Source organism: Pseudomonas sp. DTU12.1 (assembly GCF_009873475.1).
Classification (GTDB): Bacteria; Pseudomonadota; Gammaproteobacteria; order Pseudomonadales; family Pseudomonadaceae; genus Aquipseudomonas; species Aquipseudomonas proteolytica.
On record NZ_CP045254.1, the window covers coordinates 282,436 to 513,121 of the forward strand.

Consider the following 230,686-nt stretch of genomic DNA (forward strand, 5'->3'; position numbering starts at 1 on the left):
GTTTGTTCGGCCGAATGCTCAATGCGCTCCGGGCCCAGCAGTTCCACCAGCAACGAGGCTCCGGCGGTGTCCAATGCGCCCAGGCCGTTGAGGTCGACGCGGGTGCTGGCGTCGTACTGGCCGTCGAGGCTTGCCGAGAGCTTTTTCAGGGCGCTGTAGTGGGCCAGCGTCCAGTCCCCGGTGACCCGCAATTGAGGCGGCTGGGTGGACGCGTCCAGGTGGGCATTGCCTGCCGTTGTGCTACTGGTCATAAGCTCCGAGCTTGTTTGGCTATTCCACAATTGCTATGTAATAGCACGATCCGTCCTACTTTGGCGTGTCCGTTTGTACGGTGTCAGTGACTTTAAAGCGCAACACGCCGATCACCTGGCCGTCTTCGGTCAGCACCCGTACTTGCCAGCGGCCCACGGCATTCGCCGGGAAGTTCTGCTTGTGGGTCCAGGCCCGGTAGCCTTCCTTGCGTCCGCCATGGATATCCAGGGCGATGCGGTCGACCTCTTTGCCGTTGAACTGCCACACATGGTAGATGCGCTCGTCCAGCCCGCGCGGTGCGTTGATTGCGGTGTAGGCGTACAGGCCGCTGCTGCGCAGTTGGCTGGCGCTGACTTCTTTGAGGTCATCGCCGGGGGTGCGGTCCTGCAATTGGGTGCTGATTGCCACTTCGGTCATCCACAGGGTGGCCGGCGGCACCCAGCTGCGCAGGAACCAACCCGCGCAGCCAATCGCCGCCGTCACGCCCAGCAGCATCAGCCAACCCTTGACGCTGCGCAGCGGCAGGCTCACGGCCAGGCTGGGGATCGACAAGGCCATCGCCACCCCCAGCGCCAGTTTGTAACTCTCGGCGGTGGTCAGGTGCAGGATGATCGGCAGTGCGGTGAGCAAGGCGGCAAACAGGGTCAGGGTGTGCAGTGCCAGAAACAGCGAGCGCTTGGGCGCCAGCCATTTGTAGTACAGCGGGTCGGTGATCGAGACCAGTGCGGCGGCGCCCAGCAAACCGGTGAAAATGGCCTGGCTGCTGTTCCAGGTGGTGGTGACGAAAAAGAACGGCAGGACAAAGAACAGGCTTTCCTGGTGGATCATCTGTGTGGCGTAGCGCAGCAGCGGTTCGGGGATTTCCCGCTTGAAGACCTTGCTGAACAACTGGGTGAAGCTGTTTTCCAGCATCAGCCACAGCCAGCTCACCAGCATGATGATCGCGATCCAACTGGCCATGCCTTGTTGGCGGTCCACCAGGATAAAGCTGCCCACCCCCGAGATAAAACCGCCGAGTGCGATCACCCCTGGGTAGCGCTTCATCAGTTCGAGGACGCGCTGGATGAGAAGGGTCAGGTTTGGCATTCGGCAGTTCGCAGTCTTTGTAGGAAAAAATCCCAGACAGAATAACGTCTTAGCCTGTGGATAGGCGTGTCATTGCACAATTGCTTTGCGATAACGGCGCAGCCCAATCAGCACAATAGCAATCAGCCCCAGCACGCCTGCGGCGATCCAGCCCAGGGCGTCGTAACTGAGCAGCGGTTTTTCGATACGCCAGTAGCCCTGCTGGTTGAACAGCTGGCGCATGGCCTGATTGGTTTGCGCCAGGCTCACGGCCTTGAGGCGCTTGGCCGGGTCGCGAAGACGCCCGTCGGCGTAGTCGGCCAAGGCGCCCCAGTAGTAGTCGGCCAGCGCGCTATTGCCCTGCACGGCCCAGGCCTGGCGGTCGATGGCGGCTTGTTGCAGGCGGCTGAAGGTCGCCGGGTCGAGGCCGTCCTCAAGCAGCCTGGCCTTGAGGCTTTCAAGAACGTGTTCGGCCTCGGGCAGGTTATCGCGGTCAAGGTCCGCGTTGAGGCTCATGAACCCCACGCCGCCGAGCACTTCGCGCTCGCTCCATGGGCCGTAGGACAGGCCATGCTGCAGGCGCAACTGGCGATACAACGCCCAATCCAGGTAGTCCTTGAGCAGGTCGTAGGTGGCATCGTGCTGCTCGTCCAGCGTGGGTTCGGGGAACAACCAGTGCAGCTTGGCGCCATCGCCGACCCAGCCACGGATCAGGTCACGATGGGTCGCTGCGGCGCCCAGGGTTTGCGGCAACGCCCGGTGTTCGCTGGGGTCGACCGGCTCGAGTTGGCCGTAGGTGCGCTCCAGATAGGCCGGCAGCAGTTTGTCGAGGTCGCCGACGATGATCAGGGTCATGTTGTTGGGGGCGTACCAGGCCTGGCGCACGCTCTGCAGTTGCGCGCGGGTCAGGTGTTCGACTTCGGCCCGCTCGGCGCATTTGAGGCCCAGTTCCACCGCCAGTTGATTGCTGGCGTTATGGCCCAGGTCCTGGCGATCCAGCAGGCGTTGCAGGTGTGAATAGTGACCCCCATCTTCGCGCTCCACCACCTGCTTGGCGGCGTTGATTGCGGCATCGCTCAGCTCGGTCCGGGTCAGGATCGCCTTCAGCAGGTCCAGCACCTTGCGCTGGTTGCGCGCCGGGGCCTCGATGACGAAGGTGGTGTCGGCATTGCTGGTGTAGGCGTTCCACTCCCCGCCCAGGGCCTGCATCTGTTCTTCCAGCTCGCCTTCGCCGCCGCCATCGATGCCGCTGAACAGCAGGTGTTCCAGCAGGTGCGGCAGTTCTTTGTCTTCGCAACTGAAGTCATCCAGGCCTACGCCTACCACCAGGCGGATCGCCACGTGCCCGCGCTCGGTGCCCGGCTTGAGCAGCAATTGCAGGCCGTTGGGCAACATGTAGCCTTCAACCTGCAAGCGATCAAAGGCAGAGGCGTGGGCCGAGCCTATGAGCAGGCAGGCGAGTAGCAGGCGACGCATAACGGGGTTCCTAGCGAGCAATGACGGTTGAAACTGGCTTTTTGTGGGAGCGGGCTCCTACATTGGGTAGGTGGTGTTTTTAACTGACTCCCGGGGTGTGCGGTTCGTTCAGGGCGAATGGGTGATGTCGGCAATATTGTCCACCGCCAACGCACCGGTCTCGGAGGTTTCCAGCACGACATAGGCACTGCTGCAAAACAACGAGTTCAGGCGCTTCATGTCGGCAATCAGCTCCAGGTGCAGGGAACTGGTCTCGATGCTTTGCACGATTTTGCGTTGCAGGCGGCTGACGTGGGCGTGGGCCAGGCGCCGTTCCTGGGCGCGGAAGCGGCGCTTCTCGCGCAGCAACTGGCGGGCGCTTTCCGGGTCGGCGCTGAGGAACACCGACAGGCCCAGGCGCAGGTTGGAGATCAACTGGCTATGCAGGCCGGCCAGTTCTTCGAGCCCGACTTCGGAAAACGAGCGGCGCTGGGAGGTTTTCTGCTGCTGGACCTTGCGCAGCATACGTTCGATCAAGTCGCCGGCCAGCTTCAGGTTGATCGACAGCTCGATGATTTCGGCCCAGCGTCGGCTGTCGTGTTCGCTGAGATCTTCGCGGGGCATTTGCGCCAGGTACAGCTTGATCGCGCTGTAGAGTGCCTCGACGTCATCACTGAGGCTGCGCATTTCCTGGGTGATGGCGGTTTGTTTGCCGCGCAGCACTTCCAGCATGGCGGTCAGCATGTTGTCGATCAGGTCCCCCAGGCGCAGGGTTTCCCGTGCGGCGTTGGCCAGCGCCAGGCTCGGGGTGGTCAGCGCCGTCGGGTCCAGATGACGGGGCTTGGCCAGGCCATTGGCCTCCGGGCGCTCCGGCAGCAGCCAGGCACACAGGCGCGCCATCGGGCCGATGGTGGGCAGCAGGATCAGGCAGCGGGTGACGTTGTAGAGCAGGTGAAAGGTAATGACCATGCCTTGGGCGCTGTAGTCCAGGGTGTCCATCCACAGCACCAGCGGGTCCAGGACGGGAATGATCAGCAGCAGGCCGATCAGCTTGTACAGCAGGCTGCCCAGGGCCACTTGGCGGCCGGCGGCGTTTTGCATGCTGGTGCTGAGGAACGCCAGGACGCCGCTGCCGATATTGGCCCCGATCACCAGGCCGATGGCCACATGCAGGCCAATCACCCCGGCACCGGCCAGGGTTGCGGTCAGCAGCACGGCGGCCAGGCTGGAGTAGGAAATCATCGCAAACAGCGCGCCCACCAGGGCGTCGAGCAGGATGTCACCGGTCAGCGAGGCGAACAGCACCTTGACGCCCTGGGCCTGGGTAATCGGCCCGGCGGCTTCGACAATCAGTTGCAGGGCGAGAATGATCAGGCCCAGGCCGATACCGACCCGGCCCATCTGCCCGGCGCGCGTCTGTTTGCGCGACAGGAAGAAGATCACCCCGAGAAAGATCAGCAGCGGCGACAGCCAGGACAGATCCAGGGTCAGCACCCGTGCCATCAGCGCGGTACCGACATCGGCGCCGAGCATGGTCGCCAGGGCGGGCGTCAGGCCCATCAGGCCCTGGCCGACGAACGAGGTCACCAGCATCGCCGTGGCGTTGCTGCTCTGCACCATGGCGGTGACCAGGATCCCGGCAATGAACGCCAGCCAGCGCCTGGCCATGTTCTGCCCGATGACCTGGCGCAGGTTGGAGCCGTAGACCCGCAGGATCCCGGTACGGACGATGTGCGTGCCCCAGATCAGCAAGGTCACGGCGGAAAGAAGATTGAGCAGGGTCAGCATGCTCGGCCCCCTGTATTGAGTCGTGCTCCAAGTGGAGCAAAAAGTGCCGCGTGCCGTTTTGTGTTGTGTACTTAAGCTGTAGTTGGCGAACGGCCTGTGCGCCAGCATCGCATAGCTAAAGTCGGCTTTGAAACAAAACTGTCATGAAATCAGCTTTTTGCAGGCGCCTGAAACGACTGTAGGAGCGAGCATGCTCGCGAAGAACTCAAGGGCAGCGCGTGCAATCAGGCAGCACGCGTTACCGTTGGCGTTTTTCGCGAGCACGCTCGCTCCTACAGGTGTTGCCCGCGGGTTATTGGCCCGGGATGTCCTTGCGCAGTTTCACAGGATCCTGCTGCTTTTTCTTTTTCGCGATGGCGGTCCGCATCTTGATGTTGACCGCTTCTACCGCCAGGGAGAACGCCATGGCGAAGTACACGTAGCCTTTTGGCACATGCACGTCGAAGGATTCGGCGATCAGCACGGTACCCACGATCAGCAGGAACGACAGCGCGAGCATTTTCAGCGACGGGTGCTTGTCGATGAACTCGCTGATGGTGCCTGCGGCCAGCATCATCACCAGGACCGCAACGATGATCGCAGCGACCATGACCGGTACGTGGGAAACCATACCCACGGCGGTAATCACCGAGTCCAGGGAGAACACGATATCGATGATGGCGATCTGGATGATGGTGTAGATGAACTTGCCACCCTTGCCTTTCGGCTCGTCATGGGTTTCGTCTTCACCTTCCAGGGCGTGGTACATCTCCTGGGAGCTTTTCCACAGCAGGAACAGGCCGCCGAAGAACAGGATCATGTCGCGGCCGGAAATACCCTGGCCGAACACCACGAACAGGTCGGCGGTCAGTTGCATGACCCAGGTGATCGACAGCAGCAGCAGGATCCGGGTGACCATGGCCAGGGCCAGGCCGAAGATCCGGGTGCGCGCTTGCATATGCTTGGGCATACGGCTGACCAGGATCGAAATCATGATGATGTTATCGATGCCCAGAACGATCTCAAGAGCCGTCAGGGTGAAGAAGGCAATCCAGATCTCCGGATTGGTCAGCCATTCCATATGTGTTCCTTTGCGCGAGGTGTTAGACCGCGCCGGCAGGAGGGCCGGCGCAGTGGGTTGTTACGATTATAGAGTGCTGAACAGCGGGAATGTGCCCAACAGCAATGCGGCGACCATTATGCACAGGCACACCAGCACTGCCCACTTCAGGGTGAAGCGCTGGTGATCGCCAAATTCGATACCGGCCAGGGCCACCAGCAGGTAAGTCGACGGCACCAGCGGGCTGAGCAAGTGGACCGGCTGGCCAACAATCGAGGCACGGCCCATTTCTGCGGCGGTGATGCCGTAGTGGCTGGCGGCTTCGGCCAGTACTGGCAATACGCCGTAGTAGAACGCATCGTTGGACATGAAGAAGGTGAACGGCATGCTCACCAGCGCAGTGATCACCGCCAGGTACGGGCCAAGGGCTTCAGGGATGACGGCCAGCAGGCTCTTGGACATGGCGTCGACCATGCCGGTGCCCGACAGAATGCCGGTGAAAATACCTGCGGCGAAGATCAGGCCGACCACCGCCAGCACGCTGCCCGAGTGGGCAGCAACGCGGTCTTTCTGCTGTTGCAGGCACGGGTAGTTGACGATCATCGCGATACTGAAGGCCACCATGAACAGCACCGGCAGCGGCAACAGGCCGGCGATCAGGGTGCACATCAGGGCCAGGGTCAGGGCGCCGTTGAACCAGATCAGTTTCGGGCGACGGGCATCCGGGAACTGCGAGACGCTGATTTCGCTGTGATCGATTTCATCGCCTTGCAGGTGCAGTACGCCGAGTCGGGCACGTTCGCGCAGGCCGTACATATAGGCAATCACCAGGATGGCCACTACGCCGGCGGCCATGGCGGGGATCATCGGTACGAAGATGTCCGATGGGTCCACGTGCAGTGCACTGGCGGCGCGAGCGGTCGGGCCGCCCCAGGGGGTCATGTTCATCACGCCACCGGCGAGGATGATCAGGCCGGCCATGATTCGCGGGCTCATGCCGATGCGCTTGTACAGCGGCAGCATGGCGGCCACGCAGATCATGTAGGTGGTGGCGCCGTCACCGTCCAGGGACACCACCAGCGCCAGCACGGCAGTACCGACCGAGACTTTCAGCGGGTCGCCCTTGACCAGCTTGAGGATCTTGCGCACGGCCGGGTCAAACAGGCCGGAGTCGATCATCAAGGCAAAGTAGAGGATGGCAAACATCAGCATCACGCCGGTAGGCGCCAGCTTGGTGATGCCTTCGAGCATCATCGGGCCGATCTTCGGCGCAAAGCCACCGAACAGCGCGAACAGGATAGGCACGATGATCAGGGCGATCAGCGCCGAGAGGCGCTTGGTCATGATCAGGAACATGAACGTGATGACCATGGCAAAGCCAAGGAAAGTCAGCATAGGAATACTCCAGGCGTAGCGCGGCTAGGGAATGGCGAACCGGGTTGGGGTCAGCGCAGAACGAAAAGCGCGAGGCGTACGGGGGGAGTCGGGAAAAACAGGCGGGTACGAGCGGACATCAGCATCACCATTGTTGTTGTTAATTGGGCCCCTGGGCATGAAAACGCTCAGGTTGGCCAACCGGTCTATTGCCGGTAGTGAGGGCGATCCTAATCGCGAAAGCTTTCAGCCAGCTTTCGCTGGAAAAACAGGTTTCAGGTGGATGAGGTTCACTGTAGGAGCGAGCTTGCTCACGAAGGTCGTGAACGTTAAGGCGCGTTTGCGGGGTAAACGCGGTATGTTCGGGTTTTTCGCGAGCACGCTCGCTCCTACGGTTTTAAGGCAGTTGCAGCCCGCCAGCGGCCTTGTGCAGCGCGCGCAGATGTTCGCCAACCTGCTTGAGATTGGCCTCGCAGGCGGCAATTTCCGCCGCGCGCGAAGGTTCCAGCAGCGCCCTCACCTCTTTATCCAGGTCGCCGGTCAACGATTGCAGCTGTTTCTGGCGCAAGGCGCTTTCTGATTCCAGGCGCTGCCACTCCTTGGGTTGGGGCAGTCCATAACCGCTGCTGCCGAGCAGTTCCGCCGGGCGGCTGAGGAAGCCGCTGTTGGCGAGGATCTGCTGCAGCGTGGCATCGGCCTTGGCCATGCCGCCGTTCTTCAGTTCGCGGGCGCCGAGGTAACGTTGCTTGACCTCGTCCTGGGCGAGCATCAGTTGCTTGCGAAAGCTGGCCTGTTCCAGCAGCAGCAATGCGGCGCTGGTGCGCAGGTCGGCCTTGTCGAACCACACCCTGCGTTGCTCGGCGCTCAAGGTCAGCCAGTCTTCGACCTGGGTCTGCGGGATCGGCAGGTGCTTCTTCAGCACCTCGAACATCGCCTGGTAGCGCTCACGGAAGGAGTCGAAGTGATAGCCCAGGCGCAAGGCCTCACGGCGGTCGTCCAGCACGCTGGTGTCGGCCAGCCCACGGGCCTTGAGGACTTCCAGCAAACCATTGGGGGTGATGTTGTCCAGGGCTGTCAGTTGCGGGTTGGCGCTGCCGCTGCGCAGCAGTTTCAGGCCTTCGACGGCGCAGTTGTTGGAGAGGAAGTAGTAATTGCCGTCGTAGCTCCAGTGCATTTCGGCGGCGTGTTCGACGGTGTCGTTGATCTCCTGGCGCGTGAGAATCAGGGGCACGGAAGCCAGGCCACGCAGTTCGGTCTTGGTGTATTCGTCGATCACCTGGGCCAGGGGCAATACGAACAGGCGCGATGGGTACTTGCCTACCAGGCCGTCCCAACTCGACAGTTGTACGTCACCGACGAATGCGCGGTAGGACAACACCAGGTGCTGGTCCAGGTCCAGGCGGCAATCCGGGCCACGTGGGCGGCCCGGCGCACAGATCACCAGGCGCAGCATGCTGTGGCCCCAGCGGCTCACCAGGTTCTGGTTGGCTTCGGCCAGCAGGTAGTCGATGGCGTAAACGCGCTCCGGGTCGACCTGGCCCAGGGGCGTCTTGGCAAAATCGTTACCGGCATTGAGGAAGGCGAAGGTGTTGGCGCAAGCGTCCTTGGCTGGCGGGGCCCAGCCGAAGTGTTGCTGGTAGTAACGGTACAGCGCGGGACGGCGGCACGCGTAGCTCGGGTCAAGGAGGAAGTACTCCATGTTGACCGCGACGAATTCCTTGGGGTTGGTGATTTCGTAAAGGTCCGGGCTGCGGGCCACTTGCCGATTGTGCTGCTCGCGCTCGCCACGGCGGCCGACGTATTGCGGCCAGCCGGCCAGGTCAAGCAAGCGTGGATCGTCGCTGAGCGTGAAGCGCCGGTCATTCTGGCCACGGCATTGATCGGGCAGGCCAACCAGGCCGGTGATGTTGTTCTGGCGGCTGCAGCGTCGGATCAACGAGCGCTGGTCCGTGGGCCACAGGCGCGCGCGATCATAGATATGGGTCAGTTCATGCAGAACGGTCGCGAGCAGTTCTCTGCGCACGGTGCCGTGGGGGCGCTGGGTCTGTTGGGTGGCGGCGGTGCCGTCAGTAAGGCTGGCCAGCAGTTTGCGATTGAGGTCCAGTTCAGCGACCAGCGACGCCTGGCCATAGGCATTGGCGGGCATGTCGTCGGTCCAGCCGACGTCGATGCGCCGGTCCAGTTGCTCGATGAAGCGCGGCGGCAGCGCCTGCATCGCTTCATCCAGCAATGCCTGGCTGGCCTGCTGTTGGGCTGGGCTCAAGCCGTCGGTCTTGAGCCGCAGTTGCAGGCTGGCCTGGGCGGCGCTGGCAGCCAGCAGTACCGTCGCAGCCAATAGCCAGGCGGTGAAGCGCCTCACAATGCGAGGATGGCTTCGGCGAGGACCTGGTCGCTGGCGTCGCGGGCTTCTGGCACGCGGGTTCGCAGGGTGTCGAAGGCGGCCTCCAGTTGCGCGCCGCGGATATCGCCATTGCTGGCGACAAAGCTGGCCGCGTCATCGTGGGCTGCGCGCACGACTTTGGAGTCACGGATGGAGGTGGTGGTGTCCGAGGTGAAATCAATGGTGCGGCCGAAAGCACGAACAATGATGTTACTGGTGGCCACGAGGGTTTGTGCCTGGGCGATATCTGCCAGCAGGAACAGGCCGAGAGCAGCTGCGATCAACGGGCGACGCATGGAATGACTCCAAAAGGTAAAGATGATTATTGGACGAGAATTGCCTGGGCCAGTTCAAGGTCACTGGACTTAAGTTTTGGCTCGGTGCGACGCAGGTAATCCAGCGCGCTCTCCAGCCGGGCGCCCCGCCATTGGCCGTCAGTGGCAATAAACACAGCAGCGTCATCCTGGGCTGCCAGTATCAATTTACGATCGAACGGCGCCGAGGTCACTTTGCTGGTGGCATAAGCACTGGCAACGACGCCTTGGGTGGACAGATCAAAGGCCTGGGCCGGAGGGGCGCCGCAGATGGCAAATACTGTGGGAGCAATCAACAAACGGTATGAAAAAGCCATGGGACTCGACAACTGAAAACGAGCGCCAAGGCTAGCGCAATGCCCGGGCGAGAGCCAGCGAGCAGGCCGACTACTGTAGAAGCGAGCTTGCTCGCGAAGAACCTGAGAGCGCAGTGTTTGAGCAGTGAGCCCCGCGTTATCGTTCGCGATCTTCGCGAGCAAGCTCGCTCCTACAGTGAGTCAAGGTCAGATGGCCAGGATCGCCTGGGCCAGTTGCGCGTCGGTGGCGGTGTTGAGTTGGGGGGCTTGCTGGCGGATCTGCGCCAGGGCGCTTTCCAGCTTCACGCCACGGATCGCGCCTTGGCTGGCAACGAAGCTGGCGGCATCGTCGCGTGCTGCACGCACGACTTTATTGTCGCGAAGGGACGAGGTGGCATCGGAGGTGGCGTCGGAAGTGGCTTTGAGCGCGCCCACGATCGAGTCGGTGGTCACGATCAGGCTGGTGGCGCTGGCATTGGCAGCAACGGCAAGCAGGGCTGCAGCGCTTAGCAAACGAAGACGGGACATGGGTGGCTCCTGTGGATGAGACGAACTGATGACGCGATAGTAGCTGGCGCCTATCTGTTCGGGTAGTACGCAGTGGGAAGTCGCTGCCTGAAAAGGGTGATTGACCGCTACAAATTAAACCGATCCAAAATTGTACTGGTCTGTGTTTGTGTTTTTTAAACTGTACTTGTTGGCGTGCTGGAAAAGGCCGTCAAGCAGCCTTTTCCGACCGCCCAAAATAACAAAACCCGCCTCCGGTTACCCGGGGCGGGTTCTGCTACAACAATTCGGGGTGCTGGCGGTGGACCCGGTAGGTCAGGGCCAGCGGGCGCTAAATCAGCGCCAGAACGGCTTGCTCAGCTCTTCGTAGCGTTGAGCTTCGCTGATCCCGGCATCGGCCAGCAGACGCGAGTCCAGACGAGCCAACTGGTGGCGGCTGGAGATGCGGCGCTGCCACAACATCAGGTTGGCGATAACGCGCAGAGGCAGGGAAGCCTGGGTGTTGACAGCTTTATCTTCGAAGAACAGTTCGGAACTGAGTGTACGTTCCATGATGACATCCTTCCGCTTGTGGCGGGATTAGGTAGTGGTTTAACTGATGCCAATGATCCTCCTCCGGCGCAAGACTCTCTAGATACAGTTCACCTGTATTGTGAGGGGCCAGTTAACTGTTTATAGGGGCTGTACTGTACAGAAATGGGGCAACTGTACCTGTCGGCACTGATTTGGTGCGTTTTGGGTGTTATTGGAAGGATTTGTAGGGTTTTACGGTAGGAAATGACCGGTACAGCAGTACAGTTTTTTCCATATGAGTCGCAAGCAGATCCGGGCGAATACAACTGTGTTTGCATCCGCCCGGGTCTGTGCTGATCAACCTTTGAGCATATGCCCGGTTTCTTCCAGGTTGATGTGCCAGCTCAGGGCTTCGCGCAGAATATGCGGGGTGTGCCCGCCGATGGCGCAGGCGGCGGTGTAGTAGTTGTTGAGGGCGTCGCGGTAGTCAGGGTGTACGCAATTATCGATGATTACCCGTGCCCGCTCCCGTGGCGCCAGGCCGCGCAGGTCGGCCAGGCCGATCTCGGTCACAAGGATGTCGACGTCATGCTCGGTATGGTCGACATGGCTGACCATCGGCACCACGCTGGAAATCGCCCCGCCCTTGGCAATGGACTTGGTGACAAAGATCGCCAGGTGCGCGTTACGGGCGAAATCCCCCGAGCCGCCGATGCCGTTCATCATCCGCGTGCCGCAGACGTGGGTGGAGTTGACGTTGCCGTAGATGTCGAATTCCAGCGCAGTGTTGATACCAATGATGCCCAGGCGGCGCACCACTTCCGGGTGATTGGAAATTTCCTGTGGGCGAAGCACCAGCTTGTCCTTGTAACGCTCCAGGTTGCCGAACACGTCGGCATTGCGCCGCTGCGACAAGGTGATCGAACTGCCGGAGGCAAAGCTCAGCTTGCCGGCGTCGATCAGGTCGAAGGTCGAATCCTGCAGCACTTCGGAGTACATGGTCAGGTCTTCGAACGGTGACTCGATCAGGCCGCACATCACCGCGTTGGCAATGTTGCCAATCCCAGCCTGCAGCGGGCCGAGCTTGTTGGTCATGCGCCCGGCATCCACTTCCTGCTTGAGGAAGTTGATCAGGTGATTGGCGATCCACTGGGTGTCACTGTCAGGCGGCGTCACCGTGGAGGCGGAATCAGCCTGGTTGGTGATGACGATGGCGACGATCTTCTCTGGCGGGATCGGGATCGCAGTGCTGCCGATACGATCATCTACCTTGACCAGCGGGATCGGGGTGCGGGTCGGGCGGTAGGTCGGGATATAGATGTCGTGCAGGCCTTCCAGATTCGGGTTGTGCGCCAGATTGATCTCGATGATCACCTGCTTGGCAAAAATCGCGAAGCTGGCCGAGTTGCCCACGGAGGTCGTAGGCACGATATGGCCTTGCTCGGTGATGGCCACGGCTTCGATGACCGCGATGTCCGGCAGCTTGAGCTGGTTGTTGCGCAGTTGTTCGACGGTTTCCGACAGATGCTGGTCGATAAACATCACTTCGCCGGCGTTGATGGCCTTGCGCAGGGTGCTATCGACCTGGAATGGCATGCGACGCGACAGCACGCCTGCTTCGGTCAGTTGCTTATCCAGGTCGTTGCCCAGGCTGGCGCCGGTCATCAGGGTGATTTTCAGGGGCGAGGTCTTGGCACGCTCAGCCAGGGCGTGGGGCACAGCCTTGGCTTCACCGGCGCGGGTAAAGCCGCTCATGCCGACGGTCATGCCGTCCTCGATCAGGGCGGCAGCATCGGCGGCGCTCATGACCTTGTTCAACAGCGAAGGCAAGCGGATACGATCACGGTACATGGATTGTTATCTCGGGCAACGGAGGCAAGGTGGGCAGTCTAGTGATTTCAAAGGCTTTCGTCCCGCTACCATGGTCGAATGCCAGGTGGCGATTTAGAGCCTTTGGTCGGGTTTTTCCCGTTAATAAAAAACCCCAGCCTACGGGAGGCCGGGGTTTTGGGTATTGCGCTGGAGCAGTGTTTATTCGACGGCCTTGACCATGTCTTCGATGACCTTCTTGGCATCGCCGAAGACCATCATGGTTTTGTCCAGGTAGAACAATTCGTTATCCAGGCCTGCATAACCGCTGGCCATCGAGCGCTTGTTGACGATGATCGTCTTGGCCTTGAAGGCCTCGAGAATCGGCATGCCGGCGATCGGCGATTTCGGATCGTTCTTGGCGGCCGGGTTGACCACGTCGTTGGCGCCGAGCACCAGCACCACGTCGGCCTGGCCGAACTCGGAGTTGATGTCTTCCATCTCGAACACCTGGTCATAAGGCACTTCGGCCTCGGCCAGCAGCACGTTCATGTGGCCAGGCATGCGGCCGGCGACTGGATGGATCGCGTACTTCACGGTGACACCGCGATGGGTCAGCTTCTCGGTCAGCTCTTTAAGGGCGTGTTGCGCCCGCGCTACTGCCAGGCCATAGCCCGGCACGATGATCACGGTGTCGGCGTTGGTCAGCAGGAAGGTGGCGTCGTCGGCCGAACCGGACTTCACCGGGCGCGCTTCTTTCGAGCCCGCTGGCCCTGCCGCATCCGGCGCGTTGCCGAAGCCGCCGAGCAGTACGTTAAAGAAGGAGCGGTTCATCGCCTTGCACATGATGTACGAGAGGATCGCGCCGCTTGAGCCCACCAGGGAGCCGGCGATGATCAGCATCGAGTTGTTCAGCGAGAAGCCGATCCCCGCTGCAGCCCAGCCGGAATAGCTGTTGAGCATCGAGACGACCACCGGCATGTCGGCGCCGCCAATCGGGATGATGATCAGCACGCCCAGCACAAAGGCCAGGGCCAGCATCACGGCGAAGGCAGTGAGGTTGCCGGTGAACATGAACACCAGGCCCAGGCCTAGAGTGGCCAGGCCCAGCACCAGGTTGAGCTTGTGCTGGCCGCCGAACTGTACCGGTGCGCCCTGGAACAGGCGGAACTTGTACTTGCCCGACAGCTTGCCGAAGGCAATCACCGAGCCGGAGAAGGTAATGGCACCAATGGCTGCGCCGAGGAACAGTTCCAGGCGGTTGCCCGTAGGAATCGCATCGCCCAGTTGCTTGACGATGCCCAGCGATTGCGGCTCGACCACTGCGGCAATGGCAATGAACACCGCGGCCAGACCGATCATGCTGTGCATGAAGGCGACCAGCTCCGGCATCTTGGTCATTTCTACGCGCTTGGCCATGATCGAGCCGGCGGTGCCGCCGATCAGCAGGCCGACAATCACGTAGCCGATGCCCGCAGTGGCGAGCTCTGCACCGAGCTTATAGATGAGGCCAACGGTGGTGAGTACCGCCAGGGCCATGCCGAGCATGCCGAACAGGTTGCCGCGTCGGGATGTGGTTGGGTGCGACAGGCCTTTGAGGGCCTGGATGAAACAGATCGACGCGATCAGGTAGAGCGTCGTCACGAGGTTCATGCTCATTACTTCTGCACCTCTTCTTTAGCCTTGGGCGCTTTCTTCTTGAACATCTCAAGCATCCTACGGGTAACCAGGAAACCGCCGAACACGTTAACGGCAGCCAGGGCCACGGCCAGGGTGCCCATGGTCTTGCCCAGCGGCGTGACGGTGAGTGCAGCCGCAAGCATGGCGCCAACGATCACAATCGCCGAGATTGCGTTGGTCACCGCCATCAATGGCGTGTGCAGTGCGGGGGTGACGTTCCAGACCACGTGATAACCGACATAAATCGCCAGCACGAAGATGATCAGGTTGTAGATACCGGGGGAGATAAGCTCTTCCATCGTCTGAATCCCTGCTTAGGCGTTTTTGCGGATGACTTGGCCGTCGCGGCACATCAGGCACGCGGCGACGATGTCGTCTTCGAGGTTGATTTCAAACTGCCCTTCCTTGGTGAAGACCAGCTTCAGGAAGTCCAGCAGGTTGCGCGCATACAGGGCCGAGGCATCGGCAGCGACGGCACCGGCAAGGTTGGTCGGACCGCAAATGGTCACGCCGTGTTGCACGACCACCTGGTCGGCGACGGTCAGCGGGCAGTTGCCTCCCTGGGCCGCGGCCAGGTCGATCACCACGGAGCCTGGCTTCATCTGGGCGACGGTTTCGGCGCTCAGCAAAGTGGGGGCCTTACGACCCGGGATCAGGGCGGTGGTGATGACGATATCGGCTTGCTTGGCGCGCTCATGCACGGCCAGGGCCTGGCGCTGCATCCAGCTGGTGGGCATGGGGCGTGCGTAACCGCCGACGCCAACGGCGCATTCGCGCTCTTCGTCGGTCTCGTAAGGCACGTCGACGAACTTGGCGCCGAGGGACTCAATCTGTTCCTTCACGGCCGGGCGTACGTCGGACGCTTCGATGACTGCACCCAGACGCTTCGCCGTAGCGATGGCTTGCAGGCCGGCGACGCCGGCGCCGAGGATCAGCACGCGGGCGGCTTTCACCGTGCCGGCGGCGGTCATCAGCATGGGCATGAAGCGCGGGTAGTGATGGGCCGCCAACAGCACCGCCTTGTAGCCGGCAATGTTGGCCTGGGAGGACAGCACATCCAGGCTCTGCGCACGGGAGGTACGCGGGGCGGCCTCCAGGGCGAAGGCAGTGATGCCATGTTCGGCCAGCCGGGTGATGGTTTCGTTGCTGAACGGATTGAGCATGCCCACCAGCACGGTGCCGCTTTTAATCAGCGTCAGCTCGCTGTCGCTGGGGGCGACCACCTTGAGAATCAGCTCGGCGCCAAACGCCTCGCTGGCACTGCCAATGGTTGCGCCTGCCGTTTCATAGGCACTGTCGACGACACTGGCTTTGACACCTGCACCGCTTTGTACAGTGACCTTATGGCCCTGGCCGATCAGCTTCTTGATGGTTTCCGGGGTTGCAGCAACCCGCGTTTCACCGGTCTGGGTTTCGAGAGGAACACCAATGTGCACGTCAAATCTCCTGCATGATCTTTTTGCTTTTGATTTTTGTAAAAAGGCCAGTGCGCCGCGAGTGGCGCAACTGGGGCGGCCGATCAGCACGACCCCGCTGAAATGACAGCAGGGCGCGGCATTTTGCAGGCGAACTTTACGGCCTTCAAGGGATTATGACGGGTGACGAAAAATTAACTACAAGTCACCCTGTGACTGATTGTCGCAATCCGCTGGAATAACCTCTTGAAATACAGGTATTTAAAGGCTTATGGAGGGAAAAGGCGATTTTTGCAATTGTCGACATGAATGGTCGGTCATGGGCGGTGAATAAGCGCTGTAGAGCTTATAGCTATTGGCTTTCAGGCCATTTTTCTGTGGATCGGTACAGTCTGTGTAAAAGCGACATATAGTTATATCTGTAGGGCTTTTGTTTTGTTGACTACAGAGTCAGTAATCTGCGAGCGCCTAGAATTGCCGGCTGTAACGCTGTGCCTGATCAACCAGCCAGTCTCGAAAGGCGTGCAGTGACGCGGATTCGACCTTTCTCTCTGGAATCATCAGGTAATAGGCCTTGCTGCTGGTCAGGGCCTGTTGGTTGGCGATCACCAACTGTTTCTCGCCCAATTCCCGCTGAATAAGAAACGGTGGGATCAAGGCAATGCCCATGTCATGCATGGCCGCCTGGGACAGCATGGAGAATAGCTCGTAACGTGGGCCTGTCATGTCCCGAGGGATGTTCAATTGTTGTGCGTTGAACCACTGGCGCCAGGCGTAGGGCCGTGTGGTTTGCTGCAGTAGCGGCAGTTCCGCGATTTCTTCGGCGCTGAAATGCGAGCGCTGCCCAAGCAGTCGTGGACTACAGACGGGCAGTGGGTTTTCACCCATTAACCTGTGGGACTCGGTGCCGGACCAGTCGGCATCGCCAAAATATATTGCGGCGTCGAACTCAGTGTCAGCGAACAGGAACGGGCGGGTCCGGTTGGTCAGGTTTACCGTGACTTCGGGGTGCTGCTGCTGGAAGTCCTTGAGTCGTGGGATCAGCCACTGGGTACCGAACGTGGGCACCACCGCCAGTTCGATCACATTGGCACCTTGCTGGCCCATCACTGACAGGGTGTCGCGTTCCACCGCGTCGAGTTGCGTTGCCACTCGCCGGCTGTAGGAAAGCCCGGCTTCCGTGAGCTTTACTCCGCGTCGCGAGCGCCGAAACAGTTCGACACTCAAAAACTCCTCAAGGCCGGCGATCTGTCGGCAGATCGCGCCCTGGGTAATGGAAAGTTCCTGTGCGGCCTTGGTAAAGCTCTCGTGGCGGGCCGCCGCTTCAAAACTAACCAAGGCCGTGGTGCTGGGGATCTTCCTGCGCATGTACCGTACCCTCACTAATAAAAGGCAGTTTTGCCGTTCTTGATCGCTACGGAGTGAGAAATTAGCACAAGGCTATGCAAAAACCTCGTTTGCCCTCCTCGCCTGCCCGGCCTAGGCTCCATGCACGACTTTTGATTTACTTCGCGAGGAATCACTCATGGGCGGTAAGGCAAGCTTCAACTGGATCGATCCACTGTTGCTGGATCAGCAGCTCACCGAAGAAGAGCGCATGGTGCGCGACAGTGCCGAGCAATTCGCCCAGGACAAGTTGGCGCCGCGTGTGCTTGAAGCCTTCCGTCATGAAAAGACCGATCCTGCAATTTTCCGTGAAATGGGTGAGACCGGCCTGCTGGGCGCGATGATTCCCGAGCAGTACGGCGGCAGCGGCTTGAATTATGTCAGCTACGGCTTGATTGCCCGTGAAGTGGAGCGCGTCGATTCTGGCTATCGCTCGATGATGAGCGTGCAGTCGTCCCTGGTGATGGTGCCTATCAATGAGTTCGGCACTGAAGCACAAAAACAGAAGTACTTGCCCAAGCTGGCCTCGGGTGAATGGATTGGTTGCTTCGGCCTGACCGAGCCAAACCACGGTTCGGATCCGGGTGCGATGATTACCCGGGCGCGCAAGGTGGATGGCGGCTACAGCCTGACCGGCAGCAAAATGTGGATCACCAATAGCCCGATTGCCGATGTGTTTGTGGTCTGGGGCAAGGACGACGCCGGCGACATCCGTGGTTTTGTCCTGGAGAAGGGCTGGAAAGGTCTGAGTGCGCCGGCGATTCATGGCAAGGTCGGTTTGCGCGCTTCGATCACCGGTGAAATCGTCATGGACAACGTGTTTGTTCCTGAAGAAAACATCTTCCCCGATGTGCGCGGCTTGAAAGGTCCTTTTACCTGCCTGAACTCGGCACGCTACGGCATCTCCTGGGGCGCCTTGGGGGCTGCGGAGTTCTGCTGGCACACGGCGCGCCAGTACACCCTTGATCGCCAGCAGTTCGGGCGCCCACTGGCCGCCACGCAGTTGATCCAGAAAAAGCTCGCTGATATGCAGACCGAGATCACCCTCGCCTTGCAAGGTTGCCTGCGTCTGGGGCGGATGAAAGATGAAGGAACCGCGGCGGTGGAGATCACTTCGATCATGAAGCGCAACTCCTGCGGCAAATCCCTGGATATTGCCCGTATGGCTCGCGACATGCTCGGTGGCAATGGCATCTCCGATGAGTTCGGGATTGCCCGGCACCTGGTCAACCTGGAAGTGGTGAATACCTACGAAGGCACGCATGACGTCCATGCGCTCATCCTTGGGCGCGCCCAGACCGGTATCCAGGCGTTCTATTAATAGGAGGTTAACCATGGGCGCGCTATCGCATCTGCGGGTACTGGATTTGTCACGGGTGCTGGCGGGGCCTTGGGCCGGGCAGATTCTTGCTGATCTCGGCGCTGAGGTGATCAAGGTCGAGCGGCCTGGTAGTGGTGACGATACGCGCGCCTGGGGGCCGCCCTTCCTAAAGGATGCTTACGGTGAGAACACCAGTGAAGCGTCCTACTACTTATCGGCCAATCGTAATAAGGAGTCGGTGACTATCGACTTCACCCGGCCAGAGGGGCAAAAGCTGGTCCGGGACCTGGCGGCAAAGTCGGATATCTTGATCGAGAATTTCAAGGTGGGCGGGTTGGCGGCGTATGGCCTGGACTACGAGTCGCTCAAGGAGCTCAATCCGGAGCTGATTTACTGCTCTATCACCGGGTTTGGTCAGACGGGGCCGTATGCGGCGCGAGCTGGCTATGACTTCATGATCCAGGGGTTGGGTGGGTTGATGAGCCTGACGGGGCGCCCTGAGGGTGATGAGGGGGAAGGTCCGGTCAAGGTCGGCGTGGCGCTGACCGACATTTTGACTGGGCTGTACTCTACCGTGGCGATTCTGGCGGCTATGGCGCACCGCGATCATGATGGTGGTGGCCAGCATATCGATATGGCGCTGCTGGATGTCCAGGTTGCCTGTCTGGCCAATCAGGCCATGAATTATCTGACGACAGGTGTGTCGCCCAAGCGGCTGGGTAACGCGCATCCGAATATCGTTCCGTATCAGGATTTTCCCACCGCCGATGGCGATTTCATCCTGACCGTGGGCAATGACGGCCAATTTCGCAAGTTTGCCCAGGTCGCGGGGCAACCGCAGTGGGCCGATGATCCGCGGTTTGCTACTAATAAGCTGCGGGTGGCCAATCGGGCGGCGCTCATTCCATTGATTCGCCAAGCAACGGTGTTCAAGACCACGGCCGAGTGGGTGACCCAGTTGGAGCAGGTGGGTGTGCCGTGTGGGCCGATCAATGATCTGGCGCAGGTGTTTGCCGATCCTCAGGTGCGGGCGCGCGGGCTGGCTATAGAGTTGCCGCATCCGCTTGCGGGCAAGGTGCCGCAGGTGGGGAGTCCTATGCGGCTGTCCAAGACGCCTGTGGAGTATCGCAGTGCGCCGCCTCTGCTGGGTGAGCATACGGCTAAGGTACTCAGTGAGGTGCTGGGGCTGGGGGCAGCTCATGTGGCTGCCTTGAAGGAGGCGGGGGTTATCTGAGGGGGTTCTTCTATATAGAAGGGATTTCTATATGAGCGCAGCTGGTTGTTTTTTAATCGATCGTAACTAATTGATAGAAAAGCAAAATCAAGGGTTGACGGCAAATCCTGGGAGTCTATAATTCGCCCCACTTCCGGCGCAGTCGAAACGGAAAACTCCTTGGTAAACAATGAGTTATGCGAGATTCGACAGCAGGTTGCTTCAGTTCATCGAAGCCAAAAGGAAGTTGAAAAAGAGGTGTTGACAGCAGCGTGTAACGCTGTAGAATTCGCCTCCCGCTGACGAGAGATCGGAAGCGCAAGTGGTTGAAGTTGTTGAGGAAAACCTCGAAAGCTTCTGAAAATAACCACTTGACAGCAAATGAGGCTGCTGTAGAATGCGCGCCTCGGTTGAGACGAAAGATCTTAACCAATCGCTCTTTAACAACTGAATCAAGCAATTCGTGTGGGTGCTTGTGGAGTCAGACTGATAGTCAACAAGATTATCAGCATCACAAGTTACTCCGCGAGAAATCAAAGATGTAACCAACGATTGCTGAGCCAAGTTTAGGGTTTCTTAAAAACCCAAAGATGTTTGAACTGAAGAGTTTGATCATGGCTCAGATTGAACGCTGGCGGCAGGCCTAACACATGCAAGTCGAGCGGTAGAGAGAAGCTTGCTTCTCTTGAGAGCGGCGGACGGGTGAGTAATGCCTAGGAATCTGCCTGGTAGTGGGGGATAACGTTCGGAAACGGACGCTAATACCGCATACGTCCTACGGGAGAAAGCAGGGGACCTTCGGGCCTTGCGCTATCAGATGAGCCTAGGTCGGATTAGCTAGTTGGTGGGGTAATGGCTCACCAAGGCGACGATCCGTAACTGGTCTGAGAGGATGATCAGTCACACTGGAACTGAGACACGGTCCAGACTCCTACGGGAGGCAGCAGTGGGGAATATTGGACAATGGGCGAAAGCCTGATCCAGCCATGCCGCGTGTGTGAAGAAGGTCTTCGGATTGTAAAGCACTTTAAGTTGGGAGGAAGGGCAGTAAATTAATACTTTGCTGTTTTGACGTTACCGACAGAATAAGCACCGGCTAACTCTGTGCCAGCAGCCGCGGTAATACAGAGGGTGCAAGCGTTAATCGGAATTACTGGGCGTAAAGCGCGCGTAGGTGGTTAGTTAAGTTGGATGTGAAATCCCCGGGCTCAACCTGGGAACTGCATTCAAAACTGACTGACTAGAGTATGGTAGAGGGTGGTGGAATTTCCTGTGTAGCGGTGAAATGCGTAGATATAGGAAGGAACACCAGTGGCGAAGGCGACCACCTGGACTGATACTGACACTGAGGTGCGAAAGCGTGGGGAGCAAACAGGATTAGATACCCTGGTAGTCCACGCCGTAAACGATGTCAACTAGCCGTTGGGAGCCTTGAGCTCTTAGTGGCGCAGCTAACGCATTAAGTTGACCGCCTGGGGAGTACGGCCGCAAGGTTAAAACTCAAATGAATTGACGGGGGCCCGCACAAGCGGTGGAGCATGTGGTTTAATTCGAAGCAACGCGAAGAACCTTACCAGGCCTTGACATCCAATGAACTTTCTAGAGATAGATTGGTGCCTTCGGGAACATTGAGACAGGTGCTGCATGGCTGTCGTCAGCTCGTGTCGTGAGATGTTGGGTTAAGTCCCGTAACGAGCGCAACCCTTGTCCTTAGTTACCAGCACGTTATGGTGGGCACTCTAAGGAGACTGCCGGTGACAAACCGGAGGAAGGTGGGGATGACGTCAAGTCATCATGGCCCTTACGGCCTGGGCTACACACGTGCTACAATGGTCGGTACAGAGGGTTGCCAAGCCGCGAGGTGGAGCTAATCCCACAAAACCGATCGTAGTCCGGATCGCAGTCTGCAACTCGACTGCGTGAAGTCGGAATCGCTAGTAATCGCGAATCAGAATGTCGCGGTGAATACGTTCCCGGGCCTTGTACACACCGCCCGTCACACCATGGGAGTGGGTTGCACCAGAAGTAGCTAGTCTAACCTTCGGGAGGACGGTTACCACGGTGTGATTCATGACTGGGGTGAAGTCGTAACAAGGTAGCCGTAGGGGAACCTGCGGCTGGATCACCTCCTTAATCGACGACATCAGCTGCTCCATAAGTTCCCACACGAATTGCTTGATTCATTGAAGAAGACGATAGAAGCAGCTTTAAGCTCCAAGCTGATAGCTCTTAGCTAATCAGTTGCGCTCGAAATTGGGTCTGTAGCTCAGTTGGTTAGAGCGCACCCCTGATAAGGGTGAGGTCGGCAGTTCGAATCTGCCCAGACCCACCAATTTTGTTATGGGGCCATAGCTCAGCTGGGAGAGCGCCTGCCTTGCACGCAGGAGGTCAGCGGTTCGATCCCGCTTGGCTCCACCATTAACTGCTTCTGCTGTTAGAGTTTAGAAATGAATATTCCGGTGTGAATATTGATTTCTAGTCTTTGATTAGATCGTTCTTTAAAAATTTGGGTATGTGATAGAAAGATAGACTGAACGTTACTTTCACTGGTAACGGATCAGGCTAAGGTAAAATTTGTGAGTTCTCTTAGTTGAGAAATTCGAATTTTCGGCGAATGTCGTCTTCACAGTATAACCAGATTGCTTGGGGTTATATGGTCAAGTGAAGAAGCGCATACGGTGGATGCCTTGGCAGTCAGAGGCGATGAAAGACGTGGTAGCCTGCGAAAAGCTTCGGGGAGTCGGCAAACAGACTTTGATCCGGAGATGTCTGAATGGGGGAACCCAGCCATCATAAGATGGTTATCTTACGCTGAATACATAGGCGTAAGAGGCGAACCAGGGGAACTGAAACATCTAAGTACCCTGAGGAAAAGAAATCAACCGAGATTCCCTTAGTAGTGGCGAGCGAACGGGGACTAGCCCTTAAGTGGCTTTGAGATTAGCGGAACGCTCTGGAAAGTGCGGCCATAGTGGGTGATAGCCCTGTACGCGAAAATCTCTTAGTCATGAAATCGAGTAGGACGGAGCACGAGAAACTTTGTCTGAATATGGGGGGACCATCCTCCAAGGCTAAATACTACTGACTGACCGATAGTGAACTAGTACCGTGAGGGAAAGGCGAAAAGAACCCCGGAGAGGGGAGTGAAATAGATCCTGAAACCGTATGCGTACAAGCAGTGGGAGCCCACTTTGTTGGGTGACTGCGTACCTTTTGTATAATGGGTCAGCGACTTATTTTCAGTGGCGAGCTTAACCGAATAGGGGAGGCGTAGCGAAAGCGAGTCTTAATAGGGCGTCTAGTCGCTGGGAATAGACCCGAAACCGGGCGATCTATCCATGGGCAGGTTGAAGGTTGGGTAACACTAACTGGAGGACCGAACCGACTACCGTTGAAAAGTTAGCGGATGACCTGTGGATCGGAGTGAAAGGCTAATCAAGCTCGGAGATAGCTGGTTCTCCTCGAAAGCTATTTAGGTAGCGCCTCATGTATCACTGTAGGGGGTAGAGCACTGTTTCGGCTAGGGGGTCATCCCGACTTACCAAACCGATGCAAACTCCGAATACCTACAAGTGCCGAGCATGGGAGACACACGGCGGGTGCTAACGTCCGTCGTGAAAAGGGAAACAACCCAGACCGTCAGCTAAGGTCCCAAAGTTATGGTTAAGTGGGAAACGATGTGGGAAGGCTTAGACAGCTAGGAGGTTGGCTTAGAAGCAGCCACCCTTTAAAGAAAGCGTAATAGCTCACTAGTCGAGTCGGCCTGCGCGGAAGATGTAACGGGGCTCAAACCATACACCGAAGCTACGGGTATCACCCTCGGGTGATGCGGTAGAGGAGCGTTCTGTAAGCCTGTGAAGGTGAGTTGAGAAGCTTGCTGGAGGTATCAGAAGTGCGAATGCTGACATGAGTAACGACAATGGGTGTGAAAAACACCCACGCCGAAAGACCAAGGTTTCCTGCGCAACGTTAATCGACGCAGGGTTAGTCGGTCCCTAAGGCGAGGCTGAAAAGCGTAGTCGATGGAAAACAGGTTAATATTCCTGTACTTCTGGTTATTGCGATGGAGGGACGGAGAAGGCTAGGCCAGCTTGGCGTTGGTTGTCCAAGTTTAAGGTGGTAGGCTGGAATCTTAGGTAAATCCGGGATTCTAAGGCCGAGAGCTGATGACGAGTTACCCTTTGGGTGACGAAGTGGTTGATGCCATGCTTCCAAGAAAAGCTTCTAAGCTTCAGGTAACCAGGAACCGTACCCCAAACCGACACAGGTGGTTGGGTAGAGAATACCAAGGCGCTTGAGAGAACTCGGGTGAAGGAACTAGGCAAAATGGCACCGTAACTTCGGGAGAAGGTGCGCCGGTGAGGGTGAAGGACTTGCTCCGTAAGCTCATGCCGGTCGAAGATACCAGGCCGCTGCGACTGTTTATTAAAAACACAGCACTCTGCAAACACGAAAGTGGACGTATAGGGTGTGACGCCTGCCCGGTGCCGGAAGGTTAATTGATGGGGTTAGCTAACGCGAAGCTCTTGATCGAAGCCCCGGTAAACGGCGGCCGTAACTATAACGGTCCTAAGGTAGCGAAATTCCTTGTCGGGTAAGTTCCGACCTGCACGAATGGCGTAACGATGGCGGCGCTGTCTCCACCCGAGACTCAGTGAAATTGAAATCGCTGTGAAGATGCAGTGTATCCGCGGCTAGACGGAAAGACCCCGTGAACCTTTACTATAGCTTTGCACTGGACTTTGAATTTGCTTGTGTAGGATAGGTGGGAGGCTTTGAAGCGTGGACGCCAGTCTGCGTGGAGCCAACCTTGAAATACCACCCTGGCAACTTTGAGGTTCTAACTCAGGTCCGTTATCCGGATCGAGGACAGTGTATGGTGGGTAGTTTGACTGGGGCGGTCTCCTCCTAAAGAGTAACGGAGGAGTACGAAGGTGCGCTCAGACCGGTCGGAAATCGGTCGTAGAGTATAAAGGCAAAAGCGCGCTTGACTGCGAGACAGACACGTCGAGCAGGTACGAAAGTAGGTCTTAGTGATCCGGTGGTTCTGTATGGAAGGGCCATCGCTCAACGGATAAAAGGTACTCCGGGGATAACAGGCTGATACCGCCCAAGAGTTCATATCGACGGCGGTGTTTGGCACCTCGATGTCGGCTCATCACATCCTGGGGCTGAAGCCGGTCCCAAGGGTATGGCTGTTCGCCATTTAAAGTGGTACGCGAGCTGGGTTTAGAACGTCGTGAGACAGTTCGGTCCCTATCTGCCGTGGACGTTTGAGATTTGAGAGGGGCTGCTCCTAGTACGAGAGGACCGGAGTGGACGAACCTCTGGTGTTCCGGTTGTCACGCCAGTGGCATTGCCGGGTAGCTATGTTCGGAATAGATAACCGCTGAAAGCATCTAAGCGGGAAACTAGCCTCAAGATGAGATCTCACTGGAACCTTGAGTTCCCTGAAGGGCCGTCGAAGACTACGACGTTGATAGGTTGGGTGTGTAAGCGCTGTGAGGCGTTGAGCTAACCAATACTAATTGCCCGTGAGGCTTGACCATATAACACCCAAGCAATTTGCGTCGAAAGGCCAGATTGCGGTGTGTGAAGACGAAACGAACCGAAAGTTCGATTCTTGCAAACACCGACTTCTATTACATACCCAATTTGCTGAAGCGAGGCCAGCTGGCCACGACTCAGTACCCGAATTTCTTGACGACCATAGAGCATTGGAACCACCTGATCCCATCCCGAACTCAGTAGTGAAACGATGCATCGCCGATGGTAGTGTGGGGTTTCCCCATGTGAGAGTAGGTCATCGTCAAGATTAAATTCCGAAACCCCAATTGCGAAAGCAGTTGGGGTTTTGTTTTATGTAGAAGCTCATGAATTTCATCGGCACGATGTGAAAGCAACGGTCCGGTACACAGAATTTCTTGACGACCATAGAGCATTGGAACCACCTGATCCCATCCCGAACTCAGCAGTGAAACGATGCATCGCCGATGGTAGTGTGGGGTTTCCCCATGTGAGAGTAGGTCATCGTCAAGATCAAATTCCGAAGCCCCCGTCTGCTAACGCAGGCGGGGGTTTTGTCGTTTTAGGGCTGAGCGCCCTATCCAGACCGCCTGTCGGTTTCCTACTTAAAAAGAAGATCTATCCCACAAATTCCTAAGATTTATCCAGTCTTGGCCGAAAGCCTGATGAGCCATGCGTGCACCGAAATAGAGCGGTCGTAGAGTTCGCCTATACCATACATGGAATGTTGCATTCGGCACGCTCACCCCCTTTTGGCAAAAAGAAGTCGATGAAATGAATCTCAAGTTCAGTCATAAAATTCTGTTGGCAGCGTCAGGCGTCGTGGTTCTGGCCTTCGCGCTGTTCACGTTGTACAACGACTACCTGCAGCGCAATACCATCAGGCAAAACCTGGAATCATCCATCCAGCAGTCGGGTGACCTGACCGCCAGCAGCGTGCAGAACTGGCTCGGTGGTCGGGTGCTGGTCCTGGAAAATCTTGCGCAGAACGTTGCTCACCAAGGTAGCAATGCCGACCTTCCTGGCTTGGTTGATCAACCGGCACTCACCTCGAACTTCCAGTTCACGTATGTCGGTTCAACCAACGGCGTCTTCACCCAGCGCCCTGACGCGAAAATGCCAGATGGCTACGATCCACGTCAGCGCCCCTGGTACAAGCAAGCGGTCATGGCTGACAAACCCATGCTGACGCCGCCTTATATGGCCGCTGTCGGTGGCTTGATCGTCACCATCGCGATGCCGGTCAAGAAGAATGGTGAACTGCTTGGTGTCGTAGGGGGGGATTTGAGCCTGCAAACCCTGGTGAAGATCATCAACTCGGTCGACTTCGGCGGTATTGGTCATGCATTCCTGGTCAGTGGCGACGGGCAGGTGATCGTCAGCCCTGACCAGGAACAGGTGATGAAAAACCTCAAGGACATCTACCCAGGCAGCAGCGTCCGTATTGAGAAGGTTAACCAGGATGTGATCCTCAATGGTCAGGACCGTATCCTGTCCTTCACCCCGATCAGCGGCTTGCCGGGCGCAGATTGGTACATAGGCCTGTCGATCGACAAAGACAAAGCCTACGCCCCGTTGAGCAAATTCCGCACCTCCGCCTTGATCGCGATGTTCATTGCCGTCACCGCGATTGCGGTATTGCTGAGCCTGTTGATTCAGGTACTGATGCGCCCACTGACAACCATGGGCCGTGCGATGCAAGACATTGCCCAGGGCGAGGGCGACCTGACTCGTCGCCTGGTCGTAGAAAGCAAGGACGAGTTCGGCGAGCTGGGTGGGGCCTTCAACCAGTTTGTCGAGCGTATCCACGCCTCGATCAGCGAAGTGTCTTCCGCGACAAGACATGTGCACGATCTGTCCCAGCGCGTGATGGCATCGTCCAACGCCTCGATTATCGGCTCCGACGAGCAGAGCGCCCGCACCAACAGCGTCGCCGCTGCGATTAACGAACTGGGTGCCGCCACTCAGGAAATCGCCCGTAACGCCGCTGACGCCTCGCAACATGCCAGCGGCGCCAGCGAGCAAGCCGATGACGGTCGCCAGGTCGTAGAGAAAACCATCCTGGCGATGTCCGAGTTGTCGCAGAAGATCAGCCTGTCCTGTACGCAGATTGAAACCCTGAATGCCAGCACCGACAACATCGGGCATATTCTCGATGTGATCAAAGGCATCTCGCAGCAAACCAACCTGCTGGCACTCAATGCTGCCATTGAAGCTGCCCGTGCCGGTGAAGCCGGCCGTGGGTTTGCCGTGGTGGCCGACGAAGTACGCAACCTGGCTCACCGTACCCAGGAGTCGGCGGAGGAGATCCACAAGATGATCACCTCATTGCAAATCGGCTCTCGCGAAGCGGTCACCACGATGAACGCCAGCCAGGTCTCCAGTGAAGAAAGCGTCGAGGTCGCCAACCAGGCGGGTGAACGCTTGATCAGTGTGACTCAGCGGATCGTCGAGATCGATGGCATGAACCAGTCGGTGGCGGCAGCCACTGAGGAACAGACCGCCGTGGTGGAGACGCTCAATGTCGATATCAACCAGATCAACCTGCTTAACCAGCAAGGCGTGGCCAACCTCAACGAGACCTTGAAGGACTGCGACGCGCTGTCACAACAAGCCAATCGCTTGAAGCAGTTGGTCGACAGTTTCAAGATCTGATCACCTCACGATAAACATGGCGTAGTGCAGCAGTGCACTGCGCCATTTTTTTAACCAAGCAAATGGCAAACGTTATCCAGTGCGCGGTCGGCGAAATCCTGGATGAACTGTTCGAAGCCCTCGTTATCACCGGCAGTGACAGGCTCGGCGATAATGGTCCAGGTCGCCCGCGCCAGGTTCTCCCCAAGCGACTCAACACTCATTGCCGCCCACAGTCGGGCCACGCCCAAGGTGTTATAGATTGTCGTCCAGGTCATATGCATCGCCAGCTCATCGCGGCAATTGAGCTGTTCCACGGCGATATTGCCATCGTGGAAGTGTTTCTTGCGTAGCGATCCCACGCCGCTGCCCGTCATCGTGATGCGTGCCAGGGCAGGAATGAACGCGTCAAACCCCTCAAAGCGCCCCACGACCTTCCACAGCTTGGAAGCATTGCAGGCAATCACCACAGATGACACCAGAGGCTTGCCCTGGGGGTTTTTAATCAACGTATCGGGTTGCAGCTGTCTCATAAGTTTTTCCTGATGGCGAGGCTCACAGAAAGCCAATGGCATTGAGGTACTGGCACCCTCTGCGTAACAGCGCAGGTTCTTTTTCGGGGTACTGCGCGCCCATCTGTTCAACACCATGGCGTGCGTTCTCATGGCGGATCATGGAGATGTCGCCCGTGTCTTCTCCCAGCCCATTGAGGTAGAACCCCAGTACACCGAAAAGGGCATTCTCGCGATCCACTTCGCGCAGATGGTGTTGCCAATCCGCTACGCTCACCAACTCGAACGCATGCCCTGCCTGGCGAAACGACTCGACATAGGTTTCCCACTTCAAGGGTTGCGGGTTGTGCAGGTTGAAGACGCTGCGCTGGGCAACATAATTGCCGCTGTGGAAGGCGATGAAACGTGCCAGGAAATCCACCGGCATCAGGTCGAAGTTCAATCCCAGGCGCGGCACCCGGCCCAACTGCAGCGATCCCTTGAGCATCAGCAACAGGCGGTTCTTGTGGGGTTGGCAGACGCCATTGCGGCTATTGAAACTGATGTTCCCGGGGCGGTAGATATTGACCCAGGCACCTTGTACGGCGGCACGCCCCAACAGACGTTCAGCGACCCATTTGGACAGGTTGTAGCCGTTCTTGATGTAGAGCGGTGGCGTACTTGCCGCAGGCGCTTCAAGCACCTGCCCATCGGCCCCGACGCTGCTTGACGCAGATAACGTGGACACGAAGTTGAGCACTTTCTTACAGTGGGTTTCGCACAGGCGCAGGCATTCAAGCACCGGTTCCACGTTGTCCTTGGCCAGTGACGCGTAGTCCATGACGTGATTGACGTGGGCAGCGCTGTGTACCAGCACCCCGTAATGGCGGGCGAGGTACTCATAGACCTGCGCCTCTAGCCCCATGCGCGGTTGGCGCAGGTCGGTGGTGTATACACGCACCCGGCTCAGGTCCAGGTGTTCCAGGCGGTACTCACGCAAGGCTTCGGCAAAGCGTGCAGTTGCCGATTGCCCTGGGTGTTCCCGCACCAGGCAGGCGACTTCGGTCGCTCCGGCCATCAGCAAGGCCTCGACGATATGTATACCCAGGAAACTATTGGCGCCGGTCACGATAGCCTTCTGACGATCACCGGCACGCTCTGCTGGTAACAGCGCCAGATCCAGCGTGCGCAGCGCATCGCTGATCGCCCGTTCGGTGGGAGCGGCACCTGGTGCACTGTCACCCATCAGCGCCGCGAGCGTCTGCACCGTGGGCGCCTCGATAAACCGATTGAGAGGCAGGCTGCGCCCGTACAACTCACGAATGCGCAGGAGCATGGTTGATAGCAGGATGGAGTGGCCGCCGAGATGAAAAAAACTGTCGTCAGTCGATATCTCGTCGGCCGGTAATCCCAGCAGCTCACTCCACAGGTCCAGCAATTGACCTTCCACCGGTGTTTGGGGGCGGCGCTGAGGAGGCTGCGAGACAGTTTGAACCGCCAGCGCCAGCAAGGCCTGGCGATCGACCTTGCCATTGCTGCCATAAGGCAGGCTCGGCAACTCTGTACACACGGTTGGCTGCATATAGTCCGGCAGCCGTTGCCCGGCATGTTGTTTTAACGCGCCCAGGGCCGTACCTGAGTCACTGGGATCTGCGTGCGCCACGAACGCGAGAATTCGTCGATCACGGTCAATCACCACCGCAACCTGGCGAAAAAGCTGGCTGGCACGCAAGCACTGCTCAATCTCCTGGGGCTCGACCCGAAAACCACGGATCTTCACCTGCAGGTCCCGGCGCCCGACCAGTTCGATGCCCTCTGCCGTCCATTTCGCCATGTCGCCGGTGCGGTAGGCGCGCAAGGCCTGGCCGCCAGGCAGCACAAGGCGCACGAAGCACTCGGCAGTCTGTTGTGGCTGGTTCACGTAACCAAGGCTCACCCCGGGGCCGACAATGTACAGTTCGCCCACCACCTGGTCTTCGACTGGCCGACGCTGCTCGTCGAGGATCAGCACCTGGCTGTTGGCGATGGGCGTGCCGAGGTTCAGATTGCTGTCATCAGCCTGCATTCGACGGCGACTGACCAGCACCGTCGCCTCTGTAGGGCCATACAGGTTATGCAGGACGCATTGCCCGGCCATCTGCGCGATGACATGGGGCTCGCAGATGTCACCGCCGGTCAGCAGGTGCTCCAGGCCCAGCGGGCGATCCAGTGGCAGCACGCTCAACAGGGCTGGCGGCAGGAAGGCGTGTGACACGCGTTGTTGCTGGATCAACTCAACCAATTGGTGAGGGTCGCGACGCTGTTCTTCACTGGGCACGATCAGGGTCGCGCCTTGGCACAGGGCCGCAAACAGGTCCACCAGTGACGAGTCAAAGCTCAGGGACGAAAACTGCAGGACGCGGCTGTGCTCAGTGAGCTCAACATACTGGCTGTACCACGCAGAGAAATGGGCCAGGTTCTGCTGGCTGAGCAAGACCCCCTTGGGTTGGCCGCTGGTGCCCGAGGTGTAAAGCACCATGCTGGCGCTATCCGCCGTGGGGGAGGTAAGTGCCAAGGGCGCTCTGTCGTCCATGTGCTGGCTGTCGATGCGGCTGACATCCACAGCCATGAAATGCCTGCGCAAGGGATGCTGGCCATCATCGAGTAGCACGACGGCCCCGGCATTCTCCAGCATGGCTTGTTGACGCGGCAGCGGGTGGCCCGGTTCCAGCGGCAGATACACAGCGCCGCAACCGAGGGTTGCCAGAATGCTGGCGTACAACCCAACCGACTTGTCCAGGCAAATGCCGACCACGGGCGCCTGCCCAGGCCCGAGCAGCGGCTGCAAAACCTGCTGAATGGCCAGGCTGTGTCGCAACAAATGGCGATAACTCAGGGTGAGGCCGGCGATCTCCAGGGCCGGCCTTTCGGCAAAGGTCCGTAAGCCATGCTCCAGTTGCTTGATCAGTGGTGTCCGGGCTTTTTGCATCAGCCCCGGATCATCGGTTCGGTTGAAACGATGCAGGTAGGCCAGCCCGTCCAGACCCTCGAGGCTTTGCTCTGGAACCGGGGAAGCGCTTGCGCGCTGCGCAAAGTGCCCAGGGTTGCGCGAGAAGCCGCTGACCTGCAGCGCGACCCACTCGATCAGGCGTGCGATTGCCTGGCGTCGTAACTGTTGGCCGTTGCCGCAGGAGGGCGGAGCAATGTCCAGCACGGCCAGTAATTGCTGGAGGCGGTCATAGCAACGTATTTGCAGGACCGGCAGCCCCCACTCACTCATGGCGCCGATGGACAGCCGCAGGCTCATCACGGCCACGCTGGCTAAGTCCTGCACGACTGGCTGGCTGCCGTCTTCAATCAGCAGGTCAATAGCCGGCGCCTGTGCGGCGAGTTCATGGCCATAGGGTGCCAGCGCCTGCCTCAGCTCATCCAAGGCCGCACTGGTGCCGAGCAACCGAATCCCGAGGCGTCTCATGATGGGCTCCCGGGTACGGGCAGATAGGCGCTTAGCGCTTGGGCGACACAAGGTGTTTGCAGCAGCCCGCTGCGGCGCAGCAAACCCATGATGTTGCTGATCAGCGGGTGCTGACGCGTGATGGGAAAGGTCAGGGCACTTACCTGCGCCTGCAGGACTTGACGGGCATCGGCGCTGATATCCAGATGCTCGATCAAGAGCAGATCGAAGTCCCTTTGCAGGTCATTGGTCAAATAGTGTTGCAGGAACACCGGCAGGACCAGGGCGATACTATGGCGGTCTTCATCGCTCGCCGTTTGCCAGTAGTGCCTGACCAGGCTGGCCCAGAAGATGGCATGGCGACCCTCGTCTGCCAGGTGGTCGGCCATCAACCCCCTGACCGAATGTTTGACGCTGTCATCCTTGGCAAACGCCGCCACGTCATGGGTCACCGTATTCTCGGCAATCGCCACGCAAATCAGTTCTACGGCATCGTGTAGATGTGTCGGCGCCTGTGTCTGTGCGATGGGTATGGCGCGGCTCAATTCGATGGCTGCGGGCAGCTCCAGTGGCGCGATACCGGTTTGCTCCAGGGTTTGCTGCATGAAGTCCAGGGCGACGAGCGCGTGGTAGTCCTCATCGACCACCACCGTCATGGCGTCGTAGCGGCAGGCCGCAGGGAAGGGGATTGAAAAGCGGTTCTTGGCGATGTTGCGTGCGGTTTTATCGACAATCTCTGTTTCAAAGATCACCACGTCATTGATGAATTTGTAGAACGTCTGCACCAGGACAAAGTCGCGCCACTGTGGGCAGTGCTCAACAAACCCCGCACTGAGCACCAACGGTTGGCGACACAGCGGATAGATCAACTTGTCGTCTTCTTCCAGCACGCGTCGCGGGCGAGTACGGACGGTCGCCTGATACTCCCAGTCGCTGGCAAACGAGCGGTAGTGTGCGTTCACAGGCTCACCTCCTGGCTTGCTGCGTGTTGGCGCAGGCCGTCCCACAAGGCAATGCGATGCTCCACGGCGCTCAGAGCGGCATGCCAGGCCTGTTGTTCGTGCAGCGGGTCTGCCTGGACCAGGCGCCGCAGCAGTTGCTCTGCAGCCGGCTGATGATCCTCGGCGTCCAACTCGATATGCCGCTGGAGGTAGTAGCACAAGCTGGGGGCTTGCCGATGGGCGACATTGCAGCCTTCCAGGAGGCGTTTGAACATCGTCGGGATGACACTTTCGCGGCCATGCAGGAAGGTAGCTGCTACACAATGGGCCGGGGCGTTCAAGGCAACGTCCAGGGTATGCCGGACGAAACGCTCTACCGCAGGATCAATCGTGATCTGTGCCAATGCGCTATCGACGCTTGCACCCGCGCGCTGCAACGCGATGAAGCGTTCGATGGTGGCGGTACTGGCGCCTACCTCGCGCATGGCCTCCAGATACAGTTCGAAGTGACTGGCGTACCCGTCGCCCAGCTGGCGGTCGGATTCCTCATCCAGCACAATTTCGTTGATCAGTCGCGCGGCCTGCGGGTCTGTTGGGGGCAGCCAGGGTAGACGCATGCAGGTCAGTTCCTGTTGCAGGCGTTTGGTCAGCGTCATGAAATCCCAGACGGCGAAAACATGGTTTTGCATGAAATGTTGCAGCTGTGCGAAAGAATTGATTTCCAGGAAAATGGGATGTTCTTGTAGTTGCAGCTTTTTATGATTGAGTAGTTCTTGAAGTTGAAACATGGTTAATGCCTATAAGTCGTTATGCCGACTCAGATTAAAAGGGTTGTTTAGAACCAAGTGTGTTGGGGTTGGTTTTAGTCGCGCCGTCACGGAGATGTCCCGGCTGGCTTGGATGCCCGGCAAGCAACAAATAGTGACAAAGCAACTTAGTCTTATTGGCTTGAGCGCCGTCCACAGCCATGCCCAAACCCATGGCTGTGCATTCGACTGCAGCGCCAAGTCCAATTAAAGAGTAATCACTTGGTTAAGTGTTCAAATACTTACTAAGTTATATAAGGTTTTTTTGCAGGAAGGGGTGTTTCGTAGTCGAACTTTATATTCGATGTGGGAACTTTCCTTGTTGTTTGCAAGTTTAAATTATTGAGCTGAATGACTGGCACTTACTCCGCTAGTGCATTTGCAATGCCGGAAGTGTCATGGCGGTCAATATCGAGTTTGTTACCGCAACGGTCCAAAGAGCGACAGCAGCAGAGGCCGGCTTTGGACGTGTGCGGCGCCTGGCAATCCAGGTCGCGCACTGGGCGGCCAAAGTCGTGAGCAATCAGTGCTGCTCTTTATCGCCCTGTTCAAGGCTGTTCAGGTAATGAGTGATCACTTCCATCCCGCGCATCAGGTGATTACGCAGGGTAAGCACGCTCTGCTCGACCTTTTTCTGGGCAACCAGGTTCAGCAGTTCACGGTGGTCTTCCTGGGAGGTTTCGCCCAGGCCCATGGCCTCAAGGTTGAACCGCAGGAAGCGTTCCTCCTCGTTCAGCCCATGCTCCACCAGGTTCAACAGCCGCTGGTTGGGGGCCTTGCCGTACAGCGCCATATGGAACAGGCGGTTAAGCCGGCCGATTTCGCTGTAGTCGGTTTCGCGCTCAAGGGCGTCGATCAAGGCGTCGGCCTGCTCGATATCGCTTTGCCTGAGCAACGGGATCGATAAGCGCAGCGCCTCCGATTCCAGGAGAATACGCAGGGCGTAAGTCTCCGCCGAGTTATCTTCAATCAGCGGGGCGACCACGGCACCTTTATGGGTCACAACATGCAACAGCGACTGTGCCTCCAGTTGGCGCAGGGCTTCGCGCACCGGCATCCGGCTGACCCCGAACAGGCTGGCCAGCTCTTGCTGGCGCATGGCGGTGCCGCAGGGCAGACGGCCATCCAGTATGGCGTTGCGCAGTGTTTCTTCAATAACGGAGCGAGCGAGGTGAGCAGGAATGGGCCCACTGATCTTGATGCTGCTCAAAGGGTTCGGCTTGTGCGTCACGACTACGCTATCCTCCTTTCTTGTTGGAATGGGTTTTGGCTAATTGGATCCAAAGAACACTAGAGATTGCATGCAAGCTTGTCAAACAGGCAAGGTTTCCCTTTGTAAGCGACTCAACAGCGCGGTTTTTCATCGCACATTATGGCTTGCCGGCGTCTTACAAGGCGCGGTTGCTTTAGCGTAATGGGGACTGAGTGATTGCACAGTGCCATTGTTTTTTGCCGACCGACCCTTCACCATCGATTGATTCTGCGTCTCTTTCTACGGACTGAAACCATTGGCGGCACGTTTTACTCCCTCGCGGTTTCTGTGCTGGCTGTTTTCAGCGCTGCTGCTGGCTGGCTTATTGCCTGGCGGGCTGCATGCCGATTGGGATTTCTCCCAGATCAGCCGGCGCGCCACCGCGCTCTACGGGCCGTTGGGTGCGGGTCAGCAGCGCATTGATGACTGGCAGCAACTGCTGGCCACGCAAAAACAAGGCAGCGAGGCAGAGCAGCTCAAGGTGGTCAACCTGTTCTTCAACAAGCGCGTGCGCTATGTCGAAGATATCGACTTGTGGAACCAGGTCGATTATTGGGAAACGCCCATCGAAGCCCTGTGGAAAGGCGCCGGTGATTGTGAAGACTATGCCATCGCCAAGTATTTCAGCCTGCGTCACCTGGGCGTCTCCAGCGACAAATTGCGCATTACCTACGTCAAGGCATTGCGGCAGAATCGCGCCCATATGGTCTTGACCTATTATTCGACGCCAGAGGCCATGCCCCTGGTACTCGACAGCCTGATCGATGAAATCCAGCCTGCCAGCCAACGGACCGACTTGCTGCCGGTCTACTCCTTCAACGCCGAGGGCTTGTACCTGCCGGGCGCCAAGGGCAACAAAAAGGTCGGCGACACCAAACGCCTGTCGCGCTGGCAGGATGTGTTGAAAAAAATGCGTGCGGAAGGCTTCCCAGCCGAGCCGGCCAACTAGGAGTAACTGTTCAGATGTCACTGTTCAAACAGCTGTTGATCGCTATCTGTCTGTTCCTGGTGGTCGCCTTCAGCGGCAGCTTCATGGTCAGCCTGGAAAGCTCGCGTACCCAGTACGTGAACCAACTGCGCTCCCACGCGCAGGACGCGGCGACCGCCCTGGCGCTGTCCCTGACACCCAATATCGACGACCCGGCGATGGTCGAGCTGCTGGTCAGCTCGATTTTCGATAGTGGTTATTACGCCAGCATCCGGGTGATCGATGTGACCAACGACCAGGTCATCGTCGAACGCAGTGGCATCCCCGACAACAACGGCGTGCCCAACTGGTTCGTCAAGCTGATCGGCCTGGAACCGGCCGGTGGTGACGCCCTGGTCAGCCGTGGCTGGGAGCAGGCGGCGCGGGTCGAGGTGGTCAGCCATCCGATGTTCGCCCTGGCCAAGCTGTGGCAGAGCGCCCTGGGCAGCCTCGGCTGGTTATTGCTGTGTGGCGCGGTGAGTGCGGTGCTGGGCGCGCTGTTGCTGCGCCGGCAACTCAAACCTTTGGACTACATGGTCAAACAGTCCCACGCCATTGCCCGCCGCGAATTCCTGAGCCTGCCGGATCTGCCGCGCACCCCGGAACTGCGCCGCGTGGTGCAGGCGATGAACCAGATGGTGGAAAAGCTCAAGGCCCTGTTCCAGGAACAGGCCGAGCGTAGCGAAAAACTGCGGGTGGAGTCCTATCAAGACAACCTTACCGGCCTGGCCAACCGCCGTTACTTCGAGATGCAACTCAATGCGCGGGTCAGCAACCCCGAAGAAACCAGCTCAGGTTACCTGCTGGTGTTGCGGGTCAAGGACCTGGCCGGCCTCAACCAGCGCCTCGGCGGCCAACGCACCGACCAACTGCTGCAGGCGGTCGGTGAACAGTTGCTGCGCCAGTGCGAGCCGTATCCGGAAACCCACAACCTGGTCACCCGTATCCGCGGTGGCGAGTTCGCCGTGCTGGCGCCGGGGCTGATGCGTGAAGAGGCGTTGCAGCTGGCGCAAAACCTGGAAAGCACCCTGCAAAGCCTGCAAGCCACCGGCGCCAGTGACGTTTCGCCGGTTGCCTGTATCGGCCTGGCGCCGTTCAATCATGGTGATTCGCCACAAGCCCTGTTGACCCTGGCCGACCAGGCGCTGGCCCAGGCCGAAACCCAGGGCGATGTCAGTTGGGTGTGCCTGGACCACAGCGCAGCGGCCAGCGTCGGCGACGACCATCATGCCTGGCACACACTGTTGGACCAGGCGCTGACCCAACACCGCTTCGAGTTGTACTTCCAACCGGTGGTGGCCAGCCAGGATCCGCAACTGGTCCTGCATTACAAAGTGCTCTCGCGCTTGGTCGACGGTCATGGCCACACGATCCCGGCCGGCCGTTTCCTGCCTTGGCTTGAGCGGTTTGGCTGGTCGGCGCGCCTGGACCGGGTGATGTTGGAGCTGGTACTCAAACAAATGGCCAGCCATGAGCACTCGCTGGCCCTGAACCTGTCTGCGGCGACCCTGGCAGACCCGCAAGCCCTGAACCGAATCTTCGACCTGCTACGCCAACATGCCAACCTGGGCCCGCGCCTGACCCTGGAAATCGGTGAAGAGCAACTGCCCGAACAGGCGGTGCTGGAGCAGTTGACCCACCGCCTGCGGGAGCTGAACTTTTCCCTCAGCCTGCAACGCTTTGGCGGGCGCTTCAGCATGATCGGCAACCTGGCGCGCCTGGGCCTGGCCTACTTGAAGATCGATGGCAGCTACATCCGCGACATCGACCAGGAAAGCGACAAGCGCCTGTTCATCGAAGCCATCCAGCGCGCAGCCCACAGCATCGACTTGCCGCTGATTGCCGAGCGGGTCGAAACCGAGGGTGAGTTGCAGGTAATTCGCGAGATGGGGATTTTTGGCGTGCAGGGCCAGCTGTTTGGTGAGCCGGCGCCCTGGCGCTGAGGCCGTGGCCGGCCTCAGATCAGGCCGGTCTCATCATCATTGATCAGGTGGCTCAGGCCACCCAGTGATTCCCGGGCGTTGCTGCGGTCCTTGAGCTTGGCTTGCGCGGCGACCGGCAGGTCCGTCAGGTTGATTACGCCTTTCTGGATCAGCACCTGAATCAAGTCTTCCAGCACCCGGATCATCTCCGAGTCACTGTGCTTGAGCTGCTTGAGGCTCAGTTCCGCTTCTTCATTGGCAAACCAGGCCTGGATCTCATGGTGATCCGCGGGCAGGGTGCCCGTCGATTCGGCGAAGGCAACCGCTTCGGCGCGAATCAGCTCACCCTGTGCATCACGTTGCACGTAGAACATTGAACATCCCTCATGAGAAGAACTGACGACAGCCTGTCAGAGCATAGGCCAACGGCGCGCGATTGGGCGTGAGTATGCCGTGCAATCGCGACCCCATGCCAGTGAACGGTGGCCGCAAATGAATCGGCCGCCTCAAGAGGCGGCCGGTTCAGTGGTTCAGCTTAGGTGTGATCGACCTTGATGGTCGGATCAGCACCACTGATCAACGAATTGATCGTCTGGCCGGACCAGTTGTTACCTTCCAGCTTGATCGTCACATCCGCATTAGCCAGGCCGCCAGCGGCGTTGAGCTTGCCTTCGGAGCTGATCTGCAGCGTTGTCACGTTATCCACCGTGGTCAACTTCAGGAAGTTGTCGATGGTGCCGTCGGTTTCACCCTTGAGCAGGTCACGCAGGTCAATGCGGTCGCCTTCCAATGCCTTGAAGTCCTTGATCACATCGTTGCCGACGTCACCGGATCTCCAGACGAAGGTATCGGCACCGGTGCCGCCGATCAGGATGTCATTGCCCTGGCCGCCGATCAGCGTGTCGTTGCCGGTACCGCCCAACAGGATGTCGTTGCCCTTGCCACCGTCCAGGTAGTCGTTGCCGCCCTGGCCGAACAGGATGTCATCGCCCGAGCCACCCAGCAGGGTGTCATTGCCGTCCTTGGCACCCGAGGTGTTGAACTCGTTGTAGTGCTCGGTGATGTACTTATGCACATCCTGGCCGGTGACTGCAGACACCGCCACGCCGTTTTTCCCTGCCACGTAGGTCTGGATGGCGTTGTAGCCTTCGCCGGTAACACCTGTGAAGCTCACCAGGTCGCCGAACAGGATGTCGTTGCCGTCACCGCCATCGACACGGTCGGCACCCGGCAGGGTAGCCTCGCTGTGACCGAGGATGGCGTTGGCCAGGTCCTTCGGATCGATGTTGCTTTGTGGCTTGTTGTCGCTGTCGTACGGTGCCAACTGCTCCAGGCCGACCCCGCTTTTAAGACCGATGGCTTCTACGCCACCTGTGGACAGGCCTTTGAGCAGTGCGAACGCGTTCTGGGAGTTGGTAGCGGTGGCTGTATCGGTGTAGTTACCATAACCGTCAAGAACCGATATCTCATAGGTGCCATCCCCTTGGGCGTGGATGATGCCCTTGTTGTAGGCCCAGCCGTAGGAAAAGAGGGTCACCTTACCGGCAGAGTTGATATCGAGGTAGTTATTCGAATCGATATTGATCCGAGTGGCGGTACCTATGGTGTAGTTGTTCATGTTAACGACGTCATCGAGCTTGACGTTGCCGTACAAGGTCGGGTTGGTCTGCTCGGAACGCTGGTAGAACGTCGGCTCACCATCGGTGATGAAGTACGTGGTGTTGATTGCATCCTTGTTGCCAGTCGCCTGGGCACTTTGGAAGAAGTTGGATGCAGCCTTGAACACGTCTTCGTAGTTGGTGCCGCCGGTCGACACCATCTTATCCAGGACTTTCTGCAACGCCTCCAGTGCACCTGGGTCTTTCAGGTTGACTGTAACCGTACGATTGACCTGGTCACTGAAATCCGCGAGGAAGATGTTCACGACCCCGGAGGTGCTGGAGCCGATACTGTTTTTCAGTGAGTTGAACACGGTGGTCAGCGAGGCTTTCGCCGCCGCTACCGAGTCCGAACCCATACTGCCCGACGTATCGATCATGAACGCAATGTTGTAGTTCTTGCCCTGAACTACGTTCAGGCCCGAAACGTCCGCCACGATGATGTCGTTGCCACTGGTACCGGTGACGTTGTCATCGCCCGAAGTCGCCGTGCTCCCGCTATAGACTGCCGGGTATACCTTGACCGGCAGATTGGCCACGGTTGTGGCCGAGCCGCCGAGGCTTTCGGTGGAGGTCGACGTCACGGTCAGGTTGTACTGGCCGCTGGTGTAAGGCAGTGGCTTGAGGCTCAGGTTGTTGAGGTTCCAACCGGTGACGTCCACCTCGGTATGGCCCTGGGTCGCCGTGAAGGTATGCCCGGCACCGTCGCTGAGCACTGCGCCCACCGGGATGCTGCCAATCTTCACGCTCAGGGTTTCCGAACCGTCGGTATCGGTCAGGCCGGTGGTGACTTTGGTCAGTTTGACCGTGCCGTTTTCCAGCCCTTCGTTGAGCTTGTACGCGTCGTAGTAACCCTGGCCGTTTGTGCCGTGCAGATCCGACACTTGCGCGCCGGCGCTGATCAGGTCGTTGATGCCGGTGTAGATCGGCATCGTGGTGTTGCTCAGGTTGGTCGCGGTGCCACCGTTGACCGACAGCTTGAGATCAAAGCTGCCCGGACCTGATTGGTTGGCATGGTAGATATCAATGCTGTAGTAGCCGTTGCTGGTTGGGGTGAACGTACCGTTGAACTGGCCGGAGTTCGAGCCCCAGGTACCGCTGGCCACATCTTTGCCGCCGATATTGACCAGGATGCTGTCATCGCCGTAGCCGCTGAAGGTGTACGACTTGCCGGCTTCCAGGTAGATCAGGCCGGAGGTCTTCGAGCCTGCACCGCCAGGCACATCTGCAGTAGGTAGGACGGTGGTCGAAACCGTCGTGCTGGTTGGCGTGCCGGCGTTGTCGATGGCATTTTTCAACACGGTCGCGGAGGCGCCATTGCCGTTGGTGCCCAGGTTCGCAATGCTGTTCCAGCTCTGCTTGGTCAGGCCGACCGAGGCGATGTTGTTATCGGCAACGCTCAAGGTCGGCGCGTCTGCAACCGGAGTGATGTCGACTTTTACAGTGGCGCTGGTGCCCAGGTCCTTGCCATCGGTTGGCTGGAACTTGAACTGTGCATAATCAGCCTGCTTGTTGCCCACACCGGTGCCGCCGTAGCCGTCGGCTCCGGATTCGTTGGCATTTGGGGTGAAGCGCAACTGGCCGCCGTCGATCTGCGCCTTGGTGAAGGTCTGGCCGGCTGTCACGTTGGTCCAGGTAGTGCCGTCCGCTGCCAGGTACTGCAGCTTGCCGGCTACTGGCAGCTCGGTGATTTTCACCCCGAGGCTGGCCTGCGGCGAATCCACATCGCTGACCCCGAAGTTGGCCCAGGTCAGCTTCAGCGACGTGTCTTCAGTGCCGGTGACGGCACCGCCGGTGGCAACCGGTGCGTCGTTGACCGCCACTACGTTGACCGTGGTGGTTGCCACGTTCGAGTAGTTGCCGCCGTCGGTCACCGTCACGGTGATGGTCCGTGGCGTGGTGCTCGGGTCGTGGCTGCTGTTGCCGAACGTGATGTTCTTGATCTGCTGCATGTAGTCAGCCAGCGACGCCGTACCGGTCAGGGTCAGGGTGATCTTGCCGGTGACAGGGTCCGTGACCGAGGTCACGTTCATACCGGTGACCTTGCTGTAGTCCAGCGTGTCGCTCGGCTGAGTATTGGTCAGGACTACCGTGGCGCCAGTCAGCTGGGTGCTGTCCGGGTCGGTGATCTTGATGTCGGTATCAGCAATCGACACGCCACTGCCGCCTTCGGTGAACGTAGTCCTGTAGTCGTTGCCGGTGGCGCCACTGGAATTGTTGGCATCCAGGTCGATAACCGGTGGCGCATCGTTATCGATGATCGACGTTTCGATTTTGCCGTTGGTGGTGCTGATAGCCAGGTTCTCGAAGTTACCGCCGGAAGTGCCCGAGATACTGATCTCGAACTTCTCCGTAGGCTCGGTCAGCTTGTCGTCGATGGTCTTGATATCGAACGTCGCGCTGCTTTGGCCGGCCGGAATCTTCACGGTGTACACGCCGTTGAAGTCTGAACCGTCCTGGGCCACGCCTTTGTACGACAGGGTCACCGTGACTTCGGTTTGCGCCGGCTGGGTCAGGTTCAACGTGTAGTGAGCGGTCTGGCCTTCGGTCACCGAGGTATCGCCCGCAATACTGATCACGGTGTTGCTCGTCACGTCCGTCACTTTGGTGATTACTGGCGTGCCGACCGGGATCAGGTTTTCATACTTGTCGCCACCGCTGACCACATTGGTGATCTTGGCGGAAATGTCCTTGGCGCCCAGGTAGTAGTCATTCGGCGCGGTGAAGTTGGCAGTACCGCTGGTCTTGCCATTGCCGATGGTGATGTTCAAGTCGTTGTCCAACTTGATCACCAGGTCCGAACCCACGTTGGTCACGGCAACGCCGTTCTTATCCACGAGGCTGGCGGTGTAGACGATCTGGCCGCCTTCGGCGACGTTGGTGGTGGCGGTCAGCACAACCTTCACATCGTCGATGGTGTCGTTGATCTGCGTCGTTGCGCCGTCGCCAGCAACCACCAGCTTCTCGAAGTTACCGCCTTCAGTACCGGTGATCTTGACGGTCTGGGTGCTCTTGTCGATGAACACGTCATCGCCTGGGGCGTTCACTGTCACGGTGCCGACGGTGTCGCCGGCCTTGATGGTGATGGTTTGTTTGTTGTCGAGCGTCAGGGTGACGTCAGTGTCAGCCTTGTTGCTCAAGGTGGCGGTGTAAGTGATCTTGCCGCCTTCGTTCACTTCAGACGGAGCCGTCAAAGTCACGGTAGTGGTGTTATCGGTGCCCGGTGTGTCGGTCACGATGGTGGTGACTTTATCGGTACCTGGAACCAGGTTTTCAAAGTGCTCGCCACCGGTGACCTTAGTGATGCCGGTAGTAACAGTCTGGTCGCCTTTGTACACATCGTCCGGAGCCACAACCGAGACAGTACCGCTCGATTTGTCCACACCGATGGTGATGACTTGCTTGTTATCCAAGGTGATAGTCAGCGGACCGGTAGTGTTAGTCACCGGTGCACCGTTTTTGTCCACAAGGGTCGCGGTGTAGACGATCTGGCCGCCTTCACCCACGGTTTTGGTCGCGGTCAGGACCACATCGACCTTGTCGATGGTGTCGTTGATCTGCGTCGTTGCGCCGTTACCTGCAACCACCAGCTTCTCGAAGTTGCCGCCAGTGGTGTCGGTGATCTTGACGGTCTGGGTGCTCTTGTCGATGAACACGTCATCGCTCGGAGCATCAACCGTCACAGTACCAACGGTGTCGCCAGCCTTGATGGTGATGGTTTGCTTGTTGTCCAGCGTCAGGGTGACGTCGGTGTCAGCCTTGTTGCTCAAGGTAGCGGTGTAAGTGATCTTGCCGCCTTCGTTCACTTCAGACGGAGCCGTCAAAGTCACGGTAGTGGTGTTATCGGTGCCCGGTGTGTCGGTCACGATGGTGGTGACTTTATCGGTACCTGGAACCAGGTTTTCAAAGTGCTCGCCACCGGTGACCTTAGTGATGCCGGTAGTAACAGTCTGGTCGCCTTTGTACACATCGTCCGGAGCCACAACCGAGACAGTACCGCTCGATTTGTCCACACCGATGGTGATGACTTGCTTGTTATCCAAGGTGATAGTCAGCGGACCGGTAGTGTTAGTCACCGGTGCACCGTTTTTGTCCACAAGGGTCGCGGTGTAGACGATCTGGCCGCCTTCACCCACGGTTTTGGTCGCGGTCAGGACCACATCGACCTTGTCGATGGTGTCGTTGATCTGCGTCGTTGCGCCGTTACCTGCAACCACCAGCTTCTCGAAGTTGCCGCCAGCGGTGTCGGTGATCTTGACGGTTTGGGTGCTCTTATCGATGAACACGTCATCGCCTGGGGCATCCACAGTCACGGTGCCAACGGTGTCGCCCGCCTTGATGGTGATGGTTTGCTTGTTATCGAGCGTCAGGGTGACGTCGGTATCCGCTTTATTAGAAAGCGTCGCGGTGTAGGTGATCGTGCCGCCTTCGTTGACGGCGTCTGGCGCGGTCAAGGTGACGGTGGTGGTGTTATCGGTGCCCGGTGTGTCGGTCACGATGGTGGTGACTTTATCGGTGCCTGGAACCAGGTTCTCGAAGTGCTCGCCACCGGTGACCTTAGTGATGCCGGTCGTAACAGTCTGATCACCTTTGTACACATCATCCGGCGCTACAGCCGAAACAGTACCGCTCGACTCGTTCACACCAATGGTGATGACCTGTTTGTTATCGAGGGTGATGGTCAACGGGCCAGTGGTGTTGGTAACTGGCTTGCCGTCTTTATCAACCAAAGTTGCGGTGTAAACGATCTCGCCGCCTTCGCCGACAGTTTTGGTCGCGGTCAGGACCACATCGACCTTGTCGATGGTGTCGTTGATCTGCGTCGTGGCGCCATCGCCAGCCACCACTAGCTTCTCGAAGTTGCCGCCAGTGGTGTCGGTGATCTTGACCGTCTGGGTGCTCTTATCGATGAACACGTCATCGCCAGGGGCATCAACAGTCACGGTACCAACGGTGTCGCCCGCCTTGATGGTGATGGTTTGTTTGTTGTCGAGCGTCAGGGTGACGTCGGTATCCGCTTTATTAGAAAGCGTCGCGGTGTAAGTGATCGTGCCGCCTTCGTTGACGGCGTCTGGCGCGGTCAATGTGACGGTAGTGGTGTTATCGGTACCCGGTGTGTCCGTCACGATGGTGGTGACTTTATCGGTACCCGGAACCAGGTTTTCAAAGTGCTCGCCACCGGTGACCTTAGTGATGCCGGTAGTAACAGTCTGATCGCCTTTGTACACATCGTCTGGCGCTACAGCCGAGACAGTCCCGCTCGACTCGTTCACACCAATGGTGATGACCTGTTTGTTATCGAGGGTGATAGTCAACGGGCCGGTGGTGTTAGTCACCGGAGCGCCGTTTTTGTCCACAAGGGTGGCGGTGTAAACGATCTGGCCGCCTTCGCCGACAGTTTTGGTCGCGGTCAGGACCACATCGACTTTGTCGATGGTGTCGTTGATCTGAGTCGTTGCGCCGTCGCCTGCAACCACGAGCTTCTCGAAGTTGCCGCCAGCGGTGTCGGTGATCTTGACGGTTTGGGTGCTCTTATCGATGAACACGTCATCGCTCGGAGCATCCACCGTCACGGTACCGACGGTGTCGCCAGCCTTGATGGTGATGGTTTGTTTGTTGTCGAGCGTCAGGGTGACGTCGGTGTCAGCCTTGTTGCTCAAGGTGGCGGTGTAAGTGATCGTGCCGCCTTCGTTGACGGCGTCTGGCGCGGTCAAGGTGACGGTGGTGGTGTTATCGGTGCCCGGTGTGTCGGTCACGATGGTGGTGACTTTATCGGTGCCTGGAACCAGGTTTTCAAAGTGCTCGCCACCGGTGACTTTTTCGATGCCGGTCGTAACAGTTTGGTCGCCTTTGTACACGTCGTCCGGCGCTACAGCCGAAACGGTACCGCTCGACTCGTTCACACCAATGGTGATGACCTGTTTGTTATCGAGGGTGATGGTCAGCGGGCCGGTGGTGTTAGTCACCGGAGCGCCGTTTTTGTCCACAAGGGTGGCGGTGTAAACGATCTGGCCGCCTTCACCCACGGTTTTGGTGGCAGTCAGGACCACATCGACTTTATCGATGGTGTCGTTGATCTGCGTCGTGGCGCCGTCGCCTGCAACCACAAGCTTCTCGAAGTTGCCGCCAGCGGTGTCGGTGATCTTGACGGTCTGGGTGCTCTTGTCGATGAACACGTCATCGCCTGGGGCATCAACAGTCACGGTACCAACGGTGTCGCCCGCCTTGATGGTGATGGTTTGCTTGTTATCGAGCGTCAGGGTGACGTCAGTGTCAGCCTTGTTGCTCAAGGTGGCGGTGTAAGTGATCGTGCCGCCTTCGTTGACGGCGTCTGGCGCGGTCAAGGTGACGGTGGTGGTGTTATCGGTGCCCGGTGTGTCGGTCACGATGGTGGTGACTTTATCGGTACCTGGAACCAGGTTTTCAAAGTGCTCGCCACCGGTGACCTTAGTGATGCCGGTCGTAACAGTCTGATCACCTTTGTACACATCATCCGGCGCTACAGCCGAAACAGTACCGCTCGACTCGTTCACACCAATTGTGATGACCTGTTTGTTATCGAGGGTGATAGTCAACGGGCCGGTGGTGTTAGTGACTGGCTTGCCGTCTTTATCAACCAAAGTCGCGGTGTAAACGATCTCGCCGCCTTCGCCGACAGTTTTGGTCGCGGTCAGGACCACATCGACTTTATCGATGGTGTCGTTGATCTGCGTCGTGGCGCCATCGCCAGCAACCACGAGCTTCTCGAAGTTGCCGCCAGCGGTGTCGGTGATCTTGACGGTTTGGGTGCTCTTATCGATGAACACGTCATCGCTCGGAGCATCAACAGTCACGGTGCCGACGGTGTCGCCAGCCTTGATGGTGATGGTTTGTTTGTTGTCGAGCGTCAGGGTGACGTCGGTATCCGCTTTATTAGAAAGCGTAGCGGTGTAAGTGATCGTGCCGCCTTCACTCACTTCCGACGGAGCCGTCAACGTCACGGTAGTGGTGTTATCAGTACCTGGGGTGTCAGTGACAGTCGTAGTGACCTTGTCAGTATTTGGAACCAGGTTCTCGAAGTGCTCGCCACCTGTGACTTTTTCGATGCCGGTCGTAACAGTTTGGTCGCCTTTGTACACATCGTCCGGCGCTACAGCCGAAACAGTACCGCTCGACTCGTTCACACCGATGGTGATGACCTGTTTGTTATCGAGGGTGATGGTCAGCGGGCCGGTGGTGTTTGTGACTGGCTTGCCGTCTTTATCAACCAAAGTCGCGGTGTAAACGATCTCGCCGCCTTCACCCACGGTTTTGGTCGCGGTCAGGACTACATCAACCTTGTCGATGGTGTCGTTGATCTGCGTCGTTGCGCCGTCGCCAGCAACCACAAGCTTCTCGAAGTTGCCACCCGCGGTGCCGGTGATCTGGACGGTCTGGGTGCTCTTATCGATGAACACGTCATCGCCTGGAGCATCAACAATCACAGTACCAACGGTTTCGCCGGCCTTGATGGTGATGGTTTGTTTGTTATCGAGCGTCAGGGTGACGTCAGTGTCGGCCTTGTTGCTCAAGGTGGCGGTGTAGGTGATTTTTCCACCTTCACTCACTTCAGTCGGAGCCGTCAGGGTCACAGTGGTGGTGTTATCAGTACCTGGGGTATCCGTCACCACGGTCGTGACTTTATCGGTACCTGGGACCAGATTTTCAAAGTGCTCGCCACCGGTGACTTTTTCGATGCCGGTCGTAACAGTTTGGTCGCCTTTGTACACATCGTCCGGCGCTACAGCCGAAACAGTACCGCTCGACTCGTTCACACCGATGGTGATGACCTGTTTGTTATCGAGGGTGATGGTCAGCGGGCCGGTGGTGTTGGTAACTGGCTTGCCGTCCTTGTCGACCAGGGTAGCGGTGTAAACGATCTCGCCGCCTTCGCCGACAGTTTTAGTCGCGGTCAGGACCACATCAACCTTGTCGATGGTGTCGTTGATCTGCGTCGTTGCGCCGTCGCCAGCGACTACGAGCTTCTCGAAGTTGCCACCCGCGGTGCCGGTGATCTGGACGGTCTGGGTGCTCTTATCGATGAACACGTCATCGCCTGGAGCATCAACAATCACAGTACCAACGGTTTCGCCGGCCTTGATGGTGATGGTTTGTTTGTTATCGAGCGTCAGGGTGACGTCAGTGTCGGCCTTGTTGCTCAAGGTGGCGGTGTAGGTGATTTTTCCACCTTCACTCACTTCAGTCGGAGCCGTCAGGGTCACAGTGGTGGTGTTATCAGTACCTGGGGTATCCGTCACCACGGTCGTGACTTTATCGGTACCTGGGACCAGATTTTCAAAGTGCTCGCCACCGGTGACTTTTTCGATGCCGGTCGTAACAGTTTGGTCGCCTTTGTACACATCGTCCGGCGCTACAGCCGAAACAGTACCGCTCGACTCGTTCACACCGATGGTGATGACCTGTTTGTTATCGAGGGTGATGGTCAGCGGGCCGGTGGTGTTGGTAACTGGCTTGCCGTCCTTGTCGACCAGGGTAGCGGTGTAAACGATCTCGCCGCCTTCGCCGACAGTTTTAGTCGCGGTCAGGACCACATCAACCTTGTCGATGGTGTCGTTGATCTGCGTCGTTGCGCCGTCGCCAGCGACTACGAGCTTCTCGAAGTTGCCACCCGCGGTGCCGGTGATCTGGACGGTCTGGGTGCTCTTATCGATGAACACGTCATCGCCTGGAGCATCAACAATCACAGTACCAACGGTTTCGCCGGCCTTGATGGTGATGGTTTGTTTGTTGTCGAGCGTCAGGGTGACGTCGGTATCCGCTTTATTAGAAAGCGTAGCGGTGTAAGTGATCGTGCCGCCTTCACTCACTTCCGACGGAGCCGTCAACGTCACGGTAGTGGTGTTATCAGTACCTGGGGTGTCAGTGACAGTCGTAGTGACCTTGTCAGTATTTGGAACCAGGTTCTCGAAGTGCTCGCCACCTGTGACTTTTTCGATGCCGGTCGTAACAGTTTGGTCGCCTTTGTACACATCGTCCGGCGCTACAGCCGAAACAGTACCGCTCGACTCGTTCACACCGATGGTGATGACCTGTTTGTTATCGAGGGTGATGGTCAGCGGGCCGGTGGTGTTTGTGACTGGCTTGCCGTCTTTATCAACCAAAGTCGCGGTGTAAACGATCTCGCCGCCTTCACCCACGGTTTTGGTCGCGGTCAGGACTACATCAACCTTGTCGATGGTGTCGTTGATCTGCGTCGTTGCGCCGTCGCCAGCAACCACAAGCTTCTCGAAGTTGCCACCCGCGGTGCCGGTGATCTGGACGGTCTGGGTGCTCTTATCGATGAACACGTCATCGCCTGGAGCATCAACAATCACAGTACCAACGGTTTCGCCGGCCTTGATGGTGATGGTTTGTTTGTTATCGAGCGTCAGGGTGACGTCAGTGTCGGCCTTGTTGCTCAAGGTGGCGGTGTAGGTGATTTTTCCACCTTCACTCACTTCAGTCGGAGCCGTCAGGGTCACAGTGGTGGTGTTATCAGTACCTGGGGTATCCGTCACCACGGTCGTGACTTTATCGGTACCTGGGACCAGATTTTCAAAGTGCTCGCCACCGGTGACTTTTTCGATGCCGGTCGTAACAGTTTGGTCGCCTTTGTACACATCGTCCGGCGCTACAGCCGAAACAGTACCGCTCGACTCGTTCACACCGATGGTGATGACCTGTTTGTTATCGAGGGTGATGGTCAGCGGGCCGGTGGTGTTTGTGACTGGCTTGCCGTCTTTATCAACCAAAGTCGCGGTGTAAACGATCTCGCCGCCTTCACCCACGGTTTTGGTCGCGGTCAGGACTACATCAACCTTGTCGATGGTGTCGTTGATCTGCGTCGTTGCGCCGTCGCCAGCAACCACAAGCTTCTCGAAGTTGCCACCCGCGGTGCCGGTGATCTGGACGGTCTGGGTGCTCTTATCGATGAACACGTCATCGCCTGGAGCATCAACAATCACAGTACCAACGGTTTCGCCGGCCTTGATGGTGATGGTTTGTTTGTTATCGAGCGTCAGGGTGACGTCAGTGTCGGCCTTGTTGCTCAAGGTGGCGGTGTAGGTGATTTTTCCACCTTCACTCACTTCAGTCGGAGCCGTCAGGGTCACAGTGGTGGTGTTATCAGTACCTGGGGTATCCGTCACCACGGTCGTGACTTTATCGGTACCTGGGACCAGATTTTCAAAGTGCTCGCCACCGGTGACTTTTTCGATGCCGGTCGTAACAGTTTGGTCGCCTTTGTACACATCGTCCGGCGCTACAGCCGAAACAGTACCGCTCGACTCGTTCACACCGATGGTGATGACCTGTTTGTTATCGAGGGTGATGGTCAGCGGGCCGGTGGTGTTTGTGACTGGCTTGCCGTCTTTATCAACCAAAGTCGCGGTGTAAACGATCTCGCCGCCTTCACCCACGGTTTTGGTCGCGGTCAGGACTACATCAACCTTGTCGATGGTGTCGTTGATCTGCGTCGTTGCGCCGTCGCCAGCAACCACAAGCTTCTCGAAGTTGCCACCCGCGGTGCCGGTGATCTGGACGGTCTGGGTGCTCTTATCGATGAACACGTCATCGCCTGGAGCATCAACAATCACAGTACCAACGGTTTCGCCGGCCTTGATGGTGATGGTTTGCTTGTTATCGAGGGTCAGGGTGACGTCGGTGTCAGCCTTGTTGCTCAAGGTGGCGGTGTAAGTAATCTTGCCGCCTTCACTCACTTCAGTCGGAGCCGAAAGGGTCACAGTAGTGGTGTTATCAGTACCTGGGGTATCCGTCACCACGGTGGTGACTTTGTCAGTACCTGGAACCAGGTTTTCAAAGTGCTCGCCACCGGTGACTTTTTCGATGCCGGTCGTAACAGTTTGGTCGCCTTTGTACACATCATCCGGTGCTACAGCCGAAACAGTACCGCTCGACTCGTTCACACCGATGGTGATGACCTGTTTGTTATCGAGGGTGATGGTCAGCGGGCCGGTGGTGTTGGTAACTGGCTTGCCGTCCTTGTCGACCAGGGTAGCGGTGTAAACGATCTCGCCGCCTTCGCCGACAGTTTTAGTCGCGGTCAGGACCACATCAACCTTGTCGATGGTGTCGTTGATCTGCGTCGTTGCGCCGTCGCCAGCGACTACGAGCTTCTCGAAGTTGCCACCCGCGGTGCCGGTGATCTGGACGGTCTGGGTGCTCTTATCGATGAACACGTCATCGCCTGGAGCATCAACAATCACAGTACCAACGGTTTCGCCGGCCTTGATGGTGATGGTTTGCTTGTTATCGAGGGTCAGGGTGACGTCGGTGTCAGCCTTGTTGCTCAAGGTGGCGGTGTAAGTAATCTTGCCGCCTTCACTCACTTCAGTCGGAGCCGAAAGGGTCACAGTAGTGGTGTTATCAGTACCTGGGGTATCCGTCACCACGGTGGTGACTTTGTCAGTACCTGGAACCAGGTTTTCAAAGTGCTCGCCACCTGTGACTTTTTCGATGCCGGTCGTAACAGTTTGGTCGCCTTTGTACACATCATCCGGTGCTACAGCCGAAACAGTACCGCTCGACTCGTTCACACCAATGGTGATGACCTGTTTGTTATCGAGGGTGATGGTCAGCGGACCAGTGGTGTTGGTAACTGGCTTGCCGTCTTTATCAACCAAGGTTGCGGTGTAAACGATTTCACCGCCTTCACCCACGGTTTTGGTCGCGGTCAGGACTACATCAACCTTGTCGATGGTGTCGTTGATCTGCGTCGTTGCGCCGTCGCCTGCAACCACCAGCTTCTCGAAGTTACCGCCTTCAGTACCGGTGATCTGGACGGTTTGGGTGCTCTTGTCGATGAACACGTCATCGCCTGGAGCATCAACAATCACAGTACCAACGGTTTCGCCGGCCTTGATGGTGATGGTTTGTTTGTTATCGAGGGTCAGGGTGACGTCGGTATCCGCTTTATTAGAAAGCGTAGCGGTGTAAGTGATCTTTCCACCTTCGTTGACGGCGTCTGGCGCGGTCAACGTCACGGTAGTGGTGTTGTCGGTGCCCGGTGTGTCGGTGACAGTCGTGGTGACCTTGTCAGTGCCCGGAACCAGGTTTTCAAAGTGCTCACCACCCGTTACTTCCTTGATGCCGGTAGTAACGGTCTGATCACCTTTGTACACATCATCCGGAGCCACAACCGAAACAGTCCCGCTCGACTGGTTCACGCCAATGGTGATGACTTGGTTGTTATCCAGAGTCACAGTCACTGGGCTGGTGATATTAGTCACCGGTGCGCCGTTCTTATCCACCAAGGTAGCGGTGTAAACGATCTCACCACCTTCACCCACGGTTTTGGTCGCAGTCAGCACCACATCAACCTTGTCGATGGTGTCGTTGATCTGCGTCGTCGCCCCACCCGGAGCGATATCAAGTTTCTCGAAACCACCACCCACAAAGTCCGGATTGATCGTGACGTTGATCGGACCCGCATCTTTGAATACGTCGTCGGTCGGTGCCTTGGAGGTCACCTGGCCTGTGGTCTCGCCCTTGGCGATAGTGATGACGTCACCATTGCTCAAGGTAAGGGTCAGGTCGCTGCCGGCCTTGTTGCTCAGGGTCGCGGTGTAGGTGATGTTGCCACCTTCGTCGGCCTCGCCCGGTGCGGTCAGGGTGACGGTGGTGGTGTCGGTGGTGCCGGGTGTGTCGGTCACGGTGGTGTTGACTGGCGTGGTGCCAGGTACCAGGTTCTCGAAGTGCGCGCCGCCGGTCACATTGGTGATCGCGGTGGTGACGGTCTGGTTGCCCTCATACACGTCATTAGGCGCAACAGTGCTGGCAGTGCCCGCGGATTGGCCGACGCCAATGGTAATGGTCTGGCCATTGTCCAGGGTCACGGTCAACGGATTGGTGGTGTTGGTGACCGGGTTACCCGCCTTGTCCACCAGCGATGCGGTGTAAACGATCTGGCCGCCTTCGCCCACGGTGGTGGTCGCCGTCAGCACCACATCAACCTTGTCGATGGTGTCGTTCACGGTGGTGGTAGCGCCGTCACCGGCCACTTCCAGTTTTTCGAAGTTACCGCCATCAGTCTCGACGATCTTCACGGTTTGCGTGCTTTTGTCGACAAACACATCATCGCCCGGAGCATCGACGGTGACGGAGCCAACGGTTTCACCCGCCTTGATGATGATGGTCGAACCGTTATCCAGCTTCAGCGTAACGTCGGTGTCTGCTTTATTGGAAAGCGTGGCGGTGTAGGTGATCTGGCCGCCTTCGTTGACATCGCCTGGCGCTGTCAGTGTCACGGTGGTGGTGTCGACCGAATCGGTGATGGTCGTGACGGCTGGCGTCGTGTTGGGCACCAGGTTTTCAAAGTTGCCACCGGTGGTCCCGGTGATAGTCGTAGTGACGGTGCTGCCGTTGACATAGACGTCGTTCGCCGGGGTATCGACCACCACGGTGCCGACGGATTCGCCGGCCTTGATGGTGATCACCGAACCGTTGGACAACGTCACGGTAACCGGGGTTTGCGCCGGGTTGGTCAGCGTCGCGGTGTAAGTGATCTGGCCGCCTTCGGTCACGGTATTGGTGGCGGTGAGGGTCAGGCCAGTGTCATCGACCGAGTCGGTGATCGTGGTGACAGCTGGGGTGGTGTCGGGCTCCAGCTTTTCGAAGTTGCCACCGGTTGCCCCAGTAATGGTGGTGCTGACCGTGCTGCCATTGTTGTAGACGTCGTTGGCCGGTGTATCGACCACCACCGTACCGGTGGACTTGCCTGCCTCAATGGTGATCACCGAGCCGTTGCTCAAGGTGATGGTGACAGGGGTCTGTGCCGGGTTGGTCAGGGTCGCGGTGTAAGTGATCTGGCCGCCTTCGGTCACTGTTTCGCCTGCTGTCAGGGTCACAGTGGTGGTGTCGATGGTGTCGGTGATCTGGGTGACTGCCGGTGTCGGGTCGACGGTCAAGATCAGGTTGTTACCGCCGGTGGTGCCGGTGACGGTGACGCTGATCTGGCCTGGATCGATGTACGGGCTGTCGTTGGGCGCCAAAGGCACATTGACGGAGCCGGTCACTTGGCCGGCCGGGATGGTGATCACCGCGCCGTTGGACAGGGTGATCGTCAGGTTGCTGGTGGACGGCTGGGTCACTGTGGCGGTGTAGGTCAGCACGCCGCCGGCTTCGGTGATGGTCGGTGTGGCGCCCAGTGTCAGGGTCGACGGCAACGGTGCGGCCGTGAGGGGGTCAGTCGGCTGCCCGCCGAGTTCGTTGGTCAACGCATTGGTTGCGAAACCCAGGCCAGCAGTCGGAAAACCAATGGTCGGATCGACCGAGCCTGCGGTCTCATCAAGCATCACAAAGCTGTGGCCGCCACCGGCAGCGCCCGTGCCGGAAGCTGTCGCGCCTGCGGCGGTGGCTTCCAGGTCGGTGGTCGGGTCAGCGCCGGCGGCAATGGCCTGCTGCAGTTCGGCAACCGATGGAGCGGCCTGTGCAGTGGCTTGGGCCAGGTCAGTGCTGGAGTCGGGCGCGTTGGCGCTCCACTGGGTATCACGCCCCAGGTCCAGCGTACGGCCATCGGCCAGCTCCAGGCTCACGGAGCCCGACATGCCGGTGTCTATCTGATCGCCGGCAAACAGGCGATCACCTTCAACCAGCACCCGACGGGCGCCTTCCGGAGAAATGACGAAAACTTGGCCAACAATGCTTTTGACGATTGCAACAACACTGCTCATTGAAGATTTCTCCGGCGATCCATTCTGTGGGTGTTCCTAAGGCTGAGATCCGATGGGATTCATCAGCCTGGGAGGTGCGTAGTTTATAAATCGGATGACGTCAAATATTTGGCTATATTTTTTGGCGATTTACTTTATGCCAAACTATTGACCTTCTTGGCGCCATCCTAAACAATCGCCTCGCTAATGTCACATTGATATTCATGCGGCGAACCGTCCTACATGTGTGAACCAGTTCCGCTTTTGAACTTTCCGACGTACGGTCATTACGGTAGCCATTTTCTAACGCAGCACAACCAAGTTGCTGTGACTTGAGACAAGAAGTCCTGGGGATTCTTAAAATGCGTTTGCACCTGCTTAAGGCAATACCGTTCGTTCTCGCCGCCAGTTTCGTACAAGCCCAAACCCTGCCCCAGGCCATGCAGCAAGCGCTGGATGTGCACCCTGAGATTCAGGCAGGTGTCAACGCGCGTATCGCGGCTGACTATCAGTTGCGTGCGGCCAAGGGTGGTTACCTGCCCCGTGTCGACTTGAACGCGGGTTATGGCCGTGAAGGCACCGACAGTTCATCCACCCGCGCCCGTGGCGGCCATTGGGACACCCTCAATCGCGGCGAATCGAGCCTGCGCCTGCAGCAAATGGTTTTTGACGGTTTTGCCACCTCCAGTGAAGTAGGGCGTCAACAAGCCACCGTTAACTCCCGCGCTTTTTCGTTGCTTGGCACTTCCGAGCGCACTGCATTGACGGTAGCCCAGGTTTACCTGGACGTCCTGACCCGTCGTGAGTTCGTGCGTCTGGCCGAAGACAACCTGCGTAACCACGAGCGCATCTACGACCAGATCAAACTGCGCACCCAGCGCGGTGTCGGCAGCGGGGCTGACCTGGACCAGGCTGAAGCCCGTTTGGCCCAAGCCCGTAACAACGTGATCACCGAGCAGACCAACCTGGCCGACGCCCAGACCAACTACCTCAGTGCCGTCGGCCAAGAAGCCGATCAGTTGGAGCGTCCGCCCAGCTTCATGGCGCTGCTGCCTGCAGACCTGAATGAAGCGCGTCGCCAGATGCTCGATAACAGCCCGATCCTGCGTTCGGCCGAATCCGACATCGCCGCTGCCGAAAAACAATACGAAGCCGCCAAGTCTTCCTTCTACCCACGTTTCGACGCCGAGTTGGGCCGTAACGCCGACAACAACATCGACGGCGACGCCAGCCACAACAACGGTTGGGAAGCCATGCTGCGCATGCGCTTCAACCTGTACGCCGGTGGCAGCAACAAGGCTGAGCTGGAGTCCAAGTCCTACCAGTCCAACCAGGCCCTGGATATCCGCAACAACGCCTTGCGCCAGTTGAACGAAGAACTGGGCCTGGCCTGGAACGCCATGAACAACGCCAATGCCCAGGTGCCGATTGCCCAGCAATACGTCGACCACAGCAGCAAGGTGCGCGGCGCCTACCAGAAACAATTCAGCCTGGGCGAACGAACTCTGCTTGACTTGCTCGACAGTGAAAACGAGCTGTTCACGGCTTCGCGTCGTTTGGAAGAGATAAAAAACGTTCAGTTATTTACTCAGTACCGAATCAAGGCGACCATGGGCGAGTTGCTCAAGAGCCAGGGAGTGGTCGCACCGATGGCCTCCGTCGTACAGAACGACGTGAAGCCGAAAGTCCAACTGCCTGGGATGAATTGAGCTATTCCTTATAGTCCCATCTGTTAGTTGAGAGAGCCCGCGTGGAATCAGAAGTCAGTCGAGTCCATCTCAGTCATGATCCACGCACATTGCACGACGACCCGTTACTCGACGGGTTGTTGGCTCTCTGCGCCCTGCACCAGAAGCCCGCCAGTGCGGCGATGCTGACCACCGGTCTGCCATTGCCGGCACAGCAACTGACCGCCGACTTGCTGGCCCGGGCTGCGGCCCGCGCCGGTTTGCAAGGGCGGCTGCTGCAACGCAAGCTCGATTCGATCCCCCCGATTGCCATGCCGGCGCTGCTGTTGCTCAAGGATGGCCGTAGTGCCGTGCTGCTCGGCTGGCAGGGTGAGGACGAGGCGCAGGTGTTGCTCAGTGAAAGCGATGGCGGTGAAACCATCGTCAAGCGCCAGGCGTTGGCCGATGACTACACCGGTAAAGTGTTCTTTGCCCAGCCCCAACACAAATTCGATGTCAGCCACGGCACCCTGATCCCCCGGGCCCGCTCCTGGTTTCGTGACACCCTCAAGCGTTCGCGCTGGCTCTACGCCGATGCCATCGCCGCCAGTTTCCTGATCAACCTGATTGCCATGGCAGCGCCGCTGTTCGTGATGAACGTCTACGACCGCGTCGTGCCCAACCAGGCCACCGCCACCCTGTGGGTGCTGGCGACCGGTATTTTCATCGCCTACGTCTTCGACCTGGTCCTCAAGAGCCTGCGCAGCCTGTGCCTGGACCTGGCCGGCAAGAAAACCGACCTGATCATCTCGGCCACGTTGTTCGAGCGGATCGTCGGTATGTCGATGAAGTACCGCCCGGCACGGGTCGGTAGCTTCGCCCAGAACATCCACGAGTTTCAGAGCCTGCGTGATTTCCTCGCCTCCCTGACGCTCACCAGCCTGATCGACTTGCCGTTTACCCTGCTGATATTCATGGTGATCGCGATCCTCGGCGGGCATCTGGTGTGGATCCCCATGCTGGCCTTCCCGATTGCCCTGGGCATCGGCTACCTGCTGCAAAAGCCGCTGGTCGCCACCATGGAACGCACCATGGCCCTGGCCTCCGAGCGTCAGTCGAGCCTGATCGAAACCCTGGCCGGGCTGGATGCGGTCAAGGTCAATAACGCCGAGAGCGAGCGCCAGTACCAGTGGGAACAGACCATTGGCACCCTCAGCCGCCTTGAATTGCGGGTGAAAATGCTCTCTGGGCTGTCGATGAACATCACCCTGCTGATCCAGCAATTGGCGGGTGTGATCATGATTGTCTTCGGGGTCTACCAGATCATCGACGGCCACCTCAGCATGGGCGGCCTGATTGCCTGCTACATGCTCAGTGGCCGCGCCCTCAGCCCGCTGGCGTCGCTGTCGGGCCTGATGACCCGCTACCAGCAAGCCAAGGTCACCATGGTCTCCACCGACCAGATGATGGAGTTGCCCCAAGAGCGCAACTTCGAAGAACGCCCTTTGAGCCGCCGTACCCTGCAGGGCGCCATCGAGTGCCGGGGCCTGAATTTCACGTACCCCAACCAGCAGAACATGGCGCTCAAGAACATCAACCTGGTGATCAAGCCCGGCGAGAAGATCGGCATCATCGGGCGCAGCGGCTCGGGTAAAAGCTCCCTGGCCAAACTGATCGTGGGCCTCTACCAGCCCGACTCCGGCGCCTTGCTGGTGGACGGCGTGGACATTCGCCAGATCGACGTCAGCGAACTGCGCCACAACGTCGGCTATGTGCCCCAGGACATCCAACTGCTGGCCGGTACCCTGCGCGACAACCTGGTCTCCGGCGCCCGTTACGTTGAAGACGAAGTGGTACTGCAAGCCGCTGAGCTGGCGGGCGTCCACGAATTTGCCCGCTTGCATCCACAAGGCTACGAGCTGCAAGTGGGCGAGCGCGGCCAGAACCTCTCTGGCGGCCAGCGACAAAACGTCGCCCTGGCCCGCGCCCTGTTGCTCAACCCGCCTATCCTGCTGCTGGACGAACCGACCAGCGCCATGGACAACACCGGTGAAGAACGCTTGAAACAGCGCCTGCAAGCCGTTGTGGAAAACAAGACCGTGGTGCTGGTGACGCACCGTGCGTCGCTGTTGTCCCTGGTGGACCGTTTGTTGGTCATCGACCGTGGGCAAATCCTTGCCGATGGCCCGAAAGCCGTAGTGATGGAAGCGTTGAAGAAGGGGCAGATCAGTGTTGCGTAAATTCAAGGACGCGGTCCGTCGCTATTTCATTGGTTCCGATTCGCTGGATGGCCAGCCACTGCCAGAGGTCAAGAAGGCCCTGATCGAAGATGCCCCGCGTGTGGTGCGGTTGACCATCTGGGGGATCATCGGGTTTTTCCTGTGCATGCTGCTGTGGGCCGGTTTTGCCAAGGTCGACGAAGTGACGCGCGGTGATGGCAAGGCTATTCCATCCTCCAAGTTGCAGAAAATCCAGAACCTTGAGGGCGGCATCGTCGCCGAGCTGTACGTCAAGGAAGGGCAGATCGTCGAGGCTGGCGCGCCGCTGATCCGCCTGGACGACACACGCTTTGTCTCCAACGCCGGTGAAACCGAGGCCCAGCGCCTGTCGCTGTTACTGCGCATCGAGCGCTTGAACGCCCAGGTCGAAGACCGCCCATTAAACATCCCTGAAGACGTGCGTGCCGCTGCGCCCACCCAGGCCATCAACGAGCAGTCGCTGTATGAAAGCCGGCGCCAGCAGTTCAAGGATGAAATCGGCGGTTTGCAGGAACAACTGACCCAGCGCCAGCAGGAGATGCGCGAATACACCTCCAAGCAAGGCCAGTACCGTAACCAACTGTCGTTGCAGCGCCAGGAAATCAACATGTCCGAACCCCTGGTCGCCCAGGGTGCGGTGTCGCCGGTGGAAGTGCTGCGCCTCAAGCGCGCAGAGATGGAAACCCGTGGGCAACTGGACGCCACCACCCTGGCCATCCCCCGCGCCGACTCGGCGATCAAGGAAGTACAGCGCAAAATCGACGAAACTCGTGGTAAATACCGCAGTGAAGCGCTGACCGAACTCAACGAGGCACGTACTGACCTGAACAAGGCCCAGGCCACCGGCAAAGCTCTCGAAGACCGCGTGAGCCGGACCCTGGTCACCTCGCCGGTGCGCGGGATCGTCAAGCAACTGTTGGTCAATACCATTGGCGGCGTGATCCAGCCGGGCAGCGACATGGTTGAAATCGTGCCGTTGGATGACACCTTGCTGGTAGAAGCCAAGATCCGCCCGCAAGACATCGCCTTCCTGCACCCGGGGCAAGAAGCCGTGGTCAAGTTCACCGCCTACGACTACACCATTTACGGCGGCCTCAAGGCCAAGCTGGAGCGCATCGGTGCCGACACCATCACCGATGAAGACAAGAAAACCACCTACTACATGATCACCTTGCGCACCGACCGCAGCCACCTGGGCACCGATGAGAAGCCACTGATCATCATCCCCGGCATGGTCGCCTCGGTCGACATCATCACCGGCAAGAAGACCATCCTCAGCTACCTGCTCAAGCCCATCATCAAGGCCCGGGCCGAGTCGCTGCAGGAGCGTTGATTTTCAGAGTCTTGGCGGGCCTCTTCGCGAGCAAGCCCGCTCCCACATTCGACCGATTTCCAACATAGGAATGCGGTCGAATGTGGGAGCGGGCTTGCTCGCGAAGGGGCCCTCAACCCCACCCTATCCCCCGCCCCCTGCCGCAAAAAGGCCATATCGTTATTCTCTAACGGTATTTAAATTCCAATTCTTATATCTATAAAGTCACTCTCCTGACTGCCAGGGAGTGATCACATGTCCACCGCCACAGCCGCCTTACCCACCGCCCAAACCTTCGACATCCGCCCATTCCCCGGCAGCGTAGGCGCCGAGATCATTGGCCTGGATCTGTCGCGCCCGGTCGACGACCAGGACTTCGCCCGCATCCACCGTGCGCACCTGGACCACCATGTGGTGGTGTTCCGCGACCAGCGCATTACCCCCGAGCAACAGATCGCCTTCAGTCGCCGCTTCGGCGTGTTGCAGATCCATGTGCTCAAACAGTTCCTGCTGGCCAACCACCCGGAAATCCTCATCGTTTCCAACATCATCGAAAACGGCCAGTCCATCGGCCTGGGCGACGCGGGCAAATTCTGGCACTCGGACCTGTCATACAAGGAACTGCCGAGCCTGGGCTCGATGCTCCACGCCCAGGAACTGCCGTCCGAAGGCGGCGACACGCTGTTTGCCGACATGCACAAAGCCTGGGACCAGTTGCCCGAGCATCTGCGCAAGGCCGTGGAAGGTCGCAGCGCAGCGCATTCGTACACCGCGCGCTACAGCGAAACCAAATTCGAAGGCAACTGGCGCCCGACCCTGACCCCCGAACAACTGGCCCAGGTCGCCGAAGTGGTGCACCCGGTGGTGCGTACCCACCCGGAAAACGGGCGCCAGGCGCTGTTCGTCAGCGAAGGCTTCACCACCCGTATCGTCGGCCTGCCCGAAGACGAAAGCCGCGACCTGCTGGCCCAACTCTTCGCCCACAGCATCCACCCGCACAACATCTACCGCCACAGCTGGCAGCCCCACGACCTGGTGTTCTGGGACAACCGCTCGCTGATCCACCTGGCCGCCGGTTGCCCCAGCCACCTGCGTCGCAAACTGTTTCGCACCACCATCCAGGGCGACGCCCCCTTCTGATTCGGAGCATGACCATGTCCAGGAAAATCCCCTTTGCACGATTGGCCGCCACCGTTGGCCTTGGCGTCAGCCTGTTGGCCGGGAGTCTGGTTGCTCCCGCCGTCGCCCATGCCGAAGGCGAGATTCGCATTGCCGAGCAGTTCGGCATCGTTTACTTGCTGCTCAATGTGGTGCGCGACCAGAACCTGATCGAAAAATACGGCAAGCAGGAAGGTATCGACATCAAGGTCGACTGGACCCAATTGTCCGGAGGCGCGGCGGTCAATGACGCGCTGCTGTCTGGCTCCATCGACATTGCCGGCGCCGGTGTCGGCCCGCTGCTGACCATCTGGGACCGCACCCACGGCAAGCAGAACGTCAAGGCCGTGGCTTCCCTGGGCAACTTCCCTTACTACCTGGTCAGCAACAACCCCAAGGTCAAGACCATCGCCGACTTCACCGAAAAAGACCGCATCGCGGTACCGGCCGTGGGGGTTTCCGTGCAGTCGCGGTTCCTGCAATACGCGGCGGCCAAGCAATGGGGCGACAAGGAATTCAATCGCCTGGATAAATACACCATCGCCGTCCCGCACCCGGACGCCACGGCTGCGCTGATCGCCGGCGGTACCGAGCTGACCGGGCACTTCTCCAACCCGCCGTTCCAGGACCAGGCCCTGGCCAACCCGAACGTGCATGTGGTGCTCAACACCTATGACCTGTTGGGGCCGAACTCACCGACCGTGCTGTTCGCCACCGAGAAGTTTCGCAACGACAACCCGAAAACCTACAAGGCCTTTATCGACGCACTGACCGAGGCCGCGCAGTTTGCGCAGAACGACAAGGGCGCCGCTGCCGACACCTACATTCGCGTGACCAAGGCCAAGATCGACCGTGCCGCGCTGCTGAAAATCATCGACAACCCGCAATTCGAATTCAGCGTCACCCCGAAAAACACCTACCCGCTGGCCGAGTTCCTCTACCGCGTGGGCGCGATCAAGAACAAACCCGAGTCGTGGAAGGATTACTTCTTCCAGGATGCCAAGCCGCTGCAAGGGAGCTGAGATGAACGCACCCTTGCAGGGCCACACGGCCAGCAACCTGAACACCACTGAGGCGCTGCTCTCGGTGGATCACGTCAGCCTTGAATACCGCACGCCCGAACGGGTAGTGCGGGCCACCCACCAGGTCAGTTTCGAGATCGATCCGGCCGACCGTTTTGTACTGCTGGGGCCTTCGGGCTGCGGCAAGTCCACGCTGCTCAAGGCGGTAGCCGGTTTTATCAAACCCTGCGAAGGCGAAATTCGCCTGGTAGGGCAGAAGGTCGAGCAGCCGGGCCCGGATCGCATCGTGGTGTTCCAGGAGTTCGACCAGTTGCCGCCGTGGAAAACCGTCAAGCAGAACGTGATGTTCCCGCTGCTGGCGTCCAAGACCCTCAAGCGTCGCGAGGCCGAAGAACGGGCGTTGTACTACCTCGACAAGGTCGGCTTGAGCGCCTTTGCCGACGCCTATCCCCACACCCTGTCCGGTGGCATGAAGGCTCGCGTTGCGATTGCCCGGGCATTGGCCATGCAGCCGAAAATCCTGCTGATGGACGAACCGTTCGCCGCCCTCGACGCCCTGACCCGGCGCAAGATGCAAGAGGAGTTGCTGCTGCTGTGGGAAGAGGTGCGTTTTACCTTGCTGTTCGTCACCCACTCCATCGAAGAAGCCTTGGTGGTGGGTAACCGCATCCTGTTGCTGTCGCCCCATCCAGGGCGTGTGCGCGCCGAAATCCACAGCCATCAATATGACCTGCACAGCCTTGGCGGTGTGGAGTTCCAGGCGTCGGCGCGGCGTATTCATCGCCTGTTGTTCGATGAAACGCCCGAGGCAGAAACCGAGTTGGATTTCGCCGATATCCGCATCGCTTATTGAAGGACTGTGCCCATGCGCCAGGAATATGAAATCACCCTGCAACCGCTGCCCGGCGTGCCCGTGGAGCGTGCCTTACCCCTGCGCCAGCGCCTGTGGCAACAAGGCTGGTTGCGCAAAGGCTTGATCCTGATCGTGCTGGCGCTCCTCTGGGAAGCAGCGGCGCGCTATCAGAACAACGACCTGCTGCTGCCCAGTTTCCTGCAGACCTTCCACGCCTTCTACGACGGCATTGCCAGTGGCGAGCTGTTGGGTAAGGTCAGTATCTCGCTGGTGGTGCTGCTCAAGGGCTACCTGATCGGGATTGTCCTGGCATTCGCCCTGACCACGTTGGCGGTTTCGACCCAGATGGGCCGTGACCTGCTGAGCACCCTGACTTCGATGTTCAACCCGCTGCCGGCGATTGCCCTGCTGCCATTGGCGTTGCTGTGGTTTGGCCTGGGGCAGAACAGCCTGATTTTTGTGTTGGTGCACTCGGTGCTGTGGGCCCTGGCACTCAACACTTACTCGGGGTTTATGGGCGTGTCGGAAACCCTGCGCATGGCCGGTCGCAACTACGGCCTCAAGGGCATGCGCTTTGTGCTGTTTATCCTGATTCCGGCGGCGTTGCCGTCGATCCTCGCCGGGCTGAAGATTGGCTGGGCCTTTGCCTGGCGCACGCTGATCGCCGCCGAACTGGTGTTCGGCGCGACCAGCGGCAAGGGTGGCTTGGGCTGGTACATCTTCCAGAACCGCAACGAGCTGTACACCGACAAGGTCTTCGCGGGGCTGGCGGTGGTGATCCTTATCGGCCTGCTCGTAGAGAACCTGGTGTTCGACACCCTGGAACGCGTCACCGTGAAGCGCTGGGGCATGCAGCGATAAACCCTTGCGGGGGCCAGGAGCCCCTCGCCACCGGGCAGTGCCGGTAAAGCCTGCTACGATTGCGTGCGCTGTACTCCAAACCCATCATGAGTGCTTGGCATGCAATTACCGGATATGAACCTGTTGGTGGCCCTCGACGCTTTGCTCGACGAGGGCAGCGTGGTGGGCGCCGCGCGGCGGATGAATCTCAGCCCGGCCGCCATGAGCCGAACCCTGACGCGCATCCGCGAAGCGGTGGGCGATCCGATCCTGGTGCGCGCCGGGCGCGGCCTGGTGCCTACGCCCAAGGCCCTGGAGTTGCAAGGCCAGGTACGCAATGTGGTGGAGCAGGCGGCGTTGTTGTTTCGTTCGGCGGATGAAGTCGACCTGAGCACCTTGCGCCGGCGCTTCAGCGTGCGCGCCAATGACTTTTTTGTCGGCGTGTATGGCGGGCGGTTGTTCGACACCATGGAGCGGATGGCACCCCATTGCGAGCTGCGGTTCGTCCCCGAAGGCGACAGCGACGACGAAGCCCTGCGCGAAGGGCGCCTGGACTTGCGCGTCGGCAACACCATGCCGATCACCCCGGAAGTGAAGGTGCAGAACCTGTTCTCCACCACCTTCGTCGGCCTGGCCCGCGAAGGCCACCCGCTGTTCGACGAAGAAATCACCGCCGCGCGCTTTGCCAGCTACTCCCATATCAGCATTTCCCGGCGCGGTATTGCCCGTGGGCCGATCGACACCGCCCTCAATGCCCAGGGCCTGGAACGCCGGGTGGCGATGATCGCGCCGGGGTTTCACGGCGCGATGTTCATGCTGCCCGACTCCGACCTGATCCTGCCGGTGCCCAAGGAAGCGCTGTACAGCGCCAATCGCCTGAAACTGCCGCTGCGCGCATTCACCTTGCCGATCTCCCTGCCGACCCTGGTGCTGACCCAGGCCTGGCACCCGCGTTTCGACAAAGACCCGGCGCACAAATGGCTGCGTGAAACCATGCGCGAAAGCTGCGCGGCCACCTGGCGCGAAGCCCAGCCCACCTGACAACTTCGATCCAAATGTGTGGAGCTAGCCTAGCTTGTGTGGGAGCTGGCTTGCCTGCGATAGGGGTGTGTCAGCTAAGGCATCTGTCACTGATACACCGCTATCGCAGGCAAGCCAGCTCCCACATTCGATCATTGCGTGTGGCGCAGTTATAACCTTCCCATAAGTCAGTTTTCGTCATGTCTAAGCCTTATTAAACTGCTCGGGTATTCTATTTCCGAGTTGTACCTTCATGACTTCCCTCGCTGCCCCCGCTCCCTTGGCTGCAGCCAAACCCGCCGCCGTCAGCCCGCCTGTGTTTGGCCCGCGGATCATCATCGGCCTGGTCGGCGTGCTGCTGGCGGTTCTGGTTTCGGGCCTGAACGAAATGGTGACCAAGGTTGCCCTCGCCGATATCCGCGGTGCGCTGTACATCGGGTTTGACGAAGGCACCTGGCTGGTTGCCGCCTACACGGCTACCTCCGTCTCGGCCATGGCCTTTGCGCCGTGGTGTTCGGTGACGTTTTCGCTGCGCCGTTTCACCCTGTGGGCCATCGGCCTGTTTACCCTGCTGGGGGTGCTGTGCCCCCTGGCACCGAACTACGAAAGCCTGCTGCTGCTGCGTACCGTGCAAGGCCTGGCCGGTGGCGCTCTACCGCCGATGCTGATGACCGTGGCCCTGCGTTTTTTGCCGGCCAACGTCAAACTCTACGGCCTGGCCGGCTACGCCCTGACCGCCACCTTCGGCCCCAGCCTCGGCACACCGCTGGCGGCGCTGTGGACCGAATATGTCGGTTGGCAGTGGGCGTTCTGGCAGATCGTCGCGCCGTGCCTGCTGGCGATGGCCGCCGTGGCCTACGGCCTGCCCCAGGATCCGTTGCGCCTGGAGCGCCTCAAGCAATTCAACTGGCGCGGCCTGCTGCTGGGGTTCCCGGCGATCTGCATGCTGGTGATCGGCATCTTGCAGGGCAATCGTCTGGACTGGTTCGAGTCGCCGCTGATCACCACGCTGCTGGTGGGCGGGGTGCTGTTGCTGGTGCTGTTCATGATCAATGAATGGTCACACCCGATGCCGTTCTTCAAGTTGCAGATGCTCGGCCTGCGCAACCTGTCGTTTGCCTTGATCGTGCTGGCCGGGGTGCTGGTGGTGCTGCAGGCGGTGATCATCCTGCCGTCCAGTTACCTGGCGCAGGTGCAGGGCTATCGGCCGCTGCAGACCGCGCCGGTAATGCTGGTCATGGCCCTGCCACAGTTGATCGCCCTGCCGCTGGTAGCGGCCCTGTGCAACCTGCGCTGGGTGGATTGCCGCTGGGTACTGGGGATTGGCCTGGGCATGCTGACCCTCTCGTGTATCGGTGGCGCGCAACTGACCTCGGCGTGGATCCGGGACGAGTTCTACGTGCTGCAACTGCTGCAGATTTTCGGGCAGCCGATGGCGGTGTTGCCGCTGTTGATGCTGTCCACCGGCAGCATCGTGCCCACCGACGGGCCGTTCGCCTCGGCCTGGTTCAACACGGTCAAGGGCCTGGCCGCCGTGGTCGCCACCGGCGTGATCGAGGTACTGACCACCCACCGCCTGCATTTCCACTCGACCATGTTGGTGGACGCCCTGGGCAACTCGCCCCTGGCCGACGGCGATGCCACGGGCCTGGCCCATCGGCTGCACCAGCAGGCCGTGGTGCTGACGTCTTCGGATCTCTATTACGTCATGGCCGGTGTCGCGGTGGCGTTGATCCTGCTGATTTTCTGGATGCCGACGCGGATTTTCCCGCCGCGCGCACCCGCCTGATTGTTGACTGAAACAAAGGATTCCCATGAAACGTAAAGACCAGATTGCCGTGACTGTTATCGCCGTGTGCGCCGTGGGCGTGCTGGTGTACCTGCTGGCGCCGGGCGTGTTTGGCAGCAAGCGCCAGACCACCAACGACGCCTTCGTCGCTGCCGACTACACCCTGGTGGCGCCACGGGTGGCCGGGTTTATCAAAGAGGTGCTGGTAGAGGACAACCAACAGGTCAAGGCCGGGCAGTTGCTGGCGCTGATCGATGACCGCGACTTGCGCGCCGCCGCCCAGGCCGCCGATGCCGAAACCCTGATGGCCCAGGCCCAACTGAAAAACGCAGTAGCCACCCTTGAGCGGCAAAGCTCGGTGATCGCCCAGGCCCAGGCCACAGTGGCCGCCGATCGCGCCGAAGTGGCCTTTGCCGAACACGAATTGAGCCGCTACAACCACCTTGCCGGTGTCGGCGCCGGCACTGTGCAGAACGCCCAGCAAGCCAAGACCCGCATCGACCAGGCCAATGCGCGGCTGGCCAACGCCACGGCGGTGCTGGCCGCCGAACGCAAGCAGGTGGAAATCCTCAGCGCCCAGCGCGATGCGGCTGAAGGCGGCTTGAAGCGGGCCCAGGCCGCGCTGGAAATGGCCAGTTATCAGCTGTCGTACACACGCATCGTCGCGCCGGTGGACGGTATGGTCGGCGAGCGTGCGGTGCGGGTCGGGGCCTTTGTCACCCCGGGCAGCAAGATCCTCGCCGTGGTGCCGCTGGCCGACGCGTATGTGGTGGCCAATTTCCAGGAAAACCAACTGTCCCACATGCATGCCGGCCAAACGGTTGAAGTGCGGGTCGACAGCCTCGACGGTGAAGTGCTCCAGGGCCACCTGGAAAGCCTGGCGCCGGCCACGGGCGTGACCTTCGCCGCGGTCAAGCCAGACAACGCCACCGGCAACTTCACCAAGGTGGTGCAGCGCATCCCGGTGAAAATCATCCTGGAGCCGGGTCAGGCGCAGGTCCATCGCCTGCGGGTCGGGATGTCGGTGGAGGCCAGCGTCAACACCCATCCCAGCGCGCAGCAACGTGAGGTGGCGCAGCAATGAGAAAACTCGCGCTGCTTACTCTGAGCATGATCAGCCTGGGCGCTTGCACCGTCGGCCCGGACTTTAAGCGGCCCGACACCCAGTCGGCGACGCAATGGGCCGAGCCCCAGGGCCGCCAGGCCGCCAGCCGCGCGGTCAGCGACCCGTTGGAAGAACAGTGGTGGGACGTGTTTCACGACCGGCAACTGTCGGCCCTGGTGCGCCGGGCACTGAGCGACAACCTCGACTTGAAACTGGCCAGCAGCCGCCTGCAACAGAGCCGTGCGGTGCGCCAGGTGACGACCGCCGGGCGCTATCCAGAGGTCAGCGCCGATGGCAACTACGGCCGCAAACGCAACAGCGCCAATGGCCTGAGCGACCCGTCCGGCAACAACGGCCGTTCGGCCTTCAACCTGTGGGACGCCGGTTTTGCCGCTTCCTGGGAGCTGGATTTCTGGGGCCGGGTAAGGCGCGAAACCGAAGCTGCCGACGCCACCCTGCAAGTGGCCGAAAACGACCGCCGCAGCGTACTCCTGTCGGTGCTGGCCGAGACCGCCCAGGACTACATCCAACTGCGCGGCGTGCAAAGCACCCGTGCGGTCACCGAGCAAAACCTCGACGTGGCGCGCCGTAGCCTGAAACTCTCGCAACTGCGTTTGGCCGATGGCGTGGCGACCCACCTGGATGTCGCTGAAGCCGCTGCGCAAGTGGCCGCCATCGAAGCGCGACTGCCGGATTTGCAGCAGCGCCAGGACCAGTTGATCAACGCCCTGAGCCTGTTGATGGGCCAGGCGCCGCAAGCCTTGCATGCGCAACTGTCGCAGGACGGCGCAGTGCCCCAGACCCAGCGCCAGGTTGCGATTGGCCTGCCGTCGCAACTGGCACAGCGCCGCCCGGACATCCGCCAGGCCGAAGCACGCCTGCATGCGGCGACCGCCAGCATTGGCGTGGCCAAGGGTGACTTCTACCCGCGTATCACCCTGTCGGGCAGCCTCGGTTCCCAGGCCATGCAATTGTCGGATCTGGGCTCCTGGGGTTCACGCACCTTTGCCTTCGGCCCGTCGCTGAGCCTGCCGCTGTTCAACGGTGGCCGCCTGCAAGGCATGCTCGACCTGCGCGAGGCCCAGCAGCAGGAAGCGGCTCTGGCTTACCAGCAGACCGTGCTGCGCGCCTGGCATGAGATCGACGACCAGTTGACCCGCTACAACGCCAGCCAACTGCGTCGCGACAGCCTCGCCGAAGCGGTGCGCCAGAACCAGATCGCCCTGGACACCGCCCAGCACCAGTACGTCGAAGGGGTGGTGGATTTCGTCAACGTGCTCACGGTGCAGAGCGCCTTGCTGGCGACCCAGGAACAATGGGTGGAAAGCTCCACCGGCGTGTCCCTGGCCATGGTCGGCCTGTACAAGGCACTGGGCGGAGGCTGGGAGTCGGTGTACCCGTTGTCCAGCTAGATCATGTTGGTTTGGTAATGGGCTTGTTGTGTTGAACTGGCTTGTGGTGGTGAGCGGGCTTGGTGTGGCGAGCGGGCTTGCCCCGCGCTGGGCTGCGCAGCAGCCCCAACAACACACCGCTGTTTTCCAGACACACCGCGCAGATAGGTTTTAGGGCTGCTGCGCAGCCCAGCGCGGGGCAAGCCCGCTCGCCACACCAAACCGGCTCACCACAATAAGCCTGCGGGGCACAATCCAGGGGCTCTGAAAACAAAGATTTTGCCAGTCGCGACACAAGCTGTAATGATAATTGCTCTCAATAATGTATCCGAGCGATTCATGGACACCGCGACTGACGGCCAGCAACAGCTTCATCTCCTGTACCGCGACCATCATGGCTGGCTGCAAGGCTGGCTGCGCAAGCGCCTGGGCGACCGTGAGCACGCCGCCGATGTGGCCCAGGACACGTTCCTGCGCCTGTTGGTGTCCGGGCGTTTTCCCGGGGCCAAGGAAAGCCGCAGCTACCTGACGCAGATCGCGCGCAACCTGGTGATCGACCAATGGCGGCGCCTGCGCATTGAGCGCGCCTATCTGGAAAGTATCGCGCACTTGCCCGAGCCGCAGTCGCCGTCACTGGAGACCCGCGCCCTGATCCTCGAAACCCTGATGCAGATCGACGCCATGCTCGACCGCATGCCCGAGAACGTGCGCCGCGCGTTCCTGTTGTCGCAGTTCGAAGGCCTGACCTACGCGCAGATCGCCGAACGCCTGGGGGTGACGATCAGTTCGGTGCAGAAGTACATGACCCGCGCGATCATCGCCTGCTACCAGGTGGCCTACGAAGAATGAGAGCCCGCCATGACGCGCCGATTGCCCCGGCTGTGGTCGAGCAGGCCAGCGAGTGGTTAATGCTGCAATGGGGCGGCGAATTCGACGGGGCCCAGCGCCAGGCCTTTGCCCATTGGCAGGCTGCCGACCCGGAGCATCGCCGCGCCTGGCAGCGTTTGCAGCAGTTACAGCAGACCTTGGGCGGCGTGCCCGCCGACAGCGCCCGTGCGGTGTTGCGCGACGCGCCAGACCCCCAGCGTCGGGCCGCGTTGAAACTGCTCGGGTTGCTGCTGGTGGCCGGTGGCAGCGGTTATTGGGTCCAGGGCAGCCAGCCCTGGCAGGCGGCCTTTGCCGAGCATCGCACCGCTACCGGCGAGATTCGTCACCTGACCTTGAGCGACGGCACCCACCTGGACCTCAACAGCGACAGCGCCATCGACCTGCGCTTCAGTGCCACTGAGCGGCGCATCCGCCTGATTCGTGGCGAGATCCTACTGACCAGCGGCCACGACCCATCCCGCCCGTTGATCGTCGAGACCGCCGCCGGCGATATCCAGGCCCTGGGCACCCGGTTTGCCGTGCGCGAACTGGACGACGGTAGCCGCGTTGATCTGTATGAAGGGCGCTTGCAGGTGCGCCCGGTGCAGGGTGTGCCAGTGCTGATGAACGCGGGGGACAGCCTGTGGTTCAGCGCAACCCAGACCTCGGCGGTGACCGCGCTCGATGCCAACGCCAGCAGTTGGACCCAGAATCGCCTGATCGCCGAGCGCCAGCCGCTAGGGCGCTTTGTCGCTGAACTGAGCCGCTATCGGCCAGGGGTTTTGCGTTGCGATGAATCGGTGTCGGGCCTGTTGCTGACGGGCGTATTTCCCCTGAATGACACCGACGCGATCCTCGCAGCGCTGGAGCGCTCGCTACCGGTGCAGGCACAGGCGGTGACCCGTTACTGGGTCACCATCAAACCCAGGGCCTGACACACCGCCATCGCCGGCAAGCCGGCTCCTACAGGGTCTTTGAAAAAAATCTGATTTTCTTTTGTCGGTTTTCCAATCCCGTGCGGGATACCTCTTGAAAGCCAATCAAGAAGCGTTCTCACGGGGGAGTCCTGCAATGCCGCACCACCCAATCCAACCTCTGGCCCGCGCCCTGCGCCGTGGCCTGTTTATCAGTGTGCTGGCGACTGTACCGGTCGTCCCGACCATGGTTCAGGCCCAGGAGAGCGCCGGCGAAGCCTTGCGCCAATACAACATCCCCGCCGGCAGCCTGGACCAGGCGTTGAACCGTTTCGCCAGCGCCTCGGGGATTTTGCTCTCGGTGGATGCGGCACTGACTTCTGGCAAACGCAGCCCTGGCTTGCAAGGTCGCTATGCCACCGGGCCTGGATTGGAGCAGTTGTTGGCGGGCAGCGGCCTGGTGGCGATGCAATCCGCGGGTGGCTGGTCGGTGCAGGCGATTTCGGGGGACGGCTCGGTGCAATTGGGCGCGACGCGGATCAGCGCCCAGCAGGCCCAGGAGAACGCCTGGGGCCCGGTCGACGGCATCGTCGCCACGCGTAGCGCCACGGGCAGCAAGACCGATGCGGCACTGGTGGAAATCCCCCAGACCATCAACGTCATCACCGCCGCCGAAATCAAGGCGCGCGGTGCGCAAAGCGTGACCCAGGCGTTGCTCTACACCCCAGGCATGAGCGCCGGTGGTTTTTCCGACCGGGTGAAGCTGTTCGATGAGCCGACCTCCCGTGGTTTCTCGCCAACGCCCCTGTACCTCGACGGCCTGCACTTGCCGTACGGCGGTGGCAGTACCGGCGGTGCGTTGCAGATCGAGCCCTATTCCCTGGAGCGCATCGAAGTGCTCAAGGGCCCGGCATCGGTGCTGTACGGGCACAACCAGCCGGGCGGCATCGTCAATATGGTCAGCAAGCGCCCCAGCGAGACGCCGGTGCGCCAGGTGGTGCTCGAAGCCGGCACCTACGAGCACAAGAGCGCGGCCCTCGACCTCAGTGGCCCGTTGGATGACCAAGGCCAATTCTTCTATCGCCTTACTGGACGACTCAAGGACGAACAGGGCGAGATCGATTACTTCGAAAACAAGCGCCAATTCATCGCGCCCAGCCTGACGTGGCGACCCAATGACGACACCAGCCTGACCCTCTTCGCCCAATATCAGAAAGACAAGGGCGTGCCCGAAGCCCAGGGGCTGCCGGCCTCCGGGACGATCTGGAAAAACCCGAACGGCAAGATCGACCGTGATCTGTTTATCGGTGAGCCAGGCGTCAACAAATACAACCGCGAACAGGTCGCCTTCGGCTACGAGTTGTCCCATCGTTTGAACGACACCTGGACCCTCAAGCAAAACGCGCGCTATGCCGAAGTGGACGACCGCTACGTGGCGCCGTTGCACGGCTATCGGTTTGTCGCCAACCCGGCCACCGGCGCCATGGATCAACGCTACCTGCAGCGCTTCGGTGTGGATTGGCGGCAGAACAACAAAGTCATCGGCGTGGATAACATCGCCCAGGCCGAGTTCAACACTGGCGAGTTTTCCCACACCCTGATCGTGGGCCTGGACTACTACCATTTCAATTCCAAGTTCCTCGGCCTCTACGACCGCAATCCGCCGATCATCGACCTGTTCACGCCGGTCTACGGCCAGCCGCTGAATTTTGGCCAGCCGTACCGCTGGGACAACACCATCACCCAGACCGGCCTGTATGTGCAGGACCAGATCAAGTGGGACAAGTGGGCGCTGGTGCTGGGCGGGCGTTATGACTGGGCCAACGTGGTCAACAAGGTGCCGCTGAGCGGCGACCGCACCAGCAGCAAGGACCAGGCATTCACGGGGCGCGCGGGCCTGGTATACCTGTTCGATAACGGCCTGGCGCCGTTTATCAGCTACTCGGAATCCTTCCTGCCGCTGTCCGGCACCGATGCCAACCAGAAGCCCTTCGACCCGTCCACCGGCAACCAGTATGAAGTCGGCGTGAAGTACCAGCCGCCGGGCCAGGAAAGTTTTGTGCAGGTCTCGGTCTACCAACTGGACCAGGAAAATATCCTGACGGCCATTCCGCTCACCAACTTCAGCAGCCAGAGCGGCGCCATGCGTTCGCGCGGCGTCGAGTTCGAAGCCAAGGCGGTGTTGAGTGACGCTTGGGATGTGGTCGCTTCGGCGGCGCGCAACGACATCAAGTACACCAAGGACGACGAAGGTCGCGAAGGCCGCCACCCGGCGGGCATCTCACCCCTGACGGCGGCGTTGTGGGTCAACTACACGGTGATCGGCGACAGCCCCCTGGCCGGCCTCGGCGCAGGCCTGGGTGCCCGCTACTCGCGCAGCAGCATGGGTGACTATTTTGCCGGCGCCTTCACGGTGCCGTCCTACACCGTCTACGATGCCAGCCTGAGCTACGACCTGGGCGCCTCGCCCCTCAAGCTCAAAGGCGTGAAGCTGGCGATGAATGTGCAGAACCTTGCCAATAAAACCTATGTGTCGCAGTGCACCAGTGACCTGGACTGCTACTACGGCGAAGGGCGCACGGTGGTCTCGAGCCTGACCTACGACTGGTAAGGCACAACCCTATAGGAGTCGGCAAGCCGGCTCCTACAGGTTGATCAGTGGGGATTCTGCAAAAACACCACATACCCGCGAAACCACTCACTTTCCTGCAAATACTCCGGCTCCTGCCAATCCCCGCCCTGGATCAAGCCGATCTTGAACGGCAGCCCCAGCCGGTTCATCCGTGGCAGGTACGCCGCGTAGTCCGGGATGCTGCGGCGCCCTTGGTAGGTCTGCACCACCACTTCATCCACTACGCCGTTGAGCTGGGCGATGGCGGCCGGGTCGGCGTTGCTGCTCCAGTCCATCAGGCCGGTGATGCTCAGGCGCAAATCCTTCGGCAGGCGCTGGCGCAGGTCCTTGAGGAAGTCGGCGTATTCATGCAGGTATTGGGTGCGGGCATCGAAGTCGATCTGGATACCCACCACCGGATTGCCTGCGGCTTTCCAGCGCTGCACTTGTGCCAGCAATTTTGTGTAGACCGGCTCTGGCCAACGCAGGGTGTGGGCGCGGTAGACCACCCACACCTCACCCTGGCGGATGCGCGGCACGCTCATGCCCTGGGCGATGAACTGCACGCCAAGGCTGGGTTGGCGGCGGGTCGAGTTGATCTGGCCCTGGAGGATGTACAGGGTCTTGGCCTGCTTGAGCACCGGCTGTGGGGCGACGCCGCTCCACAACCAGAAAGCGTCATAGTCGTGGGCGTCGACGGTGGCGAAGGCCGGGCTCGCCAACAGCAGCAAGCCTAGCCACAGGTGTTTCACCAGTAGTACTGCAGCGACTTGCCCCACTGCGTGTCGGCAAACCCGGTTTTCAACTGGCGGAACCAGCCTTTGCGCACCGCCTTGTCGACGTCTTCGCCACCGCAGCTGTTATAGCCCGAAGGTGCATAGCAGTTGATCGCCCGGAACAGCGCATAAGCCTTGTCGTCCCGAGGCGCCTTGGGGTTGGCGATCACCTGCTTATAGCCATCGAGCCGCGAGAAGGTTTCACCGCTGAAACCCGATGCGGTACTGCCCAGGCTGCCGGCCGAGCGCGCCTCTTCCAGGGGCATGCCGTCCAGGCCGTTGCGCAGGATGAACTCACCCAGGCAGTTGAGGGCGTGTGGGTTTTTCGCGTCGTTTTGCAAGGTGCTGGCGGTTTGCGCGATGGTCGGGCAGGTGTAGCCGGACGGCGCCTTGTCGCCGCTCCAGCGGAACAAGGTCAGCGCCTGGCCACCGTCGTACACATAGCCCAGGCTAGTGCCGATTTTATCTGCGGCAGGCGAGGCCGGCAGTTGCTGCAAATCCTCGGCAAACGTCGCGAACTGGCCGCGCAACAGGTCTTTGTAAAGCAATACAAATTGCGCGGTACTGCGCTCCAGCGGGTCGCTGGCCTGGCTGATCTGCTGGCGCAGCAACTCGGGGCCGGCGACGCTGCGTAGCAGGATATAGCGCACTTGCGCAGTCTGGATCGGCGAGTCGGCGGCGAACACCTTGGCCAATTGGCCGCTGCGTTCGTAGTTCATCGCCAGGGCCAATTCCAGTTGCTCGCGCTGCAACGGTTGCTTGGCCAGTGGCAGCAGTTGCAGCCACAGCGTTTCTGCGCCTTTCCAGTCGTTCTTGGCTTCCAGGGCCAGGCCGCGCAGGGTTTGCTGGCTGAATGCCAAGTAATCCAGGCTCGCTGGCAGCGCTGGCGGCAGATGTTTCAGCGCCGTGTCCGGCTGGTGCTCGACATACAGGGCAAACGCCGCCTGCAGGTAGCCGTACAGCGCCGGCTCGTTGGCAAATGCAGCCTTCTGGGCGTCGAGGGTGGCGCGGGTCAGCTTGGGCGGGTTGTTGGCGCGCATCCACATCAGGTCGTTGATCGCCAGCAACAGCGGGTTGCGGATGGTCTCGGCGTAGCTGGTCAGCAGCTTGTTGTCGGTTTCTTCCACCAGTTCATCGATAGACCCATTGCGCTCGGCATCGCTGGCCTCGGTCAGTTGCCAGGCGTAGTCGTCGGCCAGCTTGGCCGCATCGCCGGCCAGCCAATGGACCCGACGCAGCAGGCCGCGAGCGGAGGCCGCGTAGTCGCCCTGTGGATAAGTCTTCAGGTAGCTGAGAAAACTGTGCTCGGCTTCATCCAGGGCCGACTTATCCACAGCCTGGCGCTGGGGCAGGCCGTATTCATCGAAGGCGTTTTCCTGGGCATGGTTGAGCGACGCGCGGGCGATCATGTACACCGCTGTTTCCTTCAGCCACGGCAACGTGGTCACGGTGACGGCGGCAAACCCACGCTCGGCATACACAAAGCGCCCGCTGTAAAAGTCGGCAGCGGCGAGCAGGTAGGTGGTCAGTTCACGGCCCTGGGTGGATGCAATCAACTGGGGTTCGAGCAGCACTTCGCCCTGCCAGTCGCAGGTGCCAAGCAATTTAAGGCGTGCATTGGCCAGCAGCACCCGCTCATTCGCCGGCACATCGGCCTTGATCACTTGGCGTACAAATTCGGTGGCGCTCTGCACATTGTTGCTGCGACAGCGACTGCCTTCGCCCCACAAAAACTGATCGCCTGCCGCTGCCGTGGCCTCGCGCTGGATGCCCAGCGAGGCCAGCAGTTGCGCAAGCTCCGCGCCTTGTTCCTCAGGCGCCTGCCCCTCGGGAGGGCGGGGCACCAGGCGATACACCGGGAACGGGACCGGGCCAAAGCCCTGGGCCAGGTCATCTTCGCCCAGTGCATTGGGGGTCAGGGGCGCGTTCTTTTTCGCCGCGAGCAATAGGCGCAGGTTGGTCCGGCTGTCATTGCCGGGGCTCAGAAAAGGCATGTTGCTACAGGCGGTCAGCGAATCCTGGGAGACGCGCCAGTCGGGGTAGCACGAGTCGTCGCCACTGGCCTGGGCCTGTAGGGATACACCGGCACACAGTGCCAGGGTCAGGGATGACAGAAGACCGATGCGCATGAATTGTCCTTATTCCGAGTGTCCGCGAATGCCGCTGGGCAAAGGTGAAGATGATAGCGTGAACATTGCAAGATGTTGCACCGGTAGCCGCCATTCGCTGAGTTTTATCGGTCTAGACTGTGGGCAATTACCTGGTTTGGGAGTTGTCATGGAATCGCCTGTTCACAGCCTGCCGTCATTGTTCAAACAGCTTGGGTTGCCCGATGACGCCCTCAGCATTGAGCGTTTTGTCGCCGTGCATTCACCGCTCAAGGCGGAGTTAAAATTGGAAGATGCGTTTTTCTGGACGGATAGCCAGAAGGCTTTTTTGCGCGAGGAAATCCTCGAGGATGCGGATTGGGCGCATGTGGTGGATGAACTGAATGTGCGGTTGCGCCGCAGTCGCCTGTAGGAGCGAGCTTGCTCGCGAAGGTCGGTAACGATGGCGTGGGTAACCTGGATCAACGCGGTGTATTGGCGTTTTTCGCGAGCAAGCTCGCTCCTACAGGCCACAGCCCGCCGCCTATCAGGGAATTTGTATCAAAAGTTGACGAGATTCCATTCCTCGATCATATTGATAGTTAGCAAACTAACTGTATGCGAACTATCCCGTGTCCCACTCCCTCGAACACCTTCACATGAGCCTCAGCAGCAGCATGGTGGCTGGCGCCCGTCACTGGCGCAAAATCTGCCAGAGCACCCTGGTGAGCTACGGTATTTCCGAAGCCTGCGCAGTGCCTTTACTGATGATCGGCCGTCTCGGCGACGGCGTGCATCAAGTCAAGGTGGCCCAGGCCTCGGGGATGGAAAGCCCGTCCCTGGTGCGCCTGCTCGACCAACTGTGCAGCAGTGGTTATGTGTGCCGCACCGAAGATATCCACGATCGCCGCGCCAAGGCCTTGAGCCTCACCGAGCGCGGTCGGGAGCTGGTGCAAGCCGTGGAGGCGCAACTGGTGCGCCTGCGTCGTGAAGTGCTGGCCGACATTGCGCCCACCGATATGCAGGCCGCGCTGCGTGTGTTGCGCGCCTTTGAGGCGGCGACGCTTTGAACGGATTTTTCAGCGGCTTTCCGCCCGCTCGCGACTGGTTCTACGGCGTGCGTACCTTCGCCGCCTCGATGATCGCGTTGTACATCGCCATGCTCATGCAAATGCCGCGTCCGTATTGGGCGATGGCCACGGTGTATATCGTCTCCAGCCCGTTTGTCGGCCCCACCAGTTCCAAGGCGTTGTACCGCGCCATCGGCACCTTGATGGGCGCGGCGGCGGCGGTGTTTTTTGTGCCGATGTTTGTACAGTCGCCCTACATTCTGGTGGTGGTGATTGCGTTGTGGACGGGCACTTTGCTGTTCCTTTCCATGCACCTGCGCACAGCCAATAACTACGCCTTGATGCTGGCCGGCTACACCCTGCCGCTGATCGCCCTGCCAGTGGTGGATAACCCCCTGGCGGTGTGGGATGTGGCCGAGGCGCGGACTGAAGAAATCTTCCTCGGCATCGCAGTGGCCGCCGTGGTGGGCGCGATGTTCTGGCCGCGCCGCCTGATGCCGGTGTTCGATGGCTCGGTGGCCAAGTGGTTTGCCGATGCCCAGGTCTACAGCCAGCGCTTTCTGACGCGCAATGTGCAGCCTGAAGAAGTCAGCAACCTGCGCGGCGGTATGGTCGCCACCTTCAACACCCTCGAATTGATGATCGGCCAGTTGCCCCACGAAGGCGCACGGCCGCAGACCGTGCGTAACACCAAGGAACTGCGCGGGCGCATGATCCACCTGCTGCCGGTGGTGGATGCCCTGGATGATGCGTTGTACGCCATCGAACACCGCGCTCCGGCGTTTCTCGATCGCCTCACGCCGATACTCCAAGCCACCCAGCAATGGCTGCAAGACACCCAACAAGGCGCACCGCTGGAAAGCTGGCGCGCCTTGCGTGACCAGCTAGACGCCCTGCAACCCCAAGGCGAAGCGCTGGACGATCGCCACACCCTGCTGTTTTCCAACGCGTTGTACCGCCTTGGTGAGTGGATCGATTTGTGGCAAGACTGCCGCAGCCTGCAAGCCGCCATCGAGTGCGAAAGCCAGGACACCTGGCGCGCCGTCTACCGTCACTGGCGGCTGGGCCGGCTCACGCCATTTCTTGACCGTGGCCTGATGTTTTACTCGGCGTTCTCCACCGTCACCGCGATCATCGTCGCCTCGGTGCTGTGGATTCTGCTGGGCTGGACCGACGGCGGCAGTGCGGTGATTCTGGCGGCGGTGGCGTGCAGCTTCTTCGCCTCGATGGACGACCCGGCGCCACAGATTTATCGGTTCTTTTTCTGGACGGCAATGTCGGTGCTGTTCGCCAGCCTCTACCTGTTTCTGGTGCTGCCCAACCTGCACGATTTCCCGATGCTGGTGCTGGCGTTCGCCGTGCCGTTTATCTGCATCGGCACCCTTACCGTGCAGCCGCGCTTTTACCTGGGCATGTTGCTGACGCTGGTGAACACTTCGTCATTCATCAGTATCCAGGGGGCCTATGATGCGGACTTCCTCAACTTCGCCAACGTCAACCTGGCCGGTCCCGTGGGCCTGCTGTTTGCTTTTGTGTGGACGCTGATCGCCCGGCCCTTTGGCGCCGAACTGGCGGCCAAGCGCCTGACCCGCTTCAGCTGGCGCGACATTGTCGGCCTCACCGAACCTGCGACCCTGGCCGAGCACCGGCACATGGCCGTGCAAATGCTCGACCGCCTGATGCAGCACCTGCCGCGCCTGGCCCTCACTGGCCAGGACACCGGCATTGCCCTGCGTGATTTGCGGGTGGCACTGAACCTGCTCGACCTGCTGGCCTACTCGCCGCGCATCCTCGGCGTGCCACGGGTGTTGCTCAACCAGGTGGTCGAAGGTGTCGGCGCTTACTTCAAGGCCTGCCTTAAAGCCGGTGAGCGCTTGCCCGCGCCCAGCGGCCTGTTGATGACCCTCGATCGCACGCGCCGCGCGCTCAACGGCCAGGGCCTGCAAGGCGAGGGCGATACCCGCCTGCACCTGTTGCACGCCCTGGCCGGCCTGCGCCTGGCGCTGTTGCCTGGGGTTGAATTCATTGGCGGCGCCGAGATGCAAGCGCCGCTGCCCGATGGAGCGCCTCTATGATCGGTGACCTGGATATCAGCGGGGTGTTCCTGCCCACGCTGCTGGTGCTGATGGGCATTACGTATGGCTTTTACCTGGTGGTGCACGGGCTGTTGAACCGCGTCCACTTCTATCGCCTGGTCTGGCACCGGGCATTATTCAATGTGGCTCTCTACGCGCTGTTGCTGGGCGCTGTGGACTCACTCAGTCGATACCTGATGACATGAAAAAACCTTTTTTGACGATTGGCCGCGTGGTCCTGACGTTGCTCGTAGTGACCTTCGCCTGCGTCGTGGTCTGGCGCATGGTCATGTATTACATGTTCGCCCCCTGGACCCGCGACGGGCATATCCGTGCCGACATCGTGCAGATCGCCCCGGACGTGTCCGGGCTGATCCAGCGAGTGGACGTGCGCGACAACCAGTTGGTGAGCCGTGGCCAGGTGCTGTTTTCGGTGGACCAGGACCGCTTCAAGCTGGCCCTGCGCCAAGCCCAGGCGGCCGTGGCCGACCGCCAGGAAACCCTGGCCCAGGCCCAGCGTGAAGCCAAGCGCAACCGGGGCCTGGGCAACCTGGTGGCCAGCGAGCAACTGGAAGAAAGCCAGTCCCGCGTGGCCCGCGCCCAGTCGGCCCTGGCCCAAGCGCAGGTGACAGTGGACAGCGCTCAGCTCAACCTCGACCGCTCGGTGATCCGCAGCCCGGTGGATGGCTACGTCAACGACCGTGCGCCCCGGGCTCAGGAGTTCGTGACCGCCGGGCGCCCGGTGTTGTCGGTGGTGGACAGCAATTCCTTCCACATCGACGGCTATTTTGAAGAGACCAAGCTGGACGGCATTCATGTCGGCCAGAGCGTGGATATCCGCGTGGTCGGCGATAGCGCGCGCTTGCGCGGCCATGTGCAGAGCATCGTCGCCGGGATCGAAGACCGTGACCGCACCAGCGGCTCCAACCTGCTGCCCAACGTCAACCCTGCCTTCAGTTGGGTCCGCCTGGCCCAGCGGATCCCGGTGCGCATTGCGTTTGACGATGTGCCGGCGGATTTCCGCATGATTGCCGGGCGCACGGCCACCGTGTCGATCATCGATGACCAGGCAAAATCCGGAGACCAGCCATGAAGCAACTGCTGGCGACTGCCGGGCTGGGGCTGCTGCTGTCGGCCTGCCAGGTGGTGGGCCCGGATTACCAGTTGCCCGACGCAGCCGCCGTCAACCGTGGCGACCTGCAGGGCCAACTGGCCGGGCAGGGCAACAATGTGGTCTCGGCCCCGGTACCCGCCGACTGGTGGAAGCTGTACCAGGACCCGCGCCTGGATGAACTGGTGCGCCAGGCCATGGCCTCCAATACCGACTTGCGCGTGGCCGCGGCCAACCTGCAACGGGCGCGTTTCCAGGTGCAGGAAGCGCAATCGGCGGGCGGTTGGAGCGGCGGGGTCAAGCTCGGCGCCCAGCGTTTGCAGGAGTCCGGCGAAGCCTTTTTGCTGGCGGACAAAGTACCGGTGGCCAATGTCGGCGATATCGGCATCACCACCTCTTATCAGTTCGACCTGTTCGGCACCCTGCAGCGCGGTATCGAAGGCGCCCAGGCCAATGCCGACGCGACCCAGGCCGCGGTGGATACCGCGCGCATCACCTTGGTGGCGGACGTGGTGCGCTCCTACACCCAGGTGTGCGCGGCCAACGAAGAGCTGCACATCGCCCGCCAGTCCCTGGATTTGCAAGCCCAAAGCACACGCCTGACCCAACGCCTGCGCGACGCCGGGCGCGGCGATGAAACCCAGGTCACCCGTTCGCAAACCCAATTCAAGTCGCTGCGTGCCGAACTGCCGCGCTTTGAGGCGGCGCGCCAGGCCGGTTTGTTCCGCCTGTCGATGCTCCTGGCCAAGCCCCTGGACCAACTGCCGGCCGGCACCCGCGATTGCGCCGAGTTGCCGCATATCGCCCAGTTGCTGCCGGTGGGCGACGGTGCAACCCTGCTCAAACGCCGCCCCGACGTGCGCCAGGCCGAACGCCGGCTGGCGGCGGCGACGGCGGGAATTGGCGTGGCCACCGGCGAGTTGTACCCGGATATCAGCATCGGCGCCTCCATCGGCACCGTGGGTATTATCGACAACCTTGGCAAACCGGCCACCAACCGCTGGGGCTTCGGCCCGCTGTTGAGCTGGACGGTACCGTCCAACGGCTCGCGTGCGCGCATCCATGAAGCCGAAGCCGCGACCCAGGGCGCCTTGGCGCACTTTGACGGGGTGGTACTCAATGCCATCCGCGAGACCCAGACCGGGCTGGCGCAATACACCGCGCAACTGCAGCGCCGCGATGCGCTGGCCGAGGCCGAGCAGTCGGCGCAACAGGCCGCCGACCAGACGCACCGCTTCTTCCAGGCCGGCCGCGAGTCGTTCCTCGCCGACCTGCAAGCCACCCGCACCTACACCGACATGCGTGCGCAACTGGCGCAGGCCAACACGCAGGTGGCAATGAGCCAGATCGACCTGTTCCTGGCCTTGGGCGGCGGCTGGGAAAGCGGACGAACGCACGGTGCAGAACCCGGCAAACCCTGAGGCGATTGCTATGCTTTGATCAGACGGGCTTGCGTGATGGCCCGCTGATCACTGCCTGCGTTGCTCATGGGGATTCCAATAATGAAAAACCCTTATGCTCCCGCTTTCTGGTGCGTGCTCTTCGCACTGGTGTTGTTATCGGCGACTTACTTCTACGGTGTCATGCTGGCCCATCAACTGGATAAGGCCATGGTGTTCCTCGACAGCGCCTGCGCGCTGATCGCCGCATTGTCCGTTGGCGTGGTGGCCTGGGCGTCGTACCAGGGCCAGCGCACCCAGAAAAAAATCCTTGAACAAGGCAAGACGCGGGTCGCGATCTGGGACACCAAGGTCGCCCTGCGCCGGGTCGAAACCGTGTTCGACCGCTACTTCTGGGGCAGCTACTGGCAGCCTGGGCGGACGTTCCAGGAAGTCATGGGCGAACTGACCGGCACCCCCCTCGAAAAAAGCCTCGAGGCCCTGAAAAAACAATGCGTGCTACTCGACCGGCAAGTGGCCGAAGGGCGACATTGGCTGAACAACGCCCGGGAGCTGTCCGACGTCGCCACTGCCATGGCCCGCGAGCGTTACCAGTTGGACTTCTACGACCCCAAGGCCGACACCCCGGGCAATGCGGTGATCCACCGCGAGTTTGAAGTGCTGGTGTACACCTGGACCGCCCGGCTGAAGAGCTTCGACCACCAACTCGACGAAATCGAGATGGAATACTCCTGACCAAGCGCAACATTTCCCCGTGGCGAGCGGGCTTGCCCCGCGCTGGGCTGCAAAGCAGCCCCAAAACCTGCCCCCTTGGTGTATCAGGAAGACCGAGGGGGGGCTGCTTCGCAGCCCAGCGGGGGACAAGCCCCCTCGCCACAGTGTTCCCTGTCCACCCCCTGGACCCCGCCGTTAGCCACAAGAGATTGCAACGAGCCCCCCCGCCAGTGCTAACCTTGCCCCGTTTTCGGCGGGCTTGAGCCGACGCCCACTTCGGGAGTCAGGGAAGACAGCCCACTTCGCACAGGATTGGATCAGGACACTTCATGAATAAATCAGCCGTTGTACTCTTGGGTTTTGTTGCCGCCGTCGGCGTGGTCAGTGCCGGCGGTGCCTGGTACACCGGCAGCCAGTTGGAAGGGGTGTTGAAAACCACGATCGAAGACGCCAACAAGGAGATGGAACGCTCCCTGGCCGGTGTCGATGGCCGCATGACCCTGGAGATGGTCTCCCTGGATCGCGGTTGGTTCAGCAGCACCGGCCACTTCCGCCTCAAGGCCGAAGGCGCGGCGTTCGGTGAACAGTTCAAAGACAGCGAGCTGCTGTTTGTCGACCGTATCGAACACGGCCCGCTGCCTGTCTCGCGCCTGATTACCCTGAAGTGGTGGCCAGTGCTGGCTACCAGCCATCTGGCCCTTGAGAAGAACCCGACCACCGAAAAATGGTTCGCCGCCACCAAGGATGTTTCGCCAATCAACGGCGTGGCCAACATCAGCTTCAACCGTTCGGTGAACGGCAACATGGAACTGCTGCCCCTGGAGTACAAGGACGCCACCACCAGCGTCAACTTCTCTGGCCTGAAGATGGACTACTTCAACACCGCCAAGGGTGAAGAGATTAAGGTCAATGGCTACATGGACGCCCTCAAGGTGGACCTGGTCGGCCCTGATGGCGCACCGTTCCAGGCGCAACTCAACGGCCTGACCGTGGCCAGCAACCTGTCCAAGAGCAGTTTCGGCTTTTATGTCGGCCAGAACACCGTCGAGCTGAGCAACACCCAGTTCACCTTTGGTCCACAACAAGCGGTGCTGACCGTCAAAGGCTTCGAGCAGAAAGACAGCAGCGAGACCAAGGACAACAACCTCAGCGGCCGTGTTGATTACAAAGTCGCCGAGATCGGTTACCAGGGCAAACCAGTCGGTTCGGCGGCCATGGCCGTGAGCATGAAGAACATCGACGTGCCGGCGGCCATGGTGCTGACCAAGCTGTATCAGGACAAGATGCAACCGGTGCAGGCTGCCCAAGCTGCCGGGCAACCGATTCCAGAACTGCAACTGAGCGAAGCCGAACAAGTGCTGGCCCAGGCCAATGTCGACCTGCTGCTGGCCGCCAAACCGCAAGTGGCCCTGGAAAACCTGGCCCTCAAGACCGCCAATGGCGAAAGCCGCTTCAACCTAGTGGTAGACCTGACCAAACCGTCCACCATGGAGCTGCCACCGGTTGAACTGGCCAAGCAGATGATCACGCTGCTGGATGCCAACCTGACCCTGTCCAAGCCGATGATCTCTGACATTGCTGCACTGCAAGCGCAGATCGGTGGCGTGACCGACCCCAAAGCCATCGAGCAGCAATCCCAGATGGCCAGCGAGATGGTCAGCGGGATGGCCGTGGGCACGCAACTGGCAACCCTGGAAGGCAACGACATCCTGGCCAAGCTGCACTACGCCAACAATGAAGTGACCTTCAATGGCCAGAAAATGACCGTCGAGCAGTTTATCGGCGGCGTACTGGGCAAGCTGGGTGCGGTCAGCGGCGCGCAATAAGCCCCTGTAGGCCAACACCGAAGCAAAAATGTGGGAGCGGGCTTGCTCGCGAATGCGGTGTATCAGTCAACATATCCATGACTGACCCACCGCATTCGCGAGCAAGCCCGCTCCCACATCTGATCTCCACTGTTTTGTAGGACGATTCTGAACAATTGTCCTGATTTGCCCAATTCCATACCCTTCTCAAGGATATTGCGCCCCAGGAAAGCTTGGCCGGGTCCCCAGACACCGGCGGCCTGATGCGTGTTGTACAGGCGAACCTATCGCTACAGCTTTCCCGAGTAAGGAAGCTGACGACATGCTGCGTAATTTCTCTCCCACCGGCCCTGGCCGTCTGCGTCTACTGATCGGTGCTGCCTTGCTGCTGCCAACCCTGGCCGTGGCCGATCCTGCCTACGACTCCCTGATTCGCCAGGCCCGCACCGGCAACTACACGCCGGCGCTCAACCTGTTGCGCCAATTGCCTGCCGAACGCCAGACCGCTGGCCAGGTCAGCGACCACCTGCTGATTGCCAGCTGGGCGCGCCAGGATGATGAAGTACTCAAGGTCTATGAGCGCCAGGGGCGCCAGCGCCAACTGACCACTCAAGCGCTGACCACCGTGGCTCGCACCTACCGCAATCAACAGCGCTGGGCTCCCGCCGAGGCCGTGTATCGCCAGGCGTTGCTGCGCGAACCGAACAACCCGCAGCTGCAACTGGGCCTGGCCCTGACCCTGGCCGATGGCGGCAAAGCCGCCGAAGCCGTACAGCGTGCCCGCACCCTGGTGGTGGCCAAGCCCGAGGATGTCGAGCGGCGCATGGCCCTGGGCTACGCGTTGTCCCGTGCCGGGCAGCCGTTTGATTCACTGTTCGAGTTCGACCAGGCGTTTATCCGCGCCGGCAACCAGCCCGAGGTGGTGCGCGAATACCTGATCGCCCTGCAACGTGCACGTATGCCGGAACCGGCCTTGCGCCTGAGCGCGCTGCACCCCGGCCTGCTGGACCCGGTGACCCAGCGCCGCCTGGAAGGTGACTTGGCTGCCGAACGTGTGCGCCTGGCTGAATTCCCGACGCGCAGTGAAAGCGAACGCTTTGTGATCGCCGACCGCGCCCTCAAGGATTACGACCAACTGCTCGCCACCTGGACCCCGGATGCCAGCGCCCATGACGATGTGGTGCGCTGGCGTATCGACCGGATGGGCGCGCTCAAGGCCCGTGCACGTACCGCCGAGGTGATCCACGACTACGAAGCCTTGCAAGCTCAAGGCGTGCAACTGCCTGGCTACGCCCTGCGCTGGGTGGCCGCCGCCTACCTCGATCAACGCCTGCCGGAAAAGGCTGCGCCGCTGTTTCGCCAAGCGGTGGCCGCGCCGGACGCCGACCCCAGCAACCAAGTGGTAGACAGCACCGCGCTGTACTACTCCCTGCTGGAAAACGACCAGACCGGCGAGGCCCGCGCCGTCGCAAACGACCTGGCGAGCACGCAAAAGCCTCGGGTTGAACTCAAGGGGCTGCCCCTCGGCAACCCCAACGACGCGTGGCTGGCCGCCCAGCAACTGGCGGCCCAGGCCGCGACCTACGGCGCCGATCTGCCAACCAGTGAAAAAAGCCTGGAGAACCTGGTGCGCACCTCGCCCGGTAACGTCGGCATGCGCGTGGCCCAGGCGGACATGTTCCGCGCCCGCGCCTGGCCGCGGCGTGCGGAGATTGCCCTAAAGGACGCAGAAAACCAGAACCCCCGCCATATCGACCTGGAAGTCTCCCAAGGCTACAACGCGCTGGAGCTGCAGGAGTGGCGCCAGCTTGATGTGCTCGCCGATGACGTGGTCGACCGCGCCCCGGAAAACCGTCAGGTCCAACGCCTCCAGCGCCTGCGCAAGGTGCATGAGATGGCCGAGCTGCGCATCGAAGCCGAGACCGGTAAAAGTCATGGCGGCGGGGCGGTGTCGGGTAGCCGCGACTGGGGCATCGAAACCCTGCTCTACAGCCCGCCCATCGATGAAGACTGGCGGATATTCGGCGGTATCGGCTACGCCACCGCCGACTTTGAAGAAGGCACTGGCCACCACCGCTGGCAGCGCCTGGGCGTGGAACGGCGCACCCGCGATATGACCCTGGAGGCCGAAGTCTCCAATCATTCCTACGGCAAAGGCACCAAGCAAGGCGCACGCCTGGCGATTGCGCGAGACATCAACGACCACTGGCAGTACGGGGGCAGTCTTGACTACCTGGCCGCCAGCACACCGTTGCGTGCGCTCAATGCCAACGTCACGGCCAATGGCGGCAGCGGGTTTATCCGCTGGCGCGCCAACGAGAGCCGTGAGTGGAGACTGGCGCTGAGCCCGTCCCACTTCAGTGACGGCAACGACCGTGTCGAGGCGCTGCTCAGCGGCCGTGAGGGCGTCTACCGCTCGCCGGGCGTGCAAGTGGACCTTGGCCTGGAAGTCGCCGCCAGCCGCAACAGCAAGGAAGAAGCCGCGTATTTCAACCCGCGTTCAGACTTCAGCGTGCTCCCCACGGTGAGCGTCAACCATGTGCTCTATCACCGCTACGAAACCCAGTGGAGTCAGCAGTTCCAGGCCGGTGCGGGCACCTACAGCCAGCGCGATTACGCCACCGGCGCCATTGGTTTGCTCAGTTACGGCCAGCGTTATCGCTGGAACGACGTACTGGAAACCGGCGCCAACCTGAGCTGGATCAACCGACCTTATGACGGTCAGCGCGAAAGCGATGTGCGCCTGCTCGTCGACCTCACTTACCGTTTCTAGAAGAGTCCGATCATGACCCTTGTTTCCCGTTGCCTGCTGGCCCTGGGTTTTTTGCTGAGCAGTGCCTGTGCCCAGTCCCCCGCGCCTTTTACGCCACCTGCCGAACGACTCAAACCGGTCAACGAAGCGCCGTGGCCAAAAAACCATTTCCTGGGCATTGCCTACCACGATGTCAACGACCGTGACCCCGACCAGAGAGTGGTGGCGGTGCGTACCGAACGCCTGATCGAACAGTTGTCCTGGCTGCGCGAGAACGGCTACCAGGCGGTCAGCGTCGACCAGGTCCTCGCCGCCCGCGCCGGTGGGCCACAGCTGCCGCCCAAAGCCGTCATGCTCAGCTTCGACGACGGCTATTCGAGCTTCTACACCCGCGTGATGCCGATCCTGCGTGCCTACCAGTGGCCGGCCGTGCTGGCGCCGGTGGGCAGTTGGGTCGACACGCCGTTGAACCAACCGGTGGATTTTGCCGGCGTGCCCCGTGACCGCGGGGAGTTTTTGACCTGGCAACAAGTGCGCGAGGTGGCGCAATCGGGCCTGGTGGAAATCGCCGCGCATACCGACGCCCTTCACAAAGGTGTGCTGGCCAACCCCCAGGGCAACATGGAGCCGGCTGCGGCTACCCGGCGCTATGACCCGGTCACCCGCAGTTATGAGCCCGAAGCGCAGTTCCAGGCGCGGATGCGCGCCGACGTCGCGGCGATTTCCAATAAGATCCGCGCCGTTACCGGCAAGGCCCCGCGTGTGTGGGTCTGGCCATACGGGGCGGCGGACGGCACCTCCCTGGCGGTAGTGGGTGAGCAGGGGTACCAGATGGCGCTGACCCTGGAGGACGGCCTCGACAACCTCGGCAACTTGATGAGCAGCCCGCGCTTTCTGGTGGACAACGACCCGTACGGCGAAGACTTCGCCAACAGCATGGTCTCGGCGCAGGTCAAAGCGCCGATGCGCGTACTGCATGTGGACCTGGACCAGGTCTACGACCCGGACAAGGCGCAAGAAGTGCGCAACCTCGACGCATTGGTCCAGCGCGTGCTGGACATGGGCGTCGACACCGTGTTCCTGCAGGCGTTCGCGGATCCCAAGGGCGATGGCCTGGCGCGTTCGCTGTACTTCCCCAACCGCCATCTGCCGATGCGCGCCGACCTGTTCAACCGCGTCAGCTGGCAGTTGCACACCCGTGGCGGCCTGGTAAAGGTCTACGCCTGGATGCCGGTGCTCAGCTTTGCCCTGGACCCCAAGCTGCCCCGCGTCAGCCGTTGGGACCCGGCCACCGGCAAGGTGGACGTCGACCCCAAGCAGTACCAGCGGCTGTCGCCGTTCGATCCCAAGGTGCGCAAAATCATCGGTGAGATCTACGAAGACCTCGCCCGTACCAGCGCTATCCATGGCGTGTTGTTCCACGACGACGCCGTGCTTTCGGACTTTGAAGACGCCAGCCCCCAGGCCCTGAAAACCTACGCAGCCAACGGCCTGCCGGGCAGCATCCAGGCACTGCGCGCCGACCCGGAGGTGATGCAGCGCTGGACCCGTTTCAAGAGCCGCTACCTGATCGACTTCACCCATGAACTGACCGCCAAGGTCCGCACCCTGCGCGGCCCGGAAGTGCTCACCGCGCGCAACATCTTCGCCGAACCGATGCTCAACCCGGCCAGCGAAGCCTGGTTTGCGCAGAACCTCGACGACTTCCTCCAGCACTACGACTGGACCGCGCCGATGGCGATGCCGTTGATGGAAGGCCAGTCGTTGAAAAATTCCAACGCGTGGCTGGAAAAACTCGTGGCCACGGTCAAGGCCCGGCCCGGGGCGATGCAGCGCACGGTCTTTGAATTGCAGGCCAAGGATTGGCGCACCCCGGCCGCACCAGATCTTTCCGGTGTGCAAATGGCCGAGTGGATGGGCGTGCTCAAGCGCCAGGGCGCCAGCAGTTTTGGCTACTACCCCGACAACTTCCTGGAGAATTCGCCGGATCTGAACACCGTGCGTCCGGCCCTTTCCAACAAATGGAATCCTTGACTCATGTTCGACAGAATCCTAGCTCTTCTCGTTTTGGCATTGGTGTTGGGTGTGCCCCTGGGCCTTATCTTTCTGGTCACTGGGCAGTTCCTGATGGAGTTCGTGTTTTTCTACCCGTTGTTCATGTCCGGGCTGTGGATCGCCGGTGGCCTGTACTTCTGGCTGCACTGGGAACGCCACTGGCCATGGGCCGATGACACCCCGGCGCCGCTGCTCAAGGGCGAGCCGCTGATCTCGATCCTGATCCCTTGCTACAACGAAGGCGACAACGCCGCCGAGACCATTGGCGCGGCGTTGGCCCAGCGTTATCGCAACCTGGAAGTGATTGCGATCAACGACGGCTCCAGCGACAACACCGCCCAGGTGCTCGATGCCCTGGCGCTGCATGAGCCGCGCTTGCGCGTGCTGCATCTGGCGCAGAACCAGGGCAAGGCCGTGGCCCTGCGCATGGGCGCCGTGGCGGCCCACAGTGAATACCTGGTGTGCATCGATGGCGACGCCTTGCTCGACCGCAATGCCGCCGCCTACCTGGTGGCGCCGATGCTCGACAACCCGCGTCTGGGAGCGGTCACCGGCAACCCACGGATCCGCACGCGCTCGACCTTGATCGGCCGGGTGCAGGTGGGCGAGTTCTCTTCGATCATCGGCTTGATCAAGCGTACCCAGCGGGTGTTCGGGCGGATCTTCACCGTATCCGGCGTGGTGGTGGCGTTTCGGCGGGCGGCCCTGGACCGGGTCGACTACTGGAGCACCGACATGATCACCGAAGACATCGACGTGAGCTGGAAGCTGCAACTGGACCACTGGAGCATCTTCTACGAACCGCGCGCGCTGTGCTGGATTCTCATGCCGGAAACCCTCGGTGGCCTATGGAAACAGCGCCTGCGCTGGGCCCAGGGCGGCGCCGAAGTGCTGTTCAAGAACATCCGTGGGATCTGGCAATGGCGCCACCGCTACCTGTGGCCGCTGCTGTTCGAATACTGCCTGTCCACCGGCTGGGCCTTCACCTTCCTGCTGTCGGTGATCTTCTGGGGCGTGGGCAAAGTCGTGCCGTTGCCCGAGGCGATTGCCGTCGGCTCGCTGATGCCGCCAGCCTTCACCGGCTTGCTGCTGGCGGTGGTGTGCCTGGTGCAGTTTGCCGTGAGCATCATGATCGACCGGCGCTACGAGCGCGGCCTGTGGAAAACCCTGTTCTGGACCGTCTGGTACCCGCTGGTGTTCTGGCTGGTGAGCCTGTTCACCACCCTGGTCAGCTTCCCCAAAGTCCTGTTCCGCCAACATCAAAAACGCGCGCGCTGGGTCAGCCCGGATCGCGGCATCAAGGCACCTGCCAAGGAAGTGAACCCATGAACCTGATCCGCACCCCACAGCGGCCTGTGATGCAGGCCATCGATATCTTCCTGACCCTGATGGCCTGGGCCGGCCTGGTGCTTCTGCTGGTGCGCGGCCTGGTGCCGATGCTCGATAGCAACGGCGGCCCACGCATCGATGCACCGATTTTTGCCGCGTTGAACACCTTGCAGATCTACCTGTGGATCGCTCTGTTCAATGCGGTGCTGCTGATCACTTGGGCGCGCTACCAACAACGGCGCGGCAAGCAATTTGCCCAGCGCCGTACGGCAACCAAGGCGCTGAGTGACCACGGCTTGAGCGAGAGCTTCCGCCTGGCGGCGGGGGAGCTTGAGCAACTGCGCAGGCCGGGGGTGTTGGTGATTCATAACGATCAGGAGGGTGGGGTGCAGGCGGTGACAACACAACAGCGAAAGCTGAAGCTGGTGGCGGAACGCGCCGTGTAGGAGCCGGCTTGCCGGCGATGGTCGTCAACGATGACGCTAGGCATCTGACACTCTGCGGCGGTCTCCTCGCCGCCATCGCTGGCAAGCCAGCTCCCACAGGGTGGGGGGGTTGCGGTACCTATCGTCAGAAATGGGATCCAATTCACAAAATAACCGCGAACTTTTCCGCCTCTTTGGCTACTAAACCATCTCGGCACAACATTGATGGCTAACTAATGGCAACTTTCAAGTTGCGCCGAAAGCTGTATCAAAACTGATACCGCTTGTCGGAATAAAAATTCCGAATACAAGCATTTAATTGTTGCTGATAGTTTTTATCGTTATTTATCAGCAGCTTACAGGTGATTTAATTTTTAGCTTCAACTAGCCGAACATTTTGGCTGGGTGGAAGTTCGATGTTAGTTTGCCGCCCCTTGTTATTCGATGGATCGAACATGCCTTCGTTATTGCCACGGATTCGGTATTCACTGTGTATTGCCCTGTTCGCCCTCTGCGCGTCTAACAGCGCGGTGGCTGCGACTTCGCCAGGTGATCAGGACCTGATCCGCGAGCGGCAGAACCGCCTGCTTGAAGAGCAGCGCCGGCGCCTCGAAGACCTCAAGGAATTGCCCGGCAAAGAAGTCAAACCCGCAACGCCCACCGCTCCGGTGGACAGCCGTTGCTTCCCGATCAAGACCATCGAGCTCAAGGGCGCCGACAACCTGTCCGCCACCGAGCGTGAGCGTTTGATCAAACCCTATATAGACAAGTGCCTGGGCGTGGCCCAGCTCAATCAACTGCTCAAGGCCGTCACCGATCACTACATTGACAAGGGCATGGTCACCAGCCGTGCCTACTTGCCGCAGCAGGACTTGTCCAAAGGGCATCTGCAAGTGTTGGTGGTGGAAGGCAAGCTCGAAGGTTTGAAGGGCGCCGACGACAGCAAGTTGTCGGCACGCGAGTTGGCCATGGCTTTTCCGGGTAAAAACGGCGACTTGCTCAACCTGCGGGAAATCGAGCAGGCCATCGATCAGCTCAACCGTTTGCCCTCCAACCAGGCACAAATGGAACTGGCCCCCGGCGATGCCATCGGCGGTAGTTCGGTGCTGGTGAAAAACAACCCGCAAAAGCCCTGGCGCGCCAGCCTGTCGCGCAATAACGACGGGCAGAAAAGTACCGGCGAGCAGCAGTGGGGCGCCGGCCTTGAGTGGGACAGCCCCCTGGGCCTGGCCGACCAGTTGGTGTTGCGCGGTGGGCATGACGCGATCAGCGATCACCAGAAGACTTCAAAGAACGGCATGCTCTATTACAACGTGCCGTGGGGCTGGTGGAACTTCAGCTACACCTACAGCGAGAGCGACTACCGCGCGCTGGGCCAGGCCGACACGTTCAGCTTCAAGCAATCGGGCGACAGCCAGAACCACCAACTGCGCGCCGAACGCGTGGTGCATCGCGATGACGTGAGCAAGACCTCGGTCAACGTCGGCCTGTCCCACCTGCGTACCAACAACTACGTGCTCAGCACTCGCCTGGACAGCAGCACGCGCTTGAGCGAGATGCAGGTCGGCATCAACCACGGTCGGCGAGTCGGCAGTGCCTTCGTCAACATGGATCTGGGCATGCAGAACGGCATTGGCCTGCTCGATGCCCAGTCCCAGGACGAACGTGGCGAATTCGGCAGTCGCCAACCCAATTCGCGCTACCGCAAATACACCGCCACCGTCAGCTACCTGCAGCCGTTCACGCTGTGGGGTGAGTCGTTCAGCTTTACCAGCCTTGCCACCGGCCAACGCAGTGAAGACATGCTGTTCAGCCCGCAGCGCATGAGCCTCGGTGGCTCGTCTTCGGTGCGCGGCTTCAAGGACCAGCAACTCAATGGCGACAGCGGCGGCTACTGGCGCAACGACCTGCGCTGGTCGCGGCCGGTGCTGGTGGAGTGGTTGCGCCCGGCCTTCGGCGAATACGGTGTGAGCCTGGGTTACGACCAGGGCGTGATCCGCAACGACCGCTACAACGACATCGTCCACGGCCGGGTTTCCAGCAACTCCGTGGAGCTGTTCGCCCGTGGCAAAAACGTCAGCACCAGCGTGACCTTTGCCCACTCTTTGGAACGTCCGGCAGTGATGAGCGAGCGCGAAGCGCCGATCTACTTCCGGATGGATTTCTACCTGTAATTCAACGCCTAGCCGCATCGAGAATTTGACATGGACGTCCGCCAGTTTGCCTTCCTCGCCCGCCTGCCTTCTGCTGCCTTGAAGCGTCGTGACGCGTTCTGCGGCCTGCCCAAGCGCGGCCTGGTGCTGATCCTGGCCAACGCGCTGTTCTGGCAACCGCTGCTGGCCCAGGCCGACGGCATCGTGGTCAGCGGCCCTGGCACCACAGTGGGCGCGGCGGGCAATGGCGTGCCGGTGGTCAACATCGCCACGCCCAATGGCAGCGGCCTGTCCCACAACCACTTCAAGGACTACAACGTCGGCCCCAATGGCGTGATCCTCAACAACGCCGGCGGCCCGTTGCAGTCCACCCAGCTGGGCGGGATTATCGTCGGCAACCCCAACCTCAAGGGCGGCTCGGCGAATGTCATTCTCAACGAAGTCAACGGCGGCAGCGCCAGCCAGTTGCGCGGCTACACCGAAGTGGCGGGGCAGTCGGCCAAGGTCATCGTCGCCAACCCCTATGGCGTGACCTGCAATGGTTGCGGCTTTATCAACACCCCCAACGTGACCCTGACCACCGGCAAACCGATCCTCGATAACGGTCGTCTGGACCGTTATCAGGTCGATGGCGGCGCCGTGACCATCGACGGCCAGGGCTTGAACGCGAGCAACGTCGACCGCTTCGAAATCATCACCCGCACCGCCAAGATCAACGCGCAGATCAATGCGCGCAACCTGACCGTGATTGCCGGGCGCAATGATGTCGAGGCCCAGACGCTAAAAACCACCGCGCGTGCCGATGATGGCAGCGACAAGCCTGCGTTGGCGATCGATTCGTCGGCGCTGGGCGGCATGTACGCCGGCGCGATCAAGCTGGTGGGCACCGAGGCCGGTGTCGGGGTGAAACTGGACGGTACTTTGGCGGCCAGCGCGGGCGATATCCAGCTCGATGCCAACGGGCACCTGAGCATGGCGCAAGCCGCGGCCAGTGGCGCGATCGACGTCAAGGCGGCGAGCCTCGACGCCAAGGGCCCGGCCTACGCCGGCACCGCCCTGACGGTGAAAACCAGCGGCGACCTGAACACCCAGAAAAGCCTCGCAGCCCGCGACACGGTGCGCCTGAGCAGCGGCGGCAAGTTGACCAACAACGGCGTGATCGAAGCCGGCGTAAATGCCGATAACACCCGCACCACCACCGGCGACGTCAGCCTCGACGCCCGCGATATCCGCAACAACGGTAGTGTGGTTGCCAGCCGTACCGCCACCGCCAAGGCCAGCCAGACCCTGGATAACCAGGGCGGCGTCATCAGCGCCAGAAAGGCCCTGGACGTCACCGCCAGCACTGTGGATAACCGCAACAAAGGCCGCCTGTTGACCAGCGGCAGCACCCAGTTGACCGCCGCTGCGCTGCACAACAGCCAGGGCGAAATCATCAGCGATGGCGCGTTGCAGGCCAACGTTGCACAGGTCAATAACCAGGGCGGCGTGGTGGTCAGCCACGACACCCTCAGCGTGACCGGCGACAGCCTGGATAACAGCAACAAAGGCGTGATTTCCAGCGCCGCAGCGCAAACCCTGACCCTCAGCGGTGCACTCAACAACAGCCAGGGCGGCGCCATCGACAGCGCCGGCGCCTTCACCTTGCGCGGCAACAGCCTGGACAACAGCGCCGGCAGCCTGACCGGCAACGGCGCACTGACCCTCGACCTGCTGGCCGACCTGATCAACCGCAACGGCAAGCTGGCCAGCGCCGGCCCGCTGTCGATCGAACGTGTTGCAGCCCTCGACAACCAGGGCGGCAAACTCACCAGCCAAACCTTGCTGACGGTGTTGGCGGCCAGCCTGGACAACCGCAACAGCGGCACCCTGGCGGCAAACGCTGGGCTGACCCTGAACACCAGCGGCCTGGTGCAAAACGACAACGATGGCCTGATCCACAGCGAAAACGCCGGCCTCAACCTCACGGTCGGCAGCCTCAACAACGCCGGGGGTAAGCTCTCGGCCAAGGCGGGTGATGCGCTGATCAACGCCGGTGTTTTCAACAACGGTAACGGCGGTGTATTCGCCGGCCAGCGCGTGCGCCTCAGTGGCGGCAGCGTCGATAACGCCGGGCAGATAGCCGGTCAGCAGGTCGATCTCAGCCTGCTGGGTGCCCTCAACAACCGTGGCCTGATCGAAAGCGCCAGCACCCTGGCTATCGCCGCCGCCAGCCTGAGCAACCAGGGCGGGCAATTGCGCGCCCTAGGCACCAGCGGCCAAAGCCGCCTGGCGATTGGCGGTGTCTTGGATAACAGCGGCGGCAAGCTGGAAGCGGCCAATGCCGACTTGAGCCTGGCCGCCGGCACCTTCCAGAACCAGGGCGGCAGCGTGCTGCATGTGGGCACCGGGGTGTTCGATATCTCCGGGATCAACCTCGATAACGTCGGCGGCAGCCTGGTGACCCAAGGCGACTTGAGCCTGGATAAAACCAACTGGACCAACAGCAGCCTGATCCAGGCCGGTAACCTCACGGTCAATGTCGACACCCTTGAGCAAACCACCACCGGGCAATTGCTCGCGGCCAACCGTATCAAAGGCACGGGCCAGAACTGGTCCACCCAGGGCGTGATCGCCAGCAACGGCAGCCTCGACCTGAGCCTGGGCGGCGCCCTCAACAACACCGGCCGCCTGACCGCCGCCACCGACTTCACCCTGGCCAGCGCTGCGGTGAACAACCTCGGCACCCTGGGCAGCGGTCGCGCCATGACCCTGACCACCGCCAGCCTGCTCAACCAGAACGGTTTGCTGTTCAGCGGCGGCGATATGAGCCTGCGGGTCGAGCGCCTGAAAAACCTCGGTGCCGATATCTATGCCATGGGCAACCTGAGCATCGACCGCGACGGCAAAGGGGCCTTGGCCACCAGCATCATCAACAGCTCGTCGAGCATCCAGAGTGACGGCAGCCTGAGCCTGGCCGCTGGCACTATCCAGAATATCCGTACCGTGTTGACCAGCGAGTCGGGGATCTATAGCGCGTCGATCAGCCCGGTGCAGTGCATTGAAAACGTCAACGGTGGCGACTGCGACGGCGGCAAGGAAAACCGTCCGTTCTTGATCGCCCAGCGTGATCGCCTGAGGGTCACCGACGCCAGTGCGGCTTCCAGCATTACCTCTGGCGCCAACCTGCTGTTGGTCGGCGGTGATGTGCTCAACAGCAGCAGTAGCATCGCTGCGGCCGGCAGCCTGACGGCGCGGGTCAACCAGTTGACCAACATCGGTCTCGAAACCCACGACACCCTCACCGAGCGTGTGTTCTCTTCTGAACGTACCCGTCACCCGGAAGGCTACAACCGGGCCGCTGCGCAATTTACCCAGCGTTATTCGATGGGCGGCGCAGCCTACGACCCCAATAATCTGGGTGGCCTGGAAGCGGCGATGGCCGGCTTTATCGGTGGCATGGAGCGCCAGTGGGGCGATACCAAAACCACCCAGCTGGCGGCTCCCGACCAGCGCTACGCAGCAGTGATCCAGGCGGGCGGCGCGGTGAATATCCAGGCCCAGGCCGGTATCGATAACAGCGTGGTGCGCGGCGGCTACACCTACGTCGGCAGCGGCGCGAAGACCGACACCAAAGCCCCCGGCTTCTCCACCCAGGTGCACCTCAACGGGCAGTTGCCACCGGACGTCGCCCAGCAACAAGTCAACCCATTGGGCCTGCCGGGCTTCAGCTTGCCCACCGGTCAGAATGGCCTGTTCCACTTCAGCGACGGCAGCGGCGTGCAGGGCCTGCCCAACAGCCAGTTTGCCGCCAACCCGCACAAGTACCTGATCGAAACCAACCCGCAGCTGACCAACATGGCTGAGTTCTTGAGTTCCGATTACATGCTGGCCAAGTTGGGCTACGACCCGGATGCCAGCCAGAAGCGCCTGGGCGATGGCTTCTATGAACAGCGCCTGATCCAGCAAGCCGTGGTCGCCCGCACTGGCCAGCGTTTCATCGACGGCCAGACCAGCGACGCCGGTGTGTTCAAGTACCTGATGGACAATGCCATCGGCGCGCGCCAGCAACTGAACCTGGCCGTGGGCGTGAGCCTCACCGCCGAACAAGTGGCGGCCCTGACCCACGATATCGTGTGGCTGGAAAACGCCAGCGTCGCCGGCCAGCAAGTGCTGGTGCCGGTGTTGTACCTGGCCCAGGCCAGCAATCGCCTGGCCCCCAACGGTGCACTGATTTCCGGCAGTGACCTGAGCCTGATGACCGGCGCCAACCTCAACAACGTCGGCACGCTGCGCGCCACCAGCAACCTGGGCGCCAATGTGGGCGGCAACCTGAGCAATAGCGGGCTGATGGAAGCCGGCAACCGTCTCGACCTGCTGACCGGCAATAACCTCAACAACCGTGCCGGCGGGATCATCGCCGGGCAGCAGGTCAACCTGGTGGTGGGCGCCGACCTGCTCAATGAGCGCAGCGTCACCACGCACCAGAGCGCCAGCGACTACCGCATCGAGCGCACCGATTTTATCGACAACGCGGCGCGCATCGAGTCGGCCAGCACCCTGGCGATCCAGGCCGGGCGCGATATCAACAGCGTCGGCGGTGCCCTCAAGAGTGGCGGCGACACCACCGCCCAGGCGGTGCGTGACGTGAATATCGTCTCGGCACAAACCCTGGACAGCGGCGCCATTGGCAGCCGTTCGCGCCACGAGATCATCACCCAGCAAGGCTCGGTGGTTGAAGCCGGGCGCGACTTCCATGTGGTCGCCGGGCGTGATGTGAGCGCGGTGGGCAGCCAGATCGAAGCCAAGCGCGATATCAGCGTCGGCGGCGTGCGCAACGTCAACCTGGCCGCGGCGGCCAACGAGCAGCATTCGGCGTACAACTCGAAAAAGGTCAAGAGCATCGAGGACCATGTCAGCCAGGTGTCCACCGTGCTCAAGGCCGGCGGCAACCTGACCTTGAATGCGGGCGAGGATTTGCTGTTGCTCGCCAGTAACGTCAGCGCTGGCAATGAAGCGTACCTGGTGGCCGGCAAGAACCTGGCCCTCAAGGCCGCCGAAGATCAGGACTACAGCTTCTACAGCAAGACCAAGAAAAGCTCGTCCGGGAAAAAATTCCGCCTCGATGAAACCGACACCGTCAACAACGTGGGCAGCAGCGTCAGCTCCGGCGGTAACAGCACCCTGGTAGCCGGTGAGAACCTGCTGCTGGCGGGCAGCAGCGTTGCCGCCGACAAAGGCGCGGCAAAACTGGTGGCGGGCAAGGATGTGCAAATCGTCGCCGTGACCGATGCCGAAAGTGCGCGGCATGAGCGCAAAGAAAGCAAAAGCAGTTGGGGCGGGCTGAAGTCGAGCAAGGTCCAGGACAAGGTTGACGAGAAACGCACCATGGCCGTGGGCAGCATGGTTTCTGGCGAGACGGTCAGCGTGGTGGCGGGGCAGGATGCGAAAGTGACCGGCTCGGCGCTGGTCAGCACCGGCGACCTGGCCGTGCAGGCCGGGCGTGACCTGACCATTGATGCGGCGCAGAACACCTTTTCGCGCACCGACATGCACAAGGAAAAAAATCGCGACCTGACCGGCGTGTTGACCGGCAATAAGCTGGGCCTGGACGACATCACCGGCAATCAGCACCTGTCGATCAGCAGCAGCAAACACAACGGCACCGCCCAGGAAACCACCCTGACCGGCAGCACCATCGGCTCCAGCGAAGGCAATGTTTCGTTGATTGCCGGGCGTGAGTTGAATGTGGTCGCCAGTGACCTGGTCAGCACCAAGAACATGGACCTCAGCGGCTCCAACGTGACCATCACCGCCGGTGCTGAAACGGCGCGGCAAACCACGCAAGACAGCTCCAAGAGCCTGGCCGTGGGCCGGGTGATTGGCGGTGCGGTGATTGATACTGCGCGCAGCATCCACGATGCCACCGAGGCGGCGAAGAACGCCGATGACCCGCGCCTCAAGGCGGTGAAAATCGCCCAGGCTGCGCTGGCCGCCTACAACCTGGGTGGCCAGGCGTCGGACGCCAACGGCCAGAGCGCTGGCTTCAAGAACAAAGAGGGCGGTTCGCCCAGCAACGGGTCGTTGATCAAGATCGGCACCGAACTGGCCAACACCCGCAGCAAGGCCAGCAGCGAGTACAACAGCCTGACGGCGCGCCAGAGCACGCTCAATGCGGGGCAGGATCTGTCGATTGTCGCCACCGGCGAAGCGCCTGGCACCCAGGGCAATATCGAGATCACCGGCAGCAGCCTGAAAGCCGCCAACACCTTGTTGCTGGCCAAGAACAACGTGTTGCTGCAAAGCGCCCAGGACACCGTCGACCGCAAGAACGATGGCTCGACCAACAAGACTGCCATTGGTGCCAGCTTCAACATCGGCGAGCAGAACGGCTTCACCCTCGACCTGGGTGCACAGGGCGCGAAAAACAACGGCAATGGCAACTCGGTAACCCAGGTCAACACCACCCTGGACACCGGCTCGCTGCTGCTCAAAAGCGGCGGCGACACCACCCTCGCCGGTGCCCAGGTGCGCGCCGATCGCATCCAGGCCGACATTGGTGGCGACCTCAATATCCTGTCGCGTCAGGACACCGAGTCTTCGCGCAGCAAGCAGAGCAGCGCAGGCTTTGGCGCGAGTATCTGCATCCCGCCGTTCTGCTACGGCTCCACCGTCACCGGCTCGGCCAGCATCGCTGCGGCCAAGATGAACAGCGACTACAAGGCCGTGACCGACCAGACCGGCCTGTTTGCGGGGGCCGGCGGTTACGACATCAATGTCGGCAAGACCACCACCTTGCAGGGCGGGGTGATTGCCAGCGAAGCGGCGGCGGTGAAGAACCGCTTGAGCACCGATCGCCTGATCGTCAGTGATATCAAGAACACCAGTGAGATCCAGAGCCAGTCGGCGGGTCTGTCTGCATCATTCAGCAGCAGCGGCGGCACCTCACCGGGTGGCAGCATTCCGGTGGCGCTCAAGGAAGACGAGCGCAGCCACACCCGCAGTGCGGTCAGCGATGGCACGATTGTGGTCCGCAACCCCGAGGGCGCCAATGACCTGGTAGGGCTCAACCGCGACACCGCCAATGCCAACCAGAAGCTCGACCGCCCAGACGAAAAGGCCATGCAGGAACGCATCGACCTGATCCAAAGCTCGGCGCAATTGGCCAGTGGGGTGATCGGTGCGGTAGCCAAAGCCAAGGCAGATGAAGCCAAGAAGCTTGGGCAAGAGGCAAAAGACCAGGCCACCGCGGGCTCGCCAACGGCGGGTGCTGCGGCCCAGGCGTACGAGACGGCGAATGCCGAGGCGCTGCGCTGGCAAGTGGGTGGCGACAAAAAACTGATGGCCGATATTGCGTCCGGGCTGATTGCCGCCGGGCTGGGCGGCGCTACCGGCGGTACGGCGGTGGGGATCGTGGCCAATACATCGGCCAGCGATATCTTCAATAAAATCGGCAGTTTTGCCGACGAGCAGAAAAACCGCAAAGACATCGACAGCGCAACCAAGGCCGCCTGGGCCGAAGGCGGCGCAGCGCGCGTTATGTTGCACGCATTGGCGGGCGCTGCGTTGGGGCTTTCCAGCGGCAATGTGCAGAGCGGCGCGTTGGGTGCGGGCGCCTCGGCGGCGCTGATGCCCTCGATTCTGCAAGCGCTGGAAGACAGTGGCATGAAAGAGGCCGACCGTAAGGCCGTGGCTACGCTGATTGCCTCCGGCGTGGGGACGGCGGTCGGTTCCGGGCATGGCACCGGCGGCGCCATTGTTGCCGGTGGCACTGCGGCCAGCGTGGATCGGTACAACCGTCAGTTGCACCCGGACGAGATCAAGTTCGCCTCCGACAAGGAGCGCGTCGATCGCTATGCACAAGCGCAGGGCATCACCGAAGAGCAAGCACGCATAGAGCTGCTGCGAACGGCGGCGGCGATGGTTGATCGCGGCTGGAACACCGTGTTGGGTGTCGAGGATGGCAACACCACGACGGCGGCCAGCTTCTTGCGCAGCGAGCTTTCGCAGTCCAAAAGCGCGGACCTGTTCCAGGTCAGCCTGGCCGATTACAACAATGAACGGCTGGGTCTGTCGCGCCTGATGAAAGACCGGCCGTCGGTTGAAAACCTGGTCAAGTACATTGAGCTGGTCGACCCTTACAAGTACCTGCATGACCCGAAAAACATGGCCGAAATCCTCAATGCCAAAGGCCAGGGCAGTGCCGAGGGTATTGCCAATGCCGTAGAGGATCTGGCCAGTTTCGGTTCCAAGACGGCGCTTTGGGCGATGAGTACCGTCAATTGCCCAAGCTGTGGCGGTCGGCAATTTATCGCGGCGGTAGAGGCGGTGCAGAGCTTGCCCGAAGAGCTGAGGCTCAAGGGCTATCTGGACACCCTGCATATCATGCAGGGCTATGGCGCCGACGTGCTGCGCCAGAACGAGATGATCGCCACCTCTACCGGCGTGGGCCTCGGCCTGGGCGGCGCGGGTGTCGGTGGTGCTGGCGCGACGACCACCCGCCTGACCGGCGAGCTGGCCGGGGCGGTGGGCAAACGCTTCACCGGTATCATCAACGAAGCGGCCGAGCAGGCACTGCTCAAGAGTGGCGGTAGATTCGGGCCTGATGGCAAACCGCTGATGGATCTGTCGGTGCTGACCCGTGATCAGAAAAGTGTCCTGGGCGATTTACTTGGAGGTCGCTCGGTGCAGCAAATTGTTCCTGACGGGCAGAAGCTGGCGCGAGTGCCGGGTACCGGTGAAACGGGCATCGACGATCTGTACAAGGTCGATCGTCCGGATGTCGACTTCCTCGTCATCGAATACAAGTTTTTGAGTAATAACAGTAAATTCGGCTCCTCGGGGTTGGGCAAGCCTACAGATGGCAAGCAAGGTTCTGCCTCGTGGATACTCGGAGGCGATCGCCTGGAGCGTTCGGTTGGCGCAGATCAGAGCCGGGATGTGCGGCTCGCGGTGGACGCGAACCGTACTGAAACGTGGGTGGTGAGAACCCGGCCAGATGGCGCCACGGAAATTGAAGTGCTTGATGCGCGTGGCAAAGTCAAAGATGTTGATACTTCTAAAATTCTCCCGCCCAAAAACTTCAATGAGGGTTATCCATGATTCGTGCACCCTTGGGGGATAAGCCGTATTGGGACGATCGTGAAGCCAAGGATCGGCAATGGGTTGCGCGCGTCAGTGAAATTCTGTCGCAACCTTCGGCCAACCCCTTGTACCGAGCGCAATTTACGTTCGACTTCGCCAAAGATAATTTGCGTGCGGCCATTCGGGTCTACTCGAGCGGTGGCAATGTTGCAGAGATGGCCACCTACCTCCCCGCCGCAATGGACGCATGGGAGCTTTCCAATCGAGAGTCCGACAGCTTGTGTGCTGAGAATAATCTCCAGACTTGCCGTGACTGGACCTTCGAGTTGGCGGACCTGAACCACTACATCTGGTGTTTCTGGTTGGTGAGCCTGGCGCTGGCGCTGGAGGTTCCCGACGACCAGTGGCGTCGGCTGGTCGCCTTGATCGGCGAAGGCGGGCAGGACGTTCTGCTGGATCGAATCATCGCCTCCCGTCAGCCTGGGCGCGTGATTGGTGAACAGCTATTGCACGCCAAACCTTATGCGAGGCTGCTCAAGGCCATCGACGCGCCCCAGCAACAGCAGGCCTCGCTGTTGCGGGCGTTCGTGGAGCATTGGTACCTGGAGCTGAACCGACGCGGTAAACAGCAACCCTGGTGGTATGTCTATGGCGACCCGGTAAAACACCCCCTTGAGATGGGTAGCTACTTCGGCCGCTGGTGCTTTGAGGCGGTTGCCGCGGTCAAGGCGTTCGGGCTCGATGACAGCGCCTGCCTGGGGCATGAGCATTACCCCGGCGACTTGCTCCACCCCAGTGAAGACGTTATCCCGGCACCAGCCCCTGCCCGCGTAGAAAAAGCCGGCTGGCTGGCGCGGTTGTTTGGGCGCTCAGATGAATGAGCCATCACTTGTACAAGTACCGGCATGGCATTGGCGTGGCTTTATTGCTGGCAGCGTTATTGAACGGCTTCTTGCGATTTGATGGTAGTTGGAATCGTTTTTTGACCATGGTGTTGGTGCAGCTGTGGTTTGGCCAGGCGGTCTACAACTATGCGCGAGGCGCCAGGGTGGCCATCGCGCCTGGCGGCATGAGCAAGGACGCCGACCCGGAGTGGCGTGCGGCGTTGGCTGGCTTTTCCCTGTTTTTATATGGGGTGGTGTTTTTTTTGAGTTTTTGATTCCAGCAGGGCCACCCCAGCCCCGCTGTCGCCAAGGAAAAACCTTTTATGAAGAACCTTGCTTTTATCCTCGCAGCCCTGGCCCTCGCAGGCTGCCACTCCAATGCCCGCGACTCGTCGCCCAGCCTCTTGAAAGATGGCGTGCAGTTGCAGCAGAACACAGTCGTGGCCGATGCCGAGCACGCCAAGGTGATCATGCGCGCCACCGGGTTTACCTACCCCGTGCAGTTCTCCGTGCGCCGTGGCGGCGATGCCGACCAGCGCCCGGAGATCCTCGGCACGGTGGTGGATTCGGGCCGGGGCAAGGTGTTCGGCTGGATCGCCAAGATGAGCGAGGTGGCCAACAGCGCGGCGGTCAAGCGCTTCCCGCAGCTGGAAGTGCTGGCCGACCCGCAGCACACGATTGAAGTGTTGGGCGAGTCGCGGGTGTACGACTCGAACTACTACCGCTATGCCGAAAAAATTGTCTACGCCTGCGGCCCGATGACCTCGGCGTTCAAGCCGCAAAAACAGAAGGTTTACCTGGTGGAATTCGTGATCGTCGGCGCCGGCTGTGAGCAGCATGTGTATGACATCACCGACCCCGCACAGCGTATTCCCGTCCCCGCGTCCTGAATCATGCCCCCTACAACCGCCGGGCACATTGGCGGTGTTGTCGTAGTAAATGGAGTTTCAAATGAAGTGCAAGCAGTTCCAGAAAACCCTGTTGGCCATGATGGTCAGCGCAGTTGCCGCACAAGTCAGCGCGGTGGAGTTTGACGTCAGCACCGGTCAGAACGTGTGGGCCTCCCAGACGTTCAACGAGCCTGTGACCCTGGTGGGCGCGCGCAATGTCGTCTCGACCCAGCCCAGTGCCGATGGCGTGAATATTTCCCTGACCGATATCCAGGGCACGCTGCGCAACGACGCCAACCTGACCCTGGATGCCGGCGGCAAAGCCGTACGTGGCCTGATCGTCGATGGGGCGCTGGATCAAATGCTCACCACCACCGGTAGCAACATCACCGGCGATATCATTCAGGCCGGCAATATCCACCTGAGCAACACGATCTGGGCTGAAGGCTTTGAAGTGGGCGCCAGCAACGTGGGCGGCAGCATCATCAACTCGGGCAATATCACCCTGGTTGAAGTCCCAGGTTCCGGCGATGAATCCGACGCCGAGGGTATCTACCTCAACGGCACCACCGTGGCGGGCGACGTGGTCAACAGCGGTGTGGTGGATGTCACGTCCTACTACGGCTACGGCCTGATCCTCGATACCCACAACAACATGCCGGTCACCATCGGTGGCAAGCTGCTCAACTCCGGGACCATTCGCGTTACCGGTGAAGAGGCCCTGGGGATCGAGATCGAAACCGATACCAACCCCCTGCGTATCGAAAACAGCGGCCTGGTTTCCGTCAACGGCGGGCAGTCGATCGCCGTGCAACTGGATGCGGGCACCTACGACTACCTGCTCAACACCGGCACCATCGAAGCCCACGGCAGCAACGCCATGGCTTTCAACGTGCAAGGCGCGACCTTTAACACCACCTCGCCGAGCGGTGAGCGCGGCCTGGTCAACCGTGGCCTGATCAGCGCCGATGCGACGGCGATCAAGGTCAACCCGCAGTACCAGTTGACGCCCCTGGAGATCAACCAGCAAGCCGGCGAAATCCGCAGCAACTCCGGCACCGCCATCGACGGCGGCAACCTGGCGAGCCTGAACTGGAGCGGCGGCAAAATCGTGGGTGACGTACTCGGTGTCACGGGTGTGAACATCAACGGCCAGGCCGATTTTACCGGCGCGCGCATTGGCAGCCCGGTATCGATCAACGCGGGTTCGTTGAACCTGTCTGGCGCCGGTACCGCGATCACTGGCGACCTGAATGTGGCCAGTGGTGCGGGGGTTGATATGCGCCTGTCCAACAGCGTCGTGCCGACCACGCCTTACCTGACGGTCAGCGGCGCCGCGAATTTCGCCCAGGGCTCCAACGTGACCTTGAGCGCCAAGCCCGGCGATTTCACCGCAGCACCCAGCGGCACCGAATACACCCTGCTGCAAGCCGGCAGCGTGCAGAACAACGGCCTGACGGTTGCCAGCAGCTCGTCGTTGCTCGATGTACTCAGCTACTCGGCCAATACGCAGACGGTCAAGGCCGTAGTGGGTCTGAAGCCAGACGAGCAGGTACAAACCGACCTTGGCGGCGTTGGCGCTACGACCTCGGCGGTGACGGCCGTGAACCTGTTGAAAAACGAAGTGCTGGGGCAACTGAGCCAGGACGACGCGGTGTTCCAGGCCGTGGCCAACGCCGGCACTGCCCAGCAATTGGCGCGGATTGGCGAACAGCTCAAGCCGGACGTGAACCGTGGCGCCCTGGACGTGGCCCTGTCCGGGCAGACCGTGATCAACGGCGCGATCCTCAATCGCCTGGCCGGCCAACGCGATGGCGGCGAACGCGGCGGTGTTTGGGTGCAAGCCCTGAGCAGCAACATGGACCAGGACGGTCGCGGTGGCGACAACGGCTACTCGGCCAACAGCAGCGGCGTGGCCGTGGGCGTGGACGGGCGCTTGAACGACAACACCCGCGTGGGTGTGGCGTACAGCTACCTCAACTCCAACATCCATTCGGACCAGGGCAACAAGACCGAAGTGCAGGGCAACGCCTTGTCGCTGTACGGTAACTGGTCGCTGCAAAACTGGTTTGTCGATGGCAGCCTGAGCTATGGCGTCAACGACAACGACAGCAAGCGCCACATCGCCAGCACCACCGCCAAGGGCAGCTACGACAGCCAGGCGTTGTCGGCCAGCGTGATCGGCGGCTACAGCTTCAAGGCGTCGGACAGCGTGCTGATCGAACCACGTGTGGCAGCGCGCTACTCCAGCGTGCACATGGACAGCCTGCACGAGAAGGGTTCTTCGGCAGCCCTGAACACCGGTTCCCAGCGTTACGAAGTCGGTGAACTTGGCGCTGGCCTGCGTGTGGCGGGCAACCTGCCGCTGGGCGCCGGTACCCTGCAACCGGAAGCGACCTTGATGGCCTATCACGACCTGATGGGTGATCGCGTGGCGCAGACGTCCAGCTTTGTGAACGGTGGCTCGACGTTCAGCGTAACCGGCGCATCGGTCGCGCGTGACAGCTATGAAGCCAGCGTGGGCGTGAACTACCAGGTCTCGGCGTTCAGCGTCGGTGCCAGCTACACCCGCCAGGCCCGCAGCGGGTTTGATGCCGATGGCGTCATGCTCAAGGCGCGCTACGCGTTCTAAACAGTCCTTGTAGGAGCGAGCTTGCTCGCGAAAAACGTCCAGGCGACGCGTTCATTCAGCAAATGAGCGTTATCGTTTACGTGCTTCGCGAGCAAGCTCGCGCCTAAAGGAATGGACGAAACAACTTGAGAACCGCTCTCAACCCCGTAAAATGCCGCAGCACTTAATCAGGGATGAATTCGAAGATGCGTGTTTTTGCCTTACTGCTGGCGCTGTCCTTCCTGGCCGGCTGTGCGTCCAAGCCTGCGTACTACATCTCTCCAGCGCCCGTGACCATTGCCAAGAACGCCACCTTCTGGGTCGATACCTTCGACGTCAAAGTGGTGGGGCAGGGCAGGATATTCATGTCGGACGCCAAAGTCCGCGAGCAGTTGGGCGTCGATCTGGTCGACCGCCTGCTCAAGGCCAAGCGCTATGCCAGCAGCAAGCAAACCGCCGACTACCTGTTGGACGTGGATATCGTCTATGTGCGCCATATCCTCGACTCCAAGGGCGGCATCACCAGCCTGGTGGTCGACGACAACACCATCCTGCAAAGCATCGATTTCGGCTACAAGGTCAAGGTCAGGAAAGCCGACGCCGAGGTGCTGCATTTTGCCCAGGACCGCGCTGGCCTGGTGCCCAACAACTGGGGTGGCCAGGTACAGCAATGGAAGACCATTGGCGGGATCCTGACCAATGAAGGCAACGCCAATATCGAGCGCCATTTCACCGGAGGCTTGAGCAATTACATCGTGCGTGACCTGCGGGCCATACCTGCACGCTAACCCCCGGATTCATTCACTTAGGAGCACCCTGTGAAATCACTTTCAAAAATCCTGCTGTCGGGCTTTGCCGGCGCCGCGCTGCTGGCGCTGGCCGGTTGCGCAGCGACCGAAAGCTCCCGCGCACTGCCGATCGAAAAAGTCGCCAGCGCCAACGTCGCCTATTCCGGCGTACGTGTGCCGATTGCCGTGGGCAAGTTCGATAACCGCTCCAGCTACATGCGCGGGATCTTCTCCGATGGCGTGGACCGCCTCGGTGGCCAGGCCAAGACCATCCTGATCACCCACTTGCAGCAGACCAACCGCTTCAGCGTGCTGGACCGCGACAACATGGGCGAAATCTCCCAGGAAGCGAAAATCAAAGGCACCGCGCAAAACCTCAAGGGCGCTGACTACGTGGTGACCGGCGATGTGACCGAGTTCGGCCGCAAAGAGACCGGCGACCGCCAACTGTTCGGCATCCTCGGCCGTGGCAAGACCCAGGTGGCCTACGCCAAGATCAACCTGAATATCGTCAACATCAGCACTTCCGAAGTGGTGTATTCCACCCAGGGCGCCGGTGAATACGCGCTGTCGAACCGCGAAGTCGTGGGCTTTGGCGGCACCGCCAGCTACGACTCCACCCTCAATGGCAAGGTCCTGGACCTGGCTATGCGCGAAGCGATCAAACGCCTGGTGGACGGCATCAACGCCGGCGCCTGGAACCCGCGTAACTGATTAGTTGTTTTCAAGGAGCAGTACACGGATGAGCAAGGCAGTGAAGTTGGCGCTGATGCTGACAGCAACCGCGCTGGTTGCAGGGTGCCAGACGGCACCCAAACCCCTGTATCAATGGGAAAGCTACCAGCCACAGGTTTACGAGTACTTCAAGGGCGAGCCCAAGGAAGCCCAGGTCGAAGCGCTGGAACGCGACCTGCAAAAGATCAACGCCAGTGGCCGCCAGGCCCCGCCGGGCTACCACGCCCACTTGGGCATGCTGTACCTGAGCATGGGCAAGGATGACCAGATGGTGCAGCAGTTTCGCACCGAGAAGGCGCTGTTCCCTGAGTCGGCCGCCTACATGGACTTTTTGCTGAAGAACGCCAAGGCCGGAGACGTCAAATGAGCCTGCTGAAAATCACCGGCGCCTTGCTGGCCCTGGCTTTGCTGGGCGGTTGCGCGGCGCCCAAGACCGTCGATTACTCGGCGTACAAGCAGGCGCGGCCGAAGTCGATCCTGGTGTTGCCACCGATCAACGAATCCCCTGAAGTGCAGGCGTCCTACAGCCTGGTATCGCAGGTGACTTACCCGTTGGCCGAAGCCGGCTACTACGTGATGCCGATTGCCCTGGTGGATGAAACCTTCCGCCAGAACGGCCTGACCACCGCCAACGATATCCAGGCCGTGGCACCGGGCAAGCTGCATGAGATCTTCGGCGCAGATGCGGCGCTGTACATCACCGTCAGCGAATACGGCACCAAGTACATGCTGGTCACCAGCGACACCTCGGTGACGGCCTCGGCCAAACTGGTCGACCTGCGTACTGGCACCACCTTGTGGACCGGTTCGGCGCGGGCATCCAGCGAGGAAGGCAACAACAACGGTGGCGGCCTGGTGGGCATGCTGATCACGGCGGCGGTCAAGCAAGTGATCAACAGCTCCACCGACGCAGCGCACCCGATTGCCGGCATCACCAGCGCACGCCTGCTGTCGGCCGGGCAACGCACCGGCCTGCTGTACGGCCCGCGCTCGCCCAAGTACGGCTCGGACTGATAAGAGCCTCCTTGTCCAGGGGGCTGCTGTGGCGAGGGGGCTTGTCCCCCGCTGGGCTGCGCAGCAGCCCCAACCCTGGCCCCTCGGTGTATCTGATAAAGCTCGATGGGTCTTAGAGGGGCTGCTGCGCAGCCCAGCGGGGGACAAGCCCCCTCGCCACTGTGCTGAGCGGGAGTTAACCCGAACCGCCCATTTCTAACGTCTGACCTTGTGAACGCATCATTCACTCACGAGGTTCAACCCATGTCCCGTCCTCTTCTTTTCCTGCGCCCCGCTGCCCAGGGCTTTGCCGTGACCTTGCTGGTGGCACTTGCCGGGTGTGGGCTGTCATCCCGTGACGAAGCCAAGGCACCCGAAGCGGTTGCTGTCCCCGAGCTGCAAAGCGAGCCCGTCCAGGCTCAGGGCGCCATGCTCAAGCGAATGGCAATGCCGGCACCGATGGCCATGCATGACGCGGTGGCCATGGAATACCGCGCCGAGCCGCGTGAGCAGTATCAGCACCTGCCGGACAACCCGGTGCACAGCGTTGCCCAAACCCCGGTTTCTACCTTCAGCGTCGATGTCGACACGGGCAGCTACGCCAATGTCAGACGCTTCCTCAACCAAGGTCAACTGCCGCCTGAAGGCGCTGTACGACTTGAGGAAATGGTCAACTACTTCCCCTACGACTACGCACTGCCGACCGACGGCTCGCCGTTCGGCGTGACCACTGAAGTCGCGCCCGCCCCCTGGAATCCCAACACGCGCCTGCTGCGTATCGGCATCAAGGCATCCGAGCGTGCCGTGGCCGAACTGGCGCCGGCCAACCTGGTGTTCCTGGTGGATGTGTCCGGTTCCATGGACCGTCGCGAAGGCCTGCCGCTGGTTAAAAGCACCCTCAAGCTGCTGGTGGACCAACTGCGTGCTCAGGACCGCGTGTCTCTGGTGGTGTATGCCGGCGAATCGCGGGTAGTGCTCAAGCCTACGTCCGGGGGTGACAAGGCAAAAATCCGCAACGCCATCGACCAATTGACCGCCGGCGGCTCGACGGCGGGTGCATCGGGTATCGAACTGGCCTATCAGATGGCTCGCGAAGGGTTTATCGATAGGGGCATCAACCGGATCCTGCTGGCCACTGACGGTGACTTCAACGTCGGCATCAGCGACTTCGACAGCCTCAAGCAAATGGCCGTGGACCAGCGCAAAACCGGGGTGTCCCTGACCACCCTGGGGTTTGGCGTGGGCAACTACAACGAACACCTGATGGAACAACTGGCCGACGCGGGCGATGGCAACTACGCCTATATCGACAACCTGCGCGAAGCGCGCAAGGTGCTGGTGGAACAACTCAGCTCGACCCTGGCCGTGGTGGCGCGGGATGTAAAACTGCAGGTGGAATTCAACCCGGCCCAAGTCAGCGAATATCGCCTGCTGGGCTATGAAAACCGCGCCTTGAAGCGTGAGGATTTCAGCAACGACAAGGTGGACGCCGGCGAGATCGGTGCCGGGCATACCGTGACGGCGCTGTATGAAATCGTACCGAAGGGCGCCAAAGGCTGGTTGGAAGCGCTGCGCTATGCCCCGGCGCCGGCTGCCGAGGGTAACGCTGCAGAACTGGCGATGTTGCGGGTCCGCTACAAGCCGGCGGCGGGTGGCAGCAGTCGCTTGATCGAACACCCGATCAATAGCACCCAGCAGGCTGCCAGCAACGACCTGCGCTTCGCGGCAGCCGTGGCCGCCTTCGCCCAACAGCTCAAGGGCGATGGCCGCTACACTGGCACCATGAGCCTGAAAGACACCGCCACCCTGGCCCGCTCGGCCCGTGGCGATGATCCCTACGGGCTGCGCAATGAATTCGTACAACTGGTGGAACTGGCCCAAAGCCTCAAACACTGATCTTGCCCACAACAGAGATCCCCTGTGAGAGCTGGCTTGCCTGCGATAGCGGTGGGTCAGCGCCGAAAATAGCGCCTGACCCACCGCTATCGCGGGCAAGCCCGGCTCCCACAGCTAATTTGCATTGATCCATCGAAAGGAGTTCGCCACCTGATATGGCCGTACCAGACGATCCACCCAGCGACGAATCGCTGCTGGCCCGCTACCGCTCCGGCGATGCTGCTGCGTTCGAGACCCTGTACGCCCGGCATCGCCAGGGCCTTTACCGGTTCCTCGTGGGCCTTTGCAACAAGGCCGAACTGGCCGAGGAAATCTATCAGGACACTTGGCTCAGCCTGATCCGCAGCACTACCGAGCCACAAGGCCGGGCGAGTTTTCGTACCTGGTTGTTCCAGATTGCCCGCAACCGCCTGATCGATCATTGGCGCAAGCACGGCATCCACAACCCGCTGCACGACAGCTACGACGAACAGCTGCACGCCAAGCCCGACGACAGCGCCGGCCCCGAGCAACAACTGAGCCTGAGCCGCGACCAGGGCCGCCTGGAAGCAGCGTTGCAAGACCTGCCCGAAGACCAGCGCGAAGTGTTCATGCTGCGCCTGCATGGCGAGCTGGAACTGCCGCAAATCGCCGCCCTCACCGGCAGCCCACTGGAAACGGTAAAAAGCCGCTTGCGTTACGCCCAGCAGAAACTGCGTCGGCTGCTGGCCGAGGAGGTACCCGTATGACTGACTCCCGACACCCCCAGGATCCGACTGACGAAGGGCTGATCCAGCACTTTCGCCAACACAGCGCCAGCGAGCCACCCGCGTCCCTCGACGCCTTCATCCTCGCCGCCGCCCGCCGCGAAGCCCCCACGCCCGCGCCAAGCCTGTGGCAACGCTGGCTGCAAGCCTGCCAACGACCACGCTGGCAGATGGCCTTTGCCACCGTGGCCGGGGTCGCACTGTTGATTGGCGTAGTACTGCGCTCGCCAGTGCCCGAACTCAACCTGCCCGAGACCGCCCAGTACGCCGCCGCGCCGCCGCCACAGGCACTGTCCGCCCCAGCCGCCCCCGCGCCGATGGCTCGCCTGGCGCTAGCGCCACAGGCAGACAGCGCGCCCGTCCAGGCTGAGATGGCAAGTGCCATGGCTGACGAGCCCATGGCCAAAATGAGCAAGCAGATGGCCGCCAAACCGCAGTCCCTGGAGCAAGGGCTTGAGGAAATCGTGCGCCTGCGCCAGGCGGGCGAGAGCAGGGCGGCGGATGAAAAGCTGCTGGACTTGCACACGCGCTTTCCCGACGAAGACCTGCCGGCTCGGCTGGAAGCGTTGCAAAAACGCTGAACCAGCGCCCACAAAAAAGCCCCAGGTCGCAAGACCTGGGGCTTTTTGTTTGTATGGTGCACCCGGCGGGATTCGAACCCACGACCCCTGCCTTCGGAGGGCAGTACTCTATCCAGCTGAGCTACGGATGCTTGTGCGGGCGCCATCATACCCATGTCGACCTTGGGCGTCCATGCTGGTTTTTGGCCGTCTGCCGGTGGGATTCTGGAGTAGGGAGGCTCTGTACCGGGCGGTGTGCGTCGTTGGCGTTGAATCGGGCTGTCGTACGCTTGTCAGAATAATCCGGCTAATGCGCCGTTTTCGTTCTTTTTTTCGAACAGACTATTGCCCTGCCCCCCCATTGATCCTAGGATTCGTTTGAGATTTCAAACGCTCTGTCTCCCGTGCGCGATGTTTCAGCTTGCGCCCAGTGACTGATTTCCCTGACGGCAGCCTTCGAGGCGCCTTTCAACAACTCTAATTTGCCCCGCGCGCGCGCGGTGCTGTTAAGGAAAGCCGACATGCAGCTTAAAGACACCCAGTTGTTCCGCCAGCAAGCCTTTATTGATGGCGCTTGGGTCGATGCGGACAACGGTCAAACGATCAAGGTCAACAACCCCGCGACTGGCGAGATCCTGGGCACCGTGCCGAAGATGGGCGCCGCCGAAACCCGTCGTGCCATCGAAGCCGCCGACAAGGCCTTGCCGGCCTGGCGTGCACTGACCGCCAAGGACCGGGCGAATAAGCTGCGTCGCTGGTTCGAGCTGATCATCGAGAACCAGGATGACCTGGCGCGCCTGATGACCCTGGAGCAGGGCAAGCCGCTGGCCGAAGCCAAGGGCGAAATCGTCTACGCCGCTTCGTTCATCGAGTGGTTCGCCGAAGAGGCCAAGCGTGTCTACGGTGACGTGATCCCTGGCCATCAGCCGGACAAGCGCCTGATCGTGATCAAGCAGCCGATCGGCGTCACCGCCGCCATTACGCCGTGGAACTTCCCGGCCGCGATGATCACCCGTAAAGCCGGCCCGGCCCTGGCCGCCGGTTGCACCATGGTCCTCAAGCCAGCGTCGCAAACCCCGTTCTCGGCGTTCGCCCTGGCCGAATTGGCCCAGCGTGCCGGCATCCCCAACGGCGTGTTCAGCGTAGTTTCCGGCAGCGCCGGCGATATCGGCAGCGAGCTGACCAGCAACCCTATCGTGCGTAAATTGTCCTTCACCGGCTCGACCGAAATCGGTCGCCAGTTGATGGCCGAATGCGCCAAGGACATCAAGAAAGTTTCCCTGGAGCTGGGCGGCAACGCGCCGTTCATCGTGTTCGACGACGCTGACCTGGATAAGGCCGTCGAAGGCGCGATCATCTCCAAGTACCGCAACAACGGTCAGACCTGCGTATGCGCCAACCGCCTGTATATCCAGGACTCGGTGTATGACGCGTTCGCTGAAAAACTGAAAGCGGCCGTGGCTAAGTTGAAGATCGGCAACGGTCTGGAAGACGGCACCACCACTGGTCCCCTGATCGACGAAAAAGCCGTGGCCAAGGTCCAGGAACACATCGCCGATGCCTTGAGCAAAGGCGCGACGTTGCTGGCTGGCGGTAAGGTCATGGAAGGCAACTTCTTCGAGCCGACCATCCTCACCAACGTGCCGAAAAACGCCGCTGTGGCCAAGGAAGAAACCTTCGGCCCGCTGGCGCCGCTGTTCCGCTTCAAAGACGAAGCCGAAGTGATCGCCATGTCCAACGACACCGAGTTCGGCCTGGCGTCCTACTTCTATGCCCGCGACCTGGGCCGTGTGTTCCGTGTGGCCGAGGCCCTGGAATACGGTATGGTCGGCGTCAACACCGGGCTGATCTCCAACGAAGTGGCACCGTTCGGCGGGATCAAGGCTTCGGGCCTGGGCCGTGAAGGTTCCAAGTACGGGATCGAGGATTACCTGGAAATCAAATACCTCTGCCTGGGCATCTAACCGGCAAGGTATCGCTGCAAACGCAAAGGGCACGAGAGCGCTGTCCCTTTGCGTGTTTCACACTGTTATTCGAAGTGGCCGGGAAAGCTGTGGCAGTCGATCATCGCATGCTGGCGTAGTTGTCTCCCCGCCACGTAATCCTTGGACCGCGCCACCCGATGAGTGGCGAATGAGGAATTTATGAGCAACAAGACCAACGCTTCCTTGATGAAACGCCGCGAAGCCGCTGTACCGCGCGGTGTTGGCCAGATTCACCCGATCTTCGCCGAATCCGCGAAGAACGCCACGGTGACCGACGTAGAAGGTCGCGAGTTCATCGACTTCGCCGGCGGTATCGCTGTACTGAACACCGGTCACCTGCACCCGAAAATCATCGCGGCCGTGACCGAACAGCTGAACAAGCTGACCCACACCTGCTTCCAGGTCCTGGCCTATGAGCCTTACGTGGAGCTGTGCGAAAAAGTCAACGCCAAGGTCCCGGGTGATTTCGCCAAGAAAACCCTGCTGGTCACCACCGGTTCCGAAGCCGTTGAAAACGCTGTGAAAATCGCCCGTGCCGCGACTGGCCGTGCCGGCGTGATCGCCTTCACTGGCGCGTACCACGGCCGCACCATGATGACCCTGGGCCTGACCGGCAAGGTCGTGCCGTACTCCGCTGGCATGGGCCTGATGCCAGGCGGCATCTTCCGTGCGCTGTACCCGAACGAGTTGCACGGCGTGAGCATCGACGATTCCATCGCCAGCATCGAACGTATCTTCAAAAACGATGCCGAGCCGCGTGATATCGCTGCCATCATCATCGAGCCGGTGCAGGGCGAAGGCGGTTTCTACGTCGCGCCTAAAGCCTTCATGAAGCGCCTGCGCGAATTGTGCGACAAGCACGGCATCCTGCTGATCGCCGACGAAGTGCAAACCGGTGCCGGCCGTACCGGGACCTTCTTCGCCATGGAACAGATGGGTGTTGCTGCCGACCTGACCACCTTCGCCAAGTCCATTGCTGGCGGCTTCCCGCTGGCCGGTGTGTGCGGCAAGGCCGAATACATGGACGCCATCGCCCCAGGCGGCCTGGGCGGCACCTATGCCGGTAGCCCGATCGCTTGCGCCGCGGCCCTGGCGGTGATGGAGGTGTTCGAAGAAGAGCACCTGCTGGACCGCTGCAAGGCTGTTGGCGAGCGTCTGGTCACTGGCCTCAAGGCTATCCAGGCCAAGTACCCGGTGATCGGTGAAGTGCGTGCCCTGGGTGCGATGATCGCGGTCGAGCTGTTCGAGAATGGCGACAGCCACAAGCCGAACGCTGCGGCGGTAGCCTCCGTCGTGGCCAAGGCGCGTGACAAGGGCCTGATCCTGCTGTCGTGCGGCACCTACGGCAACGTGTTGCGCGTACTGGTCCCGCTGACCTCGCCGGACGAGCAGTTGGACAAAGGCTTGGCGATCATCGAAGAGTGCTTCTGCGAGTTGTAAGCGCAGGCTGACTCGATCGACAGGAAAAACCCGCTTCGGCGGGTTTTTTTGTGGGCTATGCGCCGATTCAGGCCTTGTTCATTGTACGCGGGCGCTTCCTTTGTCTAAGGTGCAAGGATTGCCGATGGAGCGTGCTGCATGACTGCTGTTGATTTACCTGCTGTACCCCGTGTGCTGATTGCCGAGACCGACCCCTGGTCGCGGGATCTGCTCAAGCAGGTGTTGTTGAATGTGCGCTGCGACGCGCGGCTGGATGTGTGCGCCGACGGGCAGCAAGCCGCCGAGTTGTTGCGAGACAAACCCTACGATTTGATCATTGCCGATTGGGAACTGCCGGGCGTTGATGGCCTGAGCCTGTTGCGCAGTGTGCGTCAGCGTCGGCGGGTGCCGGCCTTGCCGTTTATCCTGTTGAGCACGCGCAATGACGGCGCCAGCGTGCGCGAAGCGTTGCCGTTGGCGCCGACTGCTTACCTGACCAAACCCTTGAACATGGAAGGCCTTACGCAACGCCTGCAGGACCTGCTGCTCAATGAAGGCGAAACGGTGTATTGCGAGGTCCCGGCCCTGGCCGCGGGCATGACCTTGCCGGTGTTCCTGGAACGGCGCCGCGAGCTGTCGGACGGCGCGCCGTTGCGGGTTGACGTCAAGGCTGCCGTGCAACGCAGCCTGGCGCCGGAAGGCCTGGATCTCAAGCAACTGGAAGAGCAGGTAAAAACCGATCCACAGATCACCGCCGTGTTGATCGCCGCCGCCAATAGCGCCGGCCATCACGGCACGCCGGTGCAGACGCTGTCCATGGCCCTGCACAAGCTGGCAGCCGGGCAGAGCATGAACCTGATCCTTGGCCTGGCCCTCAAGCACAACGTGATCCTTGGCGATCCCGGCCTGATGGAGTACGCCGAACGCCATTGGCAACTGTCCCAGCAGACTGCGCAATACGCCCGCTCCTTGGCGCGCATGCTCGACCTTGACCACGAGCGCTGCTACAGCGCCGGTATCCTCCACCGCCTGGGCGACCTTGCGCTGCTGCGCAGCTTGCAGGAGTGGCGCCAGGGCGGCGGTGAACTGGACGATGAGTTGATTGGCGAGTCGTTATCCACCTTCGGTGCCGGCTACGGCTCGGCGCTGCGTACGCGCTGGCGCTTGCCCCTGGAACTGCGCCAACTGATCGCGGCGAGCTACTCCCTGGAAGGCGGGGTGTATTCCCGAGAGGCGCTGGTGATGAACATGGCGACGCAATTGGCAGGGCTGACCGAGCATGAAGGTGTCGAGGCGTTGGCCAAGGGCAAGACGGCGCGGTTGCTCAAGGTCGGGGTTTCGGAGCTGATGCGCATCCGCAAGCCTGTGTAGGGGCGGGCTTGCCCGCGATGGCGGCGGTCCAGAGACTGCACGGCTGGCAGACACACCGCCATCGCAGGCAAGCCAGCTCCCACATTTGTTTTGTGGTGCCTCCAAGCCACCCGCCTCACCGCCCCCCCCCATTGTGGGAGCGGGCTTGCCCGCGATGGCGGCGGGCCAGGCACTGCACGGCTGGCAAATACACCGCCATCGCAGGCAAGCCAGCTCCTACATTTGTTTTGTGGTGTCCCCAGGTTTGTTGTCTGGCCGAGATGCCGCGTGGGGGGCTTTATTTGGCCATCTTCGGCGACTTCAGCTGGCAATTACCCGGTTCTTGCCCTGGCGCTTGGCTTCATACATCGCCGCATCGGCGCGGGCGAAGAGGCTGTCCAGGGTTGCATCTTCGGCGGTGAGGCTGGCCAGGCCCTGGCTGACGGTCACGCTGTAGGGCTGGCCTTCATGGCTGAAACTCAGTTGCCGCACTTCCTGCCCCAAGCGTTCGGCGACTTGCATGGCCCTTTCCGGCGCGCATCCCGGCAGTACCGCAGCAAATTCTTCGCCACCAATGCGCCCGAACAGGTCGCCACGGCGCAGTACCCCGCGACCGCTCTCGGCGATACGCAGCAACACCTGATCGCCCTCCAGGTGGCCGTAGGTGTCGTTGATGTTCTTGAAGTTATCGATGTCCAGCAACAGGAAGGCCAGGGGCAGGCCTTGGGCGCAGGCGCGTTCGAATTCGTGGTGAGCGCATTCAAAGAAGTGCCGGCGGTTGCTGCTGCGGGTCAGCACGTCGGTGGTGGCCAGGCGCTGCAGTTCGAGTTCCAGGTGCTTCTTTTCGGTGATGTCTTCGGCGATGCCCACCACAATCAGCGGTTTTCCCGGGGCTGCCTGCTGGTTGGTAAAGCACTTGTCGCTGAGCCAGCGGATCTGCCCGCCCGCCGTGATGATGCGGTACTGGCGATCCTCGACCGCTCCCAACTCCAGTACCTGGGCCAGGCTTTGCTCGGCATATTGCTGGTCTTCGGGGTGGATGCTGTCACGCCAGCCACGGTGTTCGGCCAACAGCAGGCTGGCCGAGCGCCCGAAGATGCGCTCATAGGCAGGGCTCACGTACAGCACGCGCCGGGTTTCCCACTCGATGGCCCAGAGTACGGCGTTGACACTCACCAGCAGCGAACTCAACAGCTGTTCGCGCTCGCTCAGGCGCTCCACTTCGCCCTGGGCGTGCATCAATGCCAGCAAGGTGGCGGCAGGCGCTGGACGCGACGTATCCGTCGAGTCGGGTGTGGTGGGCGTTGGGGAGTCCGTTTCGTGGACCATCGGCACAATTCTCTCTGGACATGCCGCAGCATCGAACAGCAGTCAAAACAAGCCCGCCAGGATGGCGAAGTGTTGTTTGAGAGAGGGGAATTGCAGCTAAGTTCCGTTATCAGTCGCGATTGAGAGGGAATATTCGGCGACTGTGAAATGACGCCAAAAAACTGTGGGCGCCAACTGGAAACATACCCGGGCCTTGCAGGAGCTGGCTTGCCAGCGATGGCGGCCTTGAATCTGCTGCACAGTTCAAAGCCCTCATCGCCGGCAAGCCGGCTCCTGCAGAGGTCAGGCGGTGGGGCGCAGGGAGTAGGTTTTCAACTGGTGGGCAAAGTCGCGCAGGGACTGGATCCCGCTGGCCTCGGCCTCGTGCACCCATTCCTTGATTGCCGCGAGCATGTCATGCCCGTTGCTGCTGGTCTTGAGCCAGATCTGCTGTAGCGCCAGGCGCTTTTCGTAGATCACTTTCAAGGCCTGGCTGTGCTCCAGCATGCTCTGGATGCGCAGGTGGTGGCGCTCATCCAGCAGGCTGGTCTCGCGCGACAGCAGGCGCTTGGCGCGGTGGAACTGGTGGCGTACCGAGTGATCGACCTTTTCCAGTTCCTGCTTGACCAACGGCGCGATCACCAACTTGCGATACTGGGCCATGATCTGGAAGCGGTTGTTGAGGATCGCCATGGCGGTGTCCATGTCCAGGTGGCCCTTGCCTTCGACCCGGTGGGCAATCGGCGCGACCCGCTGAACCTTGGCCAGGCGCAGGAAGCTGAACACCTTGATCCAGGCCCAGCCCAGGTCGAATTCCCACTTTTTCACCGACAGCTTGGCGGAGTTGGGGTAGGTGTGATGGTTGTTATGCAGCTCTTCGCCACCGACGATGATGCCCCACGGCACCAGGTTGGTCGCCGCGTCGCGGCATTCGAAGTTGCGATAGCCGATCGCATGCCCCAGGCCGTTGATCACACCGGCGGCCCAGAAGGGGATCCACATCATCTGGATCGCCCAGATGGTGATGCCGATGGTGCCGAACAGCAGCACGTCGATGACGCCCATCAGGGCCACGCCCAGCAGCGGATAACGGGTGTAGAGTTTGCGCTCGATCCAGTCGTCCGGGCAGTTCTTGCCGTAGATGCGCAGGGTCTCGGGGTTTTCCGCCTCGGCGCGGTACAGCTCGGCCCCTTTGCGCAGGACCGTGGACAGGCCCTTGATCACCGGGCTATGGGGATCGTCGACGGTTTCGCATTTGGCGTGGTGTTTGCGGTGGATGGCGGTCCACTCGCGGGTGTTCTGCGCCGTGGTCAACCACAGCCAGAAGCGGAAGAAGTGTTTCAGGCCAGCATTGAGCTCCAGGGAGCGGTGGGCTGAATAGCGGTGTAGATAGACCGTGACACCGATGATGGTCACGTGGGTCATCAACAGAGTGACTGCCACCAGTTGCCAGGCTGACAAGTCAAGAAAACCGTTGTACCACATAGGCTGTATGGCCCTCAGATAAAGAAAAGAACAGCTCACGCATTATCACTAAGCGTACAGATAAAACCAGTCGCCCTTTTGAATAGGAGTGACGAGATGTTACTTATTCTATAATCCGCAGCCTTTGTAGGGCGATTCTGTTTTTTAGTAAGGATTACTAGTCATATGCTGCTTTCATACCGAGGTGCCCTACGTGCGGGGCTGGTGTACTTGCTGATTTCCGTCTTGTGGATACAGCTCAGTCAGCAGGTATTTATCAATTTCATCGATGAACCCAGGGAAATAGTCCACTGGCAGATGCTGCGCGGCTACCTGTGGGTGGTTCTCAGTGCCCTGTTTATCTTCTTGTTGTGCGCCCGCAGCGCCCGTACCCACCGTATCCAGCAACCGTTGAAAGAGAACCGCGAGCGCCTGCGCCAGGCGGCGGCAGTGTTCGATTGCACCCGCGAAGGGGTGCTGGTCACCGACGCCCGCGGGCGAATTGTGCACGTCAACCGCGCCTTTATCGAAATCACCGGTTACCAGGTGGATGACGTGATGGGTCGACAGCCGAGCCTGTTCAAGTCCGGTCGTCATTCGCCGGCTTTTTATGAGCAGATGTTTCGCACACTCAACCAAGACGGGGAATGGAGCGGCGAGATCTGGAACCGCCGTAAAAGCGGGGAAATTTACCCACAGTGGCAAACCATCCGCGTCATCCATGATGACCAGGGCCAGATCAGCCATTACGTTGCAGTGTTCTCCGACATCAGCGCGATCAAGCATTCCGAGCGCGAGCTGGCCCATCTGGCTCACCACGACCCGTTGACCGACCTGCCCAATCGCCTGCTGTTCACCGACCGCGCCGAGCAGGCGCTGGCCTCGGCGCAGATCCACAAGCGTGGCTGCGCGCTGCTGATGCTGGATCTGGACCATTTCAAAATCATCAACGACAGCCTTGGCCACAATGTAGGTGACCAGTTGCTCAAGGCCGTGGGCGAGCGCCTGCAAGGCCTGTTCGGCCCCGGCGTGACCCTCGCGCGCCTGGGCGGCGACGAATTCGCGGTGCTGGCGGAAAGTTGTCCACAGGTGGTCCAGGCTGCGGCCCTGGCCCAGCGGATTATTGACAGCATGAAGCTGCCGTTCGTGTTCGACGGTCACCAATTGTTTGTCAGCGTGAGTATTGGTATCAGCCTGTTCCCCAGCGACGCCTTGAGTGCCGAACAACTGCTGCGCAACGCTGACTCCGCTTTGTTCAAGGCCAAGAGTTCCGGGCGTGAAGGCTTTGCCTTGTACACCGAGGAACTGACCGCCCACGCGCAGAACCGGATCGAGGTCGGTAACGAACTGCGCCGAGCGCTGGATCAGCATGAACTTCGCGTCTATTACCAGCCGGTGCACGATCTGCAAACCAGCGCCCTGATTGGCGTCGAGGCCTTGGTGCGCTGGCAGCACCCGCAGCGTGGGCTGGTGCCGCCTGCGGAATTTATCCCGATCGCCGAACGCACCGGCTTGATTGCCGAGATCGATGCCTGGGTCATGGACCAGGCCTGTCGCCAGATGTGCCGATGGCTGGAGGAAGGCAAAACGCTGTCGTTCCTCGCGGTAAATGTTTCCAGCCGACTGTTTGCCCGCCACGAACTGTACGAGCAGGTCGCCAAGGTGCTGCACGACACCGGCTTGGACCCGGCGAAGCTGGAACTGGAAGTCACCGAAAGCGCGGTGATGGATGACCCGGAAGTGGCCCTGGAACAGCTGCACCGCCTGCGCGAGCTGGGCCTGAGCCTGGCCATCGATGATTTTGGTACCGGCTATTCGTCACTGCTGCGCCTCAAGCGCCTGCCGGTGCAGAAGTTGAAAATCGACCAGGGCTTCGTCGCCGGCCTGCCGTGGGATGAAGACGATGCGGCGATTGTGCGGGTGGTCATCGCCTTGGCGCAGAGCATGGGCATGCAAGTGCATGCCGAAGGCATCGAACAGATGGAACAGGCGCGGTTCCTGCTCAATCACCAGTGCGACCTCGGCCAGGGCTACTGGTTTGGGCGGCCGATGCTGGCGGCGGACATTGATTGGGCCAGGGCCCCCGCCATCCGCTGACCTCTATCTGGGGTTGAAATACAGTAAATGTGCGGGCTTGCTCGCGAACGCGGTGTGTCAGCCAGCACATTCGGTGACTGGCACACCGCATTCGCGAGCAAGCCCGCTCCCACATTTGGATCTGCACTCTGTGTAACGTCATGCCCTGCCTGAAAATTCTTTCTGGTTATATAAACATTCTTAAATAGTATTTTTAAGAATATCCGCGCTTATCTACTATCGCTCTCACGCCGCAAGCAGTGCCGCCACTGCCAGGCACTTCTCATTTCAGGAGCACGACCATGAGCGCATCTCTACGCAGCGTTGACGGCCAGGACGAAGCAGCCATTTTGCGCGAGATCCAAAGCGCATTGCGTGACCTGCGTTTCGGCGCAGTGGAAATCACCGTACACAACGCCCAAGTGGTGCAGATCGAACGCAAAGAGAAATTCCGCTTGCAGAGCCCGGGCAACAAACCGAGCTGAGGCAACACGGCGCTTCGATTGCGGGACCCGTACTTATAAGAAAAGCCAACACCCAAGAATTTCAGGAGCTTGTCTATGTCGTCGATTCGCCGTTATGCCCTGGCCGCCCTGGCCAGCGCCGTGTTTGCCGGTTCCGCAGTGGCCAAGGATTACGAGCTGCTCAACGTTTCCTACGATCCGACCCGTGAGCTGTACCAGGACTACAACGCCGAATTCACCAGCTTCTGGAAAAAGGCGCACCCTGGCGACAACGTGAAGATCCAACAGTCCCACGGTGGTTCGGGCAAGCAAGGCCGGGCGGTGATCGACGGCCTGCGCGCCGACGTGGTAACCCTGGCCCTGGCCGGCGACATCGACGAAATTGCCAAGCTGGGCAAGACCCTGCCGGAGAACTGGCAGACCCGCCTGCCTGAGGCCAGCACGCCTTACACCTCGACCATCGTGTTCCTGGTGCGCAAGGGCAACCCCAAAGGCATCAAGGACTGGGGCGACCTGATCAAGAATGACGTGTCGGTAATCACGCCGAACCCGAAAACCTCCGGCGGTGCTCGCTGGAACTTCCTCGCCGCCTGGGCGTATGGCCTCAAGGCCGGTGGCAGCGAAGCCAAGGCCCAGGAATACGTGAAAGAACTGTTCAAGCACGTGCCGATCCTCGACACCGGTGCGCGCGGTTCGACCATTACCTTCGTCAACAACGGTCAGGGTGACGTGTTGCTGGCCTGGGAAAACGAAGCGTTCCTGGCCCTCAAGGAAGATGGCGGTGCCGACAAGTTCGACATCATCGTGCCGTCCCTGTCGATCCTCGCCGAGCCACCCGTGGCCGTGGTCGACAAGAACGCCGAGAAAAAGGGCAACACCGAAATCGCCACGGCGTACCTCAACCACCTGTACAGCCCGGCTGGCCAGGAGATCGCGGCAAAGAACTTCTACCGCCCGCGTGACAAGGATGTGGCCGCCAAATACGCCCAGCAGTTCCCGAAACTGGACCTGGTGACTATCGACAAAGACTTCGGCGGCTGGAAAACTGCCCAACCGAAATTCTTCAATGACGGTGGCGTGTTCGACCAGATCTACACGGCCCAATAACCAACACGGCCTCCCTGTGGAATGCGGCTTATGTGGGAGCGGGCTTGCTCGCGAAAGCGGTGTGCCAGTCAACGCATTTAGTGACTGACACGCCGCTTTCGCGAGCAAGCCCGCTCCCACATAAACTCATTCTTGCAGTGGTATCTACCTGTTAACCAAGGACTTTTATGTCGCGTCGTATCTCCCCCGTCATACCCGGCTTCGGGCTGACGCTGGGTTACACCTTGGTGTACCTCAGCCTGATTGTGCTCATACCGCTGGCGGCGATGTTCGTCCACGCCGCCCAACTCACCTGGGATCAGTTCTGGGCCATCATCTCGGCGCCGCGCGTGTGGGCGGCGTTGAAGCTGAGCTTCAGTACGGCCCTGTACGCCGCGCTGATCAACGGCGTGATCGGTACGCTGCTGGCCTGGGTGCTGGTGCGCTACACCTTCCCCGGGCGCAAGATCATCGACGCGATGATCGACCTGCCGTTCGCCCTGCCCACCGCCGTGGCCGGTATTGCGCTGACCGCGCTGTACGCGCCGTCCGGCCTGGTTGGCCAGTTCGCCACCGACATGGGCTTCAAGATCGCCTACACCCCCCTGGGCATCACCCTGGCCCTGACCTTCGTCACCTTGCCCTTCGTGGTGCGTACCGTGCAGCCGGTCTTGGCCGATATCCCCCGGGAAATCGAAGAAGCCGCTGCCTGCCTCGGCGCCAAGCCCTTGCAAGTGTTCCGCTACATCCTCGTGCCGGCGCTGCTGCCGGCCTGGCTGACCGGGTTTGCCCTGGCGTTTGCCCGAGGCGTGGGTGAATACGGCTCGGTGATTTTCATCGCCGGCAACATGCCGATGAAAACCGAGATCCTGCCGTTGCTGATCATGGTCAAGCTCGACCAATACGACTACACCGGCGCTACCTCCATCGGCGTGCTGATGCTGGTGGTTTCCTTTGTCCTGCTGCTGCTGATCAACTTGTTGCAGCGGCGCATCGAACACCCATAAGGAGGCGCGGAACATGTCCCAATCGTCTATTTCCGCCGCGTCTTCGGCCAACGCTGCCCGCCGTGGCAGTGCGGTTTCGCGACGTATCCTGATCGGCCTTGGCTGGCTGATCTTCGCCCTGTTCTTGCTGTTGCCACTGTTTATCGTGGTGTCCCAGGGCCTCAAGCTCGGCCTCGGCGCATTCTTTGCCGCGATCTTCGAGCCCGATGCGCTGTCGGCCTTGAAGCTGACGGTGATTGCGGTGCTGATCTCGGTACCGCTCAACCTGGTATTCGGCGTCAGTGCGGCCTGGTGCGTGAGCAAGTACTCGTTCCGTGGCAAGAGCATGCTGGTGACCCTGATCGACCTGCCGTTCTCGGTCTCGCCGGTGATCGCAGGCCTGGTCTACGTGCTGATGTTCGGCGCCCAGGGCTTCTTCGGGCCGTGGTTGCAGGATCACGATATCCAGATCGTCTTTGCCTTGCCGGGCATCGTGCTGGCGACCATCTTCGTCACCGTGCCATTCGTGGCCCGCGAGTTGATCCCGCTGATGCAGGAGCAGGGCACCCAGGAAGAAGAAGCCGCGCGCCTGCTGGGCGCCAATGGCTGGCAGATGTTCTGGCATGTCACCGTGCCGAACATCAAGTGGGGCCTGATCTACGGCGTGGTGCTGTGTACTGCGCGGGCAATGGGTGAGTTTGGCGCGGTGTCGGTGGTGTCCGGCCACATTCGCGGCGTGACCAACACCTTGCCGCTGCACGTCGAGATTCTCTACAACGAATACAACCACGTCGCTGCGTTTGCGGTGGCGAGTCTGTTGCTGATCCTGGCGCTCTTCATCCTGCTGCTCAAGCAGTGGAGCGAGAACCGAATTAACCGCCTGCGCGCCGGTGCGGCTGAGGAATAAGTCATGTCGATCGAAGTCCGTAACGTCAGCAAGAACTTCAACGCCTTCAAGGCCCTGGACAGCATCAACCTGGATATCCAGAGTGGCGAGCTGGTGGCGTTGCTGGGCCCCTCCGGCTGCGGCAAGACCACCTTGCTGCGCATCATTGCCGGCCTGGAAACCCCGGACGCCGGCAGCATCGTGTTCCACGGCGAAGACGTGTCCGGCCATGATGTGCGTGATCGCAACGTCGGGTTTGTGTTCCAGCACTACGCGCTGTTCCGCCACATGACCGTATTCGACAACGTCGCATTCGGCCTGCGCATGAAACCCAAGAGCCAGCGCCCGAACGAAACCCAGATCGCGGCCAAGGTTCACGAGTTGCTGAACATGGTGCAACTGGACTGGTTGTCGGATCGCTACCCGGAACAACTCTCCGGCGGCCAGCGCCAGCGTATCGCCCTGGCCCGTGCCCTGGCGGTAGAACCCAAGGTGCTGCTGCTCGACGAACCCTTCGGCGCCCTGGATGCCAAGGTGCGCAAGGAGCTGCGTCGTTGGTTGGCGCGGCTGCACGAGGACATCAACCTGACCTCGGTGTTCGTGACCCACGACCAGGAAGAAGCCATGGAAGTCGCCGACCGGATCGTGGTGATGAACAAGGGCGTGATCGAGCAGATCGGCTCACCGGGCGACGTCTACGAAAACCCGGCCAGCGATTTCGTCTACCACTTCCTGGGCGACTCCAACCGCCTGCACCTGGGCGAAGACCAGCACGTACTGTTCCGCCCGCACGAGGTGTCGTTGTCACGCCATGAACTGGAAGACCACCACGCCGCGCAAGTGCGCGACATCCGCCCGCTGGGCGCCACCACGCGGATCACGCTGAAGGTCGAAGGCCAGAGCGAACTGATCGAAGCCGAAGTGGTGAAGGACCACGACAGCCTCACCGGTCTGGCGCGGGGCGCGACGTTGTTCTTCAAGCCCAAGGTCTGGCAAAAGGCTTAAAAAGATTGCAAAAAACCTGTGGGAGCGGGCTTGCTCGCGAAAGCGGTGGTTCAGTCACTGGATGTACCGACTGAACCGGCGCTTTCGCGAGCAAGCCCGCTCCCACATTTGGATTACCGGTGCTTCTCAGGCCGTGGCGTTCTTGTGACGCACGGCCACCGGCCCCGACCGCTCCTCGATCTGCCGCTTGAGCTCATGGCGCAACCCCACCAGAAACGCCAACTCCGCCACCACAAACAACGGCCCCACGATCAGCCCGGACACGTCATCGACAAAGGCCGGTTTGCGCCCTTCGTAGTAATGGCCGACAAACTGGATCACCCAGCCCACCACAAACAGGCCGATACCGCTGCTGAGCCACACCAGCGTGCTTTGCGCCGCCAGCACATGCCCAGCCCATACCGACAAGCCCATCAGCACGCTCATCAACACCCCAAGCGCCAGTTCCAGGCGCAGGTAGAACCCCGCAGAAAACAACGCCAGCAACACCGCCGGCGACAGCCACAGGCCGGCCACTGTCCATTCGGGGCGTGACAGCAGCACGGCTACGGCGACGACGATCATGGGGATGCCGATAAAGTGGCTGGCGATGTTGCGCGGGTCGCGGTGGTAGGCGGCGTATTGGCTCAGATGGTCGACGAGGCTTTTCATTGTTATTCCTCCTGTAGGATGCTTGATCATGCCCTGTAGGACTGCGACAAACTGTCAACTGGGCGACAATCTTTGGAGTTCTCATGGACGCAGAGTCTTGGCATGGACGGCTGTCCAGCGGCCACTGGTACCGTCATCTGCCTGCTCCCTTGCAGCATAGTCTGCTGGCCCATGCCCGCGTGCGGCAGCTGACGGCGGGGCAGGTGCTGTTCAAGCGTGGCGACCCACCGTGCGGCCTGTACGCGGTGCTGGAGGGCAGCCTGCGCATCAGCGCGGTGAACGAGCAAGGCAAGGAGGCGTTGTTGAGCCTGGCGCAGGCGCCTTTCTGGTTCGGTGAAATCGCTGTGTTCGACGGCCTGCCGCGCACCCACGACGCGTGCGCGGTCGGGCCTTGCACCCTGTTGCAGGTACCGCAGGCGGCGATGCTGCAACTGCTTGCGCAAAGCCCGGCCTATTGGCGGGACATGGCCTTGCTGATGAGCCAGAAGTTGCGGCTGAGCTTTATCAATATCGAGCAATTGAGCCTTGCGCCCGCCTCAGTGCGGGTAGCCCATCGGTTGTGGATGATCGCCGAGGGTTATGGCGAGATCGATGGCTCGCGGCGTGTGGTGCAATTGGCGCAGGAGGACTTGGCGGCGATGCTGGGGGTATCGCGCCAGACGACCAATACGCTGCTCAAGGCGTTGCAAGAGCAGGGGGTTGTGCGGTTGGGGTATGGGGAGATTGAGATACTTGATGTAGGAAGGTTGCGGGAGATGGCGCAGGGGTAGGCGGTGCCTGTTAGGCCCCCTTCGCGAGCAAGCCCGCTCCCACATTCGATCGCATTCCAAAGAATGTACTCGGTCGAATGTGGGAGCGGGCTTGCTCGCGAAAGGGCCCTAACAGGCACTACAAAACCTCAGTCCGGCTGAAACGGCGAAGCACTGAGCACCACCCCCGTCTCCTCCACATACTGCTGCCAGTGCCCAATCAAGGTCGCCAGCTTTTCCGGCTGGCTCACGGCCAGGTCATGGATCTCCCCAGGATCACGCCCCAGGTCATACAACTGCCAGGTCGCCGGCCCTACGGGCCCCGGGATATACACCGCCTTCCATTGCCCCTGGCGAATCGCCCGGCGTCCGAACAGCTCCCAGCCGGTGACGGTATGTTCGTCGTGCACCTGCGCGGTTTCCCCAGACAAAAAGCCCAGCCACGACTTGCCCCGCAGCGGTGCAATCGGCTTTCCGCGCCACTGTTTGCCGGGGTGGCCCACGCCGGCCAGGTCGAGAATGGTCGGGGTGATGTCCATCACCGTGCCGAAGCCATGGCTGATCTGCCCCTTGAGTGCCAACTGCGGGTAATGCACCAGCGCCGGCACACGAATCCCGCCTTCGGTGGTGAAGGCCTTGAACAGGCGCGATGGTGCCGTCGCCACCTGGGCCCACGATGGCCCATACCAGACATAGGAATTGGCGCGGCCGATATTGCCCAGGCTGTTGTCGTAGTGCTGGTTGAGGTAGGTCAGAAGCTCGGGGCCGAACTTGGGGAAGGCTTCCAGCAGCGCGCCCTCGGCACCGTTGTCGGACATGAACAGGATAAAGGTATTGTCCAGTTGCCCCTGCTGGCGCAGGTACTCCACCACCCGGCCAATGTTCCAGTCCATGCGCTCGACCATCGCCGCATAAACCTCCATGGCCCGCGCCGAGACCTGGCGTTGTTCATCGCTCAAAGCCGCCCATTGGGTGTTCAGCTCGATCAGCGGATGGGGCTCGACGTCGGCATCGATCAGCCCCAAGGCCTTGAGTTTTGCCAGGCGCTCCAGGCGCAGTACCTCGGGGCCGGCGTCGTAGCGGCCACGGTATTTATCGACGATCTCCACCGGCGCCTGCAGCGGCCAGTGCGGCGCGGAAAACGGCAGGTAGGCAAAAAAGGGCCGGGCCTGGTCGCGCTCCTTGAGGTACTGCAGCAGCTTGTCGCCAAAGGCATCGGAGGAGTAGAAGCCCTCGGGCAATTGCTCGACGAAGGTGTCGTCCTCGATGTACAGCGCCGGGGTGGATTTGAGCAGCCCGGGTGTGCTGGCGTCGTAGGGCGGCTCGAAACCATAGTGGTTGGCCGCCCCCGGCAACAGCGAGAACGAACGCTCGAAACCACGGGCGTGGGGCGCCAGTTCCGCCGTCAGCCCCAGGTGCCATTTGCCGCTCATCAAGGTCTGGTAACCGGCCTCGCGCAGCAGTTCGGGCAGGGCCACCACCTTGTCGTTGAGGTAGCCTTCGTAACCTGGCTTGCCGATCAGCTCCGGGGTCAGCGCCTCGGCCATGGTGCCGATCCCGGCGATATGGTGGTCGGTACCGGTGAGCAGCATCGAACGGGTCGGCGAGCAGGTGGGCGCGGTGTGAAAGTCGGTCAGGCGCAGGCCGTTCAGCGCCAGGGCATCCAGGTGCGGCGTGGCGATTTCCCCGCCAAATGCGCCGAGGTCGGAGAAGCCCATGTCATCGGCCAGGATCACTAGAAAGTTGGGACGTTGCGGCATCAAGACACTCCTCAATCAGCAGGCAATAAAGGCCAGGGGCAGGTCACGGATCTGCTCCGGCAGCGGCGGTTGGTAGTGGTCGTCGCTGATCAGTTCGTGCAGCAGTTCTTCGCGCAATTGGTGGAAGTCAAAGCTGCTGCGCTGGCGCGGATGGGGCAGGGCGATATCCACCACCTGCTTGATCCGCCCAGGCCGGGGCTCCATCACCACCACGCGGTCGGCGAGGAAAATCGCCTCTTCCACATCGTGGGTCACCAGCACTGTGGTGATCTTCGCGCGGGCACGGATCGCCAGCAGCTCATCCTGCATCTGTTGGCGGGTCAGGGCGTCGAGGGCGCCGAAGGGCTCGTCCAGCAGCAGAATGCGCGGGCTGGCCACCAGGCCACGGGCGATCGCCACCCGTTGTGCCATGCCGCCAGACAGTTGGTGCGGGTAGGCGCGGGTGAAATCGGTGAGGCCGACCAGCTCGATAAAATCGCTGATGCGCTGTTGGCGCTGGGCCTCGCTCAACGGCTCGTTGACCAGGCCCAGGCCGATGTTTTGCGCGACCGTCAGCCATGGGAACAGACGGTGTTCCTGGAACACGATGCCGCGCTCGCCGCCGATGCCTTCCACGGCCTTGCCATCGACGCGGATCTCGCCGCGAAACTGCGTGTCCAGGCCGATCAGCAGGCGCAGCAACGTGGATTTGCCGCAGCCACTGGAACCGACAATCGCGACGAACTCGCCTTCGGCAATATCCAGGTTGAATTCGCGGATGGCCTCCAGTTCGAAGCCATCGACGTCAAAGGTCTTGCCCACATGGTTGAAGCTGACAATAGGTGCAGTCATGCGTGTCTCCAGCGCGTGGCGCGGGTTTCGATGCGTTGGCCGATAAGGTTGAGTGCCGCGCCGGTGAGACCGACCAGCAGCATGCCGCTCATGATCAGGTCCATGCGCAGCAGCTGCTGGGCGCCGATCATCAGGCTGCCGATGCCGCCATTGGACGGCATGAAATATTCCGCGCCGATGGTGCCCAGCCAGGCGTAGATCAGGCTCAGGCGCAGCCCGGCGAAAATCCCCGCCGCCGCCCCTGGCAACACCAGGCGACGCAGGCGCAAGGCCAGGCTCAGGCGCAGCACCTGGGCGGCTTCATTGAGCTGCGGCGAGAGGTTCAGCACGCTGCGTTGAGTGGCGATGAACAGCGGGAAAAACGCGGCCAGGGCGATAAACACCGACTTGGCCAACTCCCCCAGGCCGAACCAGGCGGTGAGCAGCGGCACCCAGGCAAAAATCGCGATCTGGCGCAGGGCCGCCAGGGTCGGGCCGAGCACTCGCTCACTGCGGCGCGACAGGCCCAACAACAGGCCAAGGGCAAAACCCAGCCCGCCGCCGAGGAGCAAACCGCTCAAGGTGCGTCCCAGGCTTTTGCCCAGGGCACTGAGCAGGCTGCCATCGAATACGCCGCTGGCGGTGGTGTACAGCACGGTCCAAGGGCTGACCAGGATATTGGGATCGACCCAGTCCAGGGCCGTCGCTGACTGCCACAGCGCCAACAGGCTCAGGGGCAGCAACCAGGGTTGCAGGCGTTGCCAGCCTTGGTAGCGCGGGCCACGGCGGATCTGCGCGGTCGCCGGATGGGGCCAATGCACCCACTTGCGATCCAGCCAGCCAATGCCGCGATCCATCGCCACGCCCAGCACCCCGATCACTACGATGCACACAAACACGATATCGAGCATGAACAACTGCCGCGCCCAGACCATCAGGTAGCCGATGCCTTCGCTGGAGGCCAGCAGCTCCACGGCCAGCAGCGAGGTCCAGCCGGCGGCCAGGGCCAGGCGTACCCCGGCCATGAACGCGGGCAGTGCGGCGGGCAGGATCAGTCGACGGATCAACAGGTGGCTGGGCAAGCGCAGCACGCGTGCGGCCTCGCGCAAACCGGGCTGGGCATCTCGCACGCCGACCAGGGTGTGCAGGGTCACGGGCACCACAATGGCCTTGACCAGCACCACCAGCTTGAGGGTTTCGCCAATCCCGAAAAACACCATGAACAGCGGGATCCACGCCAGGGTCGGGACTTGCGACAGGGCGCTGAACGTCGGGAACACCAGGCGTTCGGCACGGGCACTAAAGCCCAGCAGCGCGCCCAGTAACGCCCCGGCCCCGATGCCGGCCAACAGCCCCCAGAACAGCCGTTGCAGGCTGATCGCCAAGTGGCTCCACAACTCGCCGCCGGCCAATTCCACGGCACTGCTCCAGACCAGCGCGGGCGCCGGCAGGATTTGTTCGCTCATCCAATGCTGACGGCTGGCCAGCCACCACAGCGCAAACAGCGTGAGTGGCAGCAACCATGGGAGCAGGCGTTCACTCAGGTTCGGCCAATGGGGCCGCTCGCCCTTTGGCGTAGCGGCCAGGGGCAGGCTCAACAGTGAGATTCGGGCCATGGAAGACCTCCGTGGTCGGCAGGTTTGTTATGTGATTTTGATCTTATAAATAAACAATCAAGATTATTTAGGGATAAGAAAAACCATTTAAAGCCTCTGCCCGACACGCATCCAATGCATTTGAAGAATATTTTCCATGCTGTTGATGCATAACCCTCTGGAACCGGCGTCTGCGGCTGCATAGTCCAAAAAGCTATTAAATAGTGAATTTATAGTATTTAAAGTTTTGTTCCCGTTGTGCGTACTTTCTGCTCCCCAGGCCACCGTCGCCCACAGGAGCACACCCCATGAAACTGCCCTTTAAACGCTTGATCACCCTGGTCGCCGGCACTGCGCTCGCCGGGTTGGTGCAGGCCGCCGACCTCAAGGAAATCCGTATTGCCGTGCCCGACCTGAGCGCCGGCACCCAGAACAGTGGGGGCGGCCTGACGGATGTATTGAGGAGCCAGCAGATCTTTGAAAAAGCCTTCGCCGACCAGGGCATCAAGATCCAGTGGAATTACTTCAAGGGCGCCGGCCCCGTGATCAATGAAGCCTTCGCCAATGACCAGGTAGACCTGGCTTACCTGGGCGACCTGGCTGCGATCATCGGCCGCTCCAATGGCCTCGACACCCGGCTGCTGAGCGCCACCGCTCGCGGGGTGAAACAGTACCTGGGCGTGGTGCCGGGTTCGGGGATCAAAACCTTGCAGGACCTGAAGGGCAAGCGCGTGGCGGTGTTTCGCGGCACGGCCACCCAACTGTCCCTCAACGGCGCCCTGGCCAGCCAGGGCTTGAGTGAAAAGGACCTGAAAATCATCAACCTGGACTTCAACGCCGCCGTGGCCGCTTTGGCCGCCAAGCAGATCGATGCGACCTGGGGCGGGTCGAACCTGAGTTCACTGCAGGCCAAGGGCCTGGCCGAAATCCCCCTGACCACCAAGGACCTGGGTGGCGCCGGCAGCGTGCAGGCGGTGTTGGTGGGCAGTGGCAAGTTTGTCGACGCCCATCCCGAGGTGGTGGCCAAGCTGCTCAAGGCCCAGCAGCAGGCGGTGCAGTGGTTGACCGATGACAACAACAAGCAGGCGTATATCGAGCTGGTGTCGGGGCTGGCGAGTTATCCGCCGGTGATTCTGACCAATGATTTGAAGGACCAGAAACTCAGCGAGATTTTCCCATCGACCCTCGATCCGGTGTTCCTGGGCAAGCTGCAGGATGCGGTGGATCTGGCGTCGAAGGAGCGGCTGATTCGCAAGCCGTTCCAGGTCAGTGATTGGGTGGTGCCGGGGTTGGCGGCGGCTGGGATCTGAAATCTACGGCGCCTGAACGGGCCTCATCGCAGCCTACACAAATTTGCCGCAGCGTATAAACCCGTGCAGAGAGGGCTATTGTGGCGAGCGGGCTTGTCGGAACGCCGCATCGCCCGCGCTGGGCTGCGAAGCAGCCCTAAACCCGGCCGTCGCGGTTTATCTGAAGAAACGCGGCGGGCTTTTTGGGGCTGCTTCGCAGCCCAGCGCGGGGCAAGCCCGCTCGCCACGGGGGAGGTCGTCAGTTTCTGAAAGTTGTGTAGATACCTATGCTCATCGCAGGCAAGCCAGCTCCCACATTGGAATGCGGTCAAATGTGGGAGCTGGCTTGCCTGCGATGGCGCCCTTCAGACCGCCACATCCACTTCCTGGCGATCCACCGCCACCAACGTCTCGATCATCGCCTTGGCCGCCGGCGACAAGCGTGAGCCGGTGCGGCTGACTATCCCGCAACGCGCGCTCATGGTCTCCATGTTCTGCGGCAGGTTGCGCCAGTGCAGCAGCACCAGCGCGCCGCGGGCGATGTCCTCGGCAAAGGCTTCCTCGGTGCCCACGCCGATGGCGTTGGACTGCAACACGATCTTCACCAGCGCCGCAAAGTGCTCGGTCTGGATGCTCGGTGAAAAGTCCATGCGCCCACTGAGGTTCGCCAGCAGTTTGCGAATGCCCTGGGAGATCAGCGGCGACGCCAGCGGGTAGTCGAACATGTCGTTGGTCGAGAGGCTGTCCTTGGCCAGCAGCGGGTGCCCCGGCCGGCAGAAAAACACCCCACGCTTGGGCGTCAGCGCCTGGGTCTGGAAGTTCGGGTCGGCTTCGAACTGGCGGATGTCGGCGATAAAGAATTCGATCTCTTCCCGGCTCAGGCTGCGGCTCAGGGTTTCCCAGTTATCCACCTGGAACCGCGTGCGGATTTTCGGGTGCGCGTTGACGAAACGCGCCACCGCATCCGGCACCAGTTTCACGGCGGGCGCCGGGCCGCAACCGAAGCGCAGTTCGCCGGCGTCGAGCTTGGTCATGCGCGTCACTTCACTGCTCAGCAGCGCGGCGCCATGCACCAGGCTCAGGGCATGTTGCAGCACCACCTGGCCCTCCGGCGTGGGGCGCAAATCCTTGTGGCCACGGTCTACCAGCACGCAGCCGAACTCCTGTTCCAGGCCCTGGATGCTGCGGCTGAACGCCGGCTGGGTGATGCCCATGGCGTCGGCCGCGCGAACAAAACTGCGGTGTTCGTTAAGGGCGATGAAGTAGCGCAGTTGGCGAAGATCCATATGCTTTCCCGGCATTTTAAAAATAGGTCGAAGGCATTTGCGACCAGGGGAGCTGAGGTTTTAAATGCAAGCTCTTATTCCGTCAACGAAGCATGCGTTCATTTGCTAGACCTAAATTGCATATGAATAGAGCGTTGGCGCAGCGTCACCCCACCGTAAGCAGACACATGAGGGTCATCCAATGAGCAATGCCGCACTCGCTGTTCAACCCGTCGCCCTGGCGCTGGATATTCACCCGGTCGCTGGGCGTATCGGCGCCGAGATCCGGGGCATCAAACTGTCCGGCGACCTCGACGCCGCCACCATCGAAGCCATCCAGCAAGCGCTGGTGCAGTACAAGGTGATCTTCTTTCGCGAGCAGGCGCACCTCGATGACCAGAGCCAGGAAGCGTTCGCCCATTTGCTCGGCGAGCCGATTGCCCATCCCACGGTACCGGTGCGCGATGGCACGCGTTTTCTGATGGAACTGGACGGCGGGCGTGGTCAGCGCGCCAACTCGTGGCACACCGACGTGACCTTCGTCGATGCCTACCCCAAGGCCTCGATCCTGCGTTCGGTGCTGGCGCCGGCATCGGGTGGCGACACGGTCTGGGCCAACACCGCCAGCGCCTACAACGACTTGACCGCCGAAGTGCGCGCCCTGGCCGACACCCTGTGGGCGGTGCACAGCAACGAATACGACTACGCCGCGCGCAAGCCGGATGTGGCGCCGGAAAAGCTTGAGGAGTACCGCAAGATCTTCACCTCGACGGTGTACGAGACCGAGCATCCGGTGGTGCGTGTGCACCCGGTCAGTGGCGAGAAAACCCTGCTGCTGGGGCATTTCGTCAAACGCCTGAAGGGTTACTCGCAGGCCGATTCCGCACACCTGTTCAACCTGCTGCAAAGCCACGTCACCCGCCTGGAAAACACCGTGCGCTGGCGCTGGAGCACCGGCGATGTGGCGATCTGGGACAACCGCGCCACCCAGCATTACGCGGTGGATGACTACGGCACCCAGGAACGCATCGTGCGCCGCGTGACCCTCAAGGGTGATGTGCCGGTGAGCGTGCAGGGGCAGCGCAGCCAGACCACCAAAGGCCTGTAGCCCACCACCGAACCAATGTGGGAGATCCACTGTGGGAGCGGGCTTGCCCGCGATAGCGATATGTCAGTTAACAGCTATGTCGACTGATCCACCGCAATCGCGGGCAAGCCCGCTCCCACACAAGTCCGCGTCCCGTTTACCAGACGCCGATCTGCACCACCTTCTCTGCCTCAGGCTCACCATAGCGAAACCGCTGGCCACGCAGATCAATCTCCCCGTGGCTGATGGTGGTGCGCCGTTTCAAACCCCGTAGCCATTCGAACAGATAACCCTGATGCACTTCGCGCACCTGGGCGTACGCCGGGTCTGCGCCCAAGTCGTGCAGTTCCTGCGGGTCGTTTTCCAGGTCGAACAGTTGCGCGCGAAAGCCGTCATAGGCCAGGTATTTCCAGCGTTCGCTGCGCACCATGGTCATGCGGCAGCGGTCGATCGGCTGCGCCAGGCGCTCGCGGGCCGGGGCCTGGAACGCGTAGTCGTATTCGGCGATGGCGTAGCGGCGCCAGTCCGTTTCTACCCCATGCAGCAGGGGGATCAATGAGCGGCCTTCCAGACGATGCTCGGCGCTCGGCAAGCCCAGGGCCTCAAGGAAGGTGGGCAGGGCGTCGATGGTTTCCACCAGGCGCCGATCCGCCGTGCCCCGGCTGATATCGGCCGCGGCGCGTGGGTCGCGGACAATCAGCGGCACACCCACCGCCGGCTCCAGCAAAAACTCCTTTTCGCCCAGTTGGTGGTCGCCGAGGAAGTCGCCATGGTCGCTGGTGAACACAATCAGCGTGTCATCCCAGCGACCTGTGCTTTGCAGCACATCGAACAGTCGACCGAGTTGGTCATCCACCTGCTTGATCAGGCCCATATAGGTGGGAATCACCCGCAGCCGCACCTCATCGCGGGAAAAGTTCAGGCTCTCCTGGTGTTGGCGGAAGGCTTGGTACACCGGGTGATCGCTGGCTTGCCCAGGCTCGGCGCGAACCGCTGCCTGCACCTGATCGACGCCATACAGCGCGTGATACGGCGCGGGCGCGATATAGGGCCAGTGCGGCTTGATGTACGACAGGTGCAGGCACCAGGGGTGCTCGCCTTGTTCGTGGATAAAGTCGAGGGCGCGGTCGGTGGTGTAGACCGTTTCCGAATGCGCCTCGTCCACCCGCGCCGGCAAGTGGGCGTTGCGCATCTGCCAACCGCTCAGCACCTCCCCGGCATCGCCGGCGGCGGCATTGGCCCATTCATGCCAAGGGTTGGTGCCGGCGTAACCTTGCGCGCGCAGGTAATGGGTATAGGGCGCGGACTCGCGTTTATCGGCGAACAGTGGGCTGTCGGGGAAGATGCCGTCATGGCGAAAATACGCTTCGAAACCCACCTCATTGAGGGGCTGCGCCTGCGCGCTGTCGGGGTCGATATCCAGGCGTTGCAGGGCATCGAGATTGGGCGTGGCGTGGGTCTTGCCCACCAGCGCGGTGCGGATGCCATGGGGGCGCAGATAGTCGCCGATGGTCAGCTCTTCGAGGGGCAGCGGCACCGCGTTCCAGGCCACTTGATGGCTGCTGACATAGCGCCCGGTATAGGCCGACATGCGCGACGGCCCGCAGATCGTGCCCTGGGTGTAGGCGCGACTGAAACGCACGCCAGCGGCGGCCAGGCGGTCGATGTTGGGGGTGTGCAGATGGGCGTGGCCGTAGCAGGAGAGGTAATCGCGACGTAGTTGGTCGCACATGATGTAGAGCACGTTGCGCACATGGGGCATGGGGATCACCGGATGAGGGGCAGGTGAGGGTTTTCGCCGGTTGGAGGGGGTTGAGGCAAGTGCATTTGGGGAATGGGGTTTATGCAGTCGGCGCATGGGTGTGACGACTGGTGCCGTCGCTGGCAAGCCGGTTCCTACAGGTTGATCGCATTCCACTGTGGGAGCTGGCTTGCCTGCGATAGCCATCGGTATCTACACAACTTTCAGAAACTGACGAACTCCCCCGTGGCGAGCGGGCTTGCCCCGCGCTGGGCTGCGAAGCAGCCCCAAAACCAGCCGCTGCGGTGTATCTGGTACAACGCATTCGGCTTACTGGGGCTGCTTCGCAGCCCAGCGCGGGCGATGCGGCGTTCCGACAAGCCCGCTCGCCACAACAGCCCTATCTGCTTGGATTTATGCGTTGCGGCAAATTTGTGTAGATACCCATGCTGCGATAGCGGTCCCTCAGACCGCAAAATTCTCCAGCGAACACACCTCGTCATCCTGCTCATCCACCTGCTTGATCTGCTCGATCATCGCCTCGGCCAACGGTGACAGCCGATACCCGGCGCGGCTGACGATGCCATAGCGGGTGTAGCGCTCCTCCAGGTCCTCGGCCAACCCCTCGATCGTCAACCGCACAAGCTCGCCCCGGGTCAGGTGCAGCGCATCGCTGTTGGCGCTGACGATACCGATGGCGTCGGAACGCAGCACCACCCCCAGCAGGCTGTAGCCGTTCTCGCACTCGACATTGGGCGTGTAGTCGGGCCGGCCGCTGAGGTCGACGATGACCTTGCGCAGGTTCGGGGGGCGGATGGTCACGGCCAGGGGATAACTCATCAACTCGGCGGCGCTGACCCTTTCGCGCTGGGCCAGCGGGTGTCCGCTGCGGCAGCAGAAATGCCATTTGCGCGGGCGCAGGCGGTGGGTGTGGTAGTCGGGGTTGGCTTCGAAGTGGCGGGTGTCGGCGACAAAAAACTCGAACTCTTCACTGAGCAGGCGCTTGCCCAGGCTTTGCCAATCATCCACTTGGAACTGCACACGCGCCTTGGGGTAGCGCCCGATAAAGCTGCCGATGGCGCGCGGGATCAAGCCGGCTGCCGGGGCCGGGCCACAACCAAAGCGCAGCTCGCCGGCTTCCAGGCCATTGAACTGGCTGATCTCGTTGGCCAACTGCTGCGCGCCACTGACCAGGCGCCGCGCATGTTCCAGCAGCACCTGGCCTTGTTTGGTCGGGGCCAGGTCCTTGCGCCCGCGATCCACCAGTTGGCAACCGGCACTGTGCTCCAGGGCCTGGATGCTGCGGCTGAAGGCCGATTGCGACAGGTTCACCGTGGTCGCGGCGGCGACAAAACTGCGCTGTTCGGCGAGGGCGATGAAGTGACGGAGCTGACGCAGGTCGATATGCATTTTTCACATTAAAAATATCGGGGAAATGCATTGGCTATGCATTAGGTCGACTCCTTATAAAGGCTATCTCTTATGCAGTAAATGTTTGTAAAAACATAAATAAATAACTTTATGGAATATGTGGCAGTACATATTCCGCACGACCGGAGCCGCTTATGAGTGTGTCGAAGCCCGTTGTACCGTCCTCCCTCTGGCGGCTCAAACGCCTGCCCCTGGCGCTGTTGCTGGCGGGCAGTGCCGGCTGGACGCCGAGCCAGGCCGCCGAAACCCCCGCCCCGGTGCCCAAGGGCGAGAGCGCCAGCGGGCAACTGGAGACGGTCACCGTGACCGCCCGCCGCCGCACCGAAAGCGCCCAGGAAGTGCCCACGCCGATGAGCGTGATCGGCGGCCAGGCCCTGGAGAGCCAGCGGGTCTATCGGATCCAGGACTTGCAGCAACTGGTGCCCAGCGTCAACGTCGCCTACATGCATGCGCGCCAGTCCAGCGTGTCGATCCGCGGGCTGGGCAATAACCCGGCCAGCGATGGCCTGGAAGGCAGTGTCGGGTTGTACATCGACAACGTGTACCTCGGGCGCCCGGGCATGGCGGTATTCGACCTGATGGATATCGAGCAGCTTGAAGTCTTGCGCGGCCCGCAAGGCACCCTGTTCGGCAAGAACACCACGGCCGGGGTGATCAATATCAGCACCCGCGCGCCGAGTTTTACTCCGGAGCGCAGCATCGAGACTTCGGTGGGCGAAGACGGCTATTTCCAGACCAAGGGCACGATTTCCGGGCCGCTCAACGATGAATTGGCCGGGCGCTTTTCTGCCTATCGCACCCGCAGCGATGGCGATATCAAGAACGAATACAACGGCCACGACCTCAACGGCGGTTCACGCCAGGGCTTTCGTGGGCAACTGCTGTACAAGCCCAACGAGGCCTTCAACCTGCGCTGGATCGGCGACTACAACGAAGAGGCCTCCAGCGCCGGCACCCGCGTGTTGTACAGCACCGGGCCGACCATCAATGGCACCAACCTCTACCAGTCGCGGGCGGATGCAGCCGGGGCGACCCTGGTCAACGGCGCGCACCGCAAGGTCAACCTGGACAACGACCAGCGTGTCACGGTGTTCCAGGGCGGTACCTCGCTGGAGGCCAATTGGACCCTGCCCAGCGACTTCACCCTGACGTCGGTCAGCGCCTATCGTTGGTGGAATTTCACCCCGCGCAACGACGATGGTCTGAACGTGCCGGCGTCCTACAACGCTGGCGTGTCGGTGGAAGACAAACAGTGGTCCCAGGAATTTCGCCTGGCGTCGCCGACCGGTGGGTTCTTCGATTACGTGGTGGGCGCCTACTACTTCGGCTCTGATCTGGACAACAAATCCTTCGCCTACTACGGACCCCAGGCTGATATCTGGAACGGCACGCCGACCGGGGCCTTGAGCAATGTCACCAGCATCGGCAACGGGCATATCCGCACCGACAGTTTTGCCCTGTTCGCCCAAGGCACCTGGCACCTGACCGAACGCCTGGATTTCACTGCCGGCCTGCGCGGCACCTATGAAGAAAAAAGCGCCTGGGTCAGCCGCAATGCACCTGTGGGGGGCGCAGCAGTAAGTGGCGCGGCGGCCACTGCGCGCAATGGGCGCACGGGCGCGTATGACTCCGGCGACCTCAACCAATACAGCACCAGCCCGTCCGGTTTGCTGAACCTCAGTTATCGCTTTAGCGATGACGTGCTGGGCTATGCGACCTTGTCCCATGGCGAGAAATCCGGTGGGGTCAACCTGGCGGTAGGCTCGGCCCCGACCGCCGGTGCGGACTCACTGTTGATCGGCACCGAGCGCGCCAACAACGCCGAGCTGGGCTTTAAAAGCACCTTGTGGGACCGTCGCCTGCAACTCAACGCCAACCTGTTCTGGACCCAGGTCAATGGCTACCAGACCAATGCCTACGACTACGGCAACCGCGTGCAGTACCTGACCAATGCCGGCTCCGTACGCTCCCGTGGCGTGGAATTGGAAAGCACCCTGGTGCCGATCCGTGGCCTGACGCTGAACCTCAACGGCTCGTTCAACGATGTACGTTACCTGTCGTACAAAGATGCGCCCTGCCCACCGGAAGTCAGCCTGCGCCCTGGTGCGCCGGCCTCGTGCGACCTCAGCGGGCACCAGGTGGTGGGTGCCTCGAAGTGGATTGCCAACGCCAACGGCGAATACAAATGGAACCTGGATAACGGCTTCGAACCCTACGTTACCGCCAGCTATGCCTATCGTTCGAAGGCGGTGGGCACGGTCGAGGATTCGGACTATGGGCAGATTCCCGGTTATGGGCTGGTCAACCTGTCCACCGGCCTGCGTGGCGATTTCCAGCAGGGTCAATGGGATGTGTCGTTATGGCTGAAAAACGCCTTCGACAAAACCTACTACACCACCCTGTGGACAGGCGGCAACGGTGGCTATGAAGGGCTACTGGGCACCCCGCGCACCCTGGGCGTGACCGGCCGCTACGATTTTTGAGTGCATACCTGTAGGAGCGAGCTTGCTCGCGAAGAACGCCCAGACGACGCGTTTAACCTGGTTCTGCGCGTTATCGTTGACGTTTTTCGCGAGCAAGCTCGCTCCTACACAATCAGCAAGCGGCGGTGCTGCGGTAAGTGGCTGGGCTGAATACCCGGGTGACCACCAGCATCGCGATCACTGTCACGGTCAACACCGCCCAGGCGCTGACAAAACTGCCGGTGAGTTCGCGCAACCAGCCGGTCATCCACGGCGACACGGCATTGATCAAGAAGCCCACGCCCTGCACGAATGCCGCCAGTTGCCCGGCTTCCCGTGGGTCACGGCGGTGGTCCAGGGTCAGCAGCAGGCTCAGGGCAAAGCACGCCCCCAGGCCGAAGCCGGTCAGCGCCACCCACAGGTGTGGGTATTGCAGCGGCGCCAACAGCAGGCCGAGATAACCCACGGTCTGGGCCAGCAGGCTTATGGTCAGCAAGGGCCGGCGGTCGATACCGCGTTGCGCCAGCGCCGGCATCAACAGCGCGGCAATCACCTGGAAAATCGTCATGAACGCCAGCAACGAGCCGCTGGGCAGCACGCCCCAACCCAGTTGCTGGTAGTACGCCGGCAGCCACGCCACCATGCTCATATACCCGCAGTTCACCAGGCCGAAATACAGTGCCAGCAACCAGGCGCGGCGGTTGCGCAGGCCCTGGAGCGGCGGCGCCACCTGCAGGTTTTTCGCCGCGCCCAATGGCAGCCACGCCCACAGCAGCAACGCGCCAAGCGCCGGCAGCAGCCAGATGCCCAGGCCGGCCTGCCAATTCTGGAAATGGCTGGCCACCAGTGGGCTGAGCAGTGCCGCCAAGCCACCGCCACCCATCAACGAGGCTGAATACACTCCCATCGCCAGGGGCACCCGTTGGTGGAACTGGCGCTTGATCATCGCCGGCACCAGCGCCTGGATCAGCGCCACACCGGCCCCGCCCAGCAACGCCGTGGCCAGCAGTGCCGGTGCCTGGCCCAGTAGCCAGCGCGCCAGGCATGCGAGCAGGATCATCACCAAGCCCAGGGCGATCCCGCGTCGTTCGCCCAACTGCGCCTCGACGCGGATGCCCACCAGCGCCACCAGCCCCATGCACACCACCGGCAGGCTGGTGAGCAAGGCACTGCTCTGGAAACTCAGGCCGGTTGCCAGGCGGATCTCCCCGAGCAACGGGCTGATGGAGCTGAGGATCGGCCGCAGGTTAAGGCCCAGCACCACCAGCAGGCCCCAGCCGGCGAGGGATTTATTCAGGGTCATGCAGGGTCTTCCATTGACGGTAAAGGGCTTGCATGGCCGGCATCGGCAGGTGCTCGACGGGCAGTTGCTGGGCGGTCAGCGGCAGGCTCATCTGCTGGTAAACCGCGGCAGTCGACAGCCCGAACGGCGCGGCCATTTCATTGCTCGCAGCAAACACCACGCGGGCCACGCCACACAAGTACATGGCGCCCAGGCACATTGGGCACGGCTGGCCGCTGGCGTAGATCACACAGCCTTCAAGGCGTGGGCCGAGCTGTTGGCTGGCACGGCGGATGGCGAGCATTTCGGCATGGGCGGTGGGGTCCTGGTCGAGGTGGATCTGGTTGACCGCCTCCACCAGCACAGCACCGTCCTTGACCAGCACGGCGCCAAACGGCCGCCCACCCCGGGCCACGTTGTCCTGCGCCAGGGCAACGGCACGTTGCAGCCAGGCTTGATCGTGTTGTGGGCTCATTGGGCACCTGCTTCTTGCAGCAGTTTGGCGATGGCCACCTGGCCGCGCTTTTGCGCCTGTTGCAGGGGGCTGATGCCGTCGCGGTCGGGCAGGTTCACATCGGCGCCGGCGCCGATCAGCATGGCGACGATTTGCTGATGGGCGAGGCCGCCGTCCGAGAGCACGATGGCTTCCATGAGCCCGGTCCAGCCCAGGCGGTTGACGTGGTTGACGTCGACGCCGGCGTCGATCAGCAGGCGCACCGTTTCCACGTGGCCGCGCTCGCACGCCGGGATCAGGGCGGTGCCGCCGTAGCGATTGGTGCTCTTGAGGTCGGCGCCATGGGCCAGGGTCATGGCCAGGATTTGATTGTGGCCGCTGGCGCCGGCCAGCAGGTAAGGGCTGTCTTGCATCAGGTTCTTGCGGTTCACATCGGCCCCGGCCTCGATCAGGGCGCGGGCGATATCGACGCGATTGGCCTGGGTGGCCAGCAACAGCGGCGTGCTGCCATCGATGGCGCGGGTATCCAGATCGGCACCCTTGGCCAGCAGTTGCTCGACCTGCGCCAATTGCCCGGCACGCACGGCGTCGAGCAAACCTTTATCGGCGGCCATGCTGTTACTTGCCACCATCAACCCCAATGCCAGGACGGCGGTTTTGAAAGGAGTAGGCCATGCCATGGGAACCTCGTTTCAGTGCAATGAACGGGAAGTATGGCCACCGCCTGAGGTATTCTGAAATTAAATATAACCATGCCAACCAGTGGCAAACACGATGGTGGTGTTCATGTTCGATCCCGTGCTGTTGCGCAGTTTTATCGCCGTCGTCGACTGCGCCAATTTCACCCGCGCCGCCGAACGCCTGCACCTCACCCAATCCACCGTCAGCCAGCAATTGCGCCGCTTGGAAGACAGCGTCGGCTGCCGCTTGCTTGACCGCGATCAGCGCCGGGTGGTGGCGACGGTCGAGGGTGAGCGCCTGCTGGCCTATGCGCGGCGCATCCTGGCGCTGAACGAAGAAGCCGCCGATGTGCTGATCAACCAGCAGAACGATGGCGTGCTGCGCCTGGGCGTGCCCGAGGACTTCGCCGCCGAGCGCTTGATGCCGCTGCTTTCGGCGTTTGTCGTGGCCTATCCACGGGTGCGCCTGGAGGTCACCAGCGGCTTGGGGCCGGCGCTGCTGCGCCAGTATCGCGGCGGCGAATTCGATGTGTTGCTGGTCAAGCAGATGGGCGACAGCGATGACTGCCTGGCCTCCTGGCCGGAGCCTTTGTGCTGGGTCGACAGCCGCCGCATGCCGGCGCTGGGCCGTGACCCATTGCCCCTGGTGGCGTTCCCGGTGGGCGGCCTGTACCGCAATGAAATGCTCCAGCACCTGGAGGTGGGTGGCTGGCGCTGGCGCATTGGCTATTCCAGCGCGAGCCTGGCCAGTGTGTGTTCGGCGGTGGCGGCGGGGTTGGGTATCAGCCTGTTGCCGGAGCGGGTGGTGCAGACCGGGCACGTGGTGCTCGGCGCCGACAGTGGTTTACCTGCAGTGCAGGGCGTGCGGCTGGCGCTGTATGGGCGCAGTGGGATGGGGGCGGCGGGCCAGAGCCTGCAGCGTCAATTATGGGATTTATGCGAGGCCAACCCGCGCTGAGTCATGCCTTTGAGGAATATTTTGCATGCCCGCAAAGCATCATGATTTTGCCCCTCGCCGCCAGGCCGCGTGGGGCGTGGCTTTGCTGGATTGGCTGAGTTTTTATATTCCTGTTCGGTCTATGTATAACTTTAAAGATTACTTTAAGAGATAAGCGTCTGCCCCCGATGATTCAGCTCTCGACGGTCGCCCCCGCAGGCCCGTCGGTTTTTTCGCTGAAGACAGCAGGGAGTGAATCAATGGGCAATGTCCAGACCGCCGCCAGTGCACATGAGGCGCTGTGGCGCCAGGCACCGAGTGGTGAGTTGGTCGACCTTGGCCGGCCGCACCGCGCGCCCCTGGGGCAGTTGCGGTTGCAGAAAACCCCCAAGGGGATCTTGAGCCGCCGTGAAGGCATTTTATTGGGCCTGTTGGCACTGGCGCTGCATGGCGCGGTGATCTATTGGGTCAGCCAGAAACCGGTGCCGGTGCTGCCGATTGTGCCGCCGGAAATTCCACCAATGACCATCGAGTTTTCCCAGCCAGCGCCACCGGTGGTGGAACCGCCGCCGCCTGTACCGCCGCCGCCACCGCCTCCGGTCGTGGAACCACCGCCGCCTGTGGTGGATGAGTTGGCGGCCAAGCCGGCGCCACCCAAGCCGATCCCCAAACCAAAGCCCAAACCGGTGCCCAAGCCCGAACCCAAGCCTGCGCCAAAAGCCGTCGAACAACCGCCCGCGCCACCCCAGCCGGCACCACCGGCGCCCACGCCAGCCCCGCCTGCGCCGGCACCGGTAACACCTGCTTCGGCCAACGCCGCGTACCTGAAGAACCCGGCGCCCGAGTACCCATCACTGGCCCAGCGCCGTGGCTGGGAAGGCACTGTGTTGTTGCGGGTGCATGTATTGGCCAGCGGCAAACCCGGTGAGATCCAGGTGCAGAAGAGCAGCGGTCGCCAGCAACTCGACGACGCCGCCCTCAGCGCCGTGAAGCGCTGGAGCTTCGTGCCCGCCAAGCAGGGCGACGTGGCACAGGATGGCTGGGTCAGCGTGCCCATCGATTTCAAGATTCATTGAGCCTTTGCTCGACACCCTATCGCTTACACCGAGGTACACATCATGACGTTACTGGCATCTCCACTTGAATCCATCGAAAGCGCGGTGATCTGGCTGCTGGTGGTTTTTTCCGTCGCCACCTGGGGCCTGGCTCTGCTCAAGGGCGTGCAGTTCGCCCGCCTCAAGGCTCAGGATCGCAAGTTCCACAAACAGTTCTGGGCGGCGTCGAGCCTGGATTCGGCCGCCGAGCTGAGCGAAACCCACCCCGGCGCCGCCGCCCGTGTGGCCCAGGCTGGCTACGCCGCGATCCAGGTGGGTGATGCACCGCACGCCGCTGACCTGAGCCAGGCGATCAACCATCAGGACCGCCTCGAACGTGCCCTGCGCCAGCAGATCGTGCGTGAACGGCGCTCCCTGGAAACCGGCCTGGCCGTGGTCGCGAGTATCGGCAGCACCTCGCCCTTTATCGGCCTGTTCGGCACCGTGTGGGGGATCATGGAAGCATTGAAAGGGATCAGCGCTGCCGGTTCCGCCAGCCTGGAAACCGTGGCCGGCCCGATCGGCGCGGCGCTGGTCGCGACCGGTGTGGGGATCGCCGTCGCCGTGCCGGCGGTGCTGGTCTACAACTACTTCCTGCGTCGCCTGAAGCTCACGGCTGCCGACCTGGACGACTTCGCCCATGACTTCTACAGCCTGGCGCAGAAAAACTCGTTCCGCGTGCTGGTCCACCCGGCGCTGCATAAAAACGCCGCCCAGGGCAGCGCGCAAAAAGTGAAGGAGGCGTCCTGATATGGCCTTCTCTACCCAAGACAGCGACGAGGTACTCAGTGAGATCAACGTCACGCCCCTGGTGGACGTGATGCTGGTACTGCTGGTGGTGTTTATCGTCACCGCCCCGCTGTTGACCAACGCGATTCCGATCAACCTGCCCAAGACCGAGGCCGTGGCCCCGGTGGAGCAGAAAGACCCGCTGGTGGTGAGCATCGACGGTGCCGGCAAGGTGTTTATCAACAAGGATGAAATCCAGCCGGACCTGCTGGAGTTCAACCTGCAGGCCGCCAAGGCGAAGGACCCTGAGGTGCGGGTACAACTGCAGGCTGACGATGGTGTGAATTATGGCGAAGTGGCTCGGGCCATGGCGTCGATTGAGCGAGCGGGGATTACCAAGCTGTCGGTGATTACTGCGCGTTAGTGTCAAAAGCCTCGACAATTTTTTGGCCGTCTCCTTGGCAGGGTGCGGCCTTTTTTTTGCCTGTGGCAAGCCCGCTCGCCACAGAGCACTAGCTGCTTGGGCTTGTCGGTTGGATACACCACAAAATAAATGTGGGAGCTGGCTTGCCTGCGATGACGGTGTGTCAGCTGCCCGTGCATTGCCTGAACCACCGCCATCGCGGGCAAGCCCGCTCCCACATTATTTGATTGATGGGGCTGTGTTTTTGGTTATTAACAAATAGCTTCTTATTCCTTAACGAATATATGCCCCGTCCCTATACTGGTCAGCAACGTTAAACGCTGCAGGAGGGCACACCCATGCACAGCGAGTTGATCCGTTACCTGATCGTGCCGGGCTGGCAAGGATCGCCAGAAGATCATTGGCAAACCCATTGGCAGAACAGCCTGCCCAACAGCGCTCGCGTGGAGCAGGCCGACTGGCTGACCCCGCGCCGTGAAGACTGGGTGGCGGCCTTGGCCGAAGCCATTGCGGCCGACAGCACTCCGGTGATCCTTATCGCCCATAGCCTGGGTTGCATCACCGTGGCGCATTGGGCGGCCAGCGCGCCGTTGCAGTTCTTGCGTCAGGTGCGCGGTGCGTTGCTGGTGGCCCCTGCGGATGTCGAGCGCCCGGCGTGTGCGCCTGCCTTGCGCAACTTTGCGCCGATCCCCCGCGACCTGTTGCCGTTCCCCAGCCAGATCGTCAGCTCCGACAACGACAGCGCCGTCAGTGCCCCTCGGGCCCTGGAACTGGCGCGTAACTGGGGGGCTGAAGCCGGGATTCTCGCGGGGGCCGGGCATATCAACGTGAAGTCCGGCCACCAGCGTTGGGAGCAGGGTTTCGCCTATCTCTATCGCCTGCAAAACCGTCTGGAGCATCACTCCCGGCGCCGCGCCTAATACCTTTTCAACGCCCCCTCCCTTAAGTGGAATTGGGGCGGGAGCCTGCCATGAGCCTGCATGAAACCTTTGGCCAGCCACTGCTGACCTTCCCCGACGCCGAAAAAAGCCCCCTGAGCATCCGCGCCAAGGCACTGGTGTTTGTCGACCCCCGTTCAAGACAGCTGCGCGAAGACCTCGAAAGCCTGGCCCCGCGAGCCTTGCCCGTGTTGATTCGCGGCGAAACCGGCAGCGGCAAGGAATTGCTGGCGCGCCATATCCATCGCGGCAGTGACCGCAGCGGCCTGTTTGTGTCGGTCAACTGCGGCGCCATCAGCCCGACCTATGCCGATGCTGAATTGTTCGGCTATGCCGCCGGCAGCCACAGCGGCGCGGCCAGTAGCCGGGCTGGCTGGTTCGGCTCGGCCAACGGCGGCACCTTGTACCTCGATGAGATCGGCGACCTGCCGTTGCCGATCCAGGTCAAGCTGCTCGCCGCCCTGGAAAACCACGAAGTCACCCGTGTCGGCGCCCATCAGCCGAGCCCGGTGGACGTGCGCCTGGTCGCCGCTACCAGCATCGACCTGGCCCAGGCCGTGGCCGTGGGCAAGTTCAATGAGCGCCTGTTCCATTACCTCAGCGAAGGCCAACTGGAACTGCCGGCCCTGCGCGAGCGGGTGGGTGACATCCTGTCGTTGGCCGAGTACTTCCTGGGTATCTACAGCCAGCGCCTGGACCTGCCGGTGCCATTGATCAGCGAGGACGCGCAGCGCGTGCTGGAGCAGCACAGTTGGCCGGGCAATACCCGTGAGCTGGAGAACGTGATCCACTTTGCGCTGCTGGTCAGCAGCGGCGATGAGATCTTGCCGGAGCATTTGAACCTGCCGGTGGTGTCGGTGGCGCAGATTGAGCATCAGGTGCGACAGATCCTGAGCAACGGCAGCGAAATCGAGCGCGCAGCGTTGACGCGTCTGTTTGGGGGGTTGGGCTCTGTATGAGCAAAATGGAATATCAAAGTGAATAAAAGGTATTGTTCGGGAATAAAAAATATCGGTATTGTCCATCCCACGCCGCGATAGCACATCGCTGGCACCCCCATAAGAAGTGGTCGTCACCGACGCCCCGGATTTTCGATTAAGGACACTGCATGAAAAAGGTTCTGTTGTTCACCGCACTGGCGGCTGCCCTGACTGCCGGCATCGCTCAAGCCAACGAAAAACTGGTGGTCGCGGCCACTCCAGTGCCCCACGCCGAGATCCTTGAGCTGATCAAGCCGACCCTGGCCAAAGAAGGCGTGGACCTGGAAATCAAGGTCTTCACCGACTACGTGCAACCGAACGTGCAAGTGGCCGAGAAGCGCCTGGATGCCAACTACTTCCAGACCCTGCCGTACCTGGAAAACTTCAACAAGGGTAAAGGCACCAACCTGGTCACGGTCGTTGGCGTGCACGTTGAACCGTTTGGCGGCTACTCGAAAAAGATCAAGAAAATCGAAGACCTGAAAGATGGCGCCATTGTTGCCATTCCCAACGAAGGCTCCAACAGCGGCCGCGCGCTGTTGCTGCTGCAGAAGGCCGGTGTGATCACTCTCAAAGACCCGACCAATGCCCTGGCCACGCCAAAAGACATCGCCAGCAACCCGAAGAACCTGAAGTTCAAGGAACTGGAATCGGCCCTGCTGCCCCGCGTCCTCGACCAGGTTGACCTGGACTTGATCAACACTAACTACGCCCTGGAAGCCGGCCTGAACCCGGCCAAGGATGCGCTGATCATTGAATCGTCCGATTCGCCGTACGTGAACTTCCTGGTGGCCCGTCCAGACAACAAGGACAGCGTCGCGATCCAGAAACTGTCCAAGGCCCTGACCAGCCCGGAAGTCAAAGCCTTCATCGAGAAGAAATACAGTGGCGCGGTGGTCCCAGCGTTCTGATTGCCCAAACCCCCTTCAAGGTTTGAACGCCGAACATCATGTGGGAGCGGGCTTGCTCGCGAATGCGGTGGTGCAGTCACTATCTCTGTTGACTGAGCCACCGCTTTCGCGAGCAAGCCCGCTCCCACATGGGTGGGTGTCATGCCTGTTAATCCCGGCTATTGATCGCCCGGCGCAACGCCACCAACCACTTCACCAAGTCCTGCGGGTCGATCGGTTTGGTTTCGCTCATCTGTCATTCCCTCGCTGATTAAATGGCCCTCAGTCTGGCCACGCGCTGTCCATCCCTGTCGTTCAGCGCTGAAAAAAAGACCCTTCCTACACGCCCAAGAACCTTAGCTGTCACCTGCCAACCCGGCGAATCCACCGGTTAGCTTTTTGGGTGATATCAATATGCTATTTCGGTATTTAAATTTTGGTTTTTATACCTTTAAAGTCAGCGCTTCCCGGCGTTACCCACGCTGGACCGGACTGCGTTTACGCCGCATTACCCCTGCGGCGCCCAGGACTTGAAATGACTTTCGACTACGCGTTTATCCTCAGCACCCTGCCGGCGTTTCTCAAGGCCGTTGGGGTGACTCTGCAAGTGGGCTTGATCGCCATCGGCACCTCGCTGCTGGTGGCGCTGATCAACTCAGCCTTGCTGGTGTTCCGCACGCCCTACCTGTCGCGCCTGGTGGCGTTGTATGTGGAGCTGGCGCGTAACACGCCGCTGCTGATCCAGCTGTTCTTCGTGTACTTCGCCTTGCCGGCCCTGGGTTTCAATATCTCCGGGTTCTGGGCGGCGATTATCACCATGACCTTTTTGGGCGGTGCCTACCTCACCGAAGTGCTGCGCGCCGGTGTGGAGGCGGTGCCGCTGGCGCAGATCGAGTCGGGCAAGTCCATCGGCCTGTCCGACTGGCAACTGCTGCGCCATGTGATCCTGCCCCAGGCCGGGATCCTCAGCCTGCCGGCGCTGTTCGCCAATTTCATTTTCCTGCTCAAGGAGACCACTGTGGTCTCGGCGGTGGCGGTGCCGGAGATTCTCTACACCACCAAAAGCTACATCGCCCTCTACTACAAGACTTACGAGATGCTCGCCGTGCTCACGCTGATCTGCGTGTTGTTGTTCTTGCCGCTGTCGCTGCTGCTCAGCCGCCTGGAAAGGAGGCTCCAGCATGGCCAGTTCGGGTCTTGAGTTGTTGTGGGTGTCGTTGCCGCAACTGGGCAAGGGCGCTGCGCAAACCCTGTCGATTTCGTTTTTGAGCATCGCCTTCAGCACCCTTGGCGGGGTGGCGTATGGGGTGCTGCGCACGTTGAATGTGCGTGCGATCAACCTGCTGCTGCGCATTTACCTGGAGTTGTTCCGCGCGATCCCGGTGCTGGTGTGGCTGTATCTGCTGTTCTTTGGCCTGCCGATTTTCACCGGCCTGAGCATCCCCAGTTTCTGGTGTGCAGTGCTGGTGCTGTCGCTGTGGGGCGCCAGTGAAGTGGGCGAAGTGGTGCGCGGCGCGTTGCATTCGCTGCCACGTGGGCAGCGGGAGGCGGGGCTGTCGATTGGTTTGTCGGCGCCGCAACTCTACGGCTATGTGCTGTTGCCCCAGGCGCTCAAACGCATGACGCCGCCGACCATCAACGTCTACACGCGGATCATCAAGACCAGCTCCCTGGCGGTGCTGATCGGCGTGGTGGATGTGATCAAGGTCGGCCAGCAAATCATCGAGCGCACTTATGAGTCGGTATTGATCTACGGCGCGCTGTTCCTGTTTTTCTTCTTTATCTGCTACCCGTTGTCGGCCGCCTCCAAGGTGCTGGAACGGCGCTGGGCCCAAGCATGAGCGCATTGATCGAGTTCCAGGGTTTCAATAAATTCTTCGGCGAACAGCAGGTGCTCAACGGCATCGACCTGAGTGTGCAAAGCGGCGAAGTAGTGGTAATCCTCGGCCCCAGCGGCTGCGGCAAAAGCACTTTGCTGCGGTGCCTGAACGGCCTGGAAGTGGCCCACAGCGGCAGCCTGCGGCTGGCCGGCAAAGAGCTGCTGGATAAACACACCGACTGGCGCCAGGTGCGCCAGGACGTGGGCATGGTGTTCCAGAGTTATCACCTGTTCCCCCATATGAGCGTGCTCGACAACATCCTGCTGGGCCCGCTGAAAGTGCAAAAACGCGAACCCCGCGAGGCCCGTCATCAGGCCGAAAAACTGCTGGAGCGGGTAGGGCTCGCCGACAAGCGCGATGCGTTCCCGCGCCAGTTGTCCGGTGGTCAGCAGCAACGCATCGCCATCGTCCGCTCGTTGTGCATGAACCCCCAGGTCATGCTGTTTGATGAGGTCACCGCCGCCCTTGACCCGGAAATGGTCAAGGAAGTGCTGGAGGTGATCCAGGACCTGGCGCGCGATGGCATGACCCTGCTGATCGTCACCCATGAAATGGCCTTCGCCCGCGCCGTCGCCGACCGCGTGGTGTTTATGGAGGCCGGCCGCATCCTCGAACACAACACCCCCGAGGCCTTCTTTACGAACCCGCAGACCGCACGCGCGCAGCAGTTCCTCGAGAAATTCTCGTTTGTTTCAACACTGCCCAAGAAAATCAAGGAACTGGAGCTGTCATGAAAACTGCCAAGTTGTTACTGCCGCTGCTCGGCCTCGCCTTACTGGCCGGCTGCAACAAAACCGAAGAACCGGCCAAACCCGCCGCTGCCGCGCCGGCGGCGGTGAGCTATATCGACAAGATCAAGGCTCGCGACAAGCTGATCGTCGGCGTATTTACCGATAAGCCGCCGTTTGGCTTTGTCGATGAAGCCGGGCGCTACGTGGGTTTTGATACCGACATCGGCCGCCAGTTTGCCAAGGACCTGCTGGGCGACGAAAACAAGGTCGAGTTCGTGGCCGTGGAGCCGGCCAGCCGCATCCCGTTCCTGCAGAGCGACAAGGTCGACCTGATCCTCGCCAACATGACCGTGACCCCCGAGCGCAAGGAAGCGGTGGAATTCACCAACCCCAACCTGAAAGTCGCGGTCCAGGCCCTGGTGCCTAACGACAGCGTGGTCAAAAGCCTCGACGACCTGGCGACCCGCACCACCATCGTCACCACCGGCACCACGGCTGATATCTGGCTGACCAAGAACCACCCGGATTGGAAACTGCTCAAGTTCGAAAAAAACTCCGAGTCGCTGCAAGCGCTGTCGGCTGGGCGTGGCGATGCCTATGCGCAAGACAACCTGGTGCTGTTCAGCTGGGCCAAGCAGAACCCGGGCTACCGTGTGCTTGAAGAGAAGCTGGGTGATGAAGCGCCGATTGCGCCGGCGGTGAAGAAGGGCAATATCGAACTGCGCGACTGGGTGAATGCCGAGTTGGCGAAGCTGGGTGAAGAGAAGTTCTTGCTCAAGCTGTATGACCAGTACGTGCGTAAAGAACTGAGCGATGACACCAAGCCTGAGAGTGTGATTGTTGAGGGGGGTAAGTGGCAGGGTTGATCTTGTACTGAATGCTCCACCGCTATCGCAGGCAAGCCCGCTCCCACAGGAGAATGCATTCCAAATGTGGGAGCGGGCTTGCCCGCGATAGCGGCAGTACAGGCGCCGCCTACTGAGGCCAATGCCAAGCCGGCTCATCCAATACCCGCTGGCCCACAATCTGTGTCTGTCCCATCACCTTCTCCAGCACAATCGAATTGCACCCCTCATCCTGCTGCAACGCCGCGATCAAGCGGCTGGCATGGGACACCACCCACACCTGGCATTGCTTGGATGCCTGGATGATCAGGCGTGCCAAGGCTGGCAGCAGATCCGGGTGCAGGCTGGTTTCCGGCTCGTTGAGCACCATCATCGTTGGCGGGCGTGGCGTCAGCAGCGCGGCGATCAGCAGCAGGTAGCGCAAGGTGCCGTCCGAGAGCTCCGCCGCTGACAGTGGGCGCAGCAATCCTTCCTGATAGAACTCAATGGCGAAACGCCCGCCCTGCAAGGGCGCGATATGCAAGCGCGCGCCAGGAAACGCATCACTCACCGCCTGTTGCAATGCTTGGGGATCGCCGATTTCACGGATGGTCTGCAACGCTGCCGCCAGATCATGGCCGTCGTGATGCAGGACCGGTGTACGGGTGCCCAACTGCGGCTGGCGTACCGGTGCATTGGCGTCGCTGCGAAAGTGATCATAGAAGCGCCAGCCGCGAATGCTTTCGCGCAGCATCAGCACCTCCGGCGAGCCGCGCAGGCTGCCGACCTGATCGAACAGGCTGTGGTAGTTGGGCGTGTGCTGGGCCAGCACATCCCAGGCCCGCCCGTCTCGGGCACGGACCATCGGCCCGGAGCGCTGCACCAGCAGGCTTGCGGGACGGTAGACATGGCCGGCCCAGATGCATTCTTTCTTGATTTCGGGGTCGAGGGAAAAACATGACGTGCTGAGCTCTGGCAAACCCAGGGAGATCGCGTAGCTGAAATCGTCCCCGGCAAATCCCAGGCGCAGGCGCTTGACGCCACTGCGTACGCTTGGTTGCACGGCGACCTCGCCATTGAGCATGCGTCTGCTGATGCTTTCGGGGCCGGCCCAGAAAGTCGAGTCCAGCCCTCCTTCGCGGGCCAGCGCATTGATCACGCCGCCCTGGGCGGTTTCTGCCAATAGGCGCAAGGCGCGGTAGAGGTTGGATTTGCCGCTGCCATTGGGGCCGGTGATCAGGTTCAGCCGATCCAGCGGTACCACCAATTTATTGATCGAGCGGTAATTGGCCACCGCTAAGGTTTTCAGCATCAGGGGCGTTCCTGGCCGGCATGGACTGCCATCTTACCCTGTGGGAGCCGGCTTGCCGGCGATCAGGCGACGTCGCGCAATTCCCATAGGCGAAGGTGGAACCCTGAACTAAGCTCACAGTCGCATACACACTGGCACGTCGGTATCACGCGAAAGGAGTCTGCATGGGCGGTCCCACCTCAACAGTTATTTGTAGCGTTGCCCTGCTGGTGCTGCTGAGCGGCTGCGGCCAGGAAAAACCTGAGCCCAAGGCCCATTCCAGGGTGTTTGTGCAAACGGTGCAGCCGACCGATTTTGCAGCGGCGGTGACCCTCACCGGGGATATCCAGGCGCGGGTGCAGACCGATTTGTCATTTCGCGTGGGCGGCAAGATTATCCAGCGCATGGTCGATGTCGGCGACCGCGTGACGGCCCGGCAAGTGCTGGCCAAGCTCGATCCCAAGGATTTGCAGACCAATGTCGATTCCGCCCAGGCCCAGGTGGTGGCGGAACAGGCGCGGGTCAAACAGACGGCGGCGGCTTTTGTGCGCCAGGAAAAACTCCTGCCCAAGGGCTACACCAGCCGCAGTGAATACGATGCCGCCCAGGCCGCATTGCGCAGCAGTCAAAGCGCCCTGGCTGCCGCGCAGGCGCAGTTGGCCAATGCCCGCGAGCAGTTGGGCTATACGGCGTTGATCGCCGAAGCGCCGGGGGTGATTACCGCGCGCCAGGCCGAAGTGGGCCAGGTGGTGCAGGCCACCGTACCGATCTTCAGCCTGGCCCGCGATGGCGAGCGCGACGCGGTGTTCAACGTCTACGAATCGCTGCTGGCCGAACCTGCGCCGGATGTACCGATCACCGTCAGCCTGTTGGATAACCCGAGCATCAAGGCCGTGGGCCGGGTGCGTGAAGTGACCCCGGCCGTTGCGGCCAACAGCGGCACCGTGCAGGTGAAGATCGCCCTGGATGCCTTGCCCACGGGCATGCAACTGGGCTCGGTGGTCAGTGCCACCGCCAACGGGCAAGCCAAGGCCAGCATCGAGCTGCCTTGGGCCGCGTTGACCAAGGATCTAAGCGAGCCCGCTGTGTGGCTGGTGGATGGCGACGGCAAGGCGCAACTGCACAAGGTCACCGTCGCCCGCTACCTGACCGGTAAGGTGATCATCGGCGATGGCCTCAAGGGCGGCGAAAACGTCGTGGTGGCCGGTGGGCAATTGCTGCATCCGGGCATGCTAGTGGAGATCGCCCAGGCGCCGGACCAGGCCCAGGCCCAGGGAGTGCAGCCATGAAACGCCAGACGCTGATCCTCGCCAGCAGCCTGTTGCTGATCGCCTGTTCCAAGGAAGAACCGGCGCCGGAACCGGTGCGCCCGGTGCTTTGGGTCGAGGTAAAAGCCGAAGACCAGGAGCACCTTGGGCGCTTCGCCGGCAGTATCCAGGCGCGCTATGAAAGCAACCTGGGCTTCCGGGTGCCGGGGCGCATTGCGCGGCGTGCAGTAGATGTGGGCGCCGAAGTCGACAAGGGCGCCCTGCTGGCGGTGCTCGACCCCACTGACCAGCAGAACCAGCTGCGCGCCGCCCAGGGCGACCTGGCGCGGGTCCAGGCGCAATTTATCAATGCCCAGGCCAATGCCCGTCGCCAGCAGGAATTGTTCAACCGTGGTGTCGGCGCCCAGGCACAACTGGACGTTGCCCAGACCGACCTGAAAACCACCCAAGCCTCACTCGACCAGGCCAAGGCGTCGGTGGACCAGGCCAGGGATCAGCTCAACTACGCCGAGTTGCGCACCGACCATGGCGGCATCGTCACCGCTTGGAATGCCGAGGCTGGCCAAGTAGTGAGTGCCGGTCAGCAAGTGGTGACGCTGGCCCGTCCGGATATCAAGGAAGCGGTGATCGACCTGCCCGCTGGCCTCGCCGAGCGCCTGCCGAGCGATGTGGTGTTTCTGGTGGCCAGCCAGTTGGACCCCGGCATCAACACCACCGCCACCGTGCGCGAGATCGAGCCCCAGGCGCAGAGTGCAACCCGCACCCGGCGCGCACGCCTGACCCTGGCCCAGACGCCGCCGGCGTTCCGCTTGGGCACGGCGATCAGCGTGACCCTGAGCTCGGCCATCGCCCCGCGTATCGAGTTGCCCGCCAGCGCGGTGCAGGATGTCGAAGGCAAGGCCCGTATCTGGGTCATCGATACGCAGCAGCAGAGCGTGCAGCCCCGTGATGTAACCCTGGTCAGCCGCGATGCCAGCCGTGTCGTGCTTAACGGCGGGGTGCAGCCTGGGGAGCGTGTGGTCAGCGCCGGCGTCAACAGCCTCAAACCCGGACAAAAAGTCAAAACCGACGAGGACAGCCCGCGATGAAAGGGAGCTTCAACTTATCCGACTGGGCACTCAAGCATCAGTCCTTCGTCTGGTACCTGATGTTCGTCGCGCTGCTGATGGGCGTGTTTTCCTACATGAACCTGGGGCGCGAGGAAGATCCGTCCTTCACCATCAAGACCATGGTGATCCAGACCCGCTGGCCGGGCGCGACCCAGGAAGAAACCCTCAAGCAGGTCACCGACCGCATCGAGAAAAAGCTCGAAGAACTGGACTCGCTGGACTATGTGAAAAGCTACACCCGGCCCGGTGAGTCCACGGTTTTCGTGTTCCTCAAGGACACCACCAGCGCCAAGGCGATCCCCGAGATCTGGTACCAGGTGCGCAAGAAGATCGACGACATCCGCGGCACCTTCCCCCAGGGCTTGCAGGGGCCTTCGTTCAACGACGAGTTCGGTGACGTGTTTGGCTCGGTGTATGCCTTTACCGCCGACGGCATGTCGATGCGCCAGTTGCGCGATTACGTCGAGCAGGTGCGCGCCGAGATCCGGGCTGTGCCGGGGTTGGGCAAGGTCGAGATGATCGGCCAGCAGGACGAAGTGATTTACCTGAATTTTTCCACGCGCAAACTGGCCGCCCTGGGGATTGACCAGCGCCAGGTGGTGCAGAGCCTGCAATCGCAGAACGCGGTGACCCCGGCCGGGGTGATCGAGGCCGGGCCGGAGCGGATTTCGGTGCGTACCTCGGGGCAATTCGCCTCGGAAAAGGATCTGGCCGACGTCAATCTGCGGCTCAATGATCGTTTCTATCGGTTGGCGGATATCGCGGATATCAGCCGTGGCTATGTGGATCCGGCGCGGCCGATGTTTCGTTTCAACGGTCAGCAAGCCATCGGTCTGGCCATCGCCATGCAGAAGGGCGGCAACATCCAGGAATTTGGCAAGGCGCTGCACCAGCGCATGGACGAGCTGACGGCCGACCTGCCGGTGGGCATTGGCGTGCACAAGGTGTCGGACCAGGCAGAGGTGGTGGAGGAAGCGGTCGGCGGCTTCACCAGTGCGCTGTTCGAAGCGGTGATCATCGTGCTGGTGGTGAGCTTTATCAGCCTCGGCCTGCGTGCCGGGTTGGTGGTGGCATGCTCGATCCCGCTGGTGCTGGCGCTGGTGTTTGTGTTTATGGAGTACAGCGGCATCACCATGCAGCGGGTGTCGCTGGGCGCGTTGATCATCGCCCTTGGTTTGCTGGTGGACGACGCGATGATCACCGTGGAAATGATGATCACCCGCCTGGAAAAAGGCGAGACCCTGGAGCAGGCTGCGACCTACGCCTACACCTCCACCGCGTTCCCGATGCTCACCGGCACCCTGGTGACCGTGGCCGGGTTTGTGCCTATTGGCCTCAACGCCAGCTCGGCTGGCGAATACACCTTCACCCTGTTTGCGGTGATTGCGGTGGCGATGCTGGTGTCGTGGGTGGTGGCCGTGTTGTTTGCGCCGGTGATTGGCGTGCATATCCTCAGCAGCAAGGTCAAACCGCACAATGAAGAGCCGGGGCGCATTGGCCGGGCCTTCAATGGCGGCATGTTGTGGGCCATGCGCAATCGCTGGTGGGCGATCGGCCTCACGGTGCTGCTGTTCGTGGCGTCGGTGTTTTCCATGCAGTTTGTGCAGAACCAGTTTTTCCCGTCGTCCGATCGCCCGGAAATCCTCGTCGACCTCAACCTGCCGCAAAATGCCTCGATCAATGAAACCCGCAAGGCAGTGGACCGGCTTGAAGCGATCATCAAGGACGACCCGGACATCGCACGCTGGAGCACCTACATCGGCCAGGGTGCGATCCGTTTCTACCTGCCCCTGGACCAGCAACTGGAGAACCCGTACTACGCGCAGTTGGTGATCGTCAGCAAAGGCCTGGAAGAGCGCGGCGCGTTGATCGAGCGCCTGCAAAAACGTTTGCGCGATGACTTCGTGGGCGTCGGCAGTTTTGTCCAACCCCTGGAAATGGGCCCGCCGGTCGGGCGCCCGATCCAGTACCGGGTATCGGGCAAGGACATCGACCAGGTGCGCAAACACGCCATCGAACTGGCGACACTGCTGGATAAAAACAGCCACCTGGGCGAGATCATCTACGACTGGAACGAGCCGGGCAAAGTGCTGCGGGTCGATATCGCCCAGGACAAGGCGCGCCAGCTCGGGCTGTCGTCCGAAGATGTGGCGCAGTTGATGAATAGCGTGGTCAGCGGCTCGGCCGTGACCCAGGTGCACGACGATATCTACTTGATCAACGTGGTCGGCCGCGCCGAAGACGCCGAACGCGGTACCCCGGAAACCTTGCAGAACCTGCAGATTGTCACGCCGAGCGGTACCTCGATCCCGCTGTTGGCCTTTGCCACCGTGCGCTACGAGTTGGAGCAGCCGCTGGTGTGGCGGCGCGATCGCAAGCCAACCATCACCATCAAGGCCGCCGTGCGCGACGAGATGCAGCCGACCGACCTGGTCAAGCAGCTCAAGCCTGAAATCGACAAGTTCAGCGCCGCGTTGCCGGTGGGCTACAAGGTCGCAACCGGCGGTACCGTGGAAGAAAGCGGCAAGGCCCAGGGCCCGATTGCCAGCGTGGTGCCGTTGATGCTGTTCTTGATGGCGACCTTTTTGATGATCCAGTTGCACAGCGTGCAGAAGATGTTCCTGGTGGCCAGCGTGGCCCCACTGGGCCTGATCGGCGTGGTGCTGGCGCTGATTCCCACCGGCACGCCCATGGGCTTTGTGGCGATCCTGGGGATCCTGGCGCTGATCGGCATCATCATCCGCAACTCGGTGATCCTGGTGACCCAGATCGACGCCTATGAGCGCGATGGCTACACGCCGTGGGACGCGGTGGTGCAAGCCACCGAACACCGGCGTCGGCCGATCCTGCTGACGGCAGCCGCGGCCAGCCTGGGCATGATCCCCATCGCGCGGGAGGTGTTCTGGGGGCCGATGGCTTACGCGATGATCGGCGGCATCATCATCGCGACCTTGCTGACGTTGCTGTTTTTGCCGGCGCTGTATGTGGCCTGGTACAAAATCCGCGAGCCCAAGACCGCGCCGTAACGCAAACTGTGGCGAGGGGGCTTGTCCCCCGTTGGGCTGCGAAGCAGCCCCAAAACCTGCTATCTCGGTCTATCTGATAGACCTGGGTGAGGCTTACTGGGGCTGCTTCGCAACCCAGCGGGACAAGCCCCCTCGCCACAGGGGCAGGCAGTGGGAAAAATCTTTAAATGGGCTTTGGAAAAGTTCCGATCCCCGAATTGTTTTACCCTCGGGCTTTCGCTCCTGTGAAGGCCAACGTCATGACCCGTAACCTGCGCCGTGTCCTGTGCATCAGCCTGCTGCTGCTCTCGCCCCTGGCAGTGGCCAGCACCGTTCTGGAAAACCCCCAGTGGCGCGTCGAACTCGACGCGGCGACCCTGGCCGTGCGCGTGACCCCGGAGGGCGGCGAACCGGTGCAAGCCGCCAGTGGCGTGGCGGCCCATCAGGTCAGCCGGTTGAAACAGTCCAAGCAACAGGCCAATTGGCAATGGGACAACGGCGCCTATCGCCTGAGCGCGACACTGGATCAGCGCGACCTGATTCTCACCGTCACCGCACGCGAGGCCGCGGAGCTTGAGCTTATCCGCCAGCCCGCCAGTGCCATGGGCAATGGCTTGATCTGGCCGTTGGCCGAGGGGCATTACATCCCTGCTGGCAATCGTCTCTGGCAGGACTTCCTGCTTGAGCAGGGCGACGTGAACAGCACCCAGGACCTGAGCCTGCCGTTATGGGGCGTCGACCATGGCCGCTTTACCCTCAACTGGCTTTTGACCAACCCCTACAACAATCGCTTGCAGTGGCAGGCCGAGGGCTCGCGCCTGGGCTTGTCGCTGCGCCATGAATTCACCGCCCTGGACCCCACCGCGCCCATGACCTTGCGTCTGAACCTGGGCGAGGCCGACTTGCTGGCCGGCGCCAAACGCTATCGCCAATGGTTGATAGAGCAGGGGCGCTACGAGCCTTTGGCAGACAAGCTGCAACAGATCCCCGCCGGCAAAAAACTGTTGGGCGCCAGCCATGTGTACCTGTGGGGCAATGACCTGCTGGGCCTGGGCGATGTGCGCGATTGGGCGCAGTTACGCACACTGCTGCGCGCCCCTGACGGGCTGGGCGCGCAACTCAATGGCCTGCTGGACCCGCAAGCGGCGCAGGTGGTGCAAGTCACCCTGCCGTTTCTGGACCGCTATCAGCAAGGCGTGCTGCTCAGAGGGCTTAACGCTGCGTTGAACAAAAAGGCGCGGCTGAACTGGCAGGCCCAGGTGCAGCCCGATATGCAGGCACTCGTCGCCGGCTACGGCGCAGTCCGTGAGGAACTGGCGTTGGCGTTTGCCAGCGCCTTGAACTCCCCCCCTCAAGCCTGGGGCAGCACGTTGTCGACAGCCACGATAAAGACCCTGCAGGACAGCGGCCTGCAACGCCTGCTGTTGACCCTGGGGGAGGGCTGGGAAGGCGGGCTCTGGCACCCCGAGGCGGTGCGCAAGGGGGTCGAGGCCGGATACTTGATGGCGCCCTATGACTCTTATGAAACCGCGCTGGCGGATAGCGAAAACCCCGATTGGATCACCGCGCACCTGGGCAGCCGCGCCTACCGAGACTGCGCGATCATGCTCAAGAACGGCCAGCTCAAGACGGGTTTCCAGAAGTCCGGGCACTACACCGACCCGCGCTGCGTGCGCCCGTTGCTGCAGGCGCGGGTGACAGCGGTGCAGGCCGCGGCCGGTTTCAATGCCTGGTTTCTCGATGCCTATGCCACCGGCATGCTGTTTGACAGCTACCGCTCAGTGCTGGGCATGACCCAGGCGCAGAACGCTGAAGGCAATGTCGACGCGGCACGCTGGATCGGCAGCCACCTCCAGGTGCCGGTGGGCTCTGAAGACGGCAACGCCACCACCGCCCGGGGTGTGTTGTTCGCCCATGGCATGCAGACGCCGGTCATGGGCTGGGGCGACCGCGAGATGACCCAGGACAAACAATCGCCTTACTACGTTGGGGCCTGGTACCCACCGGAACAGCCAGCGGTATTCTTCAAGCGTGTGCCACTCAAAGAGCCGCTGCGCACCGTGTACTTCGCCCCGGCGATGCGCCTGCCGTTGTATCAGGCGGTCTTCCATGGCTCGGTCATCACCACCCATCACTGGCTGTTCGACAGCCTGAAACTGAGCAATGTGCAGGCGCAGAACGAGCTGACCCAACTGCTTTACAACGTGCCGCCGCTCTATCACCTGAGTGCCGCTACGTTGAAGCAGCGCTTGCCAATGATCCAACGCCAGGATGGGTTCTTTCGCCCATTGCATGAGCGCCTCGCGACCCAGGCACTGACGGATTTCCGCTGGCTGAGCAGCGACCGGCTGGTGCAGCAGACGACCTTTGCCGATGGCACGCGGTTGGTGGCCAATTTTGCGCAGGAGCACAGGGACGGCTATGCGGGGCGCAGTGTGACGGCGTTGGTGGTGGGGGCAGGGCCGGTGGTGTATCAGGTGGATTAGAAGGCTTTGTGCCCGGCAAAGATCCTCTGTAGGAGCGGGCTTGCCCGCGATGGCGGTGGTTCAGTCGCAATCTTTGGTGGCGGGTGTACCGCTATCGCCGCATAGGTATCTACACAACTTTGCCGCAACGCCTAAATCCAGGCAGATAGCGCAGTTGTGGCGAGCGGGCTTGTCGGAACGCCGTATCGCCCGCGCTGGGCTGCGAAGCAGCCCCAATAAGCCGAATGCGTTGTACCAGATACACCGCAGCGGCTGGTTTTGGGGCTGCTTCGCAGCCCAGCGCGGGGCAAGCCCGCTCGCCACGGGGGAGTTCGTCAGTTTCTGAAAGTTGTGTAGATACCTATGGCTATCGCCGGCAAGCCGGCTCCTACAGTTGACGTGTGGGTGACCAAGGCTTTGTGCCCGGCAAAGATCCCCTGTGTGGGCTTGCCCTTGATAGCATCCGCTCAGACAACCCCAACCTTACGCCACACACTGGCCAACCAAGGCTGTTGCTCGCGCGGCAGGCCTGCCGGGCGGTAGTAGTGCTCCAGCTCCACAAACCCCGCCGTCGTCAGCAGCCCCTGCCAGGCCGCAAGGTCGTGGTACGAGCCATACCGCGGCCCGTTCCAGCCCTCCTGGTTTTCCCCTCGGGGGTTGGAGCTGAACAAGACGCCACCCGGCTTCAACGCCCCATGCAGCTGCCTGAGAATGCGCGGCAATTCCTGCTTGGGAATATGAAACAGCACCGCATTGGCAAAGATCCCATCGAACCGCGCGGCCGGTAGGTCGAGTTTGAGGAAGTCCTGGTGCAGTACCTCGCAGCCGCTGTCCTGGCGCGCCATCTGTGCAAACCGCTCGGCGCCGTCGAGCCCGACGGCGATATGTCCCAGGCGGGTAAATGTCTGCAAATCGCGCCCCGGCCCACAGCCGAAATCCAGCACGGTAAACGGTGCATCACCCTGGATATGCCGCAGCAACGCGTCGATGTTCTGGCTCACATCATGGTCGCGGGTGCCTTCGCGAAAATCCTCGGCCACCTGGTTGTAGTGGCCCAGGGTGGTGGAAGTAATCTGGTGGAGGTCGTCGGGGGCGAGTTTCATGGCAGTCGGCACCAGGGCAAAGAGAGGTGCCGACTATACCTCAGCGCTTGTTGAGCCCGCGCGCCAGGCGATCGCCGCCCAGTTGGATCACCGCCACCAGAATCACCAGCAGCACAATTACCGTGAGCATGATCTGGCTGTCGAAGCGTTGGTAGCCGTAGCGGTAGGCGATGTCCCCCAGGCCCCCGGCGCCAATCGCCCCGGCCATGGCCGAGGAGTTGATCATGGTCACCAGGGTAATGGTGAACCCGCCGACAATCCCCGGCAGCGCTTCCGGCAACAGCACATGCCAGACGATATGCCAGCGCCGGCAGCCCATGGCCTGCGCCGCTTCGATCAGGCCGTGGTCGACTTCACGCAGGCTGACTTCGGCGATCCGCGCAAAGAACGGCGTGGCGGCGATGGTCAGCGGCACCACCGCTGCCCACACGCCATAGGTGGTGCCGACGATCAGCCGGGTGAAGGGGATCAGCGCCACCATCAGAATCAGGAACGGGATGGAGCGGAACAGATTGACGAACGCCCCCAGCACCCGGTTCAACGCCGGGGCCTGGTAGATGCCGCCCTTGTCGCTGGTCACCAGGAACACCGCCAGCGGGATCCCCACCAGCAACGCGATCAACGATGACACGCCCACCATCAACAAGGTGTCGATGGCGCCCTGCAATAAACGATCAAACCACATAACCCAGCACCTCGACCTGTTGTGCCCAGCGCGTGGCGCGGGTGCGTAATGTGTCGGCGTCCAGGGTTGAGCCCGTCACCGCCAGCAGCAATTGCCCCAGGGCGTGGCCCTGGATGCGTTCGACCCCACCTTGCAGCAGGCGCACGCGCCCACCCAGGGCGCTGAACAGCGCGGCGAGGTCCGGCTCATCGGCACTGGCGCCGGTGAACTGCAGGCGTAGCACCACCGCCGCATGCGCCGACTGCGGCGTGGCCTGCAGGCGTTTTTGCAGCTCATCGGGCAAGCCGTGTTGCAGGGGCGCCAGCAGGGTTTTGCTGACCTCGTGCCGAGGGTTGCCAAACACCTCCCACACCGGGCCTTGCTCGACGATCCGCCCATGTTCGAGCACCACCACGCGGTCGCAGATTTCGCGGATCACGGCCATCTCATGGGTGATCAGCACGATGGTCAGGCCCAGGCGCTGGTTGATCTCGCGCAACAGGCCGAGGATCGACTGGGTGGTTTCCGGGTCCAGGGCCGAGGTGGCTTCGTCGCACAGCAGGATCTGCGGGTCGTGCACCAGCGAGCGGGCGATGCCCACCCGTTGCTTCTGGCCGCCGGACAACTGCGCCGGGTACGCCTTGTGCTTGTCCTGCAAACCGACCAATTCCAGGAGCTCACGCACTTTTTGCTCGCGCTGTGGCTTGGGCACACCGGCCACTTTCAGCGGCAGTTCGACGTTCTGCCACACGGTCTTGGCCGACATCAGGTTGAAGTGCTGGAAGATCATGCCGATGCGCCGCCGCAGGGCCACCAGGCGGTCTTCGTCGAAGTCGCCGATATCCACCTGGTCGATCAACACCCGGCCGCTGCTGGGTTGTTCCAGGCGGTTGATGGTGCGGATCAGCGACGACTTGCCAGCGCCGCTGCGGCCGATGATGCCGAACACTTCGCCGCGCTGGATCGCCAGGTCGATGCCTTGCAGCGCGTGCACCGTGCCGTCATAGGTTTTGCCCAGGTTGATAAAACGCACATGGGCGTGGTTCAAGTCCGGATGCAGCTCTGTCTGCCGGGCGTCCGTGGGCGGTGTGCCGAGGTCGCGCAGTTGGGCGTTGGCGGCGCTCATATTCAGCCTTCCCAGCCGACTTGGTAGAGCTTGCCCAGGGATTTATCCAGGGCTGCGCGGACCACCGGCGAGTGCTGGTAGATCTCGACGAACTTGATCACCCGTGGGTCGCTGGTGCCTTTGGGCTGGGTCACGAACTGGATCACGTATTCCGGGTGGTCGAGGCCGTCGAACAGCAGCGCCGACTCGGCATTGAAGGTCTTGGACAGGCGGATATAGGCCGGGTAGCCCTGCACCAGGTCGGCATCGTCATAGGCGCGCACCAGCTGCACCGCTTCGACTTGCAGGATCTTGATTTTTTTCGGGTTGGCGACGATGTCTTCTTCGGTGGCCTTGTAGCCCACGCCCGGTTTGAGGGTGATCAAGCCTGCCTTGGCCAGCAGTTGCAGGCCGCGCCCGCTGTTGATCGGGTCGTTGGCGATGGCCACGCTGGCGCCTTGGGGCAGCTCATCGAAGCTTTTGTATTTTTTCGAGTACAGGCCCACGTTGTTGATGATTCCGGGCTTGAACGGCACCAAGTCAAAACCGGCAGCGGCCTTGGCGTTTTCCAGGAACGGGATGTGCTGGAAGTAGTTCACGTCGATATCGCCGGCGGCGAGGCTGACGTTGGGCGCTATCCAGTCGGTGAACTCCACCAGCTCGACTTTCAGGCCCTGCTTGCCGGCCTCTTCGACGGCGGCCTCCAGGGGAATGGCGAAGGCGGCGGTGGTGCCGACTTTGAGCGGCGCATCGCCGGCAAAAACCGCCGAGCTGAACAGGCCGAGGGCCAGGGCCAGTGCCAGTGCCTTGACTGGGTGGGAGAGCAGTGTTTTTTTCATGGTCGATTTCCAGTCGTAACGTGTAGGTATGAGCAATAAAAATCTAAATGTGGGAGCGGGCTTGCTCGCGAATGCGGTGTGTCAGCTAGCAAATTCGGTGACTGGCACACCGCATTCGCGAGCAAGCCCGCTCCCACATTTTTGGGTTAGTGGCGGTAGGTGGAACCGGTGTGTTGTTCGGGTAAGCGGGCATCGCGGTGGAACACTTTTTCGCGCAGTGTCCCGGTCTCATAAGCGGTCTTGTACGACCCACGCTTTTGCAGCTCGGGAATCACCAGCTCGATAAAATCCACATAGCTCTCCGGCGTCACAATGCGCGTCAGGTTGAAGCCATCCAGGCCGGTCTCGGCGATCCAGGACTCCAGCTCATCGGCCACCTGCGCAGGCGAACCCACCAGGGTGATATAGCGCCCGCCCAAAGCGTGCTGCTCCAGCAGTTTGCGACGGGTCCAGTCGTTGTTTTGCAAGGCCTTGGTGGCTGACTGGATGGCGTTGCTCTTCACGTATTGGATCGGTTCATCCAGTTCGTACTGTGAGAAGTCGATGGCGGTGGAGGCGCTGAAGTGCGCCACGCCGGCTTCTGCACTGGCGTAGCTCAGGTACTCGGCATGCTTGGCCCAGGCCAGTGCCTCGGTGGCGCCGACAATCACGTTGAGCCCCATGAACACCTTGATGTCGTGCGGGTTGCGCCCGGCCTCGACCGCGCTGGCGCGCACCTTGTCCACTTGCACCTGGGTCGCGGCCTTGTTCTGCCCGCTGATAAATACACACTCGGCATGGCGCCCGGCGAACAGCAGGCCGCGCTCCGAGCTACCGGCCTGGAACAGCACCGGCGTGCGCTGCGGCGAGGGCTCGCAGAGGTGATAGCCCTCCACCTGATAGAACTCGCCATGGTGCTCGACCTTGTGCACTTTGCCGGGCTGGGCATAGATGCGTTGTTGCGGGTCGTTGAGTACCGCGTCGTCTTCCCAGCTGCCTTCCCAGAGCTTGTACAGCACCTCCAGGTACTCGTCGGCCTGGTCGTAGCGCCGGTCATGCTCGATCTGTTCGGTGAGGCCCATGGCCTTGGCGGCGCTGTCCAGGTAGCCGGTGACGATGTTCCAGCCCACCCGCCCACGGCTCAGGTGATCCAGGGTGGACATGCGCCGGGCGAACAGATACGGCGGCTCATAGGTCAGGTTGGCGGTCAGGCCGAAGCCCAGGTTCCTGGTCACGGCGGCCATGGCCGAGACCAGCAGCAGCGGGTCGTTGACCGGCAGTTGGATGGACTCCTTGAGCGGCACGTCGACCGAGCCTTGATAGACGTCGTACACGCCAACGATATCGGCGATAAACAAACCGTCGAACAGGCCGCGCTCCAGCAGTTGCGCCAGTTCAGTCCAGTATTCGAGGGTTTTGTATTGGGTCGAGGTGTCCCGTGGATGAGTCCACAGGCCGTGGTTGATATGCCCGATGCAGTTCATGTTGAAGGCATTGAGCAGGATCTTTTTCTTCGCCATCAGATGGTCCCCCGCAGTGGCGGGTTTTCATCGTTGAGGTAGTAATTGCCCACCGCGTGATACTTCCAGCGCACCGGGTCGTGCAGGGTATGCACCCGGGCGTTGCGCCAGTGGCGGTCCAGGCCATGTTCGGCGAGGGTCGCCTGGCTGCCGGCGAGTTCGAACAGGGTGCTGCCGGCGGCCAGGGAAATTTCGGTGCTCAGGGCGCGTACTTCGGCCACGGCAATCGAGGCCGCCGCGACGGTTTGCGCGGTACTGTCGGCCTGGGCGCGGTCGAGGAATTCGCCGGAGCGCTCCAGCAGGGCTTCGGTGGCGTGCAGGCGCACGCTCAGGTGGCCGAAGCTCTTGAGGGTCAGTGGGTCTTCACTGGCCTTGTCGTTGCCCGAGTCGATCCACGGCCGGGTCTTGGTGCGCACAAAATGCAGGGCATCTTCAAAGGCCGCGCGGGCGATGCCGGTGTCGATGGCGGCGTGGAGGATCTGGGCCAAAGGGCCCACGGTGGTCGGGCGCTCGAAGGCGCTTTGGAACGGGATCACGTCTGCGGCCGCGACCCATACGTTGTCGAACACCACCGAGCCGCTGCCGGTGGTGCGCTGGCCAAAGCCGCTCCAGTCGTCGATCACCGTCAGGCCCTGGCTGTCGTGCGGGACAAAGGCCAGTTGCTGCACGCCGTGCTCGTCCACCACCGATGTGGGAATGCGCTGGGCGTAGATCGCGCCGGTGGCGTAGAACTTACGGCCACTGATACGAAACCCGTCGCCGTCACGGGTAATCGCGGTCACCCGGTCATGGGCGGTCTTGGTACCCAGTTCCGCCAGGGCATTGCCAAAGCGCTGGCCGGCCAGGACTTCGGCGTACAGGCGCTGTTGCTGCGCCGGGCTGCCATTTACCCGCAGCACTTCCAGGGCATAGAAATGGTTCTGCGGGATCTGCCCCAATGAGGCATCGGCCTGGGCAATCAGGGCGATGACCTTGGCCAGGGTGACGTTGGATACGCCAGCGCCGCCGTAGGCCTTGGGCACGCTGATGCCCCACAGGCCGGAACGGGAAAAGGCTTCCAGTTCGGCGAGCGGCAGGCGCCGTTCGCGGTCGCGCAGGGCGCTGTCACGGCGAAAGTCTTCGGCCAGGTCGCTGGCGACAATCAGGGCTTGTTCATCGCTGGTGATGACCGCGACGGGATGGGAAAGCGTCATGTTTTTCTCCAGAGGTCTGGTCGTCAGATCCAGGAATGCCGGGCCGGCAATGTTCCATTGAGGTGCCAAGCGCCCACCGCGTGATATTTCCAGCGCACCGGGTCGTGCAGGGTGTGTACCCGGGCATTGCGCCAGTGGCGGTCGAGGTTGAATTCGGCGAGGGTGGCGCGGCTGCCGGCCAGTTCGAAGAGTTTCTCGCTGACCAGCAACGAGACTTCGGTGGTCAGCACCTTGGCTTGGGCCACGGCAATCGAGGCCCGGGCGGCGGAGTGCTCGGTGATGGGCGCGGCGCTGACCTGGTCCAACACTTGGCCGGCCTTGCGCAACAGGGCTTCGGCGGCGTGCAGCTCGATTTTCAGTTTGCCGATATCGGCAATCACGTAGAGGTCATCACTGGCCCGCTCGACCTTGGCGTCGATCCAGGGTCGTGCGCGCTCACGCACAAAACTGATGGTGTCGTCGAGGGCGCCGCGGGCGATGCCGGCGTCGATGGCCGCCTGGATCAATTGCGAGACCGCGCCCTGGATGCCCGGGGTTTGCCCCAGGCGCCAGGTCGGCACCACCAGGTCGGCGTCTACCGGCACATTGTTGAGCAGCACGGTGCCGCTGGCGGTGGTGCGTTGGCCAAAACCCGACCAGTCATCGACGATGCGCAGGCCCGGCGTGCCCCGTCGCACAAACGCCATGACCTGGCGGCCTTCGTCATCCAGGGCCTTGACCGCGACCCAATGGGCGAACAGCGCGCCGGTGGAGTAGAATTTCTGGCCGTTGATGACAAGGCCGTCACCCTCGGCGCTGATCCGCGCCTTCAAATCCAGGGTGTTTTTGGTGCCGCGTTCCGGGCCGCCGTTGCCGATGCGCCAGCCATCCAGCACGCTTTGGAACAGCTGTTTTTTCTGCTCTTGGCTGGCCGCACCTTGCAGCAGGTGCAAGATGCCGAAATGGTTCTGCGGGATCTGCCCCAGGGCCGGGTCGGCGGCGCTGATAATGGCGAACACCTCGGCCAGGGTCACGAACGACACTTGCGGGCCACCGTATTCGCGGGGGATGGAAATACTGCCCAGGCCACTGCGGGTGAACTGTTCGAGTTCGGCCCAGGGCAATTTGCGCTGGCGGTCGCGCAACCCGGCTTGCAGGCGGGCAGCCTGGGCAAGCTCGTGGGCGGCGGCGAGGGCTTCACTGTCGTTGCGCAGCACCTTGGCGGGCAATAGCAGCGGGGCGATATCCAGATCGCTCTGGAGGGGCGATTGCGCCAAGTTAGACATCGGTGCGCCCCTGCGTGGCTACACGTAATGCCCTGGCGTTGTGCACCGGGGTAATTTTGACCATACCTACCTCACATCCGTGGAAAGCTTAAAAATCAGGAATGTCCGGTGGTCCGGTGTATATACCCTAAGCGTGTTTATTTTTTAAATAAACTAACTTTTAGGAATATGCATAGAAGGTCTGTCACCCCGGCTCGCAAGGCGAGCCAGGACGCCGTGGCTGGTACACCGACGGATGGCCGGCCGGGCCATGGGCCTGGGCCTGGCCGATGCTCACGGTGCGTGGCGGGGCCCAGCGGGAGTTGTTGCCCACACGGTCGATCACGCAGTAGGTGACCTCCTGGCGTGCATCGTCGCCCGCGTCGAGGATCAGCGCCGAAGGCACCCAGACATGCACCGGCCGGCCCACCTCATGGGCCTGGATGGGCGGCAGGTCAAGGCGCGCGTCGCCCCAGCGCAGGGTGATTGCATCGCCGGTGGCCATGTTCAGGTAGGGTTCGATGATCAACGGCACGCCCCGGCGGATCTGGCTGGGGTTGACGCCATGGCGGCGAATGGTTTCCGGCAGGCCGACCGGGGCCAGGCTCTGGTTTTCTTCACCACACAGCACCGATGGCTGGCCGCCAGGGCACGCGGTCTTGACCTGCACGCGGGTGATCAGGGAGCGCGCCGGGCCGCGCCCCACTTGCATGACCCGGTAATGAATGCGTGCGGCGCCATTTTGCACAAAACTCTCGGGCACCCGCAGGCTGCTGGGCTGGCCGATATCGGAGGCGCCTACGCGCTTGGAGGCGGCAAAGCAGTTGTTCCAGAACAGCTCGATCAGGTCGCCCTTGCCCATGTTTGGGTAGGGGGCGATATCGACCTGCAAATGGGTGGCGGCGTGCGCATTGATACCTTGTTTGAGGGCCTGGGGCACTGTCGGCGCGGCGAACATGGCCAGGGGGGGAAGGTGCTTCATAAATAATCTCCTTGATGCAGCCAGCAGCGATCGTTCCGAGCCCCGGAGGGGGGTTCGAAAGGAACGATTTTTTTGAAAAGCCAGGATAGGATCCAATCCTCTGGGCCTTAGATAAGAGGGTTGGCCAGGGGGCGTCAATGGCGGCAAAAGGCTAAACGGCGGGTTTGGGATTATTCAGATGGGTCTGACTGGGAGGGGGTGTAAAGGCGGGTTTGGGTAGGGTGCTTTTCCATGTGATGAGCGCCGATCCCTGTAGGAGCGAGCTTGCTCGCGAAGAACGTCAACGATAACGCGGAGAATCAAATTAACCGTGTCGTCTGGGCGTTTTTCGCGAGCAAGCTCGCTCCTACAGTGAGTGGGGGGTTAGTGGGTGAGGAATTTGCTGAGGAACTGCCGGGTCCGTTCTTCCCTGGGGTTGGCAAACAGCGCCTTGGCTTCGCCTTGCTCGACGATCACGCCCTTGTCGAAAAAGATCACCCGGTTGGCCACGTCCCGCGCAAAACTCATTTCGTGGGTGACGATGACCATGGTGCGGTTCTCTTCGGCCAGGCTGCGGATGGTCGCCAGTACTTCGCCCACCAACTCTGGGTCGAGGGCCGAGGTCGGCTCATCGAACAGGATGACTTCCGGTTCCATCGCCAAGGCCCGGGCAATGGCCACCCGTTGCTGCTGGCCACCGGACAGGCGCCGGGGGTAGGCGTCTTCCTTGCCCGCCAGGCCAACCTTGGCCAGTAGCGAGCGACCGAGGCGATCGGCGGCTTCGCGTGGCATCTTCTTGACCACCAGCGGCCCTTCGATGACGTTTTCCAGCGCGGTGCGGTGGGGGAACAGGTTGAAGTTCTGGAACACAAAGCCCACATGCTGGCGCAGGCGCCGCACCAGGCTTTGTTGCTGGTTGAGCGGACGGCTGCCGTCGATCTGGATGTCGCCGACCTTGATCCGGCCGCTGGTGGGTTCTTCAAGGAAGTTCAGGCAGCGCAGGAAGGTGGTCTTGCCAGACCCGCTGGGGCCGATGATGGCGACGACTTCGCCTTCCTTGACCTCCAGGTCGATCCCGTTGAGCACCACTTGGCCCTTGAATTGTTTGGTCAGTTTTTCAACCACGATCATGCGTCAAGACTCCAGGTCATGCCGGTTGACCCGGTCTTCCAGGCGATTTTGAAAATGCGCCAGGATGCTTGCCAGGACCCAGTAGATCAGGGCCGCGGACAGGTACATGGTGAAAATTTCAAAGGTGCGTGCAGACACCAGTTGGGCCTGGCGGAACAGTTCGGGCACCTGGATGGTGGCGGCCAGCGCCGTGTCCTTGACCAGCGAAATAAAGCTGTTGCCCAAAGGCGGCAGGGCCGTGCGCATGGCCTGCGGCAGGATGGCCCGGCGCAGGGTTTGCGCGCGGGTCATGCCAATACTGGCGGCAGCTTCCCACTGGCCACGTTCGATGGAGCCGATGGCGGCGCGCAGGATTTCACAGGCGTAGGCGGCCATGTTCAGCGAAAAGCCGATCATCGCCGCCGGGATCGGATCCAGCTCGATCCCCACTTGCGGCAAGCCGTAGTAGATCAAAAACAGCTGTACCAGCAACGGCGTGCCGCGAAAGAACGAGACGTACACCCGGGCGGTCCAGCTCAAGAGCTTGAAGCGCGACAGGCGCATCAAGGCCAGGCCGAAGCCCAGCAGCAAACCGAAAAACATCCCGCCGAGGCTGAGGATCACCGTGTAGTACGCGCCCTTGAGCAGAAAGGGCGCGGAGTCGAGCGCGAGTTGGAAACCTGCTTCCATTATTGAGTGACGTCAGCGTTGAAGTATTTCTCGGACAGCTTCTTCAAGGTGCCGTCGGCGCGCAGTTTGTCGAGGGCCTGGTTGACCGCTTCAAGCAGCTCAGGCTCGCCTTTGCGCAGGGCAATCCCGGCTTCCTGGCGGGAGAAGGCTTCACCGGCAGCGGCGGTGTCCGTGGCTTTCTTCGCATATTCCAGGGCCGCCAGGCGGTCGATCAGAATCGCGTCGATACGGCCGATGCGCAGGTCCTGGAACTTGGTCGGGTCGTCGTTATAGGTCTTGATGATGGCCTTGGGTTGGTTGTCCTTGAGCCATTGTTCGTAGTTGGTGCCCAGGCCTACCCCGACTTTCTTGCCGGCCAGGTCATCGGCGGTCTTGATGGTGTCGACGTTTTTCGCCAGGGTCAGGGCCTGGATCCCGGAGACGGTGTAGGGCTTGGAGAAATCGTACTTTTTCTGGCGCTCTTCGGAGATCGTCACCTGGTTGACCACGGCGTCGAGGCGCTTGGATTCCAGTGCGGCGAGGATGCCGTCCCACGGTGTGGCTTGCAGCTTGACCTTGACGCCCAGCTCCTTGGCCAGGGCTTCGGACAGCTCGACTTCAAAGCCGCTGAGCTTGCCGCTTTCATCAACGAAGCTGAACGGTGGGTAGGTGCCTTCCAGGCCGATCTTGATCTCGCCGGCCTTCTTGATCTTGCCCAGTTGCTCGCCGGCCACCGCCTGGCCCAGCAACCCGGCGCCAAGGGCCAGGCCCAATGTGCCAACCAGCAATGTGCGACGCAATACAGAAATAGTCATGACAAGCCCCTGTGTTTTTTGTGGTGTGCGAAGCAGGTGACGCAGTGGTCGTATCCTGCCCTAAAAACGCGGTGTGTGGGAGCGCGACTATAGGGCGAGGTTTAAAGCGTTAAAAATAATATAAATTCAGTTTTATATTCTATTAAGGAATATGTGAGCGATGAAAATTCAATTGTGGGAGCGGGCTTGCTCGCGAATGCGGTGGGTCATTGATGGATAGTTTGACTGATACACCGCGTTCGCGAGCAAGCCCGCTCCCACATTTAGTAGGCATGCCTCCCGTCAGAACAATGAGTCATAGGCAAACAACGCCGGCGCCCCGCCGGTGTGCAGGAAGATGATCGGCCCGTCTTCGAACGCCCCGCGTCCGATGCCGTCCAGCAACCCGGCCATGGCCTTGCCGGTGTAGACCGGGTCGAGCAGCAGGCCTTCCTGGCTCGCCAGCAGCTTGATTGCCGCCAGGGTGCCGGCATTGGGTTCGCCGTAGCGCGGGGCGAAGTATTCGTCCCACAGGATCACCTTGAACGCGTCGGGTACCTCCACTCCCAGCAACTGCGCCGTGCGCTCGGCCAGGCCCTGGACCTTGGGCCGTTGCGCTTCGTCGGTGCGCGATACGGTGACGCCAATCACTGGCAAGTCCGGCTGCACCTCGCTCAACGCCAGGGCCAGGCCGCTGTGGGTGCCGGCGCTGCCGGATGCCAGGACCACCGCCGCGAATTGCAGGCCGCTGGCGTCAATCTGCGCGGCCAGTTCCAGCCCGGCGCGCACATAGCCCAGGGCGCCCAGGGCGTTGGAGCCGCCGATCGGCACCAGATAGGGATTTTTGCCATTGCTGCGCAGGCGCTCGGCCAGGGCATGGAGTTGCTCGTCGGCGTTGTCCAGGTTTTCGACGAGTTCGACCTTGGCGTCGAACAGCTCTACCAACAAGCGGTTGCCATTGCCCAGGTAGTTGGGGTCGTCGGTGCCTGTGGGGTTTTCCAGCAGGGCGACACAGCCCAGGCCCAGCTTGGCCGCCAGGGCGGCGGTCTGGCGCACATGGTTGGACTGGATCGCACCGGCGGTGATCAGCGTATCGGCGCCCTGGGCCAGGGCATCGGCGGCGAGGTATTCGAGCTTGCGCAGTTTGTTGCCGCCCATGGCCAGGGGCGTGGTGTCGTCGCGCTTGATGTAGATATCACGGCCCAGCCAGGTCGACAGTCGTTCAAGTTTTTCCAGGGCGGTGGCGCCACCCAGCAGTTCCAGACGATTAAAACGGTCGAGCTGTTGTTTGATCATGGTCACGCACGGGTAAGAGGAGATGGGAAGGACTATAGGCAGGGCTTTTTGCGCGGGCAACTGCCAGTTGCTTATGCTCTGCGGTTATTAGCATTGCACCATTGGTTCTTAAGGGCGGCCCGGTTGCATACCGTAAAGTGATGGCCATTACGTCAGGAGTGAATACCGTGAGCGAGCGTTCCAGTCATTGGCAATTACAGACCATCGTCAGCCAGTTGCGTGGCGCCCGGGACCAGTGGCGCACGCGCAACGGCCGGGTCAGCGGCGAGCAGGGCGGTCGCGAATTACCTTCCCGTGATGCGGTGGCGCAGATTCTCGAGGCGTTGTGTGGCGCACTGTTCCCCATGCGCCTGGGGCCGGTGGATTTGCGCGAGGAGAGCGAGGACTTTTACGTCGGCCATACCCTCGATGTGGCGCTCAATGCCTTGCTCGCCCAGGCCCGCCTGGAGTTGCGCTATGCCGCGCGCCAAGGCGGCCATGCCGATAATGAAGTCGATGCATTGGCCATTCGCCTGATCCAGGACTTTGCCCTGGCCTTGCCGGCGTTGCGCAGCCTGTTGGACACCGATGTGCTGGCCGCCTATCACGGCGACCCGGCCGCGCGCAGTGTGGATGAGGTGTTGCTGTGCTACCCGGGGATCCTGGCGGTGATCCACCATCGCCTGGCCCACCATTTGTATCGCGCCGGGCTGCCTCTGCTGGCGCGGATCAGCGCGGAAATCGCCCACTCGGCCACCGGCATCGATATTCACCCTGGCGCGCAGATCGGCCCGAGCTTCTTTATTGACCACGGTACGGGTGTGGTGATTGGCGAGACGGCGATCATTGGCGAGCGGGTGCGTATCTACCAGGCGGTAACCCTGGGCGCCAAGCGTTTCCCGGCGGATGAGGATGGGCAGTTGCAGAAGGGCCATCCGCGCCACCCGATTGTGGAGGACGATGTGGTGATCTATGCCGGGGCGACGATCCTGGGGCGGATCACCATCGGCAAGGGCTCGACCATTGGCGGCAATGTGTGGCTGACCCGCAGCGTGCCGGCGGGGGCGAACATCACCCAGGCGAATTTGCAGCATGATGATGGGACGCAGAAGTAGTGTTGAAGTAGCGACGATCTAATGTGTGTGCGGGCTTGCTCGCGAATGCGGTGTGTCAGCCACTGACTTTGTGCCTGACACACCGCATTCGCGAGCAAGCCCGCTCCCACATTTTTTGCCTGTATTCCAAATTCAACCAGCAATCGCTGAACGTTTTGCCTTTCCCGCCCGTCATACCCTTCCTTGAGCTAGTGTAGGAATTACCTACCACTCAGCCTTGCGATTAGTCCCAGACCGCCTATTCATGTTTAACTTGAACGTTCGTTCAAGTTAAACCGGTGGTTCGCTGCCCGCTCACAACAGGAGGCTTACCTTTGCTGAGTCCGTTTTATACAGCCACATCCAACACCCTCGAGGTGCACCGTTCATGAGTGCATCGTCTGCCCCTCCAAGCGGCCTGGTGCGCATGAATGCGCCGGTGTTTTACTTCGCCGCGAGCTTCATCCTGCTGTTTGGCCTCACCGTCATCGCGATCCCCGAACAGGCCGGCGCCTGGTTGCTGGCCGCGCAAAACTGGGCGGCCAATACGGTCGGCTGGTACTACATGCTGGCGATGACCCTGTATCTGGTCTTCGTGGTGGTCACCGCGTTGTCTGGCTACGGCAAGATCAAACTCGGTGCCGACCACGACGAGCCCGAATTCAGTTATTTGTCCTGGGCCGGCATGCTGTTTGCCGCCGGGATCAGCATCACGCTGTTTTTCTTCTGCGTCTCGGAGCCCTTGACCCACCTGGTGCAACCGCCCCAGGGCGAGGCCTTGAACGCCGATGCGGCGCGCCAGGCCATGCAGGTGCTATTCCTGCATTGGGGCCTGCACGGCTGGGGCGTATTTGCGTTTGTCGGCATGGCCCTGGCGTACTTCGCTTACCGGCATAACCTGCCGCTGGCCTTGCGTTCGGCGCTGTACCCGCTGATCGGCAAGCGCATCAACGGCCCTATTGGCTATGCAGTGGATGGCTTCGGGATCATCGCCACGGTGTTCGGCCTGGGGGCCGATATGGGCTTTGGGGTGCTGCACCTCAACTCGGGCCTGGACTACCTGTTCGGCATCGCCCACACCCAATGGATCCAGGTCGGCCTGATCACCCTGATGATGGGCGCGGCGATCCTGGTCGCGGTGGCCGGCGTCGACAAGGGTGTGCGCGTCATGTCCGACATCAACATGCTGCTGGCCTGTGCGCTGCTGCTGTTTGTGCTGTTCGCCGGGCCCACCCAGCATTTGCTCAACACCCTGATCCAGAACATCGGTGACTACCTCGGCGCATTGCCGAGCAAGAGTTTTGATGTGTACGCCTACGACAAGCCCAGCGACTGGCTCGGCGGTTGGACCGTGTTCTACTGGGCCTGGTGGATCGCGTGGTCGCCGTTCGTGGGCCTGTTCATCGCACGGATTTCCCGTGGCCGCACCATCCGCGAGTTCGTCTTCGGCGTGCTGCTGATCCCGCTGGGCTTCACCTTGGCGTGGATGTCGATCTTCGGCAACAGCGCCATTGACCAGGTGCTCAACCACGGCATGGTCGCCTTGGGTCAGTCGGCCATCGACGACCCCTCGATGAGCCTCTACCTGCTGCTGGAAACCTACCCGTGGAGCAAGACCGTGATCGCGGTCACGGTGTTTATCAGCTTTGTGTTCTTTGTCACTTCGGCCGACTCCGGCACCGTGGTGCTGTCGACCCTGTCGTCCAAGGGTGGCAACGCCGATGAAGACGGGCCCAAGTGGCTGCGGGTGTTCTGGGGCGCGATGACCGCGCTGGTGACCAGCGCCTTGCTGTTTGCCGGCAGCATAGACTCGCTCAAGTCCGCAGTCGTGCTGACCTCGCTGCCGTTCTCGTTGATCCTGCTGTTGATGATGTGGGGGCTGCACAAGGCGTTCTACCTCGAATCCCAGAAGCAGATTGCCCAACTGCACTCCCTGGCCCCGGTATCGGCATCCCGCAAGGGCCGTGGCGGCTGGCGCCAGCGCTTGAGCCAGGCGGTGCACTTTCCTTCACGGGACGAGGTCTACCGCTTCCTCGAAACCACAGTACGCCCGGCCATTGAGGAAGTGACTGCGGTGTTTGTCGAGAAAGGCCTGAACGTCGTCACCCAGCCCGACCCGTCCAACGACAGCGTCAGCCTGGAAATCGGCCACGGCGAAGAGCATCCGTTTGTCTACCAGGTGCAGATGCGCGGCTACTTCACGCCTTCCTTTGCCCGTGGTGGCATGGGCTCCAAAGAGATGAACAACCGTCGCTACTACCGCGCGGAAGTACATCTGAGCGAGGGTAGCCAGGACTACGACTTGGTGGGCTACACCAAGGAGCAGATCATCAACGACATCCTCGACCAGTACGAGCGGCATCTGCAGTTCCTGCATCTGGTGCGCTGAACAAACTGTAGGCGCGAGCTTGCTCGTGAAGATCGGCAACGAAAACGCGGGGCATCTGATGCCCCGCAGCGTCCTTGGGTTTTTCGCGAGCAAGCTCGCCCCTACAAGGGCCTGTTAGAAGGGCACGTCACCCAGGATTGTTGCCCGATGCATCACCCGTCGTTGTGGCCGGTAGTCGTCCACGGCGTAGTGCTGGGTGACGCGGTTGTCCCAGAAGGCCACGTCGTTGGCTTGCCAGCGCCAGCGGATAGTGAATTCCGGGCGAGTGGCGTGGGCGAACAGCAGTTTGAGGATGACCTCGCTTTCGGCCGGTTCCAGTTCGTTGATCTTGCTGGTGAAGCCGTCGCTGACAAACAGCGATTTGCGCCCGCTGACCGGGTGCGTGCGAATCACCGGGTGCGACAGTGGCGGGTTTTTCCTGCGTGCTTCTTCCCAGCGAGCCAGGTCTTGGGCGGTGTTGCCGTAACGCTCCAGAGGGAACGAGCGAGTGAAGTCGTGGGTCGCCGTCAGGCCGGTCAAAAAGCCCTTCATCGGTTCCGATAACGCCTCAAAGGCCGCGATGCCGCTGGCCCACAAGGTGTCACCGCCAAAGGCCGGCAGCAGCTTGGCGCTGAGCACGGCGCCCATGGCTGGCGTGGGCAGGAAGGTCACGTCGGTGTGCCAGATGGCGTTGTCGCGCACGTCGGTGACGGCGGTGTCGAGGATCAGCACTTCGGGTTGTTCCGGCACGTTGGGGTAGATCGGGTGAATGTGCAGGTCACCGAAATTCGCCGCGAAGCGCGCTTGCTGTTGCGGGGTGATCGGCTGGTCGCGAAAGAACAGCACCGAATGCTGGAGCAGCGCCTGCTCGATGGCGTCGCGCTGTTCGAGGTTCAGCGGCTGGGCAATATCGACGCCACTGATCTGGGCGCCCAGGGCGCTGCTTAAGGGGGTAACGGTCAGGCGGCTCATGCTCTTCTCGCAAATGTCGGGCGCCGAGATGCCGGCGTAGTCAGTGCTGTTGTTATTCAGTGGGCCTGGCCATGCCATGGCACCAGCTTGCGCTGCAGGGCACGCAGGCCCATTTCCATGGCGAAGGCAATCAGGGCGATGACCAGGATGCCCAGCACCACCACATCGGTGACCAAAAACTGCGCCGCTGACTGCACCATGAACCCCAGGCCGCTGGTGGCGGCGATCAGTTCGGCGGCGACCAGGGTCGACCAGCCCACGCCCAGGCCGATGCGCACGCCGGTGAGGATGTCGGGCAGGGCGCTGGGCAGAATCACATGGCGGATCAACTGCGCCCGCGTCGCGCCCAGGGACTGCGCTGCGCGCAATTTGGCCGGGTCTACGGTGCGTACGCCGGTGGCGGTAGCGATGGCAATTGGCGCGAAGATCGCCAGGTAGATCAGCAACACTTTGGACAGCTCGCCAATGCCGCACCAGATCACGATCAGCGGCAGGTAGGCCAGCGGTGGGATCGGGCGGTAGAACTCGATCAGCGGGTCGAGAATGCCACGGGCGATACGGTTGGCGCCGATGGCAATGCCGACCGGCACGGCGGTCAGCACCGCAAAGCCCAGGCCCAGGCCAATGCGACCCAGGCTGGCGCCCAGATGCTGCCAGAGGGTGGAGTCCATGTAGCCGCTGGTTGCCAGCAGCCAGCCTTTTTGCAATACGGCCGCCGGCGGCGGCAGGAACAGCGGCTCGATCAGCCCGCTGGCGGTCACGGCCCACCACAGCGCCAGCAGCGCAACCAGCGTCAGCACACTGATCCAGCGCGTGCTCAACGTGCGACGCAGCGGTGGGCTGGCTTGGCTGACGGCAGTGGCCGGGATTTCATAACTGCTCATGCGTACACCTGCCGTTGCGAGAACACTTTGCCCAGCACGTGCTCGCGGGTTTCGATAAACCGTGGGTCGGACTTGATCGCGCGCGCCGATTCGCCGGCAGCGTAACGCTGGCCGAAATCCAGGCTCAGGCGCTCGACGATTTGCCCGGGGTTGGGGGCCAGCAGAATCAGGTCGGTGGCGAGAAATACCGCTTCTTCGATGTCGTGGGTGATCAGGAACACCGGCTTGGCCGTGCGCCGCCAGACTTGCAGCAGCAGCTCTTGCATCTGTTCACGGGTGAAGGCATCGAGGGCGCCGAAGGGTTCGTCCATCAGCAATACCCGCGGGTCGGCGGCCAGGGCGCGGGCCAGGCCCACACGTTGTTTCTGCCCACCGGACAGTTGCCAGATGCGCCGGCTGTCAAAACCCGCCAGGTCCACCAGCGCGAGCATTTCACGGGCGCGGACTTGCCGTTGGGCCTTGGGCACGCCGGCCAGTTCCAGGCCGAAGCCGACATTGGCCAGCACATCCTGCCAGGGCAGCAGTGCGTCGTCCTGGAACACCACGCCACGTTCGGCACTCGGGCCTTTGACGGGTACGCCGTCGAGGGTGATGCGCCCGGCGCTGGGTTCGACGAAACCGGCAATCAGGTTCAACAGCGAAGTCTTGCCACTGCCGGAAGGGCCGAGGGCTACCAGCAATTGCTGGGGCCCAAGGGTCAGGGAAATATCCGCCAGCACGGGCGTGGTTGCGCCGGGGTACTGTGCGCTGATGCGCTCCAGCTGTAGCAAGGCCATCGCAGTGAACTCCCGATCAGTTGGTGATGAACTTGGCGCTGACGTAAGGGGCGTAGTCCGGCAGCACGGCCTCGACCTTGCCTTGTTCCTTGAGGAACGCGGCGGTGTCGGTCACAGCCTTGGTGGTGGGGGCGCCAAGCAGCGTCACTTGGTCGGCGGCCAGCGGGTAGACGTTGCCTTGCAGCAGCAACGGAATGTCGCTGGCCTTGGCGCCGGAGAGCTTCACCAGTTTGTCGACGTTGCCCTTGTCGGCCAGCCAGGCTTGTGGGTCTTTGCGGTATTGGGCGTAGGCATCGAGGGTGACTTTGGCGAAGGCGCTGACGATTTCCGGGTGCTTCTCGGCAAAGTCCTTACGCACGATCCAGGCATCGAAGGTCGGCGCGCCGAACTTGGCCAGTTCGCCGGAGGTGATCAGCACTTTGCCGTTTTCCTTGGCCACGCCCAGGGCCGGGTCCCAGACATAAGTAGCGTCGATATCGCCACGCTTCCACGCCGCAATGATGGCCGGCGGGGCGAGATTGAGCACGGTGACTTTCGCGGGATCGATGTTCCAGTGTTTGAGCGCGGCCAGCAGGCTGTAGTGGCCGGTGGACACGAACGGCACGGCGATTTTCTTGCCGATCAGGTCCTGGGGGCTGTTGATCCCGGAACCGTTGCGCGCCACCAGGGCTTCGGCGCCACCGATCTGGGTCGCGACGAGGAAGGTCTGCACCGGGACTTTGCGGGTGATGGCGGCGGTCAGCGGGCTGGAACCGAGGTAGCCGATCTGCACGTCGCCGGACGCGATGGCGGCGATGATATCGGCGCCATTGTCGAATTTGCGCCAGTCGATCTTGGCGTTGGTGGCTTTTTCATAAGCGCCGTCGGCCTGGGCGACTTTGGCCGGGTCAACGGTGGTCTGGTAGGCGATGGTCACATCGGCCGCCTGGGCAAACAGGCTCGCGCCGGCCAGGGATACAGCCGCCAGGAGGCGCAAAGGGGAAGGCAGTTTCATGGTGTAGCTCCTCATCAGGCGGCCGAGGGTCGGCGTGGGAGGAGACTAAATGATCTAAGAATCCGAAAATAAATAACATTTTCGAATTAGCTTATGAGGAGAACTTTGAAGACGCTTAGGACAAATGTGGGAGCGGGCTTGCTCGCGAAAGCGGTGTGTCAGTCAATATAAGTGCTGACTGATACACCGCTTTCGCGAGCAAGCCCGCTCCCACACGGGATCCGAGCCAGGTGTCAGTTGCTGATCGCCAGGATGCTGGCCTGGTAAGACCCGACAAACACATCGAAATCGCCCACTTCGTTCTGCTCCAGCTCCGCCTGTTGTGCCAGGGAACTGCGGGCCAGCTCTTCAAAGCGTGCTTGTTCGTCCGCCGGCAACGGCTCGCTGCGGAAGTACTCGGCATGCACTTCGCTCTGGCGCAGGGAGAACTGCGCAAAGCTTTCCTTGCGCTCCTGCATCGCCGCCAACACCTGGGCCGACGGGGTCAGGGACGGGTCCTGAATCTTCGCCAACTGGGCATCCAGCGCCTGGCTGTGCTCATTGATGCCATGGCTCTGGTCCAGCAGTGCAGCCAGCGGGGCGATTTTCTCCAGCAGTTCGGCGGCCCATGCCTTCATTTCCACGGGTTGCCCGCGACGCTGCAATTGCAGACCCGGGCGCCGGCCTTCCTTGACCACGCTGAGGAAGTTCGATGTGGCATTCCCGCACTCGTTGTTTTCGAACAACGGGCTGTCATTCAGCGCGCAGTACAGCAGGAACGCATCGAGGAAGCGCGACTCTGGCAAATCGATACCCATCGGCAGGAACGGGTTGATGTCCAGGCAGCGCACTTCGATGTACTGGATGCCACGGGCCATCAGCGCCTGGATCGGCCGTTCGCCGGTGTAGGTCACGCGCTTGGGGCGGATGTTGGAGTAGTACTCGTTTTCGATCTGCAGGATGTTGGTGTTGAGTTGCACCCACTCACCATCCTTATGGGTGCCGACTTCGACGTAAGGCGCGTAGGGCGTTGCCACCGCTTCACGCAGGCTGTCGGTGTAGCTGGCCAGATCGTTGTAGCAAGGAGTAAGGCCGGCCTGGGCGTTGCTTTGGTAGCCCAGGTCGCTCATGCGCAGGCTGGTGGCATACGGCAGGTAGAGGGTGTCGGCATCGAACTGTTCAAGCTGATGGGAGCGCCCGCGCAAAAAGCCTGCATCCAGGGCCGGCGAGGCACCGAACAGGTACATCAGCAGCCAGCTGTAGCGGCGGAAGTTACGGATCAGGGCGATATAGGCCGTGGACTGGTAGTCACGGTCGGTGCCCACGAAGCCTTCGGTTTCCTTGAGCAGCGGCCACAGCTCTTCCGGCAGGGAGAAGTTGTAGTGGATCCCGGCGATGCACTGCATGGTCTTGCCGTAGCGCAGGGCCAGGCCCTTGCGATACACGTACTTGAGCTGTCCGATGTTGGAGGTGCCGTAGTAGGCAATCGGAATATCTTCCTCGGCCGGCAACGGGCACGGCATCGATGGACTCCACAGGTACTCGTTGCCGAGCTTGCTGTAGGCAAAACGGTGAATTCGGTCGAGGCTGCGCAGGGTGTCTGCCGGGTTTGGCAGTGCCGGCGTGATGAACTCCAGCAGCGACTCGGAATAGTCGGTGGTGATCGATTCATGGGTCAATGCGGCGCCCAGGGCCTCTGGATGCGGCGTTTGAGCCAGGCGGCCTTCGCCGGTGACACGCAGGCATTCACGCTCGATGCCGTGCAGGCAGTGCTCAAGCAAAGAGAGGTGTTCGCGCTTGCCGAGCAGAGCCAGGCGGCGGTTGAGAAGTTCGCTCAAGTTGGATTCCTTCACGCGTCAGTCGCCCCAATATGGGGGTGGGCAAGACGGTCTACAAGGGTGAAGTTAAAACTGGCGTTATCGCCTGGTTTTCGAGCTGGAATAACCTGCTCTGAAAGTGCCGACTTCATTCCCTGAATTAGGCTATTACGCAGGAAGAAAATTCCGACGCTGTTTTCGCAGCGCCGAAATTAACCCAAATTGATCACAGGGAGCTATAGGACAGCGAAGGTGCCTTGTGCTTTTGCGACGAGTTTTTGCTCCTGATACACCTCGGCCTCGACCACCAGCGTGCGCCGGCCGGGGTGGATGACCCGGGCGGTACACAGCACGTCGCCGTCGGACACGGCGCGGATGTAGTTGATTTTGCACTCGATGGTCGCGCTTTGTTGGTCAAAGCCATGGGCGCTGGAGCAGGCCAGCCCCATGGCAATGTCCACCAGGCTGAAAATCGCCCCGCCATGGAGCTTGCCTGCGCGGTTGCGCAGGTGTGGCTCCAGGCTCAGGGCCACCTCGGCAACGCCCTGGTCCAGGCGTTGCAGGCGGCAGCCGAGCAGTTCGCTGAAGGCGCTGTGGGTCTGGCCGGCGGGCAGATCCATCAGCGTTTCTTCAGTTGCTTGGCGTTGGCGAACAGCGAAGCCATGGCATTGTTTGCCGGGGCTGCGGTGGCGGTTTCCTTGCGTGGTGCGCTGTTTTCCGAGCGGTTTTGCGACTGGCGCGGTGCCGAACCCGGACGTGCGCCACGGGCGCCGTCGATTTTCTCGCCGGGGGTATCGCTCATGCGCATCGACAGGCCCACGCGTTTGCGTGGGATATCGACTTCCATGACCTTGACCTTGACCACGTCACCGGCCTTCACTGCCTCGCGCGGGTCCTTGATGAACTTCTCCGAAAGCGCAGAAATGTGCACCAAACCGTCTTGATGCACGCCGATGTCCACAAATGCGCCGAAGTTGGTCACGTTGGTCACCACGCCTTCGAGAATCATCCCCAGTTGCAGGTCCTTGAGGTCTTCGACGCCTTCCTGGAACTCGGCGGTCTTGAACTCGGGGCGCGGGTCGCGACCTGGTTTTTCAAGCTCTTGCAGGATGTCGGTGATGGTTGGCACGCCGAAGGTTTCGTCGGTGTACTTCTTCGGATCCAGGCGCTTGAGGAACGCGGCGTCGCCGATCAGCGAGCGGATATCGCGGTCGGTCTCGGCGGCAATGCGTTTTACCAGCGGATAGGCTTCCGGGTGGACGGCCGAGGAGTCCAGCGGGTTGTCGCCATTCATGACGCGCAGGAAACCGGCGGCTTGTTCGAAGGTTTTTTCGCCAAGGCGTGCGACTTTTTTCAGCGCTGCACGGGTCTTGAACGCGCCGTTTTCGTCACGATGGTTGACGATATTCTGCGCCAGGGTGGCGTTGAGGCCGGAAATCCGTGCGAGCAAGGCGACCGAGGCGGTGTTTACGTCGACGCCGACCTTGTTCACACAGTCCTCCACCACCGCATCCAGGCCGCGCGCCAGTTTGAGCTGCGACACATCGTGCTGGTACTGGCCGACGCCGATGGATTTGGGGTCGATCTTCACCAGCTCGGCCAGGGGATCCTGCAGGCGGCGGGCGATGGATACGGCACCACGGATCGACACATCGAGGTCGGGGAATTCCTTGGAGGCCAGTTCCGACGCCGAGTACACCGAAGCGCCGGCTTCGGAGACCATGACCTTGGTCATTTTCATGCCTGGGTATTTTTTGATCAGCTCCAGGGCCAGCTTATCGGTTTCGCGGCTGGCGGTGCCGTTGCCGATGGCGATCAGGTCTACCGCGTGCTTGGCACACAGGGCGGCCAGGATGGCGATGGTCTGGTCCCACTTGTTGTGGGGCACGTGTGGGTAAACGGTGGCGTGGTCCAGCAGCTTGCCGGTGGCGTCGACCACGGCGACCTTGCAACCGGTGCGCAGGCCCGGGTCCAGGCCCAGGGTCGCGCGCGGGCCGGCTGGCGCTGCCAGCAGTAGGTCATGCAGGTTGTGGGCGAACACGTTGATCGCTTCGGTTTCGGCGCCGTCGCGCAACTCGCCCAGCAGGTCGGTTTCCAGGTGGGTGTAGAGCTTGACCTTCCAGGTCCAGCGCACGACTTCACTGAGCCACTTGTCCGCAGGACGATTCTGATTCTGGATGCCGAATTGTTGGCCGATCATGCCTTCGCACGGGTGCATGGTGCCCGGCAGTTCGTCGCCGACTTTCAATGCGGAGCTGAGAATGCCTTCGTTGCGACCACGGAAAATGGCGAGTGCGCGGTGGGACGGCATGCTTTTCAGCGGTTCGTCGTGTTCGAAGTAATCGCGGAACTTGGCGCCTTCTTCCTCTTTACCGGCGATGACGCGGGCGCTGAGGGTGGCTTCCTGTTTCAGGTAGTTACGCAATTTTTCCAGCAGGTTGGCATCCTCGGCGAAACGCTCCATGAGGATGTACTTGGCGCCTTCGAGGGCAGCCTTGACGTCGGCGATGCCTTTTTCAGCATCGACAAAGCGCGCAGCTTCGGCTTCCGGGGCCAGGGACGGGTCGTTGAACAGGCCATCGGCCAGCTCGCCAAGGCCGGCTTCCAGGGCGATCTGGCCCTTGGTGCGGCGCTTCTGCTTGTACGGCAGGTACAGGTCTTCGAGGCGGGTCTTGGTGTCGGCAAGCTTGATATCGCGTTCAAGTTGCGGGGTCAGCTTGCCCTGCTCCTGGATGCTGGCGAGGATGCTGACACGCCGTTCGTCGAGTTCTCGCAGGTAGCGCAGGCGTTCTTCCAGATGCCGCAGCTGGATGTCATCGAGGCTGCCGGTCACTTCTTTACGGTAACGGGCGATGAAGGGCACCGTGGAGCCTTCATCCAGTAGAGCGACGGCCGCTTCGACCTGTTGTGGGCGTACACCGAGTTCCTCGGCGATGCGGCTGTTGATGCTGTCCATAAAACCACCTGAAATTCTTGAAAGCAGTTCGCAGGCCCGGAAAACAAGGCCGTGCGCGGCTGGTTGAGCGGCCCGACTGGCGCCGCTGCCTGGGTCAAGAGGCAGCCTATTGACCCTCGAAATCGAAAAAGTCACGACAAGCAGATGAAAAAACACCAGGCCGGCCATGGCATGGCCGGACACTGAGGCGCGGCATTATAACCAGCGTTCCCTTCTTGGGGGGATTGCGCCAGGGGGTACGTGCACTGGTGGTTGGAGAAAAATCTGCTAACAATGCGTACCGTGCGTATAACGGCAGCTAAGCCATAATGCGCGCCAGATAAGAGGAGCATCCAATGAGCAGCACTGCACAAACTGCTGAAGGCGAAAAAATTCTCATCGTTGATGACGATCCGGGGCTGAGCAGCCTGCTGGAGCGTTTCTTCACCTCCAAGGGCTACCGTGCCCGCGCGGTGCCAAACACCGAGCAGATGGACCGCCTGCTGGGGCGTGAAGTCTTCAATCTGGTCGTACTCGACCTGATGTTGCCGGGTGAAGACGGCCTGACGGCCTGCAAGCGCCTGCGCAGTAGCAACAACCAGATCCCGATCATCATGCTGACCGCCAAGGGCGACGAGCTGAGTCGTATCAAGGGCCTGGAACTGGGCGCCGACGATTACCTGGCCAAGCCGTTCAACCCCGACGAGCTGATGGCCCGGGTCAAGGCCGTATTGCGTCGCCAGGCGGCTCCCGTCCCGGGCGCTCCAGGCAGCGAAGACGAAAGCGTGACCTTCGGTGACTACGAACTGTCGCTGGCGACCCGTGAGCTCAAGCGTGGCGAAGAAGTCCATATGCTCACCACCGGTGAATTCGCGGTGCTCAAGGCGCTGGTGATGAACGCTCGCCAACCGCTGACCCGTGACAAGCTGATGAACCTGGCCCGGGGGCGCGAGTGGGATGCCCTGGAGCGCTCCATCGATGTGCAGATCTCCCGTCTGCGCCGGATGATCGAGCCGGATCCGTCCAAGCCGCGTTATATCCAGACAGTGTGGGGCGTGGGTTACGTGTTTGTGCCGGATGGCACAGCAACCAAGTAACCGATGATTTGCACAGGCGGGTACTCCGGAGTTCGATCCCAATGGGTCGGCCGGATGCCCGGCGTCTGCAATTCTGCGAGCCGTGCTCGCTCTTGCCAGGTGTCTAGCTGTCTTCTATGAAAACCCCGCTGTGGTTCCCCCAGAGTTTCTTCTCCCGCACCCTTTGGCTGGTGCTGATCGTCGTTCTGTTTTCCAAGGCCCTGACCCTCGTTTACCTGCTGATGAACGAAGACGTGCTGGTGGATCGACAGTACAGCCACGGTGTGGCGCTGACATTGCGTGCCTATTGGGCTGCCGACCCGGAGAACCGTGAAAAAATCGCCAAGGCGGCGACCTTGACTCGCGTGGTGGGCGCGGGTGTTCCCGAGGGCGAGCAGCATTGGCCCTATAGCGAGATCTACCAGCGCCAGATGCAGGCCGAACTGGGCGAGGACACTGAGGTGCGGCTACGGATGCATGTTTCGCCAGCGTTGTGGGTCCGAGCCCCTAGCCTGGGGGATGGATGGCTGAAAGTGCCACTGTATCCCCATCCGCTACGGGGGCAGAAAATCTGGAACGTACTCGGCTGGTTCCTGGCCATTGGCCTGCTTTCCACCGCGTCGGCCTGGATTTTCGTGCGCCAGCTCAACCAGCCGCTCAAGCGCCTGGTGTTTGCTGCCAGGCAACTTGGGCAAGGTCGCAGTGTGCGCCTGCCAATCAGCGACACGCCCAGCGAAATGACCGAGGTGTACAGCGCGTTCAATCAAATGGCCGAAGATGTCGAACAGGCCGGGCGTGAACGCGAGCTGATGCTGGCCGGGGTTTCCCATGACCTGCGCACGCCGCTGACACGTTTGCGCCTGTCCCTGGAGTTGATGGGCAACCACACCGATCTTACCGATGACATGGTCCGCGACATCGAAGATATGGATGCGATTCTCGACCAGTTCCTGGCGTTTATCCGCGATGGTCGCGATGAGGTGGTAGAGGAAGTCGACCTGACCGACCTGGTACGCGAGGTCGTGGCGCCCTATAACCAGAACGGCGAGCAGGTGCGCATGCGCCTGGAGCCGATCCAGCCCTTTGCCTTGCGTCGGGTCTCGATGAAGCGCCTGCTGAACAACCTGATCGGTAATGCCCTGCACCACGCGGGGACTGAGGTGGAAGTCGCCGCCTATGTGTCGGGTGATACCAACGCGCCTTATGTGGTGTTGAGTGTCATGGACCGTGGCGCAGGGATCGATCCGGCGGAACTGGAGGGCATCTTCAACCCCTTCACCCGTGGCGACCGTGCCCGTGGTGGCAAGGGTACCGGGTTGGGGTTGGCGATTGTGCGGCGGATTGCTTCGATGCATGGCGGCAATGTCGAACTGCGCAACCGTGCCGATGGCGGGTTGGAGGCGCGGGTGCGCTTGCCGTTGGGGCTGATGTTGCCCCGAGATGCGGTCTAGACCCTTACGAATATCAAATGAGGGAGCTGGCTTGCCTGCGCGAAGATATAACAGTCGACATTGATGTTGAATGTTAGTCAGTCATCGCTGGCAAGCCAGATCCTACAAGGGTTCTCAGCCCTTGCCTTTGGTACGGGTCATGTTCGGCCCGCTGTTCTTCTCCAGATGCTGAATGATGATCCCCGCCACATCCTTGTTGGTGGTGGTTTCGATCCCTTCCAGGCCCGGTGAAGAGTTCACTTCCATCACCAGTGGCCCGTGGTTGGAGCGCAGGATATCCACTCCCGCCACACTCAAGCCCATGACCTTGGCCGCACGCAGGGCGGTCATGCGTTCTTCCGGGGTGATCTTGATCAGGCTGGCGCTGCCGCCCCGGTGCAGGTTGGAGCGAAACTCCCCTGGCTTGGCCTGGCGCTTCATCGCCGCAATCACCTTGTCCCCCACCACGAAGCAACGGATATCCGCGCCGCCGGCTTCCTTGATGTATTCCTGGACCATGATGTTCTGCTTGAGGCCCATGAACGCCTCGATCACCGACTCAGCCGCCGTGGCGGTTTCACACATCACTACGCCAATGCCTTGGGTGCCTTCCAGCACCTTGATCACCAGGGGAGCGCCGTTGACCATCTCGATCAGGTCGGGAATGTCATCGGGGGAGTGGGCAAAGCCGGTCACTGGCAAGCCGATACCGCGGCGCGACAGCAACTGCAGGGAGCGCAGCTTGTCCCGGGAGCGAGCAATGGCCACCGATTCGTTGAGCGGAAACACCCCCATCATTTCAAACTGGCGCAGTACCGCGCAGCCGTAGAAGGTCACCGAGGCGCCGATGCGCGGGATCACCGCGTCGAAGCCTTCCAGTGGTTTGCCCCGATAGTGGATCTGCGGCTTATGACTGGCAATGTTCATATAGGCGCGCAACGTATCGATCACCACCATCTCATGGCCCCGTTCGGTGCCGGCCTCGACCAGACGACGGGTGGAATACAGACGCGGGTTACGCGACAGCACAGCGATCTTCATGCAACACCTGTGGCAGCAATAGTAGAGACCGGGAACACCGGCTTGTCTTGAACGTACTTGAGCCCCGGGTTGACCACCAACTGGCCGTCGATCAGGGCTTTGGAACCTAGCAACAGGCGGTAACGCATGGTTTTGCGGCAAGCCAGGGTGAACTCCACCCGCCATACCCGATCACCCAGGGCCAGGGTGGTGCTGATGACGTAGCGCACCTGCGCCTGGCCGTTGGAGCTTTTAATGGTTTTCATCGCCACCAGCGGCGCTTCGCAACGCCGGTGACGCAGTTGCACCACGCTGCCCAGGTGCGCCGTGAAACGCACCCACTTTTCACCGTCACGCTCAAAAGGCTCGATCTCGGTGGCATGCAGGCTGGAGGTACTGGCCCCGGTGTCGATCTTCGCGCGCAGGCCCGCCACTCCCAGATCGGGAAGCGCCACCCATTCACGCAGACCGACAACGGTCAAATGGTCAAATGTCTTCAATATGAACAACCGGCAATCAGAAATATTTCGACGTCAAACGACACTAGCGTCCAACTGCTCACGGATTATGACAACCCTGGAACGTTGACGGGCGCTTGGAGCCGAATTCGCGGTATTCACGCAGAATATTCACCAAATGGCGACAGATATCTTCACGCCATAAAAAACCATGGCTGAAGGGAAACTGCCTGACACCTGGCGTATCTTAGGTGAGCCTTGGCGTTTGTGCGTCGAAGGGGTTCGACGGTTAAGTTGCGACATTTTTCAGAGCGAGGAATTCAAGTGGCTCAAAAGCAGGAAGATGACGAAAAAGTCCGTTTGGACAAGTGGTTGTGGGCTGCGCGTTTCTACAAGACCCGGGCCTTGGCCAAGGCCGCCATCGAGAGCGGCAAGGTGCATTGCCGTGGCGAACGCTGCAAACCGGGCAAGGAACCGCACATTGGTGATGAGTTGCAGATTCGTGTTGGCTTTGAAGAGAAGACCGTGGTGGTGCAGGCGCTTTCCATCGTCCGCCGGGGCGCTCCCGAAGCGCAGGCGCTGTATACCGAGACGCCGGCAAGTATCGCCAAGCGCGAGAATGCGGCGGCCATGCGCAAGGCCGGAGCGTTGGGTATGAGCACCGACGGCAAGCCAAGCAAGAAACAGCGCCGCGACCTGTTCAAGTTTCGCGGCAGCGGCAATGATGAGTGAGGCTTTACGTGCAGGAGCCGGCCAGGCTCCTGGACCTGGGCTCAGGCGTTGCGGATCACGCTCAAGCGATTGATCACAGGTACTTGTTGCAACAACCCGAATACCGGTTCGATCACGCGCAGCAGCCAACCCGAGACCTTCGCAGCAAACGGCGTGTAATAACCCCAGCCCAGTGCCAACAGCGCCAGCAGCACGCCACCGATATAGTCGTCTTGCCCCCAGTGTGCACCGGCCACAAGGCGCGGCATCATGAACAGCAGCGCCAGCCCCCAGACCAGCACGACTTGCCCGATCCGCTTGGCAAATACACTCATGAACATCCCCCAGATCAGCAGCACCGAAGCGTGGTCCCCAGGGAAGCTCTGGCTGGAGCGGTCCTTCAACTCCCAGGTTTTTTCCAGGTCAGGGAAGTAGTCGCTCATGTGGATCGCCCCGCTGATCACCATAGAGGGGCTGTTGTGCTGCCAGCCCATCTGCGCCGCGAGCTTGGAAAACAGCATGCGGATAAACAGCAGTAACAGCAGGATCGCGAGGAAACCAAAAAACGCCTGGCGCACCTCAATCGCCTTGAACACCCATTCGCCGCGAATCAGCAGCATCAGCAGGATTACCCCGACCACCGCATCAAATGGTCGCAGGCTCGCTACCGCCCAGACATGCAGCCAGGTCGGGTTGCTGGCCAGAGGGTCGTTGAGTAGATGAAACAGCCATTCGTCGAATATCACGCAAAGCATCTGGCCTGCGGGCCATAGCCAAAAACACAGCAGCCCCAGAGCGAGTAAATTGCACAGGGCCAATCGCCCGAGGTTCCACTTGGCTTGGAACAAACCCGGATTGTTCATAAACTGTTTCCTCTTCGCTCTAAAGCTCTTCATCTACCGGAAGAAAAGCGCACCAAATTGGTGCTAAAGCGCATAATTTTAGAAACATTGTCATCACTTTGTCATCAATTCAGATACCCAGACCTATGACTGATCTACCGGATACCGACTTCACTCAACGTTTCCTCTTTGACGACAACGACGCTCGTGGCGAACTGGTTGCCCTGGAGCGCAGCTATGCCGAAGTCCTTGCCAAGCACCCCTATCCGGAGCCGGTCGCACAGTTGCTCGGCGAACTGATGGCCGCCGCGTCGCTGCTGGTCGGCACCATGAAGTTCGATGGCTTGCTGATTCTGCAGGCCCGTTCCGAAGGCCCGGTTCCCATGCTGATGATCGAGTGCTCCAGCGAGCGCGAAATCCGTGGCCTGGCCCGTTATGAAGAGGACCAGATCCCGGCGGACGCGACCCTCGCCGACCTGATGCCCAACGGCGTACTGGCGTTGACCATCGACCCGACCGTTGGCCAGCGCTACCAGGGCATTGTCGACCTGGACGGTGAAACCCTGTCCGACTGCTTCACCAACTATTTCGTCATGTCCCAGCAAGTGGGCACCCGCTTCTGGCTCAATGCGGATGGCAAGCGCGCCCGTGGCCTGCTGTTGCAACAGCTGCCGGCCGATCGCATCAAGGATGAGGATGAGCGCGAAGAAAGCTGGCGCGGCCTCACTGCCCTGGCCGGTACGCTGACTGCCGAAGAGCTGCTGGGCCTGGACAACGAAACCATCCTGCACCGCCTGTACCACGAAGAAGAGGTGCGTCTGTTCGATGCGCAATCGCTGCGTTTCCATTGCAGCTGTTCCCGCGAGCGTTCGGGCAATGCCCTGGTGAGCCTGGGCCTGGAAGATGCGCAAAACCTGGCTGTGGAGCATGGTGGCCGAATCGAAATCGACTGCCAGTTCTGCAATCAACGCTACCTGTTCGACGCTGCCGATATCGCCCAATTGTTCGCTGGCGCTGGCGTTGACACCCCTTCGGGCACCCACCACTAAAACGTTTAAGCACAGGTAAATCACCTGACAAACGCCGGATTAGAGGTGTTCTGACGGGAGGGCCCTACTTTTTTTGGGCTTTTCTGGCATAATCCGGCCCACTTTTTTCGCGGTAGTAGTGCGCAACTTTCTACTACAAAACGTTTGGAGCACTCGGCCATAGGCCGACGGGGAACCTCATGACGCAAGCCAATAACGCCGTATACACCGATCTGAGTGTTGACGATCTGGTCAAAGAAGCCCTGCAGCGCGGTGAAGGCGTGCTTGCCGATACCGGCGCGCTGGTCGTAGAAACCGGTCACCGTACCGGGCGTTCGCCAGTCGACCGTTTCATCGTTGAAGAGCCGTCCACCCAGGCCGCCATTGCCTGGGGCCCGATCAACCGCAAGTTCCCGGCCGACAAGTTCGATGCCCTGTGGGCTCGCGTCGAGGCTTTCAACAACGCGCAAGAGCATTTCGTTTCCCACGTTCACGTTGGTGCTGCCGAAGACCACTACCTGGCCGTGAAAATGACCACCCAGACTGCCTGGCAGAACCTGTTCGGCCGTTGCCTGTTCATCAACCCGGCCCAGTACAACCCGGCCGGTCGTGAAGAGTGGCAAGTGCTCAACGTTGCCAACTTCGAGTGCGTACCTGAGCGTGACGGCACCAACTCCGATGGTTGCGTGATCCTCAACTTCGCCCAGAAGAAAGTCCTGATCGCTGGCATGCGTTACGCCGGCGAGATGAAGAAAGCCATGTTCTCGGTGCAGAACTTCCTGCTGCCGGCCGCTGACGTGCTGCCAATGCACTGCGCTGCCAACATCGGTGAAGAAGGCGACGTGACCCTGTTCTTCGGCCTGTCCGGCACCGGCAAGACCACCCTGTCTGCCGACGAAAGCCGTTACCTGATTGGTGACGACGAACACGGTTGGGGCGAAGGCGTGGTGTTCAACATCGAAGGCGGTTGCTATGCCAAGTGCATCGACCTGTCCGAGAAGAACGAGCCGGTAATCTGGAAAGCCATCAAGCACGGCGCGGTCCTGGAAAACGTCGTGATCAACGATGCCAAGCACGCCGACTACACCGATGTCAGCCTGACCCAGAACAGCCGCGCCGCATACCCACTGGAGCACGTTGCCAAGCGTTCCGAGAAGAACCTGGGTGGCGAGCCGAACGCAGTGATCTTCCTGACCTGCGACCTGACTGGCGTGCTGCCACCGGTGTCGATCCTCAACGAAGAACAAGCGGCCTACCACTTCCTGTCCGGCTACACCGCACTGGTGGGCTCGACTGAAATGGGCTCGGGCAGCGGCATCAAGTCGACGTTCTCTACCTGCTTCGGCGCGCCGTTCTTCCCGCGTCCGGCTGGCGAATACGCAGAGCTGCTGATCAAGCGCATCCGCGGCTTCGGCTCCAAGGTCTACCTGGTCAACACCGGCTGGACCGGCGGCGGCTACGGTGTTGGCAAGCGCTTCAACATCCCGACCACCCGTGCAGTGATCGCAGCGATCCAGAGCGGCGCGTTGATCGGTGCGCAAACCGAGCACCTGGACACCATCAACCTCGACGTGCCATTGGCCGTACCGGGCGTTGAGACTGGCCTGTTGAACCCACGCAACACCTGGGCTGACAAAGCAGCCTACGACGAAGCCGCGAAGGCTCTGGCCGGCCTGTTCGTCGAGAACTTCAAGAAGTTTGAAGTGAGCGACGCGATCAAGGCAGCGGGTCCTAAGTTGTAAGATTCGCCAGCTGTAAAAAATCCGCCCCTAGTGGGCGGCTTTTTTGTGCGCGCGCAAATCTCTATGAACGTAGAGCAGGACGGCAAAAAGGCGCAGATCCGAATGTGCGGGCTTGCTCGCGATTGCGGTGTATCAACCGCTGGATGCATTGACTGACCCACCGCTATCACGAGCCCACAGACATTAATGACGCAGTGTTCTTTAGCTCAGATTTTCCAGCGTCTGCGTATCCCAGCTATGAGTCTTGATGGCCAGGTAAAGCATGCCGATGGTGAGCGGCATCTTCTCGCCCCGGCCCTTGGCGCGGTGTTTGAGGAACACATCAAATACCGGAGGGTTGAAGTAGCGATAAGCATCATAGTCGCCCAGGTCCAGATCAAATGCCTGCTCCAGCGCTTCCATAAACTGCCTGGCCTCCGCGCCGTCGCACCCGAGGTCGAAGTTGAGCGAAGTTTTAAGGCGGATGGTCTTGTGCTTGGGCAGGCCGATTTCTTCATGCAGCAATTGCAGGAGCTGCTGCATGACGGGGTCTTCTGGGAAGTGCGGGGCCAGGTTCATGGTGGGGGCACGCCGGAGTGGGTGAGGGGGTTGGTCATGGCGATAGCGGTACTTGTTGCGGGTGAAGAACAGTGCCAAGCCTATCAAGAACAGAGCGAGGGGGAGCAGTTGAATACTAAGAATGATCGCTACGTAAGGTAGCCAGAATGTCAGGATCAAACCGCTTGCTATAAACGTGACAGCAAAACGTTTTCTGAGTGTGCAGTCGGTGATTTTGTAATACAGCAACAGATAAAAGGCGAAGAAGATCGCCGCCTGTAGATAGAGCATTTGACTATGGCTCATTTGAGTACACGTGTAGTGAGAGGCTGGAGCGCTGCGGGCCAATTCCCCCGCTGACCTGAGCCTCTAGGCCGATGATGATGTCTGCATGCTGGAAGTTGCGTAGCTGGCGCGATATCAAATCGCTGGTAGCTTTTTCGACCATTGATTCTGCCTTGCTGGACATGAGCCCAATTGGGGCTGCCACCGCTCCCGATATAGTTTCTTTGATGACGTTGTTCCGGTTGTTCAAGCTATCTGCCTGTTTTCTAGTCAGCGGTTTTGAAATGACCACTGTCATGAGGCAAGGGAGGTCTTGGGCGAGCATTCGCTCATACAGATTTTGTAGTTGCAGGCGAACTTCCTGCGCTGAGGTCTTTGCTTCTAGTAAGCAAAGACTGGCAAGTGCTTGCTTGTTGTTGGGTCGTACGGTGAAACGAATCACGCTGAACGTGACCCCGTAATGGCCAATGTATTGAGTCCTTTCAAGGTCCACGGATTCTTGCCGAGAGGGTTGAGAGGGCGCTAGTTTCGGTCAGGCTTGGTTGATTCTGTAGGGGGTTGAGTTTGCACTGGAGGTAGTTTGGGAAGCGTATGGTGCCTTGCTTGGCGATTTCCTACAGAGGCTTCCGATACTTGAAGTTGGGCTAAGAGGCGCCCACCCATAGTTGGGATAAAAACCACGTCACATTTTGTATAAAATCCCGGCAAGCCGCCTGAATTCAGCGTATGTTTCACCGCAAAATCTTGTAGGGCGATTCCGCCCACTACTTAAAGGGAGTTAAGCATGGGTTTGCTTCGTGTCGCTTCGGCGATGTCTTTGTGTGCGCTGGCGTTTGCCGTCCAGGCCGAGCAGTTGCCGATTGAAGTGCTCAGTGCGGTGGTCAAGGACCAGAAAATCGCCGACGCCGAAGTCTTGCTGCAACGCAACGGCGCGCAGAACGTGGTGGGGCGCACCAACGCCCAGGGTCAAGTCACCCTCACCAGCGAAGTGGCCGATGGCGCCGACAACCTGCTGATCATCAAGAAGCCTGGCTACTCCAACCTGGTGGTCAAGTGCCCGTGCAAAGGCATGACCTACGCCATCAGCCCGGTGATGGAAAACCTCGACGGCCTGCGTGTGGTGCTGACCTGGGGGCAATCGCCTTCGGACCTTGACTCCCACATGATCTTCCCTGGCAACAATATCTACTTCAACAGCAAGACCGGCACCGACGCCGAGCTGGATGTGGATGACACCGACAGCTACGGCCCGGAAACCATCACCCTGCAGAAAAAACACTACGGCGAAAGCTATGTGTACGCCGTGCATGACTTCTCCAACCGCACCAACACCGGCTCTACGGCGCTGTCCGAGAGCCAGGCCAAGGTGTTTGTGTACATGGGCCAGTCCCTGGTGCGCACCTACTACGTGCCGACCAACCGTACCGGCAACTTGTGGACGGTGTTCCGCATGACCGGCAGCGGCGACTTCCAGGACATCAATACCTTCACCGGCGTGCTGGTCGAAGCCAAGGACGTGCTCAACGAAGTCAAACCGCTGCTCAACGACAGCGTTGCGGTTGATGCCGTGGTGGTCAGTTCTGCTGTCCAGGGTGATGCGAAAAAACTGAACCTCAAAGGCGAAGCTGCCTACCAGGCCGGTAACCTGGACCAGGCAATTGACTACTTCCGCCAGGCGATCGAACTGGATAACTCGTTCGGCAAAGCCTACGGCAACCTCGGCCTGGCTTATCAGAAAGCCGGCAACACCGCAGAATCGATCTGGGCCAACCGCAAGGCCATCGCTTTGGCCAGCGGCCCGACCGCCGCTACCGTGCGTGCCGGGTCCTACTACAACATCGCGCGGATCTACGAAGCAGCCGGGCAGTTTGCCGATGCGCTGCGCCACTACCAGTTGGCCAAGGAGCAGAAGGCCAACCCGGTGTATGACAAAGCCATTGAGCGTGTGCAAAACCGCTGATCGAGCTGTAGCGATGCTGTAAAAAATGTGGGAGCGGGCTTGCCCGCGAATGCGTAGTGTCAGTCACTGACTGTGTATCTGATACACCGCATTCGCGAGCAAGCCCGTTCCCACATTGGTTTTTGAGTGTTTGCCGGATTGCCGACTGGGCCTCCTGGCCTGTGTATCATCCTGTCTCTCTTTTCCTCGCGACCTTTCTCGAACCGCTGAAAATACCGGGCTATGTTTTAGGTCTGTTCAGCGGTCAATGGAGTGACAGCTTATGCACGACACCCTCCAGCAGGTCTTTGGTTACCCCCAGTTTCGCCCAGGCCAGGAGGCCGCTGTCAGCGCCGTGCTGGCCGGTCGGTCGGCGGCGGCGATCTTTCCCACCGGGTCCGGCAAATCCCTCTGTTATCAGCTCTCAGCCGTATTGCTGCCGCACCTGACGCTGGTGGTGTCGCCGCTGTTGGCGTTGATGCAGGACCAGTTGGGCTTTTTACAGCGTCATGGTATTTCGGCCGGCAGTATCGATTCGGCGCAAAGTCGCGAGGAGGCCAATGACGTCATGGCCCGGGCCCGCTCCGGCGAGCTGAAAATCCTGATGATTTCCGTGGAGCGCTTGAAGAACGAGCGCTTTCGCAACTTTTTGCACAGCGTTTCGATTTCGTTACTCGTGGTAGACGAGGCGCACTGCATTTCCGAGTGGGGCCACAACTTCCGCCCGGACTACCTGAAGCTCCCCGACTACCAGCGCCAGTTCAAGATTCCCCAGGCGCTGCTGTTGACAGCCACCGCGACGCCCAAGGTGATTGCGGATATGCAGGCCAAGTTCGCCATCGCCCCCGCGGATGTGATCACCACGGGCTTCTACCGGCCCAACCTCAACCTGTGGGTAGAGCCGGTCAGTGGCGTGGACAAGCGCCGGCGCCTGGTGGAGTGGATGGGTGAGCGGGCCAACCAGCCGAGCATCGTCTATGTCACTTTGCAGAAAACCGCCGAGCAGATCGCCGAGCACCTGAACCGCCACGGCATCCAGGCCGAGGCCTATCACGCAGGTCTGTCCCATGATCAACGCGAGGGCATTCAGCGCCGGTTTATGGGGGGGCAGTCCAATTGCATCGTCGCCACCATTGCCTTTGGCATGGGCATCGACAAGAGCGATATCCGCAACGTGGTGCACTTCGACCTGCCCAAGTCCATCGAGAACTACAGCCAGGAAATCGGGCGCGCCGGTCGTGATGGCCAGCCTTCCGAGTGCCTGGTGCTGGCCAATCGCGACAGCCTCACAGTGCTGGAGAACTTCGTGTACGGCGATACGCCCGAGCAGGAAGGTATCCGGCTGGTGCTGGAGGAGTTGCTGGCAGCCCGGGATGACGGGCAATGGGAGTTTCTGCTGCGCTCGTTGGCAGAGCTGAGCAATATCCGTGAGCTACCGCTCAAGACCTTGCTGGTGCAACTGGAGCTCAAGGGGGTTATTGCACCGCGCTATGCGTTTTATGCCGAGTATCGCTTCAAGTACCTGGTGGAACCGGATGTGTTGCTGGCGCGTTTTTCCGGCGAGCGACAGCAGTTTGTCGCCGCGATCATCCAGGTATGCAAACGGGCCCGTAGCTGGGCCACTGTGGATTTCGACGCACTTTATCAACTGCACCAGGCCGAGCGTGGGCGGGTGGTCAAGGCGCTGGACTATTTCCAGGAGCAGGGGCTGATCGAGCTGGAGAGCAAGCAGATGACTGAGGTCTACAGCCTGCTCGATAGCGGGTTTGATACCCAGGCCATGAGCGCCGAGTTATACACAGGCTTCAAGCAGCACGAAGTCACGGAAGTGGCGCGGATCCATGGGATGCTGGCGCTGTTCGCCAGCGAGCGTTGCTTGGGCTTTCGGCTGGCCGAGTATTTTGGTGATGCGGATGCGCCCCGCCAGTGTGGGCATTGTTCGGTTTGCCGTGGCCAGATCGCCCATCTCCCAGCGCCACCTGGCTTGGCGCCGCTTGTGGATAAAAGCTTCCAGGGATTGTGCGCGGATTTTATCCACAGGCATCATCAGCACACCGGTAGCTTGCCGGGGGCTGAGCGGTTGACGCGGTTTTTATGCGGGATCAGCGTGCCATTGTTTACCAAACTCAAGGCCCGCGGGATTCCAGGGTTTGCCGCGCTGGAAGAGTATCCGTATGCCCAGGTGCGGGATTGGGCCGGGGCCCATCTGAACGACCTGTAAATTCACTTTCACGAGACTTGCCCATGCCTGACTCAATGCCGCAGCGTGCCGATTACCGCCACTTCCAGCCGATCTTTACGCGCTGGCACGACAATGACGTGTATGGCCATGTGAATAACGTCACCTATTACAGCTTCTTCGATACGGCAGTGAACACCTACCTGATCGAGCAGGGTGGGTTGGATATCCATGACGGCAAGGTGGTGGGGTTTGTGGTGAGTTCGGCGTGCGATTATTTCGCGTCGATAGCCTTTCCCGACCGTATCGATATCGGCCTGCGGGTGGGCAAGTTGGGCAACAGTTCAGTGCAGTACGAGTTGGCAGTGTTCAAGGCTGGCGAAGACGAAGCCTGCGCGGCGGGGCGGTTTGTGCATGTGTTTGTCGACCGGGCGACAAACCAGCCGGTGGCGATTGCGGGGGTGTTGCGCGAGGCTTTGCAGCGGTTGGTGATCTGACCCCGAACGCATAAACGCCACCGAAGCAAATGTGGGAGCGGGCTTGCCCGCGATGTCGATGGATCAGTCAAGTATCCAATAACTGACCCACCGCAATCGCGGGCAAGCCCGCTCCCACACGGGGTATGCAGTGTTCTTTGGATTTACCGGTGACGGTAGTGATGCTTGTTCTTGCGATGCCCATAGGCATGCCCACGGCCACGATGATCATCGCGGTCGTAGCGACGGTTATCGCGCCCGCGATAGCGACGGTCGTCGTCGTCGCTCTTGTTGCCCATGTAGTTGCCCAGCGCGCCGCCGGCACCACCGCCTGCTGCCGCACCGATCAGGCTACCGGTGTTGCCGCCGACACTACGACCGACCACGTTGCCGCCGGCTGCGCCCAGCGCGCCGCCAATGGCCGCTTCGCCTCGGCTGCGTTTGTCTGCGCCCACTGCGCTACCGCCGGCGCCGCCCAGGGCCGCACCAATGGCCGAACCGGTATTGCCGCCGATCTGCTGGCCGACGACTGAACCTAGAACCCCGCCCAATGCGCCGCCTACACCGGCTTCGGTGGTGCCACCGGCCATGGCTGCGCCACTGACCAGGCCAAGGGACAACAAGAGAATCGAGGAGAACTTCATAGGTGAACCTCAAGGGGATGACGGCGCGATCCTGAGGTTGTCGGAATATTCTTACAATCGAATTCCGACCAGTGGTGCAGGTTGTATACAATTAGCTAAGTTACTGTTTTAACTAGGGAACTTAAGTCGTTTTTGCCGGTCTTTAGCTACTTCGGAACGGCCGCTTTTATGCAAAAGCGGCCTTTTTTGTGCCCGTAAAGATCGTTCCCCGGGGTGGAGTCGATCAGGCGATCCTGGCCATTATCAAACCAGTCTCGCTGGCCGCTTCCAGGCGGATCGCCACGAACTTGGAAGTAGGCGTATGGCTACCGTCCCCAGTGCTTTCCAGTGGCACCAGCGGGTTGACCTCAGGGTAGTAGGCTGCCGCTTGCCCCGCCGGAATATCGAACGCCAGCAAGGTAAAGCCCTTGACCCGACGCTCGCGGCCGTCATCCCAGATCGACACGATATCGGCCTTCTGCCCTGGCTTGAAGCCCAGGCGGATGATGTCGGCTTCGTTGACGAACAGCACGTCGCGCTGGCCCTTGACCCCGCGATAGCGGTCATCCAGGCCGTAGATAGTGGTGTTGTACTGATCGTGGGAACGCATGGACTGCATGATCAGGTCGGGCAATTGGCCAGTGGCGCGGGTGCGTTCATGCACCAGGTCCTTGGGCAGGATATTGGCGCGGAAATTGGCGCGCCCTGACGGCGTGTTCCAGCGGCGTGCGCCGGCGCTGTTGCCCAGGTAGAAACCGCCTGGGTGTTGCACGCGCTCATTGAAGTCCTTGAAGCCGGGAATGGTATCGGCGATCAAGTCGCGGATGCGGCGGTAGTCGGCTACCAACCAGTTCCAGTCCACCGGCTTGCTGCCCAGGGTGGCAGCGGCGATGCCGGCGAGAATCGCCGGCTCCGACTTCATCAGCTTCGACAGTGGCTGCAACTGGCCGTTGGAGGCGTGCACCATGCTGAACGAGTCTTCTACCGTCACCGCTTGCGGGCCGTCGGCCTGAATATCGATGTCGGTACGGCCCAGGCAGGGCAGGATCAAGGCCTGTTTGCCGTGGGCCAGGTGGCTGCGATTGAGCTTGGTGCTGATCTGTACCGTCAGGTCGCAGTTGCTCAAGGCCTGGAAGGTGCGCGGGCTGTCGGGCGTGGCTTGGGCGAAGTTGCCGCCCAGGCCGATAAACACCTTGGCGCGGCCTTCGAGCATGGCGTGGATTGCCTCGACCACGTTATGCCCGTTGTCGCGGGGTACCTTGAACTGGAAGCGGCGCTCCAGGGCATCGAGGAAGGCCACGGGCGGCCGTTCGTTGATCCCCATGGTGCGATCGCCCTGCACGTTGCTGTGGCCGCGTACCGGGCACAGGCCGGCGCCGGGGCGGCCGATGTTGCCGCGCAGCAGCATCAGGTTGGCGATTTCCTGGATGGTCGGCACCGAGTGCCGATGCTGGGTGATGCCCATCGCCCAGCACATGATCACGTTCTTGCCTTTGACGTACATGCGCGCCGCCTGCTCGATCTCCACCAGGCTCAGGCCGGACTGCTCGACGATTTCATCCCAAGAGGTGTCGTCGATCTTCGCCAGGTAATCCAGCACGTTGACCGTGTGCTCATTGAGGAAGTCGTGGTCGAACACCGCCTCCTTGCCTTCGGCCTGGGCCTTGCGCTCCCACAACAGCAGGAACTTGGCCATGCCGCGCAGGATGGCCATGTCGCCACCCAGTGCTGGCCGGAAGTACGCAGTGTTGGTTGGCTTGTCGCCGTTGGTGAGCATTTCCAGCGGGTGTTGCGGGTGCTGGAAACGTTCCAGGCCACGCTCTTTGAGCGGGTTGATACAGACCACCTGGGCGCCGCGCTTCACCGCTTCGCGCAGCGGTTCGAGCATGCGCGGGTGGTTGGTGCCGGGGTTCTGGCCCCAGACGAAAATCGCGTCGGCGTGTTCAAAGTCGTCAAACGTCACCGTGCCTTTGCCCACGCCCACGCTTTGCGCCAGGGCCACGCCGCTGGCTTCGTGGCACATGTTCGAGCAATCCGGGAAGTTGTTGGTGCCGTAGGCGCGCACGAACAGTTGATAGAGGTACGCGGCCTCATTGCTGGCGCGGCCCGAGGTATAGAACTCGGCCATATCCGGGCTTGGCAGGGCGCGCAAGTGCTGGCCGATCAGGTCGAAGGCCGACTCCCAGCTGATGGGCTTGTAACGGTCGGTCTCGGCGTCGTAGCTCATCGGCTCGGTCAGGCGGCCCTGGTATTCCAGCCAATAGTCGCTTTGTTCCAGCAGCGCGCTGACGCTGTGTTTGGCGAAGAACGCCGCGTCCACCCGGCGCTTGGTGGCTTCCCAGTTGACTGCCTTGGCGCCGTTCTCGCAGAACTTGACCATGCCGCTTTCCGGCGAGTCACCCCAGGCGCAGCCGGGGCAGTCGAAGCCGCCGTTCTGGTTGGTCTTGAGCATCATGCGGATATTTTTCAGCGCGTTGTCGCTGGTCAGCCACGCCTGCGCCACGCTGATCAGCGCACCCCAGCCGCCAGCCGGGCCTTTGTAGGGCTTGTAGCGCGGGGTTGGGGTTTGGTCGGCTTGGTGATGATTGCTCATGGCTGATACTCCATCGCAGGGCTATAGACCCGCGGCGCGCTTTTTTGCGGCAGGTGGATAAGGTTGAGGTTGTGCCGGCGTGCCCACTGCAGGGCCAGGCCGGTGGGCGACGACAGGCTGACCAGGGTCTGGATGCCCGCGCGCAGGACTTTCTGGATTAATTCGAGGCTGCAACGGCTGGTGACAATTGCCACGCCGCCTGCCGTCGGGATGTGCTGACGGACCAAGGCGCCGATCAGTTTGTCGAGGGCGTTATGCCGGCCGATATCTTCACGGCCCAGCAGCAGTTCACCCTGGTTATTCATGAATACCGCCGCATGCACCGCGCCGCTGTATTGGCCCAATGGCTGAAAGGCGCTGATGCGCTGGCGCAAGCCCTCCAGCCACGCGGCAGGCGGCAATGGTGCGCCCGGCAACACCTTGAGGTCCGGCAGCGCTTGCTCCAGCGCTTCCACTCCGCACAGGCCGCAGCCGCTGGTGCCAGCCAGTTGCCGGCGCTGTTGCTTGAGGTTCCAGAAGGCACGGCTGGAGATCTGTACCTGGGCGTATTGGGCCGAGTCTGTGCCGCTCAGTTGCAGGTCGTAGATATCGCTGATGTCGCTGATGATGCCGCTGCCCAGGCTGAAACCGACGATAAAGTCTTCAAGGTCGGTGGGCGTCACCAGCATCACGGCCTGGCTGATGTCGTTATAGGCAATCGCCAACGCGACTTCCTCGGCCAGCGCGGTGCTGTCCGATTGCGTGCGGTCGAGGTTGCAATACTGATAACTCTGGCTGGCGGCGGGCGCGGGCGTTGTCAGGGCGGGCGCCGCGCGTGCTGGGCGCTGGGCGTTCATGAAGTCTAGTCACCGGCGAAGTGTTCAGAGTGAAGACTAGGCGCGACAAAGGGTCGCGTCTAATCGTCAGTACTGATCTGCCGATAGATGACGTCGATCAAGGTTCCAGCAGCGATTACTGATAAAGCGCAAAACACGCCTCGGCCAGCGCCGAACGCGGCGCACTGCGGCGCATGATCAGCCCCAGCTTGGCCAGGGTTTGCGCGTTTTCGATGGGTTGCAGCCGCAGGTGCTCGGTCAGGGCATCAAGGCCGCCGTCCAGGGGCATCACCGCACAACACAGCCCGCCGTGCACGGCCTGCAGCAACTGATGGACGGCATCGGTTTGCAGCAAGGGTTGGGGGGTCAGGCCGCGGCTGTGGAAGTTGTGGTCGATGGACTGGCGAAAGTGCATGCCGCTGGTCAGCATGCCCAGGGGCAGTTCGATCAGCGCCTCCCAGCTCAAGGGCTTTTCGCCAAAACTGAAAAACCGTTGGTCGTACAGCAGGCCCATGCGGGTTTCGTCCAGGGCCAGGGAGTCAAAGCGCTCGGCGTCCAGGCGCTCGAGGTAGGACACGCCCAAATCCAGGCGATTGCTCGCCAGTTGTTCGAGGATCTGCTCGGAACTCAGGGCCGATAGCTCAAAGCGCAGGCTGGGGTGCTGCCTGTGCAGTTGTTGCATCAAGGCCAGCGGATCGAAGCTCGACAGCGGCACCACCCCCAGGCGCAATGTCCCCACCAGGTTGCCGCGGCAGGCTGCCGCCTCGGCCTGCAGGCCGTCATAGGCTGCCAGTACCGTACGCGCCCAGGCCAGCACCCGCTCGCCAGGGGCGGTGAAGCCCTCGAAACGCTGGCCGCGATTGACCAGCGGTAGCTCCAGTTCTTCTTCCAGGCTGCGCAGGCGCATCGACAGGGTCGGCTGAGTAATGTGGCAGCGCGCGGCCGCCTGGCCGAAGTGACGGGTTTCGTCGAGGGCGATGAGGAATTTCAGCTGTTTGATGTCCATCTTCGCTCCGGGCTCTTATTCCAATGGCGGGGGGATTCTAGCGCGTTTGCGTCATTGGTCGGACTGGAACCAAGGTCTGTAAGACTGGTCTAGTCTTTGGCATCTGGAAACCCAATCCCAAGGAGAGCGCACTATGAGTCTTTTTAGCTTTATCAAAGAAGCCGGCGAGAAAATCGTTGATCTGTTGACGCCGGGTAATGCGAACGCGAGTGAGCAGTTGAAGGATCACGTTGCCAAGGTCGGCCTGGGTAATCCGAATGTGCAGACCACGGTGGACGGTGACAAGGTAACGGTCACCGGTGAAGTCGCCAGCCAGGAAGAGAAAGAGAAGATTCTGTTGGCGCTGGGCAACATTGCCGGCGTGGCTACTGTGGATGACCAAATCACCGTAGCCGGGCCGGTCGTTGTGGCTTCGCGCTTTGTTGTGGTGAAAAGCGGCGATACCCTCAGCGCGATCTCCAAGACCGTTTATGGCGATGCCAACAAGTACAACAAAATCTTCGAGGCCAACAAGCCGCTGCTGTCGCACCCGGACAAAATCTACCCAGGGCAGACACTGCGTATTCCTGAGTAAGCTTGTCCCCTTGTAGGAGCGAGCTTGCTCGCGAAGGTCGTTAACGATAACGCGGACATCCTGAATGAAAGCGCTGTCCAGACGTTTTTCGCGAGCAAGCTCGCTCCTACAACGATAATTCTGAAATCAATTCCCGGTAATCCTCGACCGCATCGAACTCCGCCGTATCCTTCGGCCCCTTGCGGCTGTCCGGCTGTTTGACCGCCAGCAAATGCCCCACGCCAAAATCCCGCGCACTGCGCAGAATCGGCAAGGTGTCGTCGATAAACAGGCTACGCGCCGGGTCGAAGTCGATATCCGCTTGCAATGCGTCCCAGAACTGCGGGTTTTCCTTGGCAAACCCATAGTCGTGGGAACTGATCAGCCGTTCGAAATACGGTGCCAGTTCAATGCGTTCCAGCTTCAACGACAGCGAATCGCGGTGGGCATTGGTGATCAGGATCACGCGTTTGCCGGCCTGTTTGATCGCCGCCAGGAAGGTATCGGCATCCGGGCGCAGGGCGATCAAGTGGGCGGTTTCCAGCTTGAGTTCGCGCACCGGGATCTTCAGTTCGGCGCTCCAGAAATCCAGGCAATACCATTGCAACTGGCCGGCGTTACGCTCGAACAGCGGCTGCAACTCCATCTCGGCCATGGCCTGGCTCACCCCGTGCAGTTCGGCATAGCGCCGGGGCAGGTGTTCCATCCAGAAGTGGTTGTCGAAATGCAGGTCGAGCAAGGTGCCGTCCATGTCCAGCAGGACGGTGTCGATATCGGACCAGGGCAATGGAGGCATGGTGGGGTCTCAAGCAGGTAAGTAAATATATCCGACACAGACAATCGGAAAAGCCACGGTATAGTAACCCGATCACGCCAAGGAGCCCTTTATGCGCCAGAAACCCACCGTCCTCGCCCGCGAAATTGTCGCCAGTAGTCGTTTGTTCCGCGTGGAGCAAGTGCAGTTGCGCTTCTCCAATGGCGTTGAGCGGACCTACGAGCGCCTGGTGGGCCGTGGCGCAGGGTACGGCGCGGTGATGATCGTGGCGATGATCGACGCTGACCACGCGCTGCTGGTGGAAGAATACTGCGGCGGCACGGATGAGTATGAACTGTCCTTGCCCAAGGGCCTGATCGAACCGGGCGAAGACGTGCTGGCGGCGGCCGACCGTGAACTCAAGGAAGAGGCGGGCTACGGCGCACGGCAGTTGGAACACTTGACCGAACTGTCCCTGTCTCCAGGCTATATGAGCCAGAAAATCCAGGTGGTGCTGGCCACCGAATTGTACGAAGAACGCCTGGAGGGCGACGAGCCCGAGCCGATGCGCGTGGACCGGGTCAACCTGCGCGAGCTTGCACAGCTGGCGCAGCACGCGCAGTTCAGCGAAGGCCGCGCCCTGGCCGCGTTGTATCTGGTGCGTGACCTGCTGACCCAGCGCGGAGCCTACCAGCCATGAGTGAATTGTTCCTCGGCCACCCTTACATTGCCCCGGTGATCGAACTGGCCCGCCAGGCCGGTGAGGTGATCCTGCCGTATTGGCGTGCCGATGTGGCCGTGACGGCCAAGGCGGATGATTCGCCGGTCACCGCCGCCGACCTGGCCGCCCATCATCTGATTCTTGACGGTCTCACCGCGCTGGATCCGAGCATCCCGGTGCTGTCGGAAGAAGACGCCGATATCGACCAGAGCGTGCGTGCCGGTTGGCAGCGCTGGTGGCTGGTAGACCCACTGGATGGCACCAAGGAATTTATCAGTGGCAGTGAAGAATTTACCGTCAACATCGCCTTGATCGAACACGGGCGTGTGGTGTTTGGTGTGGTTTCCATGCCCACCAGTGGCCGTTGCTACTTCGGTGGTGCCGGGCTTGGGGCGTGGCGCTCCGACGTGAATGCCGCGCCCCGGCAGATCCAGGTGCGGCAGAAGCCCGCCGCCGGCGAGGCGTTCACCGTAGTCGCCAGCCGTCGCCATACCAGCCCCGAACAGGAGCGCTTGCTCGACGGCTTGAGCGAAGGGCTCGGGGAGTTGAAGCTGGCCAATATCGGCAGCTCCTTGAAATTCTGCCTGTTGGCCGAAGGCAGCGCCGATTGCTATCCGCGCCTGGCACCAACCTCGCAGTGGGACACCGCCGCTGCCCAGGGCGTGCTGGAGGGCGCTGGCGGCGAAGTGCTGGAATTGAATGGCCAGCGGTTCAGCTACCCGGCGCGGGCGTCGCTGTTGAACCCGTTCTTCCTGGCCTTGCCGGCCAAGGCCGCCTGGCGCGAGCGCTTGCTGGCGCTGGCAAGGTCATAAACCGCCGCGATCAAAAATGTGGGAGCGGGCTTGCTCGCGAAAGCGGTGTATCAGCCAATACAAGTGCTGACTGATACACCGCTTTCGCGAGCAAGCCCGCTCCCACATAAGCCCTGTGCCCACATTGGTTATGTGTTGCAGGGTTTAGCGGTGCAGGACGTACTGCCCGGTAAACACCACCGCCGGCGCTTCACTGCCCTCATTCACAATCCATGTCTGCAACGCCAGCCGCGCCCGGCCGTGGCGTTGGTAGGTCGCCAAAAAGCGCTTCCATACCTTGTCCTCCGGGGCCTGGCAAATCGCCGTGGCGTCCTGGGTGACAGGCAACGGGTAGCTGATCTGCCCTTCCTGGATCACGATATGCCCGTCTTCAACCCCTTCCTCGCGCAATTGCAGATGCAGCCAGCCCCAACCCGCGAGTACGGCGCCGCAGTACAGGCTGCCGCCAAACATGGTGCTCTTGTGGTTGATATTGGCTTGCAACGGTAAGTGCAGGCGCAGTTGCCGGTCCTGCCAGTCGAGCACCTTGAGGCCCATCTCCCGGGTGAGGGGGATGTCATGGTGCAGAATCGATTCCAGGTAACGGCTATCGCGGCTCATGGCGGCCTCTTGGCGGGTGGGAAAGGTCATTCGTCATCGGCGTGGGCGTTGCCGCTGTCGGCAAAGCTCAGCCCATGCTTGCGCAGCTTGTCATGCAAGGTCTTGCGTGGCACCCCGAGGGCTTCGGCCAGGCTGCGCACAGAGCTGTGGGGGCGGCCGAGTTCGGCGGCGATCAAGGCTTTTTCAAAATGCTCGACCTGCTCGCTCAAGCCGCCGGTAGACATTGGTACGCCGGGCGCCGGGCCGTCGGGTGTGCTGTCCAGGGCCAGTTCCAGGCCGAGGGCGAAGCGTTCGGCGACGTTTTGTAACTCCCGCACGTTGCCCGGCCAGTTATGGCGCAACAGCATTGCCCGTTGGCCGGGTTGCAATTCATGCAGCGGCAAGCCATGGCGGCTACTGGCCTCGTCGGCAAAGTGCTGGAACAGCATCAAGGCATCTTCGCCACGCTCACGCAGGGGCGGAATGCGCAACGGCGCGACGTTCAGGCGGTAGTACAAGTCTGCACGGAAACGCCCCTGGTCGGCGGACTGGCGCAGGTCTTCCTTGGTGGCGGCGATGATGCGGATATCCAGCGGGATCTGCTGATTACCCCCCAGGCGCTCGACCACACGCTCCTGCAACAGGCGCAGCAACTTGACCTGCACATCCAGGCTCATGCTCTCGATTTCATCAAGGAACAACGTGCCGCCGTTGGCAAACTCGAACTTGCCGATCCGCCGTTTCTGCGCCCCGGTAAACGCCCCCGGCTCATGGCCGAACAGTTCGCTTTCCACCACGGATTCGGCCAGCGCCCCGGCGTTGATGGCAACGAAGGGCCCGGCGCGACGGTTCGACAGGTCGTGCAGGGCGCGTGCCACCACTTCCTTGCCGGCGCCGGTTTCACCGAGGATCAGCACATCGGCGCGGGTCGCCGCCAGCGCGCCAATCTGCTCGCGCAGGCGCAGCATCGGCGCCGACTGGCCCACCAAACGCGTGCTCAGTTGCTGGCGATCACTCAGGGCCAGGCGCAGGCTGCGGTTGTCCAGCACCAGCCGGCGCAGGGCCAGGGCGCGGCGTACGCTGTCGAGCAGGGCGTCGCTGGCAAAGGGTTTTTCGAGGAAGTCATAGGCGCCGGCGCGCATCGCCTGCACCGCCAGTGGCACATCGCCGTGGCCGGTGATCAGTAGCACCGGCAACTCCGGGTCCTGGCCGTGGAGTTCGGCGAGTAGCTCCAGGCCATCCATGCCGGGCATGCGAATGTCGCTGACCACCACCCCCGGCCAGTCACGTGACAGCTGCGCCGTGAGGCCGGTGGCTTCGCCAAGGGGCAGGACTTTCAGCCCGGCCAGGTCCAGGGTCTGGCACAGGGCCTGACGCAGGTGTGGATCATCGTCGATCAACACCACCTGAATCTGGTTATCGATACTCATACACTGCGGTCCTCGGACGGTTGCAGACTGACGCCAGGTGCTCCGGCGCGCAGTTTCAAGGTTATCAGTGCGCCGCCTTCCTTGTGGTTGGCGAACAACAGTTCACCCCCAAAGGCGCGCATCAGGGTGTCACAGATGGCCAGGCCCAACCCCAGGCCCTGGGTACGGGTCTTGGTGGTGTAGAACGGCTCGCCGGCGCGGCCCAGGGCTTCCATGCAGAATCCAGGCCCGTTATCGCGGATGTACAGGTTGACGCCTTGATCGGTGGATTCGGCACTCAGCCACAGTTTGCGTGGCGGGCCTTTTTCGGTGAGGGCGTCCAGGGCATTGGCCAATAGATTGCCCAGTACCTGGCGCAGGCGGGTTTCCCCGGCTTCTACCCACAGGGAGGCCTCTGGCAAGTCGCGGATCAGTTCCACTTCCATGGCCCGCCGGCGCTTGGCCAGCAACGCCAGCGCGTCGTCCAGGGCTGGTTGCAGGGCCACGCTTTCCGGGGCATGCCGATCGCGGCGGGCAAAGGCGCGCAAGTGGGCGATGATCGAGGCCATGCGCCCGGTCAGTTCGCTGATCAGCTTGAGATTGCCCCGGGCGTCATCGGTGCGCTGGTGGTCGAGGAGAATCCCGGCGTTTTCCGCGTAACTGCGGATGGCCGCCAGGGGTTGGTTGAGCTCATGGCTGATGCTCGCCGACATGGTGCCCAGCGCCGACAGTTTGCCGGCCTGTACCAGGTCATCCTGGGCGCGTACCAGTTCCTGCTGGGCATTTTCCCGCACCAGTACTTCCTGGCGCAGGCGGCGGTTGAGGCCTTCGAGGTCGCTGGTCCGTTCGGCCACGCGCATTTCCAGCTCGCGCCGGGCCTTGGCTTCAAAGGCGATGCGTTCCAGGTAATGACGACGACGCTGCATCATCAAGCCGAGCAGCAGCATTAGTACCAACAAGGTCGCGCCGCCGACCGCGACGACCGTGCGCACGGGGCGGTCGATCAGGGTACGCGGGGCCAGGATTTCCACATTCCAGCCGGTTTCGGCGATTTCGCTGGATTGGCGCAGCCAGGCACTGGAGCTGAAATTCAGGGGCTGCGGATCGCGGGTGGGGTAGGGCTGGATCGCGATGATGGCCTGGCGCTCGGCCTCGGTCAGGGGCCGGGTCGCACGAAAACGCCATTGTGGGCGTGAGGTCAGGATCACCACGCCATTGTGGTCAGTCACCAGCAGTTGCTCGGGAGTCTGGCCCCAGAGGCTTTCGGTATGGTCCAGGTCAACCTTGACCACCAGCACACCGATCACATGCTCGTCTTCGCGTACTGCGGCGGCGAAGAAATACCCGCGCTTGGCTGAGGTGGTGCCCAGGCCGAAGAAACGGCCCAGGCGCCCAGCCATGGCTTCGCTGAAATAAGGTCGAAAGGAAAAGTTGCGGCCGACGAAGCTGTCCTGTTTGTCCCAGTTCGAGGCGGCCAGGGTCTTGCCGCGGGTGTCCATCAGGTACATCACTTCCACGCCTGCCTGGGCCGCCACCTGCTTGAGCAATTGGTTGGCGGCGACCAGGTTGGTGCTGACGTGGGGCGCCGCCAGGGCGGTGCGCAGGGCCGGCAGGTCGCCGAGGATTTGCGGCAGCACCTCGTAGCGGTGCAGGGTACCCAGCAGGTTGGCGACGTACAGGTCGAGGGTCTGGCGGTTCTGCCCGGCCAGTTCGCTGCGGTAGTAGCGTTCGGCCAGATGCTCCAGCGGCCACAGCAGCGGGGCCAGGCACAAGGCCAACAGGGCGAGGCTGCGCCAGCGGGGTCTTGGTGGAAGGGGTGGAGTCATGGGAGTCATGCGCCTGTGGGTACAGGCGCATTATGCCTAGTGCTGCTGTGCAAGACACTCGCGCAATGCGTCGCGCCACTGCGGTTGGCTAACTTGCCATTGTTGTTGCAGGCGGCTGCAATCGAGGCGCGAGTTCAACGGGCGCTTGGCGGGCGTTGGGTACTCACTGGCGGGAATCCCTTCAAGCGCGGCGCAGGCCTTGCCTTCGGCCAGCAATTGCTCGCCGATGGCCTGGGCAAAGCCGAACCACGAGGTCTCGCCCTGGGCCGTCAGGTGATACACGCCCCACTCGCCGGCCTGGCCAGCCTGCCAGCGCTCGATCAGTGCGCGGGTGCTGTCGGCGATGGTCCCGGCCCAGGTCGGTGCGCCGATCTGGTCGGCGACGATGCGCATGTGGGTTTTTTCCTGGAGCAGGCGCTGCATGGTCAGCAGGAAATTCTTGCCATGGCTCGAATACACCCAACTGGTGCGCAGGATCAGGTACTGACCACCCACTGCCGCGATGGCCTGTTCGCCCGCCAGCTTGCTCATACCGTAGACGCCCAACGGGTTGGGTGCATCGTCCTCGGTGAAGGGCGCAGGCTTGCTGCCGTCGAACACGTAGTCGGTGGAGTAGTGGATCAGCGGGATGCCCAGGGCCTTGGCTTCTTCGGCCAGGACACCGGGCGCCGTGGCATTGATCGCGAAGGCGATGTCGGGCTCGTTCTCGGCCTGGTCGACAGCGGTATGCGCCGCCGCGTTGATGATCAGCCCGGGGCGATGGCTGCGGACCTGTTGGCGGATCTGTTCGGGGTTGGCCAGGTCGAGCTGGTCGCGACCGAGCACCACCAGTTCGCCCAGGCCCTGCAGCCGCTGTTGCAGCTCGCGGGAAACCTGGCCGTGTTGGCCGGTGATGAGGATTTTCAAGGGTGTACCGCTCACATTCATTTGGCTTCCCCAGCGAGGGTGAACAGGTACTGGCCATAACCAGTTTTGCCGAAGTATTTGGCCCGTTCGAGCAGATGGTCGCGGTCGATCCAGCCGTTCTCGTAGGCGATTTCTTCCAGGCAAGCCACTTTCAGGCCCTGGCGGTGCTCGATGGTCTGAACATAGATCGAGGCTTCCAGGAGGCTGTCATGTGTACCGGTATCGAGCCAGGCGAAGCCACGGCCGAAGCGTTCGACATGCAGGTCGCCACGCTTGAGGTAGGCATTGTTGACGTCGGTGATCTCCAATTCGCCCCGTGGCGATGGCTGGACGGCCTTGGCGATCTTGACCACATCGTTGTCATAGAAGTACAGGCCGGTCACGGCATAGCTGGACTTTGGCTTGGCGGGTTTTTCTTCGATGGACAGCGCGCGTCCTTCAGCGTCGAAATCAATTACGCCGAAGCGCTCCGGATCCTTGACCCAGTAGCCAAACACCGTCGCGCCGGATGGACGCTTGGCGGCGGCGCGCAGTTGCTCGCTGAAATGCTGGCCGTGGAAGATGTTGTCACCCAGGATCAGACAAACCGGGTCATTACCGATGAATGTTTCGCCGATCAGGAAGGCCTGTGCCAAGCCATCGGGCGAGGGTTGTTCGGCATAGCTGATTTGCACGCCGAACTGGCTACCGTCACCTAGCAGGTTGCGGTACTGCGGCAAGTCCACCGGTGTGGAGATCACAAGGATCTCCTTGATTCCGGCGAGCATCAGCACGGAAATCGGGTAGTAGATCATCGGTTTGTCGTACACCGGCAGCAGTTGCTTGGAAACCCCCAGGGTAATGGGGTGCAGGCGCGTCCCGGAGCCACCGGCAAGTACGATTCCCTTCATCATGCAATCAGGTCCTTCGCTTCGGTGTTACCGAGTCGTTCGCCCTGGTAACTGCCGTCCTGGACCCGACGGCACCATTCCAGGTTATCGAGGTACCACTGAACGGTCTTGCGCAGGCCGGTTTCGAAGGTTTCTTCAGGAACCCAGCCCAATTCGCGCTCGATCTTGCTGGCGTCGATGGCGTAGCGCTGGTCGTGGCCTGGGCGATCCTTGACGAAGGTGATCAGGTCGCTGAATTGGGCAACGCCGGCCGGGCGCTGTGGCGCCAGCTCTTCGAGCAGTGCACAGATGCCACGGACCACGTCGATGTTTTTCTGCTCGTTGTGCCCGCCGATATTGTAGGTCTCGCCCACCACACCTTCGGTGACCACTTTGAGCAACGCACGGGCGTGGTCTTCGACAAACAACCAGTCGCGCACTTGCAGGCCGTCGCCGTACACCGGCAGGGCTTTACCTGCCAGGGCATTGAGGATCACCAGCGGGATGAGCTTCTCTGGGAAGTGGAACGGCCCGTAGTTGTTCGAGCAGTTGGTCAGCAGCACCGGCAAGCCGTAAGTGCGCTGCCAGGCGCGGACCAGGTGGTCGGATGCCGCCTTGCTCGCGGAGTAGGGCGAGCTTGGCGCGTAAGGCGTGGTTTCGGTGAACAGATCATCCACGCCATGCAGGTCGCCATACACTTCGTCGGTGGAGATGTGATGGAAGCGGAAGGCACTCTTGGCCGGCTCTGCCAACTGTTGCCAGTAAGCGCGAGTGGCTTCCAGCAGGCTGTAGGTGCCGACGATGTTGGTCTGGATAAAGTCCGACGGGCCGTCGATGGAGCGGTCGACATGGGACTCGGCTGCCAGGTGCATGATGGCCTGGGGCTGAAAGCGTGCCAGCACTGCGCTGACGGTGGCCTGGTCGATGATATCGGCCTGGACGAATTCATAGCGGGCATTGGTCGCAATGCTGGTCAGCGACTCAAGATTGCCGGCGTAGGTCAGTTTGTCGAGGTTGAGAACTTCATGTTCAGTGTTTTGAATCAAATGGCGGATCAGTGCGGAACCGATAAAACCGGCACCACCGGTAACAAGAATACGCATGTCGGGAGGCCTTTTCCTTAGACGGACATTGAGCGAATGGGGCATAGCTTGCGGGCTTGCGATGGGCGGTGCAAGGGGCGGTGGTCAGATTGGCCCGGCTTGCGTGCTCAAAGAAGACAATCACAATGGGTTAGGGTTGCATCAAACCTATCAACAATGGCGATATAAGCGCCGGACAAAAAACCAGGGGCCGTCACATGTTGCTCGATACATTGATCCACCGCGCCAGTTTGTCGTGCCCGCAGGTCGGGCCGCAGCAGGCTTTGCAGTTGTTGGAGCAGCATTACGGCCTCAGTGGCACGCTGCAGTCCCTGGGCAGCCAGCAAGACCTCAATTACCGCGTCGACAGTGACCGTGGCCGCTTCGTCCTGAAAATCTGCCGTGGCGAGTATGCCGCCATGGAGCTGCACGCCCAGCATGCGGCCCTGGCGCACTTGCAATCCGAGGTGCGGGTGCCAGAGGTCATCAGGGCCCTCAACGGCGAGCAACTGCTGACCGTGACGGTCGCCGGGCAAACCCTGCATGTGCGTTTGCTGGACTATATCGAAGGCCAGCCGCTGACCCACCTGCCGCACCTGGGCCGTGAAGTGATCGAAGGTTTTGGCCGGCTGTGCGGGCAGATGAGCCAGGCGTTGGCCGGCTTCACCCATGCGGGCCTTGCGCGCACGCTGCAGTGGGACCCGCGCCATGCCGGGGAATTGATCAGCCATTTGTTGTCGACACTCGACAACCTGCCGCACCGCGCGGCCCTGGAACGGGTCGCCGCACAGGTCGAGCAGCGCATCCTGCCCCTGGCCGATCAATTGCCCTGGCAAGCCGTGCATATGGATATCACCGACGACAATGTGGTCTGGCAGCGCGATGCCCAGCGGCATTGGCAGGTGCAGGGCGTTATCGATTTCGGCGACCTGGTGCACACCTGGCGGATTGCCGACCTGTCGGTGACCTGCGCCGCGTTACTGCACCACGCCGAGGGCGACCCGTTCGCGATCCTGCCGGCGATCCAGGCCTGTCACGCCCTGACGCCCCTGCAGCCGCAAGAATTGCAGGCGCTGTGGCCCCTGATCGTGGCCCGCGCGGCGGTGTTGGTGTTGAGCAGTGAAAAGCAGCAGCGCCTGGACCCGGATAACACCTACCTGTTGAAGAATGCCGAGCACGAGTGGGAAATCTTCCAGGTTGCCACCTCGGTGCCATTTGAGTTGATGGAGTCGGCGATCCTGGCTTGCGTCGGTGCTACCCCGTCGTTCACGGCCAGCGAAGACTTTGCCCCGCTGCTGCCGGGCCTGGTGGGACGCGAGTTCGCGCTGGTCGACCTGGGCGTGCTCAGCCCGCATTTTGAAGCAGGTAATTGGGAAGCCCCTGGCATCGATCAGCAACTATTGCAGCAAGCGGCGGCGGCCCATGGCTTGGCGGCCAGCCGTTATGGCCAATATCGCCTGTCCCGCACGCGCCCCGATTGCGCGGTCGAACCCGATACCTTCGCGCTGCATGTGGAACTGCATGCGCCTGCGGGTACGGTCGTACAAGCGCCGTTTGCTGGCACCCTGCGGCGCACTGCCGATGGCGGCCTGTGTCTGCACAGTGCGCAACTGAATATATGGCTGTGGGGGGTTGAGCCGACGTTGCAAGCCGGTGCCGCGGTGCTCAAGGGCCAGGTCCTGGGTGAGGCTGGCGGGCTATTGGCGGTGCAACTGTGCCGCGTCGACCTTGAGCCACCGTTGTTCTGCACGCCATCGCGCGCTGCGGCATGGCAGGCGTTGTGCCCCTCGCCGGCGACGCTGCTGGGTCTTGCCTGCGACGCCGAGCCGGAGCTGGATCCACACGCCTTGCTGGCCCGGCGCGATGCCAGCTTTGCGCGCTCGCAGAAGCATTATTACGTTGATCCGCCGCGCATCGAACGCGGTTGGCGCAATCATCTGATCGACATGCAGGGCCGTTCCTATCTGGACATGCTCAACAATGTCGCGGTGCTGGGCCACGGCCATCCGCGCATGGCACAGGTGGCGGCACGGCAGTGGTCGTTGCTCAACACCAACTCACGCTTTCACTACGCCGCGATTGCCGAGTTCTCCGAGCGCTTGCTGGCCCTGGCCCCGGATTCCATGGACCGCGTATTCCTGGTCAACAGTGGCACCGAAGCCAACGACCTGGCGATCCGCCTGGCCTGGGCCTACAGCGGCGGGCGCGACATGCTCAGCGTGCTGGAGGCTTACCACGGGTGGTCGGTGGCGGCCGATGCGGTGTCCACTTCGATTGCCGACAACCCCCAGGCCTTGAGCAGCCGGCCAGACTGGGTGCATCCGGTGACCGCGCCCAATACCTATCGTGGCCAATTCCGTGGCCCGCACAGTGCGCCGGATTATGTGCGCAGCGTCGAGCACAACCTGGCGAAGATCGCGGCCAGCCAGCGCCAACTGGCGGGTTTTATCTGCGAGCCAGTGTATGGCAATGCCGGCGGTATTTCCTTGCCGCCGGGCTACCTGCAGCAGGTGTACGCCCTGGTCCGCGCCCAGGGCGGGGTATGTATTGCCGATGAAGTGCAGGTCGGCTACGGACGCATGGGCCATTTCTTCTGGGGCTTTGAAGAGCAGGGCGTGGTGCCGGACATCATCACCATGGCCAAGGGCATGGGCAACGGCCAGCCCCTGGGCGCGGTGATTACCCGCCGGGAAATCGCCGAAGCGCTGAAGGCCGAAGGGTATTTCTTCTCGTCCTCAGGCGGCAGCCCGGTCAGTTGCCGGATTGGCCTGGCGGTGCTGGATGTGATGGAGCAAGAAAAACTCTGGGAAAACGCCCAGGTGGTCGGCGCGCATTTCAAGGCGCGGCTGCAAGCGTTGATCGAGCGCCATCCCCTGGTGGGAGCGGTGCATGGCTCGGGCTTCTATCTGGGGTTGGAGTTGGTGCGGGATCGGCAGACGCTGGAGCCGGCCACCGAAGAGACCGCGCGGTTGTGCGATCGTCTACGTGAACTGGGGATTTTCATGCAACCGACCGGGGACTATCTGAATATCCTCAAGATCAAGCCGCCGATGGTCACGTCTAAACGCAGTGTGGATTTCTTTGTCGACATGTTGTCGAAGGTGTTGGATGAAGGGTTGTAGACACCTTTCTATGAGTTGAAATGAGATCACCACTGTGGGAGCGGGCTTGCTCGCGAAAGCGGTGTATCAGTGACAGATTTGTAGACAGGCACACCGCTTTCGCGAGCAAGCCCGCTCCCACAAGGGCGGATGGTGTTTTCAGACTTTAACCCGATTGTTATCGGGAATATTTCGCTTTTTTTCGATGGGTGGAGATCTGCAAGCTTTAAAAGCCGATTTTTATCCGCTATAAAGTCGCCCAGCATTCCCCTTTCTGTCATCGGCCCCAGTTATCCTGGCCGCTGACCACCGCCCAGGAGATGATTCATGAGCCGTATCGTTACCGTCGCCGCTACCCAGATGGCTTGTTCCTGGGACCTCGAAGCCAACATCGAGACCGCTGAGAAGCTGGTCCGTGAGGCCGCCGCCAAAGGCGCGCAGATCATCCTGATCCAGGAACTGTTCGAAAGCCCTTACTTCTGCCAGAAGCCAAACCCGGACTATCTGCAACTGGCAACCCCGGTTGCAGAAAACGTGGCCATCAAGCACTTCCAGAAAATCGCCAAGGAACTGCAAGTCGTCCTGCCGATCAGCTTTTTCGAGCTGGCCGGTCGTGCGCGTTTCAACAGCATCGCGATCATCGATGCCGACGGCTCCAACCTCGGGATTTATCGTAAAAGCCACATCCCGGATGGCCCTGGCTACCACGAAAAGTACTACTTCAACCCGGGCGATACCGGCTTCAAAGTGTGGAACACCCGCTACGCAAAAATCGGCGTGGGCATCTGCTGGGACCAGTGGTTCCCGGAATGCGCCCGCAGCATGGCGCTGCAAGGCGCGGAAATCCTGTTCTACCCGACCGCCATCGGCAGCGAGCCGCACGACAAGACCATCTCGTCCCGCGACCACTGGCAGCGTGTGCAACAAGGCCATGCCGGCGCCAACCTGATGCCGCTGATCGCCAGCAACCGCATCGGCAACGAAGAGCAGGACGGCTACGACATTACCTTCTACGGCTCGTCGTTCATTGCCAACCAGTTCGGTGAGAAGGTCGAAGAACTCAACGAAACCGAAGAAGGCATCCTGGTGCACAGCTTCGACCTCGATGAACTGGAGCACATCCGCAGTGCGTGGGGCTCGTTCCGTGATCGCCGGCCGAACCTGTACGGCGCGCTCAAGACCCTCGACGGTTCCCTGGAGTCCTGATCGCCATGACCACTTTGCACAGCACGCCTCGCGCTGACGGCTTCTATATGCCAGCCGAGTGGGCACCCCAGACCCAGGCCTGGATGATCTGGCCCGAGCGCCCGGACAACTGGCGCCTGGGCGGCAAACCGGCACAGGCGGCCCATGTGGCGGTTGCCAAGGCCATTGCGCGCTTTGAGCCGGTGACGGTCGCGGTTTCGGCCGGCCAGTACGAAAACGCCCGGGCGCGCCTGGATGTGCCGAATATTCGCGTGGTGGAGATGTCCAGCGACGACGCGTGGGTACGCGACAGCGGGCCGACCTTCGTGATCAATGACCAGAGTGAAGTCCGTGGCGTGAATTGGGACTTCAATGCCTGGGGCGGGTTTGACGGTGGCTTGTATGCGCCGTGGAACCGCGACTCCCAGGTGGGCGGCAAGATCCTGGAGATCGAGCGCAGCCAGCGTTATCGCACTGAGGGGTTTGTGCTCGAAGGCGGGTCGATTCACGTCGATGGCGAAGGCACGCTGATCACCACCGAGGAATGCCTGCTCAACCGCAATCGCAACCCGCATCTGGGCCGTGAAGAAATCGAAGCGGTACTCAGCGCCAACCTGGCGGTGGATAAAATCATCTGGTTGCCCGACGGTCTGTTCAACGACGAAACCGACGGCCATGTGGATAACTTCTGCTGCTACGTGCGCCCGGGTGAAGTGCTGCTGGCCTGGACTGACGACCCGCAAGACCCGAACTATGCGCGCTGCCATGCTGCCATGGACGTGCTGCAAAACAGCACTGACGCCAAGGGCCGCGCATTTATTGTGCATAAAATGCCGATCCCGGGGCCGCTGTACGCCACTGAGCAAGAATGCGCCGGGGTCGACCCGGTGGACGGTTCCCAGGAGCGTAATCCGACCGTGCGTTTGGCCGGTTCCTACGTCAACTTCCTGATCGTCAACGGCGGCATTATTGCGCCGAGTTTTGATGATCCGCTGGACAGCCGTGCCCAGGAAATCCTCCAGGGGCTGTTCCCGCAACATGAAGTGGTGATGGTGCCAGGCCGTGAACTGTTACTGGGTGGCGGCAATATCCACTGCCTGACCCAACAACAGCCAGCACCGCACAAAAACTGAGTGCAGTTGTAACAGGCAATTTCGCCGTACGGCGACTGATCGCCGGCAGATGCGCCGGGCAGTAACAGCAAGCCCATGGCCCGTGAGGGTCGTGGGCTTTTTTGTGTCTGGTGCCAGATAAACCGGGGTTATTGGCACAGCTCTTGTATCGACGCTGTGACAGTGATCGGGGTTTGTGACTGCGCAGTTCTGTCATAAACCTTGAGTAAGTTAGCCGCTCAAGCAGTAGGAGAGAGCGCTGAAATGAACGCCGATATCAACCTGGTCTATAAACGCGCGTCCCATCCCCTGGCAGTGCGGGGCGACGCGATTCACGCGCTGGCACTCTGGTTGAAGGCAAACGGCTCGCGCCGGATCAGGCAGGCTGATTCGCGCAGGGTGATGAGTGAGCGTTACCCGGTGGGGTTGTTCAGCGAGGATGAAGTGCAGGTGCTGTGCGACTTGATCCAGGACTGACGGACGCTGATATCCAAATGTGGGAGCTGGCCCGCTTTTATCAAAAATAAAATAAGTCATTGATTCAAAAAATGACCGTATTTTTGTGGCGAGCGGGCTTGCCCCGCGTCGGGCGCATAGCGCCCCCAACGAAAGACGAATGCGTGCGCAGAGGCTGGTTTTGGGGCTGCTGCGCAGCCCAACGCGGGGCAAGCCCGCTCGCCACTAAGGGGCCAGTTTGCTGCGCGACAGCGCCATGTCGAATCTCACATGAATCGTGTGTACCAGTGGCGTTGGGCGAGGGTTAGAAGTTGTACGTCCCCGTCACCACCAGGCTGCGCGGGTCGCCAAACTGGATCTGGTTGGCGCTGGTCGCCGACGCGTAGTACGTCTTGTCGCTGATGTTGTTCAGCGCCGCCTTCACATCCCATTCCTTCTGCCGGAAGCCCGCCAGGGCGTCCCAGCGGCCATAGCCGGGCAGCATCACGGTATTGGCGTTATCGGCATAACGATCGCCCACCAGGGTCAGGCCGGTTTCGGCGTACCAGCCCATTTCCGGTTTCCAGGTCACGAACAGGCTGGCGTTGCGCTTGGCCACGTCGCTGATGCGCTTGCCTTCAAAGCCGTTGTTGTCTTTCACCACCTTGGCATCCTGTACGCCGACGCCGCCGCGTACATACCAGTTGCCGACGATTTTGCCGGTGGTGGTCAGCTCGATACCACGGGAGCGTTGTATGCCGCTGAGCAGGGTGATCAGCGGGTTCTCCGGGTCACGGGTGCGGCGGTTGTACAGTTCCAGTTCATACACGGCGAGGGTGGTGCTCAGGCGGTCGTCGAGCCAGTCGCTCTTGACCCCGATTTCTTTTTGCTTGGTCAGCTCGGGGCTCAGGTCGTTGGCATTGCCCGGCGCATTCGGGGTGATGCCGATCAGGCCGCCGCCGGTGGGGGAAAACGTCTTGCTCCACGACGCGTAGAACGAATGGTTCTCCACCGGCGTCCACACCACGCCCAGCCGTGGGCTGGTGTTGTGGCTGTCGACGGGTTGCCGGATATTGCTGATCTTATTGGTGGTTTCTACTTCAAAACGGTCGTAGCGCAGACCGGCGAGGACTTGCCACTGATCGTTCAGGCGCAGTTGGTCCTGCACATACAGCCCCTGGCTTTCGACTTCGGTGTGGTTGTTGCTGGAGATCCTCATCGGCCCGGTATGGCTCAGGTGCCGGTTGGGGTGGTTCAGATCAAGGCCGGGCACGGTTGCCGTTACCGCGCTGTACAGCTTCGGATCACGGCGCTGGCTGCCCAATTCCACACCGCTCAGCAGGCGGTGTTCCAGGCCAAAGGTGTTGAAGCCGCCTTCGAGCTCGACGTTATTGAATACGTTGCGCGTCCTCAGGTCCTGCTGCCAGCGCTGGCGCCCGACGGTGTTGGTCTTGGGGTCGTAGCCGGTCAGGTAGGTGTTGTCGAAGTCACTGTCGAGCTTGAACACGCCCAGGGTGTGGCGCAGTTGCCAACTGTCGTTGAGCTCATAGGCGAGCTTGGAGCGCAGGGATTGGGTGGTGTCGTCGATGTAGTCGCGCGGGTCGCCGTAGGTGGTGTCGCGGCTCACATCGGCCGGGCGTCCACGCACGCCAGGGATGCCACGGTCCGGGGTGCGGTCGTAGCGGCTGTATTCGTATTGCACCAGCCAGTTCAGTTGCGGGGTCAGTTGCCAGCTTATCGACGGCGCGAACAGTTTGCGGTTGCCGCTGATATCGTCGCGGAAACTGTCGGTGTCCTCGTTACCCATGTTCAGGCGCAGGCTGATGTTCTCGCTAGGGTCGGCGCTCAAGTCGGTGTACAGGCTGCGCAACCCGTTGGTGCCGCCCTGGGCCTCGATACTGGAAGCACGCCCGGCCTGGGGCAGCTTGCTGACGCGGTTGACGATCCCACCCTGGCCGCCACGCCCGTACAACACTGCGGCGGGGCCCTTGAGCACGTCGATGCGCTCGATATTGTGCAGGTCGCGCACGTACTGGCTGTCGTCACGGATGCCATCGAGGTAGAAGTCGCTGCTGGCCTCGAAGCCGCGGATGCGCAAACTGTCGAAGCGCGTATCGGCGCCGCTGCTGACGTTGGGGATACCGCTCAAGGCCTGGCCCAGGTCGTTGGTGCCGTAGGCGCGCAGGTTCTCGGTCTTTACCGAATCAATCGCCTGGGGCACGTAGCGCACCGGCGTATTGGTACGCGTGGCGGTGTTGGAGTCTTTGACGCGAGGGTCGTCGTCGTCCGCTTCGGCGCTGATCGAGGTGGCGGGCAGTGTGGTTGCGGCGCAGGCAAATCCGGCGCACAGCAGTGCAGAAAGCCCAAGGGTCATGGGCGTCAGGCGTGGGGCAGGCATCTAGGGGCGCATCCGTAAGAGGGAGGGAAAATAACGCGCGAATGATAATGCTTGCTATTTGCGCGCGTGATTTATTCTTGCGCTGTCCGCTCGGGTATTTGTATCAAGATGTGTCTTGTAGGGAATTTTACGCCACATTGGAAATTGCGTTACCCACCAGCGGCTTATTCACCGTATGAATCGGGCGAGCGTATATATGGCGTAAATAATGGCTAAATAATATCGCTTAGACTTTTTTTGCCTAAATACAGACGATTCACTAAATTGACATGCGGTTGAGGGCGCGGATAGGATTCGCCTCAACGCCTGTGGCTAACCGCCATGACTTCTCTATAAAAAAAGGCCCGCGGCATATTCGGTCGTCCGCGGGCCTTTTTTTATCCGGGGAAAGTCGATACCAAAAAAGCCAAATGGAGCCAGGTGTCACAGCGCGTACTCAACCAGTAATAAGGAATAAAAAAATGTTGAATAAACGGATGGGTCTGCTTGCTCTGGGGATTTTGAGCGCTACTCAGGCAATGGCAAACGACCAGGAGCAATCCAAAGGCTTCGTGGAAGACAGTCACCTGAACATCGCGGCGCGTAATGCGTATATCAGCCGCGATTACAAAGACGGTGGTCAAGATAAAGCCGAGTGGGGCCAAGGCTTCATCGGTAAGTTCGAGTCCGGCTTCACCCAAGGCACCGTCGGTGTGGGTGTGGACGTGATCGGCCAATACGCCATCCGTCTGGACGGTGGTAAAGGTCGCAGCGGCGCTGGCGGTATCAACTTCTTCAAGCAAGGCGACAGCGGCGCAGCACCACACGACCTGGCCAAGGGCGGCGCAGCCGTCAAGGCACGCATCTCCAACACTGTGCTGAAGTACGGTGACCAGATGCCAGCCGTGCCGGTCCTGCAGTACGACAACTCCCGTCTATTGTCGGAAACCTACACCGGTACCTCGATCGTCTCCAAAGAGATCAAAGGTCTGGAGCTGCAAGGTGGTTACTTCACCAAGGAAGCCCAAAAAGGCGCCGAAGGCACCGACAGCGGCAACCTGAAAAACATCGCCTACCTGGGCGGTAGCTACAAGTTCACCGAAAGCCTGTCGGCCGCGCTGTACGCATCCGACATGGAAGACGTGCTGAAGAAGCAATACGTCAACGTCAACTACGTGCTGGCCCTGCCACAAGAGCAGTCGCTGACTTTTGACTTCAACGGCTACAAGACCAAGCTGGACAAGAGCTTCGCCCAGCTGACTCAAGGTGATGCTAGCGCTCGCGACAACAAAATCTGGAGCCTGGGCGCCACTTGGGCCTTCGGTCCGCACAGCCTGACCCTGGCTCACCAGCGCAGCTCCGGTGACACTGGCTACATGTACGGCGGCTATCGCAACAACACCCGTGGCAGCGGTATCGGCGACGGTGGTAATACCATCCTGCTGGCCAACTCCTACTGGTCTGACTTCAACGCTAAAGACGAGCGCTCCTGGCAGGTCGGCTACGGCATTGACTTCACCACCTTCGGTGTACCGGGCCTGAGCTACAACATCGCTTACGTGCGCGGCACCAACATCGACGACGGTAGCAACCGTGGCGATGGCACCGAGCGTGAAATCTTCAACCAGTTCAAGTACGTGGTACAGAGCGGCCCGGCTAAAGACCTGAGCCTGCGTGCCCGCGCTTCCTGGTTGCGTGTTTCGACCAACGCCAACAACTACAACGTTGGTGGTAACGAAATCCGTCTGTTCGCCGACTACCCGATCAACGTGTTCTAAGATCGAGCGTCGTGCCTGATACCAGGCAATAAAAAACCCCGACTTGTCGGGGTTTTTTTATACCTGCCTGAAACCCTACGCCTTGACCTGCACCAGCTTCTGGCAGTTGGCCTTGCGCGCCGGGTACTGCCCGCATTTGCGCAGCACGCTCTGCACCTGCTGGGTGTTTTGCAGTTGCTGGTTGGCCAGCAGCTTCTCGGTGATAAACAACTCTTCCGAGCCCAGGTTGCGTTCGGCCTTGTCGATCATGGCCAGCGCGGCCTTGCCGTCGCCGCGCTTGAGGTAGTAGCTGATCATCAAGTCATAGGTCGAAGGCCCGGCCAGGGACCAGTCCTTGATCGCCTGCAACTCCTTGAGCGCATCGGCGTTCCGACCCTGGGCCAGGCGTACGGCGTAGGCGGTGCGACGGATGTTCGGCTGATCCTTGACCGGTGAACTCAAGGCGCGCCGGATAAAGGCATCGGCCTCGGGCACTTTGTTTTTTGCCAGGGCGGCGGTGGCGGCGTACGCATCCTTGTAGCCTTGCATGGCCTTGGCCACGGGCGCGGCGTCACGCACCTTTGGCCAGCTCGTGGTATTGACCCGGGCGCGGCGTTCCTTGCGGTACTCGCGTTGCAGGTATTGGCGCAGCTCGGTGTCACGGTCGATGGCGGACATGTGGGAGCGGTTGAAGTAATCGGTGGTGGCGGTGATGGTGTTGGTCAGGCCGTCTTTGACCAGCACGTCCAGCTCCTTGGTAAAGCGGTCGAGGTTGAACTGCTGTAATGAGTCTTGCATCGCGTCCTTGCGGGCGGTGAGAAAGCCCGTCAGCAATGGTTTCTGCTTGCCCTGGAAATCATTCAGGCGCTCCAGGCTGTGGGTCGCCGCGCGTGGGGCGTAGCCGGCCCGGATCATCAGGTCGGTGCCGAGCAAATCTGCCTGGTCTTCCTGGCTGCGGCCCCAGGCGGTGCTCCAGACGTTGTCGGAAAAACTGTTGGCCAGCGAGGTATACAGCACGGTGTTGCCGATGGTTTTTTGCGTGCCGGCCGGGTCCTTGCTGAACAGTTTCATGGTGCCCGAACTGCGATCCACCCCGGTGTTGGCCGCCACGGTTGCCAGGGCCACAGTGGAGGCTACGGTGGTGAACATGTCCTTCTGCTGCTTGAAGGCGGCGGCGCGGTCATGGTGATGCAGCAGCACATGGCTCATCTCGTGGCCGAGCATGGCGGCGATTTCATCTTCGCTGCCGACGTTTTCCAGCATGCCCAGGGGCACGAAGATATTGCCGTACGGGTCCGCCGACGGCCCGAAGCTGTAGCTGTCGGTGATCTTCACCTGCAGCAGCGGCAACTGCCCTGGCCAGCCCTTGGACAGGCGCGTGACGATGCCCTGCAAGTACACCTGCAACATCGGGATATCCGCCAGGTTCTGCTGGCGCGCCTCGGCGGCGGGTACGGTACGACCGTCGTAACTCAAGCGTTGCTGGCCCGCGCGTTGCGGGTCGAGCTTGTAGTACTGGCGCACGTCGGCGTTATCCACATAGTGGCCTTCGACGCGTGACTGGGTCGATGGCCCCACCAGGTTCAGAAACGCCTGGTCTGCACCTTTCAAGGTGGCGCAGCCGCTGAGCAATGCACTGGCCAGCAATAGATATCCCTTCACCGCGGTACTCCCTTATTGATTGCAGCCGGCGCCGTAGCTGAGCGTGGAATTGTTGTGTGTGTCCTTGGCCAGGCTTTGGGGCATTAGCTGGCACGGCAGTTCGGTTTTGTGAAATGGCGGCTCGATACGCACGTCGCCGGTGTCCAGCCAGACTTTCTGCCCTGCCAATTCCACCTGGATCAGCTCCAGCGCCTGGTTGAGCTGCAACACCGGAAGAGGTTGCTTGGGTGCGTCTTTGCGCGCGATTTCCCGCTGCACTTTGCCTTGCTCGTCCACCACCTCCACCGGGTCGGCCAGGAACTCCTTGATGAGATGGGTTTCGGCCAGCACGCCCTGGCTGTAAAGCGCGGCGAGTAACACGATGAGGATCTTGTTCATCCTTGGTTTCCTTGAGTGAGACGACATGGCGGCACCCTTCAGCGGCCACGGTCGAAGAAGGCTTCGATCCGCTCGCTGAACAGCGCCAATGACAACAAAACAATCCCCAGTACGTTGACCAGGGTGATGTGGTTCAGATAGAGCACCCCGCACACCACCAGCAGCATCAGCATCACCAAACCCCACGACGGATAGGGCGAGGTGAAGAAGCGGATTTCCTGCCTGCGCCAGCGAGTCCAGGTATGCAGGCCGGCCAGACGCCGGGCATGCAGGGCCTTGAGCACGATAATCAGCGCCAGCAGCCCAAGCTCCAGCACGTCCACCCAGTGCAGGTTCCAACCGGGGAAATTGGCCGGCTCGCGCTCGTAATCCATGCCCTTGTTGATCAGGTTGTCCAAGGCCATGGCATGCAGGTAAACCCCAGGAATCAGGCCATGCACGGGTGACTGCACCACGTCGCCGGTGGAGGTGATGCTGGCCCCGACCATCACCAGCCGATCGCGCAGCAACTCGGCCACCAGCGCCTGATCCTGCGGCGAACTGACCTCCAGGTCGCTGGCCGACAAGGTCAGGCTATAAGGGCAGCGGGCCTGGGCTGAGTCGTCCAGTTTCCAGAACACCGCCTGGAGCAACTGCGCCACCCAATCCAGTACAAAGTTGCGCGGCGCTGCGCAGTGGCGAATATCGGCGATCTGTGCCTGCTCGGGCGCCAGCTTCAAGCCCCACTGCACGGCGATTGGCTGCAAGCGTGAGGCCGCCTCGGCATCTTCGGGCAGACCCGTGCAGGGAGCGTCCTTGCAGAATTGGCGGTACATCGCCAAGGCCGGGGTTTCCATCACCCCCAGCGCGGTCGGCATTGCCAGCGGGTACTTGTCGTCCACACCGTCCCACACCACCAGCCCCGGCTGGCTGAATGCGGCAAATTGTTCGAGGGTATTGGCTTGGCCCTTTTCGCCACGCGTCACCCCGGTATTGGCCAGCAACAAGGGAATGCCCCGGCGCTGATAGCGCTCGAACACATTCGCCAACAACTGACTGCCCCGCGTCGGGTCACCGAGGGAGTGATCGTGGCTGTACAGCAAATCCACAAACACCGCCTTGGGTTTGTAGGCCAGCAAGCGTTTGAACAACTTGCTCTGCTCGTTGTACGGCATCGGCCACGAGGTGTTGTTACGCATCAAGTAGGCGTCATCGACCAACACCACGGTGATGTGTTGCTGGCCGGTGCTGGGGTACTTGCTGGAAGACATCCGGTTGAGCCACTGGGCGGATGCCTTGTCACTGGAACTGGCCAGGCCGAAGGGGTCGAGCACCGCCAGCAACACGATAAAAATCGCGAGCAAATAGCGTCGGGGATTGAAAAGCGGGGGGTTCTTCGACATCCATGTCTCGATATAAAGCGGCGGGTGCTGTCAGGGGCAGGGTTTCCCGCGTGAATGCAGCGAATGCATGGGTTTTAAAGGACGGGGAGGGGGGTGTCAATTAGAAATATGGCTAAGTGCCATCTGGTGTGTCCGGCGGCGGTCCAGGCAGCGTGATGTGATGCCTGGACGCAGAGCTCTTGTTAGCCGGTCAGAAGTTCCAGCGGGTGGACAGCATCACATTGCGTGGGTCGCCGTAGTACGCCGAGTTGTAGAAACCAATGTTGGTGTAGTACGTCTTGTCGAAGATGTTGTTGACGTTCAGTGAGGCCGACACCGTGTCGGTGATCTGGTAGCGCGCCATTACGTCCACCAGCCAGAGCGGTTCCTGGGAGAACTTCTCGGTGGTGCCTTTGCCGTAGTTACTGAGCATCTTCCAGCCAGTACCTTGCCAGCGTACGCCGCTGCCCAGGGTGAGCTTGTCCAGTGGGCCCTTGAGCTTATAGCTGGTGTAGAGATTGACCTGGTCTTCCGGCTCCCAGGTAGAAACCTTTTCCCCCGCCTGATCGCGCATGATCTTGTGGGTATAGCCGGCCTGCAATTGCCAGCCAGGGCTCAGTTCACCGGACACTTCCGCTTCCCAGCCCTTGGTCTTGGCTTTGATCCCTTTGGAGGCGTAGTCGAGCCCAGGGTAGCTGCCGCCGATATAGTCATCGTCATCCACCGCACGGTTTTCTTCATGCACCTGGAAGTACGCAAGGCTTGCGTTCAAGCGGCCATTGAAGAACTCGCCCTTGAGACCGACCTCGTAGTTCTTGCCTTCATCGGGTTCGATGGGCTTGTTGGTCCTGTCGCGGTAGTCGTCTTGTGGCAGGTAGATTTCGGTATAGCTGGCGTAGGCCGAGAGATAGTCGTTGAGGTCATAGACCGCGCCGACATAGGGCACCACCTTGCCGGTGTCCTTCACCTGGCTGGTGCCGCTGACCTCATAGTTGTTGACCCGGGTACCGAGCATCAGCGTCAGGTCATCCATCAGGCTAAAGCGCCCGGTGATGTAGCTGGCGCTCTGGCGGGTCAGTTCATCGTTACGCTTGGTTTGCGGGCCCCAGTCCGGTCGGGGGGCATCGCCGTCCCAGTTGAAGTAGTCGTGGCTATTGTTGAAGTTGGTGGCGTTGGTGTAATCCCGGCCCAGCCAGCGGGAACGGGACACCGAGGTGCCGAGCACCAGCTCATGCTCACGTCCAAACAGGCTGAAGGGCCCTGTGGCGTAAAGGTCGCCGGTGTCGCTGGTGGTTTCACCGGTGTATTTGCGGGTCAGCATCATCGCCTTGCCCGTATTGACATCGGGTGACAGCAAGGCCGCCAGCGGTGCGTCGTAGCCGTTGATCTGGTGATTGTATTGCGCCTTGGCCACCCAGCCGTTTTCAAAGCTGTGCTCCAGGGTGGCGAACACAGTGCGCGTGTACTGTTCCCACTTACTGAACTTGGCACCGTTGTTGAACGAGCGCGAGGTGTTGATACGGTTGCCCGCCGAGTCATACAGCGAGGCAGATCCGGACCAGCTAGAACCTTGCGGGTCGCTGTCTTGATAGTCACCACCAACCGTCAGCAAGGTGTCCGGCGACAGATCGAACTCAAGAATCCCGTAATACACGTTGGTCTTGCGCTGGTAGTGATCCAGGAACGTATGTTTGTCCTGATAGGCGGCAACCGCTCGGCCACGGACATTGCCGGTCTCGGTCAGCGGGCCGCTGATATCGATTTCCGAGCGATAGTTGTCCCACGAGCCTGCACCCAGATCGATATAGCCTTTGAACGCCGAGGTCGGCTTTTTGCGCACCATATTGATCGTGCCCCCCGATCCGCCCGCACCGGTGAGCAGGCCGGTGGCGCCCTTGAGGATCTCCACGCGGTCGTACATCACCGTATCGGTCAGCGTATGGCCGGACGAATACTGGGCATCCTGCAGGATCGGAATGCCGTCGTACTGGAAGTTCTGGATGGCAAACCCACGCGAGAAGTAAGCGGTGCGCTCGCTGTCGTAAGTGGCGACGGTGATGCCTGGTGTATAGCGCATCACGTCGTCGATGGATTTGAGGCTGAAATCATCCATGGCCTGGCGGGTGACCACAGAAATCGACTGCGGCGTTTGGCGAGGCGTCAGGACCAAGCGAGTCGCCGTCGCGATGGTGCCAGGGGTATATGACCCGGAGTCTTCAGTCACCGTCCCCAACTGGTTGGCGGTGACTTGGGTCGCACCCAGTTCCAGCGCGGCCTGCGCCGTGGCGGTGACCAGAACATACCCGCCGTTGCTCTGGCGCTGGGCCTGCAAGCCGCTGTTGGCGAGCAGCCGGGCCAGGCCTTCCTCGACGCTGTACGCGCCTTGCAACCCGCCGGTGGTGAGGTGGCGAGCCTGCTCGGTATCGAACGAAATAGTCACCCCAGCTTGCACACCAAATTGGCTGAGGGCCTTGCCCAGCGGGCCGGCGGCGATCGCGTAAGGCGCCGTGCTTTGGGCCATTGCCTGCGTCGGCAGGAGCGCCATTGCCGGCAGGCTTGCGAGGGTCAAGCCAAACAGCGCCAGGCGAACCGCACGTGTCAATGAAGTCCTGGCGTAGAGAGGAAGCGGGGGCATCGGATGATCCTTCCGTTGAGCTGGCAGAGAGCCGCTGTTATCGCGGCTTGTGTCATTGACGGATGAGAATCGGAATCAGCAAGGTAGCAGCCAAACAAATTTGCGCGGGCAATCAGGCCGGTTCGATACTGGCCCAATATCGCGTCAGATAACGCACCTTCACCGGTAGGGTTTTACTCAGGTTTTCCAGGACCGTATCCGTGTCGTCGATACGGAACGCACCTGAGATGCTCAGGTTTTGCACGCCAGCAGCGCAGCGCAGCACGCCAGGGCGATAGCGGCTCAACTCCTCGATAAAGTCACCCAGGCGCCAGTCGTCCACGCTCAACATACCTTGCACCCAGGCGGTCGAACCGGTTGGCAGCGGGTGAGGAGGGGAGACCGCATGGCGATCAAAAGTGACTTGTTGCCCGGCTTCGAGGCGCAATGGCTGGTGGT

169 protein-coding genes, 3 tRNA genes and 4 rRNA genes (2 of these 176 running past the window's edge) are annotated in these 230,686 nt (G+C 61.1%); 96 read left to right on the forward strand and 80 right to left on the reverse strand.

The features are described 5' to 3' along the window. From GDV60_RS01345 to GDV60_RS01420, 16 genes are all read right to left on the reverse strand, one after another. A protein-coding gene (locus GDV60_RS01345) for an ABC transporter permease (RefSeq protein ID WP_029290394.1) crosses the window boundary here: on the reverse strand, positions 1-251 show its 5' portion. The gene continues 898 nt to the left of window position 1, outside the view; the window shows 251 of its 1,149 coding nt (coding positions 1-251); it begins with the start codon at positions 249-251; its stop codon lies beyond the left edge, outside the window. A gap of 55 nt (positions 252-306) precedes the next feature. Further along, positions 307-1,338, reverse strand: coding sequence for a DUF5924 family protein (locus GDV60_RS01350; RefSeq protein ID WP_029290396.1), 1,032 nt, complete (start codon positions 1,336-1,338; stop codon positions 307-309). A gap of 69 nt (positions 1,339-1,407) precedes the next feature. After that, on the reverse strand, positions 1,408-2,793 hold the full coding sequence (locus tag GDV60_RS01355) for a pitrilysin family protein (protein ID WP_159906040.1): 1,386 nt from the start codon (positions 2,791-2,793) through the stop codon (positions 1,408-1,410). Positions 2,794-2,901: 108 nt separating this feature from the next. Continuing rightward, positions 2,902-4,560, reverse strand: coding sequence for a Na/Pi cotransporter family protein (locus GDV60_RS01360; RefSeq protein ID WP_029290400.1), 1,659 nt, complete (start codon positions 4,558-4,560; stop codon positions 2,902-2,904). Positions 4,561-4,852: 292 nt separating this feature from the next. Further along, entirely contained in the window at positions 4,853-5,620 is a 768-nt protein-coding gene (locus GDV60_RS01365) for a TerC family protein (RefSeq protein WP_070995499.1), read from the reverse strand. A 66-nt stretch (positions 5,621-5,686) separates the two neighbouring features. Beyond that, positions 5,687-6,994, reverse strand: coding sequence for a CitMHS family transporter (locus GDV60_RS01370; RefSeq protein ID WP_070995498.1), 1,308 nt, complete (start codon positions 6,992-6,994; stop codon positions 5,687-5,689). 376 nt (positions 6,995-7,370) lie between these two features. After that, positions 7,371-9,332 carry a DUF4105 domain-containing protein gene (locus GDV60_RS01375; RefSeq protein ID WP_092232534.1) on the reverse strand — a complete coding sequence of 654 codons (1,962 nt, stop codon included), beginning with the start codon at positions 9,330-9,332 and terminating at the stop codon, positions 7,371-7,373. After that, positions 9,329-9,649, reverse strand: coding sequence for a DUF2388 domain-containing protein (locus GDV60_RS01380; protein ID WP_029290409.1), 321 nt, complete (start codon positions 9,647-9,649; stop codon positions 9,329-9,331). Before GDV60_RS01380 ends, GDV60_RS01375 begins: the two co-directional genes overlap by 4 nt. A gap of 26 nt (positions 9,650-9,675) precedes the next feature. After that, complete coding sequence (locus GDV60_RS01385; protein ID WP_092232537.1) at positions 9,676-9,984, reverse strand: DUF2388 domain-containing protein; 309 nt, start codon at positions 9,982-9,984, stop codon at positions 9,676-9,678. Between the two features lie 186 nt (positions 9,985-10,170). After that, complete coding sequence (locus tag GDV60_RS01390) at positions 10,171-10,491, reverse strand: DUF2388 domain-containing protein (RefSeq protein WP_029290413.1); 321 nt, start codon at positions 10,489-10,491, stop codon at positions 10,171-10,173. 315 nt (positions 10,492-10,806) lie between these two features. Then, positions 10,807-11,022, reverse strand: coding sequence for a DUF1127 domain-containing protein (locus GDV60_RS01395; RefSeq protein WP_007911656.1), 216 nt, complete (start codon positions 11,020-11,022; stop codon positions 10,807-10,809). A 318-nt stretch (positions 11,023-11,340) separates the two neighbouring features. Continuing rightward, the gene (locus GDV60_RS01400) at positions 11,341-12,834 is read right to left on the reverse strand and encodes an acetyl-CoA hydrolase/transferase family protein (RefSeq protein ID WP_092232542.1); all 1,494 of its coding nucleotides are present in this window, start codon (positions 12,832-12,834) and stop codon (positions 11,341-11,343) included. Positions 12,835-13,014: 180 nt separating this feature from the next. Next, positions 13,015-14,451, reverse strand: a complete 1,437-nt coding sequence (locus GDV60_RS01405; protein WP_159906041.1) for an NAD(P)(+) transhydrogenase (Re/Si-specific) subunit beta — start codon at positions 14,449-14,451, stop codon at positions 13,015-13,017. After that, positions 14,451-14,771 carry an NAD(P) transhydrogenase subunit alpha gene (locus GDV60_RS01410; protein WP_003233786.1) on the reverse strand — a complete coding sequence of 107 codons (321 nt, stop codon included), beginning with the start codon at positions 14,769-14,771 and terminating at the stop codon, positions 14,451-14,453. Before GDV60_RS01410 ends, GDV60_RS01405 begins: the two co-directional genes overlap by 1 nt. 15 nt (positions 14,772-14,786) lie before the next feature. Continuing rightward, positions 14,787-15,908, reverse strand: a complete 1,122-nt coding sequence (locus GDV60_RS01415; RefSeq protein WP_029290427.1) for a Re/Si-specific NAD(P)(+) transhydrogenase subunit alpha — start codon at positions 15,906-15,908, stop codon at positions 14,787-14,789. Positions 15,909-16,355: 447 nt separating this feature from the next. Continuing rightward, complete coding sequence (locus tag GDV60_RS01420) at positions 16,356-17,255, reverse strand: LysR family transcriptional regulator (RefSeq protein WP_029290430.1); 900 nt, start codon at positions 17,253-17,255, stop codon at positions 16,356-16,358. A 157-nt stretch (positions 17,256-17,412) separates the two neighbouring features. On the opposite strand from GDV60_RS01420, the gene GDV60_RS01425 reads away from it, so the two are divergent. From GDV60_RS01425 to GDV60_RS01470, 9 genes are all read left to right on the forward strand, one after another. Then, positions 17,413-18,594, forward strand: a complete 1,182-nt coding sequence (locus GDV60_RS01425) for an acyl-CoA dehydrogenase (RefSeq protein WP_029290432.1) — start codon at positions 17,413-17,415, stop codon at positions 18,592-18,594. A gap of 13 nt (positions 18,595-18,607) precedes the next feature. Continuing rightward, the gene (locus GDV60_RS01430) at positions 18,608-19,828 is read left to right on the forward strand and encodes a CaiB/BaiF CoA-transferase family protein (protein ID WP_133715168.1); all 1,221 of its coding nucleotides are present in this window, start codon (positions 18,608-18,610) and stop codon (positions 19,826-19,828) included. Positions 19,829-20,403: 575 nt separating this feature from the next. Further along, a 16S ribosomal RNA gene (locus GDV60_RS01440) occupies positions 20,404-21,940 on the forward strand. 122 nt (positions 21,941-22,062) lie between these two features. After that, positions 22,063-22,139: transfer RNA gene (locus GDV60_RS01445), tRNA-Ile, on the forward strand. Between the two features lie 10 nt (positions 22,140-22,149). After that, positions 22,150-22,225 (forward strand) — tRNA-Ala (locus GDV60_RS01450). Between the two features lie 237 nt (positions 22,226-22,462). Then, positions 22,463-25,356, forward strand: a 23S ribosomal RNA gene (locus GDV60_RS01455). Positions 25,357-25,506: 150 nt separating this feature from the next. Next, positions 25,507-25,622 (forward strand): 5S ribosomal RNA (gene rrf, locus GDV60_RS01460). A 108-nt stretch (positions 25,623-25,730) separates the two neighbouring features. Continuing rightward, positions 25,731-25,846, forward strand: a 5S ribosomal RNA gene (gene rrf / locus GDV60_RS01465). Together the 16S, 23S and 5S rRNA genes with 2 tRNA genes alongside form the textbook arrangement of a ribosomal RNA operon. 261 nt (positions 25,847-26,107) lie before the next feature. Continuing rightward, entirely contained in the window at positions 26,108-27,988 is a 1,881-nt protein-coding gene (locus GDV60_RS01470) for a methyl-accepting chemotaxis protein (protein WP_029300688.1), read from the forward strand. A 50-nt stretch (positions 27,989-28,038) separates the two neighbouring features. Here the strand turns inward: GDV60_RS01470 and GDV60_RS01475 are convergent, their stop codons facing one another. From GDV60_RS01475 to GDV60_RS01495, 5 genes are all read right to left on the reverse strand, one after another. Next, positions 28,039-28,500 carry an SRPBCC family protein gene (locus GDV60_RS01475; RefSeq protein ID WP_092232553.1) on the reverse strand — a complete coding sequence of 154 codons (462 nt, stop codon included), beginning with the start codon at positions 28,498-28,500 and terminating at the stop codon, positions 28,039-28,041. Between the two features lie 22 nt (positions 28,501-28,522). Further along, positions 28,523-31,912 carry an amino acid adenylation domain-containing protein gene (locus GDV60_RS01480; RefSeq protein ID WP_159906042.1) on the reverse strand — a complete coding sequence of 1,130 codons (3,390 nt, stop codon included), beginning with the start codon at positions 31,910-31,912 and terminating at the stop codon, positions 28,523-28,525. Then, a complete protein-coding gene (locus GDV60_RS01485) occupies positions 31,909-32,853 on the reverse strand; it encodes a diiron oxygenase (protein ID WP_159906043.1) in 945 nt (314 codons plus the stop codon). The genes GDV60_RS01480 and GDV60_RS01485 overlap by 4 nt, the downstream gene beginning before the upstream one ends. Then, positions 32,850-33,620: a DUF3050 domain-containing protein gene (locus GDV60_RS01490; RefSeq protein ID WP_133715903.1), complete on the reverse strand. Its 771-nt coding sequence runs from the start codon at positions 33,618-33,620 to the stop codon at positions 32,850-32,852. Before GDV60_RS01490 ends, GDV60_RS01485 begins: the two co-directional genes overlap by 4 nt. Positions 33,621-34,161: 541 nt before the next feature. After that, positions 34,162-34,869 (reverse strand): GntR family transcriptional regulator, encoded by a 708-nt coding sequence (locus GDV60_RS01495; RefSeq protein ID WP_104911297.1) that lies wholly within the window; start codon positions 34,867-34,869, stop codon positions 34,162-34,164. Positions 34,870-35,146: 277 nt separating this feature from the next. Here GDV60_RS01495 and lapG point away from each other — a divergent pair, with 277 nt between their 5' ends. Both lapG and lapD read left to right on the forward strand, forming a co-directional pair. Then, positions 35,147-35,839, forward strand: coding sequence for a cysteine protease LapG (lapG, locus tag GDV60_RS01500; protein ID WP_029300701.1), 693 nt, complete (start codon positions 35,147-35,149; stop codon positions 35,837-35,839). Positions 35,840-35,853: 14 nt separating this feature from the next. Next, the gene (gene lapD, locus GDV60_RS01505) at positions 35,854-37,800 is read left to right on the forward strand and encodes a cyclic di-GMP receptor LapD (RefSeq protein WP_029300704.1); all 1,947 of its coding nucleotides are present in this window, start codon (positions 35,854-35,856) and stop codon (positions 37,798-37,800) included. A gap of 14 nt (positions 37,801-37,814) precedes the next feature. Here the strand turns inward: lapD and GDV60_RS01510 are convergent, their stop codons facing one another. Both GDV60_RS01510 and GDV60_RS01515 read right to left on the reverse strand, forming a co-directional pair. Further along, on the reverse strand, positions 37,815-38,153 hold the full coding sequence (locus tag GDV60_RS01510; RefSeq protein WP_029300706.1) for a hypothetical protein: 339 nt from the start codon (positions 38,151-38,153) through the stop codon (positions 37,815-37,817). A gap of 161 nt (positions 38,154-38,314) precedes the next feature. Next, positions 38,315-54,145, reverse strand: a complete 15,831-nt coding sequence (locus tag GDV60_RS01515; protein WP_159906044.1) for a LapA family giant adhesin — start codon at positions 54,143-54,145, stop codon at positions 38,315-38,317. Positions 54,146-54,486: 341 nt separating this feature from the next. Here GDV60_RS01515 and GDV60_RS01520 point away from each other — a divergent pair, with 341 nt between their 5' ends. The 14 genes from GDV60_RS01520 (at position 54,487) to GDV60_RS01585 (ending at position 72,931) form a co-directional block, all read left to right on the forward strand. Further along, positions 54,487-55,833 carry a TolC family outer membrane protein gene (locus GDV60_RS01520; RefSeq protein WP_029298771.1) on the forward strand — a complete coding sequence of 449 codons (1,347 nt, stop codon included), beginning with the start codon at positions 54,487-54,489 and terminating at the stop codon, positions 55,831-55,833. Positions 55,834-55,874: 41 nt separating this feature from the next. Continuing rightward, the gene (locus GDV60_RS01525; protein WP_092232573.1) at positions 55,875-58,031 is read left to right on the forward strand and encodes a type I secretion system permease/ATPase; all 2,157 of its coding nucleotides are present in this window, start codon (positions 55,875-55,877) and stop codon (positions 58,029-58,031) included. Continuing rightward, complete coding sequence (locus GDV60_RS01530) at positions 58,021-59,382, forward strand: HlyD family type I secretion periplasmic adaptor subunit (RefSeq protein WP_029298775.1); 1,362 nt, start codon at positions 58,021-58,023, stop codon at positions 59,380-59,382. Before GDV60_RS01525 ends, GDV60_RS01530 begins: the two co-directional genes overlap by 11 nt. Positions 59,383-59,616: 234 nt before the next feature. Then, positions 59,617-60,501 carry a TauD/TfdA family dioxygenase gene (locus tag GDV60_RS01535; protein WP_104911301.1) on the forward strand — a complete coding sequence of 295 codons (885 nt, stop codon included), beginning with the start codon at positions 59,617-59,619 and terminating at the stop codon, positions 60,499-60,501. 14 nt (positions 60,502-60,515) lie between these two features. Continuing rightward, the gene (locus tag GDV60_RS01540) at positions 60,516-61,541 is read left to right on the forward strand and encodes an ABC transporter substrate-binding protein (protein WP_159906046.1); all 1,026 of its coding nucleotides are present in this window, start codon (positions 60,516-60,518) and stop codon (positions 61,539-61,541) included. A 1-nt stretch (position 61,542) separates the two neighbouring features. After that, positions 61,543-62,394, forward strand: coding sequence for an ABC transporter ATP-binding protein (locus GDV60_RS01545; RefSeq protein ID WP_029298781.1), 852 nt, complete (start codon positions 61,543-61,545; stop codon positions 62,392-62,394). Positions 62,395-62,406: 12 nt separating this feature from the next. Next, entirely contained in the window at positions 62,407-63,255 is an 849-nt protein-coding gene (locus GDV60_RS01550) for an ABC transporter permease (RefSeq protein ID WP_032856477.1), read from the forward strand. A gap of 99 nt (positions 63,256-63,354) precedes the next feature. Continuing rightward, a complete protein-coding gene (locus GDV60_RS01555; RefSeq protein ID WP_092232583.1) occupies positions 63,355-64,275 on the forward strand; it encodes a LysR family transcriptional regulator in 921 nt (306 codons plus the stop codon). A 232-nt stretch (positions 64,276-64,507) separates the two neighbouring features. Next, positions 64,508-66,043 carry an MFS transporter gene (locus GDV60_RS01560; RefSeq protein WP_092232585.1) on the forward strand — a complete coding sequence of 512 codons (1,536 nt, stop codon included), beginning with the start codon at positions 64,508-64,510 and terminating at the stop codon, positions 66,041-66,043. Between the two features lie 25 nt (positions 66,044-66,068). After that, positions 66,069-67,127 (forward strand): HlyD family secretion protein, encoded by a 1,059-nt coding sequence (locus tag GDV60_RS01565; RefSeq protein WP_159906048.1) that lies wholly within the window; start codon positions 66,069-66,071, stop codon positions 67,125-67,127. Next, complete coding sequence (locus GDV60_RS01570) at positions 67,124-68,560, forward strand: efflux transporter outer membrane subunit (protein ID WP_029298792.1); 1,437 nt, start codon at positions 67,124-67,126, stop codon at positions 68,558-68,560. The genes GDV60_RS01565 and GDV60_RS01570 overlap by 4 nt, the downstream gene beginning before the upstream one ends. 318 nt (positions 68,561-68,878) lie before the next feature. Further along, positions 68,879-69,388, forward strand: a complete 510-nt coding sequence (locus tag GDV60_RS01575; protein ID WP_029298794.1) for a sigma-70 family RNA polymerase sigma factor — start codon at positions 68,879-68,881, stop codon at positions 69,386-69,388. Continuing rightward, positions 69,385-70,341: a FecR domain-containing protein gene (locus GDV60_RS01580; protein ID WP_092232593.1), complete on the forward strand. Its 957-nt coding sequence runs from the start codon at positions 69,385-69,387 to the stop codon at positions 70,339-70,341. The genes GDV60_RS01575 and GDV60_RS01580 overlap by 4 nt, the downstream gene beginning before the upstream one ends. 136 nt (positions 70,342-70,477) lie before the next feature. Then, on the forward strand, positions 70,478-72,931 hold the full coding sequence (locus GDV60_RS01585) for a TonB-dependent siderophore receptor (protein WP_159906050.1): 2,454 nt from the start codon (positions 70,478-70,480) through the stop codon (positions 72,929-72,931). 44 nt (positions 72,932-72,975) lie between these two features. On the opposite strand, the gene GDV60_RS01590 is transcribed toward GDV60_RS01585, so the two are convergent. Continuing rightward, the gene (locus tag GDV60_RS01590) at positions 72,976-73,683 is read right to left on the reverse strand and encodes a DUF3142 domain-containing protein (RefSeq protein ID WP_159906052.1); all 708 of its coding nucleotides are present in this window, start codon (positions 73,681-73,683) and stop codon (positions 72,976-72,978) included. Beyond that, positions 73,680-75,836, reverse strand: a complete 2,157-nt coding sequence (locus tag GDV60_RS01595) for an outer membrane assembly lipoprotein YfiO (protein WP_159906054.1) — start codon at positions 75,834-75,836, stop codon at positions 73,680-73,682. The genes GDV60_RS01590 and GDV60_RS01595 overlap by 4 nt, the downstream gene beginning before the upstream one ends. A 148-nt stretch (positions 75,837-75,984) precedes the next feature. Between GDV60_RS01595 and GDV60_RS01600 the strand changes: the two genes are divergently transcribed. The 25 genes from GDV60_RS01600 (at position 75,985) to GDV60_RS01720 (ending at position 111,870) form a co-directional block, all read left to right on the forward strand. After that, entirely contained in the window at positions 75,985-76,227 is a 243-nt protein-coding gene (locus GDV60_RS01600; protein ID WP_029298808.1) for a DUF2789 domain-containing protein, read from the forward strand. A 226-nt stretch (positions 76,228-76,453) separates the two neighbouring features. Further along, the gene (locus tag GDV60_RS01605) at positions 76,454-76,864 is read left to right on the forward strand and encodes a MarR family winged helix-turn-helix transcriptional regulator (protein ID WP_029298811.1); all 411 of its coding nucleotides are present in this window, start codon (positions 76,454-76,456) and stop codon (positions 76,862-76,864) included. Further along, on the forward strand, positions 76,861-78,939 hold the full coding sequence (locus GDV60_RS01610; RefSeq protein ID WP_029298812.1) for an FUSC family protein: 2,079 nt from the start codon (positions 76,861-76,863) through the stop codon (positions 78,937-78,939). Before GDV60_RS01605 ends, GDV60_RS01610 begins: the two co-directional genes overlap by 4 nt. Beyond that, positions 78,936-79,145, forward strand: a complete 210-nt coding sequence (locus GDV60_RS01615) for a DUF1656 domain-containing protein (protein WP_029298814.1) — start codon at positions 78,936-78,938, stop codon at positions 79,143-79,145. The genes GDV60_RS01610 and GDV60_RS01615 overlap by 4 nt, the downstream gene beginning before the upstream one ends. Then, positions 79,142-80,032, forward strand: a complete 891-nt coding sequence (locus GDV60_RS01620; RefSeq protein WP_133714066.1) for an efflux RND transporter periplasmic adaptor subunit — start codon at positions 79,142-79,144, stop codon at positions 80,030-80,032. Before GDV60_RS01615 ends, GDV60_RS01620 begins: the two co-directional genes overlap by 4 nt. Next, positions 80,029-81,471 (forward strand): efflux transporter outer membrane subunit, encoded by a 1,443-nt coding sequence (locus GDV60_RS01625; protein WP_133714065.1) that lies wholly within the window; start codon positions 80,029-80,031, stop codon positions 81,469-81,471. The genes GDV60_RS01620 and GDV60_RS01625 overlap by 4 nt, the downstream gene beginning before the upstream one ends. Positions 81,472-81,552: 81 nt before the next feature. Continuing rightward, a complete protein-coding gene (locus GDV60_RS01630) occupies positions 81,553-82,185 on the forward strand; it encodes a hypothetical protein (protein ID WP_029298821.1) in 633 nt (210 codons plus the stop codon). A 308-nt stretch (positions 82,186-82,493) separates the two neighbouring features. Continuing rightward, the gene (locus tag GDV60_RS01635) at positions 82,494-83,990 is read left to right on the forward strand and encodes a YdgA family protein (protein WP_092232615.1); all 1,497 of its coding nucleotides are present in this window, start codon (positions 82,494-82,496) and stop codon (positions 83,988-83,990) included. Between the two features lie 301 nt (positions 83,991-84,291). Beyond that, on the forward strand, positions 84,292-86,742 hold the full coding sequence (gene pgaA / locus GDV60_RS01640) for a poly-beta-1,6 N-acetyl-D-glucosamine export porin PgaA (protein WP_159906056.1): 2,451 nt from the start codon (positions 84,292-84,294) through the stop codon (positions 86,740-86,742). Between the two features lie 12 nt (positions 86,743-86,754). After that, on the forward strand, positions 86,755-88,755 hold the full coding sequence (gene pgaB / locus GDV60_RS01645; RefSeq protein WP_159906058.1) for a poly-beta-1,6-N-acetyl-D-glucosamine N-deacetylase PgaB: 2,001 nt from the start codon (positions 86,755-86,757) through the stop codon (positions 88,753-88,755). 3 nt (positions 88,756-88,758) lie between these two features. Beyond that, the gene (pgaC, locus tag GDV60_RS01650) at positions 88,759-90,105 is read left to right on the forward strand and encodes a poly-beta-1,6-N-acetyl-D-glucosamine synthase (RefSeq protein WP_092232621.1); all 1,347 of its coding nucleotides are present in this window, start codon (positions 88,759-88,761) and stop codon (positions 90,103-90,105) included. Next, a complete protein-coding gene (pgaD, locus tag GDV60_RS01655) occupies positions 90,102-90,551 on the forward strand; it encodes a poly-beta-1,6-N-acetyl-D-glucosamine biosynthesis protein PgaD (protein ID WP_029298827.1) in 450 nt (149 codons plus the stop codon). The genes pgaC and pgaD overlap by 4 nt, the downstream gene beginning before the upstream one ends. 434 nt (positions 90,552-90,985) lie before the next feature. Further along, on the forward strand, positions 90,986-92,704 hold the full coding sequence (locus tag GDV60_RS01660) for a ShlB/FhaC/HecB family hemolysin secretion/activation protein (protein WP_159906060.1): 1,719 nt from the start codon (positions 90,986-90,988) through the stop codon (positions 92,702-92,704). Positions 92,705-92,734: 30 nt separating this feature from the next. Further along, a complete protein-coding gene (locus GDV60_RS01665; RefSeq protein ID WP_159906062.1) occupies positions 92,735-101,764 on the forward strand; it encodes a hemagglutinin repeat-containing protein in 9,030 nt (3,009 codons plus the stop codon). Next, a complete protein-coding gene (locus tag GDV60_RS01670) occupies positions 101,761-102,627 on the forward strand; it encodes a PoNe immunity protein domain-containing protein (protein WP_159906064.1) in 867 nt (288 codons plus the stop codon). The genes GDV60_RS01665 and GDV60_RS01670 overlap by 4 nt, the downstream gene beginning before the upstream one ends. A 35-nt stretch (positions 102,628-102,662) precedes the next feature. After that, entirely contained in the window at positions 102,663-102,905 is a 243-nt protein-coding gene (locus GDV60_RS01675) for a hypothetical protein (protein WP_154907969.1), read from the forward strand. A gap of 48 nt (positions 102,906-102,953) precedes the next feature. Continuing rightward, a complete protein-coding gene (locus tag GDV60_RS01680; protein WP_029298836.1) occupies positions 102,954-103,520 on the forward strand; it encodes a hypothetical protein in 567 nt (188 codons plus the stop codon). Between the two features lie 61 nt (positions 103,521-103,581). Next, positions 103,582-106,152: an autotransporter outer membrane beta-barrel domain-containing protein gene (locus GDV60_RS01685; RefSeq protein WP_159906066.1), complete on the forward strand. Its 2,571-nt coding sequence runs from the start codon at positions 103,582-103,584 to the stop codon at positions 106,150-106,152. Positions 106,153-106,337: 185 nt separating this feature from the next. Then, positions 106,338-106,919, forward strand: a complete 582-nt coding sequence (locus GDV60_RS01690; RefSeq protein WP_159906068.1) for a hypothetical protein — start codon at positions 106,338-106,340, stop codon at positions 106,917-106,919. Positions 106,920-106,949: 30 nt separating this feature from the next. Further along, complete coding sequence (locus tag GDV60_RS01695; RefSeq protein WP_159906070.1) at positions 106,950-107,633, forward strand: CsgG/HfaB family protein; 684 nt, start codon at positions 106,950-106,952, stop codon at positions 107,631-107,633. 28 nt (positions 107,634-107,661) lie between these two features. Then, positions 107,662-108,021 (forward strand): DUF4810 domain-containing protein, encoded by a 360-nt coding sequence (locus GDV60_RS01700; RefSeq protein ID WP_029298843.1) that lies wholly within the window; start codon positions 107,662-107,664, stop codon positions 108,019-108,021. After that, positions 108,018-108,668 carry a DUF799 domain-containing protein gene (locus GDV60_RS01705; protein ID WP_029298845.1) on the forward strand — a complete coding sequence of 217 codons (651 nt, stop codon included), beginning with the start codon at positions 108,018-108,020 and terminating at the stop codon, positions 108,666-108,668. The genes GDV60_RS01700 and GDV60_RS01705 overlap by 4 nt, the downstream gene beginning before the upstream one ends. A 243-nt stretch (positions 108,669-108,911) precedes the next feature. Further along, entirely contained in the window at positions 108,912-110,543 is a 1,632-nt protein-coding gene (locus tag GDV60_RS01710) for a VWA domain-containing protein (protein ID WP_159906072.1), read from the forward strand. Positions 110,544-110,698: 155 nt separating this feature from the next. Continuing rightward, positions 110,699-111,271 carry an RNA polymerase sigma factor gene (locus tag GDV60_RS01715; protein WP_070995863.1) on the forward strand — a complete coding sequence of 191 codons (573 nt, stop codon included), beginning with the start codon at positions 110,699-110,701 and terminating at the stop codon, positions 111,269-111,271. Beyond that, positions 111,268-111,870, forward strand: a complete 603-nt coding sequence (locus tag GDV60_RS01720) for a hypothetical protein (RefSeq protein WP_159906074.1) — start codon at positions 111,268-111,270, stop codon at positions 111,868-111,870. The genes GDV60_RS01715 and GDV60_RS01720 overlap by 4 nt, the downstream gene beginning before the upstream one ends. A 54-nt stretch (positions 111,871-111,924) precedes the next feature. On the opposite strand, the gene GDV60_RS01725 is transcribed toward GDV60_RS01720, so the two are convergent. Beyond that, positions 111,925-112,001: transfer RNA gene (locus GDV60_RS01725), tRNA-Arg, on the reverse strand. Positions 112,002-112,370: 369 nt separating this feature from the next. Here GDV60_RS01725 and gabD point away from each other — a divergent pair. The 3 genes from gabD (at position 112,371) to GDV60_RS01740 (ending at position 116,624) form a co-directional block, all read left to right on the forward strand. Further along, positions 112,371-113,813, forward strand: coding sequence for an NADP-dependent succinate-semialdehyde dehydrogenase (gene gabD / locus GDV60_RS01730; RefSeq protein WP_029298877.1), 1,443 nt, complete (start codon positions 112,371-112,373; stop codon positions 113,811-113,813). A 180-nt stretch (positions 113,814-113,993) separates the two neighbouring features. After that, on the forward strand, positions 113,994-115,274 hold the full coding sequence (gene gabT, locus GDV60_RS01735; protein WP_104911329.1) for a 4-aminobutyrate--2-oxoglutarate transaminase: 1,281 nt from the start codon (positions 113,994-113,996) through the stop codon (positions 115,272-115,274). Between the two features lie 138 nt (positions 115,275-115,412). After that, positions 115,413-116,624, forward strand: a complete 1,212-nt coding sequence (locus GDV60_RS01740; RefSeq protein WP_159906076.1) for an HDOD domain-containing protein — start codon at positions 115,413-115,415, stop codon at positions 116,622-116,624. 300 nt (positions 116,625-116,924) lie between these two features. On the opposite strand, the gene GDV60_RS01745 is transcribed toward GDV60_RS01740, so the two are convergent. Then, positions 116,925-117,932: a sensor domain-containing diguanylate cyclase gene (locus GDV60_RS01745; protein WP_159906078.1), complete on the reverse strand. Its 1,008-nt coding sequence runs from the start codon at positions 117,930-117,932 to the stop codon at positions 116,925-116,927. A 282-nt stretch (positions 117,933-118,214) separates the two neighbouring features. Next, positions 118,215-119,396 (reverse strand): delta-9 fatty acid desaturase DesA, encoded by a 1,182-nt coding sequence (desA, locus tag GDV60_RS01750; protein ID WP_029298885.1) that lies wholly within the window; start codon positions 119,394-119,396, stop codon positions 118,215-118,217. Positions 119,397-119,561: 165 nt separating this feature from the next. Here desA and dibA point away from each other — a divergent pair, with 165 nt between their 5' ends. The 6 genes from dibA (at position 119,562) to GDV60_RS01780 (ending at position 125,878) form a co-directional block, all read left to right on the forward strand. Further along, entirely contained in the window at positions 119,562-121,472 is a 1,911-nt protein-coding gene (gene dibA, locus GDV60_RS01755; protein WP_029298887.1) for a phosphodiesterase DibA, read from the forward strand. A gap of 281 nt (positions 121,473-121,753) precedes the next feature. Then, positions 121,754-121,936, forward strand: coding sequence for a sulfur starvation response protein OscA (gene oscA, locus GDV60_RS01760; protein ID WP_029299482.1), 183 nt, complete (start codon positions 121,754-121,756; stop codon positions 121,934-121,936). A 75-nt stretch (positions 121,937-122,011) separates the two neighbouring features. Further along, complete coding sequence (locus GDV60_RS01765) at positions 122,012-123,022, forward strand: sulfate ABC transporter substrate-binding protein (protein WP_029299484.1); 1,011 nt, start codon at positions 122,012-122,014, stop codon at positions 123,020-123,022. Positions 123,023-123,189: 167 nt separating this feature from the next. Further along, on the forward strand, positions 123,190-124,008 hold the full coding sequence (gene cysT, locus GDV60_RS01770; protein WP_029299485.1) for a sulfate ABC transporter permease subunit CysT: 819 nt from the start codon (positions 123,190-123,192) through the stop codon (positions 124,006-124,008). A 13-nt stretch (positions 124,009-124,021) separates the two neighbouring features. Beyond that, positions 124,022-124,894, forward strand: coding sequence for a sulfate ABC transporter permease subunit CysW (gene cysW / locus GDV60_RS01775; protein ID WP_029299486.1), 873 nt, complete (start codon positions 124,022-124,024; stop codon positions 124,892-124,894). A gap of 3 nt (positions 124,895-124,897) precedes the next feature. Next, the gene (locus tag GDV60_RS01780) at positions 124,898-125,878 is read left to right on the forward strand and encodes a sulfate/molybdate ABC transporter ATP-binding protein (RefSeq protein WP_029299488.1); all 981 of its coding nucleotides are present in this window, start codon (positions 124,898-124,900) and stop codon (positions 125,876-125,878) included. A gap of 126 nt (positions 125,879-126,004) precedes the next feature. Here the strand turns inward: GDV60_RS01780 and GDV60_RS01785 are convergent, their stop codons facing one another. After that, positions 126,005-126,529, reverse strand: coding sequence for a DUF962 domain-containing protein (locus GDV60_RS01785; RefSeq protein ID WP_029299490.1), 525 nt, complete (start codon positions 126,527-126,529; stop codon positions 126,005-126,007). Between the two features lie 83 nt (positions 126,530-126,612). On the opposite strand from GDV60_RS01785, the gene GDV60_RS01790 reads away from it, so the two are divergent. Further along, on the forward strand, positions 126,613-127,299 hold the full coding sequence (locus GDV60_RS01790; RefSeq protein ID WP_029299492.1) for a Crp/Fnr family transcriptional regulator: 687 nt from the start codon (positions 126,613-126,615) through the stop codon (positions 127,297-127,299). A 128-nt stretch (positions 127,300-127,427) separates the two neighbouring features. Here GDV60_RS01790 and GDV60_RS01795 read toward each other — a convergent pair whose 3' ends face one another. The 3 genes from GDV60_RS01795 to GDV60_RS01805 are packed head-to-tail and all read right to left on the reverse strand — an operon-like array spanning position 127,428 to position 131,464. Further along, positions 127,428-129,038, reverse strand: a complete 1,611-nt coding sequence (locus tag GDV60_RS01795; RefSeq protein ID WP_159906080.1) for an arylsulfatase — start codon at positions 129,036-129,038, stop codon at positions 127,428-127,430. Positions 129,039-129,053: 15 nt separating this feature from the next. Continuing rightward, the gene (locus GDV60_RS01800) at positions 129,054-129,869 is read right to left on the reverse strand and encodes an ABC transporter ATP-binding protein (RefSeq protein ID WP_029299497.1); all 816 of its coding nucleotides are present in this window, start codon (positions 129,867-129,869) and stop codon (positions 129,054-129,056) included. After that, positions 129,866-131,464 (reverse strand): ABC transporter permease, encoded by a 1,599-nt coding sequence (locus GDV60_RS01805; RefSeq protein ID WP_159906082.1) that lies wholly within the window; start codon positions 131,462-131,464, stop codon positions 129,866-129,868. Before GDV60_RS01805 ends, GDV60_RS01800 begins: the two co-directional genes overlap by 4 nt. A 287-nt stretch (positions 131,465-131,751) precedes the next feature. Here GDV60_RS01805 and GDV60_RS01810 point away from each other — a divergent pair, with 287 nt between their 5' ends. Beyond that, positions 131,752-132,753: an ABC transporter substrate-binding protein gene (locus tag GDV60_RS01810; RefSeq protein WP_029299501.1), complete on the forward strand. Its 1,002-nt coding sequence runs from the start codon at positions 131,752-131,754 to the stop codon at positions 132,751-132,753. 344 nt (positions 132,754-133,097) lie between these two features. Here GDV60_RS01810 and GDV60_RS01815 read toward each other — a convergent pair whose 3' ends face one another. Next, entirely contained in the window at positions 133,098-134,018 is a 921-nt protein-coding gene (locus tag GDV60_RS01815; RefSeq protein ID WP_029299502.1) for a LysR family transcriptional regulator, read from the reverse strand. A gap of 181 nt (positions 134,019-134,199) precedes the next feature. Here GDV60_RS01815 and GDV60_RS01820 point away from each other — a divergent pair, with 181 nt between their 5' ends. After that, the gene (locus GDV60_RS01820; RefSeq protein ID WP_029299503.1) at positions 134,200-135,105 is read left to right on the forward strand and encodes a TauD/TfdA family dioxygenase; all 906 of its coding nucleotides are present in this window, start codon (positions 134,200-134,202) and stop codon (positions 135,103-135,105) included. A gap of 136 nt (positions 135,106-135,241) precedes the next feature. Here the strand turns inward: GDV60_RS01820 and GDV60_RS01825 are convergent, their stop codons facing one another. Beyond that, the gene (locus GDV60_RS01825) at positions 135,242-136,846 is read right to left on the reverse strand and encodes an alkaline phosphatase family protein (RefSeq protein ID WP_159906084.1); all 1,605 of its coding nucleotides are present in this window, start codon (positions 136,844-136,846) and stop codon (positions 135,242-135,244) included. 444 nt (positions 136,847-137,290) lie between these two features. Continuing rightward, positions 137,291-138,235 carry a LysR family transcriptional regulator gene (locus GDV60_RS01830; RefSeq protein ID WP_070996173.1) on the reverse strand — a complete coding sequence of 315 codons (945 nt, stop codon included), beginning with the start codon at positions 138,233-138,235 and terminating at the stop codon, positions 137,291-137,293. A gap of 155 nt (positions 138,236-138,390) precedes the next feature. Between GDV60_RS01830 and GDV60_RS01840 the strand changes: the two genes are divergently transcribed. Then, the gene (locus GDV60_RS01840) at positions 138,391-140,739 is read left to right on the forward strand and encodes a TonB-dependent receptor (RefSeq protein ID WP_159906086.1); all 2,349 of its coding nucleotides are present in this window, start codon (positions 138,391-138,393) and stop codon (positions 140,737-140,739) included. 112 nt (positions 140,740-140,851) lie between these two features. On the opposite strand, the gene GDV60_RS01845 is transcribed toward GDV60_RS01840, so the two are convergent. From GDV60_RS01845 to GDV60_RS01855, 3 genes are read right to left on the reverse strand one after another with little or no spacing between them, the layout of a single operon-like run. Further along, the gene (locus GDV60_RS01845) at positions 140,852-142,021 is read right to left on the reverse strand and encodes a CynX/NimT family MFS transporter (RefSeq protein ID WP_159906088.1); all 1,170 of its coding nucleotides are present in this window, start codon (positions 142,019-142,021) and stop codon (positions 140,852-140,854) included. After that, positions 142,008-142,475 (reverse strand): nucleoside deaminase, encoded by a 468-nt coding sequence (locus tag GDV60_RS01850; RefSeq protein WP_029299512.1) that lies wholly within the window; start codon positions 142,473-142,475, stop codon positions 142,008-142,010. The genes GDV60_RS01845 and GDV60_RS01850 overlap by 14 nt, the downstream gene beginning before the upstream one ends. Beyond that, positions 142,472-143,086: an ankyrin repeat domain-containing protein gene (locus tag GDV60_RS01855; protein ID WP_256679380.1), complete on the reverse strand. Its 615-nt coding sequence runs from the start codon at positions 143,084-143,086 to the stop codon at positions 142,472-142,474. The genes GDV60_RS01850 and GDV60_RS01855 overlap by 4 nt, the downstream gene beginning before the upstream one ends. A gap of 154 nt (positions 143,087-143,240) precedes the next feature. Here GDV60_RS01855 and GDV60_RS01860 point away from each other — a divergent pair, with 154 nt between their 5' ends. From GDV60_RS01860 to GDV60_RS01910, 11 genes are all read left to right on the forward strand, one after another. After that, entirely contained in the window at positions 143,241-144,092 is an 852-nt protein-coding gene (locus tag GDV60_RS01860; protein WP_159906092.1) for a LysR family transcriptional regulator, read from the forward strand. 239 nt (positions 144,093-144,331) lie between these two features. Beyond that, positions 144,332-145,147, forward strand: coding sequence for an energy transducer TonB (locus GDV60_RS01865; RefSeq protein WP_029299518.1), 816 nt, complete (start codon positions 144,332-144,334; stop codon positions 145,145-145,147). 42 nt (positions 145,148-145,189) lie between these two features. Continuing rightward, positions 145,190-145,915 (forward strand): MotA/TolQ/ExbB proton channel family protein, encoded by a 726-nt coding sequence (locus tag GDV60_RS01870; RefSeq protein WP_029299520.1) that lies wholly within the window; start codon positions 145,190-145,192, stop codon positions 145,913-145,915. Position 145,916: 1 nt separating this feature from the next. Further along, positions 145,917-146,318, forward strand: coding sequence for a biopolymer transporter ExbD (locus tag GDV60_RS01875; RefSeq protein WP_029299521.1), 402 nt, complete (start codon positions 145,917-145,919; stop codon positions 146,316-146,318). Between the two features lie 338 nt (positions 146,319-146,656). Then, positions 146,657-147,238 (forward strand): alpha/beta hydrolase, encoded by a 582-nt coding sequence (locus tag GDV60_RS01880; protein WP_029299524.1) that lies wholly within the window; start codon positions 146,657-146,659, stop codon positions 147,236-147,238. Positions 147,239-147,288: 50 nt separating this feature from the next. Next, the gene (locus GDV60_RS01885; protein WP_070996401.1) at positions 147,289-148,215 is read left to right on the forward strand and encodes a sigma 54-interacting transcriptional regulator; all 927 of its coding nucleotides are present in this window, start codon (positions 147,289-147,291) and stop codon (positions 148,213-148,215) included. Between the two features lie 149 nt (positions 148,216-148,364). Next, on the forward strand, positions 148,365-149,147 hold the full coding sequence (locus GDV60_RS01890; protein ID WP_159906094.1) for a MetQ/NlpA family ABC transporter substrate-binding protein: 783 nt from the start codon (positions 148,365-148,367) through the stop codon (positions 149,145-149,147). Between the two features lie 514 nt (positions 149,148-149,661). Beyond that, on the forward strand, positions 149,662-150,327 hold the full coding sequence (locus tag GDV60_RS01895) for an amino acid ABC transporter permease (protein ID WP_029299527.1): 666 nt from the start codon (positions 149,662-149,664) through the stop codon (positions 150,325-150,327). After that, entirely contained in the window at positions 150,308-150,967 is a 660-nt protein-coding gene (locus GDV60_RS01900; protein WP_029299529.1) for an amino acid ABC transporter permease, read from the forward strand. Before GDV60_RS01895 ends, GDV60_RS01900 begins: the two co-directional genes overlap by 20 nt. Then, positions 150,964-151,740: an amino acid ABC transporter ATP-binding protein gene (locus GDV60_RS01905; protein WP_029299531.1), complete on the forward strand. Its 777-nt coding sequence runs from the start codon at positions 150,964-150,966 to the stop codon at positions 151,738-151,740. Before GDV60_RS01900 ends, GDV60_RS01905 begins: the two co-directional genes overlap by 4 nt. Further along, positions 151,737-152,603 (forward strand): transporter substrate-binding domain-containing protein, encoded by an 867-nt coding sequence (locus tag GDV60_RS01910; RefSeq protein WP_029299533.1) that lies wholly within the window; start codon positions 151,737-151,739, stop codon positions 152,601-152,603. Before GDV60_RS01905 ends, GDV60_RS01910 begins: the two co-directional genes overlap by 4 nt. A 109-nt stretch (positions 152,604-152,712) precedes the next feature. On the opposite strand, the gene GDV60_RS01915 is transcribed toward GDV60_RS01910, so the two are convergent. Beyond that, positions 152,713-153,873, reverse strand: coding sequence for an AAA family ATPase (locus GDV60_RS01915; protein WP_159906096.1), 1,161 nt, complete (start codon positions 153,871-153,873; stop codon positions 152,713-152,715). Between the two features lie 164 nt (positions 153,874-154,037). On the opposite strand from GDV60_RS01915, the gene GDV60_RS01920 reads away from it, so the two are divergent. From GDV60_RS01920 to GDV60_RS01935, 4 genes are all read left to right on the forward strand, one after another. Then, entirely contained in the window at positions 154,038-155,141 is a 1,104-nt protein-coding gene (locus GDV60_RS01920; RefSeq protein ID WP_070996399.1) for an efflux RND transporter periplasmic adaptor subunit, read from the forward strand. Beyond that, entirely contained in the window at positions 155,138-156,208 is a 1,071-nt protein-coding gene (locus GDV60_RS01925; RefSeq protein ID WP_159906098.1) for an efflux RND transporter periplasmic adaptor subunit, read from the forward strand. The genes GDV60_RS01920 and GDV60_RS01925 overlap by 4 nt, the downstream gene beginning before the upstream one ends. Further along, positions 156,205-159,255: an efflux RND transporter permease subunit gene (locus tag GDV60_RS01930; protein WP_029299540.1), complete on the forward strand. Its 3,051-nt coding sequence runs from the start codon at positions 156,205-156,207 to the stop codon at positions 159,253-159,255. Before GDV60_RS01925 ends, GDV60_RS01930 begins: the two co-directional genes overlap by 4 nt. A 239-nt stretch (positions 159,256-159,494) precedes the next feature. Next, complete coding sequence (locus GDV60_RS01935) at positions 159,495-161,720, forward strand: glycoside hydrolase (protein WP_159906100.1); 2,226 nt, start codon at positions 159,495-159,497, stop codon at positions 161,718-161,720. A gap of 446 nt (positions 161,721-162,166) precedes the next feature. On the opposite strand, the gene GDV60_RS01940 is transcribed toward GDV60_RS01935, so the two are convergent. The 12 genes from GDV60_RS01940 to GDV60_RS01995 all read right to left on the reverse strand — a co-directional run bounded on the left by GDV60_RS01940 (position 162,167) and on the right by GDV60_RS01995 (position 174,176). Further along, complete coding sequence (locus GDV60_RS01940) at positions 162,167-162,802, reverse strand: bifunctional 2-polyprenyl-6-hydroxyphenol methylase/3-demethylubiquinol 3-O-methyltransferase UbiG (protein ID WP_159906102.1); 636 nt, start codon at positions 162,800-162,802, stop codon at positions 162,167-162,169. A 40-nt stretch (positions 162,803-162,842) separates the two neighbouring features. Beyond that, a complete protein-coding gene (locus GDV60_RS01945; RefSeq protein ID WP_029299545.1) occupies positions 162,843-163,487 on the reverse strand; it encodes a methionine ABC transporter permease in 645 nt (214 codons plus the stop codon). Then, positions 163,477-164,592, reverse strand: a complete 1,116-nt coding sequence (locus tag GDV60_RS01950) for a methionine ABC transporter ATP-binding protein (RefSeq protein WP_029299547.1) — start codon at positions 164,590-164,592, stop codon at positions 163,477-163,479. The genes GDV60_RS01945 and GDV60_RS01950 overlap by 11 nt, the downstream gene beginning before the upstream one ends. Before the next feature lie 2 nt (positions 164,593-164,594). Further along, a complete protein-coding gene (locus GDV60_RS01955) occupies positions 164,595-165,410 on the reverse strand; it encodes a MetQ/NlpA family ABC transporter substrate-binding protein (RefSeq protein ID WP_159906104.1) in 816 nt (271 codons plus the stop codon). A gap of 146 nt (positions 165,411-165,556) precedes the next feature. After that, positions 165,557-166,909, reverse strand: coding sequence for an LLM class flavin-dependent oxidoreductase (locus GDV60_RS01960; RefSeq protein ID WP_159906106.1), 1,353 nt, complete (start codon positions 166,907-166,909; stop codon positions 165,557-165,559). Further along, positions 166,909-168,102, reverse strand: a complete 1,194-nt coding sequence (locus GDV60_RS01965; protein ID WP_092232716.1) for an SfnB family sulfur acquisition oxidoreductase — start codon at positions 168,100-168,102, stop codon at positions 166,909-166,911. The genes GDV60_RS01960 and GDV60_RS01965 overlap by 1 nt, the downstream gene beginning before the upstream one ends. Before the next feature lie 23 nt (positions 168,103-168,125). Next, a complete protein-coding gene (locus GDV60_RS01970) occupies positions 168,126-169,367 on the reverse strand; it encodes an SfnB family sulfur acquisition oxidoreductase (protein ID WP_092232718.1) in 1,242 nt (413 codons plus the stop codon). 184 nt (positions 169,368-169,551) lie between these two features. Then, complete coding sequence (locus tag GDV60_RS01975) at positions 169,552-170,328, reverse strand: hypothetical protein (RefSeq protein ID WP_159906108.1); 777 nt, start codon at positions 170,326-170,328, stop codon at positions 169,552-169,554. 363 nt (positions 170,329-170,691) lie between these two features. Beyond that, complete coding sequence (gene tcyN, locus GDV60_RS01980) at positions 170,692-171,438, reverse strand: L-cystine ABC transporter ATP-binding protein TcyN (protein WP_029299559.1); 747 nt, start codon at positions 171,436-171,438, stop codon at positions 170,692-170,694. A 3-nt stretch (positions 171,439-171,441) separates the two neighbouring features. Next, the gene (tcyL, locus tag GDV60_RS01985) at positions 171,442-172,107 is read right to left on the reverse strand and encodes a cystine ABC transporter permease (protein WP_029299561.1); all 666 of its coding nucleotides are present in this window, start codon (positions 172,105-172,107) and stop codon (positions 171,442-171,444) included. Next, positions 172,107-172,901, reverse strand: coding sequence for a cystine ABC transporter substrate-binding protein (tcyJ, locus tag GDV60_RS01990; protein WP_029299562.1), 795 nt, complete (start codon positions 172,899-172,901; stop codon positions 172,107-172,109). Before tcyJ ends, tcyL begins: the two co-directional genes overlap by 1 nt. A gap of 282 nt (positions 172,902-173,183) precedes the next feature. Beyond that, complete coding sequence (locus GDV60_RS01995; RefSeq protein ID WP_029299760.1) at positions 173,184-174,176, reverse strand: D-cysteine desulfhydrase; 993 nt, start codon at positions 174,174-174,176, stop codon at positions 173,184-173,186. Between the two features lie 167 nt (positions 174,177-174,343). On the opposite strand from GDV60_RS01995, the gene epsC reads away from it, so the two are divergent. Continuing rightward, complete coding sequence (gene epsC / locus GDV60_RS02000; RefSeq protein ID WP_029299762.1) at positions 174,344-175,270, forward strand: serine O-acetyltransferase EpsC; 927 nt, start codon at positions 174,344-174,346, stop codon at positions 175,268-175,270. A 406-nt stretch (positions 175,271-175,676) separates the two neighbouring features. Further along, positions 175,677-177,638: a choline transporter BetT gene (gene betT / locus GDV60_RS02005; protein WP_166647830.1), complete on the forward strand. Its 1,962-nt coding sequence runs from the start codon at positions 175,677-175,679 to the stop codon at positions 177,636-177,638. A gap of 114 nt (positions 177,639-177,752) precedes the next feature. Here betT and tauD read toward each other — a convergent pair whose 3' ends face one another. The 7 genes from tauD to GDV60_RS02040 all read right to left on the reverse strand — a co-directional run bounded on the left by tauD (position 177,753) and on the right by GDV60_RS02040 (position 185,995). Further along, positions 177,753-178,589: a taurine dioxygenase gene (gene tauD / locus GDV60_RS02010; RefSeq protein WP_029299765.1), complete on the reverse strand. Its 837-nt coding sequence runs from the start codon at positions 178,587-178,589 to the stop codon at positions 177,753-177,755. A 56-nt stretch (positions 178,590-178,645) separates the two neighbouring features. Next, positions 178,646-179,473: a taurine ABC transporter permease TauC gene (tauC, locus tag GDV60_RS02015; RefSeq protein ID WP_029299766.1), complete on the reverse strand. Its 828-nt coding sequence runs from the start codon at positions 179,471-179,473 to the stop codon at positions 178,646-178,648. After that, entirely contained in the window at positions 179,470-180,249 is a 780-nt protein-coding gene (gene tauB, locus GDV60_RS02020) for a taurine ABC transporter ATP-binding subunit (RefSeq protein ID WP_029299767.1), read from the reverse strand. Before tauB ends, tauC begins: the two co-directional genes overlap by 4 nt. Positions 180,250-180,265: 16 nt before the next feature. Then, positions 180,266-181,243, reverse strand: coding sequence for a taurine ABC transporter substrate-binding protein (gene tauA, locus GDV60_RS02025; RefSeq protein WP_029299768.1), 978 nt, complete (start codon positions 181,241-181,243; stop codon positions 180,266-180,268). A 233-nt stretch (positions 181,244-181,476) separates the two neighbouring features. Further along, positions 181,477-183,060, reverse strand: a complete 1,584-nt coding sequence (gene gshA / locus GDV60_RS02030) for a glutamate--cysteine ligase (protein ID WP_070995015.1) — start codon at positions 183,058-183,060, stop codon at positions 181,477-181,479. 215 nt (positions 183,061-183,275) lie between these two features. Continuing rightward, complete coding sequence (locus GDV60_RS02035) at positions 183,276-183,659, reverse strand: PaaI family thioesterase (protein WP_092232729.1); 384 nt, start codon at positions 183,657-183,659, stop codon at positions 183,276-183,278. Then, on the reverse strand, positions 183,659-185,995 hold the full coding sequence (locus GDV60_RS02040) for a Tex family protein (protein WP_133714022.1): 2,337 nt from the start codon (positions 185,993-185,995) through the stop codon (positions 183,659-183,661). Before GDV60_RS02040 ends, GDV60_RS02035 begins: the two co-directional genes overlap by 1 nt. 335 nt (positions 185,996-186,330) lie before the next feature. Between GDV60_RS02040 and ompR the strand changes: the two genes are divergently transcribed. Both ompR and GDV60_RS02050 read left to right on the forward strand, forming a co-directional pair. Then, positions 186,331-187,071, forward strand: a complete 741-nt coding sequence (gene ompR, locus GDV60_RS02045) for a two-component system response regulator OmpR (RefSeq protein ID WP_029299776.1) — start codon at positions 186,331-186,333, stop codon at positions 187,069-187,071. Between the two features lie 116 nt (positions 187,072-187,187). Beyond that, positions 187,188-188,501, forward strand: a complete 1,314-nt coding sequence (locus tag GDV60_RS02050) for an ATP-binding protein (RefSeq protein WP_029299778.1) — start codon at positions 187,188-187,190, stop codon at positions 188,499-188,501. Positions 188,502-188,615: 114 nt separating this feature from the next. Here the strand turns inward: GDV60_RS02050 and rimK are convergent, their stop codons facing one another. Together rimK and GDV60_RS02060 are read right to left on the reverse strand one after the other, a co-directional pair. Further along, positions 188,616-189,521 carry a 30S ribosomal protein S6--L-glutamate ligase gene (gene rimK, locus GDV60_RS02055; RefSeq protein WP_029299780.1) on the reverse strand — a complete coding sequence of 302 codons (906 nt, stop codon included), beginning with the start codon at positions 189,519-189,521 and terminating at the stop codon, positions 188,616-188,618. After that, positions 189,518-189,982 carry an ATP-dependent zinc protease gene (locus GDV60_RS02060; RefSeq protein ID WP_286675716.1) on the reverse strand — a complete coding sequence of 155 codons (465 nt, stop codon included), beginning with the start codon at positions 189,980-189,982 and terminating at the stop codon, positions 189,518-189,520. Before GDV60_RS02060 ends, rimK begins: the two co-directional genes overlap by 4 nt. Positions 189,983-190,282: 300 nt before the next feature. Here GDV60_RS02060 and GDV60_RS02065 point away from each other — a divergent pair, with 300 nt between their 5' ends. Next, entirely contained in the window at positions 190,283-190,690 is a 408-nt protein-coding gene (locus GDV60_RS02065; RefSeq protein WP_029299784.1) for an RNA-binding S4 domain-containing protein, read from the forward strand. Positions 190,691-190,731: 41 nt separating this feature from the next. Here GDV60_RS02065 and GDV60_RS02070 read toward each other — a convergent pair whose 3' ends face one another. Next, entirely contained in the window at positions 190,732-191,532 is an 801-nt protein-coding gene (locus GDV60_RS02070) for a phosphatase PAP2 family protein (protein ID WP_133714020.1), read from the reverse strand. Between the two features lie 125 nt (positions 191,533-191,657). Here GDV60_RS02070 and hslO point away from each other — a divergent pair, with 125 nt between their 5' ends. After that, entirely contained in the window at positions 191,658-192,560 is a 903-nt protein-coding gene (hslO, locus tag GDV60_RS02075; protein ID WP_029299788.1) for an Hsp33 family molecular chaperone HslO, read from the forward strand. 179 nt (positions 192,561-192,739) lie between these two features. Beyond that, entirely contained in the window at positions 192,740-194,281 is a 1,542-nt protein-coding gene (locus GDV60_RS02080) for a phosphoenolpyruvate carboxykinase (RefSeq protein WP_104911358.1), read from the forward strand. A 201-nt stretch (positions 194,282-194,482) separates the two neighbouring features. On the opposite strand, the gene GDV60_RS26990 is transcribed toward GDV60_RS02080, so the two are convergent. Then, entirely contained in the window at positions 194,483-194,839 is a 357-nt protein-coding gene (locus tag GDV60_RS26990) for a DUF1493 family protein (protein ID WP_092237261.1), read from the reverse strand. Positions 194,840-195,113: 274 nt separating this feature from the next. Next, positions 195,114-195,545: a hypothetical protein gene (locus tag GDV60_RS02090; protein WP_186351788.1), complete on the reverse strand. Its 432-nt coding sequence runs from the start codon at positions 195,543-195,545 to the stop codon at positions 195,114-195,116. A 342-nt stretch (positions 195,546-195,887) separates the two neighbouring features. Here GDV60_RS02090 and GDV60_RS02095 point away from each other — a divergent pair, with 342 nt between their 5' ends. The 3 genes from GDV60_RS02095 (at position 195,888) to GDV60_RS02105 (ending at position 199,718) form a co-directional block, all read left to right on the forward strand. Beyond that, positions 195,888-197,063, forward strand: coding sequence for a tetratricopeptide repeat protein (locus tag GDV60_RS02095; protein WP_029299795.1), 1,176 nt, complete (start codon positions 195,888-195,890; stop codon positions 197,061-197,063). A gap of 262 nt (positions 197,064-197,325) precedes the next feature. Continuing rightward, positions 197,326-199,263 (forward strand): ATP-dependent DNA helicase RecQ, encoded by a 1,938-nt coding sequence (locus GDV60_RS02100; protein WP_159906110.1) that lies wholly within the window; start codon positions 197,326-197,328, stop codon positions 199,261-199,263. Between the two features lie 23 nt (positions 199,264-199,286). Then, complete coding sequence (locus tag GDV60_RS02105; RefSeq protein ID WP_159906112.1) at positions 199,287-199,718, forward strand: thioesterase family protein; 432 nt, start codon at positions 199,287-199,289, stop codon at positions 199,716-199,718. A 143-nt stretch (positions 199,719-199,861) separates the two neighbouring features. On the opposite strand, the gene GDV60_RS02110 is transcribed toward GDV60_RS02105, so the two are convergent. The 4 genes from GDV60_RS02110 to GDV60_RS02125 all read right to left on the reverse strand — a co-directional run bounded on the left by GDV60_RS02110 (position 199,862) and on the right by GDV60_RS02125 (position 204,734). Beyond that, positions 199,862-200,341: a glycine zipper domain-containing protein gene (locus GDV60_RS02110; RefSeq protein ID WP_029299799.1), complete on the reverse strand. Its 480-nt coding sequence runs from the start codon at positions 200,339-200,341 to the stop codon at positions 199,862-199,864. A gap of 223 nt (positions 200,342-200,564) precedes the next feature. Then, positions 200,565-202,913 (reverse strand): FdhF/YdeP family oxidoreductase, encoded by a 2,349-nt coding sequence (locus tag GDV60_RS02115; RefSeq protein WP_159906114.1) that lies wholly within the window; start codon positions 202,911-202,913, stop codon positions 200,565-200,567. After that, positions 202,910-203,749: a formate dehydrogenase accessory sulfurtransferase FdhD gene (gene fdhD / locus GDV60_RS02120; protein ID WP_159906116.1), complete on the reverse strand. Its 840-nt coding sequence runs from the start codon at positions 203,747-203,749 to the stop codon at positions 202,910-202,912. The genes GDV60_RS02115 and fdhD overlap by 4 nt, the downstream gene beginning before the upstream one ends. Before the next feature lie 115 nt (positions 203,750-203,864). Then, positions 203,865-204,734 (reverse strand): LysR family transcriptional regulator, encoded by an 870-nt coding sequence (locus GDV60_RS02125; RefSeq protein ID WP_029299805.1) that lies wholly within the window; start codon positions 204,732-204,734, stop codon positions 203,865-203,867. 133 nt (positions 204,735-204,867) lie between these two features. Between GDV60_RS02125 and lysM the strand changes: the two genes are divergently transcribed. After that, the gene (gene lysM, locus GDV60_RS02130) at positions 204,868-205,308 is read left to right on the forward strand and encodes a peptidoglycan-binding protein LysM (protein ID WP_029299807.1); all 441 of its coding nucleotides are present in this window, start codon (positions 204,868-204,870) and stop codon (positions 205,306-205,308) included. Positions 205,309-205,414: 106 nt separating this feature from the next. Here lysM and yrfG read toward each other — a convergent pair whose 3' ends face one another. After that, positions 205,415-206,083, reverse strand: a complete 669-nt coding sequence (yrfG, locus tag GDV60_RS02135; protein WP_070995023.1) for a GMP/IMP nucleotidase — start codon at positions 206,081-206,083, stop codon at positions 205,415-205,417. Between the two features lie 91 nt (positions 206,084-206,174). Here yrfG and nudE point away from each other — a divergent pair, with 91 nt between their 5' ends. After that, on the forward strand, positions 206,175-206,741 hold the full coding sequence (gene nudE / locus GDV60_RS02140; RefSeq protein WP_029299809.1) for an ADP compounds hydrolase NudE: 567 nt from the start codon (positions 206,175-206,177) through the stop codon (positions 206,739-206,741). After that, a complete protein-coding gene (cysQ, locus tag GDV60_RS02145; protein ID WP_092232745.1) occupies positions 206,738-207,574 on the forward strand; it encodes a 3'(2'),5'-bisphosphate nucleotidase CysQ in 837 nt (278 codons plus the stop codon). The genes nudE and cysQ overlap by 4 nt, the downstream gene beginning before the upstream one ends. Positions 207,575-207,718: 144 nt before the next feature. On the opposite strand, the gene GDV60_RS02150 is transcribed toward cysQ, so the two are convergent. The 6 genes from GDV60_RS02150 to rfbB are packed head-to-tail and all read right to left on the reverse strand — an operon-like array spanning position 207,719 to position 214,266. After that, a complete protein-coding gene (locus GDV60_RS02150) occupies positions 207,719-208,174 on the reverse strand; it encodes a YiiD C-terminal domain-containing protein (RefSeq protein WP_029299813.1) in 456 nt (151 codons plus the stop codon). A 26-nt stretch (positions 208,175-208,200) separates the two neighbouring features. Further along, a complete protein-coding gene (locus tag GDV60_RS02155; RefSeq protein ID WP_029299815.1) occupies positions 208,201-209,583 on the reverse strand; it encodes a sigma-54 dependent transcriptional regulator in 1,383 nt (460 codons plus the stop codon). Next, positions 209,580-211,388: an ATP-binding protein gene (locus tag GDV60_RS02160; protein ID WP_159906118.1), complete on the reverse strand. Its 1,809-nt coding sequence runs from the start codon at positions 211,386-211,388 to the stop codon at positions 209,580-209,582. Before GDV60_RS02160 ends, GDV60_RS02155 begins: the two co-directional genes overlap by 4 nt. A gap of 36 nt (positions 211,389-211,424) precedes the next feature. Then, positions 211,425-212,315 (reverse strand): dTDP-4-dehydrorhamnose reductase, encoded by an 891-nt coding sequence (gene rfbD / locus GDV60_RS02165; RefSeq protein ID WP_159906120.1) that lies wholly within the window; start codon positions 212,313-212,315, stop codon positions 211,425-211,427. Next, positions 212,312-213,187 (reverse strand): glucose-1-phosphate thymidylyltransferase RfbA, encoded by an 876-nt coding sequence (rfbA, locus tag GDV60_RS02170; RefSeq protein WP_092232754.1) that lies wholly within the window; start codon positions 213,185-213,187, stop codon positions 212,312-212,314. The genes rfbD and rfbA overlap by 4 nt, the downstream gene beginning before the upstream one ends. Continuing rightward, positions 213,184-214,266, reverse strand: a complete 1,083-nt coding sequence (gene rfbB / locus GDV60_RS02175) for a dTDP-glucose 4,6-dehydratase (RefSeq protein ID WP_092232757.1) — start codon at positions 214,264-214,266, stop codon at positions 213,184-213,186. The genes rfbA and rfbB overlap by 4 nt, the downstream gene beginning before the upstream one ends. Positions 214,267-214,463: 197 nt before the next feature. Here rfbB and GDV60_RS02180 point away from each other — a divergent pair, with 197 nt between their 5' ends. From GDV60_RS02180 to GDV60_RS02195, 4 genes are all read left to right on the forward strand, one after another. Next, positions 214,464-217,367, forward strand: a complete 2,904-nt coding sequence (locus GDV60_RS02180) for an aminotransferase (RefSeq protein ID WP_159906122.1) — start codon at positions 214,464-214,466, stop codon at positions 217,365-217,367. A gap of 306 nt (positions 217,368-217,673) precedes the next feature. Continuing rightward, positions 217,674-218,552 (forward strand): N-carbamoylputrescine amidase, encoded by an 879-nt coding sequence (gene aguB, locus GDV60_RS02185; protein WP_029299828.1) that lies wholly within the window; start codon positions 217,674-217,676, stop codon positions 218,550-218,552. A 5-nt stretch (positions 218,553-218,557) separates the two neighbouring features. Then, positions 218,558-219,664: an agmatine deiminase gene (gene aguA, locus GDV60_RS02190; protein ID WP_159906124.1), complete on the forward strand. Its 1,107-nt coding sequence runs from the start codon at positions 218,558-218,560 to the stop codon at positions 219,662-219,664. A gap of 243 nt (positions 219,665-219,907) precedes the next feature. Further along, complete coding sequence (locus tag GDV60_RS02195) at positions 219,908-220,120, forward strand: hypothetical protein (protein WP_029299831.1); 213 nt, start codon at positions 219,908-219,910, stop codon at positions 220,118-220,120. A 283-nt stretch (positions 220,121-220,403) separates the two neighbouring features. Here GDV60_RS02195 and GDV60_RS02200 read toward each other — a convergent pair whose 3' ends face one another. Continuing rightward, a complete protein-coding gene (locus GDV60_RS02200) occupies positions 220,404-222,476 on the reverse strand; it encodes a TonB-dependent siderophore receptor (protein WP_159906126.1) in 2,073 nt (690 codons plus the stop codon). Positions 222,477-222,937: 461 nt separating this feature from the next. Between GDV60_RS02200 and GDV60_RS02205 the strand changes: the two genes are divergently transcribed. Further along, the gene (locus GDV60_RS02205) at positions 222,938-224,233 is read left to right on the forward strand and encodes an OprD family porin (protein ID WP_029299834.1); all 1,296 of its coding nucleotides are present in this window, start codon (positions 222,938-222,940) and stop codon (positions 224,231-224,233) included. A 75-nt stretch (positions 224,234-224,308) separates the two neighbouring features. On the opposite strand, the gene GDV60_RS02210 is transcribed toward GDV60_RS02205, so the two are convergent. The 5 genes from GDV60_RS02210 to GDV60_RS02230 form a co-directional block, all read right to left on the reverse strand. After that, positions 224,309-225,874: a M48 family metallopeptidase gene (locus tag GDV60_RS02210; RefSeq protein WP_159906128.1), complete on the reverse strand. Its 1,566-nt coding sequence runs from the start codon at positions 225,872-225,874 to the stop codon at positions 224,309-224,311. 12 nt (positions 225,875-225,886) lie between these two features. After that, entirely contained in the window at positions 225,887-226,252 is a 366-nt protein-coding gene (locus tag GDV60_RS02215; protein ID WP_159906130.1) for a hypothetical protein, read from the reverse strand. A gap of 38 nt (positions 226,253-226,290) precedes the next feature. Then, positions 226,291-227,634, reverse strand: coding sequence for a CHASE2 domain-containing protein (locus tag GDV60_RS02220; RefSeq protein ID WP_159906132.1), 1,344 nt, complete (start codon positions 227,632-227,634; stop codon positions 226,291-226,293). Positions 227,635-227,824: 190 nt separating this feature from the next. After that, a complete protein-coding gene (locus GDV60_RS02225) occupies positions 227,825-230,248 on the reverse strand; it encodes a TonB-dependent siderophore receptor (protein WP_159906134.1) in 2,424 nt (807 codons plus the stop codon). A 112-nt stretch (positions 230,249-230,360) separates the two neighbouring features. Next, positions 230,361-230,686, reverse strand: partial view of a FecR domain-containing protein gene (locus tag GDV60_RS02230; protein ID WP_104911371.1) — the end only. The gene runs 622 nt beyond the window's last position; 326 of the gene's 948 nt are visible here — the last part of the coding sequence; its start codon lies beyond the right edge, outside the window; the stop codon is at positions 230,361-230,363.

Coding starts and splice junctions, on each gene's coding strand:
- GDV60_RS02205 (WP_029299834.1), top strand. CDS start 222,938: ATGTTGAATAAACGGATGGGTCTGCTTGCTCTGGGGATTTTGAGCGCT.
- GDV60_RS02225 (WP_159906134.1), bottom strand. CDS start 230,248: ATGCCCCCGCTTCCTCTCTACGCCAGGACTTCATTGACACGTGCGGTT.
- tauA (WP_029299768.1), bottom strand. CDS start 181,243: ATGAAACTGCCTTCCCCTTTGCGCCTCCTGGCGGCTGTATCCCTGGCC.
- pgaA (WP_159906056.1), top strand. CDS start 84,292: ATGCTGCGTAATTTCTCTCCCACCGGCCCTGGCCGTCTGCGTCTACTG.
- GDV60_RS01680 (WP_029298836.1), top strand. CDS start 102,954: ATGAAGAACCTTGCTTTTATCCTCGCAGCCCTGGCCCTCGCAGGCTGC.
- GDV60_RS02125 (WP_029299805.1), bottom strand. CDS start 204,734: ATGGACATCAAACAGCTGAAATTCCTCATCGCCCTCGACGAAACCCGT.
- GDV60_RS02105 (WP_159906112.1), top strand. CDS start 199,287: ATGCCTGACTCAATGCCGCAGCGTGCCGATTACCGCCACTTCCAGCCG.
- tauB (WP_029299767.1), bottom strand. CDS start 180,249: ATGGCCTTGCTACAGCTGGAGCGCATCAGCGCACAGTACCCCGGCGCA.
- GDV60_RS01370 (WP_070995498.1), bottom strand. CDS start 6,994: ATGCTGACTTTCCTTGGCTTTGCCATGGTCATCACGTTCATGTTCCTG.
- GDV60_RS02070 (WP_133714020.1), bottom strand. CDS start 191,532: ATGAACAATCCGGGTTTGTTCCAAGCCAAGTGGAACCTCGGGCGATTG.
- GDV60_RS01595 (WP_159906054.1), bottom strand. CDS start 75,836: ATGCGCATCGGTCTTCTGTCATCCCTGACCCTGGCACTGTGTGCCGGT.
- tauC (WP_029299766.1), bottom strand. CDS start 179,473: ATGAGCAGTTATGAAATCCCGGCCACTGCCGTCAGCCAAGCCAGCCCA.
- rfbD (WP_159906120.1), bottom strand. CDS start 212,315: ATGAATGTGAGCGGTACACCCTTGAAAATCCTCATCACCGGCCAACAC.
- lysM (WP_029299807.1), top strand. CDS start 204,868: ATGAGTCTTTTTAGCTTTATCAAAGAAGCCGGCGAGAAAATCGTTGAT.
- GDV60_RS02115 (WP_159906114.1), bottom strand. CDS start 202,913: ATGAGCAATCATCACCAAGCCGACCAAACCCCAACCCCGCGCTACAAG.
- GDV60_RS01570 (WP_029298792.1), top strand. CDS start 67,124: ATGAGAAAACTCGCGCTGCTTACTCTGAGCATGATCAGCCTGGGCGCT.
- GDV60_RS01945 (WP_029299545.1), bottom strand. CDS start 163,487: ATGTGGTTTGATCGTTTATTGCAGGGCGCCATCGACACCTTGTTGATG.
- rfbB (WP_092232757.1), bottom strand. CDS start 214,266: ATGCGTATTCTTGTTACCGGTGGTGCCGGTTTTATCGGTTCCGCACTG.
- cysT (WP_029299485.1), top strand. CDS start 123,190: ATGTCGCGTCGTATCTCCCCCGTCATACCCGGCTTCGGGCTGACGCTG.
- GDV60_RS01860 (WP_159906092.1), top strand. CDS start 143,241: ATGTTCGATCCCGTGCTGTTGCGCAGTTTTATCGCCGTCGTCGACTGC.
- GDV60_RS01930 (WP_029299540.1), top strand. CDS start 156,205: ATGAAAGGGAGCTTCAACTTATCCGACTGGGCACTCAAGCATCAGTCC.
- GDV60_RS02110 (WP_029299799.1), bottom strand. CDS start 200,341: ATGAAGTTCTCCTCGATTCTCTTGTTGTCCCTTGGCCTGGTCAGTGGC.
- GDV60_RS01490 (WP_133715903.1), bottom strand. CDS start 33,620: ATGTTTCAACTTCAAGAACTACTCAATCATAAAAAGCTGCAACTACAA.
- GDV60_RS01395 (WP_007911656.1), bottom strand. CDS start 11,022: ATGGAACGTACACTCAGTTCCGAACTGTTCTTCGAAGATAAAGCTGTC.
- rfbA (WP_092232754.1), bottom strand. CDS start 213,187: ATGATGAAGGGAATCGTACTTGCCGGTGGCTCCGGGACGCGCCTGCAC.
- GDV60_RS01555 (WP_092232583.1), top strand. CDS start 63,355: ATGCAATTACCGGATATGAACCTGTTGGTGGCCCTCGACGCTTTGCTC.
- GDV60_RS01970 (WP_092232718.1), bottom strand. CDS start 169,367: ATGTCTAACTTGGCGCAATCGCCCCTCCAGAGCGATCTGGATATCGCC.
- fdhD (WP_159906116.1), bottom strand. CDS start 203,749: ATGAACGCCCAGCGCCCAGCACGCGCGGCGCCCGCCCTGACAACGCCC.
- GDV60_RS01820 (WP_029299503.1), top strand. CDS start 134,200: ATGAGCAATGCCGCACTCGCTGTTCAACCCGTCGCCCTGGCGCTGGAT.
- GDV60_RS01950 (WP_029299547.1), bottom strand. CDS start 164,592: ATGAGCGCCGCCAACGCCCAACTGCGCGACCTCGGCACACCGCCCACG.
- GDV60_RS01550 (WP_032856477.1), top strand. CDS start 62,407: ATGCGCCAGGAATATGAAATCACCCTGCAACCGCTGCCCGGCGTGCCC.
- GDV60_RS01780 (WP_029299488.1), top strand. CDS start 124,898: ATGTCGATCGAAGTCCGTAACGTCAGCAAGAACTTCAACGCCTTCAAG.
- oscA (WP_029299482.1), top strand. CDS start 121,754: ATGAGCGCATCTCTACGCAGCGTTGACGGCCAGGACGAAGCAGCCATT.
- dibA (WP_029298887.1), top strand. CDS start 119,562: ATGCTGCTTTCATACCGAGGTGCCCTACGTGCGGGGCTGGTGTACTTG.
- GDV60_RS01510 (WP_029300706.1), bottom strand. CDS start 38,153: ATGTTCTACGTGCAACGTGATGCACAGGGTGAGCTGATTCGCGCCGAA.
- GDV60_RS01765 (WP_029299484.1), top strand. CDS start 122,012: ATGTCGTCGATTCGCCGTTATGCCCTGGCCGCCCTGGCCAGCGCCGTG.
- GDV60_RS01810 (WP_029299501.1), top strand. CDS start 131,752: ATGAAACTGCCCTTTAAACGCTTGATCACCCTGGTCGCCGGCACTGCG.
- GDV60_RS02050 (WP_029299778.1), top strand. CDS start 187,188: ATGAAAACCCCGCTGTGGTTCCCCCAGAGTTTCTTCTCCCGCACCCTT.
- GDV60_RS01385 (WP_092232537.1), bottom strand. CDS start 9,984: ATGGCTTTTTCATACCGTTTGTTGATTGCTCCCACAGTATTTGCCATC.
- GDV60_RS01670 (WP_159906064.1), top strand. CDS start 101,761: ATGATTCGTGCACCCTTGGGGGATAAGCCGTATTGGGACGATCGTGAA.
- GDV60_RS01515 (WP_159906044.1), bottom strand. CDS start 54,145: ATGAGCAGTGTTGTTGCAATCGTCAAAAGCATTGTTGGCCAAGTTTTC.
- aguA (WP_159906124.1), top strand. CDS start 218,558: ATGACCACTTTGCACAGCACGCCTCGCGCTGACGGCTTCTATATGCCA.
- tcyL (WP_029299561.1), bottom strand. CDS start 172,107: ATGGAAGCAGGTTTCCAACTCGCGCTCGACTCCGCGCCCTTTCTGCTC.
- GDV60_RS01430 (WP_133715168.1), top strand. CDS start 18,608: ATGGGCGCGCTATCGCATCTGCGGGTACTGGATTTGTCACGGGTGCTG.
- GDV60_RS01710 (WP_159906072.1), top strand. CDS start 108,912: ATGTCCCGTCCTCTTCTTTTCCTGCGCCCCGCTGCCCAGGGCTTTGCC.
- GDV60_RS01700 (WP_029298843.1), top strand. CDS start 107,662: ATGAGCAAGGCAGTGAAGTTGGCGCTGATGCTGACAGCAACCGCGCTG.
- GDV60_RS02040 (WP_133714022.1), bottom strand. CDS start 185,995: ATGGACAGCATCAACAGCCGCATCGCCGAGGAACTCGGTGTACGCCCA.
- pgaD (WP_029298827.1), top strand. CDS start 90,102: ATGAACCTGATCCGCACCCCACAGCGGCCTGTGATGCAGGCCATCGAT.
- GDV60_RS01630 (WP_029298821.1), top strand. CDS start 81,553: ATGAAAAACCCTTATGCTCCCGCTTTCTGGTGCGTGCTCTTCGCACTG.
- GDV60_RS01940 (WP_159906102.1), bottom strand. CDS start 162,802: ATGAAACTCGCCCCCGACGACCTCCACCAGATTACTTCCACCACCCTG.
- pgaC (WP_092232621.1), top strand. CDS start 88,759: ATGTTCGACAGAATCCTAGCTCTTCTCGTTTTGGCATTGGTGTTGGGT.
- GDV60_RS01660 (WP_159906060.1), top strand. CDS start 90,986: ATGCCTTCGTTATTGCCACGGATTCGGTATTCACTGTGTATTGCCCTG.
- GDV60_RS01895 (WP_029299527.1), top strand. CDS start 149,662: ATGACTTTCGACTACGCGTTTATCCTCAGCACCCTGCCGGCGTTTCTC.
- GDV60_RS01420 (WP_029290430.1), bottom strand. CDS start 17,255: ATGCGCAGGAAGATCCCCAGCACCACGGCCTTGGTTAGTTTTGAAGCG.
- GDV60_RS01915 (WP_159906096.1), bottom strand. CDS start 153,873: ATGCTGAAAACCTTAGCGGTGGCCAATTACCGCTCGATCAATAAATTG.
- GDV60_RS01740 (WP_159906076.1), top strand. CDS start 115,413: ATGACTGCTGTTGATTTACCTGCTGTACCCCGTGTGCTGATTGCCGAG.
- ompR (WP_029299776.1), top strand. CDS start 186,331: ATGAGCAGCACTGCACAAACTGCTGAAGGCGAAAAAATTCTCATCGTT.
- GDV60_RS02155 (WP_029299815.1), bottom strand. CDS start 209,583: ATGAGTATCGATAACCAGATTCAGGTGGTGTTGATCGACGATGATCCA.
- gabT (WP_104911329.1), top strand. CDS start 113,994: ATGAGCAACAAGACCAACGCTTCCTTGATGAAACGCCGCGAAGCCGCT.
- GDV60_RS01960 (WP_159906106.1), bottom strand. CDS start 166,909: ATGGCGAAGAAAAAGATCCTGCTCAATGCCTTCAACATGAACTGCATC.
- GDV60_RS01535 (WP_104911301.1), top strand. CDS start 59,617: ATGTCCACCGCCACAGCCGCCTTACCCACCGCCCAAACCTTCGACATC.
- cysW (WP_029299486.1), top strand. CDS start 124,022: ATGTCCCAATCGTCTATTTCCGCCGCGTCTTCGGCCAACGCTGCCCGC.
- GDV60_RS01800 (WP_029299497.1), bottom strand. CDS start 129,869: ATGACTGCACCTATTGTCAGCTTCAACCATGTGGGCAAGACCTTTGAC.
- GDV60_RS01625 (WP_133714065.1), top strand. CDS start 80,029: ATGAAGCAACTGCTGGCGACTGCCGGGCTGGGGCTGCTGCTGTCGGCC.
- GDV60_RS01705 (WP_029298845.1), top strand. CDS start 108,018: ATGAGCCTGCTGAAAATCACCGGCGCCTTGCTGGCCCTGGCTTTGCTG.
- GDV60_RS01580 (WP_092232593.1), top strand. CDS start 69,385: ATGAGAGCCCGCCATGACGCGCCGATTGCCCCGGCTGTGGTCGAGCAG.
- yrfG (WP_070995023.1), bottom strand. CDS start 206,083: ATGCCTCCATTGCCCTGGTCCGATATCGACACCGTCCTGCTGGACATG.
- tcyJ (WP_029299562.1), bottom strand. CDS start 172,901: ATGACTATTTCTGTATTGCGTCGCACATTGCTGGTTGGCACATTGGGC.
- GDV60_RS01890 (WP_159906094.1), top strand. CDS start 148,365: ATGAAAAAGGTTCTGTTGTTCACCGCACTGGCGGCTGCCCTGACTGCC.
- GDV60_RS01745 (WP_159906078.1), bottom strand. CDS start 117,932: ATGGTCCACGAAACGGACTCCCCAACGCCCACCACACCCGACTCGACG.
- GDV60_RS01360 (WP_029290400.1), bottom strand. CDS start 4,560: ATGCTGACCCTGCTCAATCTTCTTTCCGCCGTGACCTTGCTGATCTGG.
- tauD (WP_029299765.1), bottom strand. CDS start 178,589: ATGAGCCGCCTGACCGTTACCCCCTTAAGCAGCGCCCTGGGCGCCCAG.
- GDV60_RS01355 (WP_159906040.1), bottom strand. CDS start 2,793: ATGCGTCGCCTGCTACTCGCCTGCCTGCTCATAGGCTCGGCCCACGCC.
- GDV60_RS01965 (WP_092232716.1), bottom strand. CDS start 168,102: ATGACGCTTTCCCATCCCGTCGCGGTCATCACCAGCGATGAACAAGCC.
- GDV60_RS01480 (WP_159906042.1), bottom strand. CDS start 31,912: ATGAGACGCCTCGGGATTCGGTTGCTCGGCACCAGTGCGGCCTTGGAT.
- GDV60_RS01720 (WP_159906074.1), top strand. CDS start 111,268: ATGACTGACTCCCGACACCCCCAGGATCCGACTGACGAAGGGCTGATC.
- GDV60_RS01605 (WP_029298811.1), top strand. CDS start 76,454: ATGAGCCTCAGCAGCAGCATGGTGGCTGGCGCCCGTCACTGGCGCAAA.
- GDV60_RS01475 (WP_092232553.1), bottom strand. CDS start 28,500: ATGAGACAGCTGCAACCCGATACGTTGATTAAAAACCCCCAGGGCAAG.
- GDV60_RS01620 (WP_133714066.1), top strand. CDS start 79,142: ATGAAAAAACCTTTTTTGACGATTGGCCGCGTGGTCCTGACGTTGCTC.
- GDV60_RS01845 (WP_159906088.1), bottom strand. CDS start 142,021: ATGACCCTGAATAAATCCCTCGCCGGCTGGGGCCTGCTGGTGGTGCTG.
- GDV60_RS01410 (WP_003233786.1), bottom strand. CDS start 14,771: ATGGAAGAGCTTATCTCCCCCGGTATCTACAACCTGATCATCTTCGTG.
- lapD (WP_029300704.1), top strand. CDS start 35,854: ATGTCACTGTTCAAACAGCTGTTGATCGCTATCTGTCTGTTCCTGGTG.
- pgaB (WP_159906058.1), top strand. CDS start 86,755: ATGACCCTTGTTTCCCGTTGCCTGCTGGCCCTGGGTTTTTTGCTGAGC.
- GDV60_RS02180 (WP_159906122.1), top strand. CDS start 214,464: ATGTTGCTCGATACATTGATCCACCGCGCCAGTTTGTCGTGCCCGCAG.
- hslO (WP_029299788.1), top strand. CDS start 191,658: ATGACTGATCTACCGGATACCGACTTCACTCAACGTTTCCTCTTTGAC.
- GDV60_RS01825 (WP_159906084.1), bottom strand. CDS start 136,846: ATGCCCCATGTGCGCAACGTGCTCTACATCATGTGCGACCAACTACGT.
- GDV60_RS01690 (WP_159906068.1), top strand. CDS start 106,338: ATGCGTGTTTTTGCCTTACTGCTGGCGCTGTCCTTCCTGGCCGGCTGT.
- GDV60_RS02150 (WP_029299813.1), bottom strand. CDS start 208,174: ATGAGCCGCGATAGCCGTTACCTGGAATCGATTCTGCACCATGACATC.
- GDV60_RS01615 (WP_029298814.1), top strand. CDS start 78,936: ATGATCGGTGACCTGGATATCAGCGGGGTGTTCCTGCCCACGCTGCTG.
- GDV60_RS01425 (WP_029290432.1), top strand. CDS start 17,413: ATGGGCGGTAAGGCAAGCTTCAACTGGATCGATCCACTGTTGCTGGAT.
- GDV60_RS02100 (WP_159906110.1), top strand. CDS start 197,326: ATGCACGACACCCTCCAGCAGGTCTTTGGTTACCCCCAGTTTCGCCCA.
- GDV60_RS01865 (WP_029299518.1), top strand. CDS start 144,332: ATGGGCAATGTCCAGACCGCCGCCAGTGCACATGAGGCGCTGTGGCGC.
- GDV60_RS01925 (WP_159906098.1), top strand. CDS start 155,138: ATGAAACGCCAGACGCTGATCCTCGCCAGCAGCCTGTTGCTGATCGCC.
- GDV60_RS01975 (WP_159906108.1), bottom strand. CDS start 170,328: ATGAAGCACCTTCCCCCCCTGGCCATGTTCGCCGCGCCGACAGTGCCC.
- GDV60_RS01785 (WP_029299490.1), bottom strand. CDS start 126,529: ATGAAAAGCCTCGTCGACCATCTGAGCCAATACGCCGCCTACCACCGC.
- desA (WP_029298885.1), bottom strand. CDS start 119,396: ATGTGGTACAACGGTTTTCTTGACTTGTCAGCCTGGCAACTGGTGGCA.
- GDV60_RS01470 (WP_029300688.1), top strand. CDS start 26,108: ATGAATCTCAAGTTCAGTCATAAAATTCTGTTGGCAGCGTCAGGCGTC.
- nudE (WP_029299809.1), top strand. CDS start 206,175: ATGCGCCAGAAACCCACCGTCCTCGCCCGCGAAATTGTCGCCAGTAGT.
- GDV60_RS01365 (WP_070995499.1), bottom strand. CDS start 5,620: ATGGAATGGCTGACCAATCCGGAGATCTGGATTGCCTTCTTCACCCTG.
- GDV60_RS01830 (WP_070996173.1), bottom strand. CDS start 138,235: ATGCATATCGACCTGCGTCAGCTCCGTCACTTCATCGCCCTCGCCGAA.
- betT (WP_166647830.1), top strand. CDS start 175,677: ATGAATGCGCCGGTGTTTTACTTCGCCGCGAGCTTCATCCTGCTGTTT.
- GDV60_RS01565 (WP_159906048.1), top strand. CDS start 66,069: ATGAAACGTAAAGACCAGATTGCCGTGACTGTTATCGCCGTGTGCGCC.
- GDV60_RS01995 (WP_029299760.1), bottom strand. CDS start 174,176: ATGATCAAACAACAGCTCGACCGTTTTAATCGTCTGGAACTGCTGGGT.
- tcyN (WP_029299559.1), bottom strand. CDS start 171,438: ATGATCGTGGTTGAAAAACTGACCAAACAATTCAAGGGCCAAGTGGTG.
- aguB (WP_029299828.1), top strand. CDS start 217,674: ATGAGCCGTATCGTTACCGTCGCCGCTACCCAGATGGCTTGTTCCTGG.
- GDV60_RS01905 (WP_029299531.1), top strand. CDS start 150,964: ATGAGCGCATTGATCGAGTTCCAGGGTTTCAATAAATTCTTCGGCGAA.
- GDV60_RS01575 (WP_029298794.1), top strand. CDS start 68,879: ATGGACACCGCGACTGACGGCCAGCAACAGCTTCATCTCCTGTACCGC.
- GDV60_RS26990 (WP_092237261.1), bottom strand. CDS start 194,839: ATGAACCTGGCCCCGCACTTCCCAGAAGACCCCGTCATGCAGCAGCTC.
- GDV60_RS01870 (WP_029299520.1), top strand. CDS start 145,190: ATGACGTTACTGGCATCTCCACTTGAATCCATCGAAAGCGCGGTGATC.
- GDV60_RS01885 (WP_070996401.1), top strand. CDS start 147,289: ATGAGCCTGCATGAAACCTTTGGCCAGCCACTGCTGACCTTCCCCGAC.
- GDV60_RS01545 (WP_029298781.1), top strand. CDS start 61,543: ATGAACGCACCCTTGCAGGGCCACACGGCCAGCAACCTGAACACCACT.
- GDV60_RS02195 (WP_029299831.1), top strand. CDS start 219,908: ATGAACGCCGATATCAACCTGGTCTATAAACGCGCGTCCCATCCCCTG.
- GDV60_RS02095 (WP_029299795.1), top strand. CDS start 195,888: ATGGGTTTGCTTCGTGTCGCTTCGGCGATGTCTTTGTGTGCGCTGGCG.
- GDV60_RS01900 (WP_029299529.1), top strand. CDS start 150,308: ATGGCCAGTTCGGGTCTTGAGTTGTTGTGGGTGTCGTTGCCGCAACTG.
- GDV60_RS01795 (WP_159906080.1), bottom strand. CDS start 129,038: ATGCCGCAACGTCCCAACTTTCTAGTGATCCTGGCCGATGACATGGGC.
- GDV60_RS01840 (WP_159906086.1), top strand. CDS start 138,391: ATGAGTGTGTCGAAGCCCGTTGTACCGTCCTCCCTCTGGCGGCTCAAA.
- GDV60_RS01855 (WP_256679380.1), bottom strand. CDS start 143,086: ATGGTGGCAAGTAACAGCATGGCCGCCGATAAAGGTTTGCTCGACGCC.
- gabD (WP_029298877.1), top strand. CDS start 112,371: ATGCAGCTTAAAGACACCCAGTTGTTCCGCCAGCAAGCCTTTATTGAT.
- GDV60_RS01390 (WP_029290413.1), bottom strand. CDS start 10,491: ATGTCCCGTCTTCGTTTGCTAAGCGCTGCAGCCCTGCTTGCCGTTGCT.
- GDV60_RS01520 (WP_029298771.1), top strand. CDS start 54,487: ATGCGTTTGCACCTGCTTAAGGCAATACCGTTCGTTCTCGCCGCCAGT.
- GDV60_RS02215 (WP_159906130.1), bottom strand. CDS start 226,252: ATGAACAAGATCCTCATCGTGTTACTCGCCGCGCTTTACAGCCAGGGC.
- GDV60_RS01350 (WP_029290396.1), bottom strand. CDS start 1,338: ATGCCAAACCTGACCCTTCTCATCCAGCGCGTCCTCGAACTGATGAAG.
- GDV60_RS01585 (WP_159906050.1), top strand. CDS start 70,478: ATGCCGCACCACCCAATCCAACCTCTGGCCCGCGCCCTGCGCCGTGGC.
- GDV60_RS02080 (WP_104911358.1), top strand. CDS start 192,740: ATGACGCAAGCCAATAACGCCGTATACACCGATCTGAGTGTTGACGAT.
- GDV60_RS01405 (WP_159906041.1), bottom strand. CDS start 14,451: ATGAGCATGAACCTCGTGACGACGCTCTACCTGATCGCGTCGATCTGT.
- GDV60_RS02220 (WP_159906132.1), bottom strand. CDS start 227,634: ATGTCGAAGAACCCCCCGCTTTTCAATCCCCGACGCTATTTGCTCGCG.
- GDV60_RS01685 (WP_159906066.1), top strand. CDS start 103,582: ATGAAGTGCAAGCAGTTCCAGAAAACCCTGTTGGCCATGATGGTCAGC.
- rimK (WP_029299780.1), bottom strand. CDS start 189,521: ATGAAGATCGCTGTGCTGTCGCGTAACCCGCGTCTGTATTCCACCCGT.
- GDV60_RS01560 (WP_092232585.1), top strand. CDS start 64,508: ATGACTTCCCTCGCTGCCCCCGCTCCCTTGGCTGCAGCCAAACCCGCC.
- GDV60_RS02200 (WP_159906126.1), bottom strand. CDS start 222,476: ATGCCTGCCCCACGCCTGACGCCCATGACCCTTGGGCTTTCTGCACTG.
- GDV60_RS01935 (WP_159906100.1), top strand. CDS start 159,495: ATGACCCGTAACCTGCGCCGTGTCCTGTGCATCAGCCTGCTGCTGCTC.
- GDV60_RS02035 (WP_092232729.1), bottom strand. CDS start 183,659: ATGGATCTGCCCGCCGGCCAGACCCACAGCGCCTTCAGCGAACTGCTC.
- GDV60_RS01600 (WP_029298808.1), top strand. CDS start 75,985: ATGGAATCGCCTGTTCACAGCCTGCCGTCATTGTTCAAACAGCTTGGG.
- GDV60_RS01790 (WP_029299492.1), top strand. CDS start 126,613: ATGGACGCAGAGTCTTGGCATGGACGGCTGTCCAGCGGCCACTGGTAC.
- GDV60_RS01715 (WP_070995863.1), top strand. CDS start 110,699: ATGGCCGTACCAGACGATCCACCCAGCGACGAATCGCTGCTGGCCCGC.
- GDV60_RS02160 (WP_159906118.1), bottom strand. CDS start 211,388: ATGACTCCACCCCTTCCACCAAGACCCCGCTGGCGCAGCCTCGCCCTG.
- GDV60_RS01815 (WP_029299502.1), bottom strand. CDS start 134,018: ATGGATCTTCGCCAACTGCGCTACTTCATCGCCCTTAACGAACACCGC.
- GDV60_RS01665 (WP_159906062.1), top strand. CDS start 92,735: ATGGACGTCCGCCAGTTTGCCTTCCTCGCCCGCCTGCCTTCTGCTGCC.
- GDV60_RS01400 (WP_092232542.1), bottom strand. CDS start 12,834: ATGTACCGTGATCGTATCCGCTTGCCTTCGCTGTTGAACAAGGTCATG.
- GDV60_RS01880 (WP_029299524.1), top strand. CDS start 146,657: ATGCACAGCGAGTTGATCCGTTACCTGATCGTGCCGGGCTGGCAAGGA.
- GDV60_RS01540 (WP_159906046.1), top strand. CDS start 60,516: ATGTCCAGGAAAATCCCCTTTGCACGATTGGCCGCCACCGTTGGCCTT.
- GDV60_RS01910 (WP_029299533.1), top strand. CDS start 151,737: ATGAAAACTGCCAAGTTGTTACTGCCGCTGCTCGGCCTCGCCTTACTG.
- GDV60_RS01805 (WP_159906082.1), bottom strand. CDS start 131,464: ATGGCCCGAATCTCACTGTTGAGCCTGCCCCTGGCCGCTACGCCAAAG.
- cysQ (WP_092232745.1), top strand. CDS start 206,738: ATGAGTGAATTGTTCCTCGGCCACCCTTACATTGCCCCGGTGATCGAA.
- GDV60_RS01635 (WP_092232615.1), top strand. CDS start 82,494: ATGAATAAATCAGCCGTTGTACTCTTGGGTTTTGTTGCCGCCGTCGGC.
- GDV60_RS01955 (WP_159906104.1), bottom strand. CDS start 165,410: ATGAAAAAAACACTGCTCTCCCACCCAGTCAAGGCACTGGCACTGGCC.
- GDV60_RS01380 (WP_029290409.1), bottom strand. CDS start 9,649: ATGCGTCGCCCGTTGATCGCAGCTGCTCTCGGCCTGTTCCTGCTGGCA.
- GDV60_RS01850 (WP_029299512.1), bottom strand. CDS start 142,475: ATGAGCCCACAACACGATCAAGCCTGGCTGCAACGTGCCGTTGCCCTG.
- GDV60_RS01920 (WP_070996399.1), top strand. CDS start 154,038: ATGGGCGGTCCCACCTCAACAGTTATTTGTAGCGTTGCCCTGCTGGTG.
- GDV60_RS01875 (WP_029299521.1), top strand. CDS start 145,917: ATGGCCTTCTCTACCCAAGACAGCGACGAGGTACTCAGTGAGATCAAC.